The sequence below is a fragment of the Nocardia altamirensis NBRC 108246 genome, assembly GCF_001612685.1.
GTDB classification, from domain to species: Bacteria; Actinomycetota; Actinomycetes; order Mycobacteriales; family Mycobacteriaceae; genus Nocardia; species Nocardia altamirensis.
The window spans coordinates 57672-235109 of sequence record NZ_BDAY01000010.1 but is presented as its reverse complement, the minus strand read 5'-3'; the positions used below and the strand labels follow the sequence as shown (position 1 = coordinate 235109).

The 177438-nt window shown below is 67.2% G+C and carries 164 protein-coding genes and 2 riboswitches (1 of these 166 cut by a window edge); of the genes, 63 read left to right on the top strand and 101 right to left on the bottom strand.

Going from position 1 to position 177438, the window contains the following annotated elements:
• Both NA11_RS43770 and NA11_RS07300 read right to left on the bottom strand, forming a co-directional pair.
• Positions 1-1272 (bottom strand): DUF222 domain-containing protein (locus NA11_RS43770; protein ID WP_141717455.1); only part of this gene is annotated, 1272 nt, incomplete at its 3' end.
• Between the two features lie 196 nt (positions 1273-1468).
• Entirely contained in the window at positions 1469-2431 is a 963-nt protein-coding gene (locus NA11_RS07300) for a helix-turn-helix domain-containing protein (protein WP_069160978.1), read from the bottom strand.
• 70 nt (positions 2432-2501) lie between these two features.
• Here NA11_RS07300 and NA11_RS07295 point away from each other — a divergent pair, with 70 nt between their 5' ends.
• The 3 genes from NA11_RS07295 to NA11_RS07285 all read left to right on the top strand — a co-directional run bounded on the left by NA11_RS07295 (position 2502) and on the right by NA11_RS07285 (position 6372).
• Positions 2502-3782 carry an MFS transporter gene (locus tag NA11_RS07295; RefSeq protein WP_069160977.1) on the top strand — a complete coding sequence of 427 codons (1281 nt, stop codon included), beginning with the start codon at positions 2502-2504 and terminating at the stop codon, positions 3780-3782.
• Between the two features lie 125 nt (positions 3783-3907).
• Entirely contained in the window at positions 3908-5275 is a 1368-nt protein-coding gene (locus NA11_RS07290; protein ID WP_069160976.1) for a glutamate-1-semialdehyde 2,1-aminomutase, read from the top strand.
• Positions 5275-6372: a glycosyltransferase gene (locus tag NA11_RS07285; protein WP_069160975.1), complete on the top strand. Its 1098-nt coding sequence runs from the start codon at positions 5275-5277 to the stop codon at positions 6370-6372. Before NA11_RS07290 ends, NA11_RS07285 begins: the two co-directional genes overlap by 1 nt.
• Positions 6373-6451: 79 nt before the next feature.
• Here NA11_RS07285 and NA11_RS07280 read toward each other — a convergent pair whose 3' ends face one another.
• The 9 genes from NA11_RS07280 to NA11_RS07240 all read right to left on the bottom strand — a co-directional run bounded on the left by NA11_RS07280 (position 6452) and on the right by NA11_RS07240 (position 18624).
• Positions 6452-7810 carry a GNAT family N-acetyltransferase gene (locus tag NA11_RS07280; RefSeq protein WP_084654265.1) on the bottom strand — a complete coding sequence of 453 codons (1359 nt, stop codon included), beginning with the start codon at positions 7808-7810 and terminating at the stop codon, positions 6452-6454.
• Positions 7811-7814: 4 nt separating this feature from the next.
• The gene (locus tag NA11_RS07275; protein ID WP_069160973.1) at positions 7815-9176 is read right to left on the bottom strand and encodes a glycosyl hydrolase family 28-related protein; all 1362 of its coding nucleotides are present in this window, start codon (positions 9174-9176) and stop codon (positions 7815-7817) included.
• Between the two features lie 147 nt (positions 9177-9323).
• Positions 9324-10610, bottom strand: coding sequence for a Wzz/FepE/Etk N-terminal domain-containing protein (locus tag NA11_RS07270; protein ID WP_069160972.1), 1287 nt, complete (start codon positions 10608-10610; stop codon positions 9324-9326).
• Complete coding sequence (locus NA11_RS07265; protein WP_069160971.1) at positions 10601-12040, bottom strand: hypothetical protein; 1440 nt, start codon at positions 12038-12040, stop codon at positions 10601-10603. Before NA11_RS07265 ends, NA11_RS07270 begins: the two co-directional genes overlap by 10 nt.
• A gap of 9 nt (positions 12041-12049) precedes the next feature.
• A complete protein-coding gene (locus tag NA11_RS07260; RefSeq protein WP_069160970.1) occupies positions 12050-13054 on the bottom strand; it encodes a CgeB family protein in 1005 nt (334 codons plus the stop codon).
• Positions 13051-14415, bottom strand: coding sequence for a lipopolysaccharide biosynthesis protein (locus NA11_RS07255; protein WP_084654263.1), 1365 nt, complete (start codon positions 14413-14415; stop codon positions 13051-13053). The genes NA11_RS07260 and NA11_RS07255 overlap by 4 nt, the downstream gene beginning before the upstream one ends.
• On the bottom strand, positions 14396-15589 hold the full coding sequence (locus tag NA11_RS07250) for a glycosyltransferase (protein ID WP_069160969.1): 1194 nt from the start codon (positions 15587-15589) through the stop codon (positions 14396-14398). The genes NA11_RS07255 and NA11_RS07250 overlap by 20 nt, the downstream gene beginning before the upstream one ends.
• Positions 15586-16668, bottom strand: a complete 1083-nt coding sequence (locus NA11_RS07245) for a glycosyltransferase family 4 protein (RefSeq protein ID WP_069160968.1) — start codon at positions 16666-16668, stop codon at positions 15586-15588. The genes NA11_RS07250 and NA11_RS07245 overlap by 4 nt, the downstream gene beginning before the upstream one ends.
• 150 nt (positions 16669-16818) lie before the next feature.
• Positions 16819-18624 (bottom strand): hydroxysqualene dehydroxylase, encoded by a 1806-nt coding sequence (locus NA11_RS07240; protein WP_245745753.1) that lies wholly within the window; start codon positions 18622-18624, stop codon positions 16819-16821.
• Between the two features lie 100 nt (positions 18625-18724).
• Here NA11_RS07240 and NA11_RS07235 point away from each other — a divergent pair, with 100 nt between their 5' ends.
• The 3 genes from NA11_RS07235 to NA11_RS07225 all read left to right on the top strand — a co-directional run bounded on the left by NA11_RS07235 (position 18725) and on the right by NA11_RS07225 (position 21781).
• A complete protein-coding gene (locus tag NA11_RS07235) occupies positions 18725-19393 on the top strand; it encodes a TetR/AcrR family transcriptional regulator (RefSeq protein WP_069160967.1) in 669 nt (222 codons plus the stop codon).
• Positions 19394-19564: 171 nt separating this feature from the next.
• Positions 19565-20938, top strand: a complete 1374-nt coding sequence (locus NA11_RS07230; protein ID WP_084654262.1) for a polysaccharide pyruvyl transferase family protein — start codon at positions 19565-19567, stop codon at positions 20936-20938.
• Positions 20939-20941: 3 nt separating this feature from the next.
• Positions 20942-21781 (top strand): glycosyltransferase family 2 protein, encoded by an 840-nt coding sequence (locus NA11_RS07225; protein WP_069160966.1) that lies wholly within the window; start codon positions 20942-20944, stop codon positions 21779-21781.
• 43 nt (positions 21782-21824) lie between these two features.
• On the opposite strand, the gene NA11_RS07220 is transcribed toward NA11_RS07225, so the two are convergent.
• Together NA11_RS07220 and NA11_RS07215 are read right to left on the bottom strand one after the other, a co-directional pair.
• A complete protein-coding gene (locus NA11_RS07220; RefSeq protein WP_141717454.1) occupies positions 21825-22466 on the bottom strand; it encodes an MspA family porin in 642 nt (213 codons plus the stop codon).
• Between the two features lie 192 nt (positions 22467-22658).
• Complete coding sequence (locus NA11_RS07215; RefSeq protein WP_069160964.1) at positions 22659-23771, bottom strand: class I SAM-dependent methyltransferase; 1113 nt, start codon at positions 23769-23771, stop codon at positions 22659-22661.
• A gap of 55 nt (positions 23772-23826) precedes the next feature.
• Between NA11_RS07215 and NA11_RS07210 the strand changes: the two genes are divergently transcribed.
• Positions 23827-24423, top strand: a complete 597-nt coding sequence (locus NA11_RS07210) for a dTDP-4-dehydrorhamnose 3,5-epimerase family protein (RefSeq protein WP_069160963.1) — start codon at positions 23827-23829, stop codon at positions 24421-24423.
• Positions 24424-24427: 4 nt separating this feature from the next.
• On the opposite strand, the gene NA11_RS07205 is transcribed toward NA11_RS07210, so the two are convergent.
• Genes NA11_RS07205 through NA11_RS07190 form a run of 4 tightly spaced genes read right to left on the bottom strand, consistent with a single transcriptional unit; the run spans position 24428 to position 28198 of the window.
• Positions 24428-25474, bottom strand: a complete 1047-nt coding sequence (locus tag NA11_RS07205; protein ID WP_069160962.1) for an NAD-dependent epimerase/dehydratase family protein — start codon at positions 25472-25474, stop codon at positions 24428-24430.
• Between the two features lie 2 nt (positions 25475-25476).
• Complete coding sequence (locus NA11_RS07200; RefSeq protein WP_069161014.1) at positions 25477-26127, bottom strand: PIG-L deacetylase family protein; 651 nt, start codon at positions 26125-26127, stop codon at positions 25477-25479.
• Positions 26124-26900, bottom strand: a complete 777-nt coding sequence (locus tag NA11_RS07195; RefSeq protein ID WP_069160961.1) for a sugar phosphate nucleotidyltransferase — start codon at positions 26898-26900, stop codon at positions 26124-26126. Before NA11_RS07195 ends, NA11_RS07200 begins: the two co-directional genes overlap by 4 nt.
• Positions 26897-28198 carry a class I SAM-dependent methyltransferase gene (locus NA11_RS07190; RefSeq protein ID WP_084654258.1) on the bottom strand — a complete coding sequence of 434 codons (1302 nt, stop codon included), beginning with the start codon at positions 28196-28198 and terminating at the stop codon, positions 26897-26899. Before NA11_RS07190 ends, NA11_RS07195 begins: the two co-directional genes overlap by 4 nt.
• 493 nt (positions 28199-28691) lie before the next feature.
• Here NA11_RS07190 and NA11_RS07185 point away from each other — a divergent pair, with 493 nt between their 5' ends.
• Positions 28692-30203 carry a sugar transferase gene (locus NA11_RS07185; RefSeq protein ID WP_069161013.1) on the top strand — a complete coding sequence of 504 codons (1512 nt, stop codon included), beginning with the start codon at positions 28692-28694 and terminating at the stop codon, positions 30201-30203.
• A 42-nt stretch (positions 30204-30245) separates the two neighbouring features.
• Here NA11_RS07185 and NA11_RS07180 read toward each other — a convergent pair whose 3' ends face one another.
• Both NA11_RS07180 and NA11_RS07175 read right to left on the bottom strand, forming a co-directional pair.
• A complete protein-coding gene (locus NA11_RS07180) occupies positions 30246-30902 on the bottom strand; it encodes a biliverdin-producing heme oxygenase (protein WP_069160959.1) in 657 nt (218 codons plus the stop codon).
• Between the two features lie 102 nt (positions 30903-31004).
• The gene (locus NA11_RS07175; protein WP_245745758.1) at positions 31005-32474 is read right to left on the bottom strand and encodes a threonine/serine exporter family protein; all 1470 of its coding nucleotides are present in this window, start codon (positions 32472-32474) and stop codon (positions 31005-31007) included.
• A 263-nt stretch (positions 32475-32737) separates the two neighbouring features.
• Between NA11_RS07175 and NA11_RS07170 the strand changes: the two genes are divergently transcribed.
• Positions 32738-32902 (top strand): ribbon-helix-helix protein, CopG family, encoded by a 165-nt coding sequence (locus tag NA11_RS07170; protein ID WP_069160957.1) that lies wholly within the window; start codon positions 32738-32740, stop codon positions 32900-32902.
• Between the two features lie 10 nt (positions 32903-32912).
• The gene (locus NA11_RS07165; RefSeq protein WP_069160956.1) at positions 32913-33257 is read left to right on the top strand and encodes a VOC family protein; all 345 of its coding nucleotides are present in this window, start codon (positions 32913-32915) and stop codon (positions 33255-33257) included.
• Positions 33258-33266: 9 nt separating this feature from the next.
• Here the strand turns inward: NA11_RS07165 and NA11_RS07160 are convergent, their stop codons facing one another.
• A complete protein-coding gene (locus NA11_RS07160) occupies positions 33267-34925 on the bottom strand; it encodes an FAD-dependent oxidoreductase (protein WP_245745752.1) in 1659 nt (552 codons plus the stop codon).
• 126 nt (positions 34926-35051) lie between these two features.
• Between NA11_RS07160 and NA11_RS07155 the strand changes: the two genes are divergently transcribed.
• Positions 35052-35684 carry a TetR/AcrR family transcriptional regulator gene (locus NA11_RS07155; protein ID WP_069160955.1) on the top strand — a complete coding sequence of 211 codons (633 nt, stop codon included), beginning with the start codon at positions 35052-35054 and terminating at the stop codon, positions 35682-35684.
• An 83-nt stretch (positions 35685-35767) separates the two neighbouring features.
• Positions 35768-36616, top strand: coding sequence for a TIGR03619 family F420-dependent LLM class oxidoreductase (locus NA11_RS07150; RefSeq protein ID WP_069160954.1), 849 nt, complete (start codon positions 35768-35770; stop codon positions 36614-36616).
• Between the two features lie 118 nt (positions 36617-36734).
• On the opposite strand, the gene NA11_RS07145 is transcribed toward NA11_RS07150, so the two are convergent.
• The 4 genes from NA11_RS07145 to NA11_RS07130 all read right to left on the bottom strand — a co-directional run bounded on the left by NA11_RS07145 (position 36735) and on the right by NA11_RS07130 (position 41924).
• On the bottom strand, positions 36735-38540 hold the full coding sequence (locus NA11_RS07145; RefSeq protein ID WP_069160953.1) for a vWA domain-containing protein: 1806 nt from the start codon (positions 38538-38540) through the stop codon (positions 36735-36737).
• A 164-nt stretch (positions 38541-38704) separates the two neighbouring features.
• The gene (locus NA11_RS07140; protein WP_069160952.1) at positions 38705-40339 is read right to left on the bottom strand and encodes an ABC transporter permease; all 1635 of its coding nucleotides are present in this window, start codon (positions 40337-40339) and stop codon (positions 38705-38707) included.
• Positions 40336-41271 carry an ABC transporter ATP-binding protein gene (locus tag NA11_RS07135; RefSeq protein WP_069160951.1) on the bottom strand — a complete coding sequence of 312 codons (936 nt, stop codon included), beginning with the start codon at positions 41269-41271 and terminating at the stop codon, positions 40336-40338. Before NA11_RS07135 ends, NA11_RS07140 begins: the two co-directional genes overlap by 4 nt.
• A complete protein-coding gene (locus tag NA11_RS07130) occupies positions 41271-41924 on the bottom strand; it encodes a TetR/AcrR family transcriptional regulator (protein WP_069160950.1) in 654 nt (217 codons plus the stop codon). The genes NA11_RS07135 and NA11_RS07130 overlap by 1 nt, the downstream gene beginning before the upstream one ends.
• A gap of 105 nt (positions 41925-42029) precedes the next feature.
• Between NA11_RS07130 and NA11_RS07125 the strand changes: the two genes are divergently transcribed.
• The gene (locus tag NA11_RS07125) at positions 42030-43961 is read left to right on the top strand and encodes an acyl-CoA dehydrogenase family protein (protein WP_069160949.1); all 1932 of its coding nucleotides are present in this window, start codon (positions 42030-42032) and stop codon (positions 43959-43961) included.
• Here NA11_RS07125 and NA11_RS07120 read toward each other — a convergent pair.
• On the bottom strand, positions 43930-44559 hold the full coding sequence (locus NA11_RS07120; RefSeq protein WP_245745751.1) for a phosphatase PAP2 family protein: 630 nt from the start codon (positions 44557-44559) through the stop codon (positions 43930-43932). The two genes, NA11_RS07125 and NA11_RS07120, sit on opposite strands and share 32 nt — an antisense overlap.
• Positions 44560-44870: 311 nt before the next feature.
• On the opposite strand from NA11_RS07120, the gene NA11_RS07115 reads away from it, so the two are divergent.
• The gene (locus tag NA11_RS07115; RefSeq protein ID WP_069160948.1) at positions 44871-47282 is read left to right on the top strand and encodes a winged helix-turn-helix domain-containing protein; all 2412 of its coding nucleotides are present in this window, start codon (positions 44871-44873) and stop codon (positions 47280-47282) included.
• Between the two features lie 7 nt (positions 47283-47289).
• Here the strand turns inward: NA11_RS07115 and NA11_RS07110 are convergent, their stop codons facing one another.
• From NA11_RS07110 to NA11_RS07100, 3 genes are all read right to left on the bottom strand, one after another.
• A complete protein-coding gene (locus tag NA11_RS07110) occupies positions 47290-48171 on the bottom strand; it encodes a nuclease-related domain-containing protein (protein WP_245745750.1) in 882 nt (293 codons plus the stop codon).
• A gap of 167 nt (positions 48172-48338) precedes the next feature.
• A complete protein-coding gene (locus NA11_RS07105; RefSeq protein ID WP_069160946.1) occupies positions 48339-49736 on the bottom strand; it encodes a DUF2252 domain-containing protein in 1398 nt (465 codons plus the stop codon).
• Positions 49737-49821: 85 nt separating this feature from the next.
• A complete protein-coding gene (locus NA11_RS07100) occupies positions 49822-51525 on the bottom strand; it encodes a GMC oxidoreductase (protein ID WP_069160945.1) in 1704 nt (567 codons plus the stop codon).
• Positions 51526-51763: 238 nt separating this feature from the next.
• Between NA11_RS07100 and NA11_RS07095 the strand changes: the two genes are divergently transcribed.
• The 7 genes from NA11_RS07095 (at position 51764) to gcvP (ending at position 59227) form a co-directional block, all read left to right on the top strand.
• Positions 51764-52357 carry a CDP-alcohol phosphatidyltransferase family protein gene (locus NA11_RS07095; RefSeq protein ID WP_069161010.1) on the top strand — a complete coding sequence of 198 codons (594 nt, stop codon included), beginning with the start codon at positions 51764-51766 and terminating at the stop codon, positions 52355-52357.
• Positions 52358-52439: 82 nt separating this feature from the next.
• The gene (gene gcvH, locus NA11_RS07090; RefSeq protein WP_069161009.1) at positions 52440-52838 is read left to right on the top strand and encodes a glycine cleavage system protein GcvH; all 399 of its coding nucleotides are present in this window, start codon (positions 52440-52442) and stop codon (positions 52836-52838) included.
• 168 nt (positions 52839-53006) lie between these two features.
• The gene (gene garA, locus NA11_RS07085; RefSeq protein WP_069160944.1) at positions 53007-53492 is read left to right on the top strand and encodes a glycogen accumulation regulator GarA; all 486 of its coding nucleotides are present in this window, start codon (positions 53007-53009) and stop codon (positions 53490-53492) included.
• Between the two features lie 100 nt (positions 53493-53592).
• Positions 53593-54384, top strand: a complete 792-nt coding sequence (gene ftsR, locus NA11_RS07080) for a transcriptional regulator FtsR (RefSeq protein WP_141717453.1) — start codon at positions 53593-53595, stop codon at positions 54382-54384.
• 319 nt (positions 54385-54703) lie between these two features.
• Positions 54704-55177 (top strand): bifunctional nuclease family protein, encoded by a 474-nt coding sequence (locus NA11_RS07075; RefSeq protein ID WP_069160942.1) that lies wholly within the window; start codon positions 54704-54706, stop codon positions 55175-55177.
• A 195-nt stretch (positions 55178-55372) separates the two neighbouring features.
• Positions 55373-55930 carry a MerR family transcriptional regulator gene (locus NA11_RS07070; RefSeq protein WP_069160941.1) on the top strand — a complete coding sequence of 186 codons (558 nt, stop codon included), beginning with the start codon at positions 55373-55375 and terminating at the stop codon, positions 55928-55930.
• A gap of 234 nt (positions 55931-56164) precedes the next feature.
• A riboswitch (glycine riboswitch) is annotated at positions 56165-56265 on the top strand.
• A 151-nt stretch (positions 56266-56416) separates the two neighbouring features.
• A complete protein-coding gene (gene gcvP, locus NA11_RS07065) occupies positions 56417-59227 on the top strand; it encodes an aminomethyl-transferring glycine dehydrogenase (RefSeq protein WP_069160940.1) in 2811 nt (936 codons plus the stop codon).
• A gap of 149 nt (positions 59228-59376) precedes the next feature.
• On the opposite strand, the gene NA11_RS07060 is transcribed toward gcvP, so the two are convergent.
• The 5 genes from NA11_RS07060 to NA11_RS07040 form a co-directional block, all read right to left on the bottom strand.
• On the bottom strand, positions 59377-61044 hold the full coding sequence (locus tag NA11_RS07060) for a VWA domain-containing protein (protein ID WP_069160939.1): 1668 nt from the start codon (positions 61042-61044) through the stop codon (positions 59377-59379).
• Positions 61045-61154: 110 nt separating this feature from the next.
• The gene (locus tag NA11_RS07055) at positions 61155-61430 is read right to left on the bottom strand and encodes a WhiB family transcriptional regulator (RefSeq protein ID WP_069160938.1); all 276 of its coding nucleotides are present in this window, start codon (positions 61428-61430) and stop codon (positions 61155-61157) included.
• A gap of 26 nt (positions 61431-61456) precedes the next feature.
• The gene (locus NA11_RS07050; RefSeq protein ID WP_069161008.1) at positions 61457-62005 is read right to left on the bottom strand and encodes an HNH endonuclease; all 549 of its coding nucleotides are present in this window, start codon (positions 62003-62005) and stop codon (positions 61457-61459) included.
• A gap of 316 nt (positions 62006-62321) precedes the next feature.
• Positions 62322-62867: a DM13 domain-containing protein gene (locus NA11_RS07045; RefSeq protein ID WP_069160937.1), complete on the bottom strand. Its 546-nt coding sequence runs from the start codon at positions 62865-62867 to the stop codon at positions 62322-62324.
• Between the two features lie 172 nt (positions 62868-63039).
• Positions 63040-64170 carry an acyl-CoA dehydrogenase family protein gene (locus NA11_RS07040; RefSeq protein ID WP_069160936.1) on the bottom strand — a complete coding sequence of 377 codons (1131 nt, stop codon included), beginning with the start codon at positions 64168-64170 and terminating at the stop codon, positions 63040-63042.
• A 91-nt stretch (positions 64171-64261) separates the two neighbouring features.
• Between NA11_RS07040 and NA11_RS07035 the strand changes: the two genes are divergently transcribed.
• The gene (locus NA11_RS07035) at positions 64262-64951 is read left to right on the top strand and encodes a winged helix-turn-helix transcriptional regulator (RefSeq protein ID WP_069160935.1); all 690 of its coding nucleotides are present in this window, start codon (positions 64262-64264) and stop codon (positions 64949-64951) included.
• 111 nt (positions 64952-65062) lie between these two features.
• Here NA11_RS07035 and NA11_RS07030 read toward each other — a convergent pair whose 3' ends face one another.
• The 4 genes from NA11_RS07030 to NA11_RS07015 are packed head-to-tail and all read right to left on the bottom strand — an operon-like array spanning position 65063 to position 68785.
• Positions 65063-66352, bottom strand: coding sequence for an acyl-CoA dehydrogenase family protein (locus NA11_RS07030; RefSeq protein ID WP_069160934.1), 1290 nt, complete (start codon positions 66350-66352; stop codon positions 65063-65065).
• 2 nt (positions 66353-66354) lie between these two features.
• The gene (locus NA11_RS07025; RefSeq protein WP_069160933.1) at positions 66355-66993 is read right to left on the bottom strand and encodes a TetR/AcrR family transcriptional regulator; all 639 of its coding nucleotides are present in this window, start codon (positions 66991-66993) and stop codon (positions 66355-66357) included.
• On the bottom strand, positions 66990-68039 hold the full coding sequence (locus NA11_RS07020) for an alcohol dehydrogenase catalytic domain-containing protein (protein ID WP_069160932.1): 1050 nt from the start codon (positions 68037-68039) through the stop codon (positions 66990-66992). The genes NA11_RS07025 and NA11_RS07020 overlap by 4 nt, the downstream gene beginning before the upstream one ends.
• Positions 68036-68785: an SDR family NAD(P)-dependent oxidoreductase gene (locus NA11_RS07015; protein WP_084654283.1), complete on the bottom strand. Its 750-nt coding sequence runs from the start codon at positions 68783-68785 to the stop codon at positions 68036-68038. The genes NA11_RS07020 and NA11_RS07015 overlap by 4 nt, the downstream gene beginning before the upstream one ends.
• A 292-nt stretch (positions 68786-69077) precedes the next feature.
• Between NA11_RS07015 and NA11_RS07010 the strand changes: the two genes are divergently transcribed.
• Both NA11_RS07010 and NA11_RS07005 read left to right on the top strand, forming a co-directional pair.
• A complete protein-coding gene (locus NA11_RS07010) occupies positions 69078-71255 on the top strand; it encodes a malate synthase G (RefSeq protein ID WP_069160931.1) in 2178 nt (725 codons plus the stop codon).
• A gap of 256 nt (positions 71256-71511) precedes the next feature.
• Positions 71512-72192, top strand: coding sequence for a respiratory nitrate reductase subunit gamma (locus NA11_RS07005; RefSeq protein WP_141717452.1), 681 nt, complete (start codon positions 71512-71514; stop codon positions 72190-72192).
• A 119-nt stretch (positions 72193-72311) separates the two neighbouring features.
• On the opposite strand, the gene NA11_RS07000 is transcribed toward NA11_RS07005, so the two are convergent.
• Together NA11_RS07000 and NA11_RS06995 are read right to left on the bottom strand one after the other, a co-directional pair.
• Complete coding sequence (locus tag NA11_RS07000) at positions 72312-73400, bottom strand: ABC transporter ATP-binding protein (protein WP_069160929.1); 1089 nt, start codon at positions 73398-73400, stop codon at positions 72312-72314.
• Complete coding sequence (locus NA11_RS06995; protein WP_141717451.1) at positions 73397-74590, bottom strand: ABC transporter permease; 1194 nt, start codon at positions 74588-74590, stop codon at positions 73397-73399. Before NA11_RS06995 ends, NA11_RS07000 begins: the two co-directional genes overlap by 4 nt.
• A 17-nt stretch (positions 74591-74607) precedes the next feature.
• On the opposite strand from NA11_RS06995, the gene NA11_RS06990 reads away from it, so the two are divergent.
• Entirely contained in the window at positions 74608-75408 is an 801-nt protein-coding gene (locus NA11_RS06990; RefSeq protein ID WP_069160927.1) for a potassium channel family protein, read from the top strand.
• A 76-nt stretch (positions 75409-75484) separates the two neighbouring features.
• Here NA11_RS06990 and NA11_RS06985 read toward each other — a convergent pair whose 3' ends face one another.
• Positions 75485-76342 carry a helix-turn-helix transcriptional regulator gene (locus tag NA11_RS06985; RefSeq protein WP_069160926.1) on the bottom strand — a complete coding sequence of 286 codons (858 nt, stop codon included), beginning with the start codon at positions 76340-76342 and terminating at the stop codon, positions 75485-75487.
• 135 nt (positions 76343-76477) lie between these two features.
• Here NA11_RS06985 and NA11_RS06980 point away from each other — a divergent pair, with 135 nt between their 5' ends.
• From NA11_RS06980 to NA11_RS06960, 5 genes are all read left to right on the top strand, one after another.
• Positions 76478-76921, top strand: a complete 444-nt coding sequence (locus NA11_RS06980; RefSeq protein ID WP_245745749.1) for an acyl-CoA thioesterase — start codon at positions 76478-76480, stop codon at positions 76919-76921.
• Positions 76918-78192: a phthiocerol/phthiodiolone dimycocerosyl transferase family protein gene (locus NA11_RS06975; protein WP_069160925.1), complete on the top strand. Its 1275-nt coding sequence runs from the start codon at positions 76918-76920 to the stop codon at positions 78190-78192. Before NA11_RS06980 ends, NA11_RS06975 begins: the two co-directional genes overlap by 4 nt.
• Positions 78193-78570: 378 nt before the next feature.
• A complete protein-coding gene (locus tag NA11_RS06970) occupies positions 78571-78870 on the top strand; it encodes an ArsR/SmtB family transcription factor (protein ID WP_069161005.1) in 300 nt (99 codons plus the stop codon).
• An 88-nt stretch (positions 78871-78958) separates the two neighbouring features.
• Positions 78959-80791: a phosphoenolpyruvate carboxykinase (GTP) gene (locus NA11_RS06965; protein WP_069160924.1), complete on the top strand. Its 1833-nt coding sequence runs from the start codon at positions 78959-78961 to the stop codon at positions 80789-80791.
• On the top strand, positions 80701-82449 hold the full coding sequence (locus NA11_RS06960) for a SulP family inorganic anion transporter (RefSeq protein WP_084654250.1): 1749 nt from the start codon (positions 80701-80703) through the stop codon (positions 82447-82449). The genes NA11_RS06965 and NA11_RS06960 overlap by 91 nt, the downstream gene beginning before the upstream one ends.
• A gap of 170 nt (positions 82450-82619) precedes the next feature.
• On the opposite strand, the gene NA11_RS06955 is transcribed toward NA11_RS06960, so the two are convergent.
• Positions 82620-82991, bottom strand: coding sequence for a hypothetical protein (locus NA11_RS06955; RefSeq protein ID WP_069160922.1), 372 nt, complete (start codon positions 82989-82991; stop codon positions 82620-82622).
• A gap of 675 nt (positions 82992-83666) precedes the next feature.
• On the opposite strand from NA11_RS06955, the gene NA11_RS06950 reads away from it, so the two are divergent.
• Positions 83667-84170, top strand: coding sequence for a hypothetical protein (locus tag NA11_RS06950; protein ID WP_069160921.1), 504 nt, complete (start codon positions 83667-83669; stop codon positions 84168-84170).
• A gap of 92 nt (positions 84171-84262) precedes the next feature.
• Here NA11_RS06950 and NA11_RS06945 read toward each other — a convergent pair whose 3' ends face one another.
• From NA11_RS06945 to NA11_RS06880, 14 genes are all read right to left on the bottom strand, one after another.
• Entirely contained in the window at positions 84263-85105 is an 843-nt protein-coding gene (locus NA11_RS06945) for a hypothetical protein (protein ID WP_084654248.1), read from the bottom strand.
• Positions 85106-85506: 401 nt separating this feature from the next.
• Positions 85507-86178, bottom strand: a complete 672-nt coding sequence (locus NA11_RS06940; RefSeq protein ID WP_069160920.1) for a DUF305 domain-containing protein — start codon at positions 86176-86178, stop codon at positions 85507-85509.
• Between the two features lie 2 nt (positions 86179-86180).
• A complete protein-coding gene (locus tag NA11_RS06935) occupies positions 86181-87755 on the bottom strand; it encodes an LVIVD repeat-containing protein (protein WP_069160919.1) in 1575 nt (524 codons plus the stop codon).
• A gap of 136 nt (positions 87756-87891) precedes the next feature.
• The gene (locus NA11_RS06930; RefSeq protein ID WP_245745748.1) at positions 87892-88776 is read right to left on the bottom strand and encodes a 3-methyladenine DNA glycosylase; all 885 of its coding nucleotides are present in this window, start codon (positions 88774-88776) and stop codon (positions 87892-87894) included.
• Positions 88777-88831: 55 nt separating this feature from the next.
• Positions 88832-89896 (bottom strand): hemolysin family protein, encoded by a 1065-nt coding sequence (locus NA11_RS06925; RefSeq protein ID WP_069160918.1) that lies wholly within the window; start codon positions 89894-89896, stop codon positions 88832-88834.
• Positions 89889-91391 carry a hemolysin family protein gene (locus NA11_RS06920; RefSeq protein ID WP_245745747.1) on the bottom strand — a complete coding sequence of 501 codons (1503 nt, stop codon included), beginning with the start codon at positions 91389-91391 and terminating at the stop codon, positions 89889-89891. The genes NA11_RS06925 and NA11_RS06920 overlap by 8 nt, the downstream gene beginning before the upstream one ends.
• A gap of 315 nt (positions 91392-91706) precedes the next feature.
• Positions 91707-93146 (bottom strand): GuaB1 family IMP dehydrogenase-related protein, encoded by a 1440-nt coding sequence (locus NA11_RS06915; RefSeq protein ID WP_069160917.1) that lies wholly within the window; start codon positions 93144-93146, stop codon positions 91707-91709.
• 461 nt (positions 93147-93607) lie between these two features.
• Complete coding sequence (locus tag NA11_RS06910) at positions 93608-94453, bottom strand: DMT family transporter (RefSeq protein ID WP_069160916.1); 846 nt, start codon at positions 94451-94453, stop codon at positions 93608-93610.
• A 5-nt stretch (positions 94454-94458) separates the two neighbouring features.
• Entirely contained in the window at positions 94459-96198 is a 1740-nt protein-coding gene (locus tag NA11_RS06905) for a DEAD/DEAH box helicase (RefSeq protein WP_069160915.1), read from the bottom strand.
• 183 nt (positions 96199-96381) lie between these two features.
• The gene (locus NA11_RS06900) at positions 96382-97320 is read right to left on the bottom strand and encodes a M56 family metallopeptidase (protein ID WP_069160914.1); all 939 of its coding nucleotides are present in this window, start codon (positions 97318-97320) and stop codon (positions 96382-96384) included.
• Between the two features lie 53 nt (positions 97321-97373).
• A complete protein-coding gene (locus NA11_RS06895; protein ID WP_069160913.1) occupies positions 97374-97763 on the bottom strand; it encodes a BlaI/MecI/CopY family transcriptional regulator in 390 nt (129 codons plus the stop codon).
• Positions 97764-97841: 78 nt separating this feature from the next.
• Entirely contained in the window at positions 97842-98726 is an 885-nt protein-coding gene (locus NA11_RS06890) for an ABC transporter ATP-binding protein (protein ID WP_069160912.1), read from the bottom strand.
• Positions 98723-99844, bottom strand: coding sequence for a FecCD family ABC transporter permease (locus NA11_RS06885; protein WP_084654246.1), 1122 nt, complete (start codon positions 99842-99844; stop codon positions 98723-98725). The genes NA11_RS06890 and NA11_RS06885 overlap by 4 nt, the downstream gene beginning before the upstream one ends.
• The gene (locus tag NA11_RS06880) at positions 99841-100887 is read right to left on the bottom strand and encodes a FecCD family ABC transporter permease (protein ID WP_069160911.1); all 1047 of its coding nucleotides are present in this window, start codon (positions 100885-100887) and stop codon (positions 99841-99843) included. The genes NA11_RS06885 and NA11_RS06880 overlap by 4 nt, the downstream gene beginning before the upstream one ends.
• 133 nt (positions 100888-101020) lie before the next feature.
• On the opposite strand from NA11_RS06880, the gene NA11_RS06875 reads away from it, so the two are divergent.
• The 5 genes from NA11_RS06875 to NA11_RS06855 all read left to right on the top strand — a co-directional run bounded on the left by NA11_RS06875 (position 101021) and on the right by NA11_RS06855 (position 104790).
• On the top strand, positions 101021-101731 hold the full coding sequence (locus tag NA11_RS06875; RefSeq protein ID WP_069160910.1) for a hypothetical protein: 711 nt from the start codon (positions 101021-101023) through the stop codon (positions 101729-101731).
• A gap of 244 nt (positions 101732-101975) precedes the next feature.
• Positions 101976-102359 carry a PaaI family thioesterase gene (locus tag NA11_RS06870; protein ID WP_069161001.1) on the top strand — a complete coding sequence of 128 codons (384 nt, stop codon included), beginning with the start codon at positions 101976-101978 and terminating at the stop codon, positions 102357-102359.
• An 82-nt stretch (positions 102360-102441) separates the two neighbouring features.
• A complete protein-coding gene (locus tag NA11_RS06865) occupies positions 102442-102744 on the top strand; it encodes an urease subunit gamma (RefSeq protein WP_069160909.1) in 303 nt (100 codons plus the stop codon).
• 7 nt (positions 102745-102751) lie between these two features.
• A complete protein-coding gene (locus NA11_RS06860) occupies positions 102752-103072 on the top strand; it encodes an urease subunit beta (RefSeq protein ID WP_069160908.1) in 321 nt (106 codons plus the stop codon).
• Positions 103069-104790, top strand: coding sequence for an urease subunit alpha (locus tag NA11_RS06855; protein ID WP_069160907.1), 1722 nt, complete (start codon positions 103069-103071; stop codon positions 104788-104790). Before NA11_RS06860 ends, NA11_RS06855 begins: the two co-directional genes overlap by 4 nt.
• A gap of 9 nt (positions 104791-104799) precedes the next feature.
• Here the strand turns inward: NA11_RS06855 and NA11_RS06850 are convergent, their stop codons facing one another.
• The gene (locus tag NA11_RS06850) at positions 104800-105330 is read right to left on the bottom strand and encodes a DUF3558 family protein (RefSeq protein WP_084654245.1); all 531 of its coding nucleotides are present in this window, start codon (positions 105328-105330) and stop codon (positions 104800-104802) included.
• Between the two features lie 236 nt (positions 105331-105566).
• A complete protein-coding gene (locus NA11_RS06845; RefSeq protein WP_069160905.1) occupies positions 105567-105905 on the bottom strand; it encodes an ArsR/SmtB family transcription factor in 339 nt (112 codons plus the stop codon).
• A 473-nt stretch (positions 105906-106378) separates the two neighbouring features.
• On the opposite strand from NA11_RS06845, the gene NA11_RS45515 reads away from it, so the two are divergent.
• Together NA11_RS45515 and NA11_RS43760 are read left to right on the top strand one after the other, a co-directional pair.
• The gene (locus tag NA11_RS45515) at positions 106379-106555 is read left to right on the top strand and encodes a hypothetical protein (protein WP_167837586.1); all 177 of its coding nucleotides are present in this window, start codon (positions 106379-106381) and stop codon (positions 106553-106555) included.
• A gap of 3 nt (positions 106556-106558) precedes the next feature.
• Entirely contained in the window at positions 106559-107503 is a 945-nt protein-coding gene (locus NA11_RS43760) for a CorA family divalent cation transporter (RefSeq protein ID WP_084654243.1), read from the top strand.
• A 1-nt stretch (position 107504) separates the two neighbouring features.
• On the opposite strand, the gene NA11_RS06825 is transcribed toward NA11_RS43760, so the two are convergent.
• A complete protein-coding gene (locus tag NA11_RS06825; RefSeq protein WP_069160902.1) occupies positions 107505-108380 on the bottom strand; it encodes a metal-dependent hydrolase in 876 nt (291 codons plus the stop codon).
• 316 nt (positions 108381-108696) lie between these two features.
• Between NA11_RS06825 and NA11_RS06820 the strand changes: the two genes are divergently transcribed.
• Positions 108697-109599 (top strand): S1C family serine protease, encoded by a 903-nt coding sequence (locus tag NA11_RS06820; RefSeq protein ID WP_218023254.1) that lies wholly within the window; start codon positions 108697-108699, stop codon positions 109597-109599.
• Between the two features lie 12 nt (positions 109600-109611).
• Here NA11_RS06820 and NA11_RS06815 read toward each other — a convergent pair whose 3' ends face one another.
• The gene (locus NA11_RS06815) at positions 109612-110307 is read right to left on the bottom strand and encodes a TVP38/TMEM64 family protein (RefSeq protein WP_167837585.1); all 696 of its coding nucleotides are present in this window, start codon (positions 110305-110307) and stop codon (positions 109612-109614) included.
• A gap of 182 nt (positions 110308-110489) precedes the next feature.
• Here NA11_RS06815 and NA11_RS06810 point away from each other — a divergent pair, with 182 nt between their 5' ends.
• From NA11_RS06810 to NA11_RS06790, 5 genes are all read left to right on the top strand, one after another.
• Positions 110490-112379 carry a methylmalonyl-CoA mutase family protein gene (locus NA11_RS06810; protein WP_084654241.1) on the top strand — a complete coding sequence of 630 codons (1890 nt, stop codon included), beginning with the start codon at positions 110490-110492 and terminating at the stop codon, positions 112377-112379.
• Positions 112379-114667, top strand: coding sequence for a methylmalonyl-CoA mutase (gene scpA / locus NA11_RS06805; protein WP_069160898.1), 2289 nt, complete (start codon positions 112379-112381; stop codon positions 114665-114667). The genes NA11_RS06810 and scpA overlap by 1 nt, the downstream gene beginning before the upstream one ends.
• Positions 114664-115722, top strand: coding sequence for a methylmalonyl Co-A mutase-associated GTPase MeaB (gene meaB / locus NA11_RS06800; protein WP_069160897.1), 1059 nt, complete (start codon positions 114664-114666; stop codon positions 115720-115722). Before scpA ends, meaB begins: the two co-directional genes overlap by 4 nt.
• 82 nt (positions 115723-115804) lie before the next feature.
• Positions 115805-116197, top strand: a complete 393-nt coding sequence (locus NA11_RS06795) for a nitroreductase/quinone reductase family protein (RefSeq protein ID WP_084654279.1) — start codon at positions 115805-115807, stop codon at positions 116195-116197.
• A 325-nt stretch (positions 116198-116522) separates the two neighbouring features.
• Positions 116523-116993 carry a hypothetical protein gene (locus tag NA11_RS06790; RefSeq protein ID WP_084654239.1) on the top strand — a complete coding sequence of 157 codons (471 nt, stop codon included), beginning with the start codon at positions 116523-116525 and terminating at the stop codon, positions 116991-116993.
• Positions 116994-117000: 7 nt separating this feature from the next.
• On the opposite strand, the gene NA11_RS06785 is transcribed toward NA11_RS06790, so the two are convergent.
• Positions 117001-117495, bottom strand: coding sequence for a MarR family winged helix-turn-helix transcriptional regulator (locus NA11_RS06785; RefSeq protein ID WP_069160896.1), 495 nt, complete (start codon positions 117493-117495; stop codon positions 117001-117003).
• 115 nt (positions 117496-117610) lie between these two features.
• Here NA11_RS06785 and NA11_RS06780 point away from each other — a divergent pair, with 115 nt between their 5' ends.
• Positions 117611-118252: an NAD(P)-dependent oxidoreductase gene (locus NA11_RS06780; RefSeq protein WP_069160895.1), complete on the top strand. Its 642-nt coding sequence runs from the start codon at positions 117611-117613 to the stop codon at positions 118250-118252.
• Positions 118253-118751: 499 nt separating this feature from the next.
• Here NA11_RS06780 and NA11_RS06775 read toward each other — a convergent pair whose 3' ends face one another.
• Positions 118752-119627, bottom strand: a complete 876-nt coding sequence (locus NA11_RS06775) for an amidohydrolase family protein (protein WP_069160894.1) — start codon at positions 119625-119627, stop codon at positions 118752-118754.
• A complete protein-coding gene (locus tag NA11_RS06770) occupies positions 119620-120672 on the bottom strand; it encodes a nucleoside hydrolase (RefSeq protein WP_069160893.1) in 1053 nt (350 codons plus the stop codon). The genes NA11_RS06775 and NA11_RS06770 overlap by 8 nt, the downstream gene beginning before the upstream one ends.
• A 112-nt stretch (positions 120673-120784) precedes the next feature.
• Between NA11_RS06770 and NA11_RS06765 the strand changes: the two genes are divergently transcribed.
• Complete coding sequence (locus tag NA11_RS06765; RefSeq protein WP_069160892.1) at positions 120785-121369, top strand: TetR family transcriptional regulator; 585 nt, start codon at positions 120785-120787, stop codon at positions 121367-121369.
• A 103-nt stretch (positions 121370-121472) separates the two neighbouring features.
• On the opposite strand, the gene NA11_RS06760 is transcribed toward NA11_RS06765, so the two are convergent.
• Positions 121473-122993: an MFS transporter gene (locus tag NA11_RS06760; RefSeq protein WP_069160997.1), complete on the bottom strand. Its 1521-nt coding sequence runs from the start codon at positions 122991-122993 to the stop codon at positions 121473-121475.
• A gap of 265 nt (positions 122994-123258) precedes the next feature.
• Positions 123259-124605, bottom strand: coding sequence for a CoA transferase (locus NA11_RS06755; protein WP_084654236.1), 1347 nt, complete (start codon positions 124603-124605; stop codon positions 123259-123261).
• Positions 124606-124645: 40 nt separating this feature from the next.
• Here NA11_RS06755 and NA11_RS06750 point away from each other — a divergent pair, with 40 nt between their 5' ends.
• The gene (locus NA11_RS06750) at positions 124646-125419 is read left to right on the top strand and encodes a thioesterase II family protein (protein ID WP_069160891.1); all 774 of its coding nucleotides are present in this window, start codon (positions 124646-124648) and stop codon (positions 125417-125419) included.
• Positions 125420-125532: 113 nt separating this feature from the next.
• Here NA11_RS06750 and NA11_RS06745 read toward each other — a convergent pair whose 3' ends face one another.
• The 7 genes from NA11_RS06745 to NA11_RS06715 all read right to left on the bottom strand — a co-directional run bounded on the left by NA11_RS06745 (position 125533) and on the right by NA11_RS06715 (position 131891).
• Positions 125533-125916: a DUF2784 domain-containing protein gene (locus NA11_RS06745; protein WP_069160890.1), complete on the bottom strand. Its 384-nt coding sequence runs from the start codon at positions 125914-125916 to the stop codon at positions 125533-125535.
• Positions 125917-125939: 23 nt separating this feature from the next.
• Entirely contained in the window at positions 125940-126695 is a 756-nt protein-coding gene (locus tag NA11_RS06740) for an O-methyltransferase (protein ID WP_069160889.1), read from the bottom strand.
• Positions 126696-126761: 66 nt separating this feature from the next.
• The gene (locus tag NA11_RS06735; RefSeq protein ID WP_069160888.1) at positions 126762-128192 is read right to left on the bottom strand and encodes an SDR family NAD(P)-dependent oxidoreductase; all 1431 of its coding nucleotides are present in this window, start codon (positions 128190-128192) and stop codon (positions 126762-126764) included.
• A 168-nt stretch (positions 128193-128360) separates the two neighbouring features.
• Complete coding sequence (locus NA11_RS06730; protein ID WP_141717448.1) at positions 128361-129149, bottom strand: type 2 periplasmic-binding domain-containing protein; 789 nt, start codon at positions 129147-129149, stop codon at positions 128361-128363.
• A 45-nt stretch (positions 129150-129194) separates the two neighbouring features.
• A complete protein-coding gene (locus NA11_RS06725) occupies positions 129195-130718 on the bottom strand; it encodes a hypothetical protein (RefSeq protein ID WP_069160886.1) in 1524 nt (507 codons plus the stop codon).
• Positions 130715-130930 (bottom strand): hypothetical protein, encoded by a 216-nt coding sequence (locus NA11_RS06720; protein WP_069160885.1) that lies wholly within the window; start codon positions 130928-130930, stop codon positions 130715-130717. Before NA11_RS06720 ends, NA11_RS06725 begins: the two co-directional genes overlap by 4 nt.
• A gap of 31 nt (positions 130931-130961) precedes the next feature.
• Positions 130962-131891 (bottom strand): alpha/beta fold hydrolase, encoded by a 930-nt coding sequence (locus tag NA11_RS06715; protein WP_069160884.1) that lies wholly within the window; start codon positions 131889-131891, stop codon positions 130962-130964.
• A gap of 210 nt (positions 131892-132101) precedes the next feature.
• Between NA11_RS06715 and NA11_RS06710 the strand changes: the two genes are divergently transcribed.
• From NA11_RS06710 to NA11_RS06700, 3 genes are all read left to right on the top strand, one after another.
• Positions 132102-132788: a TetR/AcrR family transcriptional regulator gene (locus NA11_RS06710; protein WP_069160995.1), complete on the top strand. Its 687-nt coding sequence runs from the start codon at positions 132102-132104 to the stop codon at positions 132786-132788.
• 210 nt (positions 132789-132998) lie between these two features.
• Positions 132999-134144 carry an acyl-CoA dehydrogenase family protein gene (locus NA11_RS06705; protein ID WP_069160883.1) on the top strand — a complete coding sequence of 382 codons (1146 nt, stop codon included), beginning with the start codon at positions 132999-133001 and terminating at the stop codon, positions 134142-134144.
• On the top strand, positions 134128-134799 hold the full coding sequence (locus NA11_RS06700) for a TetR/AcrR family transcriptional regulator (protein WP_439957048.1): 672 nt from the start codon (positions 134128-134130) through the stop codon (positions 134797-134799). Before NA11_RS06705 ends, NA11_RS06700 begins: the two co-directional genes overlap by 17 nt.
• Positions 134800-134820: 21 nt before the next feature.
• Here NA11_RS06700 and NA11_RS06695 read toward each other — a convergent pair whose 3' ends face one another.
• Positions 134821-135180, bottom strand: coding sequence for a hypothetical protein (locus NA11_RS06695; protein ID WP_069160882.1), 360 nt, complete (start codon positions 135178-135180; stop codon positions 134821-134823).
• Positions 135181-135416: 236 nt separating this feature from the next.
• On the opposite strand from NA11_RS06695, the gene NA11_RS06690 reads away from it, so the two are divergent.
• Positions 135417-136187, top strand: coding sequence for a DUF4190 domain-containing protein (locus tag NA11_RS06690; protein WP_069160881.1), 771 nt, complete (start codon positions 135417-135419; stop codon positions 136185-136187).
• Between the two features lie 41 nt (positions 136188-136228).
• On the opposite strand, the gene ligD is transcribed toward NA11_RS06690, so the two are convergent.
• From ligD to NA11_RS06665, 5 genes are all read right to left on the bottom strand, one after another.
• On the bottom strand, positions 136229-137236 hold the full coding sequence (gene ligD, locus NA11_RS06685; RefSeq protein WP_069160880.1) for a non-homologous end-joining DNA ligase: 1008 nt from the start codon (positions 137234-137236) through the stop codon (positions 136229-136231).
• Entirely contained in the window at positions 137233-138312 is a 1080-nt protein-coding gene (locus NA11_RS06680; protein WP_218023251.1) for an ATP-dependent DNA ligase, read from the bottom strand. The genes ligD and NA11_RS06680 overlap by 4 nt, the downstream gene beginning before the upstream one ends.
• Before the next feature lie 139 nt (positions 138313-138451).
• On the bottom strand, positions 138452-138850 hold the full coding sequence (locus tag NA11_RS06675) for a cold-shock protein (RefSeq protein ID WP_069160879.1): 399 nt from the start codon (positions 138848-138850) through the stop codon (positions 138452-138454).
• A gap of 40 nt (positions 138851-138890) precedes the next feature.
• Positions 138891-139991 (bottom strand): SPFH domain-containing protein, encoded by a 1101-nt coding sequence (locus NA11_RS06670; RefSeq protein ID WP_069160878.1) that lies wholly within the window; start codon positions 139989-139991, stop codon positions 138891-138893.
• Between the two features lie 19 nt (positions 139992-140010).
• On the bottom strand, positions 140011-140244 hold the full coding sequence (locus tag NA11_RS06665) for an NfeD C-terminal domain-containing protein (RefSeq protein WP_069160877.1): 234 nt from the start codon (positions 140242-140244) through the stop codon (positions 140011-140013).
• Between the two features lie 144 nt (positions 140245-140388).
• Here NA11_RS06665 and NA11_RS06660 point away from each other — a divergent pair, with 144 nt between their 5' ends.
• A complete protein-coding gene (locus tag NA11_RS06660; RefSeq protein ID WP_069160876.1) occupies positions 140389-143415 on the top strand; it encodes a tetratricopeptide repeat protein in 3027 nt (1008 codons plus the stop codon).
• Between the two features lie 53 nt (positions 143416-143468).
• On the opposite strand, the gene NA11_RS44650 is transcribed toward NA11_RS06660, so the two are convergent.
• From NA11_RS44650 to NA11_RS06595, 13 genes are all read right to left on the bottom strand, one after another.
• Entirely contained in the window at positions 143469-144026 is a 558-nt protein-coding gene (locus tag NA11_RS44650) for a hypothetical protein (protein WP_141717447.1), read from the bottom strand.
• Positions 144023-144898: a hypothetical protein gene (locus tag NA11_RS06650; protein ID WP_069160874.1), complete on the bottom strand. Its 876-nt coding sequence runs from the start codon at positions 144896-144898 to the stop codon at positions 144023-144025. Before NA11_RS06650 ends, NA11_RS44650 begins: the two co-directional genes overlap by 4 nt.
• The gene (locus NA11_RS06645) at positions 144895-145209 is read right to left on the bottom strand and encodes a hypothetical protein (RefSeq protein WP_069160873.1); all 315 of its coding nucleotides are present in this window, start codon (positions 145207-145209) and stop codon (positions 144895-144897) included. Before NA11_RS06645 ends, NA11_RS06650 begins: the two co-directional genes overlap by 4 nt.
• The gene (locus NA11_RS44645) at positions 145206-145553 is read right to left on the bottom strand and encodes a hypothetical protein (RefSeq protein ID WP_141717446.1); all 348 of its coding nucleotides are present in this window, start codon (positions 145551-145553) and stop codon (positions 145206-145208) included. Before NA11_RS44645 ends, NA11_RS06645 begins: the two co-directional genes overlap by 4 nt.
• Before the next feature lie 639 nt (positions 145554-146192).
• Positions 146193-147539, bottom strand: a complete 1347-nt coding sequence (locus tag NA11_RS06635; protein WP_069160871.1) for an ABC transporter ATP-binding protein — start codon at positions 147537-147539, stop codon at positions 146193-146195.
• 40 nt (positions 147540-147579) lie between these two features.
• A complete protein-coding gene (locus NA11_RS06630; RefSeq protein WP_069160870.1) occupies positions 147580-149316 on the bottom strand; it encodes an ABC transporter permease in 1737 nt (578 codons plus the stop codon).
• Positions 149313-150029 carry an MgtC/SapB family protein gene (locus NA11_RS06625; RefSeq protein WP_069160869.1) on the bottom strand — a complete coding sequence of 239 codons (717 nt, stop codon included), beginning with the start codon at positions 150027-150029 and terminating at the stop codon, positions 149313-149315. Before NA11_RS06625 ends, NA11_RS06630 begins: the two co-directional genes overlap by 4 nt.
• A 301-nt stretch (positions 150030-150330) precedes the next feature.
• Positions 150331-150502: riboswitch (M-box (ykoK) riboswitch) on the bottom strand.
• A gap of 115 nt (positions 150503-150617) precedes the next feature.
• Positions 150618-151247 (bottom strand): TetR/AcrR family transcriptional regulator, encoded by a 630-nt coding sequence (locus NA11_RS06620; protein WP_069160868.1) that lies wholly within the window; start codon positions 151245-151247, stop codon positions 150618-150620.
• Positions 151248-151305: 58 nt separating this feature from the next.
• Positions 151306-151713, bottom strand: a complete 408-nt coding sequence (locus tag NA11_RS06615; protein ID WP_069160867.1) for a hypothetical protein — start codon at positions 151711-151713, stop codon at positions 151306-151308.
• A gap of 107 nt (positions 151714-151820) precedes the next feature.
• Positions 151821-153149: a pyridoxal-phosphate dependent enzyme gene (locus NA11_RS06610; protein ID WP_069160866.1), complete on the bottom strand. Its 1329-nt coding sequence runs from the start codon at positions 153147-153149 to the stop codon at positions 151821-151823.
• Positions 153149-154675 carry a type III PLP-dependent enzyme domain-containing protein gene (locus tag NA11_RS06605; RefSeq protein WP_069160865.1) on the bottom strand — a complete coding sequence of 509 codons (1527 nt, stop codon included), beginning with the start codon at positions 154673-154675 and terminating at the stop codon, positions 153149-153151. The genes NA11_RS06610 and NA11_RS06605 overlap by 1 nt, the downstream gene beginning before the upstream one ends.
• Positions 154672-155961 carry a heavy-metal-associated domain-containing protein gene (locus NA11_RS06600; RefSeq protein WP_069160864.1) on the bottom strand — a complete coding sequence of 430 codons (1290 nt, stop codon included), beginning with the start codon at positions 155959-155961 and terminating at the stop codon, positions 154672-154674. The genes NA11_RS06605 and NA11_RS06600 overlap by 4 nt, the downstream gene beginning before the upstream one ends.
• The gene (locus tag NA11_RS06595) at positions 155958-157208 is read right to left on the bottom strand and encodes an aminotransferase class V-fold PLP-dependent enzyme (protein WP_069160992.1); all 1251 of its coding nucleotides are present in this window, start codon (positions 157206-157208) and stop codon (positions 155958-155960) included. Before NA11_RS06595 ends, NA11_RS06600 begins: the two co-directional genes overlap by 4 nt.
• Before the next feature lie 320 nt (positions 157209-157528).
• On the opposite strand from NA11_RS06595, the gene NA11_RS06590 reads away from it, so the two are divergent.
• Positions 157529-157951: a pyridoxamine 5'-phosphate oxidase family protein gene (locus NA11_RS06590; RefSeq protein WP_069160863.1), complete on the top strand. Its 423-nt coding sequence runs from the start codon at positions 157529-157531 to the stop codon at positions 157949-157951.
• An 83-nt stretch (positions 157952-158034) separates the two neighbouring features.
• Here the strand turns inward: NA11_RS06590 and NA11_RS06585 are convergent, their stop codons facing one another.
• The 5 genes from NA11_RS06585 to NA11_RS47000 all read right to left on the bottom strand — a co-directional run bounded on the left by NA11_RS06585 (position 158035) and on the right by NA11_RS47000 (position 161281).
• Positions 158035-158469 carry a CBS domain-containing protein gene (locus NA11_RS06585; protein WP_069160991.1) on the bottom strand — a complete coding sequence of 145 codons (435 nt, stop codon included), beginning with the start codon at positions 158467-158469 and terminating at the stop codon, positions 158035-158037.
• Between the two features lie 115 nt (positions 158470-158584).
• Entirely contained in the window at positions 158585-159865 is a 1281-nt protein-coding gene (locus tag NA11_RS06580) for a PucR family transcriptional regulator (protein ID WP_069160862.1), read from the bottom strand.
• Positions 159866-160105: 240 nt separating this feature from the next.
• Positions 160106-160339 carry a hypothetical protein gene (locus NA11_RS06575; RefSeq protein ID WP_069160861.1) on the bottom strand — a complete coding sequence of 78 codons (234 nt, stop codon included), beginning with the start codon at positions 160337-160339 and terminating at the stop codon, positions 160106-160108.
• A 212-nt stretch (positions 160340-160551) separates the two neighbouring features.
• Complete coding sequence (locus tag NA11_RS06570) at positions 160552-161028, bottom strand: SAM-dependent methyltransferase (protein WP_281196825.1); 477 nt, start codon at positions 161026-161028, stop codon at positions 160552-160554.
• 7 nt (positions 161029-161035) lie between these two features.
• On the bottom strand, positions 161036-161281 hold the full coding sequence (locus NA11_RS47000; protein ID WP_281196824.1) for an SAM-dependent methyltransferase: 246 nt from the start codon (positions 161279-161281) through the stop codon (positions 161036-161038).
• 395 nt (positions 161282-161676) lie between these two features.
• Between NA11_RS47000 and NA11_RS06565 the strand changes: the two genes are divergently transcribed.
• Together NA11_RS06565 and NA11_RS06560 are read left to right on the top strand one after the other, a co-directional pair.
• Entirely contained in the window at positions 161677-161898 is a 222-nt protein-coding gene (locus NA11_RS06565) for a DUF397 domain-containing protein (RefSeq protein WP_069160990.1), read from the top strand.
• 89 nt (positions 161899-161987) lie between these two features.
• Positions 161988-162875 (top strand): Sco1979 family transcriptional regulator, encoded by an 888-nt coding sequence (locus tag NA11_RS06560; protein WP_141717445.1) that lies wholly within the window; start codon positions 161988-161990, stop codon positions 162873-162875.
• Between the two features lie 1218 nt (positions 162876-164093).
• On the opposite strand, the gene NA11_RS46510 is transcribed toward NA11_RS06560, so the two are convergent.
• From NA11_RS46510 to NA11_RS06540, 4 genes are all read right to left on the bottom strand, one after another.
• The gene (locus NA11_RS46510; RefSeq protein WP_069160860.1) at positions 164094-164321 is read right to left on the bottom strand and encodes a hypothetical protein; all 228 of its coding nucleotides are present in this window, start codon (positions 164319-164321) and stop codon (positions 164094-164096) included.
• A gap of 299 nt (positions 164322-164620) precedes the next feature.
• Positions 164621-164920: a putative quinol monooxygenase gene (locus NA11_RS06550; RefSeq protein WP_069160859.1), complete on the bottom strand. Its 300-nt coding sequence runs from the start codon at positions 164918-164920 to the stop codon at positions 164621-164623.
• A 27-nt stretch (positions 164921-164947) separates the two neighbouring features.
• Entirely contained in the window at positions 164948-165634 is a 687-nt protein-coding gene (locus NA11_RS06545) for an NAD(P)H-binding protein (protein ID WP_069160858.1), read from the bottom strand.
• 49 nt (positions 165635-165683) lie between these two features.
• Positions 165684-166211 (bottom strand): DUF2599 domain-containing protein, encoded by a 528-nt coding sequence (locus NA11_RS06540; RefSeq protein ID WP_245745746.1) that lies wholly within the window; start codon positions 166209-166211, stop codon positions 165684-165686.
• Positions 166212-166469: 258 nt separating this feature from the next.
• On the opposite strand from NA11_RS06540, the gene NA11_RS06535 reads away from it, so the two are divergent.
• Complete coding sequence (locus tag NA11_RS06535; protein WP_069160856.1) at positions 166470-167597, top strand: alpha/beta hydrolase family protein; 1128 nt, start codon at positions 166470-166472, stop codon at positions 167595-167597.
• A gap of 118 nt (positions 167598-167715) precedes the next feature.
• On the opposite strand, the gene NA11_RS06530 is transcribed toward NA11_RS06535, so the two are convergent.
• On the bottom strand, positions 167716-167958 hold the full coding sequence (locus NA11_RS06530) for a hypothetical protein (protein WP_069160855.1): 243 nt from the start codon (positions 167956-167958) through the stop codon (positions 167716-167718).
• A 302-nt stretch (positions 167959-168260) separates the two neighbouring features.
• Between NA11_RS06530 and NA11_RS06525 the strand changes: the two genes are divergently transcribed.
• The 6 genes from NA11_RS06525 (at position 168261) to NA11_RS06500 (ending at position 174861) form a co-directional block, all read left to right on the top strand.
• The gene (locus NA11_RS06525) at positions 168261-169484 is read left to right on the top strand and encodes a lipase family protein (protein WP_069160854.1); all 1224 of its coding nucleotides are present in this window, start codon (positions 168261-168263) and stop codon (positions 169482-169484) included.
• Between the two features lie 228 nt (positions 169485-169712).
• Positions 169713-171152 carry a lipase family protein gene (locus NA11_RS06520; protein WP_069160853.1) on the top strand — a complete coding sequence of 480 codons (1440 nt, stop codon included), beginning with the start codon at positions 169713-169715 and terminating at the stop codon, positions 171150-171152.
• A 208-nt stretch (positions 171153-171360) separates the two neighbouring features.
• Positions 171361-172428, top strand: coding sequence for a fused (3R)-hydroxyacyl-ACP dehydratase subunits HadA/HadB (locus NA11_RS06515; RefSeq protein ID WP_069160852.1), 1068 nt, complete (start codon positions 171361-171363; stop codon positions 172426-172428).
• 78 nt (positions 172429-172506) lie between these two features.
• Positions 172507-173451: a Sco1979 family transcriptional regulator gene (locus NA11_RS06510; protein WP_084654229.1), complete on the top strand. Its 945-nt coding sequence runs from the start codon at positions 172507-172509 to the stop codon at positions 173449-173451.
• Between the two features lie 184 nt (positions 173452-173635).
• A complete protein-coding gene (locus NA11_RS06505; protein WP_069160850.1) occupies positions 173636-174280 on the top strand; it encodes a TetR family transcriptional regulator in 645 nt (214 codons plus the stop codon).
• On the top strand, positions 174277-174861 hold the full coding sequence (locus NA11_RS06500) for an Rv1733c family protein (protein WP_069160849.1): 585 nt from the start codon (positions 174277-174279) through the stop codon (positions 174859-174861). Before NA11_RS06505 ends, NA11_RS06500 begins: the two co-directional genes overlap by 4 nt.
• A 208-nt stretch (positions 174862-175069) precedes the next feature.
• Here the strand turns inward: NA11_RS06500 and NA11_RS06495 are convergent, their stop codons facing one another.
• Positions 175070-176620 (bottom strand): acyl-CoA carboxylase subunit beta, encoded by a 1551-nt coding sequence (locus NA11_RS06495; RefSeq protein ID WP_069160848.1) that lies wholly within the window; start codon positions 176618-176620, stop codon positions 175070-175072.
• Between the two features lie 557 nt (positions 176621-177177).
• On the opposite strand from NA11_RS06495, the gene NA11_RS06490 reads away from it, so the two are divergent.
• Positions 177178-177438, top strand: the beginning of a protein-coding gene (locus tag NA11_RS06490) for an RsbRD N-terminal domain-containing protein (RefSeq protein WP_069160988.1). 693 nt of this gene lie beyond the right edge of the window; the window shows 261 of its 954 coding nt (coding positions 1-261); its start codon is at positions 177178-177180; its stop codon lies off the right edge, out of view.

Genomic DNA, 177438 nt, shown 5'->3' with positions numbered 1-177438 from the left:
AGTAACCACGGGTGGACCGGAAACACGCAGTTCACCGTAAGCAGGTGTCGGTTGCCCACGATGGTCACGTGTTGAGTGCCCGTAGAGAGCGGGAGTCAGTTGCCCGTGCTGGTCGGGAGTTGATTGCCGGTGGTCGTCAGGTGTCGACTGTCCGTGGTCGTCAGGTGTCGGCTGTCCACCGTGGTCAGGTGTCGACTGTCCGTGGTGGTCAGGTGTCGACTGTCCGTGGTGGTCAGGTGTTGGTTGCTCGCGGTCGGCTGGTGTCGAGTGCCTGTGGTGGGTGGGGGTGTGCTGGTCGACATCGACATCGACATCGATGTCAGCGGTGGCGGCTTGGACGTGTTCGACAGCGCTTTCCAGCTCCCGCAGGGTCATCGACACCACCACCGAAACCGGCAATCCACGGTGGTGTCCGAGCTGCCCGGAGGCCAGCATCGCCCGGAACACTGCTTTGACCGCGTCGTGCTGGCGTTGCGGTCCGGAACGCGAATCCCGTTCGGCCGCATCAGGATCGGGTTCGTCATCGACATGACGAACCGTGTCCTCAGGATTACAGGCACCAGGCTTGGCGTACTTGGCGAACACCGCCTCCAAATACGCACGCAACTCCGGATCAGCCACCAGAGTGCACTTACTCATCAAATCCGGGCCCTGCCTACCCAGAATGAAACCACGACGCCGTTCCCGATCGGCCGGGCTGAACACGCCATCAGGGTTGAGGATCGCATCCAACCGATCAGCCACCTGACGCAACTGGTCAGGCCGCAAAACCCGGGCATGCCCAGCCAATTCAGCCTCGGCCTGATCCCGAGTCACGCTATCCACACACGAGGGCAAATGCCCGACGAAGTCCCGCAACACCTTCACATGCGCCCCGCCGATCACCCCCTCCCGCTGCGCGGCAGCCGTGCCCGGCATCACCGGCTCCAACACCTGCCCATCCAACCCGGTACGCGGAGCCAAATCATCCGCAGCACGCCACCGCGCACGCGCCTCAGCAGGACTGATCCGCAACCCATCAGCCAGAGTATCGATCACCGAATGCGTCGCGAAATCATCATTGGACCACTGCTCCCGCATCTGAGCCACCAACTCCAACCCCACCCCCGGCAACGCACGCACCACCGTCTCCAACCGCTGCATCACCACCAGCCGATCCGGATTCGACAACGCATCAGTCCGCACCTCACACAACCGAGCAAGCCCAGCCTCGAGCGCACACAACGCCGCCTCCACACCGGGATCAGCGACAGTCACGCTACTCGAAGACATGTTCGAAGCCTACCCGCGAAAACCATGCACTACCAGCCATTTCACACCGAACCCAAATTTGGCAGTCCATGGCAGTCCATGGCAGTCAATGGCAGCCTCGACACGCCGCAACCCGCCGACCCCACTCCCACAAAGCTGCCGAAGCGCCTCCGAGTCCATGCTCTCTGAAAAGCCTGCGGACGCCGAGGCATGTGACTTACCGGGCTGACCGATTGATGTCCCACGTGCGGCGGTATGTATCCGGTGTGGTGTGCAAGATGGATTGGAAGTGCCTGCGCAGCGCATGAGCCGTACCGAATCCGGAGCGTTCGGCGATCCGGTCGATCGTGTAATCAGTGTGCTCGAGCAGTTCCTGAGCACGCGCGAGGCGCTGGTGGTGCAGCCAGGTGAGCGGGTTGGTACCCAGCTGAGATCTGAACTGGCGGTGCAGGGTTCGGACGCTGACGCCTGCTCGGCGGGCGAGATCGTCGATGGTGATGGGCTGATCCAGATTCTCGTGCGCCCAGGCGACGGTGTCCGCCAGGCGGTCCGGCGTCCGCGGGACGGTCGGCGTGGTGATGTATTGGGCTTGCCCGCCTTCGCGGTGCGGCGGGGTGACCAGTCTGCGGGCCACCGTGTTGGCCACGCTCGCGCCGAAATCCTTGCGCACCAAGTAGAGACACAGGTCCAGCGCCGCCGACTTGCCTGCCGACGTCAAGACCGGGTGCTCGTCGATGTAGAGGACATCGGGGTCGACCTCGACGCGCGGGTAGCGGCGGGCAAGGGTGCCTGCGTGCATCCAGTGTGTAGTAGCGCGGCAGCCGTCAAGTAGTCCCGCCTCGGCGAGGACGAACGCGCCGGTGCACAGCGAGACCATGCGGGCGCCACGGCGATGGGCCTGCCGCAGCGCGTCGACCAGGTCGGGCGGCGGCTGCAGGTCGAGGTCGTGGCAGGCGGGGACGACCACGGTGTCCGCGTCGAGCAGATCGTCGTAGGTGTACGGGGTTGCGGAGACGAACCAGTTGCCGACCCGGGTGGCACCGGGAGCGCACACGCGGAAGTCGTACCACCCTCGCCCGTCCGTGAGTTCGGAGCGGTCGGTCCCGAAGATCGTGCAAGGGGCGGCGAGTTCATAGAGACCCACCTGGTCGCTCAGCGCGAGCGCCACCACACCAGTCATGACTGAAAGTGTACGCATAGTGTCCGATCGGTCACTTGTCGCCGAATGCGCCAGCCGGTGGAGTGGAATCATGGTTTCGACACAAGCGCAGGACCGCACCACAACAGTCAGCGAGAGCGCTTGGCTCGGACCGGGGTTGGCGTTGGCGGTGATGGGCTGGGGTGCGAATCAGTTCCCGCCGTTGATCGTCCTGTACGCACGCGAACTCGGACTCACCGCCGCAGTGCTGAACGCGATCTTCGGACTCTATGCGCTCGGTCTGATCCCGGCCCTGCTGATCGGCGGCAGACTGTCCGATCGTCTCGGACGCAAGCCTATTGTGCTGGTGTCGCTGGCGATTTCGGCGGTCGGCACCTGCTTGCTGATCTATGGCGGCGAGGCGGTGTCGGCGTTGTTCGCCGGACGGATGCTCTCGGGCGTGGCCAATGGCCTGGCCTTCGGCACCGGCGCGGTGTGGGTCAAAGAGCTTTCCAGCACCGCGGGCGATGCGGCGGCCGGACCGCGGCGGGCCACCATCGCGATGACCGTCGGTTTCTCGGCAGGCCCATTGGTATCCGGCCTGTGTGCACAGTGGCTCAGTGCGCCGACGGTGCTGCCCTACCTGCCGCACCTGGTCCTGTTGGCCATCGCGGTGGTGGCGGTACGACGCGCCCCGGATCCGCGGCGGCACGCGGCGCAGACTGCATCGCCGACACAGGACGCCGCCACTACTCGCCAACCCGGCGTCGTCGCCCACTTCGTGCTGGTGCTGCTGCCGTTCGCGCCATGGGTATTCGGCACGGCGGCAATCGCTTTGGCCTACCTTCCCGCGCTCATCGCGCCGGAGATCGCCGGACATGCCATGGCGTTCGGCGCCATCGTCATCGGCCTGGCCGCCTCGGCAGGCATCGTGGTGCAGCCGTTGATCCGACGGATACCGCACCCGGAATCCCCTCGGCTGCTGTTGATCTCGATGGGCGTTGCCCTTTTCGGCATCGGCGTTGCGGCGTGGGCTGCTCACTGGCGTTCACCGTGGATGGTGTTCTCTGCGTCCGTATTACTCGGCGTCGCTTACGGTTTCACGCAGTTCCGTGGCCTGGTCGAGGTTCAACAGATCGTGGGGCTACACGCGCTCGGCACCGCCACCGCCGTGTACCAGATCCTCAGCTACCTCGGATTCGCCGTTCCCTTCCTGCTGTCGATCGCCCAGAGCCGGACCGGACTGTCACCCGCGACGCTGCTGCTCATCGTCGGCGGTATCGCGGCCGTCGCCACCGGGTGGCTCGCGGTGATCACCCGCACGTACACCCACCGTCACCTGTACGAACATCCCGGCCAAGCCTCCGTGACGGAATCATCCCCTGTTCGGTAGTGCGCTGATGCGCGGACAATCACTCGGGACCGGACGTACAGTGATGCGGAGACCCGTTGCGGGCAGGGGGATTCGTGGAGGCATCCGCCGCGCTTGTGCGTAGACCGACTCTCCGGGAGCCGACCATGGAGCCTGTTTCAGACGATGACGCGGGAACCCGCCGCTTCACCCGTAGCAACGCGTTACAGGCCAGGTTGCACGAGGTGATTCCCGGTGGTGCGCACACCTACGCCAGGGGCGCCGACCAGTATCCCGAGTTAATGGCCCCAGTCCTGGTGCGGGGCAAAGGGTGCCGGGTGTGGGATGCCGACGGTAACAGCTACGTCGAGTACGGCATGGGGTTGCGGTCGGTCACGCTGGGGCACGGTTTTGCGCCGGTGCTGGAGGCCGTGCACCGCGCCATCGCGGACGGTGTCAGCTTCAGTCGGCCGACCGAGTTGGAACTGCTTGCCGCACAAGACTTTCTGTCCCTGGTCCCCGGCGCAGACATGGTGAAGTTCGCCAAGAACGGCTCGGATGCGACCACCGCGGCGGTGCGGCTCGCGCGAGCGGCCACAGGGCGGACCGCCATCGCCGTCTGTGATCAGCCGTTCTTCTCGGTCGACGACTGGTTCATCGGCACGACCGCGATGAACAGTGGGATCCCGGCCGAATCCGCCGCGAGCACCGTGCGATTCCGATACAACGATCTCCCTTCGCTGGCGGCAGTGCTGGACTCGGGTGCGATCGCCGCGGTCGTGCTGGAGGCGGCCACCGCGCTCGCCGAGCCGGAACCTGGTTTCCTGGAAGGGGTTCGGGCTCTGTGCGATCGGCACGGTGCGCTGCTCGTCTTCGACGAGATGATCACCGGCTTCCGGTGGTCGGCGGGTGGCGCGCAGGCCGTGTACGGAGTCCGGCCCGACCTGTCCTGCTGGGGTAAGGCGATGGGAAACGGGTTTCCACTGTCCGCGCTGGCAGGCAAGCGGGAGGTGATGGAACTCGGCGGGCTGCGCACCGAGCACAACCGGGTCTTCCTGTTGTCCACCACGCACGGTCCGGAATCGGGATCGCTGGCCGCCTTCCGGGCCGTCGTGCACGAGTATCGGACCAGTGACCCGATCGACCGCATGGAACGCGCAGGCCGCAGGCTCGCCGACGGCGTCAATGCCATCGCTGCCGATCTCGGCATCGCCGAACACCTTCAGGTACTCGGCCGCCCGTCGTGCCTCATCTTCGCCACCCGCGACCACCACGGTCACCCCTCCCAGGAGTTCCGGACCTTGTTCCTCCAGGAACTCCTGCACCGCGGGGTCCTCGGCCAGTCCTTCGTCACCTCCGCGGCCCACACCGATGACGACATCGATCAGACGATTGCTGCGTGCCGCGACGCGGCAGCCACCTATCGCAAGGCGATCGAACAAGGCAGCGTAGAAGGTCTGCTCGTCGGCCGTCCCGTCGCGCCCGCGATCCGGCGCACCGCGGCACCTCGTCGTATCGGCCAGGGACACGGGTGATGCCACGCATCGCCATCGTGCACGAGCGGTTCACCGAATTCGGTGGGTCCGAGGCAGTTGTCGGAGAGCTCGCCGAAACATGGGAGGACACTGAGGTGTTCGCGCCCATCGTCGAACCCGACGGTGTCCGGCCGCCGCTCGACACTGTGCACGACACGTGGCTCAGCCGTGCCTACGCGGCAACCGGGCGACGGTCGCATGCGCCGCTGCTGCCCTTCGTGCCTCGCGCGTTGCGCAAGCTCCCGCTCGACCGGTTCGACGCGGTCCTGGTGAGTCATCACGCGTTTGCCACCCAGGCCGCGTTTGCCACCGATGCTCCCGTGATCGCTTACGTGCACAGTCCGGCACGGTGGGCGTGGGACAAGGACTTTCGCGCCCAGGAGGCAGGGGGGCGTGCGGGCCAACTCGCTCTGACCGCGTTGGGCCGGTTGGCGCGCCGGTCCGAATTACGTGCTGCCCCTCGGCTTTCCCATGTCATCGCCAACTCTCGCGCCGTGGCCGAACGAGTCGGCGACTGGTGGGGTCTGCCTGCGACAGTGATTTACCCGCCGGTGGGCATCGATCGATTCACGCCCGATCCGACGGTGTCCCGCGATGACTTCTTCCTGTTCGCAGGCAGACTCGTTCCCTACAAGCGCGCGGACCTTGCGATTCGTGCCGCTCAGCGCGCGGGGTGCCGCCTGGTCGTCCTCGGCGACGGCCGGTTCCGCGCGCATCTGGAAGCCCTCGCAGGTCCGGAAACCACCTTCCTCGGGGCGACCTCACACGAGGTACTGCTCGACACCTATCGACGCTGTCAGGCGCTGCTGATGCCCGGGGTGGAGGACTTCGGCATCGTCCCTGTCGAAGCCATGGCCTGCGGCACCCCGGTGCTCGCTGTTGACCGGGGCGGGTCGCTCGATACGGTCGTCCCTGGCGTCACCGGCGAGCACGTCCCCTACGGCTCCGACGAGGCTGTCATCGATGCACTCGCTGGAGCGATGAGTCGCTTCACGCCTGCCACGTTCAATGCCAGCACAATCCGTGCGCACGCGGAAACCTTCTCCTCCAAAGCATTTCGCACGCAGATCGCCGCGACGGTCGCGCCCTACCTCTGACCGGGCGACCGTCGCCAACCGAACCAAGGCGGGCGCGGCTTCGACAGCAGGTTGCGGCGCTACCGTGTGAAGGTGGCCGCTACTCGACTTCGGACAAGGGCGTGGGGGAGTCTGCGGACTGTTCGGGCGGGGCGGGGGTGGTGATGGCCCAGAGGTCGTGGTCGGTGCGGTGGCCGGTAGGTGCGAGGTAGGCGCGCATGCGGCCCTCGCACACCATGCCCGCGTGGGTGGCGATTTCGGCGGAGCGTTGGTCGTCAGGCGAAATAGCGGTGGCGACGCGACGCAGGCCGAGTGGACCGAAAGCGTGGGTGAGGAGGAGCCGGGTGGCGGTGGTGCGGAGCAGGTCGGGGTGGGTGGGGTCGGTCCACACGAGCATGCGGGCGTTGCGATCGAACATGTCGAGGTCGAACAGTTTGGCCTCGCCGGAGTAGACGCCCGCCACCTCGATCACCAGCACGAGGCCCCCAGCGGAGCGGAGACCTGGTCGGCTGCACAGGAATTGGCGCACCCACTGCGGGAAGCTGTGCTGGCGAGCCCAGGTCGCCGCGTCGGCCTCGGGCGCGAGGGCGGCGTGTGCGCCCACGCGGGCGACGCGCCACCGCCGCCAGTCGCCGAATCGCCGGGTGCGCAGCACCACCGTCGGATGGTCGGGATCGGCGAGCCGGACCGAACGCGGCCTGCGCAGCGGATCGAAGAGGTGGATCAGGCGCCCGGTGTAGTAGCGGGCGGTGGCGAGGAGGAGTGTGAGCGTGGACAACGAGGCACCGGTGGCCTCGTCGGGTGGCGCGGGCGCTGCGCCAGGATCGGCCGTGTCGTAGCGATCCAGCCAAAAGCGCACGAACCCGGCCTGCGGTCGGTCCGCGGTGGTGAGCGCCCACAGGTCGTGATCGCGCCGCCCGCCGCCGACGTCGAAGTAGCGGCCCATCAACGCTTCTCGGCGAAAGCCGATCTCGGCGGCGCCGCGGGCCGCGGCGACATTATCCGGCGAGATCGGCGCGGTGATCCGGCTCAGGCCGATCCGATCGAACCCGAAATCCAGCAGCAGCGCCGCGGCCATGCCGCCGATCCCGTGCCTGGCGAGCTCGGCATCGATCCAGATGCCGAGCTCGGCGGCGCCTGCGGCCCGGTCGATCGAGCCGAGCTCGACCTGGCCGGCGAACCGGCCGTCCACCTCGATGACGGTGGCCAGTCTTCGTCCCGCCCTCGCCTCGGCACGACCGGTCAAACATTCACGGACCCAATGGGTTCCGGAATGTCGAGCGGTCCAGTCCAGTGTCGAGCTGTACCAGAACGGTTCGATGAAACGTTGATCGCGCAGTCGAATACGCCGCCAGTGGTGATAGTCCGCATAGTGCGGTGGCCGCAGCACCACGGAGCGGCCGCGTAGGGAGACGGGACCCAGTTCGATACGCACCAACGAGTTCGGACGAGTCGTCATAGGCCTACTCGCGCGGTCGTTGTTTGCCCAGCGGCATGGTCTTGAGCGCGCCCTCGGTCGAGATCGATAGGCGCCAATACGTTCCGGCGGAATCCTTGAGCACAACACCTCCCTCGGTGTGTTCGGAGAGCCAGGTCCCGCTCGCCAGCACGGCGGAACGCACTACGCCGTCGGCGGATTGGGCCTGGAAGATATCGGCATCGCCGCGCCCGGCCTTGGCGACCACCGTTCCGGTGAACGACGGTGCGTGAGTGCTGGTGCGGCCGAGCACATGCCAGCGTTCGGGGAACACGGCGGGGTTGAGATCGTCTGCTGCCGTGGAGATCAGGTTGACCGCCGTCCCTTCGGGGCAACCGGTCGGATCGATACGTAGTTCGATGGGCGGCCGGTCGAGATCCCTGTCGAATTGCACGTTGGCGAGATAGGGCTGGCGACAGTAGATCAGATCGATGCCGACCGTGCGGGCGGCTACCTTGCAATTGGTCATGCCGAATTGCGCGGGCCCGCCGCCGTCACGCCTGCCGACGGACAGCGCGATGTCGGCGCCCTCGAACCAGACGTTGGTGAGCCACCAGTCGTTTGCCGCCCCGTCGATGACGATGTGCTTGTCGGTGGTGCGCGGATCCAGGTCGGACACGAATTCGACGTTGGTGAGCGCCAATCCGGCGTTGTGGTCGTTGCCGGTGCCGAGCACGCCGATGTAGTTGCTGGTCAGCTTGGACGAGGTGACGTAGTTCTGGATGCACGAGGTGACGATGCCGAAGCCGAAATTGTTGATGTCGCAGTTGAGGAACGCGGTGCCGCCGGTGTTGCCCTCCAACACCACGCCGCGCTGCTCGAGGTAGCGCGGATGGTTGTCGCTGAGATGGTTGCCGCGGATCACCACCGAGTCGAACGAGCACCGGAAGCACTCGTTCAATACCACCGCCGTCGACTTCGGCCCGGACATGTAGAAGCCGATGCGGGCGAAGCGCACCCGGCTGCGCTTGCGCAGCGTGATCAGCGTGGTGTCGGTCGTGCAGACCACGATGGTCACATCGGCGCCGTCGCCGAGAATCGTGGCGTAGTCGGCTAGTTCGGGCCAGGCGGTCACCTTGTAGTGCCCCGCGGGCAGGTACAGGACCAGCGGTGCGTCCTTCACCGCGGCCGCCGCGGCAATGGCAAGGGTGTCGTCGGCGACGCCGTCGCCGACGGCGCCGAAGTCACGCACGTTGCGGGCCGCGGGCGCGTCGGTGACGAGCGGGGAACGGAATTCGATGCCCGGGCTTTCTGGCGTACTGCTGCAGGCCGCCATGACCGGTACCGCGCCGACGGCCCCGAGCGCCGCGGCGAGCATGCTTCGCCGGCCGACCGTGTTGTTGCTCATGACTGCGCCTCGCTCCCGCTCGGCCCCGTCTCGAGCAACAGCTCGGCTGTGCCCATTGTTCGCTCGCTACGCTCGCTCATAACTGCGCCTCGCTAGCGCTCGACTCCGTCACGAGCGACGGCGCAGCTGCGCCCCTTGTTCGCTCGTTCATAGCCGCAGCCCCTCGCGAAGTCGCTGCAACCGGTTGCCCGGCGGCTTGCTGTACGCTACCGCGCCGGTGAGCGTGTTGTCCCCGAATGTGGCCAGCGCACCGCGCAATTGCGGGGCGCTGGTGCCGCCGAGCGCGACGACGGCGATGGTTTGTTCGCAGAGCGGCGCGACGGAAAGCGCGTCGGCGGCGTGTGCCACCGGGGCGACCTCGATGACGACGTGGTCGTAGTCGGTGCGCAGCTTCGCGACCACCGCCGCGAACCGGTCCGAGGCGAGCAGGTCGGCGGTCTGTTCGTCGGCAGGGCCGAGCGGCAGCACGGTGAACCCGGCCTCCGGCCATCCGGTGAGCGCCTCGTGCACCGGCACGTCGCCCTGCAGCACCGCGCTGAGGCCAGGGCTCTTCGGCGCGCTCTCGGCGGACGAGCTGCCGTCGCCGGTGGTGTCGGCGTCGATGAGCACCACGTTGCTTCCGGTGTCGGCGAACGACTTCGCCAGCGCCACTGCGACTTCCGGTTCCGATCTGGGCGAGAAGCCGGCCACGAGCACACTGGTGGCCTCGCCGTCGCGTAGCAGCCTGGTCCGCAGCCTGCGGGTCTCGTCGGGGGCACCTGGGCGTCCCGCATCGATGATGCCGAGGATGGGGACGGGCAGTATCGCCTCCAGCTGGTTGGACGTGCGTAGCGTGCGGTCGGTGCGGTCGCGGACGAACGCGGCCGCGCAGCCGAACGCCAGCCCGGCGAGCAGCCCGAGCACCAGGATGCGTTTCGTCTGCGGCCCCGCGGGCCCGGACGGTATCTCGGCGCGGTCGACCACCACGATCCGCGCGGCAGGCGCGGCATCGCGCACGATGGTCTCCAATTCGTCGATGAGACGGCGGAATTGGGCGACGACCGAGTTGGCGAAGTCGCGCGCGCCCTCGGCGGTCGACGACTGCACGGTGATGACGATGTTGGTGGTGGCGGGCGGTGAGAAGGCCTTGATCTTGCCCTGTACCTCGCTGACCGACATCCGCAGCCCGAGGTCGTCGATGACCCGATTGGCGACGGTGGTGCTGGTGGCCAGGTCGAGATAGGAGCGAACGCGCTGCTGCGCGGCGAGCCCGCCCTGGTAGGAGTCGTTGACCGAGGTTCCGGTGGCCATCGAGACGTACATGCTGCTCGAGGCGACGTAGGTGGTCGGAAGGGTGCTGACGTAGCCTGCCGCTGCGGCGAGGAAGACCACTAGGACGGCGGCGATGATGACCCAGCGCCGGCGGGCGATATGCCAATAGTCGATCAATCCCATGGGGACGCTTTCTTTTCGGTGATGACAGCCTGCTGGCTGGTGACAGCCCCGACGAGAACAGGGTGGCCAGGGGGTGGCCGGGACAGGGAAACGGCGGGCGGCGGAGCAGGTGCGTACCGCGGTTCGGCGCGGCGTCGGTACTCCCGCACGAGCAGCGAGATGAGCCAGGCGAGAACTGCGGCCTGGAGAAACTTGCCGAGATTCTCCATCGAGCCGAGGATGCCGCGTTCGAACAGCGCCGAGGCGCCGGTCAGCGCGAGCCCGAGCACCGCGACCGGGAACAGGCGCGAGTACAGCGCTTTGGCCCAGAAGAGCAGCAGCACAAAGGTGAAGCACGCGCACACGACGACACCCGGGTAGCCGCCGACCACATAGCCTTCGTTGAGGTTGCCCTCGGCCAGCGACACCGACACCTTCGTCATGTCCACCGAGGCGCCGCGGACGTCTTGTGCCCATGCGGTGCCGGACTGGAACTTCGAGGTGCCCAGGAGTTGTGCAGGGATCAGGCTCAGCATCGCGTGCCGCAACGCTTCGGCGGGGGTGAGCCAGAAGCCGGGCCCGTGATAGTAGGCGTCGGTCGCTGCCTCGAGCAGATCGAACCGCCGCAGGATGCTCAGGAACGGCTGCACGATCGGCGGATACCCCGAATCAGTCACCGCAGCTTCGGCTTTCGCGTACTCGGTCTGCTTGAGCGACTGCAACCAGCCGAATGCGGCGACGCCGAGCACGCCGATGGCGGCGACGGATACCGCCTTCCGTTTTGTCCACCCGAGGATCGCGAAGCGGATCGCGATGGCGAGTGCGGCGCCGATGATCGGTGTCTTCGATTGGACGACGGCGGTCCAGGCGAGCTCGCCGAGTAGCAGGCCGCCGATGATGAGCACCGTGAGTCGGGTAGTCGCGGGCCGGACGAAGATGATCAGTCCGAGTGCGGCGATGGTTGCGAGGATGGCGACGAAAGACAGGATGGGATTGGCACTTTCGACATCGCCTGCGCCGCCGGTGGCCCCGGTGGCCACCGTCGCGGCGCGGCCGAGGAGCCCGACGGCGTACATGGCCGCAAGTGTCGGTACGAAATTCGGGTCGCTGGTGAGTGCGGGCTGCGCGGCGGGTGGATGGCGGCGGATCCAGAAGGCATAGGCGACAACGAGTCCCGCGTACACCCAGAGCCCGACGACCACGTGCTCCAAGACCAGCGCGATGCCGCGGTCGTAGCCGAACTGGGCCAGGCGCGGATCGGGCACGTTGTCGCCGAAGTGTGGTTCCGGCTGCACCCACAGCAGCACGATCGGCCGGGCCAGGTAGGACAGTGACCAGAAGGCCGCCTGCGCGATCAGGAACACCCGGACGACGCCGGGAATCGTGCTGGCCGCGGCCACGATCGTGGCGAGCGCGAGGCCGATCAGCAGCACCTCGGTGGTGGCGGCCATCAGTCGAGCTCAGCTGATCGCATGGATGATCTCCCGTGCTCGGTCGACGTAACGATGCTTGCCTGCGACGATCCGCTGATGGCCTGCCGCGGCGACCGCGGCCGCCTTGTCCGGGTGCGCGGCGCATCGGTCGAGGATGTCGGACAGCTCGGCCGCGTCCGCGAATAGGAAGCATTCGCTGTTGTCCTGCAACAACTCTGCGTGCTCATCGGTCCGCTCGCCGACGAAAAGCCCACCGGCAGCGGGCACTTCGAAGCTACGGCAGGTGTGCGTGTCGCGGTTGTCGGAGTTGAGCAGCACCAGGTTGGCGGTGACGCTCGCGACCACCTCGGAGTACCGCTCGCCGTACACCGCGCCGCCCACTTGTGCTCCGGTGCTGCGCAATTCGTGCACACGCCGCCAGCCTGGCCCGCGCACCAGCATGCGGGAGCCGTGGGTGCGGGCGAGCCCGACGAGTTCGGCCCGGCGGTCGGGGCGGCACACGCCGATGAACCCGACCAGGAACTGCCTGGTGCCACGCCGCGCGGTGGGATGATGCCAGGCCGGGTCGTAGGCGCTGCGTACGAAGGTGACCGCGCGGGCGCCACGGGCCTGCAGCTCGGCGACGTTGTGTCGCTTGGTGGTGACGACGAGATCCCATTCCGGTTCGTGCGCAAGGTATTCCGCGCTGATGTTGGCGGGATTCGCGACATCGTCCGGGCTGTAATGCACCCGCACGCCCGCGGGCAGGTCGAGCAGCTTGCGTTGATCGAGATGCACGCCCTTGAACACGAAGAGCAGCTCCGGCCGGAATTCGGCGGCGGCGCGCTCGATGGCGTCGTGCAGTGCCGCGACGTTCCACGGCGCCCTGCGCTTGGCGAACTTGGCATACATCCAGGGCGGAGAAAGCCTGGGCGGCAACGTAACTCGTGTGGTATCGAGGACGACCACCTCGTGGCCTGCTTGCCGGAAGCCGTCGGCGAGCGAGTGCGCGTTGCTGCCGACCCAGTCGTCGCCGAGATAGAGGATCCTCACTTCGTGCCTTCCTCCCGCATCAGCACAATCGCGGGCCCGAGCGCGGGTGTTACGCGCTCACGGCGGATCAAGGCCCGGATGCGCAGCAGATACCAGGCGGCGACGGTGAATTCGACGACGACGGTGCCGTAGATCAACGTCCACACCGAGTGCGTGCGAAACGCGATGGCCAGCGCGACGGCCGCGACGCCGGTGCCGAGCACCGCGCCGATCAGCACCCCGGTGGTGTCCTGGCGCACCGGAAGCACCGCCGTCGTGACGAACGAGGTGATCGCGGTGGCGGGCAGGATGAAGGTTTCGACCCGCAGCAGCGCGATCGCCGCGGTGAAGTCCTGGCCGAAAACCAGATGGATCAGCAGCGGCGCCGCCAGCCACACTGCGGCGGCCGCGACCGTCGCGAGGCAGACGCAGGCGAGCATCGCCTGCATGGCCTGGCGCCAGAAAGTGTCTTCGCCACTCTTGCGTGCCATCCGGGGCAATAATGCGAAACCGATGGGGTCGAGGGTGGATTGGATGGCGCGTACCAGGCGATCGCCCGCGGAGTAGAGGCCGAGTGACACCGCGTCCAGCACAGCGGCGTACACCGCTGCCGCCCCCTGTCCGTAGGTCGTCACCAGCAGGCGGGAGGTGAAAACCGGTGTGCCGGTACGCAAGATGGTGCGCACGTGGCGCGGCCGGGCCGGCGGACCGAAGGTGCGCAACGAATCCCACCAGGTCAACGCGACCGTCGGCACCGAGGAAACCAACAGGCAGAGCAGCGCGATCTGGGCGTTCGGCATCCGGGGGAGCACCACGACGAGCAGCACCAGATAGCCGATCCGGCCGACCGCCTGATACGCCGTCGACGCGCCGAAGCGCCCCTGGCCGATGAGCAGCCAGTCCTCCGAGACCGACCAGAAGCCGCCCGCGAACAGCCCGAGGAGGATCATCTCCAGCGCCTCCGGCGCGCCGAGCGCATAGCTCAGCACCAATGCCGCGCCGAGCACGCCGAGGGTGGTCGCGCGGATCGCAAGATAGTCGCCACGCAACTGGTTGACGTGCCCGAACCGGTCGTCACCGAGGGCATCGGCGTTCGCGTCGTGCACGCGCGCGGCCAGATACGAGGTGATGCCGAGATCGACGAGCAGCGAGCCGATGAAGTACGCCGACATGCCGATCGCGAGCAGCCCGAGGCCGTGCGTGCCGAGCACGCGGGCGATGAGCGGCACGGTCACGATGGTGACGACGTACTGTCCGTACTTGCCGAAGCTGACGTAGCCGATATCGCGGATCACCGAAAGGAATCCGTGGCGGCGGCGCACCGGTTTCAGGCGATGTGCGCCGCCTGACGGGTGCTGGCCGTTAGGGGCGTGCTCTGCCATACGCGGTTCTCTCCCGGAAAAGTGAGGTGCGCGCGGCGTCGTTGCGTTGTGCGATGGTGTCGAGGAATGCGGCCACCGTGTGCGCCGTCTCGGTGATGTCGAAGTCGGTGGCGCGTCGTCGCGCCGCGGTGGCCAGGCGGGTGCGCAGCGCCGGGTCGGCGATGAGGGTGTCCAGCGCTGCGGTGAGTTGCTGTTCGTCGCCGCCGGTGACCAGCAGGCCGTTCGTGCCCGGCTCGACGATTTCCGTGGGACCGCCTGGCCCGGAGGCGATCACAGCGCAGCCCGCATGCATGCCCTCGACCACGACCTGTCCGAAAGGTTCGGGCAGCACCGAGCAGTGCACGAGGATGTCGGCGTCGCGTAGATAAGGGCCGGGGTCGTCGACGTGTCCGGTGAAGGTGACGGGCAGCGCGAGCGCCCGCGCGAGTGCTTCGAGCTCGGCGCGGTAGGGCTCCTCGTCGAAGAAGGTACCGCCGACCAGAAATATATGGCGCGGAAGCGTTTTCGTCGCGGCCACCGCACGGAGCAGGACGTCCTGCCCCTTCCACGGGGCGAGCCTGCCGACGACCGTGACCACGGTGTCGGCGGGCGGCCGCTGGTCGGCGCGCGGCACCTCGGCGCCGAGCTCGATACCCGGGTACGCGACGAGTGCTGGCCTGCGCCCGATCGGCAGGGTGGCCGCGGTCGCCCTGCTGTTGGCGAGATAGCCACGGCTGACGAGCCTGCCGAGCACCCGCAGCGCCAGGGTGGGCAGCCTGCCGAAATAGTCGGCGGCGATCCGGTCGTGCACCTGCCAGACCAGCGGAACACGGGCCCGGCGCGCGGCGACCGCGCCCATCACCAGCGCCTTGCTGCTCTCGGCCACCAGCACCCGCGCACCGAGTTCGGTGGTGAGCGCCCCGAGCGCCCAGCCGTGCCTGAGTAGCGTCAGGAACCCGCGCGCCAGGCCGAGCGGGCCGGAGGCGATGGTCATCGACCTGCTGTCGAATCGCGTACGCAGCACTCGGGTTTCGACGCCGCGGGCGCGCATGCGTTCGACCATCGGACCGTCCTCGGTGTAGACCATGGCGACGTCGAGCCGCCCCTGGTCGCGCAGTGCCGACACCAATCGGAGCGTGGCGAGTTCGGCGCCGGACGGCGCCGCGGTGTGCGCGAGGAAGACGGCTGTTGTCATGAGCTGATCGCCCGGTACATCGCGAGATGGCGTTCGGCTGTGACATCCCACGAGAAGGTCTCGGCGTGCGCCCGGCATTGTTCGGGGGTGGGGAGCTTTCCGTGCAGTGCGGCGGCGAGGCGAGCGCCGAGCGTGTCGGCGTCGCTCTTGGGCACGATGAGCGAAGCGTCGAGTCCGCGAACGGAATCGGGTAACCCTCCGCAATCGGTGACGATGGGCGCCCGACCGGCCGCGAGCGACTCGAGGGCGATCAGTCCGAATCCTTCGAGGGCGGTGGTCGGCACTACGGTCAGCTCCGCCTGTTCGTAGAGTTCGGTGAGTTGTTGGTCGTCCACGTGTCCGGCGAAGGCGACAGTATCACCGAGAGCTGTTGCCATGGACCGTAATTCGGATTCCGCAGTCCCGGTGCCGACCACCACCAGCCTGGCGTCCGGATGCTCGGCCAGCACGGCGGGCCACGCGCGAAGCAAAGTATCGATGCCCATCCGGCGTTCGAGCCTGCGCACACACAATACGGTGCGGGTGCTGGTCGCGGGCCGAATCGGGGTGGAGTGGAAGCGATTCAGATCGACGCCGGGCGCGATGACCGCGATCCGATCGAGCGGAACGCGATAGTCGGTGTGCAGGACATCGCGAAAGTGGTTGGACAGCACCACGAATCGGTCCGCGCCACGATAGCGGGCACGTTCGATCAGATACTTCGCCCGTGCCGCGAGCGCGTTCTGGCCGGACATCCTGCTCTCGGCGGCCCACGGACCGTGGAAGTGGACGACGAGCGGAAGCTTGCCGTTCCGGTCGACGGCGGCGGGTCCGTAGAGGCAGAAGTGGCGGTCGAGCACCGTGGCGGCGGTGGCATCGCGACGCAAGTCGCCGCGATCGAGGAACGCGGTGCGAGCCCGCCGGATCGTGGATCCGCCTGTGCCACCCCAAGATCGGGCGCCGAACGGTGCCGACCCCGTGGCGCCGAACGCGGCGGCGGACACGTCGATCCCCGGCTGCCTCGCCAGCGCGGTGACCAATTCGGTGAAGTACCGATTGAGTCCACCCGGCGCGGCCGCGAACCATTCGGACCCGGTCATGTGCACCCGGATGATATCGGTACCTCCCGTCACCCATGCCCCCTACTGGCGGTGTGGCGGGACGAGTCACGGACGGTGAACTCGCCTCTCCCGCAAAATTCTAGGGGACCGGTGGCGTTCTGGCCGGGGAGTGAACGAGCTACTGCCCAGTCACCCGATATCGAACAGATTCGGCTGCCCGGCGCGGTACCGCGCGGCATCCATGTCGCGCAGTGGTTGGAACCCGGGAATCGCGTCGCGGGTGAACAGTTGGGCGCGGGCGGCGGGGGAGCCGGCGGCGTCGAGCAGCGCGTTGACGGCGGTGCGGCCCGCCTCGTTGGCGCCCTCCATGGTGGCCAGGTCGAAGTTGGTCTTGACGTAGTCGGCGGCGAGGAAGAGGTTGGGAATCCTGGTGTGCGAGGTGGGTCGAGCCGCCCACGATCCGATCGTGTTGACCAGCAACGGTTCATCGTTCTGGTTTTCCCCGTCGTGCCAGCTGATACCTGGATCGAGCAGCCAGTCGCGGACGATCCCGTCCTTCAGCTGGATTCGGCCGTCGTCGTTGAGCGCGGCGGTGAGCTGGGCCCAGGTCTCCTGGTAGATCTCGTCGCGGGTGCAGTGTTTGGCCGTCTTGCCGAACAGGATGCCGGGGGTGTCCCAGTCGGCGATGTCGATGGTGAGGCCGTCGACGATGGTGCCGTCGCCGTACTTCGCCGCATAGTCGACATTCCAGAACGCGCGCTGCGAGTACGAGGTCAGCCGCCACGGTGCGTCGAGGTAGATGTTGTATCCCGCACCGAGTTCGAGCTTCTCGGTGACGAACATCTGCATGCCGTTCATCCAGTCGAGGTCGAGCGCGTCCATGCGGGCCAGATCCGGGTCGAGCGCACGGATTTCGGGGGACCAGAGCCTGCGCGCGCGATCCGTCGGCACGGCACAGACATACCAGTCGGCACGGTGTAGTTCGGTGCCGCCACCAGGCTTTCGGATCCGGGCGCCGTCGATCCGGTCACCGGTCACCGCGAATCCGTCGAGCGCGTGGCCGGGCCGGAACCGCACCCCCATCTCGCTCAGCATCGAGATCCACGGATCGAGCCAGGCCTCGTTGGTCGGCCCGTTGAGCACCTCGTAGACCTTCGGGCCACCGGCGAGCTCCTGGAGCAGCGCCAGGAAGAAGCCCTCCATCATGTTGCCCATCGTCCGGGTGCTTGCGACGTACTCCTTGGCGGCGACCAGCGCCCGCGTCAAACCCGTTGCGGCGAGGGCTTGGAACTGCGCCGACCGGTGCGCGGCGCCGACGAAGTCCCACCAGCTGACGTGCTCCCACTGCCCGAATCGGCGTTCCTCGCTGGAGGTGAGGTAGGTGACGACCCGGCCTGCCATGTGGATCGCCTCGGGGAGCGGGACGAGGTTGTTCTTCAGGAAGACCTCGATCAGGATGCGCTGCAGTCCTTCCGGTGTCAGCGCCTGCTTCGGGTCGAAGTAGAACCCGAACATGAGCGGGAAACCGTCCGGCAGGTTTCCGGCGCGCGGATAGCGCGGATCGTGCACCGAGAACGGAAGCAGGTTGTCGTACACGGTGTTCCGGGTGCCGGGCAGCGGAATGCGGCGCATGGTGTCGTGCACGTGGTGATAGAACGAGGTGAAGCCGCGAGCGCCGTGCTCGCCGGGCAGCGGTGCGCGACCGTCGATCCCGGTGCCTGGCAGCGGGATGGTGCGGGATTTGCCGCCGAGTTCCTTGCGATCGAAGACGGTCACCTCGAACCCGCGTTCGGCCAGCTCGTGTGCCGCGGTGAGCCCGCCGATGCCTGCGCCGAGCACCGCGACGGTGTTGCGCGCCGGGCCGTTTCGCCTGCGGGTGTCCTGTGCTCCCGCCGGTGCCGCGGTGGCAGCCAACCCGGCCGCTCCGGCCAGGCCTGCCGCGCCACGCAGCACCGTTCGCCTGGTGACCGCGCTGTTTCGAAAGCGAGCTGTCACTGCGCAACTCCGTTCCAATTCTGACTATCCTGATCGTCATATTTAGCAGACCGCGCCGCGCGATGGGAGACAATGCGACGATGACGAGCACGGAATCGCGATGAGCGGCACCGCCAAACAGCCCCGACCGGTGCGGTCCTACGGCGGCGTCGGCGCGGCGGACCGGATCGCGGCACGGCGCGCCAAGCTGCTCGATGCCGGCCTCGAACTGTTCGGGACCAAGGGGTACCCGGCGACCGGGGTGAAGGACCTGTGCCGGGCCGCGGGGCTCACCGACCGGTACTTCTACGAATCCTTCGGCGGCACAGCAGCATTGTTCGCCGCCGTGTTCGACGGTGTCATCGACGAGCTGTTCGCGGCGGTCGCCGTCGCGGTCGATGCGGTGTGCGCCACCGGAACCCGCAAGTTGCGGGCGGGCATCGGCACCTTTCTCACGGCACTGGGCGAAGATTCGCGCAAACTCCGCATTATATTCGTCGAACCCGCGGCGGCAGGCGCCGAGCAACGGATGCGAGAGGCATTGTGGCGGTTCGCCCGACTGGTCGCCGAGACCGCCACCGCGGCGCGCCCGCAGGAACGGCCGCCCAGCGAACTGGTGGATATCTACGCGCTGTCGGTGGTCGGCATGCTCGAGCGCGTCCTGGTGGAGAAGCAGAGCGGGCGCCTGGACGTGCCGATGGCTGATTTGGTCGACTACTGCACGGCATACGCCGGTGCGTCGCTCGGCGCGCTCCACGCCGGGCGGATCACCAAGGCACCGGACAGATAAGACCGGCAGCTAACAAACAAGCCGGTCGGCTCGAATATTATTCGCGCGCAACGGACTCGGTTGCCGGTAACTCTCCGACCGGTAGCCGCGATGCATAGCGTGGGGTAGATTTCAGAAGGAGTTCGTGCTCGGCACGGTACGACCCGCGGGGGACTGGCGGGAGGACAAGCAGTGGGGACCATAGGTTCCGAGGCCGAGCGAGCCGATATCGCCGAGGGCGAGATCCGCGTGCTGGTCGAGAACGGCGAATATTGGCTGCGCAATCGCGGCGATATCGCGATGATGACCACGACGGTCGAACGGCTACGGGCCCGCTGGCCGCGGGCGCGGATCGGGGTGCTCACGCACCAGCCGGGAATACTGCGGGCGCTGCTGCCCGAGGCGGAGCCGCTGTGCGGACCCGACTGGAACTGGGGTCCGGACGGCTGGCACGGGCAGGTGACGCGCACGGCCGCAACGATGCTGGTCGGTCCGGCGGCACTGCGCTGGCGCGCGGTCACCGACGGGCCGAAGGACCGGCTGCGAGCGCTGCGGGCGGCCGCCAAGCGCCGGCCCGGCGATAACGTGAGCGCCGGATACGCGGTTGCGGACGACGAGTTCCCGGTGGAGATCCCGGCTGCGGTGGAACAGGCGTCCTTGGTGCTCGCGCTCGGCGGCGGCTACCTGACCGACGTCGACCGGTATCAAGCGCATCGGACGCTGAACCTGCTCGAATACGCAGGCGCGCAAGGGATTCCGACGGCGCTGGTCGGACAGGGACTTGGTCCGCTGCACGATCCCGGCCTGTGGCGGCGCGCCACCGAGGTGCTGCCCGGCGTCGACTTCGTCGCGTTGCGGGAAGGCAGGCGCGGCCCGGAACTGTTGTCCCGGATGGGCGTCGCACCCGAGCGGGTGCTGGTCACCGGAGACGACGCCGTGGAGTTCGGGTACCGGCACCGCCAGCCGCGGATCGGCGAGGACATCGGGCTGTGCCTTCGGGTGGCCGACTATTCCCGGGTCAGCGCGGCGGCACAGCAGACGTTGGGCCGGGTGGTCCGTTCGAGTGCAGGCCGGCTCGGCGCCGGTGTGCAGCCGCTGATCATCTCCGAATATGCTTCCGAGGACCGGCTTTCCACGCTGCCGCTGCTCGCGGGGGCGGTCGAGGCACGCCCCGCGGTCGGTCGCGGCGGCACACCCGGCGATGTCGCCAGGCAGGTCGCGCGCTGCCGGGTGTTGGTCACGAGCGCCTACCATCTCGCGGTGTTCGCACTGTCCCAAGGGATTCCGGCCGTCGGCATCACCGCATCGGAGTACTACGACGACAAGTTCCACGGGCTGGCCCAGATGTTCGGCACCGGACTGCGCATCGTCCACCTCAACGACCCCGAGCTGGAAACGGCACTCACCGAGGCCGTGCAGCAGTCATGGGATGAGGCCGCCGCGGTGCGGGATGCGTTGCAGCGCAAGGCGGTCGAACAGATCGACGCCAGCAGGGCCGGACTCGAACGGGTCTTCCGGCTGGTGGACAGCGGCCCGGTGCGACCGGGTCACACGAGAGGGAAATGAGTCATGGTCTCTTTGTCGGTGTGCGTGCCCGCCTACAACTCGGCCCGCACGCTCGCCAAGACGCTGGAATCGGTGCTCGGCCAAGACGTGGATTTCGAACTCGTCATCCTCGACAACGCCAGTACCGACGGCACCGGCGACATCGCGCGCGCGTTCGATGACCGCCGAATGCGCGTGCTACGCAACGACACCGTGCTGCCGATCGGCGACAACTGGAATAAGGCGATCGGCGCATCGACCGGCGACCTGGTGAAGGTAGTGTGCGCCGACGACGTGCTCCGGCCTGGCGCCCTGGCCGCGCAGCTCGCGGTGATGGTCGATGACCCGACGATCGCGATCTCGTCGAGCCGGTTCGAGGTGATCGACGAGGCCGGCGAGGTGCTGGAGACGGGACTCGGCCTGGAGGGCCTGCTCGGCAGGCAGACCGCACGCGCACTGGCCAGGGTGATCGTGCGGCGCGGGCCCGCCGATTTCGGGCCAACCGCGGCCGCGATGTTCTACCGGAAGCACTTCGACAGCGTCGGTGGGCTGCGCGGCGACCTGGTCTTCCCGATGGATGTCGACCTGTTCGCCAGGGTCTCGTCCTTCGGCGTTTTCTTCGGGATGTCGGATATTCTTGCCGCCTGGCGCAATTCGTCGTTCAACCTGTGCAGTCGCACCTCGACGGTGAGCAAGCTGACCGACATGTATCGCTTCCATCACCGGATCGCGGGCGACTACCCGGACCTGGTGAGCCGAGGCGACGTGCTGGCGGGCGACACCCGGCTGGCCAAGGCGGCGCTGCACCGCCTGCGGGTGCGCACGGTGGCCACCGTGCGGAATCGGCCGGATCTGCTGGTCTGAGCGACCGGCGTGGCGCCGAAGCACGGCGCCACGCCGACGGTGCTCAGATCGTCCAGAGCCGCCCGTAGGTGATCACGTAGTCGCCGCTGGCACTGACGACCTTCACGAACGGCCGGATGGTCGTCTGCCCGACGACGCCGGTGACGGTGCCGTGGAAGCCGGACATCCGGATGAAGCCCTCGGCGCCGGAGATGTCGCCACCCGCGCACTCCACCGTTTGGATGCCAGGACCGAAGCCGACCTCGATCTCGATGCCCGCCCGGGGGAGCAGGCCGTTGAGCTTGAGGAGGGCGCCAGGGTCGCCGCCGAGATCGACCCCGAGGTCCGGTGTCGAATACCCGAACTTCAACCGCCCGGTGAGGCTCGCCGGATAGCCGACCTGGTAGCCGATGGTGATGTGCCCGCGCCAGTCCTCGGCGTTCGGTCCTGCGACCTTGAACGAGGCCTCGCCCTGGTGAAACCACTCGCGGGTCAACGGATTTCCGTCCAGCGGCGGCACGAAGTCGATGCGCGTGTCGGATTGGGTCGCCTCGATCGAGCGATTCTTCTGATCGATGATGTTGCTGCTGCTGTCGACGACTGCGGTCGCGGTGCCGGTGGTGCCCAACGCGAGCCCGGATGCCACCACCGTGGCGATCGCGAAGAGGCGCATGCCTCGGCCGCACTGCTGCGTGAAGTCCCTCATCAGATAATCCCCTCTGGTACACACCCGGCCGGGCGCGTGGATCGCTCGGCGCCCCGCCCCCGGGAGCGCGCGGGGGCGAGGAGTACTCCTCATCTGAGGTAATCAGGTGTTCGGTATGTCGATCATGTCAGGTGAAGCGAAGTGCGCTGTGTTGGTCGAACCCAGTGCGGCACAACGGGTTCGATAGGCACATCATCCTCCCTTCATGGTCGCGGTCGCCGGGTCGTCGACGATCCAGCAGCCGTCGAGCTCGGGATAGCGGGTACGAAGCTCGGGTAGTAGGTCGGGCAGCGTCAGCAGGACGAGATCCGGTCGGGCAGTGAGGAGTTCGTCGGGCGCGATGATCGGCACATCGGTGCCGGGCATCCGGCGGCCCTGTTTGGCGGGCGACGCGTCGGCGACGGCGGTGATGAGCCCGCGGTGCACGCCGGCGAGACTGAACAGTGCGACCGCACGTGAGGCAGCGCCGTACGCATAGACCCGATCACCTTGTGCCGCATGCCTGGTGAGCCAGTGACGCAAAGCCTCGGCGTGCGTGTCGGCCGCCTGCTGGAGTTGCCGCACCGCGGTGAGGCCGAGGTATTCGGCTTCGCGCGTGCGGATTTCGCGGATCGCGGCATCGGCGAGATGGGTGCCGTGCCTGGCGGCGACGAGGACGGTCCCGCCGTACAGATCGAACCGCCATGCGGTGGTGATGCTCATCCCCGCCGTGGCGAGCAGCCTGCCGAGCGCGGCCAGCGAGTAGTAGGCGAAATGCCCGTGCCGCAACGCATTCCACTGTCCAGACGCGACAATCGTGGCCAGCGAATGGAACTGGATCAACAGCAACCCGTTCGGCGCGGTGGCGGCCGCCCGTTCGGCGAAGGCCGCCCGCTGATCCGGTTCGTGCATGACGCCGAAGCAGTCGAGGACGATATCGGCGCGCCCGTCGGTGGCGGCGAAGCCGCGGTCGGTCAGCAGTGGCAGCCAGGTGCCGCCGTGCGGGCTGCCGAACTCGCGCACGGTCTTTCCGCGCAGCAGCCCGGCCTTCGCGACCACGCCGACCGCCTCGGCGGCCTGCACCCGCAAGGCCTCCGGTTCGATGCCGCGCGGTTCCTCGGTGCGGGTGTCGTCCTCGGCCAGCTGGGCCAGACCGCAGCGGCCGCACAGATCCATGCGCAGGGGATGCGCGGACTCGGCGAGACCGACCGGGGTGTCGGCGTGCGGAAAGTAGTCGGCGGCCGGGACGGTGCCGAGATCGAGCACGGGACTGAGTTCGGTGCCGCCGCAGCCACGGCAGCGCCGCCCGCTAGGCAGGACAACCATGTCGTTGCCTTCCGTCTACTGCCGCGACCACCGGCGGACATGGCACCATGGCGGCATGCGCATCGAGCCCACCGAGTTCGCCGATGTCCTTGTGCTGGTACCGGATCCGTTCCGGGACGCGCGCGGCCTGTTCACCAGAACCTTCGACGCGGGGGAGTTCGACGCCCACCTCGGCACGCCGGGCGCGGCCGCCGCCTTCCAGCAGGATTCCCAATCCCGTTCCGCGCGTGGCGTGATCCGCGGCATGCACGGCCGAGTCGGACGCGGCGAGGCGAAGCTGGTGCGCTGCGCCAACGGTGCGGTGCACGACGTGCTGGTCGACATCCGGCCCGAATCCCCGACATTCGGTCACCAGCAGGCGTTCCGGCTCGACGACGAGACCTTCCGGCACCTGTACGTGCCGCCGGGGTTCCTGCACGGTTTTCAGGCACTCACCGCCACCGCGGACGTCTGCTACCGCATCGATCGTCCGCACGACCCGACCGAGGACATCGGTGTCGCCTACGACGACGCCGAGCTGGCCATCGCATGGCCGCTGCCGGTCACCGTGGTGTCCGAACGCGACGCCGCCGCGGGCAGCTGGCAAGAGCTGCTCGCGGCGTTGGGCAGAGATCCGGCGCCTGAGGTGCGCGGCGCGGATTCGCTCGGCTGAGGCGCTATGTCGCCGAGACATGGGCGGTACCGCTCGCGACCCGGCGCATCGATGCATCGAGAACCCCGCTGTCGCGCAACCTTTCCAGGTGCGGCAGCCGGGTGAACTTCTGGAAGAAGTCGTCGTAGGTGAGTCCGCGCGCGGTGTACTCCTGGAACAGTTCGTCCGCACCCGCCTGCACGGTCCACAGGGCGCGGAAGCCGATGGCCCGCCGCGCTGCCGAGAAGTCGACGCGGTAGGAGCGTGGATCGGCGCCGCTCTCGCCGGTGATGTGCAAGCGGGAACCGGGCACCGCCTCGACCACCGCGCGGGCGATGTCGGCGACGGTGAGGTTGTTCGCCTCGGTGCCGATGTTGAAGGCGCGGCTGTGAATTGCGGCAGGCGCCGCGGTGAGGCAGTTGGCGAAGGCCCATGCGATATCGCGGGCATGCACCAGCGGCCGCCACGGTGTCCCGTCGGACAGCACCTTGACCTCGCCGGTCAACGTGGCGTAGCCGACCAGGTTGTTCAGCACGATGTCCGCACGCAACCGCGCCGAGAACCCGAATGCTGTTGCGTTGCGCAGGAATACCGGGGAGAAGCCGGAGTCGGCGAGTGCGGCGACGTCGTCTTCGACTCGCACCTTGCTCTCCGCGTACGGCGTGAGCGGCCGTAGCGGCGCGTCCTCGGTGACCAGCTCGGTGCCCGCCGCCCCGTAGACCGAGCAGGTGGAGGCATACAGGAAGCGCCGGACGCCCGCCTCCTTCGCGAGCGTGGCGAGCCGGACCGACGCGTGATGGTTGATCGCGTAGGTGATCTCGGGTGCCAGCGCGCCGAGCGGATCGTTGGACAGCGCGGCCAGATGGATCACCGCGTCGAAACCGCGCAGCTGGTCGACGGTCACGTCGCGCAGGTCGACCGCGAGTCCTGGTGGATCGCCGGGCAGTTCGCCGAGCACGCAGTCGGCGAAGAAGCCAGCGTCCAAGCCGACCACCTCGTGCCCGTTGGCTTGGAGCACGGGCGCCATGACGGTGCCGAGATACCCCTGGTGTCCGGTGAGCAGTACCCGCATTGCTACGAACCTCCGAAATCGATAACAGCCTTGTCGAGCACGAACGCCTCGGCGTGCGCGGCGTGGCATTGCACGCCGCGCATCCGGGTGAGCGCGGTGAACGCCTGCTCGTCGAACCAATCCCGGTGCGCCTGCGACGGATAGTGCTTCAGCAGCAGCTGAGCTTTCTCCGTGGCGAGCTCCGGAGTGAGTGGGTGGAACACGGTGGGCGCCGGGGTGTCGGCCTCCCATTTGAGGATCTCGAAGCCGAGGACCAGGTGGTCCCTGAACTCGGTCGGCACCAGTTCGGCGAGCACCCGGTGGTCCTGGTGGGCATCGCCGCGCTGCGGCGCGAAAACCAGGTCGGGTCGGGTGCTTGCGCGAAATGCCGCCAGCGCGTTCTTGATTCGGTCCCAGTGCGCCGGGGCCCTGCCGTCCGGTAGGTCGAGGATGGTGAGGTCGAGCTCGGCGCCGGGGCAGAACGCGTCGAGCGCGCGCCGTTCTTCGTCGGCGCGCTCGGTGCCTGCGCCGGACAGCACCAGCGCGCGCACCTGTAGGCCGGGGTGGGCCCTGGCTAGCGTCAAAAGCGTTGCGCCCATGCCGATTGCGATGTCGTCGCAGTGTGCGCCGAGGACGGCGACCTCGGCCACCGTCCCGGCGCGGAGTGGGATCACGCGTGCTCCCAGACCATCCATGGCCTGGCGCCGGAGCGGTAGCCCGCATCGAGTTCGGCGCGTTCCTTGAAGGTGTCCGCGGGCTTCCAGAACCCGAGGTGCTGGTACCCGAACAGCCTGCCTTGTCCGGCGAGTGCACCGCACGCGTCGGCGACCAGGTCGCCTCCCGGCGGCAGCAGATCGAAGATCTCCTTGTTGAGCACGAAGTAGCCGCCGTTCTCCCACAGCGGCATCCGCGAGACCGGCATGATCTCCTTGACCTCGCCGGTCGGCTTCATATCGACGCAATGGAACGACGACTGCGGCGGCACCACCATCATCGAGGCCGCGGCACCGGACGCGGTGAACTTGTCGATCATGTCGTCCAAGGGCGCGTCGGTGAGCACGTCGGCGTAGTTCGCCAGGAAGCACTCGTCGTCGGCGATGTACTCGCGCACCCGGCGCAAGCGCTCGCCGATGGCGGATTCCAGTCCGGTGTCGACGAAGGTGATCTTCCAGTCGCTGATATCGGAGCTCAGCATCTCCACCTGGCCGTCGCGGATGACGAAGTCGTTCGACACCGACTCCTCGTAGCTCAGGAAGAAGTTCTTGATGTGCAGGCCCCCGTAGCCGAGGCACAGGATGAACTCCTTGTGGCCGTAGTGCGCGTAGTAGCGCATCACGTGCCAGAGCAGCGGTCGCGGACCGACCAGCTGCATGGGCTTCGGGATCATGTCGTCGGTGCCATCGCGCATCCGCATGCCGTAGCCGCCACAGAAAAGCACAACCTTCATCGCACTCCCCTCCCTGTCATTTCCGAGTTGTGTGTGGTGTTCACTCCGTTGTGACCGGTGGGTTCGGCCGATGTGAGATCGGCGCGATGCAGTGTGGGTAGTGGGTAAACCAGTTCGGCGCCCCACGTGCCGATGTGGCTCAGCTGCGCGGTGATCTCGGCTTCGAGATTCCATGGCAGCACCAGGACGACATCCGGTCGGTCCTGGTCGATGCGCTCGGGCGGATGGATCGGGATCCTGGTGCCGGGCGTGTAGCGACCGTGCTTGTACGGGTTGCGGTCGACGGTGTACTCGAGCAGGTCGGTGCGGATGCCGCAATAGTTGAGCAGGGTGTTGCCCTTGCCCGGTGCGCCGTAGCCGACCACTCGCTTGCCTGCGGCGCGCTGGTCGAGCAGGAAGCGCAGCAGGTCGTGGCGGACCGCTTCGGTCCGTGGGCGCAGCTGGGTGTAGCCGGCCTCTTGATGCAGGCCCGCGTCTTGTTCCAGGCGAAGCACGTCGGCGACGCGGTCGCTCGGCGTCGCGCCGACCTCCTCGGGCCTGGCCCAGAGTCGGAGCGAGCCGCCGTGGGTGTCGAGCAGCTCGACATCGACCACCGACAGACCAGCGGTCGCCAGTGCCCGCTGCGCGGAGTGCACGGTGTAGTACTGGAAGTGCTCGTGGTAGATGGTGTCGAACTGCCCGAGGCGCAACAGGTTCAGCGCGTGGTGCACCTCGATGGACAGCCAGCCGTCGTCGGCGAGCAGCGCGCGCAGCGATCGGGTGAAGCCGCGCAGGTCGGGAACGTGGGCGTAGACGTTGTTGGCCACCACCAGATCCGCGGGCCGGTGTGCGCTGCGGACCTTCGCGGCGGTGTCCTCGTCGAGGAAGGCGGTTTCGGTGGGTACCCCGGCGGCGCGTGCGGCGTCGCCGACGTTCACCGACGGCTCGATGCCGAGGCAGTCGATGCCCGCGGCCACCACGTGCCGCAGCAGGTAGCCGTCGTTGCTCGCCACCTCGACGACGAAGGAGTCCGCGCCTAGCTTCAGTCGTTCGATGGCCTGTGCGACAAAAGTTTTCGCGTGCCGCACCCAACTGTCGGAATAAGACGAGAAATAAGCGTATTCGGTGAAAGTTTCTGCCGGAGTGATCAATGCGGGAATCTGCAACAGCAGGCAGTCCGCGCAGAGTCGAAGATGCAGCGGATAGGTTGCCTCGGCAAGGTCGAGCTCGTCCTGCGCGAGAAACTTCTCGCACGGCGGCGTTGCTCCCAGATCGAGCACGCTCGTCAAACGCTCGGAATCACACAGGCGACATCGCACGAAAGCCCACCTTCTGTCGTGAGTCGAATGGCCGGCACACTGCCGGCGCACCCCTGACGTCGACCCGATCCAGTGAGACGTTACAACGAAAGTCCCGCGTGGCGTTGGTGAAATCGACTGGGCAGGAAGTAATTTCCGATACTTTTCAACCGTCTCGGAGGGCTGGCGTCCGGGTGGCTAACGGGGCAGTTGGTGGATTCGATCTCATAGGACGAATTCGCCTGGGAGTAGCCGGGGTTCGCGACCTGGGCTGCTGTCGCGGAAGGCGCCCAGAACAGACCGGGGCAGCATACCGACCGCCCCTTTGTTGGCTACCTTCTGGAACATTTTGCGGCCCTTGTGATTCAGTGTGTGAAACGGATTGTGTTCTGTAACAATCTCCTTCTGGCCGCCGACGGATGAGATGCCTGCGGCGGTCGGGATTGTGCCGAGGGGACCGGTCGATGCAGACCGGAAAGCATGTTTCTTCACTCCCATGGGGAGGTGTGTGTTCATGAGCTTCGAGCTCGCCGACGACGACGATCTTGACATCCGTCGATCGTCGCACACGCTGCCGCGTTCCGAGCGCGAACGCTGGCAGTCGGAGTACGTAAGGCGCTTGATAGCAACGGATTTCGGTGTGATCGTGGCGGCGATAACGCTCGCCCAGGTCATCCGATTCGGCGGTCCGGCCGCGACGCCGCTGGCCTGGCCGCTGCCGTACGAGGTTGGGTACACGGTGGTTTCCGGTGCGCTCGCCTTCACCTGGCTCGCCTTCCTCGCCATCGGCCACAGCCGGTCGCCGCAGGTGGTCGGCAGCGGTACCGAGGAGTACCGGCGTTTGGTGTCCGCCACACTTCGTTTGTTCGGCGTACTGGCGATCATCTCGTTGATCTTTCAGATCGAGTTTGCGCGTGGCTATTTGGCGATTGCACTACCGCTCGGTCTGTTCGGGCTGATGCTCAGCAGGTTGCTGTGGCGGATACACGCCAGGCAGCTGCGCGGTCGGGGGGAATACCGCACCTCGGTCCTCGTTGTCGGTTGTGCGGAGGCGGCGCAGGCGATGGCGAACGCGTTCGCGGCCGACCCGGCCTCCGGATATCGGGTGGTCGGAGTGTGTATTCCGGACGGGCTCAACGAGATCACCGAATACTTCCCCGGCTCATCGGGCCACACGTTCTCGGTGGTCGGCGATGACCGGACGGTGCTCGACGCGGTCCGGCGCAGTGGCGCGGACACTGTCGCTGTGACGGCGACCGATCACCTCGGCCCGATCGAATTACGCCGCATGGCCTGGGAACTCGATCCGATCGGGGTGGAGCTGATCGTCGCGCCCGGCGTGGTCGACATCGCGGGCACCCGGTTGACCAACCGGTTCGTCGCAGGCGTGCCGATGCTGCACATCGCCAAGCCGCAATACGATCGCGCCAAGTCCGCGGGCAAGGCGGTCTTCGATCTCTGCTTCGCGGCCGGGGTGCTGCTCGCGATCGCGCCGACCATGCTGGCCATCGCGCTGGCGGTGAAACTGACGAGTCCCGGTCCGGTGTTCTACCTGTCGGAACGAATCGGCCGGAGTGGCAAGCCCTTCCGCATGATCAAGTTCCGCAGCATGTATGTCGAGGCGGACACGGCCGTCGACGCGCTCATCGCGCGCAACGGCGGCAACCCGGTCTTCTTCAAGATGAAGGACGACCCGCGCATCACGCCGATCGGCAAGGTGCTGCGCAAGTTCAGCCTCGACGAGCTGCCGCAGTTCTTCAACGTGCTGCGCGGTGAGATGAGCGTGGTCGGGCCGCGCCCGCAGGTGCAGCGCGAGGTCGACAGTTACGACGGCGAGATGCGGCGCAGGCTGCTGGTCAAGCCAGGGGTCACCGGCCTGTGGCAGGTGAGCGGACGATCCGACCTTTCGCTGGAAGATTCGGTGCGACTTGACCTTTCCTACGTCGAGAACTGGTCGATGGTGCTCGACCTGCTGCTCATCGCGCGCACGATCGGCGCGGTGACCCGCGGGGCAGGCGCCTACTGAGCCGCGGGCTAGGCGCCTGCGGGAGGCGCCTACGACTCGCGCCTACTGCGCCGCGGGAAACTCCTGGGCCAGTTCCTGAAACAGCGCGGTGTTCATCGCGAAGGCTCGCTGCCCTTCGTCGAGCACCCTGCGGGTTTCGAGATCGTCGAGCGGCAATCGGTCGAGCAGACTGCGGTATTCGCGCTTGAACGCGGCCGGGTTGCCGACACCGTCGAAGACGTAGAAGCGGACGCCGTCGCCGCGATGCGGCAGGTTCCACAGCTTCTCGGCGGTGCCGCGGATGACCTGGCCGCCGGACAGGTCGCCGAGGTAGCGGGTGTAGTGGTGGGCGATGTAGCCCGCTGGCCAGTCGCGGGCGCACTCATCGATGCGCGCGGCGTAGGCCGCGGTCGCGGGCAGTGGTTCGAGCCCGTCGCGCCACCGTGGTCCGAGCAGATGGGCGAGGTCGCGCTCGAGTTCGGCGGTGCGTGCCAGTTCGGGACGGATGAACGGCCCCGCGACCGGGTCGTCGGCCAGGCTGTCCCATCGCCCCTCGAGCGCGCGGTAGATGAACCAGAGTTGGCCGGTGTAGCGGTGGTACGAGTCGACGCCGAGCGCGCCGCCGAGCATGTCGCTCATGAACCGCGAGTTCTCCGCGTCCGAATGTTGTTCGGCGGTGGCGCTGCGAATCTGCGTCGAGAACGGGATTGCCTCCGACATGAACGAACCACCTCACCTGAGCACCCTGGGCAATCCAAGTATGGATACCCTAACTTTCTGGTACGACGATACCGGGTTCGCGCGCGATGTGCACTCAGCTGCTCACTGAGTGGGTGGGATAGGCGAGGTGGGCACGGGTGGCGCGGACCGCCGCCGCAGCCGAACGGTCGGCCGTCGCCGCACGATCGGACGGCGCAGCGCGCCGAAGCGGCGCAGGATGCGCGGCCGCCGAACGGTACGGTCGAACCATTCGCCGAGGGTGACGCCAGCAGCGAGCGCGCACCCGACGCCGAACGCCGCAAGCAACTGGTTGGCGCCGATGGCGAGCTGATCGTTGAGCACGGCGTTGAGCCCGCGATAGAGCTTGAGGCCAGGCAGCAGCGGCGTGATGCCCGCGACCGCGACGACCAGCGGGGGTGTCAGCGCGCGCCGGGCCATCAGACCACCCGCCATGCCGATCACCGTTGCGGCGACACCCGAGGCGAGCACCGGGCCGAAGCCGGCCTGCTGCACCAGGAGATAGCAGATCGTGCCCGCTGCGCCACTGCCCGCGGCGGCGGCGAGCGCCCGTCGCTCCGCATAGCAGGCGAGCGCGAACGCCATGGCGGCGACGGCACCGGCGACGATCTTGATCGGCAGATCGGTGATGTCCGCCCCCGGCGTCAGCACGATCGGCGGCACGGTGGCGCCGACCACGTCGCCGATGCGCAAGGCGAGGGCGATGCCCGCGATGATGCCGCCGGTCATCATCAGCACCTCGAGCATGCGGGCCGTCGAGGTGATCGGCGCGCCGGTTATGCCGTCCTGTACCGCGCCGACCAGCTGCAAACCACTGAGGAGCACGGTGATTCCCGCGGCGATGATGAGCGCGGGATCGACCTCGATGCCGAGTGGGCCCGCCAGGGTGGCCAGCACGATGGCGGGTGTCGCGGCGATCGCACCACCCACCACGTGCTGGAAGAAGAACGGCAGGCCGAAGCGATTGAGCACCCGGTTGGCCCGGTCGATCGCCAGCGTGGTGCCGAAACTGACTGCCGCGACGACGACTCCGCCGCCGAGCAGCGCGGCGATGGCCGCGGCGAGCAGCGACCAGCCGAAGGTGGCCATCCAGCGGTGGTACGGGTGCGGCGCCGAGGTGATCGTGTCGAGCGCGGCGCGCGCGTCCACCGGCGCGACGACCTCGTTGCGGATCCGCCTGGTCAGCCGGTCGACGGCCGCGAGCCTGGTGAAGTCGAGCGAGCGGTAGTGCACGATCCGCATGGTGCTCGCGGGCGGTAGTCGGGGCCCGCGGTCGGCCCAGATGCGGATCGCGTCGTAGGTGACGTCGATATCGCAGCGGGCCAATCCGTAGGTGGCGGCGATGAATCGGACCTGGGTGGTGGTGTCGATGACGCCGGTGCCGGACGCGAGCACCACCTCGCCGACCCGGACGGCCAGGTCGAGGACCTCGGCGACCCGCGCATCGTCGGTCAGGTCGATCGGCTGCAGCGGCGCAGGCGCGTCGACGATGGTGTCCGCGGTGGCCTGGCGATCGGCGACCAGCTTGCCGACCGCCTGGCTGACCACCGGCAGTCGCCGCCCGCGGCGGAGCCGCAGCCGCCGCCAGCCGAGATGGTCGACTCTGGTGTCGGTGTTCTCGCCTCCTGGCCGCGTGCTCGTATCCATGCACGCGAAGGTAGTCACCTTCTCACGACCTTTGCATCTCGGCTGGCACACGCGCCCGCCGAGCGTGTGGCGCGTGTGGCCGTAGATCGTTTCCGCGCCGGCGAAAGTGGCTCTCGGACGGCGGTTTCCGAGTGGTGGCGGCTAGATTGCTAGCATGCTAGCATCGGGGCGTGGGCGACGAGGAAGTCAAGCAGTTCAACGTGTACCTGCCACTGGGACTGATCAGGCAGGTCAAGCACCACGCCATCGAGCGGGAGCTTTCGCTCTCGGCCCTGGTGGCCGACGCGCTCCGCGGCTACCTCGACGACGCCCGCCGTGCAGATTCGTCCGAATAGGAGACCCGCTATGGCCATCGACGGAATCGAAGCCGTGTTCCTGGAAACCCACAACTGGGGTAAGGCGGCCAAGTTCTATGAAGCCCTCGGCTTCGAACTGGACTTCAGCACCGACCACGGCTCGGGCAAACTGACCCGTGGGGACGGTCCATACCTGTTCATCGCCGAGGTCCCGAAGAATCAGGAACCGCGGATGCAGCTCATCCTTTCGGTGGCCGACGCCGATGCGTTCCGCCCCGACGCGGGTGTCGACGTGGTGACCCCTTTCGAAGAGACGCACTACGGGACCAAGGAGATGACCGTTCGTGACCCCGACGGACGGATCGTGAGCCTGCAGGCGCCGTTGCAGCGGTGATCGTCCGGATCAGCTGGGTAGTAGTGCCTGCTGATCCGCGCGGGCGAGGACTTGGGTGAGCGTCCGCAGCAGTTCGCTGTCCGGGTGTTGGGGGAGTGTGGCGGTTCGCCAGGCCACGAAGCCATCCGGGCGGACCAGGGTCGCACCGGTGTCGGTGATGCCGAAGGCCGTGTGGAAGAGATTGTCCGGGTCCGTGTAGTCGGTCCCGATCTGGTGCACCGTCACGTCGAGACCCAGTGTGGTGGTGGCGTTCTCGGCGGCCGCGGTCCATGCCGTGCCTGCCGGGCCGGTCAGTAGGAGAAAGCCGCCGTCGCAGAGATCGAGGGTGGACAAGGTGGTGCCTGCACTGCGGAGCCAGAGGTGCGGTGCGCGCAAGCCGGGGCGGCCGGTGGCGTGGCGAGGGTCTTCGACCGGCTCGTTATGGTCGGGCGTCTCGGAAACGACGGCGGCAGAGCGGTATCGATAGCCGAGGATCATCGTGAGGTCGTCGATGGCGGCTGCGGTGTCGCCGGTGCCGTGATGGCGACCGTGCAGACGCTGCATCGCCTGGTCGAGCGTGGTGACCGAGACCGGGCGCCGCTCGTCCTGGTAGGTGTCCAGCAGTGACTCGCCCGCTTGGCCTTTCACCACTGCGGCGAGCTTCCATGCGAGATTGTGCGCGTCGGCGATGCCGGAGTTCGCGCCGAAGGAGCCCGTCGGCGGGACAACGCGGGCGGCGTCGCCCGCGAAGAAGATGCGGCCTACCCGGAATTGCCTGGCCACCCACCCGCCGATCCGGGTGGCGCCGACGTGCTTGCTCGATCCTGGCAGCGGCGGCACCAGCGTGAGTTCGAGGCCAGGGTCGCCGATCGCGCGGCGGGCGAGGTCGATACAGCGCTGTTCGGTGAAATCGTCGAGGCTTGCCCCGGTCTCGGGACCGAAGGGGATGCCGAGCGACCAGCGGCCAGGTTCGCGACCCGGCACGAGGGCGGTGCCGGTGATCGGCTGATCGAGGTAGCCGAGCAGGAAGCGACGGCCGCGCAGTAGCGCAGTGAGGTCGGCGTCGAAGAGGAAGTTCGCGGCGTACAGGAGCTCGCCCGGTCCGTCGGCGCCGATGCCGAGCTTGGTACGGATGCCAGCCCGGTTGCCGTCGGCCGCGACCAGGTAGTCGGCGTGTACCGGATAGTCCGCGCCGGTGTCGAGATCACGCACCAGTGCCGTGACGCCGTCGGCAGTTGTTTCGACGGAGCGCAGTTCCGTGCCGAATCGGATGTCGGCGCCGGACTTTTCGGCGTGCGCCCGGACGACCCGCTCCAATTCGTCTTGATCGATCATCGCCCAGTCGGTGGGGCTGAGGGTGGCGGGCGGGCGCACCTGGGCCAGCACGTCGACCCGGAATCGTTCCGCACCCGCCAGGGTTTCCGCGCCGAACATTTCCGGGAGCGCCGCCAGGATCGAGGTGCGTTCGCGGATCTCCGGCTCGAGGCCGAGCGCGCGATAGATCTCCATCGACCGCGGGTTGAATGCCCTGGCTTGCGGTTGCAGTGCGGTGGACGGGTGGCGTTCGACGAGGACGGGACGGATGCCCGCCCTGGCCAGGAACAGCGCGGCGGACAGGCCGGTGATGCCGCCGCCGACGATCATGACCGGGGTCTCGATGGCGGCGGAGTGGATGTTCGCAGTGTTCACGACAGGGTCTCCTCTTGTGGTCGAGCTACGCGAACCATCATCAATCGATCAGAGAACTGTGTCAATCATTTGATTGATTAGCTTGGAATGTCGAGTGAAACTGCTATGTGTCGATAGAATCTGCTTGTGCCGTCCTCGAAACCCCGCAGGTCACCCAAGCCGCAAGAGCGGCAGCGCGACCCGGAACGCACCCGCCAGCTGATCCTCGACGCCGCCGAGGCCGAGTTCGCCGCGCACGGCTTCCGCGGCGCGCGCACCGCCGCGATCGCGGCCCGCGCCGGGGTCAACCAGCAGCTGATCTCGTATTACTTCGACGGGAAAGACGGCCTCTACCAGGCGATGTCGCAACGCTGGCAGGAGCTGCGGCGCAACCTGGTTCCGCCGGGCACGCCGCTGCCCGAACAGCTGCGCCGATATGCGTTGCAGGCGTTGGACAATCCCGACGCGGTGCGGCTGTTCGCCTGGGGCGGGCTCGAATACGCGGGGCCGGACAGCGATCCGGATCGGGGGCCGCGTGCGGAACAGCTCGGGTCGAGCGTCGAGGAATTGCGGGCGATGCAGGCGGACGGCAGGCTGCCCGCCGAGCTGGATCCGGCCTGTCTACTGGTCATGCTGATGGGCGCGGCGATGGCGCCGACCTCGCTGCCGCATGTCATCGCGGGAGTGTGCGATGCCGATCCGCGCTCGCCGGAGTTCCTGAAGCACTACGCCGAACAGGTCGCGTTGCTCGTCCAGTTGCTGCAGCAGGGCGGCGGGTAGCGCCGTTTGTGCCGCGAAACCCTTGGTGCCCGCCGGGAAAGGTGGTAGAACTTGTTCTAGTTTCGGCGATGGGAGCGCGTACGGTGCGGTACGGAATTGTGTTGTTCACCAGCGATCGGGGCATCACGCCCGCGGAAGCGGCGGCGACCGCCGAGGGTGCCGGTTTCGACACGTTCTACGTGCCGGAGCACACGCACATCCCGGTCGTGCGGGCGGCGGCACATCCGCAGACCGGCGACGCGACGCTGCCCGACGATCGGTATCTGCGCACCCTCGATCCGTGGGTGGCGCTGGCCACCGCGGCCGCGGTGACGAGCCGGATCGGGCTGTCGACGGCGGTGGCGTTGCCCGCCGAACATCATCCGATCACCCTGGCGAAGACCATCGCCTCGTTGGACCATCTGTCCGGCGGGCGGGTCAGCCTCGGCGTCGGATTCGGGTGGAACACCGACGAACTCGCGCACCACGGGGTGCCCGCCGGCAAGCGCAGGACGGTGTTGCGGGAGCACCTCGATGCGATGCGCGCGATCTGGACCGAAGAGGAAGCCAGCTTCACCGGGGAATTCGTGAACTTCGGCGCCAGCTGGTCGTGGCCGAAGCCGGTGCAGAAGAAGATTCCGGTGGCGCTCGGCGCCGCGGGCGGGGAGAAGTCGTTCACCTGGCTGGCCAAACACGCGGACGGGTGGATCACCACGCCGACCGAGGGGGAGCTGGCACCGAAGATCGAACTGCTGCACCGGATCTGGCGTGAGCATGGCAACGCGGGTACGCCCGAGATCATCGCCCTTGCCGGTCGGCCCGACCCGGCGCAGTTGGCGCAGTGGGCCGAATTCGGCGTGACCGAAGTCGTTTTCGGCATGCCGGACCGGTCGGCCGAGGATGTGCGCGGCTACCTCGGCAGGCTTGCCGGGAAGCTCGGCATCGGGGAATAGGAACGGCCCGCGCGCGGGTGGGCGACACGGCCGCAGGTCATGGACCTGCGGCCGTGCCTTGTGTGGTCAACCCCGCGCGGACCACGGTGGTCTGAGTCGTAGCTCAGACCACCGGGTTTCAGCTGCGGCGCCTGCGGATGAACAACCACCCGAGGACAACGCCGAGAATCGCGACAACGCCCGCACCGATCGCGGCGATCGGGATCCAGTTCTGCGAGGACTTACTGCTCGACACATCCTGCGCGACAGCACGATCGAGCGGCTTGTCCAGGCGGGGGCCCGCGTTCTCGCCGAGCACACCGCCGTTCAGCGCGCTCGAATACACCGGGCCCGGCTCAGGGGTTCCCGCGACGGTGAGATCCAGCCGCACCGGCACCGGCGTGTGTCCCTCCTCGAAGGTCGAGCCGAGCTTCACCGCGATGAAGTACCAACCGGCGACCGACTGCTTGCGGACGTCGGCCTGGTCGGCGTCGCGGTTGTGGTACCGGATCGGCACGGTGACCATAGCGGGGTCATTCGACGGCAGCACACCGGCGGTGCCGGTGTATACGTGGGAATCCCAGTCGATTTCGTCACCGAACGGTGAATACAAGGTGGTGGTGATGTTCGAGACGACGTTGAGGCCCTTCACCCCGTTCTCGTCGAAATGCACGCGGTACGCCAGCCCCTGTCCCCAGTCCAGCTTGACCCGGTAGAAAAGGTACTCACCCGGCTGCATGGTGTCGGAGTACCGGCCGCTGCCGTCGAGAGTGGTTGCCACGGTGAACGATCCACCGCCCGGCGCGGGCTTTCCCGGACCGACGGGTTCGACGAAGGCCGTCGGCGGCAACACCGCGACGGGACCGGGATCGGTCGCCGCTGGCTCGATGCCGACGAGCAGCTCGATCGGCAGCCGGGCCGGAACGCCGAGCGAGACCCGCTCCCAGCTGATCGAGAAGTAGTACCGGCCAGCACCTTTGCATCTGTCCGAGCTGGCGCTGCCCGTCGGTTGTTTGGTCGCCCCGTCGAAGGTCTTGCTGATCGTCAGGGCAACACCGTCACTGGAGCGCGACGCCTGCTCGGTCTCGGAGGCGTTGCAGTCCTGGCCCTCTCGTCCGAAGACCTGCAGCCGCAGGCTGTTGAAGTCATCGATCGTCGAGATGCCGGGCACCCGGGGGAAGGACACGATGCCGCTGAAATACGCGGTGGCGCCCGCCGGTACGTCGACGGCGTAGTAGCGCTTCTCTTTCTGGCCGATGGTGTCCAGGTACTGGCCCGGCGTGGCGGCCGGTGCCTTGTCGTAGCTTGCGGCGCCGGTGATCGGGGTGCCGGTGGCCTGTGCCATGCAGGTGAGCTGGGCGCGCGCTTTGTCGTCGACCGCGAAGCCGATGGCGTGCAGCACCAGATCGATGCCCTGCTTCTTCAATTCCTGTGCCACCGCGCACGGGTCGGGCGGGGCGCAGGTGTCGTCGCCGTCGGAGACCAGCACGATCGAGCGCGGTCCCGAGTTCGGCAGGGTCTGGGCGGCCTGGCGCAGCGCGGTGCCCATCGGCGTCCAGCCGCTGGCCTTGATGCCGTCGACCGCGCTGGTGAACGCGGCTCTGTCGAGGGCATCCGGCTGGCGAAGCACCTGGACGTCGCGGCAGCCAACGGGCTTGTCCGCCTCGGTGTTTCCGGTGCTGGTGCCGTAGACGGTCAACCCGACCTTCGATTCGGCGGGCGCGGCACCGACGAAGGTGCGCACGGCGTTCTTCGCGGCATCCATCATGGTGCCCGCGGGATCAGGGCGCTGCATGGAGCCGGAGGCGTCCAAGATCAGCATGGTCGGCGCGTACTTCGCGGTCTGTTCGGAGCGGTTCGGCTGGGCCGATGCCTGCTGGGCGACCATGGTGAGGCCGAGGAGGCAGGCGGCGAATACTGCGGTGAACGTGGTGAATCTCGACATTGTCCTCATCTAAATTGTGTCGCCTTTTGTAGTGCCCGGCACACATTACCGATGAGTCCCTCACTATTCCATTGTTGAAACGCTGAGTGGCATAAGCAATCGTCTACGCGAGAAGTGGAAAATGGCCCGCGCACAACGATGTACGCGGGCCATCTATCGCCGGTTCAGCGCAGGTCGCGCCTGCGGAAGGCGACGATGCCCACCGCGAGCAGAGCGCCCGCGATCGCCAGCAGCCAGAGCACCGGAGCGGCCTCGAAGGGCGCGGCGGGCAGCTTCGGCGGGTGGACGAACGGGACCAGGTCGAGCAGCCACTGCGGCGACCCGTCGAGCGCGCCGACGAAGAAGAGGACGACCATGATGCTGAGCACGCCCCACGCGACCGGGGTGAAGCGGGGGAGCAGTCCATAAATCGCCACCGTCAGTCCGGTGAGCACCCAGACCGCGGGCACCTGCACGAGCGCGGCACCCACCGCGTCGCCGACCTTGCCCGCCACGTCACCGTCGGACGCGCCGTAGACGACACCGATCGCGAGCCCGGCCACCATCAGCAGCACCGCGGGACCGAGCAACGCGAAACCGATGTGGCTCAACGCATACCGTTCCCGGCTGATCGAGCCGGACAGCGTGGTCTCGACGCGCTGGCTGGCCTCCTCCTCGTGCAGGCGCAGGGTTGCCGAGATGGAATAGGCAGCCGCGCCCGCGGCGAGCAAGGTGATGGCCAGGTTGATGAACGCGTCTTGCAACATCGTCGACCCGCCCATCCTCGCGACCACGTCGGTGACCGACGAGTTCTCGTCGAGCATGTCGCCGACACTCTTCACCGCGCCGCCCATCAGCAGGCCGTACAGCAGGAACCCGATGGACCAGGCCAGCATGGAGCCGCGCTGTAGCCGCCAGGCCAGTCCCGTCGCGCCGGACAGTGCCGGGGCAGCCGTTGGCGGGCCGGGACGTTCGGCGAGCAGGCCGGACCCGGTGTCGCGCCTGCTCATCAAGAGATAAGCGGCCGCGGTGGTGAGCGCGGCGAGCGCGAGTAGCGGCAGCAACACCCACCAGCGTTCCTGTGCGAATGCGCGCATCTGAATGCACCAGCCCAGCGGCGAGAACCAGGACAGCACACCGTTTCCGGCGTCGCCGATGGCGCGAAGGGCGAAGGCCGTGGCCAGTGCGCCGAGAGCGATGCCACGGGCGATGCGCGCCCCGGTACTCACCTGGGCGGCCATGGCAGCCACGCCTGCCCACGCCAGGCCGGAGCCTGCCAGCGTCGCGCCATAGGCCAGCGAGCCGGTCGCGGACAGATCGTTGCTGTACAGCATTGCGGCGCAGAGGATTCCGCTGACCAGACTGCCGACGCCGGTGAGGGTCAAGGCGGCCGTCAGGCCCGCGTAGCGGCCGATGCTGGTGGCGCCGACCAGTTCGGCGCGGCCGGTTTCCTCCTCGACCCTGGTGTGCCGGATGACGGTGAGGATCGTCGCGATCGCGATCATCGCGAAGTACGGTCCCGCCTTCCACAGCGACAGCGGGCCGATCTCCGTGCTGAACACCGGGCCGTACATGGCGCGCAGCGCCGGACTGTCGGTGATGGTTTTCGCGTACCGCACGAGGTCTTCGGGCGTTCCGTAGACCTCCTTCGTGCTCGCGACATAGAAGGCAGGCAGCACACCGAACGCGAACACCCACAGCGGCAACACGATTCGATCTCGACGCAGATACAGGCGCAGCAACTGGCCGGTGCCAGCGAAGTCGTCCGAACCGCGCGTGGCCGGTGCGGCGTAGTGCCTGCCCGCGGTGGCGGTGGTCATGCGCGCACCTTCTCCGCGTTCTTCGCCGCCTGCTCTTCCTGCGCCCCGCCATCGACGTGGTAGTGGCGTAGGAACAGCTCCTCGAGGGTGGGCGGCGCGCTGGTGAGGCTGCGCACCCCGGTGTCGCCGAGCACCTTGATCAGCTCGCCGAGGTGTTCGCCGTCCACCTGGCAGCGCAGGGTCGCACCGTTGCGCTGGATGTCGTCGACGCCCGGGATGCGGCTGAGATCGCCTGGGTCGCCGAGCAATTCGGCGGTGATCGAGGTCCGCGACAGGTGTCGCATGTCCGACAGTGATCCGCTCTCCACGGTGCGGCCCGCCCGGATGATGGTCACCCGATCGCACAGCGCCTCGACCTCGGACAGGATGTGGCTGGACAGCAGCACCGTGGTGCCGCGCTGCTTGGCCTCTTCGACGCATTCCCGAAACACCTGTTCCATCAATGGATCCAGGCCCGAGGTCGGCTCGTCGAGCAGCAGCAGGCGTACGTCGGAGGCGAGCGCCGAGATCAGCGCGACCTTCTGCCGGTTGCCCTTGGAGTAGGTGCGCGCCTTCTTGCGTGGGTCGAGGTCGAATCGCTCGATCAATTCCTTGCGGCGCTCGGCATTGATGCCGCCGCGCATCCGGGCGAGCAGATCGATGGTCTCGCCACCGGACAGTGACGGCCACAGCGTGACATCGCCTGGCACATAGGCGAGTTCGTGATGCAGCGCGACCGCGTCAGCCCACGGATCGCGATCGAAGAGCGTGGCTCTGCCCGAGGTGGCCCGCAGGATGCCGAGTAGCACCCGGATGGTGGTCGACTTGCCTGCGCCGTTCGGCCCGAGAAAGCCGTGGATCTCGCCTTCGCTGACCGCGAGGTTCAACCCGTCCAGTGCGGCGACGTGGCCGAAAGTCTTACGGAGATCGGTGATTTGAATGACCGCGGACATCAGTGCTCCTTGGTGACAGTGTCCAAAAGCGTGGGGTCGGTGAGTAGGCCCTGGGTGTAGAACTCCAGTGCGGGGGGTGTGAGCTCTTCGGTCAGTTCACGAATGGCCTTACGGAAATCGAGCTTTTCGCCTGGCTTCGAATGCAGCTGCACCCAGAGCAGGGTCGCGCCGAGGTTGAGCGTCAGTAGATATCTGGCGCGTGCCGCTGGGTCGCGGCTCGGCTTGATGGTGCCCGCGTCGACGCCCTGCTGGATGTAGACCTCGGCATCGGCGATCATGTGCTCGAACAACGACTCGGCCATCGGACCGCCCGCCTGCAGGCTGCGCACCATGTAGGCGACCAGCGGTCCGTAGACCTCGATCTCGGCGAGGGCGGCCAGCATGCCCTTCGCGACGCTGGGCGCGGTGATCGCCTTGATCTTCTCGTCGTGAATCAGCTGAATCACCCGCTCGTCGCAGGCGGCCCGCAGGCCGTCCTTGGAGCCGAAGTGATGGTTCACCAATCCCGGTGAGACACCCGCCGCTTTCGCGATGGCGCGCACGCCGACCTGGAACCCCTGATCGCCGAAGACCTCGATCGCGGCATCGCGTATTCGTGCCGCGGTGGTCAGATCCGTGGCGGGTCCTTGCGGTAGGGGCTGTTGGTTAAACACATGTTGAATATACTAAACATGCGTTCAAAGCACCACAAGAGCCTGCCCGGAATGTCGTGTCAACAGTCACGGTTTGCTCGGCGTTCGGCGGGCTACTGTCGAGTTATGACTACCGGGACCGCAACAACGGCAGATCAGCTCCGCGCAGCACTCGACGGACCGTGGGGCGAGATCCGGGAACAAGCCCGCATCCAGCTCGCCGACGACAAATTCGCCGGCGACCCCTATCTCGACTACAAGGCGGCCAGGGCGCGCGTGCTCGAGCAGATGCGGGTCATCGCGACGATGGGGTACGCGGAACGCGGTTTTCGCAGGGAGAACGGTGGCACCAGCGAGCCGGGCGCCGCGGTCACCGGGCTGGAGATGCTCGCCTACGCGGATCTCTCGCTGTGGGTGAAGGCGGGCGTGCAGTGGGGGTTGTTCGGCGGGGCGGTGGAGAACCTCGGCACCGAACGGCACCGCGACTACATCCACCGGCTGCTGTCGCTCGACCTGCTCGGCTGTTTCGCGATGACCGAGTCCGGGCACGGCAGCGACGTCGCCCAGCTGGAGACCACCGCCACCTACGACGCGGAGACCCAGGAGTTCGTGATCCACTCGCCGACACCGTCGGCGCGCAAGGACTACATCGGCGGCGCGGCCGAACACGCCAGGATGGCAGCGGTTTTCGCGCAGTTGATCACCCAGGGCGAAGGCCGCGGCGTGCACTGCCTGCTGGTGCCCATCCGGGACGAGAGCGGCGCTGACCTGCCCGGCGTGACCACCTTCGACGACGGGCTCAAGGGCGGACTGCCCGGTGTCGACAACGGGCGCATCGTGTTCGACCACGTCCGGATACCGCGGGAGAACCTGCTCAACCGGTACGCCGATGTCGCACCGGACGGCACCTACCACTCGGAGATCGAAAATCCGAGCAGGCGCTTCTTCACCACGCTCGGCACCCTGGTGCGCGGACGGGTCAGCGTCGGCGGTGCGGCCGCGGCGGGCGCCAGGGTCGCGCTGAGCATCGCGGTGCGATATGCGTTGAAGCGCAGGCAATTCGCCGATCCGGACACCGGGCAGGAGACCGTGCTGCTCGACTACCGCAGCCACCAGCGCAGGCTGCTGCCGCTGGTCGCCAAGTCCTACGCGCTGGCCTTCGCGCAGAACGACCTGGTCCGCCGGATGCATCTGGTGCAGACCGGCCAGGATCTCAACCCGAGTTCGCAACGGGCACTGGAGAAGCGGGCCGCCGGGTTGAAGGTCGCGCAGACCAGGCACGCCACTCGCGCCATCCAGGAATGCCGCGAAGCATGCGGCGGCGCAGGATATTTGACCGAGAACCGGCTCGTCACGCTGAAGGGCGACACCGATGTGTTCACCACCTTCGAGGGCGACAATGTGGTGCTCACCCAGCTGGTCGCCAAGGAACTGCTGACCGCGTACTCCGACGAGATCCGCGATCTGGACGCGCTGGGCTGGGTGAAGTTCGCCGCGACCATGGCAGGCGACGAGGTGCGCAAGCGTTCCGGTGTGCGGCAGCTGATCCAGCGGCTGCGCGACGGCGCGAACGACACCGTCGACGACGGCGACCTGTCCCGCCGCTCGGTGCAGCTGCAGCTGTTCGCCGACCGCGAGGACTACCTGGTGCGCACCGCAGGCCACCGGCTGCGCGCCCGTGCCGAGGACACCGGTCCGTTCGAAGCGTTCAACAACGCCCAGGACCACATCCTCACCGCGGGTACCGCGCACATCGACCGGCTGACCCTGGAGGCCTTCATCGAAGGCATTGCCGATATTCAGGATCCGGAGGCGCGCGCCCTCGCCGAGACGGTCTGCGACCTCTACGTGTACGCGACCTTGGAAGAGAACCAGGCCTGGTACATCATGCACCGGTTCATGTCGGTGGAACGCGCGAAGGCGGTGCGCCGCGGCGTGAACGAGCTGGTCGACCGGCTGCGGCCGGAGGCGCTCACCCTCGTCGAGGGGATGGGGGTGCCGGAGTCGATGCTGCGTGCGGCGATGCTCAGCGATGCGAGTGTGTTCGAGCGGGGCTGACCTTGTCCACCGACCAAGTCAGTGCCAGCACCATGGCAATGGCCGCGGCGGTGCCGCCGAGAATGTCGGTGGGCCAGTGATAGTCGAGCCCGATCATGCCGACGGCCGCCGCGAGCATGGCCACCGCCGTCACGATGAGTGTGCTGAGCCGCGTCCGGAAGGACCGGCTCAGCACGATGAAGGTGGTGGCGATCGCGACCAGGTGCACGGTGTGCCCGCTGGGATAGGCGAGGTAATCGTGGAGTTGCCGCTGCCACAACGGTTTCCACACCACGGCGTTCAGGCCCGCGGTGAGTTCCGGCACCACCAGCATGAGGGCGGCGCTTCGCCATTCGGCGCGATAGGCGAACCAGGCGCACGTGAGCAGCAGCAACGGCACCAGGACGTACCAGTTACTCGGGAAGACCAGCGCGTGATACACGCCGGGCCGGTCATCGAGGGCGGTGTGGATCGGCGTGGCCACGGCCCGATCGAGCGCGGTCGGGCCGCCGTCGGCGGGGAACGTCAACGGCAGCGCGGCCGTCACCGCGCCGGCCAGCACGATGCCGCCGAGCCGGTACGCGTCGCCGCCGATGACGTCCTGTCGTAGTCCGAGCACGCTCTGACGATAGCCATTGACAAGATCTTGCTAGTCGACCGCGGCAGCTGCGCTGGTCCCGGCGGGAAACGCAATGGTCACTCGACCGAATCCGGGCGAAACTCGTTACCGTCGAAAGTGACACCCGCCCAGGTCAACTCGCGGGACCCTGGAATCCTTCGCGACCTCGCACCGAGTTGGTATCGTCGACTTCGATCGGTGAACAATCTGGTTCACCAATCGGAGATCCGGCTCGGTCGGCCTGGGAGCAACGTGGCTCGGACGCAGTGATGTGCGGTCGTCCGATCCGTGGCAGTGACTGAGAGGTGCCCATGGTGGGCGACAACGTCCAGCCCTCGTTGGCCGGGACATATCGACTTCCGACCATCGTCGGACGCGCCGCCGAACTCGCCGAGCTCGGCAGACTGCTCGACGATCAACGGGTCCGGCTGCTCACGCTCACCGGGACCGCAGGGGTCGGCAAGTCGCGGCTGGCTCGTGCCGCGTTGTCGGACAAGACCTTTCCCGGCTGCCTCGACGCGAAGGTCGAGGTCGGCGACTGCACCGACCGGACCGCCGCATGGAACGCGGTGCTCGAGGCCGCGAGTTACCGGCCGTTGGCGCCGGCGTACCAGCCGCTCGGCCCGGCCGAGGCGCTCGCGGTGCTGGCCGCCCGGATCGGCGGCGGCCGCGCAATCCTGTTGCTGGACAACTGCGATCGGGTGGTCGAACAGATCTCCACCGAGGTGGCATGGCTGCTGGAACGCTGCCCGCAGCTGGTGCTGGTGGCGACCAGTCGCGTCCCGTTCAACCTCTACCGCGAGTGCGTGCTGTGCGTGCGGCCGTTGCGGACCGTCTTCGGTGCAGGCGACTATTTACCCGGCTCCTCGCCCGGCGCGCGACTGCTGCTCGACAGCATCGACAGCCACTATCGCGGCTCGAGTGCGCTGGCCGACCGCCTGGTGATCGACGAAATCGTGTGCGAGCTCGGCGGCGTGCCGCTGGCCATCGAACTGGCGGCAGGGTCGATCGCCAGGGTCGGCCCGGTGCGCACCCTGCACCGGCTCGAGGCGGGCGCCGACCTGCACTCGCCGTCCTTCGTCGATGTGCCTGAGCGGCACCGCACCATGTACGGTGCGGTCGAGTGGGGTCTACACGGTCTCGCCCCCGAGCTGCTGGACCTGATGCTCCGGCTTTCGCTGTACGAGTCCATGCTCGATACCGAAATCGCCTGCCTCGCAGCCGGAGCCACCGAAGAGGAGGCCACGGCCAGGCTGGGCGAGCTTGTGCACCGCAGCCTGCTCGACCATGTCGCCAGCGGACCGAGCGGCCACGGCTACCGGCTGTTCGCTCCCGTGCGAGCCTATTGCCGCCGGATGCTCAGTGCGGATCCGGTGCGCGCCACGGTGATTCGCGAGGATCACGTCGACCGGCTGTGTCAGCTCGCCGAAACCATCGGGCCGCTGTTCGATCAGCATGCGCACCGCGGTGCGGCGCTGGCGGCCGCGGGCAAGCGGATCGTGGATTTCCTTGCCGCACTGCACTATCTGATCGAGACCGGGCAGCCGGAGCGGGCCGTCCGGCTGGCCGCCCAGCTGGAGTCGGCGTGGATTCAGCACGGCTATCAGGCCGAGCTGGAGTCCGTGCTCGCCAAGGCGCTGGAGATGAGCGATCGCGGCACGCTGGCGCCCGGCGTGACCGCGCCGCTGTGCCTCGAGGTGCTCGGTCTGTGGGCCGGGCGGTCGGGCAGGCTGCGCCGTGCGGTCGACCTGTTGTCGAATGCCGTTGCCGCATACCGCCGGTTCGACCGGCCGGTGGATGCCGCGCGGGCGGCCGTGCCGCTGGCTGTAGCGTTGATCGCCATCGGGGACCACGCCGCTGCCGCGGAGCTCTTGCGCATCGCGAGCCGCCGAGCCGCCGAGCTCGGCGGCCCGTGGCCGATGCGCATCGAGATGTCCAAGGCGCTGCTCGGGTTCCCGGTGCCGCCGGTCCGGGATGCCAAGACCTGGACGACGATGCGGGACGAGGTGCGGCAGCTGGACAGCACCGCGCGGCTCATCGGCCTGAACACGTTGGCGCGCACCCAGATCGGCCCGCTCACCGCCGACCGAGCCCAGTCGCTGTACCGGGAGAACCTGGCCGACGACGATGTGGCGACCCACGTGCTGCAGACGATCATCGCGGTGGAGGGTTGCGCGCTGGCCTACGACGCGGCGGGGGTGGAGTACGCCGAATACGCGCTGACGCTGATGCTGGCCGCGCGCAGGCTCCGCGGCGCGCACGGCATTCCGCAACTCGGGCCGGGGGATCCGGCGCCGCGCGAATCCGAGCACCGGAATGCTGTGGGGGAGAACAAGTTCCGAGATATCCAACGGCTGGCGGGGGAGATGTCGCTGACGGACGTGATCAGCTACGCCCGCACCGCGCCGACGCTGCCCGACCCCGACGCCTCGCCGCTGGCCGCGCTCACCAACCGCCAGCGCGAGATCGCCGAGCTGGTGGCGACCGGGATGACCAACCGGAAGATCGCCACCCAGTTGGGCATCTCGGAATGGACCGTCGTCAACCATGTGCGCCAGGTGATGTCGAAGCTGGACTGTCCGTCCCGGCTGCATGTCGCCCTGGTGGTGGAACGGTACGCGCAGCCAGGTCCCGACGGCGCGAGCAAGCCGGAGCCGGTGACCGACGACCTGACGCAGGCCGCGCTCCCGCAGGCGCGAATCACCGTGATGCGCAGGGGATGAGCGGCGATCAGGGCCCGTAGGTCAGGATCGCGCTGATCACGAACCACAGTATCCAGGCGAACGCGATGAACATGCCGAGTGCCAGGGTGATCCGCATGAAGGCGCGGCCGAAGTCCATGTCGCGGGTTTCCCGCGGATACAGCTTCCACGGGCTGTACCAAGGCGTCTCGATCGCGTAGACCGGCCGCTGCGCATCCCGCTCGGCCTGCGCCAACTCTTCGGCGTACGCCTCGGCCTGCGCCTGGTTGGGGCCGCCGTGCCACAGCGTGATGTCGATCGGGCCGAGGAAGCCCTCGTTGAGCAGTTCCTGCGGGGCGGGTAGGTAGGGCAGGATGCCGAGGCCGCGGAACGCGACCGCGACGTCGTTGGCCGTCCACAGGTGCTTTTCCTGCTCCGCGAGCGACTCGAAGTAGTGCTTCAGCCTGCTGGGGTCGTCGCCGAGGATCACGTCGAAGCTCGGGTCGCTCCAGGCCTGCTGGATCTTCAACTCGGCGCCGCGCAGCGGCACCACCAGGGCGAGGCCGTGCACCGCGCGCTGGCCGAGCCCGCGTGCGGCGAGCCAGTTCTGCAGTGCGAAGGTGTGTTCGCGGGACTTCTCCAGCGGGGTGCGCCGATCGCGCCCTTCCATCGCGGCAGGGTCGCCGTTGATCGTCCACTGGCCGTTGAGCGGGATCTCCAGCACGCCGTCCTGCCTGGCCACCAGCGCCTCGGCCTCGATCACCACGCAGCTGGTCGGCGTCCACACCACCGCGTCGAACTGATGCAGCCGATCCTTGTGGAAGAGACTGCAATTGATCGTGGCGACACCGTGCGGGCTGCCGGGATCCTTCCAGGTGCGCAGCCAATCGATCAGCGCCCGCTCGGCATTGGTGCCTGCGGCATTCTGCACTCGCACGAGCATTGGCGACCCGCCCTTCACGTCGACACTCGACAACTCAGGATACGAGGTGTGCGGCCGAGTTCGTCGCGCCCGTGGCAACTGTCGGCGTGTTGATCAGGTCTACGCAGGCCCGGGTAGGGCGCTCGAAGGACGACAGCCGACCGGAGCGGGCGCGCTCAGTCCGGCTGTTCGGCCGCGATCTTGCCCGCCTGCACCGCCTTGACCAGGACCGCATGGTCGGATTCGGTGCGGTCGGCATAGCGGACGGCAAAGTTCGCCACCGCGTTGTCGAAGCGCTCGTCGTCGCCGAGGTAGCCCGCGAGCAGGCGGGGGTCCAACGAGCGCGAGTGCGCACGCGCCAGCAGCGCGCCGGCGAGCCTGCCGTAGTCGTCGAGGTCGGCCGCGGAGAGTCCGGCGGGATCGATGCTGCCCTTGAGATTGCGGAATTGCCGCACGATGAACGGCAATTCGGTGCCGTCACCTGCGATGTCCACGCTCGTCCAGCCGAGCAGGATGTCGGTCTCGGACTGAACCAGCCTGGCGCCCTGCACGATTCGCTCACCTTCGTGGCGCACCGGCGGCGCGGGCAGGTACGGGCGCAGTGCGGACGGATTGGCCTGTTTGATCTGCAGCACCAGGTTCTCGCCCTCGTTGCCGTGCAACAGCGCGACATAGGTGCGCAGGCCGACGCTGCCGGTGCCGACGATGCGAAAAGCGACATCGGACACCGCGAATCGGTTCAACAGGCCGCGCCGCGACTCGCGCAGAGTATCGGCATAGCGGCCGAGGCCGTCCACGATCGCTGCCTCGACGCGGTCGTCGACCGGCGTGAGAATCGGTGGGTCGCTGACGAATCGGTGTTGGCGGATGTCGGTCTCGTGATCGTCGAGGTGTTCGGTCCATTTGGCGACGACCTTGGCGCTGGTGTTCTTGCGCGCCTTCTTCGCGGCCTTCTTGAAGTCGTCGATCAGATCGTGGGCAGCGGCCTTGCTCAGCACCGACTCGTCGGGCAGCGCGCTCCACGATTCCAGGAACGGCTGCTCGGCGAGCCTGCCTGCGGCGAGCCGGTAGGTGCGGGCGGCATCGTGGGCCGCCCTGCGGCAATCGTCCTCGTCCGCACCGCTTTCCCGGCCTGCCAGCACCAGGCTGGCCGCGAGCCGGTCCAGATCCCACTCCCACGGGCCGACGATGGTTTCGTCGAAATCGTTGATGTCCATGATGATTTCGCCGCGCGGCGTGCCGTACAGGCCGAAATTGGCGGCATGCGCGTCGCCGCAGAGCTGGGCGGTGAGCCCGGTGTCGGGTCCGCCTGCGAGATCGGCGGCCATCAGGCCCGCCGCGCCGCGGTAGAAGGTGAACGGCGAGGCCATCATCCGGCCTACCCGCATCGGAAGCAGATGTGGCAACCGACCCGCGCTGCTCGCCTCGATGAACGCGAGCACGTCGGGGCGACGTGCGCCCTCGGCCGCCCGATCCCGGGCGTCGAGCGGAACTCGTTCGCGCAATTCCTGACCACGCGCCCGCACCTGCGCGGACGGAACGTAGGTGCGGAGGTCGATACCACTGTCTGACACAACAACCGACGCTAGCGGTTTCCGGCCCCCGCGGTGGTGTCGATTCCGCCACGTTCGCGGGGGCACGGATATACCGCTTGGCCTTTCAGTTGGCGGGCACGGGTGGCACGGCGGGCGTGACCGGCGTGATCGGCAGCCGCAGCGCGCCCGACGCGGCATCGGGCACGGCGGGCTGCCGCGGCGCGACCGGGGTGATGCGCTGATACGCGGTGCCGAGCTCTGGACGCGGGTCGGCCTCGTTCTTGTTGGGCCAGAACGCCATTGCCCGTTCGGCCTGCGCGGTGATGGTGAGCGACGGATTGACGCCGAGGTTGGCGGTCACCGCCGAGCCGTCCGCCACATGCAGGCCAGGGTGGCCGTACACCCGCTGGTACGGGTCGACCACGCCGGTGTCGGAGGTATCGCCGATCACGCAGCCGCCGATGTAGTGCGCGGTTGCCGGGATGTTGAACACGTCCATCACCAGCCCCTGCACATCGCCGTTCACCTTCTCGCCGAACCGGCGCCCGATGTCGTGCGCCAGCGGAATCCAGGTCGGATTCGGTTCTCCGCTGCCCTGTTTCGTCTTGAGCAGCCCGCGCCGCCGGAACGAGGTCAGCGAATTGTCCAGCGACTGCATGACGAGCAGGATCACCGACTTCTCCGAGGCGTGCCTGGCGTTGAGGCTGCGCAGGAAGACCATGGGGTGCAACACCATCGCAAGCAGGAAGCGCAGGAACCGGAACGCGCCGCCGTCGATGATCGGCGCGGACAGCGGGAACAGCGCGTTCTGCCCCTTGCCGTAGTGGCAGACCTCGATGTGGGTGTCGTCGGCCGGGTGGATCGAGGAGGTGATCGCGATGCCCTCGGCGAAATCGCGGCGCGAGCGGCTCACCACATTGAGGATTGCCTCGGAGTTGCTGCGGGTCAGCTCGCCGAGCCGGGGCGAGAGCTGAGGCAGCACCTTCTCGTCGCGCATCTTGTGCAGCAGCTTCTGGGTGCCGAGCGCGGCGCCGGCGAACACCACCTGTTCGGCGGTGAAGGTCCGGCGCTGCTTACGAATCCAGCGGTCCGAGCGCTCGGTGTCGACGGCATAGCCACCGTCGGGCAGCGGGCGCACTACGGTGGCGGTTGTCAGCGGATGCACCTCGGCGCCTGCCTGTTCGGCCAGGTAGAGGTAGTTCGTGGTGGTCGTGTTCTTGGCGTTGTTCGGGCAGCCGGTGAAGCATCGCGCGCAGTGCACGCAGCCGCGCCTGCGCGGGCCGACACCGCCGAAGTACGGGTCGTCGACCTCGGTGCCAGGGTCGCTCTCGTTGAAGAACACACCGACATTGGTCGGATGGAAGGTGTGCGCGACGCCGAGATCGTCGGCGATCTCCTTGATCACGTCGTCGGCCGGGGTCATCCTCGGGTTCGGCGCAACGCCGAGCATCCGCTGCGCCTGGTCGTAGTACGGCGCGAGCTCGGCCCGCCAGTCGGTGATGTGCGCCCACTGCTTGTCGGTGTAGAAGTCGGGCAGCGGCTCGTAGAGAGTATTGCCGTAGATCAGCGACCCGCCGCCGACGCCCGCGCCGGAGAACACCGCGCACTTGCCGAGGATGCTGATCCGTTGCGGGCCGGTCAGGCCGAGGCGAGGCGCCCAGATCGATTTGCGCACATTCCAATTCGTGTTCGGAATGGTGTCGGCGTCCCAGCGTCTGCCCGCCTCGAGCACTCCGACCCGATATCCCTTCTCGGTCAGCCGAAGCGCGCTCACGCTACCGCCGAATCCGGAACCGATCACCACCACGTCGTAGTCGAATGTGGGCATGACTTCCTCTCATCACCGGCCACCAGGGCTGACGGCACCGACAGTGAGATGATTTCATACTCATTCTGTCAGGTCGATGGTGTGGCTCAGGCCATCGTCGCACGCTGATATCGAGCGCGAATATAGAAAAAAGGCCGCGTCTGGATGGCGTCGACCGGGGTCGGTGCGGTAAGCACGGGGCGTGACAACCGAATCGGGCACGACGGAACCGGAGGAGCGCGCCGAGACCGACGGCGCGCTGGGCGGCGTCTTCGCCGACCGCATCCTCACCGTCCCGAATGTCCTGAGTGTCGTTCGCCTGCTCGGCGTTCCGCTGTTGGTGTGGTTGCTGCTGGTGCGGCACGCCGACGGCTGGGCGTTCACCCTGCTGATCCTCAGCGGCGTCACCGACTTCCTCGACGGCAAGCTGGCCAGGCTGCTCGATCAGTCCTCGCGCCTCGGCGCCCTGCTCGACCCGTTCGTGGACCGGCTGTATCTGGTGACCACGGTGGCGGCCTTCTTGATTCGCGGCATCATCCCGTGGTGGGTGGTGGCGATCCTGCTCGGTCGCGAACTGGTGCTGACGCTGACGCTCGTCATCTACAAGCGCCGCGACCTGCCGCCGCCCGATGTCATCTATCTGGGCAAGGCCGCCACCTTCGCGTTGATGTCCGCATTGCCCTGGTTGCTCGCCGGAGAAATGGACTGGCCGCTCGATGGTTTCGGACGGGCCTTCGGCGGGGCACTACTGGTCTGGGGTACGACGGTGTATGTATGGACCGGCGTGCTCTACACCGGTAAAGCCATCGCGATCGCGCGGACGATACCGGCTGTGCCACACCGGTCCGCGTAGTCGGCAGCGTCGGGTCGAACGATCGTCCGAACCTCGCATAGAGTTGCGCCCACACGATCACAACGGAAAGGACGGACGGCCTGTGACCCAGACCCCCGAGGATCTGCGCTACACCGAAGAGCACGAGTGGGTGAAGCGGATTGCCCCCACCCGGGTTCGGGTCGGCATCACCGATTACGCCCAGTCTCAACTGGGTGACGTTGTGTTCGTGCAGCTGCCCGAAGTCGACAAGGACGTCGCGGTCGAGGAGAGCATCGCGGAGGTCGAATCGACCAAGAGCGTGTCCGACATCTACGCGCCGATCGCGGCGAAAGTTGTTGCGGTGAACGAGGAATTGGTGCAGCAGCCGGAGACGCTGAACACCGACCCGTACGGTGACGGATGGCTGTTCGAGTTGGAGGTCGCTGACGCCGCAGGCCTCGACGCGACACTCGGTGAACTGCTGGATTCGGCAGGTTATCAAGGAGTTATCGGGGGCTGAATCAGCCTTCCCGGTTCTACCTGCACGGGCACGCCCTGGCAGGGTACGGTCAATGCCAACAGATGCACCGGCAGTTCTTGCCGGAAGTCTAGGGACTCGACGGCAGGTCGTGGTGCCACAGGTATCACCTGCTTGCATGGATAATCAGGTTCGAGGAGGAGAGAAACGGTGAGCGAGAACAATGACCCGGGTTACGGGGAGAGCGCGGCCGAGACGACGTCGGTCTTCCGCGCGGATTTCCTGAACGAGGTCGACGCGTCGCGCTCCGGAGAGCCGACCGGTGAACAGCCGGTCCAAGGGGTCGAGGGTCTGCCCGTTGGTGCGGCCCTCCTGGTCGTCAAGCGTGGCCCGAACGCGGGCTCGCGGTTCCTGCTGGATCAGCCGACCACGTCGGCCGGCCGCCATCCCGACAGTGACATCTTTCTCGACGACGTCACCGTCAGCCGTCGGCACGCCGAGTTCCGTCAGGACGACGATTCGTTCCAGGTGGTCGATGTCGGCAGCCTGAACGGCACCTATGTGAATCGGGAGCCGGTGGACTCCTCGGAACTCCAGAACGGCGACGAGGTACAGATCGGCAAGTTCCGCCTGGTGTTCCTCACCGGGCCGCGGGCACAGGTGAGCGATTCGTCTGCGGGTGCGGGAAGTCTATGAGCACGCGACGCTGGGTCTTCGCGCAAAGTGAAGGGCTCGGGGTCAGTGGCATGACGGATTCGGCGCTGTGACCGGCGCGGCGCAGTGGGCACGCGGAGGCATGTCGATCGGCTCCGTGCTCGACCTGTTGCGTCCAGACTTTCCGGACATCACCATCTCCAAGATCCGCTTCCTGGAAGCGGAGGGCCTGATCCGGCCGGAGCGCACGCCCTCGGGCTATCGCAGATTCTCCGTCGCCGACTGTGAACGGCTCCGGTTCGTGCTGACCGCGCAACGCGATCAGTACTTGCCGCTCAAGGTGATCAAGGAACAACTCGAAGCGATCGACAGCGGTGCGGCGACGCTCGGGGTGCGGGAAGCCCGCGCCCGAGCGCACGCCGACCGTCCCGGTGGCTCGGAGTCGGTAACCGACTCCGAGCACCAAGCCGCGCCCGGCGGGAACAGAAACGGCGCCGCCGCGCCGAGGAGGCTCGGCGTGGTGCCCAGCGAAATTTCCCCCGACGATCTGCGTTTCGATCACGAAATCCGGCTCACCCGCGCGGATTTGCTCGCCAAGGCCGAGATCGATGACGCCTTCCTCAACGACCTGATCCGGGCCAATCTCATCACCCCCGGCGCCGCAGGCTTTTTCGACGGCGACGCGGTGACGCTGGCCAAGACCGCCAAGGCGATGGCCGAATTCGGTTTGGAGGCACGGCATCTGCGTGCGTTCAAGCTGGCCGCGGACCGGGAGGCCGCGCTGGTCGCGCAGATCGCCGCCCCGATCGCGAAGAGCAGGGACGCGGGGGCGCGTGCCAGGGCCGAGGAAACGGTGCGCGAGTTGGCGGCGCTGTCCCTGACACTGCATGCGTGTCTGGTGAAGTCGTCGGTGCGGACGTCGCTGGGCGGCTGAGCATCCCGCCGAATAACCGGTCTGCAATCCCCGTCATGTTTCGGTCGTCCAACACGCCGATTTCGGCTGTGCACACCGATCGCTGCACCTGCCCGCGTTCGCCTAGACTCGTGGTACGGCGAGCTCTGCAGCAGTCATGCCGGGCGGCCGGCGAGTATGGGAGGCAGTGCGATGAGTGAGCGTAGCGAGCGAACCATGTCACAGCGTGCATCGCGCATGCCGAGGTCGAGTGAGGCGCAGGCATGAGCGAACGAAGTGAGCGAATCATGTCACAGCGTGCTTCGCACATGACGGAGCTGAGCGCCAGCGAGGCGGAGTCATGAGTGAGATGCGTGTGATTGGTATTCGTGTCGAGCAGCCGCAGAACCAGCCCGTGCTGCTGCTTCGCGAGGTGTCGGGGGACAGGTATCTACCGATCTGGATCGGGCAGGCCGAGGCCACCGCGATCGTGTTGGAACAAGAGGGGGTCACGCCGATCCGGCCGCTGACCCACGATCTGATCAAGATCCTGATCACCGAGCTCGGGCACACTTTGAAGGAAGTGCGCATCGTCGACCTGCAGGAAGGCACCTTCTACGCGGATCTGGTCTTCGAGAACGATCTGCACATCTCGGCGCGGCCGTCGGATTCGGTAGCGATCGCCTTGCGGGTGGGTTGCCCGATCTACGCCGAGGAGCCGGTGCTCGAGGAAGCCGGGCTCGTCATGCCGGACGAGCGCGAGGACGAGGTCGAAAAGTTCAAGGAGTTCCTGGAATCGGTCTCGCCCGACGATTTCAAAGCCACCGACAGCTGAAGTAGAGGTCGAGACTTTACCCGCGCGTCGCGTTTGGCCCGACGATGGTGCTCCCCTGACAATCAGGGGGAGTAATCTCGATAGTTGGGCCACGTCCGTTTTGGCCAGGTTGCAGTGTAAGTAGAACCGCAGTAGGTCGAAACGGAGCCGGGTCATCGATGAGGGCTAGCCGTCGGCGAAGCAAGGGAGTGGTCAGTGGCAGAGCAATCGCAGGATGTGGTACAGCCAGGCCTGTTCCCGGACGACTCGGTTCCTGACGATCTAGTCGGCTACCGAGTACCAAGCGCATGCCAGGTGGCCGGGATCACCTACCGGCAGCTCGACTACTGGGCACGCACCGGATTGGTGGTGCCTTCCATCCGCAGCGCGGCAGGCTCGGGGAGCCAGCGGCTGTATTCCTTCAAAGACATTCTCGTCCTCAAGATCGTGAAGCGGCTCCTGGATGCGGGCATCTCGCTGCAGAACATCCGGATCGCCGTCGACCATCTGCGCAGCCGAGGCGTCCAGGATCTCGCGGGCATCACGCTGTTCTCCGACGGCACCTCGGTGTACGAGTGCACCTCGGCTGAGGAGGTAGTTGATTTACTGCAGGGCGGGCAGGGCGTCTTCGGTATCGCCGTCAGCGGTGCCATGCGTGAACTCACCGGCGCCATCGCCAACTTCCCGGCAGAACGCGCGTCCGCGGTGACCGAGCGGCCGGAGGACGAGCTGTCCTACCGGCGCAAGGCACGGATGAACCGCAAGACCGGTTAATAGTCAGACCAACCACCACGGCACCCCGCCTCCCCGTCACAGAGGGTAGCGGGGTGTTGTGCTTTGTGGCACTTGGTTTTCACCATCACACATGATGTTAGGTAGATATGCGCATCAAACGATGCATCTCTCCACAGGCGAGTTCGCGACGAACCCCACGTGACCAGCGCGACACAGCCAGGAGGGGACCAGTGCCGCGTTCGGGCGTGGCGTCGGCATAAACTGGTGGCGCGCCAACGCCGTGCGGGAGAGTCCCGGGTTCGACCAGAGTCCGGGCGCCGAAGGAGCAGCACCTCCCCGTCAATCTCTCAGGCACAAGGGACCGTGCGGGCTTGGGCGCCTCTGGAAAGCGGTGGCTTCGAGCTGCCCGCCCATGGGGAAAGGGATGTCGATCGACACCCGAATCTCTCAGGCGCCCACGACAGAGGGGGAGGGCTGGTACCTGTCGACACCCGCGTCGACCCGCCCGACCCATGGGAGCTTGCCGTGACTCGTTCATTTGCCGATCGTCATATCGGACCAGATCGGGACGAACTCGCCCGGATCTTGGACGTCGTCGGCGTCGGCTCGCTCGACGAGCTCGCCACGAAGGCCCTGCCCGCCACCATCCTGGACGGGACCGGCCTCGCCGGATTGCCGCCTGCGGCAACCGAACACGAGGTGCTCGCCGAGCTTGCCGCGCTCGCGCACTCGAACACGGTGGCCACCTCGATGATCGGGCTCGGCTACTACGACACGTTGACGCCGCCGGTGCTGGTGCGCAACCTGCTGGAGAACCCGGCCTGGTACACCGCGTACACGCCGTACCAGCCGGAGATCAGCCAGGGCAGGCTCGAGGCGCTGCTCAACTTCCAGACCATGGTGTCGGAGCTGACCGGGATGGACGTGGCCAACGCGTCGATGCTGGACGAGGCCACCGCCGCGGCCGAGGCGATGACGCTGCTGCAGCGGGCGAGCCGGTCCAAGTCGAACCGGCTTGTGCTCGACACCGACCTGTTCCCGCAGACCAAGACGGTGCTCACCACCCGCGCGCAGCCGCTCGGCATCGAGCTGGTCACGGCGGATCTGTCCGCGGGCGAATTGCCGGACGGTGAATTCTTCGGTGTGCTCGTGCAGGCGCCCGGCGCCTCCGGCCGGGTAGTGGACTGGACGTCGCTGATCTCCGCGGCGCACGAGCGCGGCGCGTTGGTCGCGGTGGGCGCGGACCTGCTGGCGATGACGCTGATCGCCTCGCCGGGCGATCAGGGCGCGGACGTGTGCTTCGGCACCAGCCAGCGTTTCGGTGTGCCACTGGGCTTCGGTGGCCCGCACGCCGGGTATCTGGCAGTGCGCACGGCGTATGCCAGGCAGCTGCCGGGCCGCCTGGTCGGCGTCTCGGTGGACGCGGACGGCGACGTCGCCTACCGGCTCGCGCTGCAGACCCGCGAGCAGCACATCCGTCGGGAGAAGGCCACCTCCAACATCTGTACCGCCCAGGTGCTGCTCGCCATCGTCGCGGCGATGTACGCGAGCTACCACGGTGCCGACGGGCTGCGGGCGATCGCGCGCCGGGTGCACGGGCATGCCGCCGCGATCGCGGCGGGGCTCGACGGTGCGGTGGTGCACGACACCTTCTTCGACACGGTGCTCGCACACGTGCCCGGTGGCGCGGAAGCCGTTGTCGCCAAGGCGAAGTCGAGTGGCATCAACCTGCGTCTGGTCGACGCCGATCATGTCGGCATCGCGTGCGACGAGGCGACCACCACCGCGCACGTCGCCGCAGTGCTCGAATCCTTCGGCACCACATTGTCTTCCGAACAGCCCGAGGCTGCCCCGGTCGCCGCGATCGAGAACCGCACCTCCGGGTTCCTCGAGCACTCGGCATTTACCAAGTACCACACCGAGACCGCCATGCTGCGTTACCTGCGGTCGCTGTCCGACAAGGACATTGCGTTGGACCGCAGCATGATTCCGCTCGGCTCCTGCACCATGAAGCTCAACGCGACCGCAGAGATGGAAGCCATCACCTGGCCGGGCTTCGCCCGCGTGCACCCGTACGCGCCGGAGGCGGACGCGCCGGGCATCCTGCAGGTGATCACGGATCTGGAGCAGTGGCTTTCGGACATCACCGGGTACGACTCGGTGAGCCTGCAGCCGAACGCGGGCAGCCAGGGTGAGTACGCGGGCCTGCTGGCGATCCGGCGCTATCACCTGGATCGCGGTGACACGCACCGGGATACCTGCCTGATCCCGTCCAGCGCGCACGGCACCAACGCTGCCTCGGCGGCGATGGCCGGGCTGCGCGTCGAGGTGGTCAAGTGCCGCGACAACGGCGACGTCGACCTGGACGACCTGCGCGCCAAGATCGCCGACCACGCCGACCGGCTGGCCTGCATCATGATCACCTACCCGTCCACGCACGGCGTGTACGAGCACGAGGTGGCCGAGCTGTGCGCGCTGGTGCACGACGCGGGCGGCCAGGTGTACGTCGACGGCGCGAACCTGAATGCCCTTGTCGGGCTTGCCCGTCCGGGCCGGTTCGGCGGCGACGTCAGCCACCTGAACCTGCACAAGACCTTCTGCATCCCGCACGGCGGCGGTGGACCCGGTGTCGGCCCGGTGGCGGTGCGGTCGCACCTGGCGCCGTACCTGCCCGGCGATCCGCTGGAGATCGACTCGCACGCGGTGTCGGCGGCCAAGTACGGTTCCGCGTCGATCCTGCCGATCACCTGGGCCTACATCCGGATGATGGGTGCGGACGGCCTGCGCGGCGCGACGCTGACCGCGATCGCCTCGGCGAACTACATCGCGCGCAAGCTCGACGAGTACTTCCCGGTGCTCTACACCGGCGAGCACGGCATGGTCGCGCACGAGTGCATCCTCGATCTGCGGGAGATCACCAAGCAGACCGGCGTCACCGTCGACGATGTGGCGAAGCGGCTCGCGGACTACGGTTTCCACGCGCCGACGATGAGCTTCCCGGTGGCCGGCACGCTGATGGTCGAGCCGACCGAGAGCGAAAACCTGGCGGAACTCGACGATTTCATCGAGGCGATGATCGCGATCCGTAAGGAGATCGATCAGGTCGCCGCCGGCGTCTGGCCGGTGACGGACAACCCGCTGCGCGGGGCGCCGCACACCGCGGCCTGCCTGGTCGGCGAGTGGGAGCACCCGTACAGCCGCGAGACCGCGGTCTACCCGCGGGGTCTCGGGCATGCGCGGCCGAAGGTGTGGCCGCCGGTGCGTCGCATCGACGGTGCCTATGGCGACCGGAACCTGGTCTGCTCGTGCCCGCCGCTCGAGGCGTACGCCGACTGAGCGCTACCGGCTGAGTGCGGAAAACACTCGGCGCTGAAGAGATTCACGCCGAGTGTCCGAGCGCGCTGCCGGATCGGGCGCTGAAAGAGCAAGCGCCGCAACGTGAAGTGCCCTCTCGCCGATCTCGGCGGGAGGGCACTCGCGGGTGATCAGGGGGTGGTGAGTGCCTGGACTACGGCGGTCCCGAACTTGAGGTCGTTCGAGGTGGGCAGGCGCGTGTAGGTGCCGCCGGTCTGCTCCGAGATGGCCTGCAGCGTCTGGGTTCCGGTGCCGCCGATCACGATGATGTCGATGCGGACGGGGTGGGTTTTGTCGATGGCCGCGGTGATGTCGGCGGCGAGCTTGGCGCCGGTGACGGTCGAGTCGTCGTCGGGACCGTCGGTGATGAGCAGCACCGAGTTGGTGCGGCTCGCGGTGTATCCGGCGATCGCGTTCTTGAAGGCGGCCAGCAAGGTGGGATAGGCCTGATCGGCGCGCTGGTCGCTCGGCTGGACGTCGTCGAGCGCGTTGCTGATCTTGGTGCGCTGGTCGGTGGTGAGCGGCGCGGTGGCCGCCTGCACCTTGTACGGCTTGGTGCCGTCGAGGTTCTTGCCGTAGGTCCAGACGCCGAGGCCGAAGTCGGGCGGCATCACGGCCATCGTCGAGTTGACGGCGCCGATCACGTTCGCGAGCCGGGTCAGCGTGCCGTCCTTGGTGGACATGGAGGCCGAAACATCCAGCAGGACAGTGGAGTGCACGCCGAGCACCGGATTGGCCATGATGTCGCGCACCTTGTCGAGCGCGGCCTTCTGCGGCGGCGCGGCGGCGATCGGTGCGGCGCTGAACCCGGCCGCGGTGAACGCCTGCGCCTGCTCGGGCGCGCGCAGGAAGTCGGCGAAGAGTCCACCGATGAGGTTCTGCGTCTTGTCCACCCACGGTCCCGACATCAGCGCGGCCGGGTGATCGGCCACCGGGCCTACGCCCACCGGTCGGTAGATGGCCAGCGCCGGTTGGGTTTTCACCTGTTGCTCGGTGGCGGCGACGGCGTGCACGGTGGCGGCCTCCGGCGGGCCTGCGATGGTCGCGAAGGCGGCGGCGGTATCGGGTTCCTCTGGTGCGTCGGCGGCGAGTCCGGAGATCGCGGAGACGACCTGGCCGGATTGGGCGGCCTGCTCGCTCAGCGGTTCGGTGCCCGAGATCGCGGAGCCGACGGCAGTGGCCGCGGCGAGCGTCGCATCGCCCGCCGGTAACGCCATCTTCAGCCCGCCCCAGCCGGGCAGGCCGATATCTTTGAGCGAACCCTGTTGCAGGCGTGGCAGATCCGACCAGGAGACCTTGGCCTCGTCGAGGGCGCCACGCAACGGTTCCGGCACGGCGAGCACGATCGGGCTCACCGCGATCGGCGCCGGGTTGCCCTCGATCAGGCCGGGCACCCGCATGGCTTCGACCGAGCGGGTCGAGTCGGGGATCCACAGTACCGGCTGCGGTCCGAGGGTCTGATCCCAGGGTTTGCCGCTGGTGAAGGCCGCGACGACGGCCGAGGAGGGGCGCGCGGTCACCGCGACTTGGGCGCAGTGATCACGGACGCGCGGCTTGGTGGCGTTGTACCGGTCGGCGGCGGCCCGCACCTGGGTGGCGATGTCGGGATCGGCCGTGACGTAGAGCGTCGCGGGGCCGGAGACGCACTCGGCGGCCGCTGCGCTGTCCTCGTCGGCTGCGCGGTCGCGGAGTTGAAACCAGGTGACGACGCCCGCGACCAGCAACACAACGGCTAACACGGCGAGAACCGGACCTTTGCTGACTCCTCGGGACCTGGCTCCGCTGCGATGAGTGCCCACGCAGCACAGTGTATGTTCACCTGCGGTTTGCGGGCTCGGCGAGTGGTGCGTGCCGTGCGCGGCGCGCCGAGACGAACGCCGCCGTGCCCCTGCGGACACGGCGGCGGTCGCTACGGGCGGATCAGCTGCCCTCGGTCGAACTCGTGGCCACCCCACACCCCGGACTGGCCGGTGCTGGCCGCGAATTCGCCGCAGGCCACCCGGATGGGGCAGCCGGCGCAGACTTCGCGCGCGTAGTCGAAGTCCTGCGACGGGTACGGGAACCAGGCCTCGTGATGCGGGTCACCTCGGCAGGCGGCCCGATGCCACTCGCGGGAATCCGAGAGTGGGAGCAGCTCGGCCAGGGTCAGGTCCACCACGGCGGTGGTGTCGGTACGAACGCTCATCGCGATCTCTCCTTTCTCGGATCGGTTCAGGTCGCGGCGGCGAGTTGCTGCCAGACCCTGCGCTGTTGCTTGGCCCGGTGGTTGGGGGCCTTCGGCTGCCAGAGCAGCCGCATGCCTGCCTCTTCCGGGGTGCGGTCGGCCTTGGTCGTATTGCACGGACCGCAGCAGGCGACGAGATTGGCCCAGGTGTTCGGGCCGCCCCGGCTGCGCGGGCGGATGTGGTCGACAGTGCGGGCCCAGGCGGCGCAGTAGCCGCACCGGTGCTTGTCGCGGCGCAGCACGCCGGCCAGGGTCGCCCGGCTCTCGTCGTTCACTCGGCCGGTGTGCTCGATGTAGACGTAGTGCCGTAGCCGAATGGTTTCCGGGAGTAGCACTTCGACGCGCTGGGAGCGAACGAGGAAGTGCGGCGCCCGGTCGGCGATCGACTCCGCGGTACCGGCCATCAGCAGCACGACGGCACGGTCGGCGCTGATCTCGTCGAGCGCCTCGTAGGACGCGTTGAGCACCAGCACGGGGGTGTGTATCCAGTTGTCTGCGGTGAGTGCCGCGGATCTGGCGGCATGGCGGAAGGTCATGGGAATCACCATGTTTCGGGAAAGTCGAGCGAGAAAGGAGGTGGCGGGTCAGTTACCGGCCTGGAGGTGGCTGTCGTCGCGTTCGGCGCATGCTTGGTTCAGCTTTCGGCCTGATGCGAGTTTGTCCATCGACAACCGTTGCGTGGCATCGACGTTCGCTCGAGTCGAATCGTTCGGGATCATTCGCCACCTCCTCCTTTCCACATGCTCGGTGGACCACCGTTACTCGGTGATCATCGTCGAATTCCATGGTGACATAACGGACCCGCCGCTGTCGGGTCATTTATTTCGGGCCGGGCCGGCGCGGCCCGTCGGGTCAGGTGTATTGCAGCGTGGCCGCGCCGAACGAGACGCGGAAGCGTTCGCACCAGATCGACACGCTGGCGAGGGTGCCGAGGTCGACGTCGGCGGCGATGGGGTAGTTCTGGCTGCCCTTGTTGCCCTTCAGGCTGCCGAGGTCGGTGTGCCTGCCGTCGTCGAAGAGGAACCAGCCCGCCTTGCCCTCGACCACCGGTGCGTCGGTGAGCCAGACGTGCAATGCGGGTCCGTCGGAGGTGTCGAGGTCCTCGAGCCGCAGCACTCGGTTGCCGTCGGGCAGTTGCAGGATCCGCACGCTGCCCGAGGTGTCGTGTTCGTGTGAGACGAAGGTGCCGGTGGCGAGGACACGAGGTTCCTGCGCCGTGCCCGAGGGCGGTGCCGCGCCATGGGATTGCGCGACGGTCGGTGCGGCCTCGACGACGGTGGTGTTGGTGAACAGCCGCCACGGCTGGGTGAGGGCCAAGCCGACGCCGAGCCCGATCACGAGCAGGACTGCCAGCGTCCAGGTGATCGGGGAACGCGCGATCCTGCGTACGGACACCATGGCTGCTTGCTCCTTCGACGTTTCGCGACTGTCGGGCCGGGCGGCCGACGACTTCAACGGTAGGCCCGGCCGTTCGGAAAAGGCCCCGAGAATGTGTGACGAAATCGGGACGGCCGGAGTCGGGGAGTGGGTTAGGCCCCCATGGGGATTATGGGGGCGGCGGGGTTCGGTGTCAGCCGTTCGGCGTGTGTCCGAGCAGGACTCGCCCGGAGAACCGGGTCTGCTTGGCCCTCGGCAGCGGATGGAACAGGCAGCCGTGTACGTCGCGGTAGCGCATCTCCAGTTCGCAGTGCCGCGAATAGCCCAGTCCGCCAACGGTTTCGATGGCGATGCGGACGGTGTTGAGCAGTGCTTCGGCGGCGGCGGTCTTGCGGGCGAGGATGTGGCTGGCGTGCTGGTCGGTGTTGTCGAACTGGAGGTTGTCGGCGGCGGTGAACATGGCGGTGATGAGATCGGTGGCGGTGAGGTGGGCGTTGACCATCTCCCCGGCGAGCTGGAAGGTCGGTGCGTCGGCGCGGTCGGCCGCCAGCGCCGCCGCCAATTCCACCGCGCCATCGGCGATGCCGAGGTAGGCGGACATCACCAGCGGCATCGCCGCGCCCATCACCACGTTCAGCAACGGTGGCCAGGCATCCGCGCGCCGGATCAGCGAGACCGCCTTGTCGGGGACGAAGACGTCGTCGAGGATCACGGTGTGTGAGCCGCTCGCGCGCAAACCGAGGGTGTCCCAGGTCTTTTCGATGCGCACACCGGCAGAGTCCAGCGGGACGGCGCAGTGCAGGACGTGCGGGCCCTCCGGTGCGTCGCCCCAGCGGATGCTGGTGACCAGCACCGTGCCCGCCTCGACGCCGCTGGCCGGCGCCTTGCGGGCGTGCACCCGATAGCCGCCGTCGACCCGCTCGGCGCGGCCGCTGGAGCCGACCCAGTCCGAGGCGCCGGTGCTGATCAGGATCGCGCCGGCGACCACCTTGCCGAACAGCGGGGCGGCGTCGATGCCGTGGTTGTGTCGCCACACCTGGGCGGCGACCAGATGGGTGTGCATGGCGAAGGCGACCGCGGTGGACGGATCGTGGCGGCCGAGTTCGCGCAGGATCGCGCCCATGTCGCGGTGGGTGGCGCCGCCGCCGCCGAATTCGGCGGGAACGAGCGCGGCGGAGAGGCCGGCTTCGCGCAGCAGATCGAAAGCGGCCGTGGAGAATTCGCCACTGCGGTCGCGGTCGGCTACCTCGGGGCGCATGGTCTCGCCGACCCGGCGTGCGCGGGTGGTCCAGTCGATGCTGATGTCAGGGGAGGTTGTCGTCATGTTTCGAAGGTAAGAACGCGCGCGATAACCGAATAGTCCAGAAAGTGGACCCTGCCGGTCCAGCATCTGGACCCCGATCGTGAGGTGACCCATGACGACACCCGGTTACGGCCAGTACTGTCCCATTTCCCGGGCGCTCGATGTGCTCGGCGAGCGCTGGTCGCTGCTGATCCTGCGCGACCTGCTGGTCGGCAGCACCCGCTTCAACGATCTCGCGCGTGGGCTGCCCGGGCTGTCCCGCAGCCTGCTTGCCAAGCGGTTACGTCAGTTCGAGCGGGCCGGATTGGTGGACAAGGTCGGCTCGGACTATCTGCTCACCGAGGCGGGTCTGGAGCTGAAGCCGATTCTGTTCGGTCTCGGCGAATGGGGTTCGCGGTGGACCTTCGGCGATCCGCGGCCGGCGGAGCTCGATCCGGCGGTGCTGGTGTGGTGGATGCACACGCGGATGGACACGTCGGCGTTTCCGGGGCGGCGGCAGGTGTTCGCGGTGCGGTTCGCCGATGTGGCGCACCGGTTCTGGATCGTGATCGAGGCGGGAACGCCGTCGGTGTGTGACGCCGATCCCGGGTATCCGGTGGACGTGATCATCACGTCCGACGTTGCCTCGCTGTATCAGGTGTGGCTCGGCAGATTGTCTGCGGCACAGGCGATTCGGACGGGACGGTTGCTGTTCACCGGGCCGACCGCGCTGACTCGGCGGATGCCGTCGGTGCTCCAGTTGAGCCCGATGGCGCCCTATGCCGAACCGCAGCCTGTCGATTTTGCCAGTCGCGCTTCGTGATCCGAGGTTCGGCGCGGTCGCCCTGCGGCGGCCACCGTGCCGATGCGCTGGCGGGGCAGCCCTGCGGCCGGAGTCGGCATCGATGCGGTGGTGCCGACTCCGGGTTGCCTGCTACAGGTTGCCGACGACGTGCTCGAGGCGCTGCGCGACCAGCTCGCGGGCCTTCTCGCGCAGTGCGGGCCGGTAGCCGCTCGGGTACACGGGATCGCCAGGGGCGTAGTCCTTCAGGACCTCTTTGGCGAGGGTGATCTTGTGCACCTCGGTGGGGCCGTCGGCGATCGCCATCACCTCGGCGTAGTTCATCATGTCCACGAACGGCAGGTCGGTGCTGACGCCGATGGCGCCGTGCAGGTGCAGTGCGCGCTGGGCGATGTCGTGCATCACCTTCGGCATGGCCACCTTGATGGCGGCAATGTCCTTGCGCACCTTGAGGTAGTCCTGTTCCTTGTCGATGCGCCATGCGGTGCGCAGCACGAGCAGCCGGAACTGCTCCATCTCGATCCAGCTGTCCGCGATCCGCTCCTGGGTCATCTGCAGGCCCGCGAGCGGGCCCTTGCGCATCGGGCGGGAGACGGCGCGTTCGGCCATCATGTCGAAGGCCTTGCGCACCAACGCGACCGTGCGCATCGCATGGTGCACGCGGCCGCCGCCGAGCCTGGTCTGCGCCACGATGAAGCCCTGGCCCTCGGCGCCGAGCAGGTGGTCGGCGGGGACCCGGACATCGGTGAAGCGCAGGTGGCCCTCGTGCTCGCTGAAGCCGTGCACGTGGAAGTTCTTGACGATCTCCAGGCCGGGGGTGTCGGCGGGCACGATGAACATCGACATGCCCTGGTAGGGGCTGACATCGGGGTTGGTGACCACCATGACGATGTGGAAGCTGGCGAACTGCGCGTTGGAGTTGAACCACTTCTCGCCGTTGATCACCCAGTGGTCGCCGTCGCGGACCGCGCGGGTCTGGAACGTCGTCGGGTCCGAGCCGCCGGTGGGCTCGGTCATCACGTAACAGGATCCGATCTCACCGGCCAGCAGCGGCGCGAGGTACTTCGCCTTCTGCTCCGGGGTGCCGTAGTGCGCGAGGATCTCGGCGTTGCCGGAATCCGGTGCCTGGCAACCGAACACCGACGGCGCCCAGACCGACGTGCCGAGCACCTCGTTGAGCAGGGCCAGTTTCATCTGCCCGTAGCCTTGCCCGCCGAGCTCGGGACCGAGGTGGCAGGCCCACAGTCCCTGTTCCTTCACCTGCTCCTTGAGCGGGCGCATCAGCGCCATGGCCTCGGCGTCGGTGCGGTCGTAGGGGTTCGGGTACAGCAGGTCCATCGGCTCGACCTCGGTGCGGACGAATTCCGCTGCCCAGTCCAGTTTCTTCTGAAACTCCGGGTCGGTCTCGAAATCCCAAGCCATGATCAGCCTTTCGTGTGAGTGTCGGTCGTGGTCGCCACGCCGTCGAGGAACGTGGTCGCGAGAAGGTCGGCGATCTCGGCGGGGGAGTGCTCGCCGTGCGGGCGGTACCAGAGGGTCACCGAATTGAGCATGCCGAGCACGCTGTTGGTGATGACGTGATCGTCGGTGCGCAGCAGCCCGGCCGCGTGGCCGTCGTCGATCACCCGCTGCCAGCGGTGCTGCACCTGGTCGCGCAGCTCCTGCAGCTGCGCGCCGCGCTCGCCGGTGAGCGCGGTGACATCACGCAGCTGGATCGCGACCTCGCGGCGGTGCTCGATGATCAAGCCGACGTAGCTGTGGATCAGGCTGCGCAGCTTGGTGATCGGATCGTCGTCGGCTGCCACGATCCGTTCGGCGTCGACCAGGATCAGCTGGATGTAGTCGTGCAGGATCTGCCAGAGCAGTTCCTCCTTGGAGCCGATGTGGTAGTACAGCGCGCCGCGCTGCACGTCAGCCCGGTCGCCGATCTCCGCCACGCCGGTGCCGTGGAAACCCTTCTCCGCGAACAGGTCCCGTGCGGCGCGCATGATGCGCGCCCGGGTGTCGCCCGCCGTCGACTCGGTCGCGGGCGGGCGGCCGCGCCTGCGCGCGGGGGCGTTCATCGGCCCGGGTCCAGCACGACCTTGCCCACGCCGTCCGCGCGCTCGGCGAACAGCTGATAGGCGTGCGGGCCGTCCGACATCGGCAGCCGGTGGGTGACCACCGCCTCCGGCCGGAGCCGCCCGGCCGCGGTCAGGCGCAGCAATGCGGGCAGTTCGTACTGGATCGAGCAGAGGCCGATATGGAACTCGAGCTCCTTGACCTGCGCCAGTGGCATGTGGAAAGGATAGGCCCGGTTCTGGCTGACGCCGATGACGCTGACCCGGCCGCGGTGGCCGACCGCGCTGATCGCCAGCTTGATGGTGGCGTCGGCGCCGACCGCCTCGATCGCGACATCCGCGCCGCCGCCGAGTAGTTCGCGGATCGCGAGCTTCGGGTCGTCGCCCTCGACCGGTTCCGCGCCGAGCTCGGCGGCCTGTTTGCGGCGCTCGGCGATCAGGTCGACGCCGAGGACGCGGGCCGCGCCCATCGCGAACGCCGACTGGACCGCCATCAGCCCGACCGGGCCGAGCCCGATCACCACCACGGTCTCGCCGGGCGCGATGCGGGCGCGGCGGGCGCCGTACCAGGCGGTCGGCGCGTTGTCGGTGAGGACCACCGCGGCCGCGTCGCTGATCTCGTCGGGCAGCGCGATCAGGTTGCCGTCGGCGTGCGGGACGGCGAGTAGCTGGGCTTGGCCGCCGGGTAGTGCGCCGCCGAGGCCGTAGCAGGCGTCGATCGGGAGCGGCGTGCGTTCGCAGGCCGCGACCACGCCGACCCGGCAGCGTGCGCAGCGGTCGCAGCCCGCCGACGCGGCGACCAGCACCCGGTCGCCGATCGCGTAGCGGCGCACCGCGGGGCCGACTTCGACGATCTCGCCGACGGCTTCGTGGCCGACGCTGTAGCCGGTGCGGTCGGTGAAGCCGTGGCCGCTGTAGATGTGCAGATCGCTGCCGCAGATGCCGGTCGCGGTGACCCGGATGATCGCGCTGTCCGGCGCGGTCACTGTCGGGTCTGGCACGTCGGAGTACGAAATCTGGCGTTGACCTTCGTAAGTGAGTGCTTTCATCGCCAGCCGCCGTCCAGTGCGAGGGTGGCGCCGGTGCAGAACGCCGACGCGTCGGTCGCGAAGAACAGTGCGGCGCCGACGATTTCGTGCGGTTCGCCGACTCGGCCGAGGGCGTTGAGGGTGGCGAGTTGCTTGCGCATCTCGTCGGGCCACGCCTTGGCGATGTCGGTGGCGAACGCGCCGCATTGAATGGTGTTGACGCGCACCGTCGGTCCGAAGCTTTGCGCGAGACCGACAGTGAGCGTGTTCAATCCGGCCTTCGCTGCCGCGTACGGCAGCGCGAACGGCGCGGGACGGGTCGCCTCGATCGAGGAGATGTTGATGATCGAGCCGCCGTCACCGGCCGCCATCCTGGTGCCGATCAGTGACGAAAGTCGGAACGGCCCTTTGAGATTCACCCCGATCACCTTGTCGAACAGCGCCTCCGTCACCTGATCCAGGCTCGGGTAGAGCGGTGAGAGGCCTGCGTTGTTGACCAGGACGTCGACGCGGCCGAACTCGGCGTACACGGTGTCGACGAGTGCGTCGCACTGGGCCCAGTCGCTGACATTGCAGGCCACCGGGAGTGCGCGGCGGCCGTGCGTGTGCTCGACCTCGTCGGCGAGTTCGGTGCAGCTGTCGAGCTTGCGGCTGGCGATCACCACGTCCGCGCCTGCCGCGGCGAACGCGCGCACCATGTCCTTGCCGAGCCCTCGGCTGCCGCCGGTCACCACGACGACCTTGTCGGTGAGGGCGCCGCTGGCTATGAGGGCATTGCTGGTGGTGAGGGCACCGCTGTCTGTGACCGACACATACACTCCCGCAGGTCAGAAAATGTTCCGATCAGTACATTAAATGCCTGCCGCTCTACAATCAAGCGCGTTGTCCGGCCGACCGCCGACACGATGTGACGCGCCGACTGATCGACCTCCTCACGATCGGCGCGGCGGAATGAAACGGTGAGACGCGGCGTTTCGACCCGGTACAGGGTGGTATCACTACCCACCGGTAACATGGATGCGTCTTTCCCACCCGGCTTTCTCAGAAGTGAGGCAGTAGATGACAGAGCGGATTCAGGTCGGCGGGCTTCAGGTGGCCAGCGTTCTCCATGAGTTCATCGAGAACGAGGCGCTCCCCGGAACCGGCGTAGATTCCGCCGCGTTCTGGGCCGGTGCCGAGCAGGTCATCAACGATCTCGCGCCGCGCAACCGCGCGCTGCTCGCCGAACGCGACGAGATCCAGGGCAAGGTCGACGCCTGGCACGCCGAGCACCCCGGCGCGAACTACGACAAGGCCGCCTACAAGAGCTTCCTGACCGAGATCGGTTACCTGCGCCCCGAGCCCGCCGATTTCCAGATCAGCACCGAGCACGTGGACGCCGAAATCGCGACCACCGCAGGGCCGCAGCTCGTGGTGCCGGTGATGAACGCCCGCTTCGCGATCAACGCCGCGAACGCGCGCTGGGGCTCGCTGTACGACGCGCTCTACGGCACCGACGCCATCTCCGAGGCCAACGGAGCGGAAAAAGGCAAGGGCTACAACAAGGTTCGTGGTGACAAGGTCATCGAGTGGGCCCGCAACTTCCTCGACGACGCCGCGACGCTGATCACCGGTTCGCACATCGGTTCCACGTCGTACACGATCGTCGACGGTGAGCTCGAGGTCGGCCTCGAAGACGGCACCGAGATCGGCCTCGCCGATCCGGGGCAGCTCGTCGGCTACCTCGGCGACCCGGCCGCACCGACCTCGGTGTTGTTGAAGCACAACGGATTGCACATCGAGATCCAGATCGACCCGAGCTCGCCGGTCGGCAGCACCGACACCGCGGGCGTCAAGGATCTGGTGCTCGAATCCGCGGTCACCACGATCATGGACTTCGAGGACTCGGTCGCGGCGGTGGACGCCGAGGACAAGGTGCTCTGCTACCACAACTGGCTCGGCCTGATGAAGGGCGACCTCGCCGAGAAGGTGACCAAGGGCGAGAAGTCCTTCACCCGCACCATGAACCCCGACCGCGTCTACACCGCGCTCGACGGCAGTGAGCTTGTGCTGCACGGTCGTTCGCTGCTGTTCGTGCGCAACGTCGGGCACCTGATGACCAGCGACGCGATCATCGACAAGGACGGCAACGAGGTGCCGGAAGGCATCCTGGACGGCCTGGTCACCTCGCTCATCGCGACGCACTCGCTGCGCGAGGACACCGAACTGAAGAACAGCCGCACCGGCTCGGTCTACATCGTCAAGCCGAAGATGCACGGACCCGACGAGGTCGCCTTCGCGGCCGAGCTGTTCGGCCGGATCGAGGACGTCATCGGCGTCCCGCGCAACACCCTCAAGGTCGGCATCATGGACGAGGAGCGCCGCACCACGGTCAACCTCAAAGCCTGTATCCAGGCCGCCGCCGAGCGCGTCGTGTTCATCAACACCGGCTTCCTCGACCGCACCGGCGACGAAATCCACACCTCCATGGAAGCCGGGCCGATGGTCCGCAAGGCCGACATGAAGGCTCAGCAGTGGATCAAGTCCTACGAGGACTGGAACGTCGACACCGGCCTGGCGACCGGACTGCCCGGCAAGGCGCAGATCGGCAAGGGCATGTGGGCGATGCCGGACCTGATGGCCGACATGCTCGTGCAGAAGATCGGCCATCCGAAGGCGGGCGCCAACACCGCGTGGGTGCCGTCGCCGACCGCGGCCACGCTGCACGCCACCCACTACCACCAGGTGAACGTGCTCGACCGGCAGCGCGAGATCGTCAAGGGTGGCCGCCGGGCGACCGTCGACCAGATCCTGGAGATCCCGCTGGCGCAGGCGCCGAACTGGTCGGCCGAGGAGAAGCAGCAGGAGCTGGACAACAACTCGCAGTCCATCCTCGGCTACGTGGTGCGCTGGATCGACCACGGTGTCGGCTGCTCCAAGGTGCCCGACATCGAGGATGTCGCGCTCATGGAAGACCGTGCCACCCTGCGCATTTCGAGCCAGCTGATGGCCAACTGGCTGCGCCACGGCATTGTCAGCGCCGACGAGGTGGTGGCCAGCCTGGAGCGCATGGCGCCGGTGGTGGATCGGCAGAACTCGGGCGATGCGAACTACCGGCCGATGGCGCCGGATTTCGCGGGCAGCATCGCGTTCCAGGCGGCCAAGGAGCTGATTCTGGAAGGCGCCAAGCAGCCGAACGGCTACACCGAGCCGATTCTGCATCGGCGTCGGCGTGAAGCCAAGGCGGCCTGCAAGTAGAGTGCTGTTCAGTGCTTGAAAGGTAGCGCCTAGCAGCTTTTTCGGCTCGAGGCCCCGCGCAGGAGACATCCGGAGCGGGGCCTCTTCCATTATTGGAGATCAGCTCGAATACCGACGGAAACGACTGACGATTCGGTTTGTGATGCGCACTTCGCGCAGTTCGGGCCAGTAGTGGTCATTGGTCCCTAGCTGGCGATTCGCATTCCTGCGACAGTGACTCGCGTCACAGTAGCCCGAATCGGAAAGGCGCACCCCCGTGCCGTCACAGATGTGGATCGCCCTGTCCTACTGCGCTTTTCTCTCCTTCATCGTCGGCCACCTGTGGCGGCAGCGGCACGACGGATTCCGTTGCTACAGCAGCGGAGCAGGTCTAGGTAGGGCCGAGCGCTTCGGGTCGGCGGTCTTCGGACTCGCCGCAAGTGTGATCGTCGTGGCACGGATCGCCGACGTCGCGGCGTCGGGTCACGATTCTCACCCGGACAACGTCATTCACCTCATCATCACCATCGCCGAGGCCCTTGCCATCCCGTCGGCGATCGTCGGCGCTGCGATTCTGCTGATTCCGAATTTGATCACTGCCACGGCCGGGCCACTGATCACTCCACTGGATCACGTCACCTTTCCCGTCCTGACTGCCGCACTGCTGTCAAGAATCCTCATCCGATTCGATCCGAACTCCTCCGATGGCCGGTATCGGAGCGCGGAAATACTGTTCACCTGGATCCGATCAATGCTCACGTTTCACCCGAATGCCGACATGATTTCGCATGCTCCCTTCCTTTATCAGGCACGAGCAGTGTTTCTGTTGCTGCTCATCGCGATCTGGCCATATACCCGCCTCGCCGGCACCTTCGCACGTCCGATCTGCGGCGCGATCAAGGCACTGGTCTCGGGCCGAGCTACCCCTCAGTACGGTTCGAGCACGCGGTGCCGATGATCGGCGATCGTGGTGCGCCAGCGCAATTGGCCGCGGTGAGCGACTGCCGAGTCGAGGAAGGCGTCGGCCGGCGTGATATCCCGCTCGTCTTTCTCGAGAATGCGAACCTCGCGGCTCGCTCACCTCGCGGTGTTCGTCTGAACGACGCGGTTGCCGACAGCAAGATCCGGGTAGAACACGGCAGTGCCCGCCACCTCGATGACAACCCCGTCGCCGTCCCGGACCATCAATGGCGAAGGGACTCTGGCCAATAGATCGGTTCCCTCGTCGGTACGCAGCAGTACGACGGAGTCGTGTCCATAAAAGCTGACTCGCCGCACGGTGGCGGTCGCATGACCGTTGGGATCGGCGGGCAAGGGCCGCAGGCGCAACTGCTCGGGTCGGACCAGCAAGGAGCCCATACCGCTGGCGGGATGGGCGAGCGGCACCGGGCCGAGTGCGGTGCGGGCCATCGGTCCCTCGGCGACAGCGGACAGCAGCACTGCGTCGCCGAGGAAGCCGGCCAGTTCCGCATCCATCGGCTTGCTGTAGATCTCGGCGGGCGGCCCGACTTGTGCTATGCGGCCTTCTCGCAGCACCGCAATCTGATCCGCCATGGACAGTGCTTCGTCCTGATCGTGGGTGACCAGCACCGCGGTGGTACCGAGTTCGGTCAGAATCTCACGCACCTGGTCACGGACCTTGCTCCGCAGTCCCGCGTCCAGCGCGGAGAACGGTTCGTCGAGCAATACGATCGCCGGACCGGGCGCCAAAGCCCGTGCCAGGGCGACACGTTGCTGTTGTCCGCCGGACAACTCGTGCGGCTTGCGGTCGGCGTACCCCCGTAGGCCGACAACCTCCAACAGTTCGGCGACTCGACTGCTCCGCTGCTTGCGGGCCGTTGGGGTCCAGCCGGGCAAGCCGTATCCGATGTTCGCCGCCACGGTGAAGTGGGGGAACAACGCAGCTTCCTGCGGAACGATGGTGACTTTGCGGCGGTCCGGAGGGAGCGCGGTGGTCGCGGTCGCGACCACCCGTCCGCCGACCTGAATCTCACCGGCCGTGGGACGCAGGAATCCGGCCACCGCTCGCAGCAGTGTGGTCTTCCCGCACCCGGAAGGACCCAGCACGGCGGTGAGACTGCCTGCGGGAACCCGCAGATCCACCGCCTGTAGCACCGCGGTGCCCCGGTATCCGGCTGCCAGTTGTCGAACGTGCAACTCGCTCATCGAAGCACCTCGGTTTTCGTTCCGGTCCGAACGGCCGCGATATGCGAGCGGTACAGCCCAGATCCTCGAGTCCGACCGTCGGCTACGCGCTGGAGCACGATCGTCGGCACCACCGAAACGACTATCAGCGTCAGCGAGTACCACGCTGCCTGTGTGTAGTTGACGACCTCGACGTGTTTCCACAACTCGAGGGCCAGGGTGTTCTGTCCGGGTTGTTGTAGGATCAGCGTGGCGGGCAATTCCTTTGCGCAGCTGACGAATACGAGCGCACCGCCGGCGAGGATCCCGGGTGCGGCCAGCGGCACCGACACCCGTGCCAGCGCACCGAACGACGTACTGCCGAGCGATCGGGCCACTTCCTCGAACAAGCGCGGTGAGGTGGCGACCGAGGCCCGGACGGCACCGATGGCGATGGGCAGGAACAGCGCGATATAGGCGAGGACAACCATCTGCCCGCGGCCGTACCAGGCTGTCGCCGCGTTGATGCCGAAGTACACCAGCGCCAGGCCCACCGAAATGGCGGGCAGTGCGTATCCGGAGTACGCGGCGAGCTCTATCGTGCGGGCGAACGCGCTCCGGGAACGTGCGGACAGAATGCCGACAGGCAGGGCAAGCAGCATGGTCAGCAACGCGCCCCAGCCAGCGAAGGATGCGGTGTTGCCAAGAGCGGCAAGAAGTTCAGCGAGGTCGAGGTGTCCGGTGATGCGCCCGGACAGCCAGGGCAGCAGACCACCGAGGGGCACGATCACGGACATCAGGATCAGGGCGACACATGCCAGCACGGCTAGCGGCCGGGTTGTTCCGAGGTGTAACGGGGTGGCGGGGCGGGGGCTGCCGAAACCCACTCGCGTCGCGGCCCGACCCCGCGCCACCGACTCGGCGGCGGCGAACAACAGTGCGAGCACGACCAAGACGAGGCTGATTACGCTCGCGGCGGTGCGATCGAAGCTGGCGTTGTACGCGTATTGGATGCCTTTGGTGAAGGTCTCGTAGCGCATCATGGCGACCCCGCCGTAGTCGTGCAGGACATAGAGCGCGACCAGGAGCCCACCCGCCAGTAGCGGGAGTCGGATCTGTGACACGGTGACAGAACAGAAGGCGCGCAATGGTCCGGCGCCGAGAGAGCGAGCGACTTCCTCCGGTGCGGAGTCGGCTCCGCGTAGCGCGGCATAGACCGGCAGGAATACCAACGGGGTATGTGTTCACAATGGTGCTCATCCTGGTGGGCGCGGGCACCGTGTTCTACATGTTCGGGGTGCTGCTGGAGGCCCTCATCGAAGAACATCTACGCCACCATCTGGAGCGGAGACGAATGAATCGCCAGATCGACCGGATGCGCGGGCACATCATCGTGTGTGGCTGGGGAAGAGTCGGGTGTTCGACCGCAAAGTATCTGACGAACCTCGGCAAGACGATCGTGGTCATCGACCATGATCCGCAGCGGCTGCAGGACATCGAGTATCCGTACATTCTGGGCGATGTCACCGACGACAGCGTGCTCGAGGCAGCGGGTATTCAACACGCCCAAGCCTTGATCGCGGCGTTGGACAGCGATGCCGACAACGTTTACGTGACGTTGTCGAGCCGGGCAATGCGTAGCGATCTGGTGATCATCGCGCGGGCGCGGACCGAAGGCTCCAAGTCCAAACTGCTGCGTGCCGGAGCGAACCGGGCCGTCAACCCTCAGCTCATCGGTGGCCGCCGGATGGCGGCATTCGCGTTGCAGCCCAATGTGGCCGAGTTCCTCGACGTGGTCATGCACGACGACACTCTCGAATACCGGATGGAGGAAATCGCGATCGGGGCGGGGTCGCAACTGATCGGCTGCTCACTCAAAGATGTCGAATTGCGCCGGACTACTGGCGCGCTGCTCCTAGCCCTGCGAATCCCTGGTGGCCAGTTCATCGCCAACCCTACCGACGAAATCGAGCTGCACACTGACACCGTCCTGATCGTTCTCGGCACCCGGACCCAGCTCGACGCAGTACGCACCCACGTTGCGGCCTAACCAGTGACAGCTGCGCCTGGGGTGGTGCGAGCCGGAGGTCTTATGACCACAGCCGCAGGTGATCGAGGCGGTCGGTTCAGTGGGTGTGGTCGAGCGCCGGTGCGTGCGGGTGGGCGAGCAGCCAGTCCATGCGGTGGCGGCTGACCTCGTCGACCGGTGTCCACACGGTGAGGAAGGTTTCGGGGGTGGCGGTGAGATCCATCCTCGTCAGCGAGAACGAGAGCTCGCCGACCGCAGCGTGGCGATAGGTCATGGTCTGGGTCGGTGGTGCGGCGACGTCGTGGTTGGCCCACAGCCGGGTGAATTCCGGACTTGCGGCGGTGAGTCCGCGGGTCAGGTCGATCCAGGCCGGATCGTCGAGGTGCTGGGCGAAATCCGCGCGGAACGAGGCGACCATGTGCGGCAGACCGATGTCGCGGTTGACGAAGCAGCGGCAGCATTCCGGAGTGACGAACAGTTCCCACAGGACGTTGCGAGAGCCCTCGGGCGCGGTGAGCCGCGGCCACACCGCTGCAGCGGCGGCGTTGCAGCCCAATAGATCCCAGCGGCTGTTGAGTGCTGCGGCGGGGAAGCCGGTGATGGCGTCGAGGATCGAGGCGACCGTGGGGGTGATCGCGTCGGCACGGGCGGCCGCCTCGGGGATCGGCACTTCGGCCAGCCGGTAGAGGTGGGTGCGTTCGGCGGAGTCCAGGCGTAGCGTGCGCGCGATCGCGTCGAGGATCTGTGCGCTGACGTTGATTGGCCGCCCCTGTTCGAGCCAGGTGTACCAGGTGACCGAAACCCCGGCCAGCTGGGCGACCTCCTCGCGCCGCAATCCTGGTGTCTTGCGGCGCAATCCCGGTGCCATACCGACCTCGATCGGGCTGATCCGGTCACGACGGCTGCGCAGGAACGACGCGAGTTCGGTACGACGAGGAGAGATGGCGGTGCTCACGCACCCATCATCGAACACTCTCGGACTCGGTGCCAGGTGCTGGCGACACCAGTGTCACCACTGTCTTGGTACCGGTCTCGCCACGGCGGCAGGCTGGCCAACCGTCACCACTGTTGTCCAGTGTCAGGAGCCCCAGTGTCCGAAGCTTGCGTGAGTGCCGCACCGTTCACGATGCGATTCACCGTCCGCAGTTACGAACTCGATACCAATCACCATCTCGCTTCCACGGTGTATCTGCAGTACGCCGAGCATGCTCGCTTCGCCTGCGGGCAGGCGGCCGGTGTCTCGCCGCAGCGGCTGCTCGCCGACGGTTTCGGGCCGATCAACCTCGAAACCACACTGCGCCACCATGCCGAACTGCGCGCCGAGGACGAGGTCGACGTGTCGTGTGTCTTCGTGTGGGGACCGGGCAAGACCCATCGCGTCGAGCACACGCTGCGCAAGCCGGACGGCACGCTGGTCGCCGAGGTGCACAGCGTCAGCGGACTGCTCGACATGCGGACCCGGCGGCTGGTCGTCGACCCGGGGCAGCAGTTGCGGGCGCGCGCCACCAACCCAGAACTGTTGGGCCTCGCGTGATCGAGTCTGCGGTCTCACCGCGGGTAGACGATGACGCGACATTTCCGCTGGGGCTGATCGATCACGGCTTCGTGCCGCGCAAGCTCACCGTCAGCTACGTTGCGATGTGTGCCGGCCGGGTCGACACCGCGCTGCTGTGCACGGCGTTCGATCTGCTGTGCCGCAAGTATCCGATGCTGCGCGGCACGATCGAGATCAACAACGGCCAGTGCCAGCTGCGGGTCCCCGGCGACGGCTCCAGCGCGGCAACCATCGACATCGTGGCACCCCCGATCGCCGACTGGCTCGCACGCAGGGTCTTCCCGCTCGATCCCGCGCGCAGCCTGGCGAAACTCACGATCGTGTCCGAGGGCGAAACGACCGCGGTCGCACTGCAGGTGAGCCATGCGATCAACGACGCCACGATGGGATTCGCGCTGCTCGAGCACTTCTGGCGCACCGCTGCGATGCTGGCCGGGAACGCGGCGGTGCCCGAGCCGGTCCCGGTCTACCCGCACAGCCTCGAACAGGCCTACCATGCGCGGGCGATGGCCCTGCCCGAGCACACGGCAGCGGCGGGCACGGTGTACAGCATCGCGGCCACCGACACCGGTGCGGACGCGGTGTTCCGTCCTGCGCCAGGGCAGCGGATCACCTTGTCACACAACGAGACCGGCGCACTGCTCGATCACGCCCGGGCGTCAGGTACAACGCTGCATGCCCTGCTCAGTGCTGCGATCGTTCGCGCCGAACGCACGACGATTGCCGAATCAGCCGGTGCGACAACCGAACTGCCGATGATCATGTTCCATCTCGTCGACCTGCGTCCTCATCTGCAGCCCGCGGCACGCCCCGACGAGATCACCAACGCCCTGGCCTTCGCGCCCACCATCACCGCCTGCGGGCCCGGCGCCGATCTGGGTGTGCTGGCGAAGGAGACGAAGGCCCAGATCGTTGCCGGAATCGACAGCGGAGCCGCGCTCGCGGTCATGTTGGCCGCGGCATCGGTGGCCGCGCACGGCCATTCGCGCACGGCCGTAGGGAGTTTCATCACGAACTGGGCGATGGTGCCCGATCTCGCCGTGCCGCCGGGATTCGAGATCGTCGACTTCCGTGGCTTCGCCACCTCGGAGCCGGTGACCTGGGTCGGCTATTTCGTGTCCACCTTCGCCGGGCGGTGCAGCATCGAGCTGGCGTTCTCCCCGAGGTACCACCGGCCAGCGCAGATCGCGCAACTGCGCGAGTTCATCATCGCCAACCTCGCAGAACTTACCAACTCGTTGTCCTCTTGATGCCCGCATCACAGCGGGATGAAACCACCCTCGTTGAAAGAGAGAAATCCATGAGCAACCACTTCGTCTCGAGCAGCGGATCGCCTCGATGTCCGGACGGTGGCGGCCCAAACTTGGCCGGACCCTGCCGTTTGTGTTCTTCACGGATGCAGAGACCGGTCGCGGGCGGCTACTGTATCGCCGTTACGACGCCGATTTGACGCTGCTCGTTCCGGAAGCCGATAGAACAGGTTCGGCGATGCCGCAACCGAGTGGGACGCCTGGCCGGTCTGTTTGTGCTGCTTGCTAAACTATGCAACTAGAGGTTCGGTCGCGGTACCGATCCGGTCGTGAGGGAAGGTGTGGCAAGTGCCAGGACTGAGCAGGCCGCTGTACCAGATGAAGGCCGACTTCTTCAAGACGCTCGGCCATCCGGTGCGGATCCGTGTCCTGGAGCTGTTGAGTGAGCGCGAGCATGCGGTGTCGGAGATGCTCGGCGAGATCGGGGTGGAGTCGGCGAACTTGTCGCAGCAGCTGGCGATCCTGCGCAGGGCCGGGCTGGTGCGCGCACGTCGTGAGGGCTTGTCGGTGACCTACGAGCTCACCTCCCCGGAGGTGGCCCAGTTGTTGGCCACGGCTCGGGCTATTCTCACCGGTGTCGTAGCAGGTCAGGTCGAGGCTCTGGAGGAGCCTGCCTGAGTTCCGCGCATTGTCGGGGGTGTCCGCCTGGCCACTGGTTGCAGGTTTTCTAAAGTATGTACCTAGTAGTTTAAGAAGGAGAATCGACGTGACGGACCAATCCATCGCCATCGAACCGACCTCGGTACCAACGGATCACGAAGGGATCCTGTCTTGGGTGGCCGAGGTTGCCGAGTTGACGGCACCGGATCGGATAGTGTTCTGCGACGGATCCCGAGATGAGTGGGACCGATTGACCACCGAGCTGGTGCGCAAGGGCGCGTTCGTGCGGTTGGCAGGCAAGCCGAACTCGTTCTGGTGCGTGTCGGATGCCGACGATGTGGCGCGGGTGGAGGAGCGTACCTTCGTCTGCTCCGAGGATCGCGACGATGCCGGTCCGACGAACAACTGGGTGGATCCGGTCGATATGCGCACGGTGATGACCGAGCACTACCGCGGAGCGATGGTCGGTCGCACCATGTTCGTGATCGCCTACTGCATGGGGCCGTTGACTGCCGAGAAGCCGAAATACGGTGTGCAGATTACCGATTCGGAGTATGTCGCGGTGTCGATGCAGATCATGACCCGATCCGGCACCCCGGTGTGGGAGAAGCTCGGCTCAGGAGCCGAATTCGTGAAGTGTCTGCACTCGGTCGGCGCTCCGCTGGCCGAGGGGCAGCTAGACGTCGCGTGGCCATGTGACAAAACCAAATACATCGCGCATTTCCCGCAGGCCCGGGCCATCTGGAGCTACGGCTCCGGCTACGGCGGCAATGCACTGCTCGGCAAGAAGTGCTTCGCACTGCGGATCGCGTCGGTCCTCGGTCGCGACGAAGGGTGGCTGGCCGAGCACATGCTGATCCTGAAATTGACCTCCCCGCAAGGCAAGGCGCACTACATCGCGGCGGCGTTCCCCTCCTCCTGTGGCAAGACCAATCTGGCCATGCTCGAACCAGCGCTGCCTGGCTGGAAAGCCGAGACGATCGGTGACGACATCGCCTGGATGCGATTCGGTGCGGACGGCCGGTTGTACGCGGTGAACCCGGAGGCCGGATTCTTCGGCGTCGCGCCCGGCACCAGCGCCGAGACCAATCCGAATGCGATCGCCACGATCAACCTCGGCAATTCGATCTTCACCAACACCGCGCTGACCGACGACGGTGACGTGTGGTGGGAGGGGCTGACCGAGGACAAGCCGGATCATCTGATCGACTGGCATGGCAAGGATTGGACGCCGAAGTCGGAAGGTCCTGCCGCGCACCCGAACTCGCGGTACTGCACGCCGATCGAGCAGTGCCCGTCGGTCGCCCCCGAATGGAACGATCCCACCGGGGTGCCGATCTCTGCGATCTTCTTCGGTGGCCGCCGCGCCACCACCATCCCTTTGGTCGCGGAGTCGTTCGGCTGGGCACACGGAGTGTTCACCGCGTCGGTCCTGTCGTCGGAGACCACAGCCGCCGCAGCCGGGCGAGTCGGTGTGGTGCGCCGTGACCCGATGGCGATGCTGCCGTTCCTCGGGTACCACGTCGGTGACTATTTCGCGCACTGGTTGAAACTCGGTGCCGCCGCAGATCCGGCAAAACTCCCGAAGATCTTCCAGGTCAACTGGTTCCGCCGCAGCGCAGACGGCAAGTTCCTGTGGCCCGGTTTCGGTGACAACGTGCGCGTACTGAAGTGGGCGCTGGCACGCTTGGACGGCGCCGCCGCTGCGGTCGAGACCCCGATCGGGTACGTGCCGAGTATCGAGGACATGGACTGCTCGGGTTTGTCCGACGGCTATCGTGAGCTGATTGCCGACGCGTTGGCCGTGGACATATCCGAATGGGTAGCCGAGACCGCCGCGATCGACGAGTGGTACGCCACGATCGGCGGCAACCGCTTGCCGACCGCGCTGCGCGAACAGCTCACCGCGCTGAAAGCCCGTCTCGCGGTGGCCAACTGAGCGCGCGTGCGCTGCTGCCGAGCTGGTCGGACTGGCGGCCCGGGGTCCGTGCCCCTGGCGCGGACCTGTTGTCGGGGTTGATCGTCGCCTTGGTGGCGTTGCCGCTTGCGTTGGGTTTCGGCATCTCCTCCGGGCTCGGCGCGGCGGGCGGGCTGGCCACCGCTGTCGTCGCGGGTGCCGTCGCCGCGGTATTCGGCGGCTCCCGCTTCCAAGTCACGGGGCCAACGGGGGCGATGACCGTGGTGTTGGTGCCGATCGTGCACCGGCACGGCGCAAGCGCGGTGCTTGCGGTGGGGCTACTGGCCGGACTCATCCTGGTGGCGCTTGCCGTCGCCGGGGTCGGGCGAGCGGTGCGCTATGTGCCCGCGCCGGTGATCGAGGGGTTCACCGCGGGTATCGCGGTTGTCATTGCGCTGCAGCAGTTTCCGGCAGCTCTCGGTATCACGCATGCTGCGGGGGAGAAGGTGTGGCAGTCGGCCTTCGATGCTGTGCGCCAGTACCTTTCGGTGGCCAACCCGGCGCCGCTCCTCACGGCATTGCTGGTTGCCGCGATCGTCCTGGTCGGCGGCCGGCTGCTGCCGAGGTTGCCGTTCGCGCTGATCGCAGTGATCGCGGCGACCGTGACTGCACGGCTCGTGCATCTCGATCTCGTACCGGTCGGTGCCATCCCCGCTGGATTGCCGATTCCCACAGTGGGATTCGTGCATCTCGATCAGTTGGGCGCGTTGATAGTGCCCGCGCTGGCAGTGGCTGCTCTCGCTGCTCTGGAATCGCTGCTGTCGGCAACGGCGGCCGATGCAATGGCCGTCGGCACCCGGCACAATCCCGATCGGGAACTGCTCGGCCAGGGTTTGGCGAATATCGCCGCCCCACTGTTCGGCGGTGTGCCCGCCACCGGCGCGATCGCCCGCACAGCGGTCAACGTACGCTCGGGGGCTCGTACCCGGCTCGCGGCGCTCACCCATGCGCTTGTCCTGGCGGCCATCGTCTACCTGGCCGCGCCACTGGTCGCCGATATTCCGCTGGCGGCGCTGGCAGGGGTGTTGCTGGCCACCACGGTGCGCATGGTCGAGACGGCCTCGCTGGCAGCGATCGCGCGGGCATCGAAGGGCGACGCAGCCATCATGATGGTTACCTTCGGCGTAACCGTCGTGATGGATCTGGTGACCGCGGTCGCGGTCGGAGTCGGGGTCGCGGTACTGCTCGCGCTGCGATCAGTGGCGAAAGAAGCTCGGCTGCAGCAAGTTCCGCTCGACCTCCCGGTCGATGACACCGAACATCTGACAGAAGAGCACGCACTTCTGCACGACCACATCGTTGCCTACCGAATCGAAGGGCCGTTGTTCTTCGCAGCCGCGCACCGGTTCCTACTGGAACTCGCCGAGATATCGGACGTGCACGTGGTGATACTGCGGATGTCCCGCATCACCGCGCTGGATACCACCGGTGCGCTGGTGCTTGCGGATGTCATCGGAAAGCTCGAGCGCAGGCACATCACGGTGTTGATGTCCGGCCTTCGCGCGGACCACCGCCGTCGTCTGGCCGCGATCGGCGCCATGCCGACGGGCGGCGACGAACGGATCTTCACCCATACCCGCGACGCCATCGTGCACGCCCGGGGATGCGTGCCGAGGAACGTCACAAGTTCGCGGGAATGACGGTGTGGACGAAACCGATTCCGGTGCAGCGGCTTCGCCAGTGCCGGGACTGAGGCCGGGCAGCCGCTGGTGATCAGCCAGCGGCTGCCTGGTCCGTCGGAACGTCCGTCGCCATCTCGGCTGCCGTCCTGACAGTTATCGGCGCGGACTTCGAATAGGGTTGCCGCGGTTCAGACTTCGAGGTCTTCCTCGATCTCCTTCAGGCGATGTCGGGCGAGGGCTAGGTTGCCTCGGCTGCGGTCCAACGCCAGATAGAGGAACAACCCCTTGATCCTTCGGCTGTGCGTCGGGCGAATCAGGTGGTACTGGCTGCCTAGGGTGATCAGGACGTCCTCGATCTCTTCGTTGAGCCCGAGCTGCTCGATCGTGCGCATCTTGGCGCGCACCAGTTCGGTATTGCCCGCTGCCGCGATCTCGAGATCCAGGCTCTTCGAGCCGCCCAGCACGCCGAGCGGCATACCACTGCCGTAGTCGACGACCGCAGCGCCGAGCGCGCCGTCCAGCAACATCATGTCCTTCATTGCCACATCCATGTCCACCATGGGGTTTCCTCTCTCGCGCGTCTTGAAGACTCTCGCGCGCCGAGACGCTACCTAGGAACCTGACCTGCTGTCGGTTGATTGATGAAGAATTCCACTAGGTATGCAATTTACATGTTCTGCAATCAAGCAGATGCTGGCTGCTGGGCGGTGGTATCGCGTCGAGGCTGCCAGCGCGGACCATGTCGATCGGGGTGGTCGCCGAGGATCCGCGGATCGCACGGGTAATGCGTTCAAAGACAATGACAACTGGTCGGTCTGGTAGGGGGCCGCCGTGGTCGTTGTTCGCGCGCGGGGGAGGTCGGGTGACGATCGGATACTCTGGGCGCTGCACGGAAGATTGTCGGATGTGAGGAAGATTTATGGGAAGCACGGTCCTCGACATTGTCGCGTTGCTCGCTAATCGCGCGGCGATGTTCTGGAATTGGATGGCAACCGGTTCGTCCGGGTTTCCGCCGCTCTGATGTCGCGGTGAGCCGCTAGTCGTGCGAATGCCCTGGCCCTTTCGGCCGGGGCATTCGTGTATTCGCCGGGGTTGTCGCCTTTTTCGCACGGTGGTGCGTCTCGATGGCTACTGGGCTGGGGATTTCGCTGCCAGGTCGGCCCGCGCACCCGTATCTTGATCGAGTGAAAACCGCCGGTTCTGCGCGCCGTAGCCCAGGTTGGTTCGTGCTCTGGATGAGTTTGCTGACAGCGGTGCTCGGGCTCTGCGGGCTAGCGCTGTTCTGGCAACTCGCGGCCGAAGGCACCTTTCCCACCAAGGTCGTCCTCTGGCTGGCCATCGGCGTGGTCGGCACGATAGCGCTCCTTTTCGGACTGCTCGGTCTCTTCCGCTATCGGGCCATCTTCCACGGCCTCACCACCCCCATTCTCCTCATCGTCTTCGGCGCCCTCGTCTGGTTCGACGTCCCCGAAGAAACCGGCTGGCAGCTCTCCCGCGGCATCCTCGAAGACCAAGCCACCGACTGCGCCAACCCCGGCCAGCGCACCCGCCTCGGCGTCTACACCATCACCTTCGTCACCCGCCGCGACGGCGGCTGCCACTTCTACACCCAAGCCGAAGACTCCCACACCACCGGCTTCGCCTACTTCCCCGACGCCGCCCCACCCCCCGCCACCACTCCACCCACCACCTACGAACGCTTCCAACCCCACTGGTACCGCTTCACCGAAGAATCCTGAACCGCAACATTTTTCGACCCCACTCGGTCGCGTGAGCGCCCCCGGGAATGGGAGTGTCCGAAAGCGGACACTCCGGATCACGCGACTGCTGGCTATGGAGCGAAGATTTCCTGAACGGTCGTTGCGGTGAGCAAACGTTGCATCCATCGGTCGAGCTGAGCGGCGTCAGTGCAGCTGGTGACCTTCGCTCGTACCTCGGCGGACACCTCCAGGTGTTTCGCCGCGATGAGACCCAGCAATGAGTCGGCTTTCCCCTCGAAGTACGGCTTGCGGAACTGGTCGCTGAAGTACGGCGCGTTGTCAGTCATCATCAGCATCCTCAAGAAGTATTGGCCAGCAACCCTGGGGAGCGCGCCCAGGAGCATGTCGATGTATTTTTGGGTGGTTTCCGTGGGCGGTGCGGTATCGGCGAGCGCCTTGAGTATCGCATCGCGTTCGGTGGAATGCCGGTGCGCGATAGCCGAAAGCACCGCCAAGGCGGGATGGGCGGCGGCAACGTCGGGGTCGGTGACCATCGGGACATCGTTCGGGCTCAAGACTACCGGTGTCAGGACGAAGCCTGGGGCGACTGTGATGGGGTGTCGGCAAGAGGTAGCGGCGCGTTGGTTCGGGCAAACGACGACGAGCAACACCAGGCACCGTAGGCGGGCGCGGAGGGTTGTCAGGTAGACCGGCCAGCTCCAGATTTTGTCTTTGTCGGGCTGGAGTTGGACCTCGACGACGACGCTCAACACTGGCTTGGTGGCGGCGGTCAGGGTGACGACCGCATCGGCGCGGTATTCGGTTGGCTCGATATCGGGGAGGTCGGTGGAATCTAGTCGGGCACCATCATGCTCGGGTAGCGACATGCCCAGGACGGAGGTCAATAGCTCAGCGATCAATTCTGGTCTGCGCCGTACTAGTTCGATGATGATCTCGTGGAGGTTCGAGGGCATGCGGCGAACCGTACACGGGCCCACCGACATTCATGTGGAGAGGCTATCGCTGCTGGTGGAACGTATTGTATTGGAACGTTCCTCGTTGGAATGGTCACGTTGACTTGGGGTGGATCCAGAGGGCTTGGGCAGCGGATCTGATCTAGTCCGGTGCGCAGAGGCCGTGATCTAGTTCCGTAAACAGCGGGCTCGGACGATACGGGGCCTTTCGGCATAGGCCTCGTATCCGCAAGGGATTACGCGGCGAGCCGACCGCTGTCGATGACGATGTTTTCGTCGGTGATCCAGGAGCTGGCCGGTACGGCGAGCCGGGTGATCCAGGGGACCATGTCGGCGACCTCGCCGACGCGCCCGGAGGGGACTCGGTCGGCGTAGCCGGCAGTCCACACGTGGGCGGCGGGTCAGGGCAGGGGTGCGGCGCCACGCTGGGCCAACAGCACGCCCATGAGCCCGGCTTCTTGCCCTTGTCCGTGGATCATCGACCGCGCCGCTTCTTTCACCGGTCCGGCGGGCAGCAGCTGGTCGGCGGCCTGTGCCATCGTGATGCCCCCGCGGTGGTGGCGAAACATCAACTGCAGGAACAGGATCTCGGCGTCGCGGCCGCGTGCGGCGGCCAATGCGTCGAGTTCGGCCGTTGTCGCCATCCCAGCCATGGGTGCGCCCGGCGGCTCCGATGGCGTGACCTGAGGGGCCGAATGCTGGTGTGCGGCAACCACATCGGCATGCATCCAGGCCATCGGTCGGCTGGCCATCGGCGACGCGTTTGCCAGTCGCAACCAACCGAGCATGGTGCCGATCTCGAGGCGCTGGGTCGCGTCGAGCTGACGGGTGAGCTGGAGCACGCCGGGATCGACGCCGGGGTCGAGGCGCTGCACCATGATCAGCGCCTGTTGGTGATGCGCCGTCATGTCCTGCACGAAACCGATCTCTACTGCGCTGAGAACCGGTGTGGCCGTGTGTGTTTCCGGAAACACCAGCGGGCGCAGCGCGGCTCCCAACACCAGGAGCGCGAAGGCGAGCGACGCGAACGCGGCACCACGGAGCCAGCGCGGCAGCGCCGAAAGCTGCGTCATCGCTACGACCCGACGATCGATTCTTGATCCGCGGGCGGCGAATACACCTCGTTGTCGAGCTGCAACACCATGAACCCGTTGTCGGAGCAGGCGACATACAGTTGCGAGCCGCGCCATTCCGGCGGGGAGAAGCACCAGTCCGTGGAAACGTCTCCGAAGGCGAGCCTGCCGGTCCGCGGGGTCAGCGCATCCGTCGGATTGAACTGCCCTTCCAGCACGGCACGCGCCGCAGGCGGCGCACTCATCAGCGGCACACCGATGATCGAGGCGAGCGCGTGCGGCGAGTTCCACAGGCTCAGGTTCTGCCCGGTCCGTGCCGGCGGGTTGTAGTAGGCGATCTCGCGAATATCGAAGGGGTCGCGCACATCGAAAACCCTGATGCCGGAGGAGATCCAGCCGCAGGCGAGTGCGGTCGGGTTGTCCCGGCGATCGGCGGCACAGTAGTGCGATTCGTACGCGAACGCCGAACCGCCCATGGACGAACCGATATTGCTGTCGAGATTCTGCGGCAGGTTGATCTCGAGCTTGATCTTCGCGGCCACCTTGGGCGCGCTGTCGTTGGCGATGTCGATCAGTTTCACACCGCCGGAACCGCCTTCGTCGACGGTGTAGAGGTACGGCTTGCCGTCGTAGGTGACCGGGATGCTGTGCTGGGTCGCCCACCCGTCGGTCCAGAACACCCGCCCGATGTGGTGCACCTGCGGATTCGGGTCGCGCCGCTGTACCGCGCTGATGTCGAGCACGGTGAATCCGCCGAGTGCCGAGATGTACATCCGGTTGCCGTCGGCGCTGACCCCGAACCCGTGCGCCTCGATGCCGGTCAGTCCCTGCCAGACCACGTGCGGGTTCGCCGGATCGGAAAGGTCTATCGCACTGACGAATCCGGGCGCGATACCCGAGGCCCAGTAGGTGTTGCCGTCGGGTGAGAAACCGCCCTCGTGTGTCGTGATCGGCAGCGGCATCAGCATATTCGTGCCTGGCCCCGGATTGAGCAGGCGTGGATGCGCACAGTCGGAGATGTCGTAGACCGACAGGTACCCGACGCCGGTGCCGACCGGGACGCCGGTCCCGACCAGCAGTTTGCGGGCGGTGTTGACCTTCAAGCTTTCCCACGTGCCTGCCAGCATCGCCGGTTCGCTCAGTGTCGCGGTGGGTCGTGGGTTCGCCGGGTCGGACACGTCGAGCACCTGCACGCCGCGTCCCTCGCTGATCAGATCACCGGGGAAGAACGAGCCCATATAGGCGCAATGCTCGAAGCTGGTCGAGGTGATGCCTGCACCGCGCCCGGCGAAGCCGCCGACGAACGACATATTGCAGCGGTAGCCCTGGGTGCTGCGTCCACTGTCCCGGTCGGCGGCGGTGACATCGCCTTGCATGCCGTTCTCCGGCGCCGATCCCGGCCCGCAGTCTGCCCGGGGGACGGCGGTTCGGCCCACATCGAGGAACTCGCGGACGGACTGCTGGATATCGGACTGTAGGTCGGCGGACGCACTGCTCGGTAGCAGCAGCGCGGCGACGAGACCGACAGTGACCAGGGCCAATGGTTTGGCGCGGCGCAAGCTCGACAGTGAGCGCATCCTCGGGTTCCCCAACCTTCATCAAGTTAATGATCCGTCATTCCTTACTGACTGGGACAGCAAAGAACTGACTGAATAGTAGTAACAACCATTAACTTGCGCGGGTGGTTTCGGCGAAAATGACGGTGGTGTTGCTTTAGGCGATGGTCGACGCTGCGACGTCGGCGGCGAGGAGGTCGTCGCAGACATCGAGCAACACGTGCCGCAGCACGGCCGACCGCTCGGCCAGCGCGGCCTGGGCCCGCACGTATTCCGCGCGACCGGCGGCGGTTTCGATCCGCACCGGCTCGTATCCGTAGTCGGACAGGTCGTAGGGGCTCGCGCGCATGTCGAGTTCGCGGGCGGCGCAGGCCAGCTCGAAACAGTCGAGGATCAGATCGGACGCGACGAGGGGGACCAGTTTGAAGCCCCACTTGTAGAGGTCCATGTTGGCGTGCAGGCAGCCCGGCTGTTCCCGCTGAACCTGATCGGCGCGGGTGAGCGGCTCGACGTTGCGGCCGACGGCGTCAGGGGTGAAGAAACGGTAGGCGTCGAAGTGGGTGCAGCGCAGCGACATCGACTCGACGACGGCGTCGGTGCCCGAGCGTCCGAGCCGCAGGGGCACCTGTTGGTGCCTGACCTCGTCGGTGCGGTACACCATGGCCCACTCGTGCAGCCCGAAGCACGACAGCTGCGCGGGCCGGGTCGCGGTGGCGCGCAGCAGGTTCGCGATGAACTCGATGGTGTCGCGCCGCCGCGCCAGATAGGCGGGGTCGGCCGTGCATCCTTCCGGCCGCCGGTGATAGCCACGCGCGCCGTCGTATTCGGCGGCACCGGCCAGCGCGACGCCGAAACCCGGGTGCCAGCGCCGCAACTGGGCGGGTTTGTGCCCGTAGTAGGTGAACAGGAAGTCGATCACCGGATGCGACGAACCCGCAGCCCGCCGCTCCAGGTACGGGCCGACGAGCTCATCGAGCCGGACCACATGCGCTGCGGCCCGCTCCCGCCACTGCTCCTCCGCGAGCACCAACACGTCGCTCATGACTGCGCCTCGTCGGCGCTCGACTCCGTCATGCGCGAAGCGCACTGCCACACGCTCATTCGATGATCCGGTGCGTCCCGTCGCGGACGGTGCCGACGAACTCTTCCACCAGATCCTCGAGCGCGACAATGCCCGTGGTGTTGCCGCGAGTGTCGACCACCCGGCCCAGGTGACTGTTGGTGCGGCGCAGCCTGGCCAGCGCCTCGTACAGGGTGGTGTGCATGCTCACCGTCGGCAGTGGCCGAATATCGGTGCGCGGGATGGGCGTTGCCGGACCGGCGGTCTCGTCGGCCACCTTGTCCAGCACGTCCTTCACGTGCAGGTACCCGACCAGCGAGCCGTCGGTGGCCCGGACCGGATAGCGGGAGAATCCGGTTTCGGCGACGGCGGTTTCGATATCGCCGAGCGTGGTTCCGTTGCCGCGCAACGGAACCGTCCGCGTCGTTTCCAACGGCACCAGCACATCGGCAACGACCCGTTCGCTGGTGCCGAGCGCCTGGGTGAGCCTGCGATGCTCCTCCTCGTCGAGCAGCCCCTCCGAGCGCGACTCACCGATCATCTCGGCGAGTTCCACCGAGGAGACGGTGGCGTCCAGCTCGTCCTTCGGCTCGATCCGGATCAACCGCAACGACAGGTTCGCCGCCAGGTTGTAAATCGCGATGAGCGGACGCGCCAACCGCAACCACATCAGGTGCACCGGAACCAACAGCAGCGCACTGCGTTCCGGTCCGGCCAGCGCGATGTTCTTCGGGATCATCTCGCCGAACAGGATGTGCAGGACCACCACGATGGCCAGCGCCACGGCGAACGCGACCGGATGCAGCAGCTGTTCGGGCAGGCCGAGGAAGTCGAACGGGCCCTCGAGCAGGTGCGCGACGGCGGGCTCGCCGACACGACCGAGCAGGATCGAGCAGATGGTGATGCCGAGCTGCGCCGCCGCCAGCATGATCGACAGGTTCTCACCCGCCCGAATCACGGTGTTGGCGTTGCGCTTTCCCTGCGCGGCCAGCGCTTCGAGCCGGTCGCGGCGCGCCGAGATCAACGCGAACTCGGCGGCGACGAAGAAGGCGTTGCCCGCGAGCAGCACCACGGTGAGCAGCACTGCGAACAGATCACCCATGACTGTGCTCCTGTGCGGGCAGTGCGCCGTGTCCGGTCAACGCCTGGTCCTTGGGGCGCGTCAGCTGTTCGGACAGCGCCTCCCTGTCGGGCGCCGGCGGAGGTTCGACCTGCTGGTCGGGGTGGTGTTTGCGGAGCGCGAGATCGTCCGCGGCGACCGGGATCAGCCGAACCCGGTCGATCCGGCGCCCGTCCATCCGTTCGACCCTGGCGATCCAGCCGCCGTCCTCCGGCGAGTCGGTCGACGACCATTGCTGGGAGCGGGGATTCGGCAACAGCACCTCGTCGCCGGCGTCCGGGATGCGGCCGAGCCGGGTGAGCACCAGCCCGCCGAGCGTCTCGTACTCGCCTTCGGGCGCGTCGTAGCCGGTCGCCCGCGACACCTCGTCGATGCGAAGCAGCCCGGAACAATCCCAGCCGTCGGGCACCCGGCGCACATCGAGTTCTTCCTCGTCGTGCTCGTCGCGGACATCGCCGAGGATCTCCTCGATGATGTCCTCCATCGTGACGATGCCCGCCGTGCCGCCGTACTCGTCGACGACGAGCGCGACCTGCATGCCGTCGGCGCGGATGCGTTCGAGCACCTCGTCACCGTCGAGGCTGGCAGGCACGATCGGCACCGGGCGAGCCAGCATCTGCAGCGGAATGGTGCGACGCACGTTCACCGGATGGGTGAACGCCTGCTTGATGTGCACCACGCCGAGGGTGTTGTCGAGGTCGCCGTCGATCACCGGGAAGCGGGAGAACCCGGTGCGCCGGGCGGCGTCGATGAGGTCGGCGATGGTGTCGAGTTTGTCCAGCGATTCGATTTTCACCCGCGGCGTCATCAGTTCCTCGGCGCTGCGCTCACCGAACTGCAGCGACCGGTCGATCACCAGGGCGGTGCGCTGGTCGAGGGCGCCGCGCAGGGCCGAGGTGCGCACCAGCGACCCGAGTTCCTGCGGCGAGCGCGCCGAGCGCAGCTCCTCGGCCGGTTCGACACCGAGCCTGCGGACCACCCAGTTGGCGGTGTTGTTCAGGAAATGGATCAGCCATTTGAACACCACCGAGAAGCCGACCATCGGCGTCGCGGTGATGCGCGCGGTGGCCAGCGGCTTGGAGATCGCGATGTTCTTGGGCACCAGCTCGCCGTAGATCATCGAAAGCGAGGTGGCCAGCACCAGCGCCAATACCAGTGAGATGCCCTGTGCCGCACCGTCGCTCAGGCCGATGCCGGTGAACAGCGGATCCAGCAGTCGAGCAAGCACCGGCTCGGCGATGTAACCGGTGATCAGCGTGGTGATGGTGATGCCGAGCTGGGCGCCGGAGAGCTGGAAGGAAAGCGTGCGATGGGCTTGGCGCACCATCCGTGCGCGGACGTCACCGTTGCGCGCATGCGATTCGACGGTGCTGCGTTCCAGCGCGGTGAGCGAGAATTCGGCGGCGACGAAGAGGGCGGTGCCTGCCGTGAGAGCGATGAACCCCAGCAGACTGAGTGCCGTGAGTGCGACGGACATTGTCAGCGCCACCCCGAGAAGGTAGGCAGCTGGAGTGAATACACACAGCCGGGCGGCAGCCTGCGGGGCGGGTACCCACCCTGGGCTGGGAACTGGCCGGAGGGAAATGGGGCTCGGAGTAGGAGGACGCCGGGTTTGTCACCCGGCTCGGTAGAGGAGCCCTCCTGTGCTGCGCCCTCGGACGCGGGTGACAACTGGATCCTTTCGCAAGTGGCGGCCGTGGTGCCGGAGACCGGCAACAACAATGTTACCGGCCAACGCAGACGATCGCGTTGGCCGGTCCCATGTCATGTCACGGGCGTGTCGAGCCGGTGCTCACCAGCCGCTCGGCAGCGGGCGTCCTTCGGCGAAACCGGCCGCGGACTGCACACCGAGGACGGCCTTTTCGTGCAGCTCGGACAGGCTGCGCGCGCCCGCGTAGGTGCACGCGCTGCGCACGCCGGAGCAGATGTGGTCGATGAGGTCCTCGACGCCGGGGCGCTCGGGATCCAGCCGCATGCGCGAGCTGGAGATGCCCTCCTCGAACAGCGCCTTGCGGGCCCGGTCGAAGCCGCTGTCGGTGGCGGTGCGCGCGGCGACCGCACGCTTGGACGCCATGCCGAAGCTTTCCTTGTAGGCGTTGCCGTCGCGGTCGACGCGCAGATCGCCCGGCGATTCGTAGGTGCCTGCGAACCAGGAGCCGATCATCACGTTGGACGCGCCCGCGGCCAACGCGAGTGCGACGTCACGCGGGTGCCGGACACCGCCGTCCGCCCAGATGTGCACGCCGAGTTCCTTTGCGGCGGTGGCACATTCGGCGACCGCGGAGAACTGCGGGCGACCGACGCCGGTCATCATGCGGGTGGTGCACATGGCGCCGGGGCCGACGCCGACCTTGATGATGTCGGCGCCCGCGGCGGCCAGGTCGCGGGTGCCTTGCGCGGACACCACATTTCCGGCGACCAGCGGCACGCCGAGGCCGAGATCGCGGACGGCGCTGAGAGATTCGAGCATCTTGGCCTGGTGGCCGTGCGCGGTGTCCATGACGAGCACGTCGGCGCCCGCGTCGACGAGCGCTTTGGCCTTGGCGACCACATCGCCGTTGATGCCGACCGCCGCGGCGACGCGCAGCTGGTTCTGCTGGTCGACGGCGGGCTGGTAGATGCCTGCGCGGACCGAGCCGGTGCGGGTCATCACGCCTGCCAGGGTGCCGTCCTCGGCGGTCAGGACCGCGAGCTTGGCGTGCTTGGCCTCGAGCAGCTCGAAGATGTCACGGGGCGAGGTGCTCGCGGGCGCCTGCACGAAATCGCTGGCCGCCACGTCACGCAGCCTGGCGAACCGGTCGACGTCGGTGCACGCGGCCTCGGTGACGACACCGACCGGGCGGCCGGTCGCGTCCACCACGACGACCGCGCCGTGGGCGCGCTTGTGCATCAGGGCGACGGCCTCGGACACCGAGCGTTCCGGGTCGAGGGTGACCGGGGTGTCCGCGGTGAGCGAGCGGCTCTTGACGAAGGCGATGGTGTCGGCGGCCGCGCTGATCGGCAGATCCTGCGGCAGCACCACGATGCCGCCGCGGCGGGCGACGGTCTCGGCCATCCGGCGTCCAGCAACCGCAGTCATGTTGGCGACGACGATCGGGATGGTGGTGCCGGACCCGTCGACGGTGGAAAGGTCGACGTCGAACCGTGAGGCGACATCCGTCCGATTGGGGACGAGGAAGATGTCGTCGTAGGTCAGGTCATACGGCGGCTGATGGCCAGGGAGAAACTGCACTTAACCGATGATAACCAAGAGCGGTCACGGTCGTGCAATCGCCCAGCAGCACGCGGAGGCCGACGGTGCAGCGGGCGGCGGGTCCCCGGCAGCAGTCCGACGGGGTCAACGGCGGGAAAGGGGCCGGTAATGGGCTGATCGCCGGGGTGCGTGCGCCAGGCCAACAAGGTGGCGGCTGTGGCGGGAGCAACTCCGGGTGCAGGTCGTGCGTGACGACCGGCAAGCAGACGCCCCATAGCGGGCCGGCAGGCTCAGTCGGGGGCGAGAAGGCCATCACGCCCGCTATCACCAAGACAAGGGTGGCCCCGCTACCGGCGAGCGCCCCGATCAGCCGAATCCGATTCGCGGTAGGGATCTGTCGAAACCGGTTCGTCGGCGGTGTGGTGTTCGTGCCCATGTCACTCTCCAGGCCGAGCCTATGACTCTGGAATCGGACCGCCTGTTGGCTCCGTTACATCCGGTCAGCTGGTCGCCTGGGCTCGGGAGAGTTGAATTGCGGTGGCGCACATGATGATCACGGCGACGGCAGTGATCGCCAGGCCGAATGTGTTGGTGCGCAAGCGCTCATCGAGGACGGTGAGGCCGATGAACGCGGCCGCGAGCGGTTCGGCGATCGTGACGGCAGGCAGCGACGCGGTGAGCGGTCCGGCCTGAAATGCGCGCTGTTGCAAGTAGACACCGGTGATTCCGGCGGCGACCAGCGCCCAGGTCTGCCAGCTGCCGAGGACGTGGCCGATGCCGTGTTCGAACAGGTCGGTGACGTAGGAGGTGAGGGCGGCGGCCAAGCCGTACAGCGAGCCGCTCGCCGCGCCGAGCAGCAGCGCGCGCCTAGCGGGATCGGCGGCGCCGATGCCTGCCACGGTCGCGGCGGCGACGAGCCCGATCAGCACGATCAGCGGGACCAGCCAATCATGCAGGGGAGCATCGGCATTGCCCGTGGAAGGGTCTCCGACCAGCAGGAACACGGCGAGCGCCACGGTGAGGGCGAACGCGCCCGCCCAGGTCCGTCCGCTGACCCGCCTGCCGTTGAGTCGCGCGGCGAGCGGCAGCGCGAACACCAACGCGCTCACCAGGATCGGCTGAACCAGCAGCACCGCGCCGAGGGCCAGCGCGGCGACCTGCAGGCCGTAGCCGCCGATGTCGCCGACCACGCCCGCCCACCAGCGCGGGTTGCTCACCAGCGCACGGACGAGCGAAACCCCTTCGGGTACCGCAGCGGCCGCCCGCTGCTGGGCGACCGCCGCGAGCGCGAAGAACAGCGCAGCCAGCACCGCGCAGACGACGGCGCCTACGGGGTGCTCGGCCACGATCGTCAGTTAGCCCCGCGGTTGCGGTGGCTCGGCGCGCGCTCCGGGCGTACGGCGCGTCGCCGTCCGTTTCCGGGAGTGTCGCCGTTGGCGCTGGCGCCGGCGCGGCCGCTGAAGCCGGTCCCTGAGCCAGCGGAACGGCTCGAGGTGGCGGCAGCGGCGCGGCCGCCGAATCCTGCGGCATTGCCGGTGCCTGTCGCGGACCTGGACGCACCGCGTGCGCCGCCCGCCTGGCCTGCGCCGACCTTCGCGCCACGAGTGGCGCCACCTGCGGATCCCGCGCCGACCTTGGCTGCGCCACGACCGGTCGATCCACCGGTGCGGCCCGACCCTGCCGCATCGTCACGGGTAGCGAATCCCTTGGTGGGACCGCCATTTCGGCCTCCGCCCGCCCGTCCGGCGCGCGCCGGAGCACCGGCGCCACGGCCCGCGGTCTCGACTGCGGCCGCGCGACGACTCGCCGAACCCGAACGCCTGCGACCGGTGCCGGTGCTCGAACCACCTTCGGCCGCAGCCTGCTTCGGCGGTGCGGGCGCGGCGACCGGAACCCCGGACGGCTGGCGCGCACCGGTGATCTCGATCAGCTTGCGGTCACCCGGCCTGACCTCGATACCGGCGACCTTGACGCCCGCCTTCCGCGTCATCGTCTCGACGTCGCGTCGTTCTTCGTCCATGACCAGCGTGACGACAACGCCGTCCTCGCCCGCCCGTGCGGTGCGCCCGGCACGATGCAGGTAGGCCTTCGACTCGGCAGGCGGATCGACATGCACCACAAGGGAAATGCCGTCGACGTGGATGCCGCGCGCCGCCACATCGGTGGTGACCAGCACCGGAACCGAGCCGTCCGCGAACGCCGCCAGCGTGCGGGTGCGGTTGTTCTGCGCCTTGCCGCCGTGCAGCGCGCCCGCCGGAATGCCGGAGCCGCGCAGCTGCTTGGCCAGCCGGTCCGCGCCGTGCTTGGTGCGCACGAACATGATGGTGAGCCCGTCGCGCGCGGCGATCTCGGCGGCGACGGTGCGCTTGGCGATCTTGTCGCGCACGTAGAGCAGGTGGTGGGTCATCGTCGCCACCGACGCCGAGGGCGGCGCGGTCGAGTGCGTGACGGGGGAGCGCAGGTAGCGCTTGACGAGCTTGTCGACCTCGCCGTCGAGGGTGGCCGAGAACAGCAGGCGCTGACCGTCTTTCGGGGTCTGGTCGAGCAGCTTGGTGACCTGCGGCAGGAATCCCATGTCGGCCATGTGATCGGCCTCGTCCAGCGCGGTGATCCGCACGTCGGCCAGCGACGCCGAGCCCTGCGAGATGAGGTCGAAGAGCCGGCCGGGGGTGGCGATGAGCAGGTCGACGCCGCGCGCGAGCCGGTCGGCCTGCCGCTTGATCGGCGCGCCGCCGACGACGGAGGAGACCCGGAGGCCGAGCGCGAGTGCCGGTGCGTCCATGGCACGTTCGATCTGTGCGGCCAGTTCTCTGGTCGGCACCAGCACCAGCCCGCGCGGCCTGCCCGGCTTGCTCGACCCGCCCGCGAGCCTGGCCAACATGGGCAGCCCGAAGGCAAGGGTCTTGCCGGAACCGGTCGGGCCGCGGCCGAGCACATCCTTGCCCGCCAGGGCGTCCGGCACCGTCGCGGCCTGGATGGGGAACGGTGCCTCGATGCCGTCGCGCCGCAGTGCTTGCACGAGCACGGCGGGCAGGCCCAGGTCCGTAAATGACACGGTGGGCGCCGCGGCGACGGGTGTCGAGGGGGTCACGAGGGGTGTGTGCCTTTCGTAAGACGGCGCGCTCGTCTTCGTGAACGCGCTGTTCGGTGGGGTCGGGGCGGTGACCGAGGGCGGTTCACCGCGCGCTGCGGCACGAGACATCATGCGCAGCGCAAAGAGGGCGAGGTGGCCGCCAACGGGCGGGCCAAGTGTCCAGGATACGTCCTATGAGTGTCAGCCGCGGAAGAGCCGACCCAGTTCGACGAGCCACGGCACCGCGACGGCCATCGTCGGCACCACCAGAATCGCGGCTGAGCCGAGGTAGGCGGCACTGGCGATCCGGACATCACCGATGCGGCCGGAGAGCCGCTGGATGCGAATCAGCGTGGTCGGTCCGCCTGCTGCGAGCGCGCCCTGCGGCGCGGTGGACTTGGCACAGGCGACGAGCGCGCGGGCCAGTGGCTTGGGCCCGGTGACCTTGACCGCGGAATCGTCGGCGAGCAACTCGATGAGCAGCTTCACCGAACCGAGCGCGGCCTTGCTGCGCACTACGCGCGGAAATGCCTCGTGCACTGCGGTAAACGCCTCGAGCACCAGGTCGTGCCGTGCCCGCAGGTGCGAGCGTTCATGGCTGACGATCGCGGTGATCTCCGCGTCCTCCAGGTTGGTCAGCGTGCCCTCGCTGATCACCACCCGCTGGCGCAGGCCGGGCAGGCAGTAGGCGATCGGCTCGGTCGCGGCGAGCACCCGGATATCGGAGGCCCGGCGGCGCGGTCCGCTCTGGTCGAGCAGGTCGACGAGCATCCGATGCCTGGCCCGCCTGCGCCTGGTGTGCACGCCGACGCGCACGACGGCGTAGATCAGTCGCGCGCCGACGAGCAGGGTGAGCATGAACACGAAGACGTAGGCCAGCCACAGCGGCAATCCGAGCGCGTCGATCTCGCGCATGGGTGCGGTGGTCGGCCTGCCGTCCGGGCCGGGCACGAGCAGCTCCGCGGCGATGGCCAGTCCGGAGCCGAACGCGCTGAGCACGGCGGCGAGCGCGATGGCCTGCCACAGCACGAGCGCGGCGCGGGGCGTCCGGTATGTCCAGGTCGCCCGGCTGAGCAGGGCCGGGGCCGGCCCCGCGAGAAGCAATGCGAGTCCGGCGAATACCGGCGCGGTTGCGTTCATCGACTCAGCTCACTGCGTTGGGGGCGTGGTCCCCGAGGAGTCTACTGCGACAACTATTGTGGCGGCGGCGTGTCCTCGGATGCTTCGAGCTTAGCGAGTGCCTCCCGGAGGGCGTCAGCCTCATCCTTGCCGACCTGTTCCACGAAGTGCACGAGGGCGGCGGCGCGGCTGCCCGCGGCGTCGGCCTGTTGCAGTGCGTCCACCATCAGACTCGCCACCAGCTCGTCGCGGGTGTGCACCGGCGCGTACCGGTGCGCGCGGTCGTCACGCTGCTGGACCACCAGGTTCTTCTTCGCGAGGCGTTGCAGCACCGTCATCACCGTGGTGTACGCGAGCTCCCGGCGCGCGGCCAATGCCTCGTGCACCTGCCGGACCGTCTGCGGTTCATCGGTCGACCACAACTGGTCCATGACCGCTTTCTCGAGTTCACCAAGTCCTGCCATCCCACAATTTTACGGAATCAACGACATGCATGCGTACTACAGGTCGTCGTAACTATGGAATAGCTGGTGTGTCATTTGTCATACCGTGCTGTTTTCGGGCATGACGGGACCTCCGACCCGGCCGCGGACATGCCTGGTTCCGATCGGCACCACCATCGGTCGCCCGGAGACCGGGTCCGGTAGCACCGAGGCGTCCAGATCGAAGACTTCGCGCAGCAGATCGACGGTGACGATGTCGGAGGGACGCCCGCGCGCGACGATCCGGCCGTCGCGCATGACGAGGAGCTCGTCGCTGTAGCGGATCGCCAGATTCAGGTCGTGCAGCACCATGACGACGGTGCGTCCGAGATCCTCGTGCAGCCGATCGACCAGGTCGAGGACGTCGACCGCGTGCGCGAGGTCCAGATAGGTGGTCGGCTCGTCGAGCAGCAGGATGTCGGTGCCCTGCGCCAAAGCCATGGAGATCCACGCGCGTTGGCGCTGGCCGCCGGACAGTTCGTCGAGCGCGCGGTCGGCGAGATCGGCGATGCCGGTCTGTTCGAGCGCGGCGTACACCTCGGCCTCGTCCGCCGCCGACCACTGCCGGAACCACGACTGGTGCGGATGTCGGCCGCGCGCAACGAGATCGGCGACGGTGAGGCCTTCCGGCGCGACCGGCGACTGCGGCAGCATGCCGATCACCCTGGCCACGTCCTTGGTCTTCATCGTCGAAATGGCCTTGCCGTCCAACAGAACTCGGCCTGCCTGCGGGCGAAGCAACCGGCCGAGCGAGCGCAGCAGCGTCGACTTGCCGCAGCCGTTGGGGCCGATCACCGTGGTGATCACGCCGGGGGCGATGTCGAGGGTCAGCCCGTCGACGATCACCCGATCGCCGTAGCCGAGCGTGACGGTGTCGGCGCTGAGCCGGTGGGATTCCGGAACCGGCTTCGCGTCCGCCGCGCTGGTCGCGGCTTCGGTGGTCATGACAGCGTCGCCTTCCGATTCATTCGCACGAGCAGGTACAGCAGGAACGGGCCGCCGAACGCGGCGGTCACGATGCCGACCGGCAGGTCGGCGGGGAGGATGCTGCGGGAGGCCACATCCGCCCCGACCACCAGGATGGCACCGACGAGCGCCGAGCCGATGAGTGGTTCGCCGGGCGTGCGCAGCAAGCGGCGCGCGATCTGCGGCGCGGCCAGCGCGACGAAGCCCACCGGGCCGACGATCGCGGTGGCCACCGAGGCGCCGACCACCGAAGCCCCGATCAGCAGCGCCTGCTGGGATTGGATCCGCACGCCGAGCGAGCGAGTGGTGTCGGTGCCGAGCCGCAGCGCGGCCAGCGTGCGCGCCGAGCCGAGGGCGACGAGCGTGACCACCGCGAGCGCGAGCGCGGCCGGGACCAGGTTGTCGCGGTTGACGCTGTTGAGAGATCCGTTGAGCCACAGGTGCGCTCGCTGCGCGTCTTGCAGATCGGCGCGGGTGATCACCCAGTTGATGCCCGCGAGCAGCAAGGCGTTCAAGCCGACGCCGATCAGCACCAACCGCAACCCGGTGACGCCGCGATCGCCGGTCGGGCTGCGGCCCCAGGCCAGCAGATAGATCGCCACGGCGGTGAGCAGCCCGCCTGCGAGTGCGGCGAGCGGCGCGCCGAGCGTTGCGGCCAGGCCGGTGCTGCCGCCGAGGACGACGACCGAGATCGCGCCGAGGCCTGCGCCCGCGGTGATGCCGAGCATGTCCGGCGACGCGAGCGGGTTGTGCAGGATGGACTGGGTGATCGCCCCGGACAGGCCAAGCGCCGCGCCGACCACCAGCGCGGTGAGCGCGCGCGGCAGCCGCGAGTCGAGCACGATGAACCGCTGCGCCCTGGTGCCGCCGCCGCTCAGCACGTCGAGGACCCGGCCGAGCGGGATGTGCGAGTCGCCGGTGGCGATGTCGAGACAGAACAGCAGCAGCGCGGCGGCGGCGAGTGCGGCGACGACAAGCACCATCACTGGGCGAAGCACCAGCGAGATCGGCCCGATCCGCAGCGCGGGACGGGCGCCCTTGGTCTGCGGCACGCCCTTGGTTGTTCGCGCGGTTCGTGGTTTCAGCGAAAGCGTCACAGGCTCACCAGCTTCCGACGGCGCACGAACGCGATGAAGAACGGTGCGCCGAGCGCGGCGAGCATGACGCCGACCTCGAGCTCGCCGGGGCGGGCGATCACCCGTCCGACGATATCGGCGATCAGCAGCAGCAGTCCGCCGATCAGGCCGGAATACGGGACGAGCCAGCGAAAGTCGGGCCCGGTGATCATCCGGGCGAGGTGCGGCACGACCAGCCCGATGAACGCGATCGGCCCGACCGCCGCGGTCGCCGCGCCGGACAGCAGCACGATGGCGGCCAGTCCGAGCGCTCGGCTGCGACCGATGTTCACCCCGAGCCCGCGGGCCACGTCGTCGCCGAGGCTCAGCAGGTTCAGTCCTGGTGCGGCGATCACGGCGAGCAGCAGGCCGATCGCCAGGAACGGCAAAACCTGCCACAGCACCGCCGCGTCGCGGCCGCCGACGCTGCCGACGACCCAGAACCGGTAGGCGTCGAGGGCCGCCGGATCAAGCAGCACAACGGCATTCGTCATCGCCTGCAAAAATGCGGTGACTGCAGCGCCTGCCAGGACCAGACTCAGCGGGCTCGCCTTGCCCGCACCGACCGAGGACGCCCCGAAGACCGCGAGTCCGGCGATCAGCGCGCCTGCGAAGGCGAACCAGATGTATTGCGCGGGTGTGGTGAACGCGAACAGATACATGCTCAGTGCGGCGAGGAAGGCCGCGCCGGCATTCAGCCCGAGCAGGCCGGCATCGGCGAGCGGATTTCGGGTGTAGCCCTGGATCAGCGCGCCTGCGATGCCGAGCGCGAGTCCGGTGGTCAGCGCCAGCGCCGTGCGGGGCAGTCGGAGCCCGCGGACGATGTCCTCGGCGGTGGACTCTGTAGCGCAACTGAACGGTCCACCCGGGCAGGTGAGTCCGTGGTAGACAGCGTCGTAGACGACGCCCGGCGCGAGCGATCTGGTCCCGATCGCGACGCTGGCGAGCGCGGCGAACAGGAGGAGTGCGGTCAACGCGAGCAGCCCGGACAGGCGACGGCGCCGCACGGTGCCAAGGATGGTCACGGTGACGAACTGCTCCTGATTCGTGGTAGCACGGTACTGGTTGGTCTGGTAAGCCTAACCTATCTTCGGTGCGCACTTGTCCCGGCCAACTCCCGGTGCGCACGCGTCACGGCCAACCCCTCGAGGAGGTTTCATGCCCGAGCTCATGACCACCAGTCCGCCACGCCATGCTCAATTGGCGTTCGACCGCACCTGCGATCGGCTGCGTGCGCTGCAGCCCGAGCATCCGCGGGTCTATGCCGTGGCGGCGATGGCTGAGCAGGGCAAGCGTCGATGGTGGCGACTGGCCGACGGGGTGCGCGAAGGCCGGATCGAGTTGATGTATCGCAGGCATGCGGCCGAGATGATCCGCGCCGACGTCGCGGCGGAAGTGGTGGCGACCGCGCTGATTCATGCGGTGGTCGGTCGGGTGGTCGCGCTGCTGATCGCCGAGGGGCGGGCCTGGGATCCCGGCCTGGAGAACCTGTGGATCCACACCGACAACGACGGCGGCATCGACTGGGCAGGCCTGGGCGACACCACTATTCGGGTCGTCGACGGCGACGTGCTTTCCGGCGAGTCCGGCGTGGTCAGCCTGCCGTGTGACGGCGCGATGTATGTCTGGCTCGCGCATCGGTGCGAGCCTGCGCTGGTGCTCATCCAGTCGAGCATGGCGCGCTACGCGGGTCTGCCCGCGCGCCGGTTCTGGCAACTGGTCGGTGAATCCATCGCGGGCGCTTCGACTTACGTGCCGGAGCTGGCGCGCACCGACGCGGTGGCAGGCACTCGCCGCGGTCAGGGGCTGTTGGCGGCGTTGGAGCGACGCGGACTTCCGGTGCGTCGGACGACCGGCTTGCTAACTTAGGTAAGCCTGACCTATACTCATTCTCGGCGGGCGGATCGAGCGAGAGTCCCGAGGGCTGCGGTGACCCCCGATCCATTGCCGCGATGGGCTCCACTTCGGTGGAGCCCATCGCTCTGCCCGGGGCCGGTACCCGTCCTGCGGCGAGCCAGCGCAAATCGGCCGCGATCGCTGTGCAAAAGTGGACCGTATGACAGAGCAGCAGACGAGGGCGCGTGACTGGCTGGCGAACATCACGCCGGACCAGATGACCGAGGCCAGCGAAGGCACGTTCACCGACCTGATCGGGTTGCGCTACACCGAAATCAGCCCCGACCGGGTGCGCGGCGAATGGACCGTCAAGCCACACCTGTACCAGCCTGCCGGCATCCAGAACGGCGGCGTCTACAGCACCGTCATCGAGACGCTCGCCAGCGTCGCGGGCGGGGTCTGGTACGGCGGCAAGGGCACCGTCGTCGGCGTGAACAACAACACCGACTTCCTGCGTGCGGTCCGTGACGGCCTGCTCGTCGGCGAGGCGACGCCGGTGCACCGAGGCAGGCTGCAACAGCTGTGGCAAGTGGTGATCACCGACGAGCAGGGCCGGGTGGTCGCGCGCGGCCAGGTCCGGCTGCAGAACCTGGCCGCCTGAGCCGTCGCACGGCGGCGCGTCGGCGGAACAGGCGTGCCAGAATGACCGTCACCCTTGCCATCCCGACCCACGAGGACCCCGCATGCGACTGTCGCCCCACGAGCAGGAACGGCTGCTGCTGAGCTATGCGGCCGAGCTGGCCAGGCGCAGGCAGGCGCGCGGGCTGAAGCTGAACCATCCCGAGGCCGTCGCGCTCATCACCGATCACGTGCTGGAGGGTGCGCGGGACGGGCGTTCGGTCGCCGAGCTGATGTCTTCCGGGCGAACGGTTCTCACGCGCGCCGACGTGATGGACGGCGTGCCGGAGATGATCAACGACGTGCAGGTCGAGGCGACCTTCCCGGACGGGACCAAGCTGGTCACCGTCCACCACCCGATCGGTTAGGCGGGCCATGATTCCGGGTGAATACTTCTGTGCCGAAGGCACTATCGAGCTCAACGCGGGTGCGCCGCGGCTCGAACTCGACGTGGTCAACACCGGAGACCGGCCGGTGCAGGTCGGCAGCCATGTGCATTTCCCGCAGGCCAACGCCGCGCTGCGCTTCGACAGGGTGGCCGCGCACGGCCACCGCCTCGATATCCCGGCAGGCACCGCGGTGCGTTTCGAACCCGGCCTCGGCCAGCGGGTTTCGCTGGTCCCGCTCGGCGGAACGCGTGAGGTGCACGGCATCAGCCTGACGCCGCCGGGGCAGTTGGACGGAGAGCAGCCATGACCGGACTGAGCCGCGCCCGCTACGCCGAACTGTTCGGGCCGACCACCGGCGACCGAATTCGCCTGGCCGACACCGATCTGCTCATCGAGATCACCGAAGACCGCAGCGGCGGACCGGGACTCGCGGGCGACGAGGCCGTCTTCGGCGGCGGCAAGGTGCTGCGCGAATCGATGGGGCAGTCCAGGGCCACCCGTGCCGACGGTGCGCCGGACACCGTGATCACCGGCGCGGTGATCGTCGACCACTGGGGCGTCATCAAGGCCGACGTCGGCATTCGGGACGGCCGGATCTGCGGCATCGGGAAGGCGGGCAACCCCGACACGATGAGCGGGGTGCACCCCGACCTGGTGGTCGGTCCGTCCACCGAGATCATCGCGGGTAACGGGCGCATCCTCACTGCGGGCGCCATCGACTGTCACGTGCATTTCATCTGCCCGCAGCTGATGGACGAGGCGCTCGGCGGGGGCATCACCACGCTGATCGGCGGCGGCACCGGGCCCGCCGAGGGCAGCAAGGCGACCACGGTGACGCCGGGCGCGTGGCATCTGGCCAGGATGCTGGAGGCTACCGACGGCTGGCCGATGAACATCGTCTTGCTCGGCAAGGGCAACACGGTCAACGCCGAGGCGATGTGGGAGCAATTGCGTGGCGGCGCAGCGGGTTTCAAGCTGCACGAGGACTGGGGCTCCACGCCCGCCGCGATCGACGCGTGCCTCACCGTCGCCGAAGCCGCGGGTGTGCAGGTGGCGTTGCACTCGGACACGCTGAACGAGGCGGGTTTCGTCGAGGACACCCTCGGCGCCATCGCGGGCCGCGGCATCCACGCGTATCACACCGAGGGGGCAGGCGGCGGGCACGCGCCCGACATCATCACCGTCGCAGCGCATCTCAACGTGCTGCCCAGTTCGACCAACCCGACCCGCCCGCATACCGTCAACACCCTCGACGAGCACCTCGACATGCTCATGGTGTGTCACCATCTGAGCGCGTCCATCCCCGAGGATCTCGCCTTCGCGGAGAGCCGGATTCGCCCGTCCACCATCGCGGCCGAGGATCTGCTGCACGACCTCGGCGCGATCTCGATGATCGGCAGCGACTCCCAGGCGATGGGACGCATCGGCGAGGTGGTCATGCGGACCTGGCAGACCGCGCACGTGATGAAGCGCCGCCGTGGTGCGCTGCCCGGCGACGGCGCCGCCGACAACGCGCGGGTGCAGCGCTACATCGCCAAATACACCATCTGCCCGGCGGTGGCGCACGGCCTCGATCACGAGATCGGCTCGGTGACGGTCGGCAAGCTCGCGGACCTGGTGCTGTGGGAGCCCGCGTTTTTCGGTGTCCGGCCGCATGCGGTGCTCAAGGGCGGCGCGATCGCGTGGGCGGCGATGGGCGATGCGAACGCGTCGATCCCGACGCCGCAGCCGGTGTTGCCGCGTCCGATGTTCGGTGCGGCACCCTTGGTCGCGGCGGCGACCTCGCTGCATTTCGTGTCCGAGCAGGCGATCGAGGACGGGCTCGCCGAGCGGCTGCGGGTCCGTCGGACGCTGGCGCCGGTCAAGAACGTGCGGGATCGGACCAAGACCGACATGCCGCACAACGATGCGATGCCGCGCATCGAGGTCGACCCGGACACCTTCACCGTGCGCATCGACGGCGAAGTCTGGGCCGAGCAGCCGGCCACCGAGCTGCCGATGGCGCAGCGCTACTTCCTGTTCTGAGGCGGCCGGCTAGGGGGAGAGATCGACCATCATCGTGGCCAGCTGCAGCGCGGCCGCGCACGGGTCGACGGCCGCGGGGCGCGAGCGGTTCTGCACGCGCCAGGTGATGGAACCGTTGGATGCGGCGGCCACGGCGCAGTCGTCGGGGTCGTGCGGGTTGCGGATGTAGAACGCGGTCGCGGTCACCGTGCCGAGCGCGTGCTGGGTGATGATCATGTGCTCGGTCTGGAAGCCGTTCGCCCTGGCCCGGTCCCACAGCTGCTGCAGCGACTCGTCGGCGGAGAAGGAGAAGCTGATGCCCGCGTCGCCGGTGCCGATCTGCGCGTCCCACAGGCAGGCCTGCGGGGTGCGGTGCGCGACGAGGCTGTCGGCGTGCACGGCCTCGATGATCTGGTCGGTGGACAGCGGCGCGCAGTCGGCGAACGGGGTGCGGGTGGCGGCGGGCGCGGCCTCGGGCATGTCGTTGCTTGCGCAGCCGGTCGCCAAGGCGACCACCGCTAACGCGGCAACTCCGGCATTTCTGGCAGAGAACGGGTTCATCACCGCTCCCTTCTGGATCACTAACGGGTCAGACCAGGTCACGCTACCTAGACGGAACCGAACCGGCGACCTGAGCAGGAGCGATATTCCTCTCAGTCGGTTTGGTCACGCGGGTGCAAGCGGGCAGCCCGGCGGATAAGGTACGGCTGCTCGGTCGCAGGCCAGCAGTGGGGATGGTCGGGCGCAACAGGGCAGCTCGCGGTGGCGAATCGGCCGCAGCGAGGCGACCTCGTCGCTCAGTCGGCCTGACCGGGCAGTGCCCCGCCGCGGCGGCGGTGGTGACGGACGGCGAGGCGGACGATGTCGGCGACGCCGGGATCGGCGATGGTGTAGACATTGCGTCGGCCCACTTTGCGGACGTGGACCAAACCGGCCAGTCGGAGTTTGGCGAGATGCTGGCTGACCGCAGGCACGGTTTGGCCGATGTCGGTGGCCAGCGTGCCGACGTCGCGTTCACCCTGACTGAGCAGCCAGAGGATCTGCAACCGGGCGGTGGCCGCGAGCATGCCGAAAACCGCTGCCGCGTCATGTAGTTGAGCCGCCGGGATGAGACCCGGTTCGCTGTGCTCGGTCACGTCGCCTCCAACCTGTCGGTAGCGTGACACGCTGTCGAATACTTGCGCAACTGATTGACGTATGTGCGGCAGCGGGTTTCTAATGATGGGTGCGCAATTTCTGCGTGGATGAGCAACCAACGAAGCGGGGTGAGCGGCTGATGCCGGTTGACAGTATCGACGTCTCTAGCCGGACCGCCCTGGCGAAACAGGTTGTGCCGGTTCGTCGTTGATCTGCCCACGCGACGCGCGGCCGAGGTGGATGGCCCGGCGATCGCCTGACGCGGCACCGATTCCAGCATTCTTTTCGACCCGATAGGTCGGCGCGTGCCGTCGGCCTGTGCTCGGTGCGATCGTCCGTGGACGGCCGTGCCGAGGTCCGGTCGCGGCCACTTGCTGTCCGCGTTCGGACGCCAGGCCCGTGCAGGCGGGCGCACTTTCCGTTAGACGCTTTGACTTTCACTACCGAGTATTGGAGCTCCGCCATGGCGATCATGTTCAAGAGGGGTGAAACACCGCACCGTGCACCGAATCTGGAGCGCCAGGCGATCTGGTTCACCATCGGTCTCTACCTGCTGATCAGTGCCGGACTGCTGACGATGCACTATGTGCACCCGCAGGGCCCGGTCGGCTCGTCGTCGGTGTCGCCTGCCCACTCCAACGGGCGGTAGCGGATGCCTTCCGTCAGCAGTGCCGTGACCGGTGATCGGTTCGATACCGAAGTCCTGCAACAACATTGGATTCCCCTGGCGGCCGCCGACGCCGATACCGCCGCCGTGCTGCGCGAGCGGCTCGGCGTCGACTTCGCCGCGGCCAAGCAGCGGGTCTGGGAGACCGACAACTTCCTCTACCTGCCGGTCGTCGCCAACTACAAGCAGGGCGACGCGATCGAACGCGAGACGATCGTGTTCGCGCTCGGCGCCGAATTCCTGGTGACGCTGCAACCGGACGAGCACTTCATCCCGTTCGACAAGGCCATCGCGAAGATGCGCAGGAACCCCGCTCTCACCGGCTCCGCGCACGGCGTGATGTACGCGCTGCTGTGGGCCTTGAACGAGGCCTCCGAGCGGGTCATCTACTACGCCAGCGACGCGCTGGAGGCGATGAACGACGAAATCGAGATGGCGACGATGGGCCACGACCAGCGCGGCCGTGAGATCGGCGTCGCGGACATGCGCGGCACCATGTCGCGGATGAACGCGGCCGAGGAGATCGTCTCGCGCACCCAGGAGACCCAGCTCCAATTAGCCCGTGCCGCACGGCATCTGATGGCCGATATCACCGTGCACAGCGCCGAGCTGGAGAGCCTGATCGCCATCCTCATCGCCGACATCGACGGGGTGAAACAGCATGCGGGCTTCGAACACGACAAGGTCCGCTACCTGCAGCAGTCGGTGATGACTTGGCTGGACGTCAAGCAGAATCAGATCGTGAAGGTGTTCACCATCATCACCGCGGTCTTCTTGCCGCCCACGTTGATCGCCACCTTTTACGGCATGAACTTCACTTGGATGCCCGAACTCGAATGGCAGCACGGCTTTTTGGCGACCACATTGATGACCTTGGTTGCCGCGGTCATCCCGTTGGCCTACATCAAGCGAAAAGGCTGGCTGCGCTGACCTATTTCAGGTGATCGACCAGATCGCCGTCGTTCCCGAAAAGCTCTGCGCGCCAGCGCTCCAACAGCTCGGTGGTCTCGATGTCGTCGGGATGGAACCCCGGCCGCAGATACAGCGCCAGCTCGCGGCCGATGCCGCGGAAGATCGGTCCGCGGAACAGCGTGACCATCTCCTTGGCCAGGCTGAGCGGATAGCGCCGGGCGTCAGGATCTCGGCTGAGTGAGACGGTCAGGCCGACGGCGGTGAGCGGGAGGGTGAGCGCGAGCAGTGTCGCCATCGTCAGGATCCGCATCGCCTCCGTCCCGTCCATCGCGCGGTACAGGTCGAAGGCCACCGACTTGTGCTCGAGCTCCTCGAAGGCGTGCCAGTTCATGAGGTTTCGCACTTCGGGATCGCCTGCGAGCGCCTGGACTTCGGGCTTGGCCAGGGTCCGTTCGGCCAGCACCGCCGTGTAGTGCTCGGCGGCCGCCGTTGCCGCCAGGTGCAGCAGGGCGGGCAGTCGCTCCTCGATCCGTTTGGACCGTTCGATCGCGGCGGGCGAGTCGTACCACTCGATGGGGTAGCCCATTTCGGCGAGTTTCTCGTTGAGCTGGCGATGGTGGTGGCCGTGCGTGGCCTCCTGGCCGATGAATCCGGTGACGCGCTTCTTCAGCTCCGGATCGCCGATCTGGTCGGCGAACCGGCGCACCGATCGGATGAACGATTCCTCGCCCGGCGGGAAGGCCGCCGAGAGTCCGGCGATGAAGTGGCTGAACACCATGTCGCCGCCCGCGAAGTACTTGGCCATGGGCTCCGGGTCGCCGAATCGGAATCTGATCCGCCTGGCCCGTGGATATCCGGTTGTGCGTGCCCTGGTTTGCACACGGTATTCGGTCATCTCGCACCTCATTGAGCTCCGTACCGTCAGTATGCGGTACTACTAGTACGATACCGTCTGAGACGGTGCCGACAACAGTGCTGCGGCACTCGTTTCGGCAAGTGCGTGGCGAATCCATTGCGCCGCAGACCAGTCCGCGCGCGCAGGCCGCGCAGATGTTCGGGCCGCCCGGATCTTGCTGCAGGAACTGCGGTGACCGCGCAGTCCTGTTGCGCCTGCGGTGAACACAGTGCACACGGCGCCGAGTGCGGGCATGCTGGAGGGGCTGGTTCGAGGCTGGAATGGGTTGGTGGTCAGCGTGGACGACGATGCGGCGATGGATGCCTACTCCCGCACTGTGATCTCGGTGGCCGCGTCGGTCACGCCGCACGTCGCCAGCGTGCGGACCAGGCGAGGCAGCGGCTCGGCGGTGGTGTTCACCGACGACGGCTTCCTGCTGACCAACGCGCACGTCATCGGATCGGCCAGCGGTGGCGAGGTGGTGTTCGCCGACGGGGTGGAGTCCCGATTCGACGTGGTCGGAGTCGATCCGCTGTCGGATCTCGCGGTGTTGCGTTCCCGCAGCGGCGCGCCGGGGGCGGTGACGCTCGGCGACGCGGATCAGTTGGTCGTCGGTCAGTTGGTGGTCGCGGTCGGCAGCCCGCTCGGGCTCGCCGGCTCGGTGACCGCCGGCGTGGTCAGTGCGCTCGGTCGCGCCGTTCCGGTCGCCTCGCGCCGGGCGGGCCGGGTGATCGAGGACGTGATCCAAACCGACGCCGCGCTCAATCCCGGCAATTCCGGTGGAGCACTGTCGGATTCGTCAGGACGGGTGGTCGGGATCAACACCGCGGTCGCGGGTATCGGTCTCGGCCTAGCGATTCCGATCAACACGACGACCCGGCGCATCATCGGCACGCTGCACTCCGAAGGCCGGGTGCGCCGCGCCTACCTCGGCCTGGTCGGCATGCCCGCGCCGCTGCCCGCGCATGTCGCGTCCCGCACCGGCCAGGCGGGCGGGGTGCGCATCATGGAGGTGGTGCGCGGCGGCCCTGCCGAGGAGGCCGGATTGCGGCGCGGCGATCTGGTGCTGAGTGTTGCGCGAGCGGAAGTCCGTGATGCGCAAGGCATTCAACGTCAGCTGTTCTCCGACGCGATCGGCAAGAAACTGCCCGTGACGGTGCTACGCAACGGTGCGATGGTCGACGTGATCGCGGTGCCGATCGAGTTGACGGTGGACTGACGCCGATCCGGCTCAGCGCGCCCGCGGTGTCTCGAGCACCGAAACCGGTTCCGGCTCCGGTGTTTCGGCGGTGTCTTTCCAGCGCGCGTCCACGACCAGACCCAGCAACCCGACGCCGATCAGCACACCAGAGAACACCAGCAGCGCAGGATGGGTGGTGCCGGTGAGCGCGTCACCGAGGATAACGGTGCCGATGGTGCCCGGCAGCACGCCGAGCAGGGTCGCGGCCATGTACGGCCAGAAGCGGATCGAGGACAGCCCGCAGCAGTAGTTGAGCACCGAGAACGGGACCGCAGCGATCAGCCGCAGCGACCCGACGGCGAGCCAGCCGCGCCGCCGCAGGCGATCGTCGACCGCGCGCACGGCCGGATGCGTCAGCCGCGCGGCCACGCGCTCCCGGTCCAGCGCGCGGATCAGCAGGATGGCGAGCGCGGCACTGACCGTCGTGGCACCCACCGCGAGCGCGATGCCGAGCACCGGCCCGAACAGCAGTCCGGCACTGACGGTGAACACGGTGCGCGGGATCGGCGCGACCGTCACGAGCGCGTGCACCACAAAGAACAGCAGCGGAAAGATCGGGCCGACCGTGCCCGCCCAATCCTGGATCTGTTGCGGACTTGGCAGCGGGACCAGCAGTGCGGCACCGAACAGCACGACCACGCCGACCAGCAGCGCGAGTACGCGGGGATCACGGAGCTGCCTGGTCACCGGCGCAAGATTACCGGGTGGTAGTGGTACTGGAGGAGAACCCATCCGGCAGTTGGCGCTAGCATCAGAGGAAACGGGACGAATCCTCGTTAACCAAAGTGGGCGCTGAACTGGGCGAATACGGCGGTTTCGGCGCACGCGACGAGTGCGCCGTCGGTCGAGGGGAAGAGGGAAAGCAAGCTATGCCGATTGCTTCAGAGCCCGGCGCGGGAGCGGAGCCTGCGGAGCGACCCACAGACGCGGGTCCGGTTCCTGAGTTCTCCGCGTGGCGCAAGGGCGTGGCCGGGGTGCTCGCGAAGGTCCGGCGGGTCGAGGTCACCGAGTTGCCCGAGGAACCGGAGCACCTGCTCGATGAGAAGACTTACGACGGGCTGACCGTTGCCCCGCTCTACACCCGCCGCGACGAGCTGCCCGAGCAGCCGCTGCCCGGCGCCTTCCCGTTCGTCCGCGGCCGCGATGCCACCAGGGATGTGCACCGCGGGTGGTACGTGAGCGCCCACTTCGGTGGTGCAGATGCGGCCGAGGTGAACCGGGAAATCCTGGCCGCGCTCGGCAACGGCATCAGCGCACTCTGGCTCGGTGCCGGGGAACGCGGTGTGCCGGTGGCGGATTTGCCAACCGCGTTGTCGGGGCTGCTGTTCGAGCTCGCGCCGCTGACCATCGACGCAGGCACTGCGGCGGCCGCCGCAGCTGCGCAGGTGTTCGAGGTGCTCGACGGCTATGAGGTGGGTTCCCGCAAGGAGATTCAGGTCGAGCTCGGCGCCGCGCCGCTCACCAGCCGGTTCGCCGGTATCTCCGATCTCGGACTCACGGAGACCGTGGCGTTGGCCGCCAACGCGGCCGAGCGGGCCGAGACGGTCCGCGCGATCACCGTGGACGGCACCGTCTTTCACGATGCAGGCGCCTCCGATGCGCAGGAACTCGGCGCCGCCGTCGCGGCAGGCCTGGCCTACCTGCGCGCCCTCAGCGAGCACCTGGACATCGCGGACGCATTGGAGCAGCTGAACTTCCGGTTCGCCGCCACCGACGACCAGTTCGCCACGGTCGCGAAATTCCGTGCCGCACGCCAGCTGTGGGCCCGCGTCGCGCACGTCCTCGGGGCGCCGGACTTCGGTGGTGCGCCGCAGCAAGCGGTCACCTCGGCGGCGATGATGTCCCAGCGTGACCCATGGGTGAACCTGCTGCGCACCACCCTCGCCGCGTTCGGCGCAGGCGTCGGCGGGGCGGACACCGTCACCGTGCTGCCGTTCGATTCCGCACTGCCCGCGGGCGAGCTCGGGGTGTCGAAGTCGTTCTCGGACCGCATGGCTCGCAACACTCAGCTGCTGCTGCTCGAGGAATCGCACCTCGGCTTCGTGCAGGACCCCGGCGCGGGCTCCTGGTACGTCGAGGATCTCACCGCGGCGCTGGCCGCCAAGGCGTGGGAGTTCATGCAGGAGATCGAGGCGGCGGGCGGCTACCCGGCCGCGCTCGATGCCGGACTGCTCGCCGAGCGCATCGCCGCGACCAAGGCGGCCCGCGATGCCGATGTCGCGCACCGCAAGACAGCGGTCACCGGTGTGAACGAGTTCCCCAATCTCGCCGAGAAGCCGCTGTCGGAGGCGGCACGGCAGCCCGGTCGGGTGGCACGCTACGGCGCGGCATTCGAGGAGCTGCGCAACCGCTCCGACGCCTACCTGGCCGAGCACGGTGTGCGCCCGAAAGCGCTACTGGTGCCGCTCGGCTCGGTCGCCGAACACAACGTGCGGGTGACCTTCATCGCGAACCTGCTCGCCTCCGGCGGCATCGAGTCGATCAACCCTGGCCCGCTGGCGGTGGACGGAATCGCCACGGCCGCAGCCGAAGCGGGCGCGCCGATCGCCGTGCTCTGCGGCGCGGACACCAGATACGGCACCGAAGCCGGTGCGGCGGTGGAGCAGTTGCGCGCCGCCGGCGTGACGACGGTGCTGCTCGCCGGTGCCGCGAAAGCGGTCGCCGGACTGAGCGAGTCGCAACGACCGGACGGATTCCTGGCGGCCAAGATCGACGCGGTCGCCGCACTATCCGGACTGCTGGAGAAGGTGGGAGCCTGATGACACTGAGCCACGCCCGCAAACCGGGCGACATCCAGCATCTGATCGGCAGTTTCGCCGAGGTGCCGCTGACCGAGCGGGCGCCGGAGCCCGCCGCCGTCGACACTGCACAAGTCGATGCCTACGTCCGCACGGCGGCCGCCGCCAATCACTATGCGCCAGAGCAGCTGAAGTGGTCGACGCCCGAAGGCATCGACGTGGCACCGGTATTCACCAAGGCCGACCGGGATGCGGTTGCCGCCGAGGGGTATCCGCTCGACAGCGTGCCGGGCATCGCGCCGTTCGTGCGCGGTCCGTACCCGACGATGTACGTCAACCAGCCGTGGACCATCCGCCAGTACGCGGGCTTCTCCACCGCCGCCGACTCGAATGCCTTCTACCGCCGCAACTTGCAGGCGGGTCAGAAGGGTTTGTCGGTCGCGTTCGACCTGGCGACGCACCGCGGCTACGACTCGGACCATCCGCGCGTGCAGGGTGACGTCGGCATGGCGGGCGTCGCCATCGACTCCATCCTCGACATGCGCCAGCTGTTCGACCACATCCCGCTCGATCAGGTCAGCGTTTCGATGACGATGAACGGCGCGGTGCTGCCGATCCTCGCGCTGTATGTCGTTGCGGCAGAAGAACAGGGCGTCACGCCGGAGCAGCTGGCCGGAACCATTCAGAACGACATTCTGAAAGAGTTCATGGTCCGCAACACCTACATCTACCCGCCCAAGCCTTCGATGCGGATCATCTCCGACATCTTCGCCTACACCAGCGCCAAGATGCCGAAGTTCAACTCGATCTCCATCTCCGGCTACCACATTCAGGAAGCCGGGGCGACTGCCGACCTCGAACTGGCCTACACCCTCGCCGACGGCGTGGAGTACCTGCGCGCAGGCATCGACGCGGGCATGCCGGTGGACAAGTTCGCGCCGCGACTGTCGTTCTTCTGGGCCATCGGCATGAACTTCTTCATGGAGGTGGCCAAGCTGCGCGCCGGGCGGCTGCTGTGGAGCGAACTGGTCGCGCAGTTCAACCCGAAGAGCGCGAAATCGCTGTCGCTGCGCACGCATTCGCAGACGTCGGGCTGGTCGCTGACCGCGCAGGACGCCTACAACAACGTCGCACGCACCTGCTTGGAGGCAATGGCCGCGACCCAGGGCCACACCCAGTCGCTGCACACCAACGCGCTCGACGAAGCGCTCGCCCTGCCGACCGACTTCTCCGCCCGCATCGCGCGCAACACCCAGCTGCTCATCCAGCAGGAATCCAACACCACCCGGCCGATCGACCCGTGGGGCGGTTCCTACTACGTCGAGTGGCTGACCCATCAGCTGGCCAACCGCGCCCGCGCCCACATCGCCGAGGTGGAGGCGCACGGCGGCATGGCACAGGCCATCGGCGAGGGCATTCCGAAGCTGCGCATCGAGGAGGCGGCCGCACGCACCCAGGCGCGCATCGACACCGGCCAGCAGCCGGTGATCGGCGTGAACAAGTATCAGGTCGAGGAGGACCAGGAGGTCGAGGTCCTCAAGGTCGAGAACTCCAGGGTGCGAGTCGAGCAGATCGAGAAGCTGCGCCAGCTGCGTGCGGAACGCGACGCGGGTGAGGTCGAGCGCGCGCTCGCCGAATTGTCAAGGGCGGCAGCGTCGTCCGAGGGCGGCATGGCGAACAACCTGCTCGCGCTCGCCATCGACGCGGCCCGTGCCAAGGCCACCGTCGGTGAGATCTCCGACGCGCTGGAGCGCGTATACGGCAGGCACCAGGCCGAGATCCGTACCCTCTCGGGTGTGTACCGGGACGAGGCAGGCAAGGTCACCAACATCACCAAGGCGAGCGAGCTGGTCGAGGAGTTCGCCGAGGCGGAAGGCCGTCGTCCGCGCATCCTGGTCGCCAAGATGGGCCAGGACGGCCACGACCGCGGCCAGAAGGTGATCGCCACCGCCTTTGCCGACCTCGGCTTCGACGTCGACGTGGGCCCGCTGTTCCAGACCCCCGAGGAGGTGGCGCAGCAGGCGGCCGACAACGACGTGCACGTCGTCGGGGTGTCGTCGCTGGCGGCAGGCCACCTCACGCTGGTGCCCGCGCTGCGGCAGGCACTGGCCGATGCCGGGCGACCGGACATCATGGTCATCGTCGGCGGGGTCATCCCGCCCGGTGACTTCGACGCGCTGTACGAGGCGGGCGCTGCGGCGATCTTCCCGCCGGGCACCGTGATCGCCGACGCCGCGATCGACCTGCTGAAGAAGCTCGCGACCGAACTCGGCCACGCGGGCGACGAGGACTCCGCAGGGGCCGAATGAGTGAGGGCAATGGCACTGCCGCCGCCGACGCGGGTCCTCGGCCTGCGCGGCGGGGCAGGGTGATCGATGTCGACGCGCTGGCGCAGGCGGTCAGGGCGGGGGAGCGCGCGGCGCTGGCGCGGGCGATCACGCTGGTCGAATCGACGCGCGCGGATCATCGGGATCTCGCACAGCGGTTGTTGCTCGGGCTGACGCCGGACAAGCAGAGCTCGGCGACTGCCACGGTGTCCAATCGTGTTGGTATCACCGGTGTTCCGGGTGTCGGCAAGTCGACGTTCATCGATGCGCTCGGGATGGACCTGATCGGCAAGGGGCACCGGGTCGCGGTGCTCGCGGTCGATCCGTCGTCCACCAGGACCGGCGGGTCGATCCTCGGCGACAAGACCCGGATGGCGCGACTTTCGGTGGAGCGCAACGCATACATCCGGCCCTCGCCCACCGCGGGCACCCTCGGCGGGGTCGCCAAGGCGACGCGCGAGACCATCGTGCTGCTCGAGGCCGCAGGCTATGACGTGATCCTGGTGGAGACGGTCGGCGTCGGGCAGTCCGAGGTGACCGTCGCCAACATGGTGGACGTCTTCTGCTTCCTGGCGTTGGCCCGCACCGGAGATCAGTTGCAGGGCATCAAGAAAGGCGTGCTGGAGCTCGCCGATCTGGTCGCGGTCAACAAGGCCGACGGCAAGCATGAGCTGGAAGCCAAGTCGGCGGCGCGCGAACTCAGCGGTGCGCTGCGGCTCATCCATCCGCACGACGCACTGTGGCGGCCACCGGTGTTGACCATGAGTGGGCTGGAAGGCATTGGGCTGGACAAGTTCTGGGACACCGTCCTGGAACATCGCCGGGTGCTCACCGATGCCGGGGAGTTCGACGAGAAGCGCCGCAGGCAGCAGATCGACTGGACCTGGACGATGGTGCACGACCAGCTGCTGCGCCGCCTGGCTGACAACCCGAACGTGAAAGCCATTCGGGCAACAGTGGAAAAGCAGGTTCGCGACGGCACGCTCACCGCGGCGCTGGCCGCCGAAGAACTGCTGCGCGCCTTCGACGGACGCTGAGCCGATTGGTGATCGACGGGCCGATTGGTGATCGACGGTCTGTAAGTTGCACTCGGCGTGGTTCGCGGCGAGTATGACCGACATGGCATCGAACAGCTGGCGCATGCGGCTCGACCGGTTCTTCCACCGTCGCCTCGCCAATCCGATCAGCACTCGGACGCCGGGGCAGGTCCTGTTGGAGACCACCGGGCGCAAGTCCGGTCAGCCGCGACGCACACCGGTGGGCGGCAAACAGGTGGGGCGGCAATTCTGGCTGGTTTCGAATCATGGCGACCAGTCCGATTACGTGCGAAACCTGATGGCGGACTCTGCCGTTCGGATTCGCCTCAACGGGCAGTGGCATCACGGCACCGCGCATCCGATGCCGCAGGACGACCCGATCGCCCGGCTGCGCACGCTGCCGAGGATGAACAGTGCGGTGGTCCGTGCCCTCGGTACGAATCTGTTGACTGTCAGGATCGATCTCGCGGACTGATCGTCGTTGCGGCGCTCTGATCAGGGCAGGGCAGGGCAACTGGCAAGTCGCCAGAGCCGCTGGTGCAGTTGCGCGGTCGCCGCTTTGTTTCCCCGGCTGGATGGCTTCAACTGGGCGGATGATATGAAACGCAGGTGATCCGGAAGGTTTGCCGCTGGTCTGCTAGTTGTCGACCGCCGTTGACGCGGAGTAGGCTCGAAGGTTCCTCAGCGGAAGGTTCCTTTCCTGAAGGTTCCCGCCTGGCGACGACGCGGTTGCCGAGGACTCGCCGGCCGACGTGATACGGAGGGCTCGTTCCCTCCGTAGCTCGAAGGAGGTGTGGTCGATGACCGATGACGTGAATCACTGGACGCCTGAACCGCATCCGGTTCGGTCGCATCGGCCTGCCGGACCGGAACCGCCGCCTCAGGTGATCGCGTTTCCTGCGTCGAACGTCCCGGAGTCGGTGCTCGTGACCGTCGGCGACATCGGTTGCACGGCAACCCGGGTGCTGACGCCCTCCGGTGCGCATCCGTTGGCGGGCACCACCTGGATCCTGACCAACCAGACCACGGTGAGTCAGCGCATCCCGTCGTACGCGATCGTGCTCGCGGTTCTGCTCATGCTCGCCTGCCTGCTCGGCCTGCTGTTCCTGGCCGTCCGCGAAGAAGTCATCCAGGGCTTTGTCCAGGTCAGCGTGCAGGGGCCGGATTTCTATTACGCCACCCAGGTGCCGATCAGCGACCGCCGTCAGGTCCTCGACACCGAGCAGCGGGTCAACTACATCCGCGGCCTAGCCGCCCGCCCGGCGGCCTGACTGCCAATCAGGTTGAGTCGCCCAGGGATTCGAGCATGGTGCGTAGATTGCCTGCGAGCTGCTCGCGGTCGGCGGGGGTGAGCTTCGCGAGCAGGCGTTCCTCGGTGGCGACGTGGTCGGGCAGCGCCGCGTCGATGAGGGCGAGACCGGCCTCGGTGAGCGCCACCCGAACGCCGCGGCCGTCGGATTCGCTGCGCGACCGGGTGACCAGGCCGCGTTCCTCGAGGCGATCCAGGCGCTGGGTGATCGCGCCGGACGTGACCATGGCCGAATGCATCAGCTCGGTCGGGGTCAGGCAGTGCGGCGGGTCGCTCCGCCGCAGGGTCGCCAGCACATCGAAGGAGGCGGCGTCGAGATTGTGCGTGGCGAAGGTTTTGCGCAGTTCGGTGCCGACGAGTTGAGACAGCCTGGTCAGCCGTCCGAGCACGGCCATGGGGGAGACGTCCAGGTCGGGGCGCTGCGCCTGCCATTGGGCAAGCACTCGGTCGACGTGATCGGTCACTCCCGCACTCTATCGAATACCTCAACGGTGAGATACCTCATGCCCGGAATTGCTCAGCACTAAGCTATGTTGCTTAGGGCTAAGTAACCAAGAAGGTGTCCGGAGGAGACAAATCATGCGTATCACGGTGTTCGGCGCGACAGGCGACGTGGGCAGCGGAGTGGTGGCCGAAGCGCTGGCGCGCGGCCACGAGGTCGTCGCGGTGGTCCGCGATCCGGCCCGCGCGGCCGCGGTGCCCGCCGCGGCTGAAGTGCGCGTCGGCGATGCCGCCAACCTCGACGACGTGGTAAACCTCAGTACCGGAAAGGATCTCGTGATCACCGCGACCCGCCCGCCAGCAGGTCAGGAGCACGAACTGCCCGCAGTCACCTCGGTGCTGCTGAAGGCGTTGGCACACACCGGCGTTCGGCTGCTCGCCGTCGGCGGCGCGGCAACACTGAACGTCCCGGACACCGACGGCCTCACCCTGCACGAAACCCCGGACTTCCCAGCAGAATTGCGCCCCATCGCCCTCGCCTGCGCAGCACAGCTCGCGCTGTACCGCGCGGAAACGACCGCAGACTGGACCTACCTGAGCCCACCCGCCCTGCTCGTGCCAGGCACCCGCACCGGCACCTACCGCTCGGGCACCGACGACCTGCTCACCGCCCCCGACGGCACCTCAACCATCTCCATGGAAGACCTCGCAGTCGCCCTACTCGACGAGGCCGAAACCCCCGCACACCCCCGCACCAGATTCACCGTAGCCGCAGCCTGACCCTCTCCGCACTCGTTCCGGAGTTGGTCGATTGATCACGAGGTAATGGTGCAGGCATCGCCCGAGAAGCCACCTGCACCATTACCCCCTCGACCCGAAACCACCCCTTGGATCCCACATTCCGGGATCATGGGCACCCTTTCTGGGCATCCACACGGGTTCCGTACGGTTCGCAAGGCGTAGAACTCTTGTGAACCGTACGGAAGGTCTGTGGATCCTCGGGGGCGGCCGCGAGAAGGAGTGCGGATCTCGGTATGGCCGGTGGACGGTAGCGAGAGTTCGACTTCTTTGATCTTGAAAGCTCTCGAGACTGGACCATAGCCAGATGACCCGGCTGGGACGAGAGGTCGCGTGATCGACTGCGGAGGTCAGCCGGGTACGGCAGGCGACGTCACCACGCTAATCCGGTGCATACACCGAGATGCCGTACTTACAGGAGACCGTAGAGCCGGGGAGTCTCTTCCGCTCTTTGCCACGCCTCGGGTCAATGCGGTTTGGGTTATGTGATCGCGAAAAGTTCTGCTGCGTTTTGGTAGCAGACGCGACGGAGCCAGTCATCGCCTAGGTTGAGCTGTTCGAGTACTTGGATCGAATGCTCGTAGGGGTAGGGGATGTTCGGGAAGTCGCTGCCGAACAGGATGCGGTCGCCGACATCGCGGAGCCGGGTGAGTTCGGTAGTGGGGAAAGGGGTTTGGGATTCGGTGAAGTCGGTCCACACCATGGTCGTGTCCAGCCGGAGGTCGGCGTACTGGTCGGCCAGGTCGAGGAAGTCGGAGTAGTCCGGCATGCCCATGTGCGCGATGATCAGGCGGAGGCGCGGGAAGCGTTGCAGTACCGGGGTGATAGGGCCAGGTCCGGTGTATTCACCTGGGACCAGGCCGGATCCGCAGTGGATGACCACTGGGATCGCGGCGTCTTCGAGCAGGCACCAGACCGGATCGAGTAGCGGGTCGCGGGGGTCGAAGCGACCGACCTGCACATGTACCTTGAAGACTCGGGCGCCCTTTTCGATGGCAGCCCTGACGTAGTCCGCGGCCGACGGTTCGGGGAAGAAGGTCGCGGTGTGCAGGCAATCCGGTGTGCGCTCGGCGAATTCGGCGGTCCACTCGTTGAGCCAGGCCGCCATCTCCGGCTTGTGCGGGTACACCAGGGCGGTGAAGGCGCGAACACCGAAGCCGCGCAGTGTCTTCAACCTGACCTGCTCGTCCGCCCGGTAGGCGATCGGCCAGGTGCGCCCGACCAGCGGGCCCGCCGAATCGAAGTAGGCCCACACCTTTTGCATGACCGAGTCCGGCATGAAATGCGTGTGTACATCGATGATTCCGGGCACGCCGAGTCGGTCGCGGAGGTCAGGAAGGTAGTTTTCGTCAGGCATCGGTGTTTCTCTCCGGCGGGTACACCGACCGGGCGAGGTCGCCGACGCGGGCGATCAACCGGTCGAAGAACAACTCCTGGTCGGTGCCGATCACGATGTCGGCGTTGGGTTCCCGGCCCCACATGCCCGCCCAGTCGGCGACGGTGGTCGCGCGCGTCAAGGTTCCGCTGAGCTCGACGTCGACCGTCGCCGGGCGGGTCACCGCGAGGGCGGGGTCGAGCGCGACCGCCGCCGCGAACGGATCGTGCATGTGCGCGAGGTAGCCGAGGTTGTAGAGCTGGTGGAAGTCGAAGTAGAACCGCACCGCGTCGGTGACGTGCCGGATGATCGGATTGCTCGCGGCGGACCTGGCCTCGGGCGGATCGGCAGCCGAAACCGACTCGACGGGAAGGCTTCCGGCGCGCTCGGCCAACTGGGCCAGGTGCTTCGGGTGCATCTCGATGGTCTCGGTGATGTCGAGCGCGCACACGATCGGGCGGCGGTCCTGCGGCGCGGCGGAGAACGCGTCGAAGACCTCCTTGGCCGCTTCCGGGTCCACGTGCACGTTCCACTCGTTGGTCGGCGTGGTGTTGCCGGGATGATTGAACGCACCGCCCATGATCACCAAGCGGCGCAGCAGAGTCGGCAGCGCGGGTTCCAGCCGCAGCGCCAGCGCGAGATTGGTGAGCGGGCCGGTGCACAGTCCGACGATCTCGCCGGGGTGTGCCCGCACCAGCTCGACCCACATCTGTGCGGCGGACCGGGCCGAGAGCGTTCGGGTCGACGCGGGCAGCTCGGCGTAGCCGACGCCGTGCGGGCCGTGCGTGTCCTCGGTGGTGCGCAACGGAATCGCCAGCGGCCCAGCGGCTCCGAGCGTCACCTCGATCTCGGGGGCGCGGCACACATCGAGCCAGGCGAGATTGTTCGCGGCGACCCGCGGCGCGTCCACATTGCCCGCGGTCGAGGCGATTCCGATGATCTCGGCCTCCGGCGAGGCGAGCAGGTAGAGCAGCGCGAGGGAGTCGTCGATCCCGGTATCGACGTCCATGATGATCTTTTGCCGCATCTGACGAGATTAGCGCCGTCGGCGCGGCGCAGCGTCGGCGCGGTCGTTGCGTCGGGCAACGGTTAGCGCAGGCGTCTGGCACAAATGTCTGACAACGTTGTAACCTGGCCGGATGGGAAACCGAGAAGATCTGCTGGCGGGTGCGCGCAAAGCGATCGTGGAGCGGGGCGTGGCCAAGACCACGGCCCGTGACATCGCGGCCGCCGCCGGCGTCAGCCTCGCCGCGATCGGATACCACTTCGGCTCCAAGGAACAGCTGATCACCGAGGCGCTCGCCGACGCGCTCGGCAATGCGATCGGCGACAGCATGGAGGCGATGATCCGCGATTCCGGCGGCACCCCGCTGATCACCGGGTTCACCGAGCTGTGGAATGCGATGCCGCGGGTCTTCGCGGAGAACCGTGACAGCATGGTCGCGAGCATGGAGAACCTGGTGCGCGTCGCCCGCTCACCGGAGTCGAAGAACTTCTTCACCGACGCGCTGCCGACCATCTACCGCGAAATGGGTGCGGCCCTGCGGGAAACGCATCCGGAACTCACCATCGAACAGGCCGAGTCGATCGCCCAGATGTACTTCGTCCTCGTCCAGGGCCTCGGCGTGCTGTGGGTGATCGCGCCGAACGGTGCACTCCCCGACGGCAACCGGCTTGCCGAGGCCGTCTCCGCGCTCGCGGGCGTATCGCCAGGTGCGGGCTAGCCGCAGCCCGTTGTCGCCAGCGAATGCGCCGAGACCCCTCGGAGTAGCTCTAACCGGCCGAAACCTTCACTCCTGCAGCTCTGTTCGCCAGCCGAACCGCTCGCTATTCGTGACCCTCTAACTCACCCGCGGGAATGTGCCGCAGCCGCACCGTCGCGATCACCGAAATGACCACCGCCGCAACCGCGGTGATCCCGGCCGTCACATGCATACCGTGCACGAATGCGGCGCGTGCCGCCGCCAACACGGCGTCGCCGAGGTGGGCGGGCAGCTCCGTACTGGTGTGGACCGCCGCACCCAGGGTGTCGCGCACCGACCGCCCCGCCTCCGCGGACAGGTCCGCAGGCAGCGTGTCGGCCAAATCGCCGCGGTACAGCGCGATGCTGATGCTGCCGAGGATCGAGATGCCGAGCGCACCACCGAGTTCCGCGCCGGTCTCGGACACCCCGGAGGCGGCCCCTGCCTGTTCCTCCGGTGCCGAGCCGACGATCAGCTCCGTGGTGATGCCGAAAACCGGTGCCAGACCGAGCGAGAGGACCATCGAGGTGGCCAGGGCGAGCCAGAGGCTGCCCGCGCCGACCTGCGTCATCATCACCAGTCCGACGGCCGACGCCGCCATGCCCGCGCCGATCAGGTACGCGGGCCGGACAACTCGCACGATGCGCGGTGCCAGCTGGGAGCCGACGATGAAGCCGATGCCCGACGGTGCCAGCGCCACGCCGGTCTCGAGCGGCGACAAGCCGAGCACCAGCTGGAAGTACTGCGCGATGAACAGGAAGTAGCCGAAGACGACGAAGATCCCAACGATGTTGACCAGCAACGCGATCCGGAACGTGCCGAGCCGGAACAGCCGCAGGTCGAGCATCGGGTCCGGCCTGGTCAGTTGACGATGGACGAACAGCGCGCCGAGCACGACACCGGCGGCCAACGCCAGCAGCGCGGCCGCGCCGAGACCGTCCTGCGCGATCTTCTTCATCCCGAACACCAGCGCGATCATGGTTGCCACGCAGAGCGCCGCGCTGATCGGATCGAGGGCGCCCGCGTCGGGATCCCGGTACTCGGGCAGCACCTTCGGCCCGAGCACCAGCAGCAGCGCCATCACCGGCACCGCGAGCAGGAACACCGAGCCCCACCAGAAGTACTCCAGCAGCACCCCGCCGAACAGTGGACCGACCGCACCGCCCGCGGAAAACGCACCGACCCACACGCCGACGGCGATCGAACGCTGTCTGGCGTCGCGGAACATGGTGAAGAGCAAGGAGAGCGTGGCAGGCGCGAGCGTCGCCCCCGCGACGCCGAGCAGGGCCCGGCACAGGATGAGGATCTCCGCGGTGGGCGCGAAGGCGGCGATCACCGAAACGACCGCGAATGCGGCGGCGCCACCGAGCAATACGCGTCGTCGCCCGATCCGGTCGCCGAGCGTGCCCATGGTGATCAGCAGGCCCGCCACCATGAATCCGTACACGTCGATGATCCACAGCAGCTGTGCGCTGGTCGGATGGAGTTCCGCGCTGATCATCGGCACGGCGAGGTGCAGCACCGTGAGATCCATGGCGTAGACGAGGCAGGCGAGGGCGAGTACACCGAGCCCGATCCATTCACGGCGCCCGGCACGTGCGGGCATCGTGTTCTCGGTCAGGTCGAGGGTGGTGTCCACGGGGCGGATTCCTTCGTCGGCGCGGTCCATGAGGGTCATATCAGTTCTGACGAACCGGACACCACCATCTCATCGGCCACCGACAAGAATTCGCAAACGATTTTAGTAGGATCCCGCGCGCCACAGCCGTTGGGCCGCGCACGGAGTTGACGCTCGATCCGTGCGCGGCACCCCGGTGAAACGGCGTGCGTTGCGTGGAAAAGCGTGGAGCAGTGACTAGCGGAGCTAGTGACTAGCGGGTCGTCATCGGCCAGGCGGGCCGATCGGCGCCGAAGTCGGGAGCGGGCGAGGTGTATGCGGGGTACTCGGCGATCGCGGGCGCGGCGGTGATGATGCCCGCGTGCGAGATCACGTCCGCGGGGTCCGGCGCTGCGGCAGGCGGATGCCGCGGCGTGCGGTCCGGCGCGTAGAGCAACCAGGACGCGGTGCGCGCCAACGACACTCGCACGGTACGGCCGATCCCGTCGCGCGACCGTGCGACCAGCGCATCGATCACACCTGCGGCAAGCAGGTAGCCGGACGCGTGGTCGAGCGCCTGCGCAGGCAGATATCCGGGCACGGCAGGCGGACCCTCGGCGTTCGAAATACCCGTCGCCGCCTGCACGATGCTGTCGAAACCGCGGCGCCCGCGCCACGGCCCGCGCTCACCCCACGCACTGACCCGCCCGTGCACGAGGCCGGGCCGGGTGGCCGCCCAGAGCCCCGCGTGTTCGAGCGAACCCGGCCGGTAGCCGGTGACGAGCACATCGGCCGACCGCAGCAGGTCGTTGAGAATCGGCAGTTGCGTGCGCATGTCCAGCAGGGTGGACCGCTTGCCCTGGCTGGTGTCGGCGAACTGCCACGGGATCTCCGGCAACCACGGCGGATCCACCCGCAACACCTCCGCGCCGAGGAGTGCGAGCGATCTGGTGGCGACCGGTCCGGCGATCACCCTGGTCATGTCGAGGACCCGCAGTCCGCGCAGCGGCTGGAACGGCGCCGCACCCATCGGTAATCCTGGTTCGCCGCGGTCGGCCCGCTCGTCGATGGCGACCAGTGGCCCGCTTGCCGCGGCCCAGCCTTCGGGGCTCTCGGCCCATTCCTGTTCGGTGCGCACGCGGACCGCGATCGCGCCGTTGGCGGCCGCGTGCTCTTCGATATCGGATGCCCGGCTCATCGCCATCTGCGCGACGGCCAGGTCGAGCGGTGCGTCGACCGGGAGGCCGAGCGCGGTGAGCAGCCGATCGCGGTGGTGCGGGTAGTTGGCGTGGGTGCGAACCCAGCCGTCGTAGGTGGGGAAGAATCCGGAGAGTTCGGCGAACATGGTCGCGGGCCTGCCGTTGATGCGGAGCAGACGTTCGCTACAGAAGGCCGCGGTGATGCGTCCTGGGTCGATGTGGTGCGCTACCGGGTCGAGGCCGCGGACGGTTCTGATGCGGTTCGACGCGGCGGTGAGCGCCGCGACCGAGCCTGCGGCGAGCGCCCAGACCGGCAGTGTCGCAGCCAGATTGCTGCCCGGTTCGAGGGAAGGGGTAATGGCGGAGGCGGTTACACCGATTCCGGCTTCGTAGTCGTGTACCAGCCGTGTGTGCGCGTTCACGCGAACGAGCGTAATAGTTCCGTCTGAGAAGGAGATCGACATGGGCATAACCATCGGATCCAGTGAGTGGCTACGGATCCTGCGATCCGTGCCGACTCCCCGCCGCCACCTGCTGTGTTTCCCGCCTGGCGGTGGTGCGGCGACGGTGTATCGAGAGTTGGCGAAACGGGTCGGCGCCGGCGTTGCCGTTGTCGCGGTGCAGTATCCGGGGCGTCAGGACCGGATGCGCGAGGCGCCGATCACCGAACTCGGCCAGCTCGCCGATCGGATTGCCGAAGAGGTGCTGCGCCACGGAATCATCGACGGGCTTGCGCTGTTCGGCCACAGCATGGGCGCGACGCTTGCCTTCGAGACGGCCTGTCGGCTCGAGCGGGCAGGCCAGCCGGTGTCGACCCTGTTCGCGTCCGGCCGTCCCGCACCGTCTTTCGTGGAGACCCAGCGCATCCACCTCGGCACCGATGCGGATCTGATCGCGGATCTGGAGCGCTTGGCCGCGGACCCGGCGCCGATCCAAATGCTGCGCGACGAGCCGAGTCTCGCGGAACTGGTGCTGCCGCCCATGCGCGGCGACTATCAGGCCATCGAGACCTATCGGTACACGAAGGGCGACCCGCTCGCCGCCGATATCGTGGCCATGGTCAGCACCGCCGACCCGACCATGACACCGGAGCAGGCCGACGAGTGGCGTGCGTTCACGAGCGGAAGCTTCGAGCGTGCAACGTTTTCCGGTGGTCACTTCTTCATCGACGAACATCCCGCCGAGGTGGCCGCGTCCGTCACGACACACCTCGCGAAGGATCACTCGCCTGCGTGAGAGCCGTTCGCTATCCAGCGATCTCAGTCGCACGGAACTAGGCTGCCGCGTCCACCTGGCTCGCGAAAGGTCTCCGGTCAGATCTCGGTCTGCCGGAGACCGCACGTCACCGGCTACCGGGCTACCCGCAGGCGCGGTCCGGAGCGTCGCATGCGCAGCCACCCGTAGCCGATCCACGACACCGCGACCGCGACCGCGACGAGCACCCGCACGGTGCCGAGCGCACTCTCCGGATAGAGCACTCCGGTGATGTAGTGATCGATGAATCCGCTCGACGGCAACCCGGCTTCGCCCGCGCGATGCCGCGCCCAGTTCTCCACCTGCGTGAGCGGGCAATCGATCTGGAACAGGACCGTCCCGAACCCCCAGCAGAACGCGAGCACGTGCAGCACGAAGCTACGCGGCCACCGCCACGCCAGGAATCCGCCGACCACCACGTACGCCACGAACGCGAAGTGCGCGGCAGCGGTGACATCGGCCAGCAGCCGATACAGCATGCCACCAGCGTAGCCGCGTCGGGTCAGCCCAGGTATTCCGATTCGAGCACAAGATCGCTGATCAGCGACTGGTACTCGACGTACGTCTTGTGCTCGATGGTGCGCCAGGCGCGGCCTTCCTCCTCGCGCGTATAGCGGCGATAGTCCGGGGCGCCTGGAACTTTCACGTTGTCGGCGACCACGACGGTGCCGGGATGCAACCAGCCCGCGGCCATGATCGACCGCAGATCCGGCAGATAAGCAGTCTTCAAGTGGTCGAGGAACACGAAATCGAGTGCGGCAGGGCCGAAGTCGTGTTCGATCGCCAGGTGCCGCATGGTCGCGCCGCCGTCGCCGATCATGCCGACCACCACGCTCGCTCGATCGGCCAGGCCCGCGTATTCGATGACGGCGCGGGCAATTTCGGCGTTGTCGGGGTTGGCCTCCACCGACACCAGCCGTGCGCGGTCGGGCAGCAACCGCGCCGTCCGCACGGCGCTGTAGCCGCAGTAGGCGCCGAGTTCGAGCAGCAGCGCCGGCGCGGCCCGCTGGATGGCGGCGTCGAGCAGCAGCCCTTTCCGGTCGCCGACGTTCATCAAAACGCTGTGGTGGCGCGCGAAGTCGTCGATCGTGTCGACGACGCTGTCCGGGTCACCCGCGGTGGCATGCGCGCGAACGTGCTCGAGCAGCACCTGCTCGCGACCGTCGCCGACCTGTCCGGTGCGGACCATGGTGCGTCCGCCGATCGCCATGCGCAGGATCGAGACAGGCCAGCGGATCATCGATATCGGCGAGCGCATAAACGGCAGCGTACCTGGCATGTTCGCGGTTGTCGTCGGTACAACTGGTGACGTGATACTGGCGAATTACCAGGGTGACGGCTGGTAATCCTTGAGGAAACAGCCGTAGAGGTCGGTGCCGTTCTCGCCCTGGACAATCGGGTCGTAGACGCGGGCGGCGCCGTCGACGAGATCGAGGGGCGCGTGGAAACCCTCTTCGGCGAGACGGACTTTCGTGTAGTGCGGGCGCTCGTCGGTGATCCAGCCGGTGTCGACGGCGGTCATCAGGATGCCGTCGGCCTCGAGCATTTCGCGAGCGCTGGTGCGGGTCAACATGTTCAACGCGGCCTTGGCCATGTTGGTGTGCGGGTGGCCAGGACCCTTATAGGCGCGGGAGAACTGGCCCTCCATCGCCGAGACGTTGACGATGTACTTGCGCCGCGCCGCCGCGGCGGCCATTGCCGGGCGCAGCCGCGACACCAGGATGAACGGCGCGACCGAATTGCACAGCTGCACTTCGAGCAACTCGGTGGGATCGACCTCGGCGACGGTCTGCACCCAGCTGTTGGTGTGCGCGAGATCCGGCACCAGGCCGCCTGCGTCGATCGCGATGCCGCGCGAAATGCGTTCGGGGGTGGCCGATCCCGCGACCAGCGCGAGTTCGGCGACATCGGCAGCGGACAGCGTCGGGGTGAGCGAGGCGGTGAGCGCGGTGGGATGGGCCTGCATCGTCTTGCCGAACGTCACCACATCGGGTAGCGCGCCTGCGGGCAGCGCACCGGACTCGGCGTCGACCAGCGCGCTGTAGGCGCCGGGGGAGCGGCGCACGGTCTGGGCGGCGTTGTTGATCAGGATGTCGAGCGGGCCCTGCGCGGCCACGTCGTCGGCGAGCGCGACCACCTGCGCGGGATCACGCAGGTCGATGCCGACCACGCGCAAACGGTGCAGCCACTGCGGGCTGTCGTCCATGGCGGTGAAGCGGCGGATGGCGTCGTTCGGGAACCGGGTGGTGATGGTGGTGTGCGCGCCGTCGCGCAGCAAACGCAACGCGATGTACATGCCGATCTTGGCGCGCCCGCCGGTGAGCAGCGCGCGGCGGCCGGACAGATCGGTACGGGCGTCCCGCTTGCTGTGGCTGCTCGCCGCGCACTCCGGGCACAGCTGGTGGTAGAAGGCGTCGACCTGGGTGTACTTCTGTTTGCAGATGTAGCAGGGCCGCGGCCGGAGCAGGGTGCCCGCGCTGCCCCCGGCGGCATTCGAGGCGAGCGGGATGCCCGCGGTCTCGTCGTCGATGCGCTGCGGTGAGCCGGTGGCCGTCGCCGCGACGACCTCGCGATCGGCCGCCGACACCGCGGCCCGCGCCTCGGTCCTGCGGCGCTGCTTGAGCTTCTTGAACATGTGGCCGACCGCGCGCTGCACCGCCACCGAGTCGGGATGCTCCTTCTCCAGCTGTCCGGCTTGGTCCAGCACCCGCAGACAGGTCGCGAGTTCGTCCGGATCAATCATGCTTTCGGCCATCGGAGGTACAGGCATCCTTCACTGAGCAGGGCAATCGACCCGCTCATTGTCGCAAACCGCCGGACCGGGTTGCCGCCCGGTTGCCCCTGCGCGGATGGCAGTCGGCGACGCCGGCGGGGCGGGTGCGCAACGGCACGGCTGCCGACGCAGCGGGCGGGACGGGTCAGCTCAAGCCCGCAGCAGCGCCAAGGTGGTGGTCGCCGTGTGCTTCAACAGGTCGACGACCTCGGGGATCGTCGGCATCCTGACGGTGCTCGCCTCGCCCACCGATCGGTGCAGCCAGCTGATCTCATAGGTGGTCCAGCCGTCGCGCACGCCGAGCGTGACGCCGCTGATGTCGGCCTGCTCGGTGGTCCGCCGCACCAGATACGCCTCGTCGCCGAGTCCGATGACCGGGGTGACGCTGTCGTCCTTGGTGAGGTCGGACTGGGTCCATGCCTCGAAGCGCGCGGCGAACTCGGGCCCGGGATCGGTCTGCTTGTGCACCTTGGCGTTCGCTGTGAGGGTGGTGAGGTCGGTCGAGCCGGTCGGGACCAGCTGGATGGTGCAGCGCATCGTGTCGACGGCACGGTGCAGCAGCGCCTCACGCAGCGGGTAGCGCGGAGACGCCGGACGGGAAGGGGCCAAGGCGAATCCGGCGTGCGTGTAGGGCACGGTGTCGGTGATCGCGCAGAGATTGTCGACGGCGTGATAGCCACGGAGGTCAGCGGCTGGGCTGTCCCGATTGCTCTCGGAGGAGACGACGGCGACGCCGGTAGCCCCGGCCACCGCGACGCAGGCCACGACGCCGAGCACCGTCCACCGCCGACCACGACCCAGCTGCGGCCGCCGAACCAGCGTCCGCGGTGGCACCCGCCCATCCGGGTGCGGCCGCATCGGGGTGGTCGGCGTCAACGGTTGATGCAGCCATCCGGCGTAGCTCAAACGCGGAGGCCGCTGATCCGACGACCCCATCATGGGCGAAAAGTATCACCTCGGCGCCGAGGCCGCTGGTCGATCGGGTCAGGCCGGATCCGCACCGAGCCGCGCGGCCGCGGCAGCACGCCCGCACTCGTCCGCGCGTGCGGCGAGCCGGCTGCGCAGTGCGGCGGGGATTTCCGCGCGGACCTCGATCAGCCCGTCCCACACCACCTCCGGGGTTTCCGGCGTCAGCGCGGCGAGAAATTCGTCGAGATCGTCCATCCTGTCGATGATCTCGAGCACCCTGGCGCGGCCCGCGGCGTCCTGGGCGAGCGCGATATCGACCAGGGTGTCGATGTTGTCGCCGCGCGCGGCGGTGCGCAGCGCGGCGAGCAGCTGATCCCTGCTGAGCTCCCCGATGCACGAGGCCAGGATCGGGGTGGTGGTCTCGGGCAGCGCGTCGACCAAAGGCAGTGCCTGCGACCAGAGTTCGTGGGTGGCGGTGGTGGTGATCACCGTGCGAAGCACCGCGGGTTCCTGCAGGATCGGCAGGCCTGCCATCCGGCGGCGATCAGTGTCGGTCATGGCCAGTGCGATCGGCAACATGGCCTCCCAGAGGTCGGCTTTGTCCGCTTGGGCGACCAGTTCGCCGAGCTCATCGTCGGATTTGTCGGCGAGCCGAGCGGCCAGGATCGCCCGCTGGTCCTCGTTCAAATGCACGACCAGCGGCAGCAGCTCGAGCCAGAAACCCTTGTTCAACGCGGCATCCATGATCGAGGCGAGCACCGATTCCTCCTGTACCGCAGGCCGTTCGGCGAAGGCGCGCAGGCTGTCCTTGTTCATCGCGCTGGTCACCGGGAGCAGTGCCTCCCACGCGTCGAGCTCGCGCACCGCAGCCACCAGGCTGTCGAGCACCTCGCCGCCGAGTCCGGCGGCGATATCGCCGAGCACGGCGCGGTTCTGCGGACCGACGCTGTCGAGCAGGTCGAGCCCTTCGACCCAGAGATCGTGTTCGTGCGCGGCCAGAATCACTCCGGCGAGCCGGTCGGTGACCAGGCCCATCAGCCGGTCGACCGCCGACTTGTCCTCCATCAGGAACCCGACGCGCAGCAGGTCCGCGTCGCCGAGTACAGGCACCGCGGCGCGCATCGACTCCTCGGGCACGACGCCGACGAACCGGCTCATCGTCACGTGGTCGCCCCGCCCGCCCAACTCCTTCGCCACGGCCACAACGAGTTTCGCGGGTACGGCCGCGATGATGTCGGCGGTGCGGCGCGGGTCGAGCTGGATCGCGGTCTCGGCGAGAAAGCGGGCGGGCAGCGCCTTGGCGATATCGACCGCGCGCGACGGCTCGACCGACCCGGCGACCGCCGCGCACAGCACCGGCCCGAACGCGCGCTCCGCGGCCTTCGCGCTGATCACGGTCGGCACCAATTTCGTTGCGGCGGCGATGCGTTTCATCCGTGCCGCATCGCCGTCGAACAGCAGGTCGGTGGCCCGCTCGCGGAATTCCCTGATCGCGTCCGGCGAGAGGCCGGTGAGGAAGTCCAGTGCCGCGGGATCCGAGAGTTCCAGCAGCCGAGCGAGTTTCGTCGCCTCGGCGCGAGCCATCAACTGCGTACTCACAAGCCGAGCGCCTTCTTGACCGTCGGGCGCATCAGCCGGGGAATGAGCTGCAGCGAGGACTCGACCGCCGCGCCGAGGCGCTGGCCGCGCGCGGTCTGTGCGGCCCGAAGCAGTCGATCGAGTTCGGCGAGATCGGCGGCGCTGAGCCGGTCGAACTCGTCGGGCAGTGGCGCGCCGAGGGTGCGGATCAGCGGAGTTGCTGCGTCCGGCATGGGATCTCCGTATCGGTTCGAAAGGATCGGGTCAGCTGCTGCGCGGGGTGATCGAGGCGAGGTCGGCGCGCATGTCGTCGACGAAGTTGGCGATCGCCTCGGCAACGAGCAGCGGCTCGGTGACCGGCAGCCAGTGATCGGCAGGCACCGCGCACCGCCAGAGCCGGTCCACCCAGCGCGTCGAGGTGTCGTAGATGGCGGCGGGCACGAACGGATCGGTGCTGTCGACGAGCAGCTGCACCGGCACGGCGGTGCGCCGCACGCGCGGCCGTCGCACGTGATGCAGGAGGTTGGCTTGCGCAATGCGCCCGCCCGCAAGCAGATCCGTTGCCCAGGTGCGCGCGATCCTGGCAGGCACCGGCGAAACACCGCCGAGCCGTTCCACCAGCAGGGTCCGCACCCGCGGCGGATACAGCCTGCGCGCCACCGGCACCGGGCTCAGCGTCCAGCGCACGCTGCGCAGCCACCAGCCGACATCGCCCGCGTGGAGCCGGACGTGCGGCGCGATGGCGCGCAGCCAGAGGCCGAAGTGATCGAGGTTGGGTCCAGCGATGGCGGTGAACGACGCGATCGTGGTGTTCGCCCTCGGATCACACACCGCCTCCCACAGCTGCACCGCGCCCCAACCGTGTCCGCAGGTGTGCACCGGTCGATTCGGGCTCGCGGCCTCGATCACCGCGAAGAGGTCGTCGGCGAGCCGGTCGAGCCGGAATTCCGACAGCAGTGCGGGATTATCCGACCGGCCGTGGCCGCGCACGTCATAGGTGATCACGCGAAAGCCGTCGGTCAGCAACGCGGCCACCGTTGCCCACACCCGGTGGGTGTCGGTGAGGCCGTGCACCAGGACCAGGGGTTCGGCGGCGGGGTCGCCCCATTCGAAGACGGCGAGATCGGTGCCGTCGGCGGTCACCGTCCACTGCCGGTCCGGGCGGGGCGTTTCGGTGTCGAGCTCGTTCGTCATGTCGTTGCCTCGTTCGGGTGCGCTGCCTACCGGTGCCGCGATTGTCGGTCCGGCCGGAGGTCAGGTCGAGCCGTAACTCCCAGGCGTACCGCCAGTACGTTTTCCGATACTGACAGTACGAAGTATTTGCTGGGAAGGGGAGGGGCAACGGCCACATTATGGCGTAGCTCACGCTGATAACCGTACCGGCGGTACGTGTATGCTGCGGACGTGGCCCGTCCAAGCACCCGTTCTTCGGCGACCTCCCGCGCGGAGATCGTCGATGCGGCGATCCGGGTGATCGACCGGGACGGTCCGCGGCCGAGCATGGACGACATCGCCCGCGAAGCGAACATCACCAAGCCGCGCCTGTACCGGCAGTTCGCCGACAAGGCCGATCTCTACACCGAGATCGGCCAGCGGATGGCCAAGTCCGCGGCGGCGGCCGCGGGCAACGACCTGACCCTCATGCTGCAACCGCCGCGCACCGCGTTGCGTCGCGTGCTCACCGGCTACGCCGACAGTATTCTGCAGCATCCCAACGTTTTTCGCTTCCTCGGCCAGGCGCAGGTGACCCAGCGCTCCGACGGAACGGTGCTGCAGTTCGACCTCGGCCGCGCCGCCTCGGATCGCTTCACCAGGCAGGCGCGCGAGATCGCCGAATCCATTCCGATCGACACCGCGGGCATCGACTATCTGTCCCGCGCGGTGGTCGGCGTCGTCGTCTCGATCACCGATCTGTGGCTCGGCGATTCGGCGGAATCCGCGGACCAGCCAACGCGCACCGCCGAATTCGTCGATCAGGCGACCGAGTTCGTCTGGGGTCTGATCGACGGATTCCTGCGCAGGCAGGGCATTTCCGCGGATCCGGAGACGCCGATCTTCACCTCGCTCGCCGCGGTCAACCAGACGCGCTGACCCGTACCGGCTTTCGTCGCCGCTGTACACGGCTGCGTCGCGTCGGCTTGCGTGCTTGCGCATGATGCGCTCACTTCCGCTGCTGACAGTACCGGTGCGCCTCGACATACGCCCGGGTTGTTGACACATTGCCAATAGTGCGAGAATCTGATGGCGAGCGGCCATCTGCGATGCCGCGGGTAGCAACAGCAGCGAGCAAAGGATCCGAAGATGGCACGCGCCGCATGGAGTGACGACGAGGTCGAGGCGGTACGCGATCTCGCGAAGGCGTTCTTCGAAAAGGACGTCGTCCCACACGAGGAGAAGTTCGTCGCCCAGGGACACCCCGACCGCGCGCTGTACAACCGGGCAGGCGAGCTCGGCCTGCTGTGCACGGCGATCCCCACCGAATTCGGCGGTGGCGGCGGCACATTCGCGCACGAGGCGGCGATCATCGAGGAACAGTCGCGCGCGGGCGACGGCTCGATGGGCATGCCGGTGCACAGCTCGATCATCGCGCCCTACCTGAAGGAATTCGGCTCCGCCGAGCTCAAGCAGCGGGTGCTGCCGAAGGCCGCCAGCGGCGAGATCGTGCTCTCCATCGGCATGACCGAACCCGGCACCGGCTCCGACCTGCAGAACATCAAGACCCGCGCGGTGCGCGAAGGCGACGAGTACGTCATCACCGGCTCGAAGATCTTCATCACCAACGGCTGGCTCTGCGACGGCATCATCATCGCCGCCAAAACCGACCCGACCAAGGGCGCGTCCGGCGTCTCACTGATCTACGCCGACGTCTCCGACGAGACACCGGGCTTCAAGCGCGGCCGCATCCTGAACAAGATCGGCGGCAAGGCCCAGGACACCGCCGAGTTGTTCTTCGACGGACTGCGCGTGCCCGCGTCGAACCTGCTCGGCGAGGCCGAGGGCCTCGGCTTCTATCAGATGATGCAGATGCTGGCCCAGGAGCGACTGGTCACCGGGATCATCGCGGTCGCCATGATGGAGAAGGCCGTTCAGCTGACCATCGACTACACCAAGGGCCGCGAGGCCTTCGGCAAGCCGTTGTTCGCGATGCAGAACACCAAATTCGAGCTCGCCGAGTGCGCGACCCTCGCGAAGGTCAGCCGCACCTTCCTCGACGACTGCATCGTCAAGCATCTGCGCGGCGAGCTCGACATCCCAACGGCGGCGATGTCGAAGTACTGGCTCACCGACCAGCTGGGTATCGTGGTTGACCGCTGCCTGCAACTGTTCGGCGGCTACGGCTACATGACGGAGTATCCGATTTCGCAGCTCTACACCGGCGCCCGCGTCCTGCGCATCCTCGCGGGCAGCAACGAGGTAATGAAGGATCTCATTGCCCGGTCTCTCTGATACCTCGAGCGACCCCATCGCGCCTCGGGACGACGCCGACGGCGCGGTGGCGCCGCGCCGCCGTCGGCTCGAACCCGACGAGCGGCGGGCCCAGATCCTGGCGTGCGCGATCGACATGTTCGGCGAACGGCCGTATGCGGCCGTGTCGACCGCCGAGCTGGCCCAGCGCGCCGGGGTGGCCCGCGGCCTGATCAACCATTACTTCGGCAACAAGCGCGACCTCTATCTTGCGGTCGTTCGCCGCATGGTCACGCTGCCCAAGCTCGACGACATGATCGTGCCGATCGGCACCGAACGCGAACGTGTCGAGGCGAGCGTGCACTGGCTGCTCGACACCATCGCCGAGCACGGCAGCACCTGGGTGAAGGTGACCAGCCACGAGGGCGTCGGCGACGACCCCGAGGTGCAGCAGATCCTGGATCAGGCCGACGACGCGGCCGCCGAACGGCTGCTGCTCATGGTCGGGCTCGCCGATTCGGCGCGCAGTGCGGCGTTGCGCGCGATGGTCCGCGCCTACGGCGGGCTGGTGAAAGTCGCGGGGCGGGAATGGATCACGCGCGGCACGCTGACCAGACCGCAGGTGCACGAGCTGCTCGCCGACATGCTGATGACGCTGGTCACCGAATCGCTGCCGAAGGTGGACCGCCGGCGCTGAGCGCGCCGACGGTCCCGGTTCTCAGCTGCGGGTTTCCGGCGCGAGCTCGTTGGCGGGGACGCGGGCCGCGCTGTAGCGCACCGGACGCCGGTGCCCTGGCATGTGCCCGTGCCTGCCGTGCGTCCGCTCGATCACTTCCTCGCGTCGATGTTCCACCACCAGCGCGCCGACGCCGAGGATCCACAGTGCGGCGGTGACGATCGCGCCGGTCTGCGTGTACTGGTCGAGGCCGTATCCGGCGGCGGTGAGCGTGCAGGCCAATGCGACCATGCCCAATCCGCAGAGAATGAGGCCAGGAATATTGAAATTGTCGCCGAGCAGATCGCCGGCTTGCGCGTGCCACGGCCGATCGTCGCGGCCGTCGGGGGTGCTACCGAGCATGGATCCTCCTGGGAGTCATCTCGAGATCAGTCACACATTCCGATCAGCATGAACCGTGGACCAGCAAATATCCAGTAATTCGCAGCGGTCGAATGTCGCCGCCGGACGAACTGGGCGGTAATTAGACATTTGTGATGAGCACGCGCCGCGCTGCCCCTATTGTGGGTCGGGATATCGGGGCGGGTCCGGATAGTCCGAGGTTCCTGCACGGTGTGTGGTGTGGAGAGGGACCTGGCATGGCACGGGCAGAACGCCGTGAATCGGAACGCTGGCCTGCGGCGGCGCAGGACGATCGGTGGCCGGAAGCGGAGGAGGAGCAGCGCTGGGGCGAATCCGACCCTGATGATCGCTGGCAGGAGGCGGCGCCGCGGCGGCGCACCGGACGACTACGGGTGGAGATTCCGCCCATCATCAACCCCTACGCGATTGTCGCGCTGGTGGCGGCGCTGCTCGGGTTGTTCCCGGTCGCCATCGTTTTCGGCTTCATCGCGTTCTCGCATCCGCGCGGCCGGGTGATGGCGATGTTCGCGCTGCTGATCGGTGTCGCGGAGGTGACGGCGCTGGCCGGGCTCGTTGTGCTGTCCGGCAGGATCGTGCCGGACGACCTGCTGCGCGCGAACAAGCCTGCGGCGACCGTGAATCTGTCGGCACAGTCGACCACCGAGCAAAAGGCGCCGCCCACAACGACTGTCGCGCTCAGTCCGGTCACGACGACGGTGGCGCCGACCGCGACGGCGGCGCCGAGCAACCTGAAGAAGGGCACGGCCTGCACCGACGCGCAGGTCGGCCAGATCGGCAGTGCGGCCGACGGGGGCACGCTGATCTGCTTGCGATCGGGGACCGCATTCCTGTGGTCCGGTCCCTACAACGTGTCGACGGCGATCCAGCAGGCCGGGGCGAAATGTGATGGGAGCACCGGGAAATCCGGGCGCACCGCGGACGGCCGTGCGCTGATCTGCGAGAACCCCGGCCGCAATGGCATATGGGCGTTGTGGACCTCTGAGTAGCACCGTCGATTGAGCAGGGTCACCTGCCGAGCGAACGTGCGCTACTCCTCTTTCTTGGCGCGGCTCGGCTGCACCCGGGGTGGTTCGTTGGGCATCTTCGGATACTGCGGCGGCCATGGCGCGTCCATGAGGCCGGACGCCATGTCCCGCTCCGACATCTCCAACAGCGGCGCAATGGATTGCGGTGCACGATCGGCCCACGGATCACCGAACTCGGCCAGGCGCGCGGGCACGGTCGCGATGGTGAGCTCGTCCGGCACGATGTCGGCCAGTGCGGACCAGTCGATCGGCGTCGAGACCTGGGCGCCGACCTTCGGCCGCACACACCACGCGCCGAATACCGTTTTGTGCGGGGCGTTCTGGTTGAAATCGACGAACACGCGGTTGCCGCGCTCTTCCTTCCACCACTGCGCGGTGATCTCCTCGGGATGCCTGCGCTCCAGTTCCCTGGCGAGCGCGACGGCGGCCGCGCGGACCTGGTAGCCGTCCCAATTCGGTTGCAGCGCAACATAGATATGCAACCCGCGCGATCCCGAGGTCTTGATCCGTGACTCGATCCCCAACTCGCTGAACAGCTCTCGCGTGAGCACGGCGGCCCGCCGGAGGTCGTCGAATGTGATACCCGGCGAGGGATCGAGGTCGATGCGCAGCTCGTCGGCGATCTTCAGATCGTCCGCACGGTTGGGCCACACGTGAAAACCCAAGCAGCCCTGGTTGACTGCCCACAGGATGTGCGCGAGATCGTGCGCGACGAGCGCGTCGCTGGTGGTGCCGTTCGGCGTGGTCACCTCGACGGTGTGCAGCCAGTCCGGCGCGGTCTTCGGCACCCGCTTCTGGAACCACGACTTGCCCGACGCGCCGTCGGGATAACGCTCCAGCAGCAGCGGACGGCCGCCGACCACATTCAGGAAGGGCTCGGCCACCGCCTGGTAGTAATGCACGAGATCGAGTTTCGTTTCGCCGCGCTTGGTGAAATACACCTTGCCCGGATTGCTGATGCTGACGGTCCTGCCGTCGACCTCGATATCGACGGACTCCGTTTTACTCATCGGGCCTCACTGAAGATCGCGCCGAGTTCGGCGGGCGGCGCCTCGTCGAGCTGGGCATAGGTGCAGGATTCGGGTGTCCGGTCGGCCCGGAAACGGACCAGCCTGCCGCCGTGCCGCAGCCGCCCGGATTGCACGTGTTCGTAGCGCACCTCGGCCACCAGTTCGGGGCGCAGCGCCTCCCACGACAGGTCCTTGCCGCCGGTCCAGCGGCTCACCCCGCCCGGCATCTTGCCGTCGGCCTTGGCCTGCGCGACGGCGTCGGCCCACGTGGCCCACGGGTGATTGTCCAGCGCGTGCTCGCGCAGCGGCGCGAGTTCCTCGACCAGTTCCTTGCGCCGGGCGGCGGTGAAGCTGCTCGCCACGCCGACATGGTTGAGGTTGCCGTCCTCGTCGAACAGGCCGAGCAGCAGCGATCCGACGCCTTCGCCGTCCTTGTGCCACCGGAAGCCCGCCACCACGCAGTCGGCGGTGCGTTCGTGTTTGACCTTGAGCATCACCCGCTTGTCCTGCAGGTAGGTCAGGTCGTTGCCCTTGACCATGACGCCGTCGAAGCCCGCGCCCTCGAACCGGGTGAACCAGTCCTCGGCGACATCGGGATCCTGGGTGATCGGCGTCAGATGCACCCGGGAGAGTTCGGTGTCGAGAATCGTCTCGAGCAGCCGCCGACGTTCGGCGAACGGCTCGTCGGTGAGGTCCTTGTCGCCGAGGGCGAGCAGATCGAACGCCACGAAACTGGCCGGCGTCTCGACCGCGAGCTTGTTGACCCGGGAGGCCGCCGGATGCAGGCGGTTCTGCAGGGTGTCGAAGTCGAGGCCCTGATCGGTGACCACCACGATCTCGCCGTCCACCACGCACTTGTCCGGCAGCGCCTGCTTCAGCAGTTCGGCAACCTCGGGAAAATACCTGGTCAGCGGACGATCGTTGCGCGAGCCGAGCTCGACCTCGTCGCCGTCGCGGAACACGATGCAGCGGAAGCCGTCCCACTTGGGTTCATAGCTCAGTCCCGCCTCGCGCGGCACGCCGGGCGCGGTCTTGGCCAGCATCGGCCGGACGGGCGGCATGACGGGTAGCTCCACGCGGTCCTCCTCGGTGTCGTGTCCTCACCGATAGAGACGTCGCTGGCGACAGTGATTCATCGGTGCGGAAACACTCATCCCGATGATCGTATGCGCCGCGTCCGACAAGATCATGGACTTGCCGGACGCGGCGTTCGCGTCAGTTTTCCACCCAGCCGTGTTGCTCGGCGAAGACGGTGAGCCGGTCGCGGATGGTGATGATCTCACCCGCGGTGAGCGCCGGGCTCGCGTCCAGGAGTAGCTCGGTGATGAGGCGCTTGTGCTCGGCGGCGGTCAGCTGCCCCGAGTTCGACCGGTGCTTGGACTTGTGCGCGGCAGGTGGCGGGCTCGGCTGACCGCCGACCACCGTCAGATTGACCGCCTTCGGCCCTCGATCACCCTCTGTCATGTCGAATTCGAACACCCGCCCCTGGCGCAACTCGTCTTCATCCAGCCCTATGTCGTTGACATGGACGAACACGTCCGGCCCGCCGTCTTCCGGTCGAATGAATCCGAACCCCCGAGAGCTGTCGAACGACACCAATTTCCCGATGGACACCTACACCTGCTCCTCATCGCGCCGTCGCTTCCCGGTCACCTTAGCCCGCGTTTTCTCCGTCGTTGGACGAAAGCGCCTTTTGTAATGAATTGAAAACAGTCAGTCCTTGACCGACCATTCCGTTCACCAGTTCGCTCACCCCGTCCGGACCGTTGAGTACGGTTAGATTCGCGTTCGCCAGCCCGTTGGACGCCTGCTTGACGATTTCCGGGAGTTGTTCGATCAACAACTGGTCCAACGCGATCCGGTTGTTCGACGCGGCCGCCGCGGCCTGGATCCTGGTCCGGTCGGCCTCCGCCTCGGCCAGGATGCGGACCCGATCCGCTTCGGCCTGAGCGGGTTTCACCACTTCGGTCTGCAGCTGCTGCTCGCGCAGCTCCGCCTCCTTGGTCGCCTGCACCGCCTGCGCGGTCAGCACCTCTTGCAGCGCCTTGGCCTCGGCGAGCGGGCCGGACTGTGCCGCTTCGGCATTCGCCTTGTCGATGTCGCGCTGATATTCCGCGCGCAGGATCGCGGTTTCCCGCTGATACTCGGCCTGCCTGCGCAGCGATTCCTGCTCGGCCTTGGCCGCGAGCTGCGCCGCCTCGGACTGGGCGATCTGCGCGTCCCGCTGCACGGACGCATTGTGCGGCGCCGCCAGCGCTTGAATGTAGCCGAGGTTGCCGTCGTCGATGGACTGGATCTGGAAGGAATCGACCCAGAGCCCGATATTGCCCATCTCCACTTTTGACGCGACAAGTACTTCGTCGGCCAGCTTCTGACGTTCCCTGATGATCTCCTCGACCGTCATCGAGCCGACGATCGAGCGCAGGTGACCGGAGAAAATGCGCCCGGTGAGGACCGACATCTCCTTTTCCTGTTCGGACAGGAAACGCTGCGCGGCATTGACAATCGACTGGGTGTCGTTGGCGACCTTGAACGCGATCACCGCGCGCACCTCGAGCTGGATCGCCTGCTTGGTGACGCAGCGCTCCTTGATCTCCGCCTCGAACATGGCCAGCGACAGGTAGCTGACCTTGCGGAACAGCGGAATCACCCAGCTACCGCGGCCGATCACCACCTTGAACGGCGCGTCGTCCTTGGTCTTGGCGCCGCTGATCAGCATCGCCTCATCCGGATTGGGTACGTGGTAGCCCAGCACCTCTGTCTCCCTTACTGTTTCAGATTCCTTCGGCGGATTCCGGCGTCAGCGGAACCCACGGCACCACATCGACGATGCGGCCGGGGCTGACCGCGATGATCAAGACGGTCGCCCCTGCGGAAATGGCCTCGGCGGCACGGGCGATGTACAGCTCCGTTCCCCCTCGGATCGCCACCAGGACCTCGCCGAGCATCCCGGCACCCCGGATCGGCGAGGAGAGCGTACCCGTCATACCGACCACGGGGTCGCCCATCGCACCGATCTCCTCCCACTGGCACTCAGACCCGCCACACTACGTCTCGCGCAGCACCTTTCGGTATCAATATGGACACGGTGCGCGAATGCCCAGGTGGCGGGTGTGTCAGTGCGCGGCGAAGCGCGCGGGTATGTTGCTTGCATGGGAGGACGGCTCGCGCTGGTGGTCGGGTCCGAATGTGTGGCGCTGGGGGAACTGGGGTTCACCGGCGAACTCGCCTCGGGGTTGTACGGGAGTTTGACCGAGGTCGGCGGCTGGCGGTCCGCCATCGACGCCGACGGGCCGGTGCTGGATCCGACGGCAGATCAGCTGGTCGAGGCGGTGGACGCGGCGTTCGCGGCGGCCAGTGCGCGGCAAGCGACGCTGCTGCTTGCGTTCATCGGGCACGGGGTGGCGACCAGCGCCGAGGACTTCTATCTGCTCAGCCATGATTCGCCCGCAGTGCCCAACTCGCGCAACGCCTTTCATCTCACCCAGGAGATCAGGGAGCGATTGAACCAGTCCGCCGTCGACGGGCTGGTCGTGCTGGTCGACGCCTGCGAGACCGGGCAGGGCGTGCTCGGTGCCGCGCGCCGGTGGACCGATCTGCTGGCCCAGGCCGCAGGCCGGATGGAGATGCTCGTCGCGGCGGGGGAGGGTCCCGCGTTCTCCGGCTGCTTCACCCGAACCATGTTGGACACCTTCATCGACGGGCTGCCGCTGCGCGGCGAGAACCTGCTGCCCGCCGACCTGATCGATCCGATCGCCGGGCAGTGCACTCGCCAACAGCCCCAATATCTTTCGTTCACGTCGGGCTCGGTGTCGATGGCGCACAGCGCGGATCCGGGACTGTGGCTGGTGCCCAACACCGCACGGCATCGCGACGCGGTGAGCGGGCGCTCCGCCGCAGGCTTCGTCGACCAGCTCACCCGTGACTTGCTGGTCACTCCCGATGTTCGTGAGCACCTCGACGCGATCATCGATGCGGGCAGCAATCGCCTGCGCGTGGTGATCGGTCCGACCGGCGCGGGCAAATCCACCTTGCTCGCCATGCTGATTCGGCCGAGCCTGGTGGAAGGCTTGGCGATCACGCCCGAATACATCACCGCCGCAGTGTTTCTCACCGCCGCCAGTGCGATCGAGGCGGTCGCCGCCGAACTCGCCGCGCAGCTCAGCGTCCGGCTGCCCGGGTTCGCGGACGCGGCGCGTGCCGTGCGCACGCAGCGGGCCAGGGACGAGTACGACATCTTCGACATCCTGGTGCGCCACCCACTGGCCAGGCTTTCCACCGCGGGCAGGCGGGTGACGCTGGTCTTCGACGGCCTCAACCAGCCGCAGGAAGGCACGCGGAAGTTGCTGGTCGGCGCCATCGCCGATCTGTCCCGGCGCCACGACCTGCGACATGTCCGGGTGATTCTCGGCATCAGGGACGGCACCGGCGTCGAGCACGATCCGGCGCTGGCGCACATGTATCGCATCGAGGTCGGCGAGCCTGCCGCCGACGACATCGCCACGGTCGTCGGTTCCGCGCGAGGCGGTGCACCCGCGTACCCGTCCCAGTGGATCGCCTGGATTCAGCGCTTGTTGTCCGAGGCGCCGACGGCCGAGGCGGACGGTGCGCATGTCGTCTCCGGCGGGTGGCTGCTGGCCCGCATGCTGCAGGAGGTGGCGTCGAGCATCACCGACAGCGCGGTCGCCGACGGCATCGGCCTCGACCGGATCGTTGTCATGCGAGTGGACAACGCATTGAGCAGTATGGATCCCGAAACCACCGGTGCGACAGGGGCATTGCTGAGCGTCCTGGTTGCGGCAGGCGTCGGTCCGGTGCTGCCGCTCGAACTGCTCGATGCCGCGCTGACGTCGCTCGGAGTGGATCTGCACATCGCCAGGATTCGCGATATCACAGTGGCTTTGGGCGCGTTAGTGACCCGCAGCCACCCGGGAACGGCGCGCGAATCGCTCGGTGTGACGCACGGTGCGCTGCTGCCCAGTCTGCGTGCCGAAGGCAAACTGCTCGGGGTGGAACCCGAGGCCGCGCACCGCGCGATCGTCGCCGCCATCAAGGAGAGTCCCAGCGATCGGGCCGCCGACTACGCGCGTGGGTCGGCCGTGCGGCATTGCCTGGCGTACCGGGATTCCGCCAGCGCCATCCACTTCTTGGAGATGTTGCAGACGCAGCGCGCCGCCGACAACCGTGACCTGTGGTCCGCCTGGATTCCCGCCTTCACCGAGGCGCTCGGCCCGGACGACCCCGACACCTTGACCACCCGGAGCCGCGCGGCGTACCACCGCGCCGAAAGCGGCGACTTGATCGGCGCCATCACCGAATTCGAGCTGCTGTTCATCGATCGCTTCCGGATACTCGGCCCCGATCATCCGAAAACCCTTGGCACGCGCACCAATCTGGCCACCTATCGGGCCCGCTGCGGTGACTTCGCCGGTGCGCGCACCGATTACCAACGCCTGCACGCCGACCAGCTCCGGCTGCTCGGACCCGACCATCCCGATACCCTCCGTACTCGAAACGACTTGGCATCCAACCGAGCCGACCTCGGTGACCTCGGCGGCGCGATCGCCGACTTCGAGCAGCTCGCGCTCGACCGGGCTCGGATCATCGGCCCGGACGACCCGCAAACCTTGCGCACCCGAAACAGCCTCGCCTATTGGCGCGGGGAGAGCGGCGACATCGCAGGCGCCCGCACCGAATTCGAACAACTCCTCGCCGACTGCCTCCGCATCTACGGCCCGGACCACGTCGCAACCCTGAACGCGCGCAACAACCTGGCCGCCTTCCGCGACCGCAGCGGCGACCTGGCCGGCGCCCGCGCCGAATTCACCAGGCTGCTCGCCGACCGCCTCCGGGTCCTCGGCGCGGACCACCCCGACACCCTCACCACCCGAAGCGCCCTCGCAGGCTACCTAGCCGAGAGCGGCGACCTCGCCGCCATCACCGATTTCGAAAACCTCCTCGTCGATCGCCTCCGCGTCCTCGGCCCCGACCACCCCGGCACCTTCGCCACCCGCAACGACCTCGCCACCGCCCGGGCCGAATCCGGCGACATCCCCCGAGCCATCGCCGAACTAGAGGTCCTCCTCGTAGCCGAACTCCGAGCCCTGGGCCCCGCCCACCCCGCCACCATCCACACCCAATCCACCCTCGCGCATTGGAGAGCAGAGCTCGTCCAGTAGTTGCCTCGGCACGGTGGGCAACGCCTCTTGGCTATGGCTGAGCGTTGCGCTCACTACGTTTTCGGCAGTTTCCTGGTCAGCTCGACGAGGTAGCGGGCAGCTTTGTGTATGTCTTCCTCGGTTAGGTTGAGGGGGCCGTTCTTTGTCTGGGTCACGGAGTTCATAATTCTGAGTGCCCCGTTCCACTCTCCGATTCGCGTGGCCAAATCGACGTTGGTGCTGGCATATTTTGTATCCTTGCGATTATCCAGCACCCAGACTGTCTCGCCCAGTTCGGTTGTTTTCACGAACCCGGGGACCCTGTCAGTTGGATCAATATCGGTCAGCGTGTTTCGTACCTGCACATAGCCATTCGTTATTCGTAGCTCACGGTTGTTAGCATCGCAGGTCCCACCAACCGAGATCGTTGCATCCATGTTGACGAGCGTTTCCGGTATCTGGTCAACTGCATGCAGATCGTTCGCAAAAAATGCTAGTAGTGAATCGCACAGGTCGCGAAGTGTCATTCCCGGTGGCGGTGCAGGAGGAGGTGGTGACTGCGCGGTGGAGCATCCGGTGGCGAGTGTGATAGTGATTGCGGCGACGAAGGCGATCCGTCCGGACCTGATCACAGCTTCAACTCCCAATCCGACTTGTCGCCGTCTTTCACCGATGCGTCGCCGAGCGCGGTGCTGATCCCGGTGATGCCGTCACCATAGCTCGAGACGACGCCTGGTGGCCATTTGTTCATAGGAAGACCGGCGTTCGCCGATATGTTCTGTGAAATCTTGTTTCCTTCGATGATATTCGTCTGTGCGTTGGTGGCGATAGAAGTGGCGATCCCGAGAATGAAGGTTTTCGAGGCATCCACGGCGGCCACCAGATCCGCCGAAGCCGAGATGGGCCCGAACGGTAGGCTGAAGTATGATTTTACAAGAGATGTCACGACTGCCAAGACCTTCGTTACCAAATCCTTCGATTTCGTAGCTAGGTCGATGTAAAGAGTCAGCTCGTTCTTTGCGATTGTCTCGAGATTTGTCGCTATGTCCTCGCACGTCTTAGGCATGGATTCCACTGCGGCTCTTTGCCGTAACCGCATATCTCTGTATCGAGTGGCCGCGTCGCCTTCCCATTCTATGGTGAGGTCCGTTTCGGAGATCAGGCTGGCGGCATTTGTGATGTCGTTCTTGATGTTGCGCCACTCGTTCGTATACTCGAGAAATCGGATCGGGACCTCTAGTCCTGGATCTATCTCCGAGAGTCGTTTCGAGGTTTCACCCAGCGCGTTGTTAATCTTGTCGCGGTTCTCCCACACCAAGGCAACATGGCTTTCAGTCGTGATAAAACCACCCGTGGCCAGTCCTCCGGTATATCCTTCGGCGCGGATCAGAGCGACAAGGTCGCCGTGCCAGTCTTGGACCTTCTGTGGCAGGTTACCGATCTCGCTCGCGCTCGACCGAATCGCCTCTATCTGCTTTTCTAGCTCTTCGCGGGCAGTGGTCACAGTTCCCCCGTTTTGCTGTTGATAGCGTGTGCGCCGGCCGCGTCCTCTGCTTCGTAGGTGTCATGCGCCTGCTGTAGGACTGCCGCGATGTCCTTGAACACAGCTTTTCCCTCGAGCATCCTGTCGAGGAAGTAGGTGGGGGCAGGCTTGTACTTTTCCAGAGCGAGGGCGAAAGCCCCCGCCCTGCCATCTGTTATCTCGACATTGAAGGTTCGCATAGCGGCGCTGTTCAGGAGATCAGCGGCTTCGTTCCACCTGTTCACCGCATGCTGCATCAAATTCAGTGAAAGCACTACCTTGTCGGATGTCATGATGCCCTTTCGTCGATGAGTCGGTCGCGGTGGCGGTCCAGATGGAACTCGAGATCTGCTTCGGTGTATCGCGAGTAGTCCCCGCGGACTTCGAACCTCGGGCGCATCGAGCGGAGCTGGTGGGCACACCACAAGATTTCGTCGGAGAGTTGGCCGGGCTGAGTGGAACCAGGCCATCCGGGCAACACCCTGATCGACTGGATGTAGGTGCGGTCGGCGGTCATTCGCACGGGATGCCCGTCGTCGATCTCCACTTGTCCGTAAACCTCGTACTCGGCGTCCTTGATCATCCTGCTGGACGTTTCGGTGTACTGCTCCCAGGTTTCGGTCTCGAGCAAGACCATGAGGATCGTCCGGCGGTCCGGCACCGCCGTGTCCGAGATCTCCTGCGGCGATGGCAGCCGACCAGCTGAGTACAACCGTCCCAAGCGCAGAGAGACTGCGGCCTTATACGCCGACATCAGCTCGTCGCTGGCTTCATATGGCGCAACCTGTGTGGTCCACCCAGCAGTGAAATCAATACGGACCGGCAGAAACCCACCGTCGAGTTCCATTGATATGAAGGACGATCCGCCCGCAGGACGGCCCGGAGCTGGTGTGGCTTCCGAAGCGCGCTGTCCCGCCCGTTGCGGCACCACTGGCGAAGCCTCGAGTTCCGTCGTGATGGTGGGCGGCGCCGCAGCGCCAGGTGCGCGATGGGGGCGCCTCGGATCGAGAGGTTCGTCGTCCCAGAATTCGTCGGGATCGTCGACGTGATTGTAGAAACCTTGGCCCGTCATCACGGCACCTCGCGGCGACCGTTGAGCAGTGTGGACAGAGTTGCCTTGTCTGGCATCGGCATCGAACCCCCTCGTGCTTACCCCTGGATCGCCACAACCGTCTCTGTCGGTGCCCTTTTTGTCAACCTGACGATCGCCCAGAAGTGCACGAACTGTTGTGGATCAACCGATCTCGCGCTTCCACCTGTGATTCGCCGGGGACTTCTACGTGGTCCACTTTCCGCGGACGCCGTCGAAGACTTGGGCGGCGGGGTCGGCGGTGATTTTGTCGGAATCGGTGTCGTAGTCGTAGAGCTCGGCGTAGCGGCCCCAGTCGATGGCGATGTCGAGTTGACGGCGGGCGTCGTCGGGGCCGAAGCCGCGGCGGAGCAGGTCGAGGAAGAAGCCTGCGCGGAGGCTGCCGTCGGAGCTGCCGGTGAGGCCCTTGCAGATGGTGCGGACCAAGGGGGCGCGGTGGCGCGCCTGCTCGGCGAAGATGCGCTTGCTCTCCTGGATGTCGGCGGTGGTGAAGCGGGTGCCGATGTCGGTGAGCAGGACGTCGCCGTCCTCGACGGTGCTGAAGCCGAGCATTTCGGCGGCGTCGACGAGGGGCAGCAGGTCGTCGATCTCGAAATTGAGCTCGTCGGCGATGTCGGGCAGATCGGCGCGGCCGCCGCCGGCATAGACGAGCTCGACCAGGCCTGCCAGGCCGCCGACCGAGGCGTCGGGCAACGGCTGCGCGGTGGGCGTCGCCTTATCCGGTTCCGCGACAACAGGTTCGGTGTCACGGCCGGTGAGCAGCCCGTAGATCTGGTCGACCATGGCCTCGAACCACGGCGCGCGCCGGTCCCGCGGACGGTGCTGCGCCACCGGGATTTCCGCGATGATCCGGCCGGGATTGGAGCCGAGCACCAGCACCCGGTCGGCCAGCTGCACCGCCTCCTCGATGTTGTGGGTGACCACGCAGATCGACTTGGTGGGGAATCCGTCGGTGGCCCACAGGTTCACCAGCTCGGTGCGCAGGTTCTCCGCGGTCAGCACGTCGAGCGCGGAGAACGGCTCGTCCATCAACAGCAGATCGGGTTCGAGCACCAGCGCACGGGCGAAGCCGACACGCTGACGCATGCCGCCGGAAAGCTCCTTGGGATAGGCGGATTCGAAGCCGTCGAGGCCGATCATGTCGATGGCGGCGAGCGCACGGTGCTGCCGCTCGGCGGGCGGCACGTTCCGAGCGGCGAGGCCGAGCTCGACATTGTCCTGCACGGTCAGCCACGGCATCAGCGCGAACGACTGGAACACCAGCGCCGCACCGGGATTGCTGCCGTTGAGCGGCGTGCCCCGGTAGGTGACCTCGCCGTCCGACGGCGCGATGAGCCCGGCGATGATGCGCAGCAGGGTGGACTTGCCTGACCCGGAACGGCCGAGCAGCGCGACGATCTCGCCGCTGCGCAGTTGCAGATCGATACCGTCGAGCACCCGCAACTCGTCACCGGCGGCACCGGTGAATCGTTTGCCGACACCCGAGATGTCCAGCAGGACTTCGCTGGTGGTGTTGGTGGTGGTCACGGTCATGATCGAGCTCCTGTCGAACGGGTGGAGAAACAGCAGGCGGTCACAGCGAGTACCGCCGTTCGGCCAGTGCGTAGAGCCGCCGCCAGAACAACCGGTTGATGCCGACCACGTAGACGCTCATGACCAGCACGCCGATCAGGATCCGTGGCGAGTCACCGACTTTGGTTGCCTCGTGGATGTAGGAGCCGAGCCCGGCCGCCACCAGCGTGGTCGATCCGTAGTCGACCACCTCGGAGACGATGGACGCGTTCCATGCGCCGCCGGCCGCGGTGATCCCGCCGGTCACATAGCTCGGGAAGATGGCGGGCAGAATCAGCCTGCGCCACCACAGTTTTCGCGGCAGTTGCAGGTTGGCGGCGGCTTCGCGCAGATCGGTCGGCACCGCGCTCGCGCCCGCGATGACGTTGAACAGGATGTACCACTGCGCGCCGAGCGCCATCAGGATGGTGCCCGCCCAGTTCAGGCTGGCGCCGGTCCACACGAGCACGGCGGTGACGAACGGGAACAGGAAGTTCGCCGGAAAGCTGGCCAGCACCTGCACCACCGGCTGCGCGAGCCGAGACACCTTGGGGTTCAACCCGATCCACACGCCGATCGGCACCCACACCGCGGTGGCGAACACCAGCAGCACCACCACCCGGAGCAGGGTGAGGAAGCCGAGTCCGAACGCGTGCACCACCTCGCCGAAGCCCGCGGTGGCGTCGATGTAGTCGACCACGCGATACCCGCCGTAGGCGACGGCGGCCGCCACCACCGCGGCGAACACGAGATCACCGGCGCGGCGGCGCAGCGGCGAAGCGTGCAGCGGGTATTCGGCCAGCCCGAACACGCTCATCAGCCGATCCAGCGGCGCGACGAGCGGGCCGAGTATCTTGCCGAGCAGCACCGGTATGTTCGAGCGCCGCAACAGGTTCAGCACCACGCTGCGCGGCGCCTCGGCCGCACCGGTGTCCTCCACCCGGAACCGCTCCGCCCAGGCGGTGAGCGGCCGCCAGAACAGGAAGTTCACTCCGACGACCATCACGATCATGACGCCGATCGCGATGAACACCTTGCCGAGGTCGCCGTCGCCGGTGGCGGTCGCGACATAGGATCCGATGCCGGGCAGCGCGTACTCGTGGTTGTTCACGCTGATCGCCTCGGACGCGACGAGGAAGAACCAGCCGCCGCCGAAGCTCATCATGCCGTTCCAGACCAGCGGGATCATTCCGCTCGGCACATCGACACGCCAAAACCGTTGCCACCGAGACAGTCTCAGGTTCCGCGCGGCCTCGTCCAGCTCGCGCGGCTGCGCGGCGAGGCTGTGGTAGAACGAGAACGCCATGTTCCACGCCTGCGAGGTGAAAATCGCGAAGATGGAGGCACTTTCGAGGCCGAGCTGGGAGCCGGGGAACAGTGCGATGAACCCGGCGACGGTGATCGACAGGAACCCGAGGATCGGCACCGACTGCAGGATGTCGAGCATCGGCAGCAGCACCGTGCGGGCCCGCCGCAGCCGGGCCGCCGCCGTCGCGTACACGAAGGTGAACAGGATCGACAGCCCGAGCGCGGCGAACATCCGCAGCAGCGAGCGTGCCGCGTAGTAGGGCAACTCGGCCGGATCGGTGGACACCGTCGCGGGCGCGGCGGCCTGGTCGAACGGCACGTTCGCACTGGCCGAGATCCGCACGACCAGCCAGATCAGCACCGCGGCTCCGACGAAAACGACCACATCGGCGTACCGGTTGCGCGGACGGTCGATGGCGCTGCCCGCGGGAATGGACCGCAAGAGAGTCATGCCTGTGGGCCTTTCACATCCGTGGTGGCGATGTGCCAGCCGACGCTGGTCACCGACGGTTCCAGGCTGAGCCTGCTGACCGCGGATTCCATCTGCCGGTCGTCGCGCTGATCGCCGAACAGTTCCGCGCGCACCTCTACCCGGCCAGGCGTGCCGGTGTTCGCGCTGGAGATCGAGATGAGCTGAAAGTCGGTGCGCGTCAACGCCTGTACCAGCAAGGCGCGCACATGCGCCTCGTTGTCGTCGTTGGTGACGGCGGTGAACGCGTAGGAGGCGGGCTGCTCGTGCCCGGCTTCCGGTTGCTTGTCGACGGCGCGACCTGCGGCGCGCAGCGCGACATTCACCGCGACCACCGCGACGGTGCCTGCGGCCGCCGTGCTGTACATGCCCGCACCCGCGAGCGCGCCGACCGCCGCCGCGCACCAGAGCGTCGCGGCGGTGTTGAGGCCGCGCACGTTCAACCCGTCGCGGATGATCACGCCTGCACCGAGGAAGCCGATGCCGGAGACGATCTGGGCCGCGACCCTGGTCGGGTCGGCGGTGCCGCCGGAGAAGCCGTTGGCCGACAACAGCACGAACAGCGTCGCGCCTGCCGCGACGAGCGCGTTGGTGCGCAGGCCCGCCATCCTGGCCCGGTATTGGCGCTCGAATCCGATGGCGGCGCCGAGGCCGACGCCGGCGAGCAGCCGGAGGATCATGTCGAGTGTTGTCATTGACCCGCACTTCCTGAGCTAGTCAGCGCACCGTCACAACTCAAGCCGTCGGCTGGCTCGCTGACGCTCGCGCGCCGGATCCAGTCCAGATTACGGAGCGGTTGCCGTTCCGTCCTTGGCTGAGGAGGTGTCGCCGGGTGAATTTTTGGCTAACGGGGAATTCGGACTATCACCGCCGGGCATCCGGCTCACCTCCCTTCGTCTCTCAGCGCATGGCAAACCAAGCGTTGATCATGTTGATCGTTGCAGAGCGCAAGCTGAGGAACCCGACGCTTGGGCTTAATTCTTAAAAACGCCGGTAGCGCCCCATCCTCGTAAGACCTTTGGCACTTCACGGCGTGAACCCGGCGGGGCCGGGAGCCAATCGGGATCACCCCTTAAGCCGGGGAGATCTGTCCTGACCCGGGGCGTCTCTCGACGTTCGGGGTCGCTGGCCTGTATCCGTGAAGGAGCCTCAGCGAACGATTGGCACCTTGCGGTTGGAAGTAAACACCCGAATGGAACAATTGGCAACCCGGGTGTGCGTGGGGTCGCAGTCGCGGCCGTGTTGCTGGGGCGTCAAACCTGTTGTGGCGCAGCCCGAGACCGTCAGGGCTGATACATCGAGCGATACGCGGTGATCACCGCGACGCAGTGCTCGACGATCTCCTCGCGGGTGGCGCGCAGCGAGCCGTTGAGCCAGGCGGAGAACATGCCCGCGTTGCCGCTGGCCATGGTGAGCGCGGCGAGCCTGCGCTTGACCGGATCGTCGATGTGGGAGAACAGGTGATCCTGCATCAGCCGGGTGAAGACCGGCATCACCGAGATGGTGGTCTGGCCGAGGCCGGTGCTCGAGTACGGCTCGACCAGCAGCAGCCGCGACTTGCGCGGGTCGTCGAGGACCTTGTCGACCAGGATCTGCGCGAGCTCGCGATCGCGGGTCGGGTCGTCGGCCGCGGCAAACGCTGTCATGGGCGGGAGGAATTCCTCGGCCACCTGGCGATAGAGCACGTCGAGCAGCTCGTCGCGGCTGGCGAAGCTCTCGTAGAAGTACCGGTCGGTGAGGTTGGCCCTGCGGCACACGGCGCGCATGGTCACGCCGCTCGCGCCCGCCTCGCCGATCAGATCCAGCGCAGCCTCCAGCAGCGCGGTGCGGCGCGCCTCCCTGCGTTCGGTGAGGGTCGTGCCGCCCCAGATCCGCGGGCCTGCGTCGTCGTCTGATTCCTGGCCTGAGTGCACGCAACCACATTAGTGCCTGGTCGGCGGCGAACCCGCCGACCGTGGCAGGTTCGCAGGCTCAGGAGGTGACGAGGCAGACGAAGCCGAGATTGAGTCCGGTGCCGACGGTGGCGCTGGTCTGGACGAATTCGCCGGAATTGCGCACCGCGTAGAGGGTGTGGTTGCCGGGCAGTAGCGGTGTCCATTTCGCGGTGATGGTGCCGGAGGCGGGCACGGTGATCCAACCTACTGGATCGAACGCGCCGGTCAGATCGACGAAGGCGACGACGTCACCGGGGGTGGCGGTCACCGTCGCGATATAGGTGCAGCCGGTGCCGTACTGGGTGGAGCTGCCGAAACTCAGGCCGGGTGCGACGCCGATGGCGTTGACGGTGGCAGGCGCGGCAGGCGCGGTGAGGACCAATGCGGCGGACATCGCCCCGAAGGAGGTCAGTGCGGCGGCGACGGATTTCTTCGACCGGAACATGATGGGTCATCTCTCTCGGGTACGGATGTGACGTCAGCGCCAGGTCGTGGCGCTTGGAGTAGTCTCGCCGCGAAGTCGCGGCGACACACGCGAAATGGCGTAGGTCGTCAGCCACCCGATTCCAGGGGCAGTCCCGCGTCCCGCCACGCGACGACGCCGCCGGCGAGGCTGGCGGCATCGAATCCGGCCTGCTCGGCACGCAGGGCGAAGCGGCGCGACAGCTCGCCGACCGGGCAGACGAACACCAGCGGCCGGGAGCGGGGGAACGGGATGCCGCCCGCGAACATCTCGTCGAGCTGATCGTCGCGGATGTTGAGCGCACCGGGCACATGCCCGATCCGGTAGGCCATCGCGCCGCGGGTGTCGACGATGAACGGTCTGCCGGTGCGGTCGAGCTCGGCCAGTTGGTCGGGTGTCAGGGTGCGTGCGGTCGCCAATTCCGCTGCGGTGGGCGCTGGTTGGCGGTCCTGGCGGCCGAAGAGTTCCGGCTTGCGCTTCTTGATGTAGGACAGGTACGGCTCGAGCCGATCACAGACGATGAACACCGCGACGATCGGATCCGCCGACTCATCTCCCGCATCATTCAGTGCGCCAAGGGTTTCCAGTGCCGCCGCGTAGCTTGCCCCGCTGGTCGGCCCAGCCAGCACGCCGTACCCGGTGGCCAGGCTCAGCGTCGCGTCCACCGCGCGTATCGCGTCCATGGTCACGATGCGGTCGTAGAAGTCGGGCTGGAAGAGGCCGACCTCCCACATCTCACTCTCCGAGCGGATACCGGGGATGAAGTCCGAGCGCTCGGAAACCACAGCGACGGTGCGTAATTCGGGGTTGTGCTTGCGCAGATAGGTGGCCGCACCCCTGGTCGACCCGGTGGTGCCGAGCCCGCCGATCAGATAGTCGACCCTGGTGATGCCGTCCGCGGCCAGGTCCTCGTGGATCTCCCGGCCGGTGCCGTGGTGATGCGCCTCGATGTTCTTCTCGTTGGTGTACTGGGACAGGTGGCGGTAGGCGCCCGGCTGCTGGGCCATCGTTGCCTCGATCGCCGAGTACACGTTGTTCGGGGTGGTCGGATCGGGGCATTCGGACAGCCCTGGCAGCTCGACGATGTCGGTGTCGAAGAGCCGCAACAGGTCTCGTTGCTCGGTGACCCTGATGCGGTTGGTCACCGCACGCAGCCCGATCCCGTAGCGAATGCCGAGGATGCGCAACGCCTTGGCGGTATTGCCGCTCGATGCCTCGATGAGGGTCTGCCCGCCCGCGACGATGTCGTCGAGCTCGTCGCGGATCATGCCCCAGGCGACCCGGTCCTTCACCGAGCCGAAGGGGTTGTAGGACTCCAGTTTCGCGTACAGCTCCACATTGCGCAGACCGTGCACGGCAGGGTCGAGGCGCAGCAGGGGAGTGTTGCCGATGAGTTCGGTGATGTGGTCGTAGCGCATCAGGGCGCCTCGGCGGTTCGGTGTGGCACCGGTTGGCGCGGTGCGGAGTGGCGCTGCGGCGGGATCGCGGCAGGGCCGGACGGCTCGTAGTCGCCGTCGCGGCACACCTGGAAGCTGCCCGCGCGGTGCGTGACGGCCAGCTTGATCGGTGGCGGCCGCATCGAGGCCGTAGCCGCGGACAGGTCCATGTGGTAGGCGCCGGTATTCGGGAACACCACCAGGTCGCCGGGGGACGGCCCGTGGGCGAGCCAGACCTTGTGATTGGTGATCAAGTCGCGCTCCAGACACAGTCGGCCTGCGAAATACACACCGACCGGCGCACTTTCGGCACGCGCCGCCACCGCACCAGCGTCCGGCGCCGGGCGGTGCGCGGTGCCGGGCAGGACGAGCGGATCGACCATCACCTCCTGGTCGGCCGGTGTCACCGAATCCCGGCTCAGGTCGAGGTTGACCAGCACCGTGCCGTCGGCGATCTCCTTGACGAACTCCACCTTTGCCACCGTCACCCCCGCGTGATCGACGAGCCCCTTGCCCGGCTCGAGCCAGAAATCGAGCAGGTTGTCCGAGGCGACCTCGGCGACGGTGCGACCGCCGTGCCGCTCGAGCGGTGCGGTGAGCACGTCGTCGAGCATCGTGGTCGCCGGAATTGTGTTGGCGTACTTGTGGAACACCGGGATGCCGTGCACCGCGCCGTCCGCGACGTGATAGCCGAAGGTGTTGCTGCCCCAGCTCATCGACTCGCCGCGGCCGAGCAGTGACTCGCGCAGCGCGTGCACGTAGGCGTCGAACCGATCGGCGTCGGCGGTGAACACCTGCCGGAACCCGCCACCGATGTTCAGCACCGTCGGCGTGAGTCCGTGGCCGTACGCCTGTTCGACCAGCGCGAGGCAGGCGTCGACGGCGCGGATCCGTTCCGCGGTGTCACCGGAATCGAGATGAAAAGCGAACCCGAGGAACGTGATTCGGCCGCGATGCGCCGACAGTACGTCGAAGGCGCGCCGAATGTGGTTCAGCGGCAAGCCGAACCGGCTCACCTGGCCCGCGTCGAAACCGGAAATGCGCAGCAGGACAGGCACTCCGGCATCGTCACCGGCCAACTCGGCGATGCGGTGCAACTCCCACAGGTTGTCCACGTTGATCGTGACGCCGCAGTCGATCAGCTCACGAAGGAACACTTCGCCTTTCGGCCCGGTGACCTCGATCCGCGTCGGCCCGAAACCCGCGCCGATCGCGCAGGCCAGCTCCTGCGGTGAGGCCACATCGATGGCGATCCCGGCGTGCTCGGCTGTCCTGACGAAGGCCCGCGACTGATTGGCCTTGTGCGCGTAGCAGATTCGATAGGACGACAGGTGACGATCGAGCACCGCGCGGAACGTGCCGAGGTTCTCCGCGTACACCTGCGGGAACACCAGGTGCGCCGGTGCGCCGAACCGCGACAGCGCCTGCGCGACCGCGTCGGGGGAATCGAGAAACGTGCGAACCAGCGGGTGGAGCTTGGCTGGTAACGCCGGTGGCGGTGCCGTCATACCGCGGTTTCCGACGGAGCGGCCGCCACGGCGTCCTCGGCCGCGCTCTCGGGCCGCTCGGCGACCGGGTTGTAGCCGCCGTCGCGGATGGCCTCGAACGCCCTGGCCCGATTGCGCGGACTGCGGAACTCGGCGACCACGCGCTTGCTGATCAGATCGATCTCGATCACCCGGATGTCCATCGACTCAAGCACCCCGGTGATGGTCCGCACGCAGTGCTTGCAGGTCATGTCCGGCACGTAGAACACCTGGTCCTCGGCGGTGGCCACGCGATCGGCGGTCGCCTCGTCGAGTGCGGCACTCACCTCGGCGATCTCGCAGCGGCCCGCGACTTCGGTGAATACCGCGACGAACTGGTCGATCACCACCGGCAGGATGCTGTAGTGCCCGCCGCCGAGGTGGTGTGGCATCGCGGCCAGGCACGCGGGCCTGGTCCCCGCGGGCAGCAGCGCGTACTGGCGCGAGATGAGGTCGAGATCGTCGTGGTACTTGGCGATTGCCTCCGGGATGCTCAGTCCCTCACTGTGCGTGGCGCGGCGCATCACCGTGTGCGCGTCGGAGATGGTGGCGTCCTTCATCGCGCGCAGCGTGGCGACCGTCTCGGCCGAGTAGCGCACTGTGCCGTCGGGCTGCGCGATCAGGGTCACCGGGATCATGCCGCGCCGGTACGTGGAAGCCTGCAGCTCCCAATACCATCGGGTGGCGACCGCGGCGAAGAGCCCGGATTCGTGCATGCCGCTGGCGAATTCGGCCGCGCTGCGGTAGGGCGTCTGCCTGGCGAGCAGCGCGTGCTGGGCCAGCGCTCGCCCGGCCGCCTCGATGCCGACCCGGAAGATGTCCATCGGCTCGTGGTCGGTGGTCGTCCCGTCGAGCATCGCGTGCTCGCGCGGGCCGAGCGCCGAAATCCGCTCGGCGAAGGCAGTATTCGCTGCCAGCGCGTGCCAGAGCGCAAGCACGGTCTCGCGCATGGCGATCGGCACGATCGGCCCGAGGCCGTCCGCGCGGTAGTGGCCGGTGTTGGGGATGCCGTCACTGTCGGTCCAGGTGATCCGATGGGTGGCGCTGGTGACCTGATAGGCCCGGCACGGCCGCATGAACCGCTCGAGATACAGCCGTTGCGAGTAGGTGAGATGACTGTTCGGCTCGGTGTGCAGTGTGGTGGAGGTGAATTCGAACCGGCGCCGGTCCGGGATCGCCACCGGCGCGGTGAACAGGCCGGGCTGCGCCAGCCCGGCCAACACCCGGGACGCGGCCCTTCGGTCATAGCGCGGGGTGTCCGTAGTCATGTGACCTCCTCGGCAATCGTCATGACGCACTGGGTGAATCGGTCGATCTCGTCGGCGGTGTTGTAGATGTGCGTGCTCACCCGGACCGAGTCGTCGTTGCCTGCGGCCGGAGTGCAGTGCAGGCCGGTGCGAACCAAGAAGCCTAGTTCGCCGAGCACGAAACCGAGGTCGGTCGCGGTGATTCCGTCGAGCGTGAACGAGACGATGCCGTAGCCTGCCGCGCCGGGCGCACGCGCCGGGCCGCGCAGGAATTCCAGGCCGTGGATCGGCCGCAGCCCGTCGATGAGGCGCTCGGTGAGCGCTCGGCTGTGCGCCGCGATGGCGGCGACATCGAACGATTCGAGCACCTCCAGCGCGCTGCCCAGCGCGAGAATGCCGGGGATGTTGGGCGTGCCGCCCTCCAGCAACGCGGGCATCGCGTCCGGGATGAGCCCGGCGTCGCCGAGCCGTACCCCGGAATTCCCGCCGGGCAGGAACGGCACCAGTTGATCGTGAACACGTCTGCGGCAGTACAGGATTCCGGTGCCTGGCGCACCGAACATCTTGTGCGCGGCGAAGATTGCGAAATCCGCGTCGAGCTCCGCCACGTCCACCGGCAGGTGCCCGCCGCTCTGGCTGCAGTCGAAGCACAGCAGGATCCGCGGATCCAGCTGGCCGCGCAGCTCTTCCAGCGTGGTCAGGCCGCCGTACACGTGGTGCAGATGACTGGTGGTGATCAATCGCGTGCGCGGCCCGACCTTGGCCGTGATGTCGGCGGTGTCGGCCCGGCCTGCCTCGGTCGTCCGGTAGGGGACCAGCGTGATTCGGCGGCCGAACCGGGCGAGCAGGCCGCGCAGATGGTGCCACGGATGCACATTGGACGCGTGATCGCTTGGGCTGTAGAGGATTTCGTCACCGTCCTCCAGCATCGCCAGGCCCCAGGACAGCGCGACGGCATTGAGCGCCGCGGTGGCGCCGCCGGTGAAGACCACCTCGTCGGCATGCGCGGCGCCGATGAAGGTCGCGGTGCGCTCACGCACCCTGGCCAGTCGCGTGGTCAGGCTGGTCGCCCACGGATAGGTGCCTCGCCCGGCGTTCGCGGTGCGTGAGCTGTGATAACGGTGGATGGTCTCGATGACCGGCAGCGGCTTCTGGGTGGTCGCGGCGCTGTCCAGGTACACATCGGTGGATTCCGCGAGTGCGGGGAAGAGCTTGCGAATGGCGGCGGGCGGGGACAGCGCCGATAGTCGGGCGGCCGGTGGCCGCACGAAATGCGACCTCGGGGCGTGGGATCGCAACGTGACGCTCCCTCCATCGAAGCGCTCCGTCAGATGCGCTGGACGCCACCAACGATACGCACTTTCCATAAGCTGTTCGAAGGTTTCTCCCGGGCAACAGGTTTCAATATCGAAGACCGGCCTGCGACGAGACTCAGCAGACTCTCGCACGTAGACCTCGACGGACAGGCCGCTCCTGCCCGGGAGGGCTCCCACTGAGCCCGAAGAGTCAACCGCAACGGAATAAGACAAACATCGTGGCGTGTACTACTCGGACCGGTGCAAGGGCGTTAGGCCGTACCTTGGCAGTCATGGCATTGACCTTGGAAGAGCGTCAAGAGTTTCTCGCGCAGCCGCATATCGCGGCGTTGTCGGTGGCGGAGGGGACCGATCGAGCCCCGTTGACTCTGCCGATTTGGTACCAGTACAAGCCCGGCTCGGAGCCGTGGGTGTTGACCGGTCCTGATTCGCGGAAGATGCGGCTGATCAACGAGACCGGTCGGTTCAGTCTGATGGTGCATCGAACAGTACCGACCATTAGGTACGTGACGGTGGAGGGGCCGGTCACTCGCATCGAGCCGATGACCAAGGAACTGCACCTGGAGATGGTCACCCGCTACCTCAGCGGGGATTCGGTGGCGGCGTACTTGAAGGAGGCCGAGTCGTTCGGGCCGCAGGTGGCGGTGTACCTGAAGCCGGAGCATTGGGTGTCGGCGGACCTGGGCGCGGTGTAACCCGAAAGGCACTCGGACAGCTCAGCGCACGGCGCACGCTCGGACGGCGCCGTGCGTGGTGCTGAGCGGCGCGGGCGCCGAATTCAGTACTTGCCCTGCAGGTACTCGACCAGGTGCTGGCGTTCGGTGGCCAGTTCTGAAATGGCGGTCTTCACCACGTCGCCGATGCTGACGATGCCGACCAGCCTGCCCTGATGGACCACGGGCAGGTGCCGAATTCGGTGCTCCGTCATGGTCTTTCGCAGCCCGTCTACGGGGTCGTCGGGCGCGCAGGTGCGCACGTCGGTGGTCATGATCTCGGCCACCGGGGTGTCGAGCAGCTCCGCGCCGCGCGCGTGCAGACTGCGCACCACGTCGCGCTCGGAGATGATGCCGACGATCCCGTCGCCGTCCGGCGAGACCACCACCGCGCCGATGTTGTGCTCGGCGAGCGTGCCTAGCAGGCTGCGTACCGTCGTGTCGGGCGCGATCGTCGCTACATCGCTGCCTTTTCTGCGCAAGATCTCGGCTATTCGCATATTCACCATCCAGACGTTCGCGGCATTCTCAGGATCCCAAGTTCGCGTCCCGGTGACCAGCACGAATCCGTTACAAGGTCACGTGACGATCACAGCCGGCAGAGTGTCGCTGTTCCTACCCACTCCACCGACTCCGCCTGCTGCCGTCACCTCTGCGGTCGAGATCCCGCGCGAGCAGGGCGATCGCCGCCTGGGAAATCCCCGCCGAGGTGGCCAGGTCCACGCCGGTGAGCTGCGCGATGCGGCGTAGTCGATAGTCGACGGTGTTCGGATGGACATAGAGCTGACGTGCGGTGAGCTGGCGGTTCATGTCGTTGCCGAGGTAGGCGCGCATCGTGTCGAACAGTTCGGGATGGGCTTCGAGCGGTTCGAGGATGGTGGCGATGCGCCGGGTGGCCGGACCACCGCGGGTCAGCTGGTATTCCACCGCGAGGTCGGTCATTTGATAGAGGCCAGGGGGCTTACCGCCCACCCGAACGAGATTGAGGAGTTCGTGCGCTTGGTCGGCGGACTCGGGTACCTCGTCGGTGTCGCTGGCGACCACCGTCGCGGTGAGCGGCACCTCGGCCGCCTCGGATAATCGGCAGAGCGTTTCGGTGTTCATGGCCGTGACGTCGCCGTCGCCGATCGGGACGAGCATGGTGCCGCCCTTGGTGCTGAGCAGTGCCAGCGCCCGTGATGCGAACACGGTGGCCAGCGCGGACTGCAGCCTGCGGAGTTTGCGGCGGGCGGCGACATTGCTGTCGACGCGTGGATCCCGCTCATCGGGATGTTCCGAAAGAGATAGGGCGACAACCTGATACGAGTCGGCGATCGGTATGCCCGCCTGTCTGGCGAGCGCCGAGCTGCCCCGCCCGCTCAGCAGCGCGGATGCCAGCGTCTGCGTGGCGGTCTGATGTTCCTTGGCGACCAGGTGCTGTTCCTCTACATAGGAGTCGGCCACCGCGGCGGTGATCGCCTCCAGCAGTTCGAGCATGAGGTCGGTGGCGACGAGGAGTTCGCCGACGTCGTCGGCCCGCGCAGGCGCGGTGACCAGACCGAACGCGATGCGCACGCCCTCGTGGTAGCCGCGCAAGATGGTGCTGAGCGGCACGCCTTCCCTGGCCCACTGCGTGGCCGCTTCGCGTACCTCGCCGAACTGTTCGTCGCCGGGTACCGTTCTGCGGTCGAACATTTCGGCCACCAAACCGAGGCAGCTGCGGGTCAGTTTGGTGACGTCGCCGCGCAACTGCTCACCGGGCAAGGAACGGCACGGTGCCATAATGTTGGCGAAGTAGCCCACCATGCGTGAGGCGACTCGGTCGGTGTTCTGAAGTGGCATCGACGCTGGCTGCCCACCGATTTCGAGCGCCGTGTCGGACGAATTATCGGACAGATCCAGCGCGGAGAAGGTCATTCGGTTCGCTCCATTGCCACGTCGGGCCGTAATAGAACTGTGCCCGAATCGTTCGGCTCACTATACGAAAGGGTCGTGTGCGTGGGGAGTTATCGGCGAGATCTATTGGGAGCCTACGCCATTGTGTGATGACCCGGTTGTGACCTGGCAATCTGCGCTGAAATCTGTTCGGTGTCGCGCTATGCTCGACGGAATCTTCTGGCACCGTGAAGATCGATGTGTGCCAAAGGATTCGGGTGACTACTCGTCGTCGAGGCCGGCGGAGAGGTAGGCGGCGGCGGCGAGCCATTGCCTGCACTGCGGACCGTGGACCTCGTGGGCGGACAGGATGTCTCGCGCCTGCCGGTAGGTGAGGCCGGGGGGTTCGACACCGCAGTCGGACACCGCGTACTCCGGTGCGTGACATTGCCGCAAGGTCTCTACGCCGGTGCCGATGACGGCAACCCGGCGGGGAGTCCGGAATGGCTGGCTCATTCGACCGCCCCTCGCATGTGGCGTGTGGGGAGGTTGCTGTGTAAGCGCCGCCGGCTCGAAGTGCCTGCGTACTTCCCCGATACGAGTCCGAGTCTATGCCGCTGTCGCTTACAGATGCAAGTACATCTGTAAGAGCGTCGTCGCGAAATTCGGGTCCCTTTCGACGGTGACGGCGGCTGTGATCGATGGCCGCCCGCGGCCCTTCGTCCAGGTTACGGCTTCCGCACCACCGCGCCATAGGCCGAGATCGGCCTGGTCAGGCCGGCCTTGTCGGCGCAGGGGCGCCACTGGGTGATGGAAACGAAGCCGGGCTCGACGAGTGCCAAGCCATCGAAAACGCCGCGAATCTGGTCCCTCGGCCGTGGAATGTACGGCGCGCCACCGGTTCCGGCGTAGTTCGTGCAGAGCGTGCCGTACTCGGCGCTGTCGGCGGTACCGTCCCACAGGACGAGATAGCTGCCCGATGGCGCGGCGGCCATCACCGTGCCGGCGATGCGTACCAGCTCGGCATAGGATTCGGCATGGCCGAGCACGCCGAGGAAGAGGATGCCGAGCGGCTGCTCGAAGCCCAGCACGTCGCCTGCTTCGGCGACGATGCGCTCGGGGTAGTTGAAGTCGGCCTCTATATATGCGGACGCGCCTTGCGGTGTGGTGTTGCTGAGTAGGGCCCTTGACGGCATCAGCACCATCGGGTCGTTATCGACGTAGACCACCTTCGATTCGGGTGCGACCGGCTGGGCGACTTTCGTGGGTGTTCTGCATTGTCGGCAGGCCGCTGCCGATATCGAGAAACTGCCGGATGCCCGCTGCGCCAGTAAGATACCGAACGGTCCGGATAAAAGACTGTCGTGACTGCACGGCCATCGTGGTGATCTCCGGGTCGGCCTCGATGGCAGCGTCGCCGGCTATCCGGTCGATCTCGTGATAATCGGTGCCGCCCATTCAGTAGTTCCAGACGCGGGCCGAGTGCGGGATAGCGGTTCGGATCGCGGGGGAATTGTCCTGTTCGGGCATGCGAGGGAGCCTCTCGGTGGCGCAATGGCGACGCCCTTGGTGGGCTGAACCCAGGACTGTCGCGAACGGTCGGTACCTCCGATCTGCAGTGTGACAGTGCAAGATTCAGGTCGGCGCGGGAGCGGCGATCGACCGGTTGAGCTGGGGGTTCTCTGGTCGAAACGTTGATGCGTCACATTGCGGACCGGGTGGTCCGAATTAGTAGGGGCGCAGGGGCGAACTTCGTGCTATCGTCCCAAGTGTGGGTGCAAATGCAAGAACGTTTGAGCGTGCATCTGCACGAACCGATTCACCCAAACGGCGCAACCGAGGAGTGGGGAAACATGTCGGAGACATCCACCAACAAGGTCACTGGAGCATGGCGTAAGAGCACGTACAGCAACCCGAGCGGGAACTGTGTCGAAGTCGCCGAGGCGACCAACGGCCAGGTAGCGGTACGTAACTCGAGGCATCCGGAAGGCGGGGTGCTGTTCTACACCCGTCCCGAAATTGATGCATTCGTCCGCGGCGCGAAGGCCGGGGAGTTCGACTATCTGACGAGTTGAGCGGTAACATAAGCGATCGGTGCGGTGTGTTTCGCGACAGGTGGTTGTGACACACTGTGAGCAACCCCCGAGTATCGGAGACGAACTCAATGATCGCTGAACCCGATGACGAAGGTCAGGTGCATTCCGTTGTCGCCGAACGTGGTCCGACGGTGCTGCGTATCGCGCTGGGCGGACAGTTACGCCGACTTCGCGAGCGGACGGGCATCACCCGCGAGGCCGCGGGCGACGCCATCCGTGGTTCACATGCGAAGATCAGTCGTCTCGAGTTGGGCCGCACCGGTTTCAAGGAACGTGATATCCGGGACCTGCTGACGTTATACGGCGTCAACGACGTCGAAGAGCGTCAGCGGTTTTTGGAGCTGGCCAAGCAGGCGAACGAGCCGGGCTGGTGGCATCGCTACAGCGATCTGCTGCCGCAGTGGTTCGGCACCTACCTCGGCCTCGAACAGGCAGCGAGCAAGATCCGCACCTACGAGGCACATCTCGTCCCAGGCTTGCTGCAAACTCCCGAATACGCCAGGGCGGTTGTGTCTCTGGGGTATGAGGACGCTGATACCGATCGACGGGTTCAGGTCCGGCAGCGCAGGCAAGAGATTCTGCACCGGTCCGACCCGCCGGTCGTGTGGGCAGTGATCGATGAGGCGGCGTTGCATCGCCCCGTCGGTGGGCCGCGCGTGCACCGCGCGCAGTTGGAGCACCTGATCGAACTGGCCAAGCTGCCGAACGTGACTATTCAGGTACTGCCGTACTCGGCGGGTGAGCATGCCGCCGCCGGTAGCTCGTTCAGTATTCTCCGTTTCGCTGAGGCGGAGCTCCCGGACATCGTCTATCTCGAGCACCTGACGAGTGCGCTCTACTTGGATCGCAGGCAGGACCTGGCGCTGTATCTCTCGGTCATGGACCGTCTCAGCGTGCAGGCCGAACGACCGGAGAAGTCGATGCAGATCCTCGCGGGATACGCTGCGGATCTCTGATCAGCCCCCCCGTGAGGGGAACATGTGGGACCAGGTCTGTACCCATGAACACCTGAGAAGCCATGCGCCGCCTCGATATGCGCGGTCGCGGTATCTCGGCCCGAGGGATGTGCTCGTGGGTGCGATCGAAAGACGATGCGTGCCTGAGGCAAGCAATGTCACTGTGACGCAATGGGAAGGTATCGCGCCGTGGGAGTTTGGCGCGGAACCGGAAGGTGGTGCGCCGCTCGAGAGCGGTGCCCTATGTGAAGTCGATGCGCCGCGCGACTGCGGTGCGCAATGTGAAGTCGATGCGCCGCATGACAGCGGTGCGCAGTGGAAAGTCGGTGCACCGCTCGAGGGCGGTGCGCGATACGAAGTTGGTGCGCCGCGCGAGGGCGCGCACCGTGCGGCCGCTGTGCCGCACGGAATCTGGAGCGTCTGGATTTCAGAGCTGTCGACGACCGACATCGCACCGGTGCTACGAATCCGCACCCACAATGGGCACCCGGTACGATGGTGGCCGCGGAACGGCGGTACTGAACGCCAGACCGCCCCATCCGCAACCGTTTTCGGAATCCGTACCCGTGCTGGGCGCCCAGCACGGGTGCAGATCCACAGCGCGGCTGCGGATCTCGGTGTCGCGCTGCGGGCGCGACACCGGAGTAGGGGTGTACGGGACGCTGTGCGTCCCGTGGCCACGTTCGCACCCCTTGTGAGGATCCGCACCCTCTGCGGGCGGTCAGGGTGGGTGCGGATCCACACAAGGGGTGCGGATCGTGGTCCCGCGCGCCGCGGGTGGCGGGAAGCCGTTGGGCGGCGCGAGGTTTGGGGTGGCCGGTGCGTGGCCGATAGATCCGTGGCAGTCCTTGGAGTTCGCACCTCAGGCATGGGTTTGAGGCAGGCGCGAACCCTTAGGGAGAGTACGGATTTCGGCGTGGCAAGGCCGGAGGAATTGGGAAGCGCCTGGGGCGCACGTCAATTCGACGGGGGAGCGGCCGCTCGCCCTCGGCACGGGCCGATGGCGGATCGTTGGCTGTTCGCCCGCGCCGAATCGCCACGGGGGACAGGTATTTCGATCCGGGCGGCTTCGGGCAGCACGATGTCGGTCATCGCCTTCGTGTCTTGTGCCGCAAACCCTGAGCCTGAGGGTAGATCATCGCCGGTGGAACAAGGTGGCTCAGGGCTTGCGGTACAAGGCAATTCGGTGCGAACGGGACACCGGGATGCCCGATCCGGTCACTGCTTGATGAAGCTGGAGGCGATCCGCCAGAAGGTCGCCGGCTGCAGTGCCTGGATATCCCAGTCATCGACCACGTCGTGCGCGGTGGTGACGATCCGGTCGATATCGAAATCGTCCCGGGTGGCCGCACCGGTGGACTCGACGGCATCGATGACGAACGCGACGGCGGTTTCCCGCGAGTACGCGGTGTTCCTGTGGCCGCTTCGGGCCGACTGTGTGCTCATTCTTGTACCGTTCGCTGGCTTCTCGACCAGTATGGCGTCGGCTATACCGAGCCGAGCGCCGGAGAGTGGTTGGTTCATCAGAACGCCCCTGACGTTTGGCGGCGGCGGACCCATGGCGATTGCGGCCTTCGGCCCGCCAATGCGGCCTCCCCTGGTTGTCCCCTGTAAAGCGTTGCGGGACTGAGTTTAGGTCCCCGTCGCTTTCAGATGCAAGTGCATCTGCACGATCTATTTGCAAGCGCACGTGCGGGATTTGGCGTCTGCAGGTTTGCTGACGCCGACTTCTGCACCACGTTTCATTAGCCGCTGAAAAGGACGTCGGTGCTGTAATCGATGTGGGTGCCTGGCTCCACGTAACGCTCCGCCGCGGCCGTCAGCTCGAGGAAGTGCTCGGTGAAACGGTGCGCCTCGGCCGCCTCGTCGTCGATATACAGCTGGTAGAGGAAGAAACGGTACGGATCGACGCGGTCGGCGCAGATGTCGAAGCGCAGGCAACCCGGCTCGTCGCGCAGCGAGGTGGCCGCGCTGCGGGCGACGGCGTCGAGGAAATCCGCGCGCGAACCCTCGCGGATCTTCATGGACACGATGCGGCTGAACACAGTTGCTCTCCCCTCGATGGCGGCGTGTCAATCCGTCTGGACAGCACGCTCTTTCGCGACACCGAGCTGGGCTACCGCCGCCTCGATCGGCGTGTCGCCGGACACGAGAACGAGCGTGGCGCCGACGGTGGGTGTGGCGGGCAGTAGTTCGGCGACCACGGCGGCCACATCGGCCCGGGGGATGTCGCCGCGAGCGACAGGCGGTGGCGCCAACGTGACGCGACCGGTGCCCGCGACGTCGAGCAGGCCGCCGGGCCGCACGATCGTCCAGTCCAGATCCCGTGCGCGCAGGTCGGTTTCGGCTTGCGTCTTGGCGTCGAGGTACGCGGCGAAGACGTCGTCGGTGCCGGGTGCGGGCGGCTCGCCCGCACCGATCGAGGAGATCTGGACGAAGCGCCGCACGCCTGCCCGTTCGGCGGTCGCGGCCAACCTGACCGAGCCGTCTCTGTCGACCGCGTACTTGCGGGCCGCGCCGCTGCCCGGGCCAGCGCCCGCCGCGAAAACCGCTGCGTCCGCGCCCTTCACGACGGCGAGCAGCGCGTCGTCGGTGGCGTGCTCGAGATCGAGCACGATCGGTTCGGCGCCTGCGGCGGTGACATCGGCGGCGTGGTCCGGATTGCGGATCAGGGCAGCGACCTGGTCGCCGCGGCGGGTGAGCAGCTCGGCGAGCAGCAGGGCGATCTTCCCGTGTCCGCCTGCGATGACGGTGCGCATGGTCGGTCCTCTCGGTTGGGGGCGGTGCCCGGCACTGTCGCTGTGACACTCAGCGTTCGGGACCGCCCGGGTTGCAGCGTGCTTCGACGGTGGCCTGATAGCCGACGGCAGGGCGCCACGGTTCCAGATTCCAGCTCGGCTTGTCCGGCTGCACCAGCCGGGCCCACGCCCAGTGACAGACGAACTGGTCGCGCATGCCGGGGGTGTCCGCGTCGGCGGACTGTGCGACCACTTCTTGCCATGCCCGCTCGTCGGCACCGGGAAACGTGGTCTGACGCCCGGCGGTGGTGGGGTAGACGAGCAGCCGCGCCCCGTCGATCGCCTCGACCCAGCTGACATGGTCGATGAGCGGCTGTCCGGCATAGGGATCGACGACAGGCACCGCGCTCGGCGCGGTAGGTGGCGCGGAAATGGTTGTCGTGGTGGACGATACGGTGGTCGGCTCGGCGGTGGGGCTACCCGATCCGCAGGCCGTGCCGGCAGGCAGCACGAGGGCGCACAGCAGCATCGCCGCTAGGACTCGGCCTCCCGGCTCGGTTGGTCGCCACCGGCGACCTGCCCGATCCGAGTACCCCACGCCAGCTCCCTCCGCGTTGTGCCACGGCAACGGTTCGCTATGGCATCAGCGCTGTCCCGCATGCCGTCTGTCCTCCGTCGAGCCTAGCGACCGCTCGGTACCTTCGACACCCGCCCACCGCATTTTCACCGTAATGGCGTGCTCGGCGGAGCTTGTGTCCTCGAAGTGGGGGCGGGTCACTCGCACCACGCCGCCGTTTGCTGGCACCGATTGTCATGGCTTGCCGGGACGGCGCGCAGTGGGGATAGTCGGTCGATGATGTGTACACGATTCATCGCGGGGACGGCCGGGGTCGTGGTCTCGGTAGCGCTCGCACTGGCCATCCCGGCGTCGGCGCAGTCGGCGGACGGGCCGGGAACGGTGACGAATCTGGCGGAGCTGACCGGACGATTCCGGGTGGCGGGCGCGGCGACGGCGGAACGGATGACCTATTGGTCCCGTGGGCCGCGCGGGCCGATGCAGAGCACCGGTGCGGTCTATCTGCCGCCGGGACCGCCGCCGCCCGGCGGTTGGCCGATCGTGGCGTACGCGCACGGCACCACCGGGATCGCCGATCAGTGCTCGTTCACGGCGGAACCTCGGACGTACTATCTGAATTCGCTGTATCCGCAGCTGCTCGAGGCCGGGTACGCGGTGGTGATCTCGGACTATGTCGGGCTCGGCACGCCGGGCGTCCACCCGTATCTGGACGGACCTTCGCAGGCGCGCAGCCTGATCGATGCCGTGCGTGCGGCGAAGGCAGTCGCACCTGCGCTCGGCACCCGATGGGCGGTGCTCGGCCAGTCGCAGGGCGCACACGCGGCGTTGTTCACGGCACATCTCGCGCCTGCCGATGCTCCTGAGCTCGCCTTGCGCGGCGCGGCGGCCACCGGCGCGCCCGCCAACCTGGATCTCGCCTTGCCGCTGGCGGGTCCGTGGATCCCACGACTTCCACTGGACAGGACGACCGCCTATCTGGCGATGCTGCTGGCCGGATTGCGGGCCAGTGCACCGGAACTCGATGTCGACAGCTATCTCACACTGACCGGTCTGGATGCGCTGCGGGTGGTCGAGTCGGAGTGCGTCGAGCAGGCCAACGCGCGGTTGGCCGACGTGTCGATCGGCGCCATGCTCGCCAAGCCACTCGACGACCCGGCGCTGGTCGCGGCGGCCGCGGCGATGCTGCGGATCCCGACCGACGGATACACCGTTCCGCTCTTCATCGGTCAAGGCCTGGCGGACATGCAGGTTCCTGCGCCGTTGACCGCCAAGCTGATTGCCGAGCTGCGCTTGTCGGGCACCGATCTCGAGGCGCATGTGTACCGCGGCGACCATGTCGGCACCGTGGACGAGGCGCAGCCCGATGTCATGGCTTTTCTGCGTCGGGTGCTCGGTCCGGGGCAATAGCGCTCACCGGAATGCACATGGTGTCGAATGGCATTCGATGCCAGTGTGCAGAAACTGCTGAAAACAAGTGACTTTCGTCGTCGAGACGAAATCCATTCGCCCGTGCCACAAATGCCGCTCAGTGCCAGAGTGACCGGCACGGCAGTCTGCGCAAGCCGGGGTGGATCATGCCGTCGACCGTGACGGTGAGCCCCGCATGCACTGCCGCCGAGGTGAATTCCCACGCCTCGGTGCTGCTCGCGGCGTATTCGAGGACCATCGCGTCCTCCGGGGTCGGGCCGTCGAAGTAGACCGTGACCCGGCGCGTCGGCGGCTCATCGACACGGTCGCGATCAGCGAGTTTGCGCGCAGTGCCAGCCATGCGACCGTCTCCCTTCACCCCGGACACGCCGCGACCGCGCCGGTACCAGTGAAGGTAGAGCGGTTCGCATGGCGGCGAACATATTCCGTCCCATTGGCTGGACATCTCACAGCGCACGAGCGGTGCGGTGGGGGTGTGTCACGAGGCGACGCGCTCATCGATCACAGACCGGACGCCCCAAACTTGTGAATTGTCAAAACGATTCCGGTCCGCCCTGCCGGTCCTCGGGAAAATTGTCGAAGATGATCACAACGTGGACCATTTTCGAGAGGTATCGATCGATGAGTGAGGCCCTACGTTCGATGGGCAGGGGAGTGTCCCGCAGGCGATCAGTGCGCAGGCTGGCCGCATTGGCCGCTGGCGTGATGCTGGTGGCCACGATGGCCGGCGCCGCGCAGAGCGAACCGTTGTATCCGACCCCTGATCCCGATCCCTTCTATTCGACGCCCGCGGACATCGCGGACATGCAGCCGGGCGATGTCATCGCGACGCGCCCCATGCCACCGCTGATGATCTTTCCCGACACTACGGTGACGGTCGTCCGATTCCGATCCACCAGTTCTGAGGGCAAGCCGATCGCGGCGACCACCACGGTGCTCACCCCTCGCGTGCACGCCAAGGACGGACCGCTGCTGTCGTTCCAGCACATCATCAACGGACTCGGCGCCGAATGCTCGGTGTCCCGCGTTCTCTACACCGGCGACCCGAACCTGATCGTCCGCGAGGCGCCCGGCTGGAACGTGCTGCTGCAGCGCGGCTGGAGCGTGGTGCTGCCCGATCATCTCGGACCGAACTTCGCCTACGGCGCGGCCAAACTCGGTGGGCAGATCACGCTGGACAGCATTCGCGCGGTCAAGCAGGTCGCCCAGTTCGACGTGCAGAAGAGTCCGGTCGCGATGGTCGGCTATTCCGGCGGCGGCATGGCCACCGCGTGGGCGGCGGCACTGCAGCCGACGTATGCGCCCGAACTGGAGATCGCGGGCGCGGCCATGGGCGGCGTGCCGATGAACCTGGTGAAGATGATGGAGGCGCTCGGCCTCAGCTCGCATCCGGTGTTCGGGCTCGCCTTGGCCGCCGGCCTCGGTCTGGAGCGGGAGTATCCGGATCGGTTCCCGCTCAGCGACCAGTTGAACGAACGTGGCCTCGCGGCCAGGGCGCAGATGGCCAACAGCTGCACCAACGACATCCTGGCGGCCGGTGCGGGCCGTGGTGCGCTCGACTTCGCGAAGTCCACCTCGATGATCAACGACGCGACCGCACGGCGCGTCGTCGAGGAGAACAGTCTCGAGCTGTACGAGGGTGTGCCGAAAATGCCGGTGTTCGAATGGCATTCGCCGATCGACGGGCTCATCCCGGTGGATGCGGTGGTGAACACCGACCGCCGCTGGTGTGCAGCGGGTGCAACCGTGCAGACCGAGCAAATTCCGGTGCCTGACCATCTCAGCGCTGCGGTGCTCGGCATTCCGGCGGCGTTGACCTGGCTCGACGCCCGTTTCCGAGGAGAGAAGGCGCCGAGCAACTGCTGACCGCGTGATCGCAGCCGAGCCGAACTGATTCGCCACGAGCGACATTCGGCTCGGTTGTTGCGGTTCGGATACGTGTCATGCACGACTCGGCCGCTTGGGCGCGTCGCGGGGTGTGCGCCGGTTAGCCTGACTGCCTGGCCTCGGTTCGGTAGGGGACATTTCGGGGGCCGAAGGCCGCATCTGCCCGGGGTCAGACGAACCTGACGTCCGCACCCAAAGGCGTGTGCCATGAGATGCTTGCCTGCCATTGCCGTGGCCTTACTACTGCTGTGCCCGACCGCGACGGGACAGGCGGTCGCCGAGCCGCCTGCGCCGCCACTCGGCATTCCCGGGCTGCCGCCACTACCCGCGCTACCGCAAGTGGCGGACCTACCAGGATTGTTGCCGCCGCCTGAGGCGCCTGCGCCGCTGCCTACTCTGCAAGAGTTCATCGATCAGGTGATTCCGCCGCCGCCGCTCGCGCCTGCCGAGTCGACGGTGATCCTCGACTCGAGTGCGCATCCTTCGACCGTCGCACTGCACCGGGCCGTGCTGCCCGAGAACGTCGGCGATCCGATCTTCGACGCATGGCCCGCGAACCTGGCCGACCTCGCCGAGGGTGAGCTCATCGAGGTCAGGGACGTCACCGCGACGACGGCCCCGCTGATGCTGCTGCCGATTCAGCGCGCGCAGCTCTTGAAATACCGGACCACCGACGCGAAGGGCGCGCCCTCGTACGCCACGGCGACACTGGTGGTGCCCGCGGCCGCCTGGTCGGGGCCCGGTCCGCGACCGGTGGTGGTCAACAACCTGCCGATCGATGCGCTCGGACGCACATGTACGCCCGGATACACGCTGGCACACGGCTTCAACACCGACACGAGCGTCACCGACTTCATCCCGCCGACGACCTATCTCGCCGCGTTGCGCGGCTACGCCGTGCTCATCCCCGACCACGAGGGTCCGTGGATGGCCTACGCCGAGCCGATCACGGCAGGGCATGCGGTGCTCGACGCCATCCGCGCGGTCCGCGGGCAGTTCCCGGTCGAGTTCGGCGCGAGCCGATTCGGGATGACAGGGTACTCGGGCGGCGCCATCGCCACGCACGGTGCGGTGAAGCTGATCGCAGGCTACGCACCGGAATTGGCGGACGTCATCGTCGGCGCCACGCTCGGCGGCGTCCCCGCGGATTATCAGATCCTCGCGCGCAGCATGAACGGCAACCTCGCGTCGGCGGTGTTCATGGCCGCGGTCTTCGGCATCGGCAGGGAGCGCCCGGAGATCCTGGCGCGGATGAACAATCTGGCGCAGTGGATCGCGACCTCACCGGTGAAGAACTTCTGCGGCAGCACCTATGGGGCGATCGGCATCCTGATGCTGCCGATCGATATCGCGGCCAACATCCCCGATCCGCTGAATTCCGAAGTGGCCGACCAGATTTACCGGGTCACCAGGATGGCGGACATGAAATCGGCGACGCCGCTGTACATCTACAACGGCGAGCAGGAGTTCTGGATCCCGGCCGAGGGCGCGCGCAACCTGTACCAGGAACAGTGCAGGCTCGGCGTGCCCGCGGTGTATCGCAGCGTGTTCGGCGAACACATCATCGCGGCCGGGCTCGGCTATCCGGAGGCGATGCTCTGGCTGGATCAGCGACTGCACGGTGTGCCTGCGCCCAACGAATGCTGAACGGTTGCCGAGTGCGGGGTCGGCGTCAAGCCTCCTGAATATTTGGTGTTGCACTCGGCGCCGATGCGGCGATCAATCACGGACGACGCTCCTTCGTCTCGGTGGAGCCCGGTCCGCTCTTCCCGCCCGCGGGAGGTGACCATGCCGCGTTTCGGTATTGTGTTGCGGTCCGGGCGAGCTCGACGCCGCGGATTCGCGAAAGAGGCACATGAACGACATCACGACCACTGCATCCGAACAAGCGCAGGCCCTGGTTGGGCGCCACTACCGGATGACGGAGCACTACGAAGTAGGGCGCGAGAAGATCCGTGAATTCGCGCGCGCTCTGCAGGACAGGCATCCGGCACACTGGCACGAATCGGCGGCTGCCGACCTTGGCTACGACGGCCTGGTTGCGCCGCTCACCTTCACCTCGATCGTGCTGATGTTGATGCAGCGCAAGATGTTCGAGTCGGTGCTGTCCGCCTACGACATCGGCCAGGTGCTGCAGACCGAGCAGTCGATCCAGGTGCACCGCCCCGTGCTTGCGGGCGATCAGCTGCACTGCGTCTCCTATATCGAGTCGTTCCGCCAGTTCGGCGACAAAGACTTCATGGTGACCAAGAACGTGCTCACCAACCAGCACAAGGAGCTGCTGCAGACCGCGACCTCCACCGCGGTCGCCCAGACCGGCGTCGAGATCGCCACCGAGCTGCGGACGGCCGTCGACGGCGTCATCATGTCCGGGCAGTCGGGCGCCGACCGGCACGAGGCCGCGTTGCAGCGGGCCGCCCTGGGCGAAGAGGCCGGTGTGGTCGAATGTTTCGATGAACCGCCGGCCGCCGACCCGAAGGATCGGCAACGGACGCCGCGGACGGTGCCGAGCTTCGACGAGTTGTCGGTCGGCATGGAACTGCCGTCGCGTTCGTTCGTGCTCTCCCGCGGTGATCTGGTGAATTACGCAGGGGTGTCCGGTGATTCGAATCCGATCCACTTCAGCGACCTGGTCGCGCGCAGCGCAGGCCTTCCGGATGTCGTCTCGCACGGCCTGCTCACCATGGGCCTCGGCGCGGGCTACCTCACCGAATGGCTCGGCGATCCCGCCGCCGTCACCGGGTACGGCGTGCGCTTCGCCGGGTTCGCGCCGGTGGCGGCGACCACGGCGAGCGTCATCGAATTCCGGGGCAAGATCAAGGATCTCGACCGGGAACAGCGGACGGCAACCCTCGCGCTTACCGCGACCTGTGATGGCAGAAAGCTGTTCGGGCGGGCGATCGCGGACGTCGCGTTGCGCTGAAAGCACGGCGTCTTCGGTCACCGGCACAGGGTCTTTGGGCAGTAGAAACGGACAGTCGTCGCGTGGCAAACTCGAAGAATGCGTGCTTCGGAGGTGCGGCAGTCTGCTGAACCCCTCCGTGTCGGGATGAGTCCGGCCGGTGGTGGCCCCACCGTGCTCCGGATGGTGCTCGGCGGCAGGCTGCGCAGGCTCCGGGAGGCGGCCGAGATCAGCAGGGAGGAGGCGGGCGACGCGATCCGCGGCTCGCACTCCAAGATCAGCCGACTCGAGCTGGGCCGCACCGGTTTCCGGGAGCGCGACCTCGAGGATCTGCTGGATCTGTATCGCATCGCCGACCCGATCGAGCGCGAGGAGTACCTGGAGCTGGCCAGGCAGGCCAACGCGTCGGGCTGGTGGCATCGGGACAGCGACTGGCTGCCCAAGTGGTACGACACCTATCTCGGCTTGGAGCAGGCGGCCACGCTGGTCCGTGCCTACGAGCCGAGGGCGGTGCCCGAGCTGCTGCAGACCCCCGAATATGCGCGGGTGCTGCTGTCGCTTGCCCATTCGAACGAGCCGCAGTCCGCGATCGAACGCCGGGTCACGCTGCGGATGCGCCGTCAGAACATCCTCGACCGGCTCGACCCGCCGCAATTGTGGGTGATCGTCGAGGAGGCCGCGCTGCGCCGTCCGATCGGTGGCTCCGCGGTGTGGCGCGCCCAGATCGAGCAGCTGCTGCGTGCGGTGGCGAGGCCGAACGTCACCGTCCAGGTGCTCGCCGACCATGTCGGCGGGCCCGCGCTGGCCGACGGGGCCTTCACCATCCTGCGTTTCGCCGAGGCCGACCTGCCCGACATCGTCTATCTGCAGCAGCTGACCAGCGCGCTGTACTTGGACAAGCAGGCCGACCTGGACGCGTATCGCGCGGTGGCGAACCAACTTTCGGTGCACGCCGCGCCGCCGGAGTACACCGTCGGCCTGCTCGAAGCGCTGCGCAGGCGCCAGCCCGCGATCCTCGATGAGCCCGCGGGACCCACGGGCTGACGCTGCCCCTCTCGCACACCGGAACGGTCCGGCGTGATTCGGTGCCGCCGAAATGGGCATCTGATAACCGTGACGAATTGCCACCAGCCCTCGACGTGGTGTGCCGATTGCTGCTCCCGAGGCACGTCGACACGGCGTGGCGATGTATTGTCCCAATGGGACAATAAGGTGGTAGAGTGAAGTTATGAACGACACCGGTGTCGATCTGGATGGCCGTCGGCTGCGCACCGTACGCAGCAGAGAGGCGCTGACGCGCGCGGCCTTCGATCTGCTCACCGAGCGAGGTTTCGACGCCGTTGCCGTCGAAGACATCGCGGTGCGCGCGGGGGTCACCCGGCGCACCTTCAGTCGCCACTTCACGTCCATCGTCGATGCCGTCCTCGGTGATGTCGACCAAGACGTGCACTCGTTCAACGACGCGCTGTGCCGCAGGCCCGTGTCCGAACCCCCATTGCTTGCCTACCGCAACGCCATCCACGATTGGTTCGAAGCCGAGCACGGCGGCGAGCGTGCGGAGCTGCTGGCCAGGCGGTGGGCGCTGTTCCAACGATTCGACGACGAACCGCAGTTGTTCGCCGGATATCAGCGCATTCGCGTCGAAGGTCAGCGAGAATCGGTGCGGATCATCGCCGCTCGCCTCGGCGTCGACCCGGAGCGGGACGCGCGCCCGGCCGCCGCGGTGGCCGCGGGCGCGGGACTGCTCATCGCAGCGCTGCAGGCGTGGGCCGCAGGCGACGATCCGAACGGCCTACCCGAACTCATCGAGGAATACTTCGACACTCTTGTCGCACTCACCACCGAATTCCGGAACGAGGAGTCACCGTCATGACCACTGAGTCGGTGAGCAGGTACCGCCGGACGTGCCGACGCGTCGGGCTGGATCGTAATCCGATGCGCCGCAAGGAAGATCGGGTGCAAACCCTGGTCGCCGTCGCGCTGGCGCTGGTGTTCCTGATAATCCTGCCGGTGCTGATCATGTCGGTCGGCACCAGGGTCTATCGCACGGAATCCGCTGCGGTGCAGGCCGAAACGGCGCAGCTGCGGCAGATCGAGGCGACGGTGACCGCGACCGGGAAGGCGCCGCTGTACGCGCCGATCATGCCTGCCACCGTGCAGTGGAAGGACGCCGACGGCACGCTGCACACCGACGACTACCAGTCGCCCACCGTGGTGGAACCAGGTGCGACCGTGACCCTTTGGCTCAACGGCGCCGGAAGGATCGTCGAACCACCGTCGCAATCCAAGGCCCTCAGCAAGGCCCTGCTGCTCACCACGGGCGCGGTGTTCGGGGCAACGGTTCTGCTCGCCGGTTGCTACGTCGGGCTGCGGCACACCCTGGATCAGCGACGCCTGCGGATGTGGGAAATGGAGTGGGCCACTGCGGATCTGCGCTGGGGCAGCCACAGCTGAGCGGGTGTGCGACGTGCCCGCCGGCGAGGGTAGGGAACAGGCGGCGGGCACGTCGCGTGCCCGGCCCCATCGCGGCGAACGACGGCCGGGCACACTGTCGAAGCTAGGTCATCGGCGCGCTGCGCGTCCGGTCGGCTGCGCAGCACCGGACAACCCATGATCATTCGCCCGGTCGTGTTGTGACACAACACAACCGGGCGACGTTGCCTTATACGGGCATCAGGCTGTGCTTGCGCGGGTTCGGCTTCGTCGCCGACTTGTCGCGCAGCAGTCGCAGCGCCTTGCGGATCTCCAGCCGGGTCTGCGCAGGCTCGATGACGGCGTCGACGTAGCCGCGTTCGGCGGCGATCCACGGCGTGGCCATGGTGGCGTTGTAGAAGTCGATCATCTGCTGGCGCACCGCGGCGCGCTGCTCGACCGGGGTGGCCTCCAGCTGCTTGCGGCCGATGATGCCGACCATGCTCTCGGCGCCCATCACCGCGATCCGCGCGGTCGGCCAGGCCAGGCTGATGTCGGCGCCGAGCTGCTTGCAGCCCATCACCGCGTAGCCGCCGCCGTAGGCCTTGCGGGTCACGATCGTCACGATCGGCACGGTCGCCTCGATGACCGCGCGGAAGAAGCGCCCGCCGCGCTTGATCACGCCGTTGCGCTCCTCCTCGACGCCGGGCAGCACGCCGGGGGTGTCGACGACGAAGACGAGCGGCAGCCCGAAGGCGTTGCAGAGCCGGATGAAATGCGTTGCCTTGTCCGAGCATTGCGCGTCGAGCGCGCCGCCGAGCACCTGCGGTTGGTTGGCGACCACGCCGACGCTGCGGCCGTCGACCCTGGCGAAACCGGTGATCAGGTTCTGCGCGGTGTCGGCGCCTATCTCGTGGAAGTCGCCGTCGTCGAAGATCCGCAGCAGGATCTCGTGCATGTCGTAGCCGACCTTGTCGGCGTCCGGAATGATCGAATTGAGTTCCAGGTCATGGCTGGTCAGCTCGGGCTCCAACCCGGGATTGACCACCGGCGGCTGCTCGAGGCAGCTGGTCGGCAGGTAACTGAGGTAGTTGCGCACCCAGTCGAACGCGGCCTGCTCGTCGGGCGCGACATGGTGGATGGTGCCGTTGCGGGCCTGGACGGCGGCGCCGCCGAGCTCCTCCGCGGTGACCTGCTCGCCGGTCACCGCCTTGATGACCTCGGGGCCGGTGACGAACATGTACGACTTGTCCGTCGCGACCAGCACATCCATGTTGACCGGGCCGTACACCGAGCCCGCCGCGCACTTGCCGAGCATGACCGCCACCTGCGGCACGTACCCGGAGAGGTCCTCTTGGCGGCGGCACATCAGCGCATACCAGGCCAGCGAGGTCACCGCGTCCTGGATGCGGGCGCCGCCGGAGTCGTTGATCGCCACGACCGGGCAGGCCTTCTCGTAGGCGAATTCCATGGCGGCGGCGACCTTGCGGCCGAACATCTCGCCGACCGAACCGCCGTGCACGGTCTGGTCGTGCGCGATCACCACGATCGGCCTGCCGTCGATGCGGCCGCGACCGGTGACGACGCCGTCGCCGTACATGGCGTTCTTGCCGCCGCCCGGCGCGCGCATCAACGCGCCCATCTCGACAAAGCTGCCTGGATCGAGCAGTGCGCGTACCCGTTCCCGTGCGCTGGGTATGCCCTTGGCCTTGCGCTTCGCGATGCCGGTTTCACCGGCGGGCTCTTCGGCTAGCTCCAGGATGCCCCGGAGCTCTTCAAGCTTCTCTCGCGTACCGCTCATCTGTAGTGGTGCCTGCCCTTCGAACTCTGCTGTATCGCCGTAGGTGCGCGCAGCGCTCGATGCTATCGGGGGTCCGAGCGGCTGCACAGTTGTTCTTCGTATCCCATGGGACAGCTCACAGGTTCGCCCAGCGCTCCGTTGATCCATGCAACACCCCGCGCTGCCAGCGTAAGGGCGCGGTGCTTGTGCAAGGTACCAGTCATCCGACGTTGCGGCGATGAGTGTTCCCGACAGTCGGGTCGAGCGCTGGGCACGGGTGCCTGACCGGGCTTAATGTTGAAATGAGCGACGCAGCGCCGGTTTGCGCGGTCGGCGCTGCGCCGCTCATTTCTTTCGGCTGCCCCCGGCCCCGGCCGCAGATTTTATGCGGGTGGCACACTTTCAGCGATCGAAAAGCACGTTCAGGTAGTGCGTGCTCTCTCGCGAAAATGTTTCTGATTCTTGTGAATTCGCCCAACGAGCCGGGTTGGCACTGATGACTTCCCCGATTCCGGCAGCGTATCTCGTTCGCGGCCGGAAATCGTCGCTAGCCTTCATTAGTCATGACGGCACAGCGGGTGAGATCGAATTCCGATAATCTGGCATCGAAGCTGCTCGATTACTTGGCAAGGCCGCCGGGTGACCCCTCGTCCGGTGAGGTCGCCGCCGCCACCAGAAACTGTGTGGCGGCGGCGGTCGAGCGGCTGGGTCCGCGCCGGGCTCCGGTCGCCGAACCGCCCGAAATCGCAGGCAGCGCAACACGATGGGCGCGCGAGGGCGTGGCGCTGGAGACCGTGCTCGGCGCCTATCACGACGAGCTCCGCTCGGGTCTGGCGTTC

Excerpts from the sequence above, each read along its gene's own strand:
- NA11_RS07300 (WP_069160978.1), bottom strand. The coding sequence starts at position 2,431 with ATGACTGGTGTGGTGGCGCTCGCGCTGAGCGACCAGGTGGGTCTCTAT.
- NA11_RS07295 (WP_069160977.1), top strand. The coding sequence starts at position 2,502 with ATGGTTTCGACACAAGCGCAGGACCGCACCACAACAGTCAGCGAGAGC.
- NA11_RS07290 (WP_069160976.1), top strand. The coding sequence starts at position 3,908 with ATGGAGCCTGTTTCAGACGATGACGCGGGAACCCGCCGCTTCACCCGT.
- NA11_RS07285 (WP_069160975.1), top strand. The coding sequence starts at position 5,275 with ATGCCACGCATCGCCATCGTGCACGAGCGGTTCACCGAATTCGGTGGG.
- NA11_RS07280 (WP_084654265.1), bottom strand. The coding sequence starts at position 7,810 with ATGACGACTCGTCCGAACTCGTTGGTGCGTATCGAACTGGGTCCCGTC.
- NA11_RS07275 (WP_069160973.1), bottom strand. The coding sequence starts at position 9,176 with ATGAGCAACAACACGGTCGGCCGGCGAAGCATGCTCGCCGCGGCGCTC.
- NA11_RS07270 (WP_069160972.1), bottom strand. The coding sequence starts at position 10,610 with ATGGGATTGATCGACTATTGGCATATCGCCCGCCGGCGCTGGGTCATC.
- NA11_RS07265 (WP_069160971.1), bottom strand. The coding sequence starts at position 12,040 with ATGGCCGCCACCACCGAGGTGCTGCTGATCGGCCTCGCGCTCGCCACG.
- NA11_RS07255 (WP_084654263.1), bottom strand. The coding sequence starts at position 14,415 with ATGGCAGAGCACGCCCCTAACGGCCAGCACCCGTCAGGCGGCGCACAT.
- NA11_RS07250 (WP_069160969.1), bottom strand. The coding sequence starts at position 15,589 with ATGACAACAGCCGTCTTCCTCGCGCACACCGCGGCGCCGTCCGGCGCC.
- NA11_RS07245 (WP_069160968.1), bottom strand. The coding sequence starts at position 16,668 with ATGACCGGGTCCGAATGGTTCGCGGCCGCGCCGGGTGGACTCAATCGG.
- NA11_RS07235 (WP_069160967.1), top strand. The coding sequence starts at position 18,725 with ATGAGCGGCACCGCCAAACAGCCCCGACCGGTGCGGTCCTACGGCGGC.
- NA11_RS07225 (WP_069160966.1), top strand. The coding sequence starts at position 20,942 with ATGGTCTCTTTGTCGGTGTGCGTGCCCGCCTACAACTCGGCCCGCACG.
- NA11_RS07220 (WP_141717454.1), bottom strand. The coding sequence starts at position 22,466 with ATGAGGGACTTCACGCAGCAGTGCGGCCGAGGCATGCGCCTCTTCGCG.
- NA11_RS07215 (WP_069160964.1), bottom strand. The coding sequence starts at position 23,771 with ATGGTTGTCCTGCCTAGCGGGCGGCGCTGCCGTGGCTGCGGCGGCACC.
- NA11_RS07210 (WP_069160963.1), top strand. The coding sequence starts at position 23,827 with ATGCGCATCGAGCCCACCGAGTTCGCCGATGTCCTTGTGCTGGTACCG.
- NA11_RS07205 (WP_069160962.1), bottom strand. The coding sequence starts at position 25,474 with ATGCGGGTACTGCTCACCGGACACCAGGGGTATCTCGGCACCGTCATG.
- NA11_RS07195 (WP_069160961.1), bottom strand. The coding sequence starts at position 26,900 with ATGAAGGTTGTGCTTTTCTGTGGCGGCTACGGCATGCGGATGCGCGAT.
- NA11_RS07185 (WP_069161013.1), top strand. The coding sequence starts at position 28,692 with ATGAGCTTCGAGCTCGCCGACGACGACGATCTTGACATCCGTCGATCG.
- NA11_RS07180 (WP_069160959.1), bottom strand. The coding sequence starts at position 30,902 with ATGTCGGAGGCAATCCCGTTCTCGACGCAGATTCGCAGCGCCACCGCC.
- NA11_RS07165 (WP_069160956.1), top strand. The coding sequence starts at position 32,913 with ATGGCCATCGACGGAATCGAAGCCGTGTTCCTGGAAACCCACAACTGG.
- NA11_RS07145 (WP_069160953.1), bottom strand. The coding sequence starts at position 38,540 with ATGTCGAGATTCACCACGTTCACCGCAGTATTCGCCGCCTGCCTCCTC.
- NA11_RS07140 (WP_069160952.1), bottom strand. The coding sequence starts at position 40,339 with ATGACCACCGCCACCGCGGGCAGGCACTACGCCGCACCGGCCACGCGC.
- NA11_RS07135 (WP_069160951.1), bottom strand. The coding sequence starts at position 41,271 with ATGTCCGCGGTCATTCAAATCACCGATCTCCGTAAGACTTTCGGCCAC.
- NA11_RS07125 (WP_069160949.1), top strand. The coding sequence starts at position 42,030 with ATGACTACCGGGACCGCAACAACGGCAGATCAGCTCCGCGCAGCACTC.
- NA11_RS07115 (WP_069160948.1), top strand. The coding sequence starts at position 44,871 with ATGGTGGGCGACAACGTCCAGCCCTCGTTGGCCGGGACATATCGACTT.
- NA11_RS07100 (WP_069160945.1), bottom strand. The coding sequence starts at position 51,525 with ATGCCCACATTCGACTACGACGTGGTGGTGATCGGTTCCGGATTCGGC.
- ftsR (WP_141717453.1), top strand. The coding sequence starts at position 53,593 with ATGTCGATCGGCTCCGTGCTCGACCTGTTGCGTCCAGACTTTCCGGAC.
- NA11_RS07075 (WP_069160942.1), top strand. The coding sequence starts at position 54,704 with ATGAGTGAGATGCGTGTGATTGGTATTCGTGTCGAGCAGCCGCAGAAC.
- NA11_RS07055 (WP_069160938.1), bottom strand. The coding sequence starts at position 61,430 with ATGAGCGTTCGTACCGACACCACCGCCGTGGTGGACCTGACCCTGGCC.
- NA11_RS07050 (WP_069161008.1), bottom strand. The coding sequence starts at position 62,005 with ATGACCTTCCGCCATGCCGCCAGATCCGCGGCACTCACCGCAGACAAC.
- NA11_RS07045 (WP_069160937.1), bottom strand. The coding sequence starts at position 62,867 with ATGGTGTCCGTACGCAGGATCGCGCGTTCCCCGATCACCTGGACGCTG.
- NA11_RS07040 (WP_069160936.1), bottom strand. The coding sequence starts at position 64,170 with ATGACGACAACCTCCCCTGACATCAGCATCGACTGGACCACCCGCGCA.
- NA11_RS07035 (WP_069160935.1), top strand. The coding sequence starts at position 64,262 with ATGACGACACCCGGTTACGGCCAGTACTGTCCCATTTCCCGGGCGCTC.
- NA11_RS07030 (WP_069160934.1), bottom strand. The coding sequence starts at position 66,352 with ATGGCTTGGGATTTCGAGACCGACCCGGAGTTTCAGAAGAAACTGGAC.
- NA11_RS07025 (WP_069160933.1), bottom strand. The coding sequence starts at position 66,993 with ATGAACGCCCCCGCGCGCAGGCGCGGCCGCCCGCCCGCGACCGAGTCG.
- NA11_RS07020 (WP_069160932.1), bottom strand. The coding sequence starts at position 68,039 with ATGAAAGCACTCACTTACGAAGGTCAACGCCAGATTTCGTACTCCGAC.
- NA11_RS07010 (WP_069160931.1), top strand. The coding sequence starts at position 69,078 with ATGACAGAGCGGATTCAGGTCGGCGGGCTTCAGGTGGCCAGCGTTCTC.
- NA11_RS07000 (WP_069160929.1), bottom strand. The coding sequence starts at position 73,400 with ATGAGCGAGTTGCACGTTCGACAACTGGCAGCCGGATACCGGGGCACC.
- NA11_RS06990 (WP_069160927.1), top strand. The coding sequence starts at position 74,608 with ATGGTGCTCATCCTGGTGGGCGCGGGCACCGTGTTCTACATGTTCGGG.
- NA11_RS06970 (WP_069161005.1), top strand. The coding sequence starts at position 78,571 with ATGAAGGCCGACTTCTTCAAGACGCTCGGCCATCCGGTGCGGATCCGT.
- NA11_RS06955 (WP_069160922.1), bottom strand. The coding sequence starts at position 82,991 with ATGGTGGACATGGATGTGGCAATGAAGGACATGATGTTGCTGGACGGC.
- NA11_RS06950 (WP_069160921.1), top strand. The coding sequence starts at position 83,667 with ATGAGTTTGCTGACAGCGGTGCTCGGGCTCTGCGGGCTAGCGCTGTTC.
- NA11_RS06945 (WP_084654248.1), bottom strand. The coding sequence starts at position 85,105 with ATGCCCTCGAACCTCCACGAGATCATCATCGAACTAGTACGGCGCAGA.
- NA11_RS06940 (WP_069160920.1), bottom strand. The coding sequence starts at position 86,178 with ATGACGCAGCTTTCGGCGCTGCCGCGCTGGCTCCGTGGTGCCGCGTTC.
- NA11_RS06935 (WP_069160919.1), bottom strand. The coding sequence starts at position 87,755 with ATGCGCTCACTGTCGAGCTTGCGCCGCGCCAAACCATTGGCCCTGGTC.
- NA11_RS06930 (WP_245745748.1), bottom strand. The coding sequence starts at position 88,776 with ATGAGCGACGTGTTGGTGCTCGCGGAGGAGCAGTGGCGGGAGCGGGCC.
- NA11_RS06925 (WP_069160918.1), bottom strand. The coding sequence starts at position 89,896 with ATGGGTGATCTGTTCGCAGTGCTGCTCACCGTGGTGCTGCTCGCGGGC.
- NA11_RS06920 (WP_245745747.1), bottom strand. The coding sequence starts at position 91,391 with ATGTCCGTCGCACTCACGGCACTCAGTCTGCTGGGGTTCATCGCTCTC.
- NA11_RS06900 (WP_069160914.1), bottom strand. The coding sequence starts at position 97,320 with ATGAACGCAACCGCGCCGGTATTCGCCGGACTCGCATTGCTTCTCGCG.
- NA11_RS06895 (WP_069160913.1), bottom strand. The coding sequence starts at position 97,763 with ATGGCAGGACTTGGTGAACTCGAGAAAGCGGTCATGGACCAGTTGTGG.
- NA11_RS06890 (WP_069160912.1), bottom strand. The coding sequence starts at position 98,726 with ATGACCACCGAAGCCGCGACCAGCGCGGCGGACGCGAAGCCGGTTCCG.
- NA11_RS06875 (WP_069160910.1), top strand. The coding sequence starts at position 101,021 with ATGCCCGAGCTCATGACCACCAGTCCGCCACGCCATGCTCAATTGGCG.
- NA11_RS06870 (WP_069161001.1), top strand. The coding sequence starts at position 101,976 with ATGACCGAGGCCAGCGAAGGCACGTTCACCGACCTGATCGGGTTGCGC.
- NA11_RS06865 (WP_069160909.1), top strand. The coding sequence starts at position 102,442 with ATGCGACTGTCGCCCCACGAGCAGGAACGGCTGCTGCTGAGCTATGCG.
- NA11_RS06860 (WP_069160908.1), top strand. The coding sequence starts at position 102,752 with ATGATTCCGGGTGAATACTTCTGTGCCGAAGGCACTATCGAGCTCAAC.
- NA11_RS06855 (WP_069160907.1), top strand. The coding sequence starts at position 103,069 with ATGACCGGACTGAGCCGCGCCCGCTACGCCGAACTGTTCGGGCCGACC.
- NA11_RS06850 (WP_084654245.1), bottom strand. The coding sequence starts at position 105,330 with ATGAACCCGTTCTCTGCCAGAAATGCCGGAGTTGCCGCGTTAGCGGTG.
- NA11_RS45515 (WP_167837586.1), top strand. The coding sequence starts at position 106,379 with ATGTTCAAGAGGGGTGAAACACCGCACCGTGCACCGAATCTGGAGCGC.
- NA11_RS43760 (WP_084654243.1), top strand. The coding sequence starts at position 106,559 with ATGCCTTCCGTCAGCAGTGCCGTGACCGGTGATCGGTTCGATACCGAA.
- NA11_RS06825 (WP_069160902.1), bottom strand. The coding sequence starts at position 108,380 with ATGACCGAATACCGTGTGCAAACCAGGGCACGCACAACCGGATATCCA.
- NA11_RS06820 (WP_218023254.1), top strand. The coding sequence starts at position 108,697 with ATGGATGCCTACTCCCGCACTGTGATCTCGGTGGCCGCGTCGGTCACG.
- NA11_RS06810 (WP_084654241.1), top strand. The coding sequence starts at position 110,490 with ATGCCGATTGCTTCAGAGCCCGGCGCGGGAGCGGAGCCTGCGGAGCGA.
- scpA (WP_069160898.1), top strand. The coding sequence starts at position 112,379 with ATGACACTGAGCCACGCCCGCAAACCGGGCGACATCCAGCATCTGATC.
- meaB (WP_069160897.1), top strand. The coding sequence starts at position 114,664 with ATGAGTGAGGGCAATGGCACTGCCGCCGCCGACGCGGGTCCTCGGCCT.
- NA11_RS06795 (WP_084654279.1), top strand. The coding sequence starts at position 115,805 with ATGGCATCGAACAGCTGGCGCATGCGGCTCGACCGGTTCTTCCACCGT.
- NA11_RS06790 (WP_084654239.1), top strand. The coding sequence starts at position 116,523 with ATGACCGATGACGTGAATCACTGGACGCCTGAACCGCATCCGGTTCGG.
- NA11_RS06780 (WP_069160895.1), top strand. The coding sequence starts at position 117,611 with ATGCGTATCACGGTGTTCGGCGCGACAGGCGACGTGGGCAGCGGAGTG.
- NA11_RS06775 (WP_069160894.1), bottom strand. The coding sequence starts at position 119,627 with ATGCCTGACGAAAACTACCTTCCTGACCTCCGCGACCGACTCGGCGTG.
- NA11_RS06770 (WP_069160893.1), bottom strand. The coding sequence starts at position 120,672 with ATGCGGCAAAAGATCATCATGGACGTCGATACCGGGATCGACGACTCC.
- NA11_RS06765 (WP_069160892.1), top strand. The coding sequence starts at position 120,785 with ATGGGAAACCGAGAAGATCTGCTGGCGGGTGCGCGCAAAGCGATCGTG.
- NA11_RS06760 (WP_069160997.1), bottom strand. The coding sequence starts at position 122,993 with ATGCCCGCACGTGCCGGGCGCCGTGAATGGATCGGGCTCGGTGTACTC.
- NA11_RS06750 (WP_069160891.1), top strand. The coding sequence starts at position 124,646 with ATGGGCATAACCATCGGATCCAGTGAGTGGCTACGGATCCTGCGATCC.
- NA11_RS06745 (WP_069160890.1), bottom strand. The coding sequence starts at position 125,916 with ATGCTGTATCGGCTGCTGGCCGATGTCACCGCTGCCGCGCACTTCGCG.
- NA11_RS06740 (WP_069160889.1), bottom strand. The coding sequence starts at position 126,695 with ATGCGCTCGCCGATATCGATGATCCGCTGGCCTGTCTCGATCCTGCGC.
- NA11_RS06735 (WP_069160888.1), bottom strand. The coding sequence starts at position 128,192 with ATGGCCGAAAGCATGATTGATCCGGACGAACTCGCGACCTGTCTGCGG.
- NA11_RS06730 (WP_141717448.1), bottom strand. The coding sequence starts at position 129,149 with ATGATGGGGTCGTCGGATCAGCGGCCTCCGCGTTTGAGCTACGCCGGA.
- NA11_RS06720 (WP_069160885.1), bottom strand. The coding sequence starts at position 130,930 with ATGCCGGACGCAGCAACTCCGCTGATCCGCACCCTCGGCGCGCCACTG.
- NA11_RS06715 (WP_069160884.1), bottom strand. The coding sequence starts at position 131,891 with ATGACGAACGAGCTCGACACCGAAACGCCCCGCCCGGACCGGCAGTGG.
- NA11_RS06705 (WP_069160883.1), top strand. The coding sequence starts at position 132,999 with ATGGCACGCGCCGCATGGAGTGACGACGAGGTCGAGGCGGTACGCGAT.
- NA11_RS06695 (WP_069160882.1), bottom strand. The coding sequence starts at position 135,180 with ATGCTCGGTAGCACCCCCGACGGCCGCGACGATCGGCCGTGGCACGCG.
- NA11_RS06690 (WP_069160881.1), top strand. The coding sequence starts at position 135,417 with ATGGCACGGGCAGAACGCCGTGAATCGGAACGCTGGCCTGCGGCGGCG.
- ligD (WP_069160880.1), bottom strand. The coding sequence starts at position 137,236 with ATGAGTAAAACGGAGTCCGTCGATATCGAGGTCGACGGCAGGACCGTC.
- NA11_RS06665 (WP_069160877.1), bottom strand. The coding sequence starts at position 140,244 with ATGGGCGACCCCGTGGTCGGTATGACGGGTACGCTCTCCTCGCCGATC.
- NA11_RS06660 (WP_069160876.1), top strand. The coding sequence starts at position 140,389 with ATGGGAGGACGGCTCGCGCTGGTGGTCGGGTCCGAATGTGTGGCGCTG.
- NA11_RS06645 (WP_069160873.1), bottom strand. The coding sequence starts at position 145,209 with ATGACATCCGACAAGGTAGTGCTTTCACTGAATTTGATGCAGCATGCG.
- NA11_RS44645 (WP_141717446.1), bottom strand. The coding sequence starts at position 145,553 with ATGGTCTTGCTCGAGACCGAAACCTGGGAGCAGTACACCGAAACGTCC.
- NA11_RS06635 (WP_069160871.1), bottom strand. The coding sequence starts at position 147,539 with ATGACCGTGACCACCACCAACACCACCAGCGAAGTCCTGCTGGACATC.
- NA11_RS06630 (WP_069160870.1), bottom strand. The coding sequence starts at position 149,316 with ATGACTCTCTTGCGGTCCATTCCCGCGGGCAGCGCCATCGACCGTCCG.
- NA11_RS06625 (WP_069160869.1), bottom strand. The coding sequence starts at position 150,029 with ATGACAACACTCGACATGATCCTCCGGCTGCTCGCCGGCGTCGGCCTC.
- NA11_RS06615 (WP_069160867.1), bottom strand. The coding sequence starts at position 151,713 with ATGTTCCGGTCGAAGAAATCCGTCGCCGCCGCACTGACCTCCTTCGGG.
- NA11_RS06610 (WP_069160866.1), bottom strand. The coding sequence starts at position 153,149 with ATGCGCTACGACCACATCACCGAACTCATCGGCAACACTCCCCTGCTG.
- NA11_RS06605 (WP_069160865.1), bottom strand. The coding sequence starts at position 154,675 with ATGACGGCACCGCCACCGGCGTTACCAGCCAAGCTCCACCCGCTGGTT.
- NA11_RS06600 (WP_069160864.1), bottom strand. The coding sequence starts at position 155,961 with ATGACTACGGACACCCCGCGCTATGACCGAAGGGCCGCGTCCCGGGTG.
- NA11_RS06590 (WP_069160863.1), top strand. The coding sequence starts at position 157,529 with ATGGCATTGACCTTGGAAGAGCGTCAAGAGTTTCTCGCGCAGCCGCAT.
- NA11_RS06585 (WP_069160991.1), bottom strand. The coding sequence starts at position 158,469 with ATGCGAATAGCCGAGATCTTGCGCAGAAAAGGCAGCGATGTAGCGACG.
- NA11_RS06580 (WP_069160862.1), bottom strand. The coding sequence starts at position 159,865 with ATGACCTTCTCCGCGCTGGATCTGTCCGATAATTCGTCCGACACGGCG.
- NA11_RS06575 (WP_069160861.1), bottom strand. The coding sequence starts at position 160,339 with ATGAGCCAGCCATTCCGGACTCCCCGCCGGGTTGCCGTCATCGGCACC.
- NA11_RS06570 (WP_281196825.1), bottom strand. The coding sequence starts at position 161,028 with ATGGTGCTGATGCCGTCAAGGGCCCTACTCAGCAACACCACACCGCAA.
- NA11_RS47000 (WP_281196824.1), bottom strand. The coding sequence starts at position 161,281 with ATGGGCGGCACCGATTATCACGAGATCGACCGGATAGCCGGCGACGCT.
- NA11_RS06565 (WP_069160990.1), top strand. The coding sequence starts at position 161,677 with ATGTCGGAGACATCCACCAACAAGGTCACTGGAGCATGGCGTAAGAGC.
- NA11_RS06560 (WP_141717445.1), top strand. The coding sequence starts at position 161,988 with ATGATCGCTGAACCCGATGACGAAGGTCAGGTGCATTCCGTTGTCGCC.
- NA11_RS46510 (WP_069160860.1), bottom strand. The coding sequence starts at position 164,321 with ATGAGCACACAGTCGGCCCGAAGCGGCCACAGGAACACCGCGTACTCG.
- NA11_RS06545 (WP_069160858.1), bottom strand. The coding sequence starts at position 165,634 with ATGCGCACCGTCATCGCAGGCGGACACGGGAAGATCGCCCTGCTGCTC.
- NA11_RS06535 (WP_069160856.1), top strand. The coding sequence starts at position 166,470 with ATGTGTACACGATTCATCGCGGGGACGGCCGGGGTCGTGGTCTCGGTA.
- NA11_RS06530 (WP_069160855.1), bottom strand. The coding sequence starts at position 167,958 with ATGGCTGGCACTGCGCGCAAACTCGCTGATCGCGACCGTGTCGATGAG.
- NA11_RS06525 (WP_069160854.1), top strand. The coding sequence starts at position 168,261 with ATGGGCAGGGGAGTGTCCCGCAGGCGATCAGTGCGCAGGCTGGCCGCA.
- NA11_RS06520 (WP_069160853.1), top strand. The coding sequence starts at position 169,713 with ATGAGATGCTTGCCTGCCATTGCCGTGGCCTTACTACTGCTGTGCCCG.
- NA11_RS06515 (WP_069160852.1), top strand. The coding sequence starts at position 171,361 with ATGAACGACATCACGACCACTGCATCCGAACAAGCGCAGGCCCTGGTT.
- NA11_RS06510 (WP_084654229.1), top strand. The coding sequence starts at position 172,507 with ATGCGTGCTTCGGAGGTGCGGCAGTCTGCTGAACCCCTCCGTGTCGGG.
- NA11_RS06505 (WP_069160850.1), top strand. The coding sequence starts at position 173,636 with ATGAACGACACCGGTGTCGATCTGGATGGCCGTCGGCTGCGCACCGTA.
- NA11_RS06500 (WP_069160849.1), top strand. The coding sequence starts at position 174,277 with ATGACCACTGAGTCGGTGAGCAGGTACCGCCGGACGTGCCGACGCGTC.
- NA11_RS06495 (WP_069160848.1), bottom strand. The coding sequence starts at position 176,620 with ATGAGCGGTACGCGAGAGAAGCTTGAAGAGCTCCGGGGCATCCTGGAG.